The sequence below is a fragment of the Mariniphaga anaerophila genome (genome assembly GCF_900129025.1).
Taxonomy (GTDB): Bacteria; Bacteroidota; Bacteroidia; order Bacteroidales; family Prolixibacteraceae; genus Mariniphaga; species Mariniphaga anaerophila.
Genome location: NZ_FQUM01000004.1, coordinates 230,687 through 461,372, shown reverse-complemented (window position 1 = coordinate 461,372; position 230,686 = coordinate 230,687). Strand labels below are relative to the sequence as shown.

Annotated in this window: 185 protein-coding genes, 1 tRNA gene and 1 pseudogene (1 of these 187 only partly in view); 126 read left to right on the top strand and 61 right to left on the bottom strand. The window is 42.2% G+C overall.

Translation table 11 applies throughout. The features are described 5' to 3' along the window. The first annotated feature begins 18 nt into the window (after positions 1–18). The gene (locus BUB08_RS10480) at positions 19–810 is read left to right on the top strand and encodes a beta-L-arabinofuranosidase domain-containing protein (protein WP_073001467.1); all 792 of its coding nucleotides are present in this window, start codon (positions 19–21) and stop codon (positions 808–810) included. 5 nt (positions 811–815) lie between these two features. Here the strand turns inward: BUB08_RS10480 and BUB08_RS10475 are convergent, their stop codons facing one another. Together BUB08_RS10475 and BUB08_RS10470 are read right to left on the bottom strand one after the other, a co-directional pair. Further along, on the bottom strand, positions 816–1,940 hold the full coding sequence (locus BUB08_RS10475; protein ID WP_073001466.1) for a nucleotidyltransferase family protein: 1,125 nt from the start codon (positions 1,938–1,940) through the stop codon (positions 816–818). A gap of 10 nt (positions 1,941–1,950) precedes the next feature. After that, positions 1,951–3,090: a hypothetical protein gene (locus BUB08_RS10470; RefSeq protein WP_073001464.1), complete on the bottom strand. Its 1,140-nt coding sequence runs from the start codon at positions 3,088–3,090 to the stop codon at positions 1,951–1,953. Positions 3,091–3,482: 392 nt separating this feature from the next. On the opposite strand from BUB08_RS10470, the gene BUB08_RS10465 reads away from it, so the two are divergent. Further along, positions 3,483–3,695: a hypothetical protein gene (locus tag BUB08_RS10465; RefSeq protein ID WP_073001462.1), complete on the top strand. Its 213-nt coding sequence runs from the start codon at positions 3,483–3,485 to the stop codon at positions 3,693–3,695. 129 nt (positions 3,696–3,824) lie between these two features. Here the strand turns inward: BUB08_RS10465 and katG are convergent, their stop codons facing one another. After that, on the bottom strand, positions 3,825–6,044 hold the full coding sequence (katG, locus tag BUB08_RS10460) for a catalase/peroxidase HPI (RefSeq protein ID WP_073001461.1): 2,220 nt from the start codon (positions 6,042–6,044) through the stop codon (positions 3,825–3,827). Positions 6,045–6,412: 368 nt separating this feature from the next. Here katG and fabD point away from each other — a divergent pair, with 368 nt between their 5' ends. Beyond that, positions 6,413–7,300 carry an ACP S-malonyltransferase gene (gene fabD, locus BUB08_RS10455; RefSeq protein WP_073001459.1) on the top strand — a complete coding sequence of 296 codons (888 nt, stop codon included), beginning with the start codon at positions 6,413–6,415 and terminating at the stop codon, positions 7,298–7,300. Between the two features lie 38 nt (positions 7,301–7,338). Here the strand turns inward: fabD and BUB08_RS10450 are convergent, their stop codons facing one another. Genes BUB08_RS10450 through BUB08_RS10440 form a run of 3 tightly spaced genes read right to left on the bottom strand, consistent with a single transcriptional unit; the run spans position 7,339 to position 9,542 of the window. Further along, entirely contained in the window at positions 7,339–7,941 is a 603-nt protein-coding gene (locus tag BUB08_RS10450; protein ID WP_073001457.1) for a response regulator transcription factor, read from the bottom strand. Next, positions 7,938–8,633, bottom strand: coding sequence for a hemerythrin domain-containing protein (locus BUB08_RS10445; protein ID WP_073001455.1), 696 nt, complete (start codon positions 8,631–8,633; stop codon positions 7,938–7,940). The genes BUB08_RS10450 and BUB08_RS10445 overlap by 4 nt, the downstream gene beginning before the upstream one ends. An 18-nt stretch (positions 8,634–8,651) precedes the next feature. Then, positions 8,652–9,542 carry a cation diffusion facilitator family transporter gene (locus BUB08_RS10440; RefSeq protein ID WP_073001453.1) on the bottom strand — a complete coding sequence of 297 codons (891 nt, stop codon included), beginning with the start codon at positions 9,540–9,542 and terminating at the stop codon, positions 8,652–8,654. A 269-nt stretch (positions 9,543–9,811) separates the two neighbouring features. On the opposite strand from BUB08_RS10440, the gene BUB08_RS10435 reads away from it, so the two are divergent. After that, a complete protein-coding gene (locus tag BUB08_RS10435; RefSeq protein ID WP_073001451.1) occupies positions 9,812–10,930 on the top strand; it encodes a glycosyltransferase in 1,119 nt (372 codons plus the stop codon). A gap of 4 nt (positions 10,931–10,934) precedes the next feature. Here BUB08_RS10435 and BUB08_RS10430 read toward each other — a convergent pair whose 3' ends face one another. Further along, positions 10,935–11,651, bottom strand: coding sequence for a cell division ATP-binding protein FtsE (locus BUB08_RS10430; protein WP_073001449.1), 717 nt, complete (start codon positions 11,649–11,651; stop codon positions 10,935–10,937). 216 nt (positions 11,652–11,867) lie between these two features. On the opposite strand from BUB08_RS10430, the gene BUB08_RS10425 reads away from it, so the two are divergent. The 17 genes from BUB08_RS10425 (at position 11,868) to BUB08_RS10345 (ending at position 34,398) form a co-directional block, all read left to right on the top strand. After that, a complete protein-coding gene (locus BUB08_RS10425; RefSeq protein ID WP_083570697.1) occupies positions 11,868–14,939 on the top strand; it encodes a tetratricopeptide repeat protein in 3,072 nt (1,023 codons plus the stop codon). A 6-nt stretch (positions 14,940–14,945) separates the two neighbouring features. Further along, positions 14,946–16,772 carry a TonB-dependent receptor gene (locus BUB08_RS10420; protein WP_073001445.1) on the top strand — a complete coding sequence of 609 codons (1,827 nt, stop codon included), beginning with the start codon at positions 14,946–14,948 and terminating at the stop codon, positions 16,770–16,772. A gap of 288 nt (positions 16,773–17,060) precedes the next feature. Further along, entirely contained in the window at positions 17,061–19,031 is a 1,971-nt protein-coding gene (gene gyrB / locus BUB08_RS10415; protein ID WP_073001443.1) for a DNA topoisomerase (ATP-hydrolyzing) subunit B, read from the top strand. 70 nt (positions 19,032–19,101) lie between these two features. Beyond that, a complete protein-coding gene (locus BUB08_RS10410) occupies positions 19,102–19,683 on the top strand; it encodes an LOG family protein (protein WP_073001441.1) in 582 nt (193 codons plus the stop codon). A gap of 178 nt (positions 19,684–19,861) precedes the next feature. After that, positions 19,862–21,298, top strand: coding sequence for a Do family serine endopeptidase (locus BUB08_RS10405; RefSeq protein ID WP_073001438.1), 1,437 nt, complete (start codon positions 19,862–19,864; stop codon positions 21,296–21,298). Positions 21,299–21,412: 114 nt separating this feature from the next. After that, a complete protein-coding gene (locus tag BUB08_RS10400; RefSeq protein WP_073001436.1) occupies positions 21,413–22,273 on the top strand; it encodes a sigma-70 family RNA polymerase sigma factor in 861 nt (286 codons plus the stop codon). A 213-nt stretch (positions 22,274–22,486) separates the two neighbouring features. Next, positions 22,487–23,410: a DMT family transporter gene (locus tag BUB08_RS10395; RefSeq protein WP_073001434.1), complete on the top strand. Its 924-nt coding sequence runs from the start codon at positions 22,487–22,489 to the stop codon at positions 23,408–23,410. Then, the gene (locus tag BUB08_RS10390) at positions 23,410–23,922 is read left to right on the top strand and encodes a YkgJ family cysteine cluster protein (RefSeq protein WP_073001432.1); all 513 of its coding nucleotides are present in this window, start codon (positions 23,410–23,412) and stop codon (positions 23,920–23,922) included. The genes BUB08_RS10395 and BUB08_RS10390 overlap by 1 nt, the downstream gene beginning before the upstream one ends. Positions 23,923–23,968: 46 nt before the next feature. Continuing rightward, positions 23,969–24,997, top strand: a complete 1,029-nt coding sequence (porQ, locus tag BUB08_RS10385; protein WP_073001430.1) for a type IX secretion system protein PorQ — start codon at positions 23,969–23,971, stop codon at positions 24,995–24,997. A 59-nt stretch (positions 24,998–25,056) separates the two neighbouring features. Then, on the top strand, positions 25,057–25,761 hold the full coding sequence (gene cmk, locus BUB08_RS10380) for a (d)CMP kinase (protein WP_073001428.1): 705 nt from the start codon (positions 25,057–25,059) through the stop codon (positions 25,759–25,761). Next, positions 25,751–26,617, top strand: a complete 867-nt coding sequence (locus BUB08_RS10375; protein WP_073001427.1) for a 4-hydroxy-3-methylbut-2-enyl diphosphate reductase — start codon at positions 25,751–25,753, stop codon at positions 26,615–26,617. The genes cmk and BUB08_RS10375 overlap by 11 nt, the downstream gene beginning before the upstream one ends. Positions 26,618–26,679: 62 nt before the next feature. Next, positions 26,680–29,151 carry a replication restart helicase PriA gene (gene priA / locus BUB08_RS10370; protein WP_073001425.1) on the top strand — a complete coding sequence of 824 codons (2,472 nt, stop codon included), beginning with the start codon at positions 26,680–26,682 and terminating at the stop codon, positions 29,149–29,151. A gap of 129 nt (positions 29,152–29,280) precedes the next feature. Further along, on the top strand, positions 29,281–30,231 hold the full coding sequence (locus BUB08_RS10365; RefSeq protein WP_073001712.1) for a bifunctional heptose 7-phosphate kinase/heptose 1-phosphate adenyltransferase: 951 nt from the start codon (positions 29,281–29,283) through the stop codon (positions 30,229–30,231). A 121-nt stretch (positions 30,232–30,352) separates the two neighbouring features. After that, positions 30,353–31,156, top strand: coding sequence for a ParA family protein (locus BUB08_RS10360; RefSeq protein ID WP_073001424.1), 804 nt, complete (start codon positions 30,353–30,355; stop codon positions 31,154–31,156). Between the two features lie 10 nt (positions 31,157–31,166). After that, positions 31,167–32,027, top strand: a complete 861-nt coding sequence (locus tag BUB08_RS10355; protein WP_073001422.1) for a ParB/RepB/Spo0J family partition protein — start codon at positions 31,167–31,169, stop codon at positions 32,025–32,027. A gap of 61 nt (positions 32,028–32,088) precedes the next feature. Then, a complete protein-coding gene (locus BUB08_RS10350) occupies positions 32,089–32,718 on the top strand; it encodes a DUF5683 domain-containing protein (protein ID WP_083570695.1) in 630 nt (209 codons plus the stop codon). Between the two features lie 3 nt (positions 32,719–32,721). Beyond that, positions 32,722–34,398 (top strand): lytic transglycosylase domain-containing protein, encoded by a 1,677-nt coding sequence (locus BUB08_RS10345; RefSeq protein ID WP_217651591.1) that lies wholly within the window; start codon positions 32,722–32,724, stop codon positions 34,396–34,398. 18 nt (positions 34,399–34,416) lie between these two features. On the opposite strand, the gene BUB08_RS10340 is transcribed toward BUB08_RS10345, so the two are convergent. Both BUB08_RS10340 and leuS read right to left on the bottom strand, forming a co-directional pair. Continuing rightward, positions 34,417–35,199: a DUF5995 family protein gene (locus tag BUB08_RS10340; RefSeq protein ID WP_073001420.1), complete on the bottom strand. Its 783-nt coding sequence runs from the start codon at positions 35,197–35,199 to the stop codon at positions 34,417–34,419. A 167-nt stretch (positions 35,200–35,366) separates the two neighbouring features. Further along, complete coding sequence (gene leuS, locus BUB08_RS10335; protein ID WP_073001418.1) at positions 35,367–38,018, bottom strand: leucine--tRNA ligase; 2,652 nt, start codon at positions 38,016–38,018, stop codon at positions 35,367–35,369. 628 nt (positions 38,019–38,646) lie between these two features. Here leuS and gdhA point away from each other — a divergent pair. Continuing rightward, positions 38,647–40,002 carry an NADP-specific glutamate dehydrogenase gene (gene gdhA, locus BUB08_RS10325; protein ID WP_073001414.1) on the top strand — a complete coding sequence of 452 codons (1,356 nt, stop codon included), beginning with the start codon at positions 38,647–38,649 and terminating at the stop codon, positions 40,000–40,002. Positions 40,003–40,076: 74 nt separating this feature from the next. Here gdhA and BUB08_RS10320 read toward each other — a convergent pair whose 3' ends face one another. Together BUB08_RS10320 and BUB08_RS10315 are read right to left on the bottom strand one after the other, a co-directional pair. Then, the gene (locus tag BUB08_RS10320) at positions 40,077–41,123 is read right to left on the bottom strand and encodes a 2-oxoacid:ferredoxin oxidoreductase subunit beta (RefSeq protein ID WP_073001412.1); all 1,047 of its coding nucleotides are present in this window, start codon (positions 41,121–41,123) and stop codon (positions 40,077–40,079) included. A 2-nt stretch (positions 41,124–41,125) separates the two neighbouring features. Continuing rightward, positions 41,126–42,964, bottom strand: coding sequence for a 2-oxoacid:acceptor oxidoreductase subunit alpha (locus BUB08_RS10315; protein WP_073001411.1), 1,839 nt, complete (start codon positions 42,962–42,964; stop codon positions 41,126–41,128). 203 nt (positions 42,965–43,167) lie between these two features. On the opposite strand from BUB08_RS10315, the gene BUB08_RS10310 reads away from it, so the two are divergent. The 4 genes from BUB08_RS10310 (at position 43,168) to BUB08_RS10295 (ending at position 47,085) form a co-directional block, all read left to right on the top strand. Next, positions 43,168–43,680 (top strand): gamma carbonic anhydrase family protein, encoded by a 513-nt coding sequence (locus BUB08_RS10310; RefSeq protein ID WP_073001707.1) that lies wholly within the window; start codon positions 43,168–43,170, stop codon positions 43,678–43,680. A gap of 166 nt (positions 43,681–43,846) precedes the next feature. Further along, positions 43,847–45,079, top strand: coding sequence for a glucose/galactose MFS transporter (gene gluP, locus BUB08_RS10305; RefSeq protein ID WP_217651590.1), 1,233 nt, complete (start codon positions 43,847–43,849; stop codon positions 45,077–45,079). A 10-nt stretch (positions 45,080–45,089) separates the two neighbouring features. Then, positions 45,090–45,989: a nucleotidyltransferase family protein gene (locus tag BUB08_RS10300; RefSeq protein WP_073001409.1), complete on the top strand. Its 900-nt coding sequence runs from the start codon at positions 45,090–45,092 to the stop codon at positions 45,987–45,989. A gap of 7 nt (positions 45,990–45,996) precedes the next feature. Beyond that, the gene (locus BUB08_RS10295) at positions 45,997–47,085 is read left to right on the top strand and encodes a phosphotransferase enzyme family protein (RefSeq protein WP_073001407.1); all 1,089 of its coding nucleotides are present in this window, start codon (positions 45,997–45,999) and stop codon (positions 47,083–47,085) included. Between the two features lie 14 nt (positions 47,086–47,099). Here the strand turns inward: BUB08_RS10295 and murI are convergent, their stop codons facing one another. The 9 genes from murI to BUB08_RS10250 all read right to left on the bottom strand — a co-directional run bounded on the left by murI (position 47,100) and on the right by BUB08_RS10250 (position 57,138). After that, positions 47,100–47,927 (bottom strand): glutamate racemase, encoded by an 828-nt coding sequence (murI, locus tag BUB08_RS10290; RefSeq protein ID WP_073001405.1) that lies wholly within the window; start codon positions 47,925–47,927, stop codon positions 47,100–47,102. A gap of 18 nt (positions 47,928–47,945) precedes the next feature. Further along, the gene (locus BUB08_RS10285; RefSeq protein ID WP_073001403.1) at positions 47,946–49,784 is read right to left on the bottom strand and encodes a glycosyltransferase; all 1,839 of its coding nucleotides are present in this window, start codon (positions 49,782–49,784) and stop codon (positions 47,946–47,948) included. A 141-nt stretch (positions 49,785–49,925) separates the two neighbouring features. Beyond that, entirely contained in the window at positions 49,926–50,441 is a 516-nt protein-coding gene (locus tag BUB08_RS10280) for an OmpH/Skp family outer membrane protein (RefSeq protein WP_073001401.1), read from the bottom strand. Positions 50,442–50,485: 44 nt separating this feature from the next. Next, positions 50,486–50,998, bottom strand: coding sequence for an OmpH/Skp family outer membrane protein (locus BUB08_RS10275; RefSeq protein ID WP_073001703.1), 513 nt, complete (start codon positions 50,996–50,998; stop codon positions 50,486–50,488). Between the two features lie 64 nt (positions 50,999–51,062). Continuing rightward, positions 51,063–53,774, bottom strand: a complete 2,712-nt coding sequence (bamA, locus tag BUB08_RS10270) for an outer membrane protein assembly factor BamA (protein WP_083570715.1) — start codon at positions 53,772–53,774, stop codon at positions 51,063–51,065. A 15-nt stretch (positions 53,775–53,789) separates the two neighbouring features. Further along, positions 53,790–54,536 carry an isoprenyl transferase gene (locus tag BUB08_RS10265; RefSeq protein WP_073001397.1) on the bottom strand — a complete coding sequence of 249 codons (747 nt, stop codon included), beginning with the start codon at positions 54,534–54,536 and terminating at the stop codon, positions 53,790–53,792. After that, positions 54,536–55,279 (bottom strand): type IX secretion system protein PorG, encoded by a 744-nt coding sequence (porG, locus tag BUB08_RS10260; protein WP_073001395.1) that lies wholly within the window; start codon positions 55,277–55,279, stop codon positions 54,536–54,538. The genes BUB08_RS10265 and porG overlap by 1 nt, the downstream gene beginning before the upstream one ends. A 301-nt stretch (positions 55,280–55,580) precedes the next feature. After that, on the bottom strand, positions 55,581–56,462 hold the full coding sequence (locus BUB08_RS10255) for an NAD kinase (protein ID WP_073001393.1): 882 nt from the start codon (positions 56,460–56,462) through the stop codon (positions 55,581–55,583). Positions 56,463–56,472: 10 nt separating this feature from the next. Further along, positions 56,473–57,138 carry a CBS domain-containing protein gene (locus tag BUB08_RS10250; RefSeq protein WP_073001391.1) on the bottom strand — a complete coding sequence of 222 codons (666 nt, stop codon included), beginning with the start codon at positions 57,136–57,138 and terminating at the stop codon, positions 56,473–56,475. 65 nt (positions 57,139–57,203) lie between these two features. Here BUB08_RS10250 and BUB08_RS10245 point away from each other — a divergent pair, with 65 nt between their 5' ends. Further along, positions 57,204–57,917 (top strand): pyridoxine 5'-phosphate synthase, encoded by a 714-nt coding sequence (locus BUB08_RS10245; RefSeq protein ID WP_073001389.1) that lies wholly within the window; start codon positions 57,204–57,206, stop codon positions 57,915–57,917. A 96-nt stretch (positions 57,918–58,013) separates the two neighbouring features. Then, positions 58,014–58,817: an alpha/beta fold hydrolase gene (locus tag BUB08_RS10240; RefSeq protein ID WP_073001388.1), complete on the top strand. Its 804-nt coding sequence runs from the start codon at positions 58,014–58,016 to the stop codon at positions 58,815–58,817. Here the strand turns inward: BUB08_RS10240 and malQ are convergent. The 4 genes from malQ to BUB08_RS10220 are packed head-to-tail and all read right to left on the bottom strand — an operon-like array spanning position 58,814 to position 64,029. Continuing rightward, entirely contained in the window at positions 58,814–60,304 is a 1,491-nt protein-coding gene (malQ, locus tag BUB08_RS10235; protein ID WP_073001386.1) for a 4-alpha-glucanotransferase, read from the bottom strand. The two genes, BUB08_RS10240 and malQ, sit on opposite strands and share 4 nt — an antisense overlap. Then, positions 60,297–61,394 carry a Gfo/Idh/MocA family protein gene (locus BUB08_RS10230; RefSeq protein WP_073001384.1) on the bottom strand — a complete coding sequence of 366 codons (1,098 nt, stop codon included), beginning with the start codon at positions 61,392–61,394 and terminating at the stop codon, positions 60,297–60,299. Before BUB08_RS10230 ends, malQ begins: the two co-directional genes overlap by 8 nt. 60 nt (positions 61,395–61,454) lie before the next feature. Next, positions 61,455–61,931: a hypothetical protein gene (locus tag BUB08_RS20345; RefSeq protein WP_175549988.1), complete on the bottom strand. Its 477-nt coding sequence runs from the start codon at positions 61,929–61,931 to the stop codon at positions 61,455–61,457. Between the two features lie 13 nt (positions 61,932–61,944). Next, positions 61,945–64,029, bottom strand: coding sequence for a dipeptidyl-peptidase Dpp5 (locus BUB08_RS10220; protein WP_073001380.1), 2,085 nt, complete (start codon positions 64,027–64,029; stop codon positions 61,945–61,947). A 153-nt stretch (positions 64,030–64,182) separates the two neighbouring features. Between BUB08_RS10220 and tpx the strand changes: the two genes are divergently transcribed. Beyond that, positions 64,183–64,683 carry a thiol peroxidase gene (gene tpx / locus BUB08_RS10215; protein ID WP_073001379.1) on the top strand — a complete coding sequence of 167 codons (501 nt, stop codon included), beginning with the start codon at positions 64,183–64,185 and terminating at the stop codon, positions 64,681–64,683. A 335-nt stretch (positions 64,684–65,018) separates the two neighbouring features. Here the strand turns inward: tpx and BUB08_RS10205 are convergent, their stop codons facing one another. Next, positions 65,019–65,573, bottom strand: a complete 555-nt coding sequence (locus BUB08_RS10205; RefSeq protein WP_073001375.1) for a hypothetical protein — start codon at positions 65,571–65,573, stop codon at positions 65,019–65,021. 452 nt (positions 65,574–66,025) lie between these two features. Here BUB08_RS10205 and BUB08_RS10200 point away from each other — a divergent pair, with 452 nt between their 5' ends. The 5 genes from BUB08_RS10200 to BUB08_RS20070 all read left to right on the top strand — a co-directional run bounded on the left by BUB08_RS10200 (position 66,026) and on the right by BUB08_RS20070 (position 71,157). Beyond that, on the top strand, positions 66,026–67,210 hold the full coding sequence (locus tag BUB08_RS10200) for an N-acetyltransferase (RefSeq protein ID WP_073001374.1): 1,185 nt from the start codon (positions 66,026–66,028) through the stop codon (positions 67,208–67,210). A 133-nt stretch (positions 67,211–67,343) separates the two neighbouring features. Next, positions 67,344–67,607: a type B 50S ribosomal protein L31 gene (locus BUB08_RS10195; RefSeq protein WP_073001701.1), complete on the top strand. Its 264-nt coding sequence runs from the start codon at positions 67,344–67,346 to the stop codon at positions 67,605–67,607. A 203-nt stretch (positions 67,608–67,810) separates the two neighbouring features. After that, positions 67,811–70,264 (top strand): endopeptidase La, encoded by a 2,454-nt coding sequence (gene lon, locus BUB08_RS10190; protein WP_073001372.1) that lies wholly within the window; start codon positions 67,811–67,813, stop codon positions 70,262–70,264. Positions 70,265–70,373: 109 nt separating this feature from the next. Further along, a complete protein-coding gene (locus tag BUB08_RS10185) occupies positions 70,374–70,844 on the top strand; it encodes a DUF302 domain-containing protein (RefSeq protein WP_073001370.1) in 471 nt (156 codons plus the stop codon). A gap of 4 nt (positions 70,845–70,848) precedes the next feature. Continuing rightward, positions 70,849–71,157 (top strand): heavy-metal-associated domain-containing protein, encoded by a 309-nt coding sequence (locus BUB08_RS20070; protein ID WP_083570693.1) that lies wholly within the window; start codon positions 70,849–70,851, stop codon positions 71,155–71,157. Positions 71,158–71,480: 323 nt separating this feature from the next. On the opposite strand, the gene BUB08_RS10175 is transcribed toward BUB08_RS20070, so the two are convergent. Together BUB08_RS10175 and BUB08_RS10170 are read right to left on the bottom strand one after the other, a co-directional pair. Continuing rightward, positions 71,481–72,209, bottom strand: coding sequence for a porin family protein (locus BUB08_RS10175; RefSeq protein WP_073001369.1), 729 nt, complete (start codon positions 72,207–72,209; stop codon positions 71,481–71,483). A gap of 79 nt (positions 72,210–72,288) precedes the next feature. After that, positions 72,289–72,864 (bottom strand): TetR/AcrR family transcriptional regulator, encoded by a 576-nt coding sequence (locus BUB08_RS10170; RefSeq protein ID WP_073001367.1) that lies wholly within the window; start codon positions 72,862–72,864, stop codon positions 72,289–72,291. Positions 72,865–73,085: 221 nt separating this feature from the next. Here BUB08_RS10170 and BUB08_RS10165 point away from each other — a divergent pair, with 221 nt between their 5' ends. The 5 genes from BUB08_RS10165 to BUB08_RS10145 all read left to right on the top strand — a co-directional run bounded on the left by BUB08_RS10165 (position 73,086) and on the right by BUB08_RS10145 (position 78,698). Continuing rightward, positions 73,086–73,697, top strand: coding sequence for a TetR/AcrR family transcriptional regulator (locus BUB08_RS10165; protein WP_083570691.1), 612 nt, complete (start codon positions 73,086–73,088; stop codon positions 73,695–73,697). A gap of 8 nt (positions 73,698–73,705) precedes the next feature. Beyond that, complete coding sequence (locus BUB08_RS10160; RefSeq protein ID WP_073001364.1) at positions 73,706–75,238, top strand: TolC family protein; 1,533 nt, start codon at positions 73,706–73,708, stop codon at positions 75,236–75,238. A gap of 33 nt (positions 75,239–75,271) precedes the next feature. After that, positions 75,272–76,255, top strand: a complete 984-nt coding sequence (locus BUB08_RS10155; protein WP_073001362.1) for an HlyD family secretion protein — start codon at positions 75,272–75,274, stop codon at positions 76,253–76,255. A gap of 2 nt (positions 76,256–76,257) precedes the next feature. After that, on the top strand, positions 76,258–77,439 hold the full coding sequence (locus tag BUB08_RS10150) for an ABC transporter permease (protein ID WP_073001360.1): 1,182 nt from the start codon (positions 76,258–76,260) through the stop codon (positions 77,437–77,439). A 62-nt stretch (positions 77,440–77,501) separates the two neighbouring features. Continuing rightward, entirely contained in the window at positions 77,502–78,698 is a 1,197-nt protein-coding gene (locus BUB08_RS10145; protein WP_073001358.1) for an ABC transporter permease, read from the top strand. Between the two features lie 89 nt (positions 78,699–78,787). Here the strand turns inward: BUB08_RS10145 and carB are convergent, their stop codons facing one another. Both carB and carA read right to left on the bottom strand, forming a co-directional pair. Continuing rightward, on the bottom strand, positions 78,788–82,015 hold the full coding sequence (gene carB, locus BUB08_RS10140) for a carbamoyl-phosphate synthase (glutamine-hydrolyzing) large subunit (protein WP_073001356.1): 3,228 nt from the start codon (positions 82,013–82,015) through the stop codon (positions 78,788–78,790). Positions 82,016–82,026: 11 nt separating this feature from the next. Further along, the gene (gene carA, locus BUB08_RS10135; protein WP_073001354.1) at positions 82,027–83,121 is read right to left on the bottom strand and encodes a glutamine-hydrolyzing carbamoyl-phosphate synthase small subunit; all 1,095 of its coding nucleotides are present in this window, start codon (positions 83,119–83,121) and stop codon (positions 82,027–82,029) included. Between the two features lie 218 nt (positions 83,122–83,339). Between carA and BUB08_RS10130 the strand changes: the two genes are divergently transcribed. The 13 genes from BUB08_RS10130 (at position 83,340) to BUB08_RS10070 (ending at position 95,391) form a co-directional block, all read left to right on the top strand. Next, positions 83,340–83,819, top strand: coding sequence for an arginine repressor (locus BUB08_RS10130; RefSeq protein ID WP_073001352.1), 480 nt, complete (start codon positions 83,340–83,342; stop codon positions 83,817–83,819). Positions 83,820–83,821: 2 nt separating this feature from the next. Beyond that, on the top strand, positions 83,822–84,514 hold the full coding sequence (locus BUB08_RS10125; protein ID WP_073001350.1) for a GNAT family N-acetyltransferase: 693 nt from the start codon (positions 83,822–83,824) through the stop codon (positions 84,512–84,514). Between the two features lie 91 nt (positions 84,515–84,605). Next, complete coding sequence (locus BUB08_RS20255) at positions 84,606–85,799, top strand: argininosuccinate synthase (protein WP_073001348.1); 1,194 nt, start codon at positions 84,606–84,608, stop codon at positions 85,797–85,799. Positions 85,800–85,802: 3 nt separating this feature from the next. Next, positions 85,803–86,771: an N-acetyl-gamma-glutamyl-phosphate reductase gene (gene argC / locus BUB08_RS20250; RefSeq protein ID WP_073001346.1), complete on the top strand. Its 969-nt coding sequence runs from the start codon at positions 85,803–85,805 to the stop codon at positions 86,769–86,771. A gap of 178 nt (positions 86,772–86,949) precedes the next feature. Continuing rightward, positions 86,950–88,101, top strand: coding sequence for an aspartate aminotransferase family protein (locus BUB08_RS10110; protein ID WP_073001344.1), 1,152 nt, complete (start codon positions 86,950–86,952; stop codon positions 88,099–88,101). 10 nt (positions 88,102–88,111) lie between these two features. Then, positions 88,112–88,918, top strand: a complete 807-nt coding sequence (proC, locus tag BUB08_RS10105) for a pyrroline-5-carboxylate reductase (protein ID WP_073001342.1) — start codon at positions 88,112–88,114, stop codon at positions 88,916–88,918. A 6-nt stretch (positions 88,919–88,924) separates the two neighbouring features. Further along, a complete protein-coding gene (proB, locus tag BUB08_RS10100) occupies positions 88,925–90,034 on the top strand; it encodes a glutamate 5-kinase (protein ID WP_073001340.1) in 1,110 nt (369 codons plus the stop codon). Continuing rightward, on the top strand, positions 90,024–91,274 hold the full coding sequence (locus BUB08_RS10095; protein WP_073001338.1) for a glutamate-5-semialdehyde dehydrogenase: 1,251 nt from the start codon (positions 90,024–90,026) through the stop codon (positions 91,272–91,274). Before proB ends, BUB08_RS10095 begins: the two co-directional genes overlap by 11 nt. A 35-nt stretch (positions 91,275–91,309) precedes the next feature. Beyond that, positions 91,310–92,260: an N-acetylornithine carbamoyltransferase gene (locus BUB08_RS10090; RefSeq protein WP_073001336.1), complete on the top strand. Its 951-nt coding sequence runs from the start codon at positions 91,310–91,312 to the stop codon at positions 92,258–92,260. 30 nt (positions 92,261–92,290) lie between these two features. Continuing rightward, positions 92,291–93,028, top strand: a complete 738-nt coding sequence (gene hisA, locus BUB08_RS10085; protein WP_073001334.1) for a 1-(5-phosphoribosyl)-5-[(5-phosphoribosylamino)methylideneamino]imidazole-4-carboxamide isomerase — start codon at positions 92,291–92,293, stop codon at positions 93,026–93,028. Positions 93,029–93,094: 66 nt separating this feature from the next. Beyond that, entirely contained in the window at positions 93,095–93,850 is a 756-nt protein-coding gene (hisF, locus tag BUB08_RS10080) for an imidazole glycerol phosphate synthase subunit HisF (RefSeq protein WP_073001332.1), read from the top strand. 37 nt (positions 93,851–93,887) lie between these two features. After that, a complete protein-coding gene (gene hisIE / locus BUB08_RS10075) occupies positions 93,888–94,505 on the top strand; it encodes a bifunctional phosphoribosyl-AMP cyclohydrolase/phosphoribosyl-ATP diphosphatase HisIE (RefSeq protein ID WP_073001330.1) in 618 nt (205 codons plus the stop codon). A gap of 205 nt (positions 94,506–94,710) precedes the next feature. After that, a complete protein-coding gene (locus BUB08_RS10070) occupies positions 94,711–95,391 on the top strand; it encodes a hypothetical protein (RefSeq protein WP_073001328.1) in 681 nt (226 codons plus the stop codon). Between the two features lie 62 nt (positions 95,392–95,453). Here the strand turns inward: BUB08_RS10070 and BUB08_RS10065 are convergent, their stop codons facing one another. From BUB08_RS10065 to BUB08_RS10045, 5 genes are all read right to left on the bottom strand, one after another. Then, positions 95,454–98,930 (bottom strand): PPi-type phosphoenolpyruvate carboxykinase family protein, encoded by a 3,477-nt coding sequence (locus tag BUB08_RS10065; protein WP_073001327.1) that lies wholly within the window; start codon positions 98,928–98,930, stop codon positions 95,454–95,456. A gap of 146 nt (positions 98,931–99,076) precedes the next feature. Then, positions 99,077–99,547: a DUF4494 domain-containing protein gene (locus BUB08_RS10060; RefSeq protein WP_073001326.1), complete on the bottom strand. Its 471-nt coding sequence runs from the start codon at positions 99,545–99,547 to the stop codon at positions 99,077–99,079. 227 nt (positions 99,548–99,774) lie between these two features. Further along, complete coding sequence (locus BUB08_RS10055) at positions 99,775–100,989, bottom strand: ammonium transporter (RefSeq protein WP_073001325.1); 1,215 nt, start codon at positions 100,987–100,989, stop codon at positions 99,775–99,777. A gap of 21 nt (positions 100,990–101,010) precedes the next feature. After that, entirely contained in the window at positions 101,011–101,367 is a 357-nt protein-coding gene (locus tag BUB08_RS10050; protein ID WP_073001323.1) for a P-II family nitrogen regulator, read from the bottom strand. An 18-nt stretch (positions 101,368–101,385) separates the two neighbouring features. Further along, on the bottom strand, positions 101,386–102,030 hold the full coding sequence (locus BUB08_RS10045; protein ID WP_139249668.1) for a TorF family putative porin: 645 nt from the start codon (positions 102,028–102,030) through the stop codon (positions 101,386–101,388). A gap of 448 nt (positions 102,031–102,478) precedes the next feature. On the opposite strand from BUB08_RS10045, the gene BUB08_RS10040 reads away from it, so the two are divergent. From BUB08_RS10040 to BUB08_RS10025, 4 genes are all read left to right on the top strand, one after another. Beyond that, positions 102,479–103,096, top strand: a complete 618-nt coding sequence (locus BUB08_RS10040) for a TetR/AcrR family transcriptional regulator (protein ID WP_073001319.1) — start codon at positions 102,479–102,481, stop codon at positions 103,094–103,096. Positions 103,097–103,154: 58 nt separating this feature from the next. Continuing rightward, complete coding sequence (locus tag BUB08_RS10035) at positions 103,155–104,093, top strand: cation diffusion facilitator family transporter (RefSeq protein ID WP_073001317.1); 939 nt, start codon at positions 103,155–103,157, stop codon at positions 104,091–104,093. Positions 104,094–104,104: 11 nt separating this feature from the next. Beyond that, positions 104,105–105,172 (top strand): class I fructose-bisphosphate aldolase, encoded by a 1,068-nt coding sequence (locus tag BUB08_RS10030; RefSeq protein ID WP_073001315.1) that lies wholly within the window; start codon positions 104,105–104,107, stop codon positions 105,170–105,172. Positions 105,173–105,236: 64 nt separating this feature from the next. Continuing rightward, positions 105,237–105,914, top strand: a complete 678-nt coding sequence (locus tag BUB08_RS10025) for a 2,3-bisphosphoglycerate-dependent phosphoglycerate mutase (RefSeq protein ID WP_073001313.1) — start codon at positions 105,237–105,239, stop codon at positions 105,912–105,914. A gap of 66 nt (positions 105,915–105,980) precedes the next feature. Here the strand turns inward: BUB08_RS10025 and BUB08_RS10020 are convergent, their stop codons facing one another. Genes BUB08_RS10020 through BUB08_RS10010 form a run of 3 tightly spaced genes read right to left on the bottom strand, consistent with a single transcriptional unit; the run spans position 105,981 to position 110,899 of the window. Then, the gene (locus BUB08_RS10020) at positions 105,981–107,633 is read right to left on the bottom strand and encodes an ArnT family glycosyltransferase (protein WP_073001311.1); all 1,653 of its coding nucleotides are present in this window, start codon (positions 107,631–107,633) and stop codon (positions 105,981–105,983) included. A 6-nt stretch (positions 107,634–107,639) separates the two neighbouring features. After that, a complete protein-coding gene (locus BUB08_RS10015; RefSeq protein ID WP_073001309.1) occupies positions 107,640–109,277 on the bottom strand; it encodes an ArnT family glycosyltransferase in 1,638 nt (545 codons plus the stop codon). 2 nt (positions 109,278–109,279) lie between these two features. Continuing rightward, a complete protein-coding gene (locus BUB08_RS10010; RefSeq protein ID WP_073001307.1) occupies positions 109,280–110,899 on the bottom strand; it encodes an ArnT family glycosyltransferase in 1,620 nt (539 codons plus the stop codon). Between the two features lie 138 nt (positions 110,900–111,037). Between BUB08_RS10010 and argH the strand changes: the two genes are divergently transcribed. From argH to BUB08_RS09990, 4 genes are all read left to right on the top strand, one after another. Continuing rightward, a complete protein-coding gene (argH, locus tag BUB08_RS10005) occupies positions 111,038–112,369 on the top strand; it encodes an argininosuccinate lyase (protein WP_073001305.1) in 1,332 nt (443 codons plus the stop codon). 259 nt (positions 112,370–112,628) lie between these two features. Continuing rightward, complete coding sequence (gene gltB / locus BUB08_RS10000; protein ID WP_245820191.1) at positions 112,629–117,143, top strand: glutamate synthase large subunit; 4,515 nt, start codon at positions 112,629–112,631, stop codon at positions 117,141–117,143. A gap of 37 nt (positions 117,144–117,180) precedes the next feature. After that, positions 117,181–118,605 (top strand): glutamate synthase subunit beta, encoded by a 1,425-nt coding sequence (locus BUB08_RS09995; protein ID WP_073001302.1) that lies wholly within the window; start codon positions 117,181–117,183, stop codon positions 118,603–118,605. A 76-nt stretch (positions 118,606–118,681) separates the two neighbouring features. Then, positions 118,682–121,237: a TonB-dependent receptor gene (locus tag BUB08_RS09990; protein ID WP_139249667.1), complete on the top strand. Its 2,556-nt coding sequence runs from the start codon at positions 118,682–118,684 to the stop codon at positions 121,235–121,237. Here BUB08_RS09990 and BUB08_RS09985 read toward each other — a convergent pair. After that, complete coding sequence (locus BUB08_RS09985) at positions 121,234–122,169, bottom strand: CPBP family intramembrane glutamic endopeptidase (protein ID WP_073001299.1); 936 nt, start codon at positions 122,167–122,169, stop codon at positions 121,234–121,236. The genes BUB08_RS09990 and BUB08_RS09985 overlap by 4 nt on opposite strands. A gap of 436 nt (positions 122,170–122,605) precedes the next feature. Here BUB08_RS09985 and BUB08_RS09980 point away from each other — a divergent pair, with 436 nt between their 5' ends. The 5 genes from BUB08_RS09980 to BUB08_RS09960 all read left to right on the top strand — a co-directional run bounded on the left by BUB08_RS09980 (position 122,606) and on the right by BUB08_RS09960 (position 127,912). Beyond that, positions 122,606–124,213, top strand: coding sequence for a tetrathionate reductase family octaheme c-type cytochrome (locus BUB08_RS09980; RefSeq protein ID WP_073001297.1), 1,608 nt, complete (start codon positions 122,606–122,608; stop codon positions 124,211–124,213). A gap of 11 nt (positions 124,214–124,224) precedes the next feature. Then, positions 124,225–124,863, top strand: a complete 639-nt coding sequence (locus BUB08_RS09975) for a cytochrome b/b6 domain-containing protein (protein WP_073001295.1) — start codon at positions 124,225–124,227, stop codon at positions 124,861–124,863. Between the two features lie 39 nt (positions 124,864–124,902). Beyond that, positions 124,903–125,439 carry a YeeE/YedE thiosulfate transporter family protein gene (locus BUB08_RS09970; RefSeq protein ID WP_073001293.1) on the top strand — a complete coding sequence of 179 codons (537 nt, stop codon included), beginning with the start codon at positions 124,903–124,905 and terminating at the stop codon, positions 125,437–125,439. Positions 125,440–125,446: 7 nt separating this feature from the next. Beyond that, positions 125,447–126,643, top strand: coding sequence for a YeeE/YedE thiosulfate transporter family protein (locus BUB08_RS09965; protein ID WP_073001292.1), 1,197 nt, complete (start codon positions 125,447–125,449; stop codon positions 126,641–126,643). 105 nt (positions 126,644–126,748) lie between these two features. Next, positions 126,749–127,912 (top strand): sigma-54-dependent transcriptional regulator, encoded by a 1,164-nt coding sequence (locus tag BUB08_RS09960; RefSeq protein ID WP_073001290.1) that lies wholly within the window; start codon positions 126,749–126,751, stop codon positions 127,910–127,912. Positions 127,913–127,925: 13 nt separating this feature from the next. Here BUB08_RS09960 and BUB08_RS09955 read toward each other — a convergent pair whose 3' ends face one another. Together BUB08_RS09955 and BUB08_RS09950 are read right to left on the bottom strand one after the other, a co-directional pair. Next, positions 127,926–128,876, bottom strand: a complete 951-nt coding sequence (locus BUB08_RS09955; RefSeq protein ID WP_073001289.1) for a glycine N(alpha)-acyltransferase GlsB — start codon at positions 128,874–128,876, stop codon at positions 127,926–127,928. A 67-nt stretch (positions 128,877–128,943) separates the two neighbouring features. Then, positions 128,944–129,816, bottom strand: a complete 873-nt coding sequence (locus tag BUB08_RS09950) for a lyso-glycine lipid O-acyltransferase GlsA (protein WP_245820190.1) — start codon at positions 129,814–129,816, stop codon at positions 128,944–128,946. Between the two features lie 345 nt (positions 129,817–130,161). On the opposite strand from BUB08_RS09950, the gene BUB08_RS09945 reads away from it, so the two are divergent. From BUB08_RS09945 to BUB08_RS09875, 15 genes are read left to right on the top strand one after another with little or no spacing between them, the layout of a single operon-like run. Beyond that, positions 130,162–130,620: a division/cell wall cluster transcriptional repressor MraZ gene (locus BUB08_RS09945; RefSeq protein WP_073001287.1), complete on the top strand. Its 459-nt coding sequence runs from the start codon at positions 130,162–130,164 to the stop codon at positions 130,618–130,620. Beyond that, positions 130,620–131,522 carry a 16S rRNA (cytosine(1402)-N(4))-methyltransferase RsmH gene (gene rsmH, locus BUB08_RS09940; protein WP_073001285.1) on the top strand — a complete coding sequence of 301 codons (903 nt, stop codon included), beginning with the start codon at positions 130,620–130,622 and terminating at the stop codon, positions 131,520–131,522. Before BUB08_RS09945 ends, rsmH begins: the two co-directional genes overlap by 1 nt. A gap of 1 nt (position 131,523) precedes the next feature. Further along, the gene (locus BUB08_RS09935) at positions 131,524–131,871 is read left to right on the top strand and encodes an FtsL-like putative cell division protein (protein ID WP_073001284.1); all 348 of its coding nucleotides are present in this window, start codon (positions 131,524–131,526) and stop codon (positions 131,869–131,871) included. A 6-nt stretch (positions 131,872–131,877) separates the two neighbouring features. Beyond that, on the top strand, positions 131,878–134,004 hold the full coding sequence (locus BUB08_RS09930; protein ID WP_073001282.1) for a penicillin-binding protein: 2,127 nt from the start codon (positions 131,878–131,880) through the stop codon (positions 134,002–134,004). 2 nt (positions 134,005–134,006) lie between these two features. Next, positions 134,007–135,464, top strand: a complete 1,458-nt coding sequence (locus BUB08_RS09925; protein ID WP_073001281.1) for a UDP-N-acetylmuramoyl-L-alanyl-D-glutamate--2,6-diaminopimelate ligase — start codon at positions 134,007–134,009, stop codon at positions 135,462–135,464. 14 nt (positions 135,465–135,478) lie between these two features. Continuing rightward, positions 135,479–136,729 (top strand): phospho-N-acetylmuramoyl-pentapeptide-transferase, encoded by a 1,251-nt coding sequence (gene mraY, locus BUB08_RS09920; RefSeq protein WP_073001279.1) that lies wholly within the window; start codon positions 135,479–135,481, stop codon positions 136,727–136,729. A 16-nt stretch (positions 136,730–136,745) separates the two neighbouring features. Further along, positions 136,746–138,083, top strand: a complete 1,338-nt coding sequence (gene murD, locus BUB08_RS09915; protein ID WP_073001278.1) for a UDP-N-acetylmuramoyl-L-alanine--D-glutamate ligase — start codon at positions 136,746–136,748, stop codon at positions 138,081–138,083. After that, entirely contained in the window at positions 138,084–139,289 is a 1,206-nt protein-coding gene (locus tag BUB08_RS09910) for an FtsW/RodA/SpoVE family cell cycle protein (RefSeq protein WP_073001276.1), read from the top strand. A gap of 7 nt (positions 139,290–139,296) precedes the next feature. Continuing rightward, the gene (murG, locus tag BUB08_RS09905; protein WP_245820189.1) at positions 139,297–140,394 is read left to right on the top strand and encodes an undecaprenyldiphospho-muramoylpentapeptide beta-N-acetylglucosaminyltransferase; all 1,098 of its coding nucleotides are present in this window, start codon (positions 139,297–139,299) and stop codon (positions 140,392–140,394) included. Further along, positions 140,391–141,776 (top strand): UDP-N-acetylmuramate--L-alanine ligase, encoded by a 1,386-nt coding sequence (murC, locus tag BUB08_RS09900; protein WP_073001274.1) that lies wholly within the window; start codon positions 140,391–140,393, stop codon positions 141,774–141,776. Before murG ends, murC begins: the two co-directional genes overlap by 4 nt. Further along, positions 141,776–142,525: a cell division protein FtsQ/DivIB gene (locus tag BUB08_RS09895; protein WP_073001273.1), complete on the top strand. Its 750-nt coding sequence runs from the start codon at positions 141,776–141,778 to the stop codon at positions 142,523–142,525. The genes murC and BUB08_RS09895 overlap by 1 nt, the downstream gene beginning before the upstream one ends. Positions 142,526–142,527: 2 nt before the next feature. Continuing rightward, complete coding sequence (gene ftsA, locus BUB08_RS09890) at positions 142,528–143,808, top strand: cell division protein FtsA (protein WP_083570689.1); 1,281 nt, start codon at positions 142,528–142,530, stop codon at positions 143,806–143,808. 12 nt (positions 143,809–143,820) lie between these two features. Next, complete coding sequence (ftsZ, locus tag BUB08_RS09885; RefSeq protein ID WP_073001270.1) at positions 143,821–145,155, top strand: cell division protein FtsZ; 1,335 nt, start codon at positions 143,821–143,823, stop codon at positions 145,153–145,155. A 29-nt stretch (positions 145,156–145,184) separates the two neighbouring features. Further along, a complete protein-coding gene (gene ftsZ, locus BUB08_RS09880) occupies positions 145,185–146,576 on the top strand; it encodes a cell division protein FtsZ (protein WP_073001269.1) in 1,392 nt (463 codons plus the stop codon). Between the two features lie 19 nt (positions 146,577–146,595). Beyond that, on the top strand, positions 146,596–147,045 hold the full coding sequence (locus BUB08_RS09875; RefSeq protein ID WP_073001268.1) for a GatB/YqeY domain-containing protein: 450 nt from the start codon (positions 146,596–146,598) through the stop codon (positions 147,043–147,045). 45 nt (positions 147,046–147,090) lie between these two features. Here BUB08_RS09875 and BUB08_RS09870 read toward each other — a convergent pair whose 3' ends face one another. The 3 genes from BUB08_RS09870 to BUB08_RS09860 all read right to left on the bottom strand — a co-directional run bounded on the left by BUB08_RS09870 (position 147,091) and on the right by BUB08_RS09860 (position 148,786). Beyond that, positions 147,091–147,432 carry a hypothetical protein gene (locus BUB08_RS09870; RefSeq protein WP_073001267.1) on the bottom strand — a complete coding sequence of 114 codons (342 nt, stop codon included), beginning with the start codon at positions 147,430–147,432 and terminating at the stop codon, positions 147,091–147,093. A gap of 145 nt (positions 147,433–147,577) precedes the next feature. Further along, entirely contained in the window at positions 147,578–148,291 is a 714-nt protein-coding gene (locus BUB08_RS09865) for a vitamin B12 dependent-methionine synthase activation domain-containing protein (RefSeq protein ID WP_073001266.1), read from the bottom strand. A gap of 48 nt (positions 148,292–148,339) precedes the next feature. Continuing rightward, positions 148,340–148,786 (bottom strand): peptidylprolyl isomerase, encoded by a 447-nt coding sequence (locus tag BUB08_RS09860; RefSeq protein ID WP_073001265.1) that lies wholly within the window; start codon positions 148,784–148,786, stop codon positions 148,340–148,342. A 116-nt stretch (positions 148,787–148,902) separates the two neighbouring features. Between BUB08_RS09860 and BUB08_RS09855 the strand changes: the two genes are divergently transcribed. Together BUB08_RS09855 and BUB08_RS09850 are read left to right on the top strand one after the other, a co-directional pair. Continuing rightward, on the top strand, positions 148,903–149,805 hold the full coding sequence (locus tag BUB08_RS09855; protein ID WP_073001695.1) for a sugar phosphate isomerase/epimerase family protein: 903 nt from the start codon (positions 148,903–148,905) through the stop codon (positions 149,803–149,805). A gap of 6 nt (positions 149,806–149,811) precedes the next feature. Then, a tRNA-Thr gene (locus tag BUB08_RS09850) sits at positions 149,812–149,884 on the top strand. A 158-nt stretch (positions 149,885–150,042) separates the two neighbouring features. Here BUB08_RS09850 and BUB08_RS09845 read toward each other — a convergent pair. Next, complete coding sequence (locus tag BUB08_RS09845; protein WP_245820188.1) at positions 150,043–150,909, bottom strand: sugar phosphate isomerase/epimerase family protein; 867 nt, start codon at positions 150,907–150,909, stop codon at positions 150,043–150,045. Between the two features lie 141 nt (positions 150,910–151,050). On the opposite strand from BUB08_RS09845, the gene BUB08_RS09840 reads away from it, so the two are divergent. The 24 genes and pseudogenes from BUB08_RS09840 to BUB08_RS09720 all read left to right on the top strand — a co-directional run bounded on the left by BUB08_RS09840 (position 151,051) and on the right by BUB08_RS09720 (position 186,435). Further along, positions 151,051–151,515 carry a MarR family winged helix-turn-helix transcriptional regulator gene (locus BUB08_RS09840; protein WP_073001263.1) on the top strand — a complete coding sequence of 155 codons (465 nt, stop codon included), beginning with the start codon at positions 151,051–151,053 and terminating at the stop codon, positions 151,513–151,515. Positions 151,516–151,717: 202 nt separating this feature from the next. Next, the gene (kamA, locus tag BUB08_RS09835; RefSeq protein WP_073001262.1) at positions 151,718–153,043 is read left to right on the top strand and encodes a lysine 2,3-aminomutase; all 1,326 of its coding nucleotides are present in this window, start codon (positions 151,718–151,720) and stop codon (positions 153,041–153,043) included. Beyond that, complete coding sequence (gene ablB / locus BUB08_RS09830; RefSeq protein WP_073001261.1) at positions 153,027–153,857, top strand: putative beta-lysine N-acetyltransferase; 831 nt, start codon at positions 153,027–153,029, stop codon at positions 153,855–153,857. The genes kamA and ablB overlap by 17 nt, the downstream gene beginning before the upstream one ends. Positions 153,858–154,236: 379 nt before the next feature. Beyond that, positions 154,237–154,818, top strand: coding sequence for an RNA polymerase sigma-70 factor (locus BUB08_RS09820; protein WP_073001259.1), 582 nt, complete (start codon positions 154,237–154,239; stop codon positions 154,816–154,818). 63 nt (positions 154,819–154,881) lie between these two features. Next, complete coding sequence (locus BUB08_RS09815; protein WP_073001258.1) at positions 154,882–155,871, top strand: FecR family protein; 990 nt, start codon at positions 154,882–154,884, stop codon at positions 155,869–155,871. A gap of 218 nt (positions 155,872–156,089) precedes the next feature. Further along, entirely contained in the window at positions 156,090–159,629 is a 3,540-nt protein-coding gene (locus tag BUB08_RS09810) for a SusC/RagA family TonB-linked outer membrane protein (protein ID WP_175549987.1), read from the top strand. Positions 159,630–159,640: 11 nt separating this feature from the next. Continuing rightward, positions 159,641–161,323, top strand: coding sequence for a SusD/RagB family nutrient-binding outer membrane lipoprotein (locus tag BUB08_RS09805; RefSeq protein WP_083570686.1), 1,683 nt, complete (start codon positions 159,641–159,643; stop codon positions 161,321–161,323). A 391-nt stretch (positions 161,324–161,714) separates the two neighbouring features. Further along, complete coding sequence (locus BUB08_RS09800; RefSeq protein ID WP_073001256.1) at positions 161,715–163,253, top strand: sulfatase family protein; 1,539 nt, start codon at positions 161,715–161,717, stop codon at positions 163,251–163,253. Between the two features lie 83 nt (positions 163,254–163,336). After that, positions 163,337–164,776 carry a sulfatase gene (locus BUB08_RS09795; protein ID WP_083570685.1) on the top strand — a complete coding sequence of 480 codons (1,440 nt, stop codon included), beginning with the start codon at positions 163,337–163,339 and terminating at the stop codon, positions 164,774–164,776. A 19-nt stretch (positions 164,777–164,795) separates the two neighbouring features. After that, on the top strand, positions 164,796–166,199 hold the full coding sequence (locus tag BUB08_RS09790; RefSeq protein WP_083570684.1) for a sulfatase: 1,404 nt from the start codon (positions 164,796–164,798) through the stop codon (positions 166,197–166,199). A gap of 21 nt (positions 166,200–166,220) precedes the next feature. Continuing rightward, positions 166,221–168,152, top strand: a complete 1,932-nt coding sequence (locus BUB08_RS09785; RefSeq protein WP_073001254.1) for an FG-GAP repeat domain-containing protein — start codon at positions 166,221–166,223, stop codon at positions 168,150–168,152. A gap of 90 nt (positions 168,153–168,242) precedes the next feature. Continuing rightward, positions 168,243–169,586, top strand: a complete 1,344-nt coding sequence (locus BUB08_RS09780; RefSeq protein WP_073001252.1) for a Gfo/Idh/MocA family protein — start codon at positions 168,243–168,245, stop codon at positions 169,584–169,586. Between the two features lie 12 nt (positions 169,587–169,598). Beyond that, positions 169,599–170,522, top strand: a complete 924-nt coding sequence (locus tag BUB08_RS09775; RefSeq protein ID WP_073001250.1) for a sugar phosphate isomerase/epimerase family protein — start codon at positions 169,599–169,601, stop codon at positions 170,520–170,522. 27 nt (positions 170,523–170,549) lie between these two features. Continuing rightward, positions 170,550–172,880 (top strand): beta-N-acetylhexosaminidase family protein, encoded by a 2,331-nt coding sequence (locus tag BUB08_RS09770; protein ID WP_073001248.1) that lies wholly within the window; start codon positions 170,550–170,552, stop codon positions 172,878–172,880. A gap of 67 nt (positions 172,881–172,947) precedes the next feature. Next, positions 172,948–174,846 carry an FAD-dependent oxidoreductase gene (locus tag BUB08_RS09765; protein ID WP_073001246.1) on the top strand — a complete coding sequence of 633 codons (1,899 nt, stop codon included), beginning with the start codon at positions 172,948–172,950 and terminating at the stop codon, positions 174,844–174,846. Positions 174,847–174,917: 71 nt separating this feature from the next. Continuing rightward, on the top strand, positions 174,918–175,217 hold the full coding sequence (locus BUB08_RS09760) for a hypothetical protein (protein WP_073001244.1): 300 nt from the start codon (positions 174,918–174,920) through the stop codon (positions 175,215–175,217). Positions 175,218–175,323: 106 nt separating this feature from the next. Continuing rightward, positions 175,324–176,121, top strand: coding sequence for a sulfatase-like hydrolase/transferase (locus BUB08_RS20515; RefSeq protein WP_217651588.1), 798 nt, complete (start codon positions 175,324–175,326; stop codon positions 176,119–176,121). Further along, on the top strand, positions 176,076–176,729 hold the full coding sequence (locus BUB08_RS20510; RefSeq protein ID WP_217651587.1) for a sulfatase/phosphatase domain-containing protein: 654 nt from the start codon (positions 176,076–176,078) through the stop codon (positions 176,727–176,729). The genes BUB08_RS20515 and BUB08_RS20510 overlap by 46 nt, the downstream gene beginning before the upstream one ends. A gap of 70 nt (positions 176,730–176,799) precedes the next feature. Beyond that, positions 176,800–178,206 (top strand): arylsulfatase, encoded by a 1,407-nt coding sequence (locus BUB08_RS09750; RefSeq protein WP_083570683.1) that lies wholly within the window; start codon positions 176,800–176,802, stop codon positions 178,204–178,206. Positions 178,207–178,338: 132 nt separating this feature from the next. Next, positions 178,339–180,432, top strand: coding sequence for a glycoside hydrolase family protein (locus tag BUB08_RS09745; protein WP_073001242.1), 2,094 nt, complete (start codon positions 178,339–178,341; stop codon positions 180,430–180,432). Beyond that, positions 180,425–180,862: pseudogene (locus BUB08_RS20800) on the top strand (IS256 family transposase); the annotation flags it as partial. The gene BUB08_RS09745 and the pseudogene BUB08_RS20800, both read left to right, overlap by 8 nt. A gap of 21 nt (positions 180,863–180,883) precedes the next feature. Continuing rightward, on the top strand, positions 180,884–182,698 hold the full coding sequence (locus BUB08_RS09730) for a glycoside hydrolase family 2 protein (RefSeq protein WP_262493944.1): 1,815 nt from the start codon (positions 180,884–180,886) through the stop codon (positions 182,696–182,698). Positions 182,699–182,717: 19 nt separating this feature from the next. Further along, a complete protein-coding gene (locus tag BUB08_RS09725) occupies positions 182,718–183,938 on the top strand; it encodes an AGE family epimerase/isomerase (RefSeq protein WP_217651586.1) in 1,221 nt (406 codons plus the stop codon). A 220-nt stretch (positions 183,939–184,158) separates the two neighbouring features. Beyond that, positions 184,159–186,435 carry a GH92 family glycosyl hydrolase gene (locus tag BUB08_RS09720; protein ID WP_317041213.1) on the top strand — a complete coding sequence of 759 codons (2,277 nt, stop codon included), beginning with the start codon at positions 184,159–184,161 and terminating at the stop codon, positions 186,433–186,435. Between the two features lie 330 nt (positions 186,436–186,765). Here the strand turns inward: BUB08_RS09720 and nifJ are convergent, their stop codons facing one another. From nifJ to BUB08_RS09695, 5 genes are all read right to left on the bottom strand, one after another. Further along, the gene (gene nifJ, locus BUB08_RS09715) at positions 186,766–190,317 is read right to left on the bottom strand and encodes a pyruvate:ferredoxin (flavodoxin) oxidoreductase (RefSeq protein WP_073001233.1); all 3,552 of its coding nucleotides are present in this window, start codon (positions 190,315–190,317) and stop codon (positions 186,766–186,768) included. Positions 190,318–190,368: 51 nt separating this feature from the next. After that, the gene (locus BUB08_RS09710; protein WP_073001232.1) at positions 190,369–191,544 is read right to left on the bottom strand and encodes an ATP-binding protein; all 1,176 of its coding nucleotides are present in this window, start codon (positions 191,542–191,544) and stop codon (positions 190,369–190,371) included. Positions 191,545–191,706: 162 nt separating this feature from the next. Next, the gene (rho, locus tag BUB08_RS09705) at positions 191,707–193,548 is read right to left on the bottom strand and encodes a transcription termination factor Rho (protein ID WP_073001231.1); all 1,842 of its coding nucleotides are present in this window, start codon (positions 193,546–193,548) and stop codon (positions 191,707–191,709) included. A 340-nt stretch (positions 193,549–193,888) separates the two neighbouring features. Beyond that, complete coding sequence (locus BUB08_RS09700) at positions 193,889–196,036, bottom strand: carbohydrate binding family 9 domain-containing protein (RefSeq protein ID WP_073001230.1); 2,148 nt, start codon at positions 196,034–196,036, stop codon at positions 193,889–193,891. Between the two features lie 95 nt (positions 196,037–196,131). Further along, on the bottom strand, positions 196,132–196,677 hold the full coding sequence (locus BUB08_RS09695; protein WP_217651585.1) for a class I SAM-dependent methyltransferase: 546 nt from the start codon (positions 196,675–196,677) through the stop codon (positions 196,132–196,134). Between the two features lie 159 nt (positions 196,678–196,836). On the opposite strand from BUB08_RS09695, the gene BUB08_RS09690 reads away from it, so the two are divergent. The 3 genes from BUB08_RS09690 to odhB all read left to right on the top strand — a co-directional run bounded on the left by BUB08_RS09690 (position 196,837) and on the right by odhB (position 201,570). Beyond that, the gene (locus tag BUB08_RS09690; protein WP_073001680.1) at positions 196,837–197,103 is read left to right on the top strand and encodes a cupin domain-containing protein; all 267 of its coding nucleotides are present in this window, start codon (positions 196,837–196,839) and stop codon (positions 197,101–197,103) included. A gap of 445 nt (positions 197,104–197,548) precedes the next feature. After that, positions 197,549–200,281 (top strand): 2-oxoglutarate dehydrogenase E1 component, encoded by a 2,733-nt coding sequence (locus BUB08_RS09685; RefSeq protein WP_073001229.1) that lies wholly within the window; start codon positions 197,549–197,551, stop codon positions 200,279–200,281. Between the two features lie 11 nt (positions 200,282–200,292). Then, on the top strand, positions 200,293–201,570 hold the full coding sequence (odhB, locus tag BUB08_RS09680; RefSeq protein ID WP_073001227.1) for a 2-oxoglutarate dehydrogenase complex dihydrolipoyllysine-residue succinyltransferase: 1,278 nt from the start codon (positions 200,293–200,295) through the stop codon (positions 201,568–201,570). Between the two features lie 37 nt (positions 201,571–201,607). On the opposite strand, the gene BUB08_RS09675 is transcribed toward odhB, so the two are convergent. After that, positions 201,608–202,036 carry a hypothetical protein gene (locus BUB08_RS09675; protein ID WP_073001224.1) on the bottom strand — a complete coding sequence of 143 codons (429 nt, stop codon included), beginning with the start codon at positions 202,034–202,036 and terminating at the stop codon, positions 201,608–201,610. Between the two features lie 116 nt (positions 202,037–202,152). Here BUB08_RS09675 and glyA point away from each other — a divergent pair, with 116 nt between their 5' ends. The 3 genes from glyA (at position 202,153) to BUB08_RS09660 (ending at position 205,256) form a co-directional block, all read left to right on the top strand. Further along, the gene (gene glyA, locus BUB08_RS09670) at positions 202,153–203,433 is read left to right on the top strand and encodes a serine hydroxymethyltransferase (RefSeq protein ID WP_073001677.1); all 1,281 of its coding nucleotides are present in this window, start codon (positions 202,153–202,155) and stop codon (positions 203,431–203,433) included. A 107-nt stretch (positions 203,434–203,540) separates the two neighbouring features. Beyond that, positions 203,541–204,296: a sulfite exporter TauE/SafE family protein gene (locus BUB08_RS09665; protein WP_073001222.1), complete on the top strand. Its 756-nt coding sequence runs from the start codon at positions 203,541–203,543 to the stop codon at positions 204,294–204,296. Between the two features lie 39 nt (positions 204,297–204,335). Beyond that, a complete protein-coding gene (locus BUB08_RS09660) occupies positions 204,336–205,256 on the top strand; it encodes a CobW family GTP-binding protein (protein WP_073001220.1) in 921 nt (306 codons plus the stop codon). Here BUB08_RS09660 and BUB08_RS09655 read toward each other — a convergent pair. From BUB08_RS09655 to BUB08_RS09645, 3 genes are all read right to left on the bottom strand, one after another. Next, the gene (locus tag BUB08_RS09655; protein ID WP_073001218.1) at positions 205,253–206,182 is read right to left on the bottom strand and encodes an AEC family transporter; all 930 of its coding nucleotides are present in this window, start codon (positions 206,180–206,182) and stop codon (positions 205,253–205,255) included. The genes BUB08_RS09660 and BUB08_RS09655 overlap by 4 nt on opposite strands. Next, the gene (locus BUB08_RS09650; protein WP_073001216.1) at positions 206,167–206,772 is read right to left on the bottom strand and encodes an HAD-IA family hydrolase; all 606 of its coding nucleotides are present in this window, start codon (positions 206,770–206,772) and stop codon (positions 206,167–206,169) included. Before BUB08_RS09650 ends, BUB08_RS09655 begins: the two co-directional genes overlap by 16 nt. A gap of 292 nt (positions 206,773–207,064) precedes the next feature. Next, positions 207,065–208,078 (bottom strand): glutamine synthetase beta-grasp domain-containing protein, encoded by a 1,014-nt coding sequence (locus BUB08_RS09645; RefSeq protein ID WP_073001214.1) that lies wholly within the window; start codon positions 208,076–208,078, stop codon positions 207,065–207,067. A 497-nt stretch (positions 208,079–208,575) separates the two neighbouring features. On the opposite strand from BUB08_RS09645, the gene BUB08_RS09640 reads away from it, so the two are divergent. The 4 genes from BUB08_RS09640 to BUB08_RS09625 all read left to right on the top strand — a co-directional run bounded on the left by BUB08_RS09640 (position 208,576) and on the right by BUB08_RS09625 (position 212,748). Then, positions 208,576–209,988: a TldD/PmbA family protein gene (locus BUB08_RS09640; RefSeq protein ID WP_217651584.1), complete on the top strand. Its 1,413-nt coding sequence runs from the start codon at positions 208,576–208,578 to the stop codon at positions 209,986–209,988. Positions 209,989–210,021: 33 nt separating this feature from the next. Continuing rightward, positions 210,022–211,338: a TldD/PmbA family protein gene (locus BUB08_RS09635; RefSeq protein WP_073001210.1), complete on the top strand. Its 1,317-nt coding sequence runs from the start codon at positions 210,022–210,024 to the stop codon at positions 211,336–211,338. 165 nt (positions 211,339–211,503) lie between these two features. Continuing rightward, on the top strand, positions 211,504–212,223 hold the full coding sequence (locus tag BUB08_RS09630) for a head GIN domain-containing protein (RefSeq protein WP_083570682.1): 720 nt from the start codon (positions 211,504–211,506) through the stop codon (positions 212,221–212,223). A 27-nt stretch (positions 212,224–212,250) separates the two neighbouring features. Next, the gene (locus tag BUB08_RS09625; protein WP_073001208.1) at positions 212,251–212,748 is read left to right on the top strand and encodes a hypothetical protein; all 498 of its coding nucleotides are present in this window, start codon (positions 212,251–212,253) and stop codon (positions 212,746–212,748) included. Positions 212,749–212,904: 156 nt separating this feature from the next. On the opposite strand, the gene rlmD is transcribed toward BUB08_RS09625, so the two are convergent. Beyond that, positions 212,905–214,314 (bottom strand): 23S rRNA (uracil(1939)-C(5))-methyltransferase RlmD, encoded by a 1,410-nt coding sequence (gene rlmD, locus BUB08_RS09620; protein WP_073001206.1) that lies wholly within the window; start codon positions 214,312–214,314, stop codon positions 212,905–212,907. A 407-nt stretch (positions 214,315–214,721) separates the two neighbouring features. Here rlmD and BUB08_RS09615 point away from each other — a divergent pair, with 407 nt between their 5' ends. Both BUB08_RS09615 and rlmB read left to right on the top strand, forming a co-directional pair. Further along, on the top strand, positions 214,722–216,674 hold the full coding sequence (locus tag BUB08_RS09615) for an ABC-F family ATP-binding cassette domain-containing protein (RefSeq protein ID WP_073001204.1): 1,953 nt from the start codon (positions 214,722–214,724) through the stop codon (positions 216,672–216,674). Continuing rightward, complete coding sequence (gene rlmB, locus BUB08_RS09610; RefSeq protein WP_073001202.1) at positions 216,674–217,408, top strand: 23S rRNA (guanosine(2251)-2'-O)-methyltransferase RlmB; 735 nt, start codon at positions 216,674–216,676, stop codon at positions 217,406–217,408. Before BUB08_RS09615 ends, rlmB begins: the two co-directional genes overlap by 1 nt. On the opposite strand, the gene BUB08_RS09605 is transcribed toward rlmB, so the two are convergent. Further along, the gene (locus BUB08_RS09605) at positions 217,405–217,872 is read right to left on the bottom strand and encodes an Lrp/AsnC family transcriptional regulator (protein ID WP_073001199.1); all 468 of its coding nucleotides are present in this window, start codon (positions 217,870–217,872) and stop codon (positions 217,405–217,407) included. The genes rlmB and BUB08_RS09605 overlap by 4 nt on opposite strands. Before the next feature lie 252 nt (positions 217,873–218,124). Here BUB08_RS09605 and BUB08_RS09600 point away from each other — a divergent pair, with 252 nt between their 5' ends. After that, on the top strand, positions 218,125–219,453 hold the full coding sequence (locus BUB08_RS09600; RefSeq protein WP_073001197.1) for an ammonium transporter: 1,329 nt from the start codon (positions 218,125–218,127) through the stop codon (positions 219,451–219,453). Between the two features lie 34 nt (positions 219,454–219,487). On the opposite strand, the gene BUB08_RS09595 is transcribed toward BUB08_RS09600, so the two are convergent. Further along, positions 219,488–219,985: an Lrp/AsnC family transcriptional regulator gene (locus tag BUB08_RS09595; RefSeq protein WP_083570681.1), complete on the bottom strand. Its 498-nt coding sequence runs from the start codon at positions 219,983–219,985 to the stop codon at positions 219,488–219,490. Between the two features lie 80 nt (positions 219,986–220,065). Then, entirely contained in the window at positions 220,066–221,418 is a 1,353-nt protein-coding gene (locus tag BUB08_RS09590; RefSeq protein ID WP_245820187.1) for a mechanosensitive ion channel family protein, read from the bottom strand. A 53-nt stretch (positions 221,419–221,471) separates the two neighbouring features. Between BUB08_RS09590 and BUB08_RS09585 the strand changes: the two genes are divergently transcribed. Further along, the gene (locus BUB08_RS09585) at positions 221,472–222,746 is read left to right on the top strand and encodes a M64 family metallopeptidase (protein WP_073001669.1); all 1,275 of its coding nucleotides are present in this window, start codon (positions 221,472–221,474) and stop codon (positions 222,744–222,746) included. Positions 222,747–222,799: 53 nt separating this feature from the next. Here BUB08_RS09585 and BUB08_RS09580 read toward each other — a convergent pair whose 3' ends face one another. After that, complete coding sequence (locus tag BUB08_RS09580) at positions 222,800–223,123, bottom strand: DUF6249 domain-containing protein (protein ID WP_073001195.1); 324 nt, start codon at positions 223,121–223,123, stop codon at positions 222,800–222,802. A gap of 136 nt (positions 223,124–223,259) precedes the next feature. Between BUB08_RS09580 and BUB08_RS09575 the strand changes: the two genes are divergently transcribed. Beyond that, entirely contained in the window at positions 223,260–223,826 is a 567-nt protein-coding gene (locus tag BUB08_RS09575; protein WP_073001193.1) for an RNA polymerase sigma factor, read from the top strand. Positions 223,827–223,881: 55 nt separating this feature from the next. Then, positions 223,882–224,292 carry a hypothetical protein gene (locus BUB08_RS09570; protein ID WP_139249665.1) on the top strand — a complete coding sequence of 137 codons (411 nt, stop codon included), beginning with the start codon at positions 223,882–223,884 and terminating at the stop codon, positions 224,290–224,292. A 53-nt stretch (positions 224,293–224,345) separates the two neighbouring features. Here BUB08_RS09570 and rfaD read toward each other — a convergent pair whose 3' ends face one another. Beyond that, the gene (gene rfaD, locus BUB08_RS09565) at positions 224,346–225,311 is read right to left on the bottom strand and encodes an ADP-glyceromanno-heptose 6-epimerase (protein ID WP_073001189.1); all 966 of its coding nucleotides are present in this window, start codon (positions 225,309–225,311) and stop codon (positions 224,346–224,348) included. A gap of 273 nt (positions 225,312–225,584) precedes the next feature. Between rfaD and folE the strand changes: the two genes are divergently transcribed. Beyond that, positions 225,585–226,208 (top strand): GTP cyclohydrolase I FolE, encoded by a 624-nt coding sequence (gene folE / locus BUB08_RS09560; RefSeq protein ID WP_073001668.1) that lies wholly within the window; start codon positions 225,585–225,587, stop codon positions 226,206–226,208. 3 nt (positions 226,209–226,211) lie between these two features. On the opposite strand, the gene BUB08_RS09555 is transcribed toward folE, so the two are convergent. After that, positions 226,212–227,327, bottom strand: coding sequence for a lactonase family protein (locus tag BUB08_RS09555; RefSeq protein ID WP_073001666.1), 1,116 nt, complete (start codon positions 227,325–227,327; stop codon positions 226,212–226,214). Positions 227,328–227,433: 106 nt separating this feature from the next. Between BUB08_RS09555 and BUB08_RS09550 the strand changes: the two genes are divergently transcribed. After that, positions 227,434–228,264 carry an NHL repeat-containing protein gene (locus BUB08_RS09550; RefSeq protein WP_073001664.1) on the top strand — a complete coding sequence of 277 codons (831 nt, stop codon included), beginning with the start codon at positions 227,434–227,436 and terminating at the stop codon, positions 228,262–228,264. Positions 228,265–228,304: 40 nt separating this feature from the next. Next, a complete protein-coding gene (locus tag BUB08_RS09545; protein ID WP_073001187.1) occupies positions 228,305–228,541 on the top strand; it encodes a CDGSH iron-sulfur domain-containing protein in 237 nt (78 codons plus the stop codon). A 34-nt stretch (positions 228,542–228,575) separates the two neighbouring features. On the opposite strand, the gene BUB08_RS09540 is transcribed toward BUB08_RS09545, so the two are convergent. Continuing rightward, positions 228,576–229,319, bottom strand: a complete 744-nt coding sequence (locus tag BUB08_RS09540) for a flavin reductase (protein ID WP_073001185.1) — start codon at positions 229,317–229,319, stop codon at positions 228,576–228,578. 326 nt (positions 229,320–229,645) lie between these two features. On the opposite strand from BUB08_RS09540, the gene BUB08_RS09535 reads away from it, so the two are divergent. Beyond that, positions 229,646–230,686: the 5' portion of a sigma-54-dependent transcriptional regulator gene (locus tag BUB08_RS09535; RefSeq protein ID WP_073001663.1), read on the top strand. The gene runs 327 nt beyond the window's last position; the window shows 1,041 of its 1,368 coding nt (coding positions 1–1,041); its start codon is at positions 229,646–229,648; its stop codon lies off the right edge, out of view.

Sequence of the window (230,686 nt, the reverse complement as noted above, 5' to 3'; positions counted from 1 at the left end):
TTTTGAATTTGAACTTAGATGAAACGTTTTTCCCTTGCAATAGTAATACTGGTAATTATTGCTTCCTGTAGCAACAAAGAGAAGTTTCCGGAATACGTGACTTTGCCCGTTAGTCAGAACGGAGTAAAGTTCTCTGCAGAAACAAAAGGTTTGATAAAAACAGGAGTTGCTGAGTTCGGAAATCCCGGTGCTCGTTTTGATGAGCTGGACTCTTTGCTGGCTTTTCAGCAGATGTATCTGAAGAAGGACAAGCGTTTCGATTTTTTAAAATTGCAGTCGTTTTGGCAAAAAGCAAAAGAAGATCCGCAGCTTGAGAACATTCAGGGAGAGACTGCAAAACAATGGTTCCGGTCTACCGGTTTCCTGTTTCAATTGACCGGCGAAATGCAATACCCGCGTGAAATGGAACGCCTGGCCCGGTCAGGGATTTTTTCTGATTCGGAAGAGCTGGATTCGCTTATAACCCCTTATGTTTTTACGAAAGACGTGGATCATGTTTCAGTGAATTTCTTTTTGCCTTCAGAAATCAGCTACGAGCATTCGCTGGGTGGAGCCGTTTCCATAAAGCAGGTTACAAATTTTCCGGAGAGTGGAAGCGTACGACTGAATTTCAGCATGGAAATAAAACGGTACATCGAGGTTTTTGTGCGGATTCCGGTTTGGGCAGAAGGCGCATCGGTGATGGTGAAAGGAGTGAAGTATTTTTCGCATCCGGGAAGCTATTGCATTATCGCAAAAAAATGGAAAGAAGGTGATGTGGTAGAGATTGAATTCCCAACGGAAAAAATTCCCGAGTATCTGAAGAATTAAGGGTTTTATTCATCAGATAGTTCAGACTGCACTTTTTTGAAATGCTTCCGGTAAAAACTGCGGCTGGTTAATTTGTGAAAAATGAACTGCCGCATTTCTTTCGAGTGAAATGCTTCGATAAACATTCCGAAATATCCTTTTTGGTATCGAATGTTGGTGTAGCCAACAACCAGTGCCTTGTTTGTTTTGTAGAAAATATTTGAGTTCAGGTTTAAATCCCTTTTTGTTTTTAATGTCTGGAAAGCAAAATTCTGTTTATGGAAGATTTGTCGTTCAGCCCCAAAAACAAGATCTGTAAATGCAAAATAGGCAATCGCCTTTTTCTTTGTTTTTATTTCTGGTAATAAGTCGTTTAGAGAGATTCTTCTCGAAGTGAGATAGACATCGTAAATATCCCTCAGCAAAACTTTGCCCAGCGAAAAGCCCTGGTGATCAAGTTGGCTGTGAATAAAGTTGTGTATTATTTTATGCTTGTCCGATTCAACAAAACATCCACCATCTTTCCCTGCTCTTTTTTTTTCGTCAAGAACCATTTTGGCGTTAAACCAATTGTCGCATTTGTATTCATTGGGAATCCGGTGCAGTTCAACGTCAGCAACAAAGTCCGGATGATAAATTCTGGGATAATGCTGGTGGTCTCTAATTGTGATTTTAGTGGTGTCAGACCAACTCAAATATCCGGCATCGAGCATTGCTACTGCTGCGGTAAGAAAATCCTGTTCAGGAACCAGAAAATCAATATCTCCCATAACCCGTTCGCCTACGTCAGAATAAATATCGTCAAGCAGGTTGCCGGCTCCTTTCATGTAAAGCGGAACAATGTTTTCTGCTTTCAAAAGGGCAGTAATCGATTTTATCTGATGAAGTATTTCAATGTTTCTTTTTTTGTTTAGTTCATAAATTTCCGAAAGGTGCTCAACCACTTCTTCCGGCATATAATCGAAAATTTTCTGTGCCCGAAGTTTTAAATAAATAGCCGGCAGAACCAGGTTTTCGCTGCATATTTTAATAAATGTTATCCAGTCGATTAAATCGTTTTTACAGAGCTGAATTAGTTGGTGTTTAAACTCAGGCCGCTCTTCCAGTACCAAACATTTTCCTGCTAAATAGTATAATTCACTTTCGGTCATTCTCGCAAAATTAGTCGTTATTGAAAAGGCCGGTTATGGCATTTAACGCTTTTTGGTTATCAGAATAGGTAAGACTGTAATACGAAATGTTCAGGATTTTTTCCAGAAACACCTCAATATTTTTTGGAGATGCCGGTATCCAGGCCTCATCAAGAAGCGTTTTTAGTGCTTCCACCGGTTCAATTTTCTCCAGTCGGAAGTCAACCGTTTTGTCGTATTTGATAAAAATGAATTCGTTAACCGGAAATGTCATCTCAATAATTTCGTTTCCAACAGGCAGATACCTGACTTTCTTTTTAGGTCCCATGTCTACCGAAGGGGCTGTTTTCAGTTCAGGAAAGTAGTTCTTCAATAGATCAACTGAACCTTCTTTTACCGACATGGCCAGCGGCAGCGGGTAGGCGTTGAATGAGTTTTGTTCGATGGGAACGAAATCGTCAGAAATAATTTGATATCCGTTAGCTTTTAATAAGGCAGCGAAGGTTGTTTTTCCGCTTCCCGGCGATGCCGAAAAAAGAATGGTTTTCTTTCCGTTTGATATGGCAGATGCATGCACTGTCATTAGCCAGTCTGCTTCTGTTTTGTTATGCAGAATGTTGATGAGTTCGACGAAAACTCGGCCTTTAACAAACTCGCTTTCGTTTTTTGTCCAACTTCCTTTTAGTACATTATTTACACGAAGAATAATCGTTCCGTTGTGGGTAAATAATTCGAAAAGAAATTTAGCTTCGGGCGGGTGTTCTGCTTTCAGGTGTTCTGCCATTGGATGAATAAATCTTTCCAGTTCCAAAGTTTCAAAAGAGAATTTCACCACTTTGTTAAACATGCTGTAACAGTGTTCGGAATATGGTTTAAAGGAATGTTGGATAATCTCTTTTTTGTGTGTTTCAAAATATCTTTTGCCGGAAAACGGCAGGTTCATCTCTTCAGCTTTTTTTCTTATGTCTGTTACAAAAGTCAGGCTTTCGTCGTAACTAACCGAATAGCGGGCTGCAAATTTTTCTGCAATCGTTTCTACTTTGTGCCGGTTAACAATTCTATTGAAAACATACCATGCCGGTTCCTGTAAATAGAAGAATAGGTTGCTGTTCTGAAACCATATTAAATAGGATTCTCCAACCTTCTTTTTAACGAATAATATATTTTGCATGAATCGATAGTTAAGTATGAATGACTAAATAAGATTACTAAAATAGTACTATCCCCGATTAAAATAAAATTTATGATTAGGGTTTATTTGGTTTTTTACGGAATTTGATAATCAACGACATAGCGAAAATTGTATTCTGCTTTTTGTCTTTAAAAACTCATTGGTGGGATGTCCCATAATTGAATTTTATTTATGCTGTTTTGTTTGCTAATGTATTGATTCGTATGTAGTTGGTTGAATGGCATGGTAATTGAAGACCCCGCCGTCCTTTTTTTTGATTTTCATTTTTTTTGAATAATGCATAAATTGTTCTTCCAAAGAGATTTGGGCGATAAATATTAATTATTACAATAAAAGTTTAACACGTGTTAATTAGCCAAAAAGTAAAGCGTATGGAGAGAAAATTTGACGAATTGGAAAAAAAACAGGAGAATGCTTCTTCCGAGAAAAAGATTACGAGAAAGCAAGCATTGAAAAAAACCGGATTAATGGCTGTTTCTGCCGCAACAATGATGGTTATGATCAGCAATAATGCTGAGGCAAGACGCAGACGCGGCGAGCCAAGGCCAGATCCGGGAGTGAGCGGAGCTTATTGTGCAAGATAAGGATTTGAATAATTTTTATCAGTACTATAAAAATGCCAGAGGTTAAATAGTCTCTGGCATTTTTGATTAAAAGAGGCGGCAGGAATTCCTGCCGCCTCTTTGCTATATAAATTGTGTTAGAAAGACTACCTACGCAAGGTCAAACCGGTCGAGTTCCATTACCTTGTTCCATGCGTTGACAAAATCTCTTACGAATTTCTCCTGACCATCGGTGCTGGCATAAACCTCTGCAATGGCTCGCAATTCAGAGTTTGACCCGAAAAGCAAATCAACACGGGTCCCTGTCCATTTCAGATCCCCGGTTTTGCGGTCGCGGCCTTCAAATAACTCGTCGTTTTTTGAACTTGCTTTCCATGCTGTCCCCATGTCTAGCAGATTAACAAAGAAATCGTTGCTGAGTGTTTCCGGATTCCCGGTGAAAACGCCAAGCAGAGATTGATCAAAATTCGTATTTAACACGCGCATTCCTCCAATCAGAGCTGTCATTTCAGGAGGAGTTAGCGTGAGCAGCTGGGCGCGGTCTACCAGCATTTCTTCTGCAGTTGCCATGTATTTTGTCTTCAGATAATTGCGAAATCCGTCGGCCAACGGTTTGAGCGCGTCAAATGCTTCTGCATCTGTTTGCTCCATTGTTGCGTCAGTGCGTCCCGGAGTAAAAGGAACTGTAACTGAGAATCCTGCTTTTTTTGCAGCTTCTTCAACGCCTGCACATCCTCCCAAAATAATGAGGTCGGCCAGCGAAATTTGTTTGGATCCCGACTGCGCTTTATTAAACTCTTGCTGAATTTCCTCAAGTTTATCAAGTACTATTTTTAGTTGAACCGGATTGTTTACTTCCCAATTTTTCTGCGGAGCAAACCGGATGCGGGCACCATTGGCTCCACCTCGCTTATCTGAATCGCGGTAAGTGGATGCAGATGCCCATGCCGTAGATACCAGTTGCGAAACAGAGAGGTCGGAATTCAAAACTTTGCTTTTTAACTCTGCAATATCATTTTCATCAACTAGTTCGTAGTCAGCTTTTGGAATCGGATCCTGCCAGATAAGATCTTCGGCGGGTACTTCCGGGCCAAGATAACGCGTTTTCGGTCCCATGTCGCGGTGGGTTAATTTGAACCACGCGCGGGCAAAGGCATCTGCAAATTCTTCCTGGTTTTCGTAAAATCTTCTTGCAATTTTTTCGTAGATGGGATCAAACCGTAAAGAGAGGTCAGTGGTAAGCATAAACGGTGCATTCCTTTTTCCCGGAATATGCGCATCGGGTACGCTGCCGGCACCTGCTTGTCCCCTGGGTTTCCATTGGTAAGCGCCTGCCGGGCTTTTGGTTAGCTCCCATTCGTAATCGAAAAGATTTTCCAAAAAATTGCTCGTCCATTTTGTAGGCGTTTTTGTCCAGGTACCTTCGAGGCCGCTGGTGATAGTGTCTTCTGCATTGCCTTTCCCAAATTTGTTTATCCAGCCAAGTCCCTGATTTTCCATGGGAGCAGCTTCCGGATCTGGTCCAAGGTTAGAGTCGGGGGCAGCACCATGAACTTTCCCAAATGTGTGGCCGCCGGCAATCAGAGCTACTGTTTCTTCGTCATTCATGGCCATTCGGGCAAATGATTGCCTGATGTAGTGTGCCGCTTTTACCGGATCCGGGTCTCCGTTCGGGCCTTCCGGATTTACATAAATAAGTCCCATGTGGTCGGCAGCGAGAGGACCTTCCAAATCGCCTTCTTTACTGTGGCGTTGGTCTGCCAGCCACTCGCCTTCTGAGCCCCAGTAAATATCCTCTTCCGGCTCCCAGATGTCAACACGTCCACCGGCAAATCCGAAAGTTTTAAATCCCATCGACTCCAGCGCAACATTTCCTGCAAGAATCATCAAATCGGCCCACGAGAGTTTTTTGCCGTATTTTTGTTTTATGGGCCATAATAAACGGCGTGCTTTGTCGAGGTTTACATTGTCGGGCCAGCTATTTAGTGGCGCAAAACGCTGGTTGCCGGTGGCTCCTCCGCCCCGTCCGTCGGTAATGCGATAAGTTCCGGCACTGTGCCAGGCCATTCGGATAAATAAGGGGCCGTAATGTCCGAAATCAGCAGGCCACCAGTCCTGAGAATCTGTCATTAGTTTAGTTAGATCTTCTTTTACTGCTTTCAGGTCGAGGCTGTTAAATTCTTTTGCGTAATCGAAGTCCTTTTCCATCGGATTCGATTTTGAAGAGTGTTGGCGCAGAATGTTAAGATTTAACTTGTTTGGCCACCAGTGGCTGTTTGATGTGCCGCCGCTGGCACTGGCTTTTGTGTGTCCTGTTACAGGGCACTTGCTTTCATTTTGAGCTGATTGGTGCAGATCCTTGTTTTCCATCTTTTTGATTTGTAATTTATTTATAATGATAAATTTGGGAATATATTCATTAATGATTTTTATCTGCCCATAAGTTCTGCTTATGCTTTTATAGCTGGAGCCTAATAGCTTTCAATTTAAGGAAATATAACCGGTTAAAAAAATGGCCTGATTTCCGATGCTTTTTAGTTCTGGTTTCGCTTTGGTTTCATAACTGGAACTTTTTATTGGAGCATTTTAAATGCGATGCGGTAGAATACTCTATGTCATATTTTAGAATTTTGCGGAGAAGGACAACGTCTTTTCCGCATTTGTGTGGACTTTGTGTGCCTTCATGAACTTTTTCAAAAATCGATTACCTTTACCCCGGAATTAAAAAGAATAAAATTATGAAAGCTTATGTTTTCCCCGGACAGGGAGCACAATACCCCGGGATGGGAAAAGATTTATACGAGAAGTCAGAAGAAGTGAAGGCGCTGTTTCAAAAAGCCAACGAAATTTTAGGGTTTCAAATTACTGATGTGATGTTTGAAGGTACAGCAGATGATTTGAAGCAGACTAAAGTAACGCAGCCTGCTATTTTTCTGCATTCGGTATTGCTGACTAAAATTCAGAAGGACTTTGCGCCGGAAATGGTGGCAGGTCATTCTTTGGGAGAGTTTTCTGCACTGGTGGCCAGTGGAGCGCTTACTTTCGAAGACGGCCTGAGTCTGGTGTCGAAACGTGCACAGGCCATGCAAAAAGCCTGCGAAATTGAACCGTCGACCATGGCTGCTATTATCGGGCTTGACGATCAGGTGGTGGAAGATGTTTGTGAAAGCATTGATGACGTAGTGGTTGCCGCCAATTTTAACTGCCCGGGACAGCTTGTAATTTCGGGCTCGCTGGCAGGCATTGATAAAGCATGTGAAGTGCTTACTGAAAAAGGCGCAAAACGTGCGTTGAAACTTCCGGTAGGTGGAGCCTTTCATTCGCCGTTTATGGAACCTGCGCGCGAACAGCTTGCGGCGGCAATTGAAGCAACCCGGTTTAGTACTCCCGTTTGCCCGGTTTACCAGAACGTGAATGCCCGTCCGGTAACCAATCCGGAGGAAATTAAACAAAATCTGATTGCCCAGTTAACTGCACCGGTAAGATGGACTCAAACCGTTAAAAATATGATTGCTGACGGAGCTTCTTCGTTTACCGAAATCGGTCCGGGGAAAGTTTTGCAGGGGTTGATTAAAAAGGTTGATCGCGGAATGGAGACCTTTGGAATAGACAGGTTGGAGGAATAAAGTCAATCCGTTTTTCATCTTTAAAAATCCAATCGTTTTTAAATGAGATCTTCAGGATTAATGGTTTCCGTGTCGATGAGGTTGTTGAGAATGGCGTAAACCGTTAATCCTGAAATGGATTTAATGCCGGTTTTTTCGGTGATATTTTTTCGGTGGGAAATCACCGTGTGAATGCTGATGAATAATTTCTCGGCAATTACTTTGTTGGAATGGCCGAGAGCAACCAGTTTAAGCACATCTTTTTCGCGAGTGGTAAGTTCTTCGCTGTCGCTTGTTTTCGGATGTCTTCTGGTTTTGTCCCAGCAGCGAGAAACCATTTTCTGTAGCTGCGATGCCTGAGTTTTTGTGGTAATATAAAATTTGCAAAACGGTAAAGCCTGAGCCGGTTCTTCGTGGTCGTTAAGAAAGGCGATCCATTTTACCTGGTTGTTTCCCTGCAATTGAAAGAAATTGGTGTTTGTGGAATCAGCGGTGTTTTCGTAAATAATAATAATTTCCTGCCCGGTTAATTCGCAAAAACCTTTCAATTCTTCCTTTTTTTCGAGCATAACAATTTCTGTATTGAAATAAATTCGCAGAATTGCATTTATTCCTTTACGAACGATTTCAGAAGAGTGGATGATAAAAATTTTTCTGTTCATCTTCCTTCTTTGTTTTCTATTTCGATGGTAATTGGCATCAGAATTTTGTCTTCAATTCTGGCGTGGTCTTCCAAATCTTTTTCAAACAGCGAAAGGGTAATCAAAAAGTCGTTGCAAATATTTTCGTCATAATCCGGAGTGAGGTATTTAATGATGAGATTTTTCAGGTCATTCAGTTTTTCATCAACATTGGAGTGCTCAGTTTCAAACGAGCGGATGGTGTATCGGGGATCAATTTTTTTGTTTTTTATCAGATTTATGACATACGGAAAAACTCTTTCTTCTTCGTAATTAATGTGCTGGGTGAGTTCCTCTTTGTACTTTTTGTAAAAAACATCAACCATTTTTAGCCCTTTAAAATCGCTGGTATTGCTTGCTATCAGTTTTTCCAGTAAGTCATCGAGCCGGGGAATAACCACCAGAAAATAGTATTGATGAGTTTTTTTTAGATAGTGCGTAATTTCAAGTGGCGAAAACGTCAGCAATTCTTCGCGTGGAAAATATTCTTCGTTGTTGTAAGTGTTTATAATCGCCAGAAAAAAACCGGTGCTGATTTTCATCTCGCGACAAATGTCGTCAACGGTTTTATCTTTAATTCCCAGTTTAATTCCAAAGCGGTTTAAAACCGGAAGCAGGTGGTAGTTCCTGTGTATAACGAATGAAAGCTTGTCGTTTTTTTTGAAAATTTCCATGGCGTTTTGTTTCTTTTTTCAGCAGTCGGTGTAACACGACTGTTGCAGGTTTTTGTTTTCGATTTGAAAAGTGGTATGCTCAATATTGAATTTGGTTTTTAATTCTTTTTGAAGCGCGGAAATAAAGTTGTCATCGTTTCCGCCGGGCATAACAAGGTGGGCAGTAAGGGCAATCTGGGTTGTGCTCATGGCCCAAATGTGCAGGTCGTGCAGACTTTCAACTCCGTTTTGCGATGCAATAAAACTGCGAACTTTTTCGATGTCTATGTTTTTTGGAACGGCGTCAAGAGCCAGTTTTACCGAGTCGGAAAACAGTTGCCAAGTTCCCCAGAGAATCACTGCAATAATAATGAAACTCATTACAGGGTCAATCCAGTTTTTGCCGGTGGTAAGAATGAGCGACCCTGAAATTACCACACCAAGCGAAACTGCAGCATCGGCGGCCATGTGGAGAAAAGCGCCCCGAATATTCAGATCGTGTTTTTTCCCTTTTACAAAAAGCAGAGCCGTAAAAGTGTTAATTACAACTCCAATTGCAGCGACTATTATTATTTGTTTTCCGCTTACCGGTTGCGGGTTTTGTAACTTCCCGATGGCATCCCAGCCAATGGCTGCTACTGCTCCAAACAGCAGGAGTGCATTCAGTATGGAAATTAGAATGGTGGTTTTTCGTAATCCGTAAGTGTATTTCCCGCGTGGTTTTATTGTTGCCATCCAGGCTGCGGCCCAGGCAAAAGCGAGCCCCAGAACATCGCCGGCATTGTGTCCTGCGTCGGCTAAAAGTGCAGATGAGTTGGCAGCCAGCCCGTAAAAAATTTCAACAGCAACAAAGCAAATATTCAACCCAATACCCAGGGCAAATGCTTTCCCGTGCGAGACGGCGTTTGTATGTCGGTGCGTGTGCGACAATCTTTTTGCTTTTAGATTATTGTAAAAAACAAAATAAATACTTTTTTACCTGTTTTGTATGAACCGGATAAATATATTCAATTTCGATTTGATTTTAGGGCCACTTTCCAACCCCTTTTTTGAACAACAAGTCTCCGGCCTTTTTAGTTCTGCATATTTCTCTGATTTGTTTTTGCCAGAGACGACAAATTCTGCGGAGCACGTGCTTTTTAGTTTTCGGGAGATGAAATTTTTTCCGATTTTTACAGTTCATTAAAAAAAACAGCGGATTGAATTCTGAAGTCAAAAAGCGCATTATTGCTTCGGTTACCAGCGATTTGGTTTCCGATAACCGGGTGCATAAAACCTGCTTAACATTAACTAATATGGGTTTTGAAGTGTTGCTTGTTGGACGGAAACTGCCCACAAGTCTTCCGCTTTCGGAACGGTTGTATTCTGTTAAACGATTAAACCTTCTTTTTACGAAAGGGCCGTTATTTTACGCCTGCTTTAACATTCGGCTTTTTTGTTTGCTGCTGTTCTCAAAGTTTGATTTACTGTTGGCGAACGACCTGGATACGTTGCCTGCAAATTTTTTTATTTCGAAATTGAAAAGGAAACCTATGGTTTACGACAGCCACGAGTTTTTTACCGAGGTGCCTGAATTACAGGAACGGCCGCGCGTGAGAAAAATATGGGAGCGGATGGAGCAGAAAATGGTCCCGTCGCTGAAAAATGCTTATACGGTTTGTAATTCCATTGCCAGCATTTATACCGAAAAATACGGGGTTCGCTTTCGGGTAGTTCGAAATGTTCCTTTTTCTCAGCCTGTTCCCACGGGAAAAAAGGCAGATTCTGAAACAGGCGAAAAGACAATCTTGTATCAGGGCGCGGTAAATGTAGGGCGCGGGCTGAAACAGGCGATTTTGGCAATGCATTTTGTTGATAGCGCAAAACTGGTGATTGCCGGGGATGGCGATATTCGAAACGAATTGGAAGAGTTAACCCGGGAAGAAGGACTTCAAAGTAAAGTGCAGTTTTTGGGACGGTTACCCATTGCCGATTTGGCCAAGTTAACATCAACTGCCGATTTGGGCATTTCGATTGAAGAAGACATCGGCTTGAATTACCGCTTTGCATTGCCCAATAAATTGTTTGATTACATTCAGGCCAAAGTGCCGGTTCTGGTTACCAATTTGCCCGAGATGGCTGCAATTGTCAATCAATACAAAATTGGAGAAGTAGCTCCAACGCTCGAATCCCCAAAGCTTGCAAAGCTGTTTTCGGAAATGTTAACCGACCAGTCAAAACGTGCCGTTTGGAAGAAGAATCTGGAGACGGCGTCATCCGAACTTACCTGGGAAAATGAAGCAGAAGTTTTAAAAGGGATTTTTCAACCTTTTGCATAGTTGGTCAGAAACCGAGCAGGCTTTCAAAATCGAGAATAACATTTTGTTTCAGCGAGTCGGAAATTAGTCCGTGAGCACAAACCAGCGTTCGTGCCGGTTTATTTGCAATGGCCGCAAAATCGTGGGTCGCCATCATAATAGTTTTCCCGTCGTTGTTCAAATCCCGAAACAGGTTCATTATTTCAGAAGAGGTTTCCGGGTCGAGGTTTCCGGTGGGTTCGTCAGCAAGAATAATTGGCGGGTTGTTTAAAATCGCCCGGGCAATTACCACGCGTTGCTGCTCGCCGCCACTGAGCTGGTGTGGCATTTTTTGCTTTTTTTCGGTCATGCCTACCTGCCTTAACACCTGGTCAATGCGTTCCTGAATTTCTGTTTTGTTTTTCCATCCGGTGGCCTTTAGCACAAACTCAAGGTTCTGGAAAACATTCCGGTCGGGCAGCAGTCTGAAATCCTGGAAAACAACGCCCAGCTTACGACGTAGTAACGAAACTTCTTTGTGTTTGATGTTTTTCAGGTTGAACCCTGCAATTTCGCCGGTGCCTTTTTGTAGCGGAAGTTCGGCGTTTAGCACTTTTATCAGGCTCGACTTTCCGGTGCCCACTTTCCCGGTAATGTAAACAAATTCGCCCTCGTTTACTTCCAGATTAACGTCCGAAAGTATTAGTGCGTCTCGCTGATAGATGTCAGCGTCAATAAGTTCGATTACCTTTTTCCCTTCCATTTTATCTGAATTCGCCCCGAATATATGCTTATTTTTTTACCTGTTTGTATAATAAAGAAAAGAAATAAACAGTTTCATGTTAAGAAATGGAACAAATTTAAGTTATGTTGAAAGGGCAGAATACCTATTTTAGAATCTTTGATCAATTAATCCGGCTTATCTTTGCATAGAAAATGAAAAGGAGAATACAGCCTTAAAAAACGAAACAACTGAAACATGAAAGAAATACGAAATTTATTCATTTTTGCCATTTGTTTATTTTTGTCTTACTCGGCCTCGTCTCAGCAAACGGAGTTTTACGGGAATGTAAGCGAGGATGTGCAGATGGCTCGCGAGCTTTATCAACAGGGAAAGTACAATGCAGCTTACCGGCAGTTTGAAAAAGTGCAGAAACAGGTCGATAACGATTCAGAGCTTTATTCAGAAGCGCTTTATTTTAAGGCCGTGTCTGCAACCAAAGCTGGGCATAATGCCGGGTATAAAATGCTCGAAAAGTATATCGAAGATTATCCGGAAAGTCCGTACATAAATAATGCTTATGTAAATTTAGGCGATTATCAGTTCGAACGGAAACGTTATGGTGCGGTGCTGCGAACCTATTCCAGCGTCGATCGCTCGTTACTCAGTAACGATGAACTGGTGAAACTGAAATATCAGAGCGGGTATTCAAATTTAATGGAAGGAAATACCGACAACGCTTTGCTGGAGTTTACAGAGATTAAAGACGGAACTAGTTTTTATAGCCGGCCTGGCACTTACTATTGGGCACATATAATGTATTTGCAGGAAAACTACCAGTCGGCGCTCGACGGATTCCGGCAGCTCGAAAGCGATCCTGCTTATTCTCGCGTTATCCCGTTGTATGTTAGTCATATTTATTACAAACAGCAGCGATACAACGAAGTGGTAAATTACACGGTGCCTATTATCGATGACGTGGAGGAAGAGCACAAAAGCGAATTGTCAAAAATTGTGGGCGATTCCTATTTCCATCTTCGGGAGTACGATAAAGCAATTCCTTTTCTCGAAACGTATTATCAGTCGTCGGGGCCGAAAACAAGGGAAGACAATTACCTGCTTGGTTATTGCTACTACACTACAGGACAATTTGAAAAAGCAGTTCCGCTATTGGAAAATGCGTCGAAAGGAAGCGACGAAATGGCTCAGAATGCCTACTACCATTTGGCCGACAGTTACATAAAAACAGGCGAAAAAGAGAAAGCCCGCGTGGCTTTTCAGGCCGCGTCGGAATTCGATTTTAATGAGAAAATAAAAGAGGATGCCCTGTTTAGTTTTGCCAAGCTTACTTACGAGCTTTCTTATTCTCCGTTTAATGAAACCATCAAAGCATTCGATCGTTATATTTCGCTATACCCGAATTCCGAACGAAATTCAGAAGCTTACCGTTATTTAACCGAGGTGTTTATGGTAACCCGCAATTATCGCGATGCCATTAGTTCTATCGACAAAATTCAGGTTAAAACGCCGGAAATTTTAAGGGCTTACCAGCGGGTAACGTTTTACCGGGGACTGGAGTTGTTTAACAACTTGTCGTACAATCAGGCAATAGATCATTTTAATTTGTCAATTCAGAATGGAAGTTACGACCGTGAACTGAATGCCCGCGCACTTTATTGGAAAGCTGAAGCGTTGTACAGGGTGGGTGAGTATCAGAGTTCTGCAGAAAACTATTCGCAGTTTTTGCGTACAGCAGGCGCTTTTTCTTTGCCTGAATATAAAGATGCAGAATATAACCTCGCCTACGCTTATTTTAAGCAGGATGATTACAGCCGGGCATCGTCTCATTTTCGGAATTACATAAGCGCTTCGCAGGGGCAGAGCTCAGAAAAGCTGGCTGATGCGTACAACCGTTTGGGCGATTATTATTTCTCCAATGCCGAATATTCGCTTGCCCGTCAGAATTATCAAAAGGCGTTTGATATGAAAACTTTTGATGCTGATTATGCGCTTTACCAAATGGCATTTTGCCAGGGCCTGCAACACGATCAGCAGGGTAAAATTAATTCGATGCAGCGGTTGCAGAGAGACTTTCCCGAATCGGATTATCTGGATGATGCGCTATATGAATTGGGGCGTGCTTACGAAAGGCTCGGGCAGTATTCGGAAGCTACCCGCAATTACCGCCAAATTGTGGATAACCACACAGAAAGTACTTATTTCTCGCGGGCACTGCTTCAGTTGGGATTGATAAATTACAACAGTGGAGATTTCTCTCAGGCACTCACATACTACAAGCGGGTTGCTGAAAATTTCTCGGGAACTCCCGAAGCTCAGGGCGCACTGTTGGGCATAAAGAACAGCTATGTGGAAATGAACAACGTGGATGGTTATTTTGCATACACCCGTTCTTTGGGTGGTGGCGTAAATGTTACCGCTTCGGAGCAGGACTCGTTGACGTACATGGCAGCCGAAAGACTTTATATGTCGGGAGAAGCGCAAGCATCGGGGCAGTTGCAGCACTATTTGCAGCAGTTTCCTAATGGGAGTTTTGCTACCAACGCTAATTTTTATCTGGCCGAATTGCTTTATAAAGAAGGCAGTTTTTCTCAGGCAAATGAGCATTACACATTTGTTGCCCGCCAGCCCAATAATATTTTTAGCGAACAGGCTTTGTCAAGGGCTTCGGAATTGACTTTTAATGCAGGTAATTACGAAGAAGCACTTGAATTTTTTAACCGCTTGGAACGTGTGGCAGGCAGTAAGTGGAATCAATTGAAAGCGCACACCGGGCAGATGAGGTGCAACTTTCAGTTGAACAGATATAACGATGCCATTGTGGCCGCCGATAAAGTGAAAAAATCTGATGTGGCGAACGACGCCTGGGTTCGGGAAGCAAACTTTGTTTTGGGAAAATCAAACTACCTTTCCGGAAATCAGAATGGCGCGCTCGAGTCGTTAAAATTAGTGGCTGCCGACACAAAACTGGAGCAGGGTGCTGAAGCTAAATTTCTTGTTTCAGAAATTCTGTACAAGCAAAATCAGAAAAAGCAGGCCGAAGATGAAATAATGGATTTCATTTCAAAAGGAACGCCGTTTCAGTTCTGGTTGGGGAAAGCATTTTTGCTGCTGTCTGATATTTACCTCGACAGAGGTGACGATTTTCAGGCAAAACATACATTGCGAAGCGTGGTGGAAAATTACGGCGCTGACAACGATGGCGTAAAAGATGCAGCCGCGAAAAAACTGGCTGAAATTGAAGCCCGGGAGCAAATGGAGCAACAGAATGCCAAAGACAGTTCTTTTCAGTTAAAAATCAACGAAAATTAGAAAGACATGAACAGGATATTGAAAACATCAAAATATATTTTACTGATAGTTTTGGCAGCTTCGTCTGGTGTAGCCGTGGCGCAGCGCGACACAACGCTTACCCAGGAGGTGGAAGTTGTGAAGGCTTATAAACCGACCATCTCCGATGCCAATAAAATTAGCGGTATGCCTCGCATTGAGGATGCCGAGCACGAAAAACCAAGTTTTAATTACAGTATTTTCAGTCAGCCTATTTACAATACGTTTTCAGTAAACACATTAAAGGCGGCCACGTTTGAGTCGTCAGAAGAAGAGGACAGCGGGCTGGGGCTGGTTCGTGCCGGGGTTGGAAATTACAACAAACCGTATGCTGAGCTTTTCTTTAATAACCAGAGAACAAAAAATACGTTGTTCGGTTTGCACGGAAAGCATTTGTCGTCGCACGGAAAGCTGAACCTCGAAGGAGGAGACAGGGTTGATGCTCCGTTTTCGGATAACCAGGCAGAAATGTTTTTGAAGCACATGTACCGCAGTTCGGTGCTGTCGGTTAATCTGGGATTTAAACATAACGGATTTAATTACTATGGATATCCGGTTGTGCCGATTCCCGAGCAACTGAAGCAAGACGACCAGGAGTTGAATTACCTGGGCAGCAGGCAAACTTTTACCAAAGGGAGTTTTAATATCGGGCTTGAAAATGCGACAGTAGGGAATAACGATTTCAAATTTGATTTCGACTTTTTGTATCACTATTTCGGAACAAAAACCGGGCAGCGTGAACACTTTGGCGAATTTATGACCAAAATGAGAAAACCGCTTGATAAAGGAACCGGGTTTCTTGAGGCCGGTATTTCATATACCCAGGCAACCGAAATTTCAGATCAATATATGACAACATTTGGGCGAAATCAGATTACGCCCGGCAAAAATTCGCAAACCTGGATTACTTTGAAGCCTTCGTATTTTATAGGGGGTGATATTGCTAACGTACAGTTGGGAGCAAATGCCTGGATTGTTTCAAACAGTAGTTCAGATATGATGTTGAGGGTAGCGCCAAATATCAGGGCGAACCTGGTTCCGGCAGAGGAGATAATCCGGATTTTTGCAGGAATTGACGGGAACCTTACACAAAATAACTATTCAAAAATAGCTTACGAAAATCCGTTTGTCGATCCGGAACATCTGGTGAAAAATACGTTCGAAAGGATTCGGTTTTTCGGCGGCTTCGACGGTAAATTTTCTCGAAGAACAAATTTTAAACTGTCGGTCGATTATTCGATAATAAAAGATCAGCCGTTGTATTATCTTTTTAGGCACGGAAATTTTTCTGAAACGGATTTGGCTACCTCGGTCGTCGATAACGATTTTGATATTTTGTATGATAATCTCGATCGTCTGAAGTTCAACCTCGAAATTTTTCATGCAGCGTTCAATAAAATGAATTTATTGCTTTCTGCTAATTATTATGTCTATAAAATGGAAACAATGGATGAGGCGTGGAATATGCCGGATTGGGATGCCAAATTTTCGCTGGCTTACCAGGTTTCCGATCAGTTGAGCCTTTCGTCCGACCTGTTTTTTACCGGGCAGCGGAAGGCGCTTATAATGGGAATTCCGGGAGACGATAAGCGACCCCTGGCCAATAACGAGTTGCCCCCCGATGAAACGCTGCAAATGGAATCGTATAATCTTTCCACTGTTTTCGATTTAAATTTTAACGCCAATTACAAAATAAGCAACCAATTTTCGGTGTTTGCCCAATTGAATAATTTTGGCTTCCAGAAGTACCAGCGGTGGTTGGGATATCCGGTTCAAAGTTTTAATGTTTTGGGTGGAATAAGTTATGCATTTTAGCTCTGTTTAAACAGCGCTGAAAGAATCGGGCAAGAGAGCTTCAGAAGAAGGTTTTTGCCCGGTTTTTTCGTTTTATAACTTGTTGAAAAAAAGGTCTTAAAAACCCTTAAAAACTCCCGTGCCTTCGGTTAATTTTGCTATATTTGCGCGACACTTCAGAGAAGAACAGAATAATTGAATAAGTGTCTGTTTATTAGGTTGTTTAGGGTTTATTTGAAAGTGTCGTTTTCTTCCCGAAACAAGCAAAAACTAATTTAAATTCAGGCAGAAAGAAAATTTAGGAGAAATATGAGTGAGATGGAAAATAAAGTGAATCATTCTGAAGGGAATGGAAACTATTCTGCACAAAGTATTCAGGTGCTGGAGGGGCTTGAAGCAGTACGGAAAAGGCCTTCGATGTATATTGGTGATACCAATGAAAGAGGGTTGCATCACCTGGTTTACGAGGTCGTGGACAATTCTATTGACGAAGCTCTGGCCGGATATTGTGACCAAATAGATGTTGTTATTCATGAAGACAACTCGATTACAGTAAAAGATAACGGCCGTGGTATCCCTACGGAAAAGCATGAAAAGGAAAATAAATCGGCGCTGGAAGTAGTAATGACTGTGCTTCATGCCGGTGGAAAATTTAATAAAGATTCGTACAAGGTTTCAGGTGGTTTGCACGGGGTTGGTGTATCGTGTGTTAACGCACTTTCTACTTATTTGAAGGCCGAAGTGCTTCGTGACGGGAAAGTGTGGGAGCAGGAATATTCCATCGGGAAACCGCAGGGAAATGTAAAAGTAGTAGGCGAAACTGATGTTACCGGAACGATTATTACTTTTAAACCCGACGATACGATTTTTCATACAACTGTTTATAAGTACGAAACACTTGCGGCACGGCTTCGCGAACTCGCGTTTTTGAATGCCGGAATTAGTCTTAGCATCACAGACGAACGCCAGCAGGAAGAAGACGGGCAGTTTAAGTCAGAAACTTTTTTCTCTAAAGAAGGGTTGAAAGAGTTTGTTGAATACCTGGATAATACCCGGGTAAAACTTACTCCCGACGTTATTCATATTGTTACCGAAAAGAATAATGTTCCCGTGGAAATTGCAATGCAATACAATACCACGTTTTCCGAAAATATCCATTCTTACGTTAACAATATCAATACCATCGAAGGTGGAACTCACCTTACCGGTTTTCGTCGCGGATTAACCCGTACACTGAAAAATTACGCTGAAAATTCGGGAATGCTTTCTAAGCTGAAATTTGATATAAGCGGAGACGATTTCCGCGAAGGGCTGACTGTTGTTATTTCAGTGAAGGTTGCTGAACCTCAGTTTGAGGGACAGACAAAAACAAAACTGGGGAACTCGGACGTGAGCTTGTCTGTGGATCAGGCAACCAGCGAAGCGCTTTCTATTTACCTGGAAGAAAATCCGAAATCTGCCAAAACCATTGTCAACAAAGTTATTCTGGCAGCGCAGGCGCGTCATGCAGCCCGTAAAGCCCGTGAAATGGTTCAGCGTAAAAGTGCGTTGTCGGGTGGCGGTTTGCCAGGTAAGTTGAGCGACTGTTCAGAAAAAGACCCTGTACTTACCGAGGTTTTCCTGGTTGAGGGCGATTCTGCCGGTGGTACTGCAAAACAGGGGCGAGACAGACGTCATCAGGCAATTCTTCCGTTGAGGGGTAAAATCCTGAATGTGGAAAAAGCCATGCAGCATAAAACCTTCGAAAGCGAAGAAATCAAAAATATTTTCACCGCTTTAGGAGTTACAATTGGAACAGAAGAGGATGCGAAAGCTATTAACCTCGAGAAACTGCGTTATCATAAAATCATTATCATGACCGATGCCGATGTGGATGGAAGCCACATTGCAACGCTGATTATGACATTCTTCTTTAGGTACATGCAGGATCTTATTAAAGCCGGATATTTGTACATTGCAACTCCGCCGCTTTATTTGCTTAAAAAAGGTAAAAAAGAAACCTATGCGTGGACAGAACAACAGCGTCGGCAGGTGATTGATGAGTGGGCCGATGGTGTGGAAAGTAATATGCACACGCAGCGGTACAAAGGTTTGGGTGAAATGAATGCAGAACAGTTGTGGGAAACAACCATGAATCCGGAAAAGCGTACGCTCCGCCAGGTTACCATTGAAAATGCTGCAGAAGCCGATCATGTATTCTCAATGCTGATGGGCGACGATGTACCGCCAAGGCGTAAGTTTATTGAGGACAATGCAACTTATGCAAATATTGATGCTTAACTGTATTTATTAGTTACATACGTACAATAAAAATCCGGGTAACAGCCCGGATTTTCAATTTTTAAAAAGAATGAATATCTGTGTTTTTTCTTCTTCAAGCAATGCAATTTCGCCGGTTTATTTTGATGAAGCCAAAAAGTTGGGGAAACTGATTGGCGAAAAAGGCCATACTCTGGTGAATGGTGGAGCAAATGTCGGGTTGATGGAGGCAGTTACTGTTGCAGCATCAGAAGCCGGTGCGAAAACAATTGGCGTAATTCCCGAACGGTTTGTGCAGCGTTCGCTTGCATCAGATAATCTGCACGAGGTTGTTGAAACCCGGGATATGAAGGAGCGAAAAGCAAAGATGCGCGAAATTTCTGATGCGTTTATTGCATTGCCCGGAGGTTTCGGAACACTGGAAGAAATTTTGGAAGTGTTGACGCTTCGTCAGCTCTCGTATCATAGCAAACCTATTGTTTTTGTCAATACAAATGGGTTTTTCAGATACCTGTTTAAACAGTTTGAATTGTCGTTTTCCGAGAAATTTGCAAAAGAAGTTTATAGGGAACTTTACTTCTCGGCAAAAGATGCAGAAGAGGCGATGAAATTTATTGCAGAATATCGGCCGGTTGAGTTGGATTCAAAATGGTTTGAGGTGCCAAATAAGTAATCTGCACTGCAATACTGACAATGTTTCAGTTTTTCTACTGAAGGTTTTTTAACTTTTTAACAAAATGGACTTTTGGTTGTTAATTTATGCAAAATGAAAAGAGTTGGATGTGTCAATAAAACACACTGGCAAATTATTTGCGTTATATTCAGCACTTTAATTTTTTAATTTTTGAACCATGAAAAATACAAAGAAATACACGCTTACGTTTCTGCTGGTTTTGGCCGGTGCCTTTTTGGCTGTATGGATTTACAGTTCGTTTTTTAACAAAACACAGGTAATTACTGTTTCGGAGCAACGCCCGATGAGTTTCGTTAATTTGCCTGCAAACAGCCAACAGCAACTTCCCGATTTAACGTTTGCTGCCGAAAATTCGGTGCATGCAGTTGTGCATATTGCAACGCGTTCGATGCGTGGAGGAGGATGGTCAAGCGGAAATCCTTTTTTCGATGAATTTTTTGGTATTCGCCCGCAACAGCCTCAAATTGCAACAGGTTTTGGGTCTGGTGTTATTCTTTCCGAAGATGGATATATTGTAACCAATAACCACGTTATTGAACGTGCGCAGGAGATAAAAGTGATATTAAATAATAAGCAGGAATACGATGCAAGGTTGGTTGGCACCGATCCTTCCACTGACCTGGCGCTGCTTAAAATTGATGCCGACGAACTGCCTTTTCTGACGTATGGAAATTCAGATGCACTGAAACTTGGAGAGTGGGTTCTCGCTGTGGGAAATCCGTTTAATCTGACTTCAACAGTAACCGCAGGTATTGTTAGTGCCAGGGCCAGAAACCTCGGAATTAACTCCGACCAGTATTCAATCGAATCATTTATTCAGACTGATGCTGCCGTTAATCCTGGAAACAGCGGCGGAGCTTTGGTTAATCAGCAGGGTAATTTAGTGGGGATAAACACTGCTATTGCTTCCAGAACCGGATCGTATGCAGGTTACTCTTTTGCAGTTCCTGTTTCTATTGTAAAAAAAGTAGTGGAAGACTTGAAGGAATTTGGCGAAGTTCAGCGCGCATTACTGGGAGTTAGTATTGTTGATGTAAACGGCGCCCTTGCTCAGGAAAAAGGGCTGGATAAAGTGGAAGGTGTTTACGTGGCTGCTGTTTCTGATAATGGTGCCGCAAAGGAAGCCGGGATGAAGGAAGGCGACGTAATTATGAGCATCGCCGGCGATCCTGTCAACTCTTCGGCAGAACTCCAGGAGAAAGTCAGCCGCTTCCGTCCGGGCGACGACATAAAAATTGTTGTGAAAAGAAAGGGCGACAGGAAACAATTTTCGGTAACCTTACGTAATAAACACGGTGATACACAAATTGTGCGTGATAATACGACCATTTTGGGTGCCAGCTTTGAAGCGATAGGTAACAATGAAAGAAGAGATTTGGACATTGAGTACGGAATAAAAATAACTGATTTAAAGAAGGGTAAGCTTAAAGATGCAGGATTAAGCAAAGGATTCATCATAACACATGTGAACAAAAAACCCATTTATGAGGTAAGTGATTTTAAAAGAGAAATTGGAAATGCGAGGGGAGGAATTTTGGTTGAAGGAATTTATCCAAACGGGGAACTGGCTTATTTTGTTTTTGGTGTTGATTAACTACAGAAGAAACAACACCTTTAACAAACTATTAAGAGTCTTTTCCTGAGTAGTCTGCTTCTTTTTCGCTAATAATTAATGTTCTATATTTGCACGTTTTTTTAAGGAGAGTTTATGAGACAACTAAAGATCACAAAGTCAATCACGAATCGTGAAAGCGCTTCGCTGGATAAGTATTTGCAAGAGATTGGAAAAGAGGAGCTTATTACAGTGGAGGAAGAAGTTGAATTGGCTCAGCGTATAAAAAAGGGAGACCAGGCTGCTTTGGAGAAACTGACAAGAGCAAATTTGAGGTTTGTTGTGTCGGTTGCAAAACAATATCAGAACCAGGGTCTTAGCCTTCCTGACTTAATTAACGAAGGAAACCTTGGTCTTATTAAGGCCGCTGAAAAATTTGACGAAACACGAGGATTTAAGTTTATTTCTTATGCTGTATGGTGGATTCGGCAATCCATTTTGCAGGCTTTGGCAGAACAATCCAGAATTGTTCGTTTGCCACTTAACCAGGTTGGTTCGTTGAATAAAATAAATAAAGCTTATTCAAAATTTGAACAGGAACACGAAAGAAAACCTTCTCCCGAAGAGTTGGCCGATTCTTTGGAGTTGCCGGCCGATAAGGTTGCCGACACGCTGAGGGTTTCCGGAAGGCACGTTTCTGTTGATGCACCTTTTGTTGACGGCGAAGACAACAGTTTGCTGGACGTTTTGGTAAACAACGATTCACCGAATGCTGACCGTTCACTTATTCAGGAGTCACTTGCCCGCGAAATTCACCGGGCGTTGGCAACATTAACCGAACGAGAAGCCGACATTATTCGTTTGTTTTTCGGGATTGGCTGCCAGGAAATGACGCTCGAAGAAATTGGCGAACGTTTCGGTCTGACACGTGAACGCGTGCGTCAGATTAAAGAAAAGGCTATTCGCAGATTAAGGCATACTTCAAGAAGCAAGCTCCTTAAAACATATTTAGGATAATTCCCTAGAAATATATATTGAAAAGGCTGTTCCAATGTGGGGCAGCCTTTTCTTGTTTTGCTAATCGGGAGGATTTTCTAAAAGATTCCTTTTTGTAGAAAGCAAATGGGGCAGCCTACTTGGAAATTTTAACCAAAAGAGCTTTTTGCTGTTAACTCAAAACATAATGTAAAAACAAGTAAAAAAACTATTTTTGCATGCTGCAAATCAAAAATGAAAAATAAAGAATTATTAGCCTACTTCACAGCACTTGGAGCGGCCTTTTTTTGGGGCTTTTCCTTCGTGTGGTTTAAAATCGCCTTTTTGGCTTATAAACCCGTTACCATTGTTTTGTTCCGGCTGATAATTTCTGCCGGATTGATTTGGTTAATTGCATGGTTGCTGAAACGTTTGCAAAAGCCTACCAAAAAAGATCTTCGGTTGTTTGTGCTGATGGCTTTTTTCGAACCGTTTTTGTATTTTTTGGGAGAAAGCTACGGCCTTACCTATATCTCGTCAACAGAAGCTTCTGTAATAGTTGGCACCATTCCGCTTTTATCGCCAATTGCCGCATGGTACTTTTTTCGCGAAAAAGTAACCTGGAAAAATGCTGTGGGCTTCTTGTTTTCGTTTTTAGGAGTCGCGCTGGTGGTGTTGGATGAATCTTTCGGTTTCAATGCATCGCCGTTGGGTATTGGGCTGGAATTCGTTGCGGTGTTTGCTGCAATATCATATTCAATTGTATTGCGACACGTTGTAATGCGTTACAATTCGCTTACCATTATTGCCTACCAAAATCTGATTGGAGTTGTTTTGTTTTTGCCCGTTTGGCTGGTTGTCGATTTAAAAGATTTCGTTTTAACTCCTTTTCATCCCCAGGCGTTTCGGGCAATTATTTTACTTGCCGTTTTTGCGTCAACGCTGGCATTTGTCTTTTTCACCCAGAGTATCCGGAAAATTGGGGTAAATCGTTCTAATACTTTTGTTAACCTAATTCCCGTTTTTGTGGCTGTTCTCTCTTTTTTCGTATTGAAAGAAGAACTTGGGTTTCAGAAAATACTTGGTATTTTGGTGGTAATTGCCGGTTTGTTTCTGGCTCAGGCTCGAAAAAGGAAATCATCCAGGCAAAAAGTTGTCGAGGTTCATACCATTTCGTAATGAGGAAAATTAAATACAAATCGCCGGACGAATTAAAGCTGCACACTGACAAAAACAGGCAGGAAACAGCGGCATTCCTAAAAAAACTGAAAAAGAAAAAGCCTAAGACTCTGGACGATGTAGTTCATACATTGCACTACGAAGCTTTCGATTCGTTTAGTTGTCTCGATTGCGCAAACTGTTGCAAAACAATTGGACCGAGGTTAACAGATAAAGACATTGAACGGCTTGCCAGACATTTAAAAATGAAACCTTCAGCGTTTCATGAGCAATATGTTCAGGTTGACGAAGACAACGATTTTGTTTTTAAAGAGCACCCGTGCCCGTTTCTGATGCCGGATAATTACTGTATGGTATACGAAAGCCGTCCCAGGGCTTGTCGCGAATACCCGCACACCGACAGAAAGCGTTTTGTTCAGATTTTGAATTTATCGCATAAGAATTGTGAAACCTGTCCGGTGGTTTACGAGGTTTTTGACGAGTTGAAAAATGGAAATCAAAACCTTCTCTAAAAATATTTCAATACATTTGGCGTTTAAAAGGATATACTAAAAGCGAATGAATCGTAAACTATACTTGATCTTACTATATATCCTGGTCCAATTTTCGGCGAAAGCACAGATTGGCGGGGAAACTACGTATCAGTTTTTGGAGCTCACAAATTCTGCCCGCGTTGCAGCTCTGGGTGGAAAACAGGTCGCCCTCACAGACAGTTCCGATTTGAACCTTCCTTTTCATAATCCCGCATTGTTGCATAAAAGCATGAGTAACATTGTTTTGGCAAATTATGTGAATTACTTTCTGGATATTAATTATGGCTATGTTTCTTATGCCCGGAGTTTTAACGGTGTGGGGAATTTTGCTTTGGGCATGCACTACATCAATTACGGAGAGTTTAAAGAAGCGACCCATTTGGGAGAACTAACCGGAAATTTTTTCAATGCAGCAGAGTATGCTTTTAATATGATTTATTCCAACCACTACAAGCGGCTGAGCTACGGAGCTAATTTGAAACCGGTTTTTTCGGTGTTTGAAAGCTACCGCTCGTTTGGGCTTGCTGCTGACCTGGGAGTGAATTTTGCCAGTAAAGACAGTCTGACACACGTTGCGCTTGTTGCCAGGAACATTGGAGGCCAGATAACAACATATTACGATGACGGAAAACGGGAACCCATTCCTTTTAATCTGCAGGCCGGAATCAGTACCCGGCTGAGGCACGCTCCGGTAGTTTTTTCGCTTACCATGCAGCATCTTACCAATTGGGATTTAAGCTGGTCGGAAGAAGAGCAGGAAGAAACTCTCGAGAGTTGGTACCAGCGCAAAGAAAGTTTTGCCAAACAAATAATGCGGCACGCTGTGTTGGGTGTGGAAATTATGCCCTCACAAAACTTTACGCTCAGAGCCGGGTATAATTACCAGAGAAGACAGGAACTGAAATACGACGAGCGTCTTTCTACTGTTGGTTTTTCAATGGGGTTTGGAGTAAAAATAAAACGATTCCGGCTCGACTTTGGCACCTCCCGTTTTCATCTGGCTGGTTCTTCAAACCTGCTTTCTGTTGCAATAAATTTAAACGAACCGTTTTAATTAAAGACAATTGGGTCTGATTTGAAAATTCCTTTATCTTTGCCCTAAATCCTTAAAAAATGACCAAAAAAAAGATAGTAATCGCCATTGACGGCCACTCTTCATGCGGCAAAAGTACGCTGGCCAAATCGTTAGCACGTGAGTTGGGTTACATTTATATCGACAGTGGAGCCATGTACCGGGTAGTAACATTATACGCGCTGCGTAACGGTTGGATACAAAACGGGCAGCCGCTCAGGGAAAAGGTTATTGAAGGACTGAAGAACATTAAAATCACTTTTCACTGGGACGAACAAACCGAGAAAAACACAACGTTTTTGAACGGTGAAAATGTGGAAGATGAAATAAGACAACTGGAAGTTTCACAAAATGTGAGCCCGATTAGTACCATCGGCGAGGTGCGTCACGAAATGGTGAAACAGCAACGCGAAAACGGAAAAAACAAAGGCATAGTAATGGATGGCCGTGATATTGGCACAGTGGTCTTTCCTGATGCAGAACTGAAAATTTTCATGACAGCATCACCTCAAATCAGGGCACAACGACGGTATCTGGAGTTGAAGCAAAAAGGGCTTGACGTAGATTTTGACGAGATTCTGAAAAATGTGGAAGACCGGGATACAATTGATTCCGGACGCGAAATTAGTCCGTTAAGAAAAGCCGACGATGCCATTGTTTTAGACAACAGTAATCTTACGCGGCAAGAACAGTTGCAGTGGAGTTTGGAAAAAGCAACCGAAAAAATGGAAGGAAATGAGAGTTGAGATTGACAGACGTTCCGGCTTTTGTTTTGGTGTAATAAAAGCCATTAAATCAGCCGAAAACGAATTAAAAACAACGGATAAATTATACTGCCTGGGTGATATTGTGCACAACGGAATGGAAGTGGAACGCCTCGAAAAAATGGGGCTGCAATCCGTTTCAAGGGACGAGTATATGCAAATGAAAGACTGTAAAGTACTCATCCGTGCGCATGGCGAACCGCCCGAAACATACGAACATGCCAAAAAGAATAACATCGAATTGATTGATGCAACCTGTCCGGTTGTATTAACACTTCAGGAAAAAGTAAAGGGTTCGTACGAAAGTAATAAAGACAAAGACGGGCAGGTCGTAATTTATGGGAAAAAAGGGCATGCCGAAATTATTGGGCTTGACGGTCAGATCGAAAATAAGGCAATTGTGCTGGAAAGTATCAACGATGTCAGCCAAATCGATTTTTCCCGCCCGGTGTCACTTTACTCTCAGACCACAAAGCGAGTGGAGGATTTTTATGCCATTGCCGATAAAGTGAAAAGCAGCATGCAACCTGGCGTGGGGCTGGAGATAAAAGATTCCATCTGCCGGCAGGTTTCAAACAGGGTCCCTCATTTAAAACAATTTGCAAAGGAGTTTGATGTTGTGTTGTTTGTGGCCGGTCACAAAAGTTCCAATGGCTGGTATCTGTATACTATTTGCAAAGAAGAAAATCCCCGCACCCATCATGTTGCAAGAACTTCGGAAATCGATCCGGCCTGGCTCGATGGTGCAGAATCTGTTGGTATTTGCGGTGCTACTTCAACTCCCAACTGGTTAATGGAAGAAATAGCAGAATGGATTAATCAGCGAAATCCTTCCTGAATCCCGGGGATTATTGTTTTTTATTTTTCGTTTCTTTGGGGAACGATTCAAAAACAACACCAATGCCCGAAATATTTGCCCAGGTTATTTTGCCCCTGCCTTTGCACGATGCGTTTACGTATCGCGTGCCTGAAAAGTGGCAGTTGCAGATAAAACCGGGACAAAGGGTAGTTGTGCAATTTGGGGCAAAAAAATTTTATGCCGCCTTGGTTTTGTCCCTTTCAGAAGACGCTCCCGCAAACATCGATTTAAAAGAAATTGTTCAGCTTTTGGACGAAGAACCTGTGATTTTGCCTCAAAACCTGGAGCTTTGGAAATGGATGGCAGGTTACTATTGCTGCACTTTGGGCGATGTTTTTCGTGCGGCGTTGCCAACCGGTTTAAAGTTGGAAAGCAAATCGAAAATCAGTTTAACGGGCAACGACGACGAACAGGAAATTGGCGAAAAAGAGTTTCGTATTCTGGAGTTGATTAAGCAGGATGTTTCAACGCCGGATTCTTTGCAGAAAAAGCTTGGCCTCGATTTTTCTTACGCGGCATTAAAATCACTTCTCGATAAGCACATCATTCAGGTTGAAGAGAAAATAGACGCAAAATACAAAGCGAAATCAGAAACCTGGGTCAGGTTGCATCCCGATATTAAATCAGAAAAAGACCTTCTGGAAAAAGAAGAGTCGTTGCAACGCGCAAAAAAACAGCAGGAATTGCTGGTTCATTTTGTTGAAAAAACCGGCGCATTTCAGGCTGCGGAACAACCTGTGGTGAGCAAAAAAGAACTCTTAAAAGGAACGAATTTCAGCTCTGCCATTTTGGAAGGGCTGGTACAGAAGAAAATTCTGAAGTCGTTTCAACAGCAGGTGTCGCGAATTGAGACGAACACTTCCAAACAGGCCGATTTGAACCTGCTGAACAAATACCAGCAACAGGCATTGGCAGAGGTAAAAACCTGTTTCGATAATAATCTGGTTACGCTAATTCACGGAATTACTGCCAGTGGCAAAACAGAAATTTATATTCATTTGATAGACGAAACGCTGAAGCAAGGGAAGCAGGCGCTTTATCTGTTGCCTGAAATTGCACTTACAACCCAGATTGTTGAACGGCTTAAAAATGTTTTCGGCTCGAAAGTGGGAATTTATCACTCGAGGCTGAACAGCCAGGAACGGGTCGAAATCTGGAAGAAAGTACTGCTGTTTCAATCCGATCCGGGCGAAGGTTACCAAGTAGTTCTGGGCGCGCGCTCGTCGGTGTTTTTGCCGTTTTCTAATTTGGGACTGGTAATTGTCGACGAAGAACACGAAAATTCGTTCAAGCAATTCGATCCGGCTCCCAGGTACCATGCCCGCGATATGGCAATTGTTCTGGGAAAACAAAACAATGCAAATGTTTTGTTGGGTTCAGCCACGCCGTCGTATGAGAGTTTTTACAACGCTTTAATGGGAAAATACGGGCTGGTAAGCCTAACCAAAAGGCATTCGAATGTGGAGCTGCCCGAGATTATTGTAGCCGATTTAACACGCGCCTGGAAAAGAAAACAAATGCACTCGGTGCTTACTCCCGAACTTTTTGGTTTGATGGAAGATGCATTGAACAACCGGGAACAGGTCATTCTTTTTCAGAACAGGCGGGGGTATTCTCCGTTTATTCAGTGTTTTACATGCGGCTGGATACCAAAATGCGAAAACTGCGACGTGAGTCTTACGTACCACAAATTTAAAAAACGGTTGAGCTGCCATTATTGTGGGTTTAGCATTGCTATGCCGCCCGAATGTCCGGAATGCGGTTCTCCTGAAATTAAAACACGCGGATTTGGAACTGAGAAAATTGAGGATGAATTGAAGCCGCTGTTCCCGGGAAAACGGATTGACCGGATGGATTTAGATACCACCCGTTCGAAAAATGCTTTTGGAAGGATTATTCACAACCTCGAGTCCCGGAAAACCGACATTCTGATTGGAACTCAGATGGTAACCAAAGGGCTCGACTTTGAACACGTTAGCGTTGTGGGAATTTTAAATGCGGATAATTTGATCAATTTTCCTGATTTTCGGGCACACGAAAGGGCTTATCAGCTTATTTCGCAGGTTAGCGGGCGTGCCGGCAGAAAATACAACCGCGGAAAGGTGGTTGTGCAAACTTCGCATCCCGAGCATCCTTTAATAGAGCTTATCCGGCAACAGGACTACCGGGCGGCTTTCAATACGCAAATGACAGAACGCAGGTTGTTTAAATATCCACCTTACTTCAGATTGATAAAACTGGTGGTGAAGCATAAAAAACCAGAAACGGTTGACCGGGCAGCCGGGCAGTTGGCTAATTTATTGAAAAGGAGCCGGGACCTGACTGTTTTAGGCCCTGAGTTTCCATTGGTAAGCCGCATCCAACTTTGGTATCACAAAGAAATCTGGGTGAAAATACACCCGGGGCTGCCGCTGGCCGATGTAAAGCGGTTTATTCTGGAAAATATCAGTTGGGTTCGCAGTCAGCCCGAAAACAGCAGTTGCATGGTAAATGTGGACGTGGATCCCGCGTAGGCCTTAATTTTACAGGACGGTAATCAACCGGAAGTACTTTTAATGGTTCGCGTTTTTTGTTAGATTTGCGTTTTTAATTAACAGGTGGACGAAAAAGAAATAAATCAGATTTTTGAAACATTCAGCCGAATGCGTGCCATAGTAATTGGCGACGCCATGGTTGATACTTATCTTTGGGGGAATGTGGAACGGATTTCTCCCGAGGCGCCAATCCCGGTTGTTTCGGTTAACCGACGGGAAAGAAGGCTTGGCGGAGCCGCAAATGTTGCTATAAATTTGCAGTCGCTGGGTGCTACTCCCGTGTTGTTTTCTATAGTTGGAAACGATGAAAACGGGCAGTGTTTCAAAAAAATGATTGCTGAAAAGGAGTTGCCTGTAGATGGAATTTTTGAAGACTCCGGACGTCCCACAACCGTAAAAAGCAGAATCATAGGAAAGGGGCAGCACATTGCCCGGGTTGATGAAGAGTCAACCGGATTGATTCATGCCGAATTGGAACAACAAATTGCACGAGCCGTTCTGCAGGAAATTGAGCGCAACGGTGCTGATGTGGTGTTGTTTGTGGATTACGACAAGGGGCTGATTACGCCCGGATTGTTTGAAACGATTAGTAATTTTGCCCGTGAAAAAAAGATTCCGGTAGCAGTGGATCCCAAAAAACGAAATTTTAATTTGTTCCGGGATGTGGATCTTTTTAAACCCAATTTTTACGAATTTCTCGAAGGAACCGGTGTTCAGTTAAAAAAAGGAGATTTGAAAGGTTTGGAGAATGCGGCACGGGATTTTAAGTGGCAGCAAAATATTAAATATATTTTTGTTACGTTATCAGAATTAGGTGTTTTTGTGAGTAATGGCGAGGAGCAGCAATATTCGCCCGCTGTAATCCGCGAGATTGCAGATGTTTCGGGAGCCGGCGATTCGGTGTTGAGTGTGGTGAGCCTGGCGCTGGCCGCAAAACTCACTTCATCGCAAATGGCGTTAATGGCAAATCTCGCCGGTGGCCTGGTTTGCGAGAGCCCGGGAGTTGTGCCCGTTGATAAGCTCCGGTTGATGAAGATGATGAAATCAGAGAAAATATAAACTTTTTTCCTGCTCAATTCCAGCTTTTTAACCAGTTACTAACGAGAGATGTCGAAAAATACCTTGATGCAGTTAAGGCTAAATTATTAAATTTGAACCAGTTCAAAAAAACGAAAATCTGATGGGAAAAATCATATCACTGGCAAACCAGAAGGGTGGGGTTGGAAAAACCACAACCACCATTAACCTGGCGGCGAGCCTTGCCGTGTTAGAACAGAAAGTGCTCATAATTGATGCTGACCCGCAGGCAAATGCTACTTCGGGATTCGGTTTCGATGTAAACAATGTACAGTCAAGTATATATGAGTGTATTGTGGACGAAATTGAGCCGGAAAAGGTCATTCTGAAAACAGATGTGGCCAATCTCGATATTATCCCGTCGCACATCGATTTGGTGGGAGCAGAAATTGAAATGCTTAACCTGCCCAACCGCGAAAAGGTGCTGCGCAATACCATCGGAAAGTTGAAAGACATTTACGATTTTATTTTTATAGATTGTTCGCCGTCGCTGGGATTAATTACAGTAAACGCATTAACTGCTGCCGACTCGGTAATTATTCCCGTGCAGTGTGAGTATTTCGCCCTCGAAGGTTTGGGAAAACTGCTGAATACCATTAAGATAATTCAGAGCCGTTTAAACCCGGCACTGGAGATTGAAGGATTTTTGTTGACCATGTTCGATTCCCGTTTGAATTTGTCGAACCAGGTGTACGAAGAAGTGAAACATCATTTTCAGGACATGGTTTTTGAAACGGTAATTCAGCGAAACGTGAAGCTGAGTGAAGCGCCTAGTTACGGGAAACCCGTTGTACTTTACGATGCCAGCTCCCGGGGCGCCATAAACCACATGAACCTTGCGCGCGAAATTTTACAACGAAACGGAATGACTCGAATGGCGCAGGAAAGTAAAATCATTAACAGTTAATTTTTTGGCAATGGCTAAAAGGAATGTACTTGGACGAGGATTGGGAGCGCTTATTGATGACGCTGAAAAAATGAAACAGGCGGGGATAAGCGAAGTGGAACTGAGCAAAATAGAAGCCAATCCTTTTCAACCCCGCTCAAAGTTCGATGAAGAAGCGCTGGAAGAGCTTGCTGCGTCTATTCGCGAAATAGGACTGATTCAGCCCATTACCTTGCGAAAAACCGGAGCAGACAGTTACCAGATTATTGCCGGAGAACGGCGGTTCAGAGCTGCGCAAAAAGCAGGGCTGGAATCCATTCCGTCGTATGTCCGCCATGCCAAAGACGACGGCATGCTGGAAATGGCGCTTGTGGAAAATATTCAGCGCGAAGATTTGGACGCCATCGAAATTGCGCTTAGCTACCAGCGTTTAATGGAAGAGCTAAGTTTTACGCAGGAGGAGATGAGCAGCCGTGTTGGAAAAAAGCGCTCGACAATTGCCAACTACCTGCGTTTGCTGAAACTTCCGGCTGTTATTCAAAAAGCATTGCGCGAAAAAGAAATCAGCATGGGGCACGCCCGAGCGTTAATAAATATTGAAGATGCCGATATTCAGGAGATGATTTACGGGCAGATTCTGAAATATGGTTTTTCCGTTCGCAAAGTGGAAGAGATTGTTCGCAGCCTCAACGAAGAAGGTACGCAGGCGCTTCAAACTAAAAGGCGGGAACTCCCCAAAGAATACAAAGATTATAAAGGGCATCTGGGAAAATTGCTGGGTTCTCGCATCGGAATTTCTGTTGGCGATAAAGGGAAAGGAAAAATTGTAATTCCTTTTAAATCAGAGCAAGACTTTGAAAGAATTGTTAAAATAATTGAAAACGGCAAATAAAAACAGCTTGCCTGTTTCCCGGTGAAATGAAACTTCTATTTTTGGGCAAAATTAGTGAAGAGTGATTAGCAGAAAATTAGTTCTGAAATATGTTTTGGTTCTCATTCAATTGTTTGTTGTTTTTAACCTCAAAGCACAATTGATTGAAGCCGATACCATTCCGGTTGTGGAGCAACAACCAGCGGAAGAAGAGGAAGTACATTCACCCAGAAAGGCAACTTTGTACTCGGCTGTGCTTCCCGGCCTGGGGCAGATTTACAATAAAAAATACTGGAAAGTTCCGTTTATATATATCGGCTTTGGTACCATCGGTTATTTTATTAACTGGAATAACGACAACTACGCATTGTTTAAAGTAGGTTACCAGCATCTTACCGATACCAATCCTGAAACTCAGGATTACCTTAAAATTGAAGCCGTGAGGCGAAACAACTACGATTTGGATAACCCCACACAGTTTAATAACCTGAAAACAGCACTTGCAAAACAACGCGACTACTACCGCCGAAACCGCGATTTGTTGATAATAAGTATTGTTGGGTTTTACGGGCTAAACATCATTGATGCAAGCGTTGATGCCCATCTTTTTGATTTTGACATCAGCGATGATCTGACCATGAAATGGGAGCCTTCGATGTCGAACTTTGATAATAATTTTGTTTATTGCTTAAATTTTCGTTTTAATTTTTGAGGTATGGGGAAGCGTTTGGCAGTAGTAATTTTAGTTCTGAATTTAGTCCAAACAATAACAGCACAAAATACACATCGGGAGCAGATTGAAATGCAGCCTTTGCAAACGCTGGATGCAGGTATTATTGCCACCGATTCATTATATAAGGCTTCGGAGGATTCAGTATATTCTGAGGAGATTGTTGATTCGTTGTTGATGGAAAGTAGTCCTGCACCCGATGAAGATTTAGGAGACATTTTCTCTGAGAAGATGGATAGCCTGGGAAATTCATGGTACATCAGACATCTGTTTCATCTTGATAACTCAGGCGATAATTTGTCCGAATTTTTCCCGAAAGATTTGCCCGATTCGGTTTACATCAAACGGCTCGAAGATATTGAACAGGTAGTTGACCTTTCGTACAACAACGTAGTAAAGAATTTTATTAAACTGTACACCGAAAAACGGCGCGATTTGGTAGAAGTAATGCTTGGCCTTTCGGCGTACTATTTTCCCATGTTCGAAGAGATGCTCGACCGGCAGGACATGCCGTTGGAACTGAAATACCTGCCGGTAATTGAATCGGCATTGAATCCCAAAGCCATGTCGCGGGTAGGTGCCAATGGGTTATGGCAGTTTATGTATGGTACCGGACGACAAATGGGACTCGAAATTACCAGTTTTGTGGATGAACGACGCGACCCGGTTAAGTCGACCGAGGCGGCCATTAAATATTTTAAATACCTGTACGATACATACGAAGACTGGTATCTAGCCATTGCTGCATACAATTGCGGGCCTGGAAACGTAAATCGGGCTATCCGTAGGTCGGGCGGTAAACGCAACTACTGGGAAATTTATTATCGTTTGCCCCGGGAGACTCGCGGATACGTTCCTGCATTTATTGCTGCTGCCTATGTAATGAACTTTTATAAAGAGCACAACCTGCAGCCCCGAATGCCCGAAATACCGCTGAGATCTGATACTATTCTGGTTCGTGATTATCTTCATTTTAACCAGTTGGAGGCAAAGCTGGAAATCGATAAAGAACAATTGCGGAGCCTGAATCCAATGTTTCGGCGGGATGTAATTCCTGCAAAAAAAGACAAACCTTATCCGCTGGTACTGCCCAACGAAAAGATTATGGCTTTTATCGATTTGGACACAATGGTTTTTTCGCATGAACGGGATAAATACTTTCCGGATAACACTCTGCAAAATCCAACCAGTTCTAACTCCAACTATTTTACTCCGGTAGATGTGGAAGGAAAAGCAAAAGTACTTTATACGGTGAAGTCGGGCGATAATGTGGGGTTTATTTCATCGTGGTTTAAAGTGCGGTCTTCCGACTTAAAGTACTGGAATAACATTAATCGAAACATGATTCGGGCAGGGCAGAAGCTGGCAATCTACGTGGATGAAAATCAAAAGGCCAAATACGAGAAAATTAACACCATGACTTTTGCCCAGAAACAGGCATCAGTTGGGAAATCTGTTGGTACTTCGGTGAAAGCCGAACCGAAACCTCTGGACCCGGATTTTGAATACTACACTGTTAGAAGCGGCGATACCATTTGGGAAATAGCCGGGAAATATGCCGGTATTTCGCCCGATGAAATCTTAAAGCTCAATAATCTTTCCGACAGGTCAAAACTGTCCATCGGGCAAAAACTGAAAATCAAAGCGAAAGGAAGTATTTAGCTTTTTCGGGGGAATAAATTAACGACTGCCGTTGTTTGTACTTCCGGAATTTAGTTTTCTCATTTTTTCTGAAACGGAGCCTTTTTCGCCGAGTCTGACAATCCAAAGCAGAAACTGAATCCACTTGGTTGGCTGCGTAACAATTTTCGCTTTTCGGGCTACAGTAACATCTCGTTCCAGAATGGCCGTTTGTTTGTCGGAGCCTTTTAACAGAACCACTTCGTTGGCAAATTTCCAAGCGCCGTCACGTGCAAGTTCCATGCTGAAATCGACTAAAAAGTTGTCGGCCTTTCCTGTTTTAGCAAGCACCTTTTTAAGTGGCCTCCAGATGGACGAAAGGCCAGACTGAATATCTTCCACCAGAGACGAAAGGATTTTATTTATTTTGAAGAAGTCGTTTTTGAGGTGCGAAATTTGGCCGGTGCCTGATATTTCTGCAGCTGCAATTCCGAGGTCCAAATTGATGTGTGCATTCATCCCCATTAGAAGATGTTGAATTACCAGCATCTTGCTGTTTGTTGCTAACTTAAAAGCTTTTTCCCACGATTTGCTCACGGTTTCGGCCCGGTTCCACGCAATGTAGGCGTCAATGTACCGTTTTGCAAAAATGATATCCAGCTGTTCCATGCGTTTGCCATCGTCAAAATAATGAGTTTCGATTCCATCTTTTACTTTAACGGTTACTGTCAGGTAGAGCACGGCAAAATAGCCAAGCGGATTATTGCTTTTTTCTGTTTCGTCAACAATTGTTTTCAGTGCAGAAATCACATCATCAATAGTTTTTATCCGGTCTGCATTCATTTTTACTCGTTTTGTAATGAAACAGACAGCAGTTAACTAGGTTCTTCTTGCCCGCAAAAAATAACTTATCCATTGGTGTTTTGTGATCGGAATCTACGCTCAGGCAAAAGAAAAGGGAGGATGTACAAGCGTTCATTCTCCCTTTTTTATTTTGTGAATATTTTGGTTTATCCTACAACCACATTGATAATTTTCTTCGGAACTAAAATGAACTTCCTTACCGTTTTTCCTTCGAGCCATTTTTGCGCTTTGGGATCTGCCAGAACCGTTTTTTCTATTTCGGGTCGAGGCATGTCAACAGGCAATTCAATTTTGAATCGCATTTTCCCGTTGAACGAAACCGGGTACTGGAAGCTGTCTTCCTGAAGCAGGCTTTCGTCTACTTCGGGCCACGGTTCGTAAGCAATTGTTTCTTCGTTTCCGTAAACCGACCAGAGTTCTTCTCCCAGGTGCGGCGCAAACGGTGCAAGAATTTTTGCAAATGTTTCTGCCGTGGTTTTGGTTACCTTTCCTTTTTTGATGGCCAGGTTATTGAAAACCATAAGCGCCGAAATTGCCGTATTGAATTTCATGTTTTCCACATCAATCGCAACCTTTTGGATGGTTTGGTGCAACAGCTTGGCAATTTCTTTGTCTTCTTCTCCTTCGGAAATATTGTTGGTATCAGCAAAAAAGCGGTGGGCGCGGTTCAGAAAATTGAAAACCCCTTTTACTCCGTTTTCTGTCCAGGGTTTGCGTTCGTCCAGCGGTCCCATAAACATTTCGTACAAACGCAGCGAATCAGCTCCGTAATGTTTAATTACATCGTCTGGGTTTACAACGTTTTTCAACGATTTCGACATTTTCGCCACAATCTGCCTCAGTTCTTCTCCTGTTTCTTTGTGGAAATATTTGCCGTCGCGTTCTTCCACCAGGTCGGATGTAACTTTTGCGCCGGTAGTGGTTTCATACGCAAATGCCAGAATCATCCCCTGATTGAACAACTTTTGAAATGGTTCCTGGGTGGAAACTATTCCTAAATCGAACAATACTTTGTGCCAGAACCGCGAGTACAGCAAATGCAGCACTGCGTGTTCAGCTCCACCTACATAAAGGTCAACCGGCATCCAGTATTTTTCCTTTTCGGGGTCGAAAATTCGTTCGTTGTTGTTAGGGTCAATATACCTGAGGTAATACCAGCACGAGCCTGCCCATTGGGGCATTGTGTTGGTTTCGCGGCGGCCTTTGCGTCCGTTTTTATCCGTAACATAAAGCCAGTCTTCGGCATTTGCCAGCGGAGATTCACCAGCTTCTCCCGGCGAATATTTTTCCATCTGGGGTAATAACAGTGGCAGGTCTTCATCATCCAAAAGCGATACTTCTCCATCCTCCCAATGGATAACAGGGAATGGCTCGCCCCAGTAGCGCTGGCGGCTAAACAGCCAGTCGCGCATTTTAAAGTTAACCGTGGCTTTTCCCAATCCACGTTCTTCGAGCCATTTTATGGTTTTTTTAATGCCTGTTTCTTTGTTAAGACCGTTAATGTCAAGCCCGGTTTCTGCACTGGCCGAATTAATGTATTCTCCGTCTTCTGTCCAGCATTTGTTCCCGGCCAGAATTTCATCACGCCCTTCCACATCTTTCGGGTCGAGAATGCAGATGACAGGAATGCTAAACTCCTGGGCAAATTCAAAGTCGCGGGTGTCGTGCGCCGGAACAGCCATAATGGCTCCTGTTCCGTAGCCCATTAAAACATAGTCGGCAATCCATATTGGAATGGGTTGGTTGTTTACCGGATTAATGGCATATCGTCCGGTGAAAACGCCTGTTTTTTCTTTGGCCAGATCGGTGCGGTCTAAATCCGATTTCAGCGCTGCCGCTTTTATATATTTTTCAACTGCGTCTTTTTTCTCAGGAATGGTAATCTCCCCGGCCAGCTCATGTTCAGGGGCAATTACCATGTAAGTTGCACCAAAAAGCGTGTCGGGGCGTGTGGTATATACACGTAGGTTTTTGTCCAGTCCGTCAATCTGGAAATCGATTTCGGCACCGGTAGATTTTCCAATCCAGTTCTTTTGCATGTCGATTACACCGGCAGGCCAGTCAAGGCTTTCCAACCCTTTTAGCAATCGCTCTGCATAATGAGGAATACGCAGCAACCATTGTTTTAGGTTTTTGCGAATTACCTGGTTCCCACATTTTTCGTGCGAGCCGTCTGTTAAAACTTCCTCGTTGGCACAAACTGTTTTACAGGAGTCGCACCACCAAACCTGGGCATTGGCGTAATAAGCCAAACGTTTTTCGGAAATGTATTCGTTGACTGCTTTTTTGCCCTGGTTTTTTATCTCTTCAGGTATCGGCAGTTCAGCAATCGGCCTTCCTTTCTGCTGCTCTTCGTCAAACCAGGTATTGTATAATTGTTTAAAAATCCACTGTGTCCATTTAAAATAATGCGGGTCAGTAGTGTTGATTTCGCGATCCCAGTCGTAGCTTAACCCAATGGCTTTTATCTGCCTGCGGAAATTGTCGCAATTTTTGTTGGTTGTAATAGCGGGATGTGTGCCGGTTTGCATGGCGTACTGTTCGGCCGGCAATCCAAATGCATCATAGCCCATGGGATGAAGTACGTTAAACCCTTTCATCCGTTTATAACGGCTCAAAATATCGGTGGCCGTATATCCTTCCGGATGTCCTACGTGTAATCCTGCCCCAGATGGGTAGGGAAACATGTCGAGAATGTAATATTTTGGTTTAGAAAAATCGTCAGAGGTTCTGAATGTCTTCTTTTCTTCCCAGTATCTTTGCCACTTGGGTTCTATTTCTGCGAAATTGTAATCCATTTTATTGATAAATCTGATTTTTAAGCCGCAAAGATAAAGAATTTGTTTAAAGCTATCGAAAATCGTGTTTTTCTAATCCCGTTAAAAATGGAGTAAAATTTACATATCTCTCTTTTTATTGGATAAGGAAAATGCCTCGACGATTTTTGTCAGAAAGTACGGAGACAAGAGAAAAGTGATTTTTCCGGAATTCAGGTGTCGGGAAGAAACGCTGTGGTGTGTTGTTAAAACAATAATTTTTGCATAATATAAATTTATGTTAACGAAGGGCTTTGTTCGTTTTTGGTGTTTGAGGCGAATGGAAAAATGTAATTTAAAAGTTAAAGTGACCTTCTTTTTGTAATTTGTTTCTGCTGGATATGATTTTATGATTTTGTTTGTTTTGTTCTGAAATATTTTCAATTTCATATTAAAATGTGAATTTTTTCTGAATTAATGCATGTTCTGGCGCCAGAATACACGAGATCGTTAAAATATTTTAATTTTGTTTCAGATTTCATTTTGCCGGAAAAGAGGGCGATTTTGTTAATTTTGGATTACTCTTAAATGAACCAATGTCGGTTTTCTTTTTCGCCTGACAAAATGAGATTTGTTATTTTTGACAGCAACAGACTAATACAAATATTTTATGAGTTTTAAAGACCCAAAACAGTTTACAGAGGATTTTATGTCTTATGTAAAAGACAGGAATCCCGGAGAACCCGAATTTCATCAGGCAGTGCTTGGAGTGATTGAAACACTAGCTGATTTTTTAGTTAAAAACCCAAGGTACATCCAGTCGAAAGTGCTGGAACGTATGGTGGAGCCCGAACGGGTTATTCAGTTCAGGGTGCCATGGACTGACGACGGAGGAAATATTCATATTAACCGCGGTTACAGGGTGGAAATGAATAGTGCTATTGGCCCGTACAAAGGTGGTTTGCGCTTTCATCCTACCGTTAACCTGAATATTTTTAAGTTTTTGGCGTTTGAACAGGTTTTGAAAAACAGTCTTACTTCACTTCCCATGGGCGGTGGAAAGGGCGGTTCGGACTTTGACCCAAAAGGAAAATCAGATAACGAAGTAATGCGCTTCTGCCAGAGTTTTATGACTGAGCTTTCGCGTCATATCGGCCCTGATACAGACATTCCTGCCGGCGATATTGGTGTAGGCGGCCGGGAAATTGGTTTTATGTATGGACAATATAAAAGGTTGCGTAACGAATTTACTGGCGTGCTTACAGGAAAAGGCATTGGCTGGGGTGGCTCGTTGATGCGCCCGGAAGCCACAGGTTACGGTACCGTTTATTTTGCAGAAGAAATGTTGAAAACACGTGGCGACAGCATTAAAGGAAAAACCGTGACAATTTCAGGTTCAGGAAATGTTGCCCAGTTTGCTGTTGAAAAGGTACTCGATTTGGGCGGAAAACCGGTAAGTATGTCCGATTCAAACGGTACTATTTATGATCCCGACGGAATTGATCGTGAAAAGCTCGAATTCATCAAATTACTGAAAAACGTGTACCGGGGCAGAATTTATGAATATGCCGAAAAATATAATGTGCAGTATTTCGAAAACCGGCGTCCGTGGAGCATCAAGTGTGATGTTGCGCTGCCTTGTGCAACCCAGAACGAAATTAGCGGCGACGATGCAGAAGCATTGTTGAAAAACGGATGTATTGCTGTAGTGGAAGGGGCGAACATGCCTTCTACTTACGAAGCTGAACATAAGTTTTTGAACGCAAAAATTTTGTACGCACCGGGTAAAGCTGCTAATGCAGGCGGCGTGGCTGTTTCCGGCCTGGAAATGAGCCAGAACAGTATGCGTTTGAGCTGGACCAGCGAAGAGGTTGATGAAAAACTGAAATCAATAATGACCAATATCCATGCAATGTGTGTAAAACACGGCAAGGAAAACGGTGGTTTTGTAAATTACGTAAAAGGAGCAAATGTTGCCGGCTTTGTAAAAGTTGCCAATGCAATGATGGCACAGGGGCTGGTGTAACTAGATAACAAGCAAAAAAAGAGGTTGTCGGGAAATTACCCAACAACCTCTTTTTCTTTTTAGAACAAAAATCTTTACGGGCAGTCTGCTGACTTCCCGTTTTTATTTCCGGTAACTTCCCAGGTATTGCCCGATCTCAACAGCTCATTAACACACGAAATTTTTCGCGTTTGTTTTACCTGCTGAATCTGTCTGGTCATTTCATCGTCGTAAATCGGGGCAGAAACGCTTCGTATTACACCAAATGCCACCGGAAAATCAGGGAGCGACATATGAATCAACGCCAGGTGAAGTGTGGGATCTTCTTCGTGGGCATCGTGTACCAAAATATCGTCGAGTGTAACTCCGTTCTCTCCAATTTTTGCAACTTTCAATCGTCCTTTTTCCATAATGATACCTTTTTCGTTTTCGGCACCAAACAACATCGGCTTGCCGTGTTCCAGTATCAACTGGCGATCGGCACGATGTTCGGGGTCAGTAATTGCGGCATGAACACCATTGTTATATATTACGCAATTCTGCAATACTTCAACCACCGAAGCTCCTTTGTGCTCTGCTGCTGCCTGATACACTGACTCACCCAGCTTGAGGTTACTGTCGATTGACCGGGCAAAAAAAGTTCCCCGCGCACCAATAACCAACTGCCCCGGGATAAACGGGTCTTCAATAGTTCCAAACGGAGAGGTTTTGCTCACAAATCCGCGAGCCGAGGTTGGCGAATATTGTCCCTTTGTCAGCCCGTAAATACGGTTGTTAAAAAGAATAATATTCAAATCGATATTTCTGCGAATTGTATGAATAAAATGATTTCCGCCAATGGCCATTGAATCTCCGTCGCCGGTAATAACCCATACATTAAGATCGGGATTTGCCATTTTTACCCCAGAAGCCACGGCCGAAGCTCTTCCGTGAATAGTATGAAATCCGAAAGTATCCATATAATAAGGAAACCTGGAGGAACACCCGATACCTGAAATGACAGCAAACTTTTCTTTGGGAACTCCCATTCCGGCCATTGTCCGCTGAACACCGTTCATTATGGCATAATCGCCACAACCCGGGCACCAACGTACTTCACTATCGCTTTTAAAATCTTTTATTGTATATTTTTGTTCTGTCATTTTTAGTCCTCCAGTAATTTGTTGATACCTTCTTTCAGTTCGTTCACCGTAAACGGCAACCCTTTCACTTTGTTGATCTGATAATAATGAGAACCCGGCACTTTATCGCGAAGATACCCGGCAAACTGCCCCATATTCAGTTCACAAACCACTATCTTTTTGAAGTTCTGAAAAACTTCGGCAGTGTTTTTTGGCAACGGTTTGATGTAATTAAAATGAGCCAGGCTCACATTCTTTCCTTCTTTTCTCAATTCGCGAACGGTGCTAATGAGGTGACCAAATGTTCCTCCCCATCCAACAACCAAAACATCGCCATCCGAATCGCCGCAAACTTCAATATCTGGCACTAAATCAACAACTTTTTGGACTTTGCCTTCCCTAATCTCGGTATTCTTCTGGTGGTTTTCCGGATCGTGACTAACTGTTCCGATGACGCTTTTTTCCAACCCTCCAATTCGATGTTCAAATCCTGCCATTCCGGGAAATGCCCAATCGCGGGCCAGTGTATTTTCATCGCGCTTGTATGCGTTAAAGGTTTCTGCACTTTTCGCAACCCGCGGAGTAATTGGCGGCAATTCCGACACGTCAGGAATTTTCCACGGCTCACTTCCGTTTCCGAGGAAACCGTCGGTTAGCAAAATTACAGGCACCATTCGTTCCAAAGCAATTTTTGCAGCTTTGTAGGCGTAGAAAAAACAATCGGACGGAGTGCTGGCAGAAAGGACTACCACCGGGCTTTCGCCATTACGTCCGTAAAGCGCCTGCAACAAATCAGATTGTTCTGTTTTTGTTGGCAAGCCGGTTGACGGGCCTCCCCGCTGAACATTTACAATAACCAACGGCAGCTCGGCCATAACTGCCAAACCAATGGCTTCAGATTTTAGTGCCAGCCCCGGTCCGGAGGTTGTGGTTACGGCCAAATCTCCGGCAAACGCTGCGCCAATAGCTGATGCAATACCAGCGATTTCGTCTTCCGCCTGGAATGTTTTTACGCCTAAATCTTTTCTTTGAGATAAATTGGAAAGAATTTCGGTAGCCGGCGTAATCGGATAAGAACCCAAGAACAATTCGAGCCCGGCTCTTTCTGCAGCTGCAATAAGCCCCCAGGCAGTAGCCTGATTTCCGTTTATATTCCGGTACGTTCCATTTTCAATATCTGCAGAATGAACAATATACGTGGGAGTTTCGTGTTGCAGGTTCATCCCGTAATTGTAACCATCGTGCAACACCTTAATATTAGACTCGACCACCACCGGTTTTTTGGCAAATTTATTCCGGATAAACTCTTCGATATAATCAAGCGGACGGTTAAACATCCAGCACACCAAACCGAGAGCCAGCATATTTTTGCTTCGAAGCACACTTTTGTTATCGAGGCCAAAATCTTTCAGTCCTTCGCGTGTAAGGCTTGTAACAGGAACTCCAATTTTTCGAAAATCTAAAAGGTTGCTTTCAGTAAAAGGATCATCGGTTTGATAACCTGCTTTTTTCAGGTTTTTTTCCGTAAATGAGTCGGAATCGTAAATAATTATTCCACCCGGATTCATAAACCGGGCATTTGCTTTAATGGCTGCCGGATTCATTGCCACCAGCACGTGCGCAAAATCGCCGGGGGTAGTTACTTCCTTTTTTCCAAATTGCACCTGAAATCCTGACACACCGCCAACAGTTCCCTGCGGAGCCCTGATTTCAGACGGGTAATCGGGGAAGGTTGAAATGTCGTTACCAACCAGTGCCGTGGCATCCGAAAACAATGTCCCGGTAAGCTGCATCCCATCTCCGGAGTCTCCGGAAAACCGAATGGCCACTTCTTCCAACTCTATTACTTTAGCATCCTTCATTTATATACAGTTTTTGGTTTCAAAATTGTCACATCAAAATAAAAACGACCCTAAAATTAATAATCTGCAACTTTAGAATCGGTTTACCTTTTTACTGTAATTTGTCAACAAGCAAAAATAACCATTATTTAACAAGTTTATTGTGATATATGCAACCATTTAAAGGTTTTGATATATTTGGAATCAATTTAAATACATACACAATGGCACTCGTAAAAACGTTAAATAACAAGACTCCGATTGTTGGCAAAAACTGTTTTTTGGCTGAAACAGCAACACTGATTGGTGACGTTGAAATGGGCGACAATTGCAGTGTTTGGTTTAATGCTGTTTTGCGGGGCGATGTTCATTATATAAAAATTGGCAACAACACAAATGTTCAGGATAACGCAGTTATTCATGCAACATACAAAAAATCGCCTACGAATATCGGAAGCAACGTAACCATTGCCCACGGAGCAATTGTTCACGGATGCACATTGCACGACAATGTGATGATAGGAATGAATGCTGTGATTTTAGACGATGCCGTGGTTGAAAGCAATTCTATTGTAGCTGCCGGTTCGGTAGTAACAAAAGGGACCGTGGTTGAAAGTGGAAGTGTTTACGCCGGAATTCCTGCGAAAAAAATAAAAGCAATCAGCCCGGAGCTCCTGGAAGGTGAGATTCACCGCATTGCAAGTTCTTACGGAACTTACGCCAGTTGGTACAAATAGAATAAAACACTTCAAACACCTCTTTTAAAATAATTCACCCCTTCCGGATACCCCTTTCTAAAAAATTTAAAAACTTTTCAGAAAAGGATTTCCTTTTTTCAAAAAGATTTCCTTCTTTCGTAACCAAAATCACATTCCATTAATAATCTATAAAAATTCAAAAACAATGAATGCCAAAGCTTCAGCGAGTGCCACAACCAGGCAGTCGTACACTTTCCCCCTTATTATTGTAGGTATCATGTTTTTTGCCATTGGGTTTGCCCTTGGTATTAACAGTTATCTGGTTCCTCTACTAAACAAAGCGCTTCAAATTTCATCGGGACAGTCGTACCTGGTTATTGCTGCCACATTCTCAGCATTCCTGATTTTTAGTTACCCGGCATCGATGGTTATTAAACGAATTGGGTACAAAAACACCATGGCGCTTTCGTTTCTGATGTTTGCCTTAGGATTTTACCTTTTCATCCCGTCGGCTCAACTGGAAAGCCTACCGCTGTTTCTGTTGGCCTCATTTATAAGTGGGATGGGAAATGCCTTTCTACAGGCTTCTGTAAATCCTTACATTACCATTCTCGGCCCCATCGAAAGTGCTGCCAAACGAATGAGTATTATGGGAATTGCCAACAAACTGGCCTGGCCCATTTCTCCGGTATTTCTGGCATTGGTAATTAATAAAAGTGTTGATGATGTAAAACTCACCGATATCAACCTTCCTTTTTATATAATTATAGGAATATTTATTTTGCTTGGCGTGCTGGCCTACTTTTCGGGGTTACCAGAAGTAAAAGCTGCCGGAGAAGATTCCGACAACGTGGAAGATGCTCCTTACGCCGCCAACAAAACATCAATCTTTCAGTTTCCGCACCTTATTCTGGGCAGCATTACTTTGTTTCTTTATGTAGGCGTTGAAACAATTTCGCTCGGAACACTCGTGGATTATGCAGTCAGCCTCGACCTGCCCAATGCCGACCGTTACGCATGGATTGCACCAATTGGAATGACGTTAGGCTATATTTGTGGTGTGATTTTCATTCCCAAATACCTGAGCCAGTCAAAAGCTCTTCTTATTAGCTCCATTGTTGCTATTGCCGGTTCAATTTTAGTTGTATCCACTCCGGCGGCTGTTTCCATTTGGTTTATATTCCTTATGGCGCTGGGTTGTTCGTTAATGTGGCCGGCACTTTGGCCCCTTGCCATGGCCGACCTGGGCAAATTCACCAAAGCAGGTTCATCATTACTTGTAACGGCAATTGTAGGAGGAGCAGTAATTCCTACGCTCTATGGATTTCTGAAAGACGCCATTGGCGCACAAAATGCATATTGGATTGCAGTACCTTGTTTTCTGTTTATCCTTTACTACGCAATAAGCGGACACAAAATTAGAACTTCAAACGTTTAAAATTAATAATATGAAACCGACATTACTCATACTTGCAGCAGGAATGGGCAGCCGCTTTGGAGGCCTGAAACAGGTAGAACCGGTAGGTCCGAATGGAGAAGCAATTATCGACTATTCTATATACGATGCCATCAGGGCAGGATTTGGAAAGGTTGTTTTTGTAATTAGAGAAAGTTTTGCCGATGCATTCAAGGCAAAATTTGATCCGATTCTGAAAGGAAAAATAGAAGTTGAATACGTTTACCAGGAACTTGACAATTTACCTGAAGGATTCACACTTCCGGAAGGCAGAGAAAAACCGTGGGGGACAGCACACGCCGTTCTGGTTACAAAAGACGCAATAAAAGAACCGTTTTGCGCGCTGAATGCCGACGATTTTTACGGATACAATGCCTACAAAGTAATGGCCGACTTTTTAACCCGGTCTGAAAATCAGACCGAATATTCCATGGTTGGGTACAAACTTGCAAATACACTTTCTGAGTTTGGCTCAGTGTCTCGTGGAATTTGCGATGTAGACGAAAACGATTCGCTCCGCAAAATTGTAGAAACCGTTAAAATTCTGAAAAAAGACGGAAAAGTTATTTCAGTTGAATCAGACGGAAGCGAAACAGAGCTTACCGGAAACGAAAGTGCATCAATGAATATCTGGGGTTTTCAACCTTCCATCTTTCCGGTTCTCGAAGCAGAATTCGTTACTTTCCTGAAAAATCACATCAACGAACCCAAATCGGAAGTGTACATTCCATCGGTAGTGTTCGACATGATTCAGGCAAAAAAAGCATCTGTAAAAGTACTGAAAGCCGATTCTCCATGGTTTGGCGTTACCTATAAAGAAGACAAACCATACGTTGTAGAAAAAATTAATAAACTGATTGAAGAGGGCGTTTACCCGGAAAAACTTTATTAAAATATCCATGGATACCAATCTAAAAAATATTGCCAACCAGTTTAAAATTGAAGGTAAAGTAGAAGAGGTGGTTCCTCTTGGCGAAGGTTTTATTAACGACACGTTCATAATTAAAACTGACGGAAATCCTTCAAAATATATACTCCAGAGAAAAAACAAAAAGGTATTCTCCCCTATTCCGGCAATGATGGACAACATACAAAAAGTATGCAGCCACATTAAAGCCAAAGTTGAAAAAGCAGGTGGAGACCCGATGCGGGAAGCAATGACTGTTATTCCTGCAACCGACGGAAAACTTTACTTTCTGGATAAAGACGAAGAATACTGGGCAGTGTGCCTTTTTATTGAAGACACCATTGCTTACGAAGCAGCAGAAACTCCGGAACTTGCTTATGCCGGAGGAAAAGGAATCGGCAAATTTCAATCGCTGGTTTCAGACTTGAAAGAACCGCTGACTGATATTCTTCCGGGATTCCACAACATTCGCATCCGCTACGAACAGTGGGATGCCGTGCTGAAAAATGACCCGGTTGGAAGAAAAGAGAAAGTTCAGGAAGAAATTAGCTGGATTGAAGCCCGCAGAGAAGAGATGATGGCATTTTGGAAGTTGGTTGAAGAAGGTACCATTCCGACTCGGGTAAGCCACAACGACACAAAGATCAACAACATTCTTTTCGACAAAAAAGGAGATGTGCTTTGTGTTATTGATCTTGACACTGTTTTAAACAGCACTGTACTGAACGATTTCGGCGATGCTATCCGATATTACACCAATACCGGCAAAGAAGATGACACCAATCTGGACAACGTTTCAATGGATATGGAAATCTTTACTGCATTTGCCAAAGGTTACCTGGAAGAAGCGGCTTCGTTCTTAACAGAAAAAGAATTGGAATACCTGGCTTTTTCGGCAAAATACATTACCTACGAACAGGTACTCCGCTTTTTAATGGATTACATTGACGGCGATAATTACTACAAAATTAAGTCAGAAGATCATAATCTGGTGCGCACAAGGGCACAGTACAAGCTTTTAACAAGCATCGAAGGCCAATACGATGCCATGAAAAAAGCAATCAAAGAAATAATTTCATAGTGTAAAGTAAATAACTAAAGGTGGACGGTTTCGGCCTCCACCTTTTGTTCCATAAACACCTCGGCCTTTTCATTAAAATTATCTGCAGATTCGGTCGTCTGAAATCTCACACTTCCTCCTGTTGATAGCCGACTTTTCATTTCAGGATGACGCTCCAGATAATCGATTAATTTTTCAGCAACAATTTGTCCCTGCTCCAAAATCTGAATATGTCTGGGAACAAATTTCCTGATTTGATTTATTAAAAGCGGATAATGGGTACATCCCAGAATCAAGGTATCCAGCTCATCATCTTTCTGCAGAATATTCTGAATGTGTTTGTGCACAAAAAATGCGGCGCCTTCCGAGTCGATTTCGTTATTTTCCACCAGCGGCACCCACATCGGGCAGGCTTCCTGAACGGTAGATTTCATTTTCCCTTCGGACCACTTTTCCAACTCAATGGGATAAGAACCGGAAATTACTGTTCCAGGAGTTCCCAAAACCCCAATGTGTCCATTCTTTGTAATTTCAGAAACCTTTTCCACACTCGGTCGAATTACACCAAGCACCCGTCGGTCCGGGGCTATTTTGGGTAAGTCCAACTGTTGAATATTTCGCAACGCTTTTGCGGATGCTGTGTTGCAGGCAATTATTACAAGTCGGCAATGCTGGTTAAACAAATATTTTACTGCTTCGAGAGTGTATTCGTAGACCACCCTAAAAGACCTTGTTCCATAAGGAGTTCGCGCGTTGTCGCCGAGGTACAGAAAATCGTATTGAGGGAGTTTTTTTATAAGCTGCTTCAAAACGGTCAGTCCGCCGTACCCCGAGTCAAAAACGCCAATTGGAGAATCACACATAAATAACAAATTTCAACATTATCGTTCCACTACCATGTTGTAGGCCATGTCGTAGAACTTTCCAAGGTTCGACCAGTCGAAATGCAGGGATGCCTCTTCGCTACGGTACCTGAGTGCAATTCTTTCGCGCCGCGTCATCCGAACAAACCGATGCATAACATTTGCAAGCTCATCTGCAGTCTGGTTAAAATCCCTGTTTTTCCGGTCGATAATATACATCCCTTTCTTTTCATTATCCAGAATATTTCGCGAAACATAATCGCCAAAACCGGCAAGATTACTGGTAATTGAAGGCAACCCGCTTGCCAGGCATTCCAACGGAGTATAGCCCCAGGGTTCGTATAGGCTGGGGAAAATTCCTAGATGGCAACCACGCACAAACTGGGTGTAGTCCATTCTGAACAATGGATTAGACGTAGAAATAAAATCAGGATGGTAAACCACTTTCACTTTATCGTGCCTGTTGTTTATCAGGTTTGCCGTGCGCAGGAAGTTCAAAATTTCATCTTTTGCATCGTCAACCAGGGTATGAGTTACTATTTTTGGCAGTTGATTGGTTCTCCAGCTCTGTACATTTCTTCGGAGTTTCAGCCGAAGGTAATCATCAACCATATCGCTGAGGTTCGGGAAAACATATTGCCCGTTATCTGAAGTAATTTTTGTGTACATTCTGCGGCCAACCTGCTCTTTTATCTCTTCGCAAACCCGATGAACATCTTCAATCATTGCTTTAGAATGCAAAACATCCGGGTTAAAAGTATAGTAGGGCCTTTTCGTAATAAAAAATGCAACCACAGTCATTTCCGATTGTTCCTGCTGCATGCGATAATTCAACCGTGCCAACGCTTCCAAAGTCAGGTCGTAACCTTTATTGTGATACTCGTAACGCCCCGAAGTAAAAAAGTAAACGGTATTATCCAAATCAAAAGAGTAGCTTTGAAAAAAATGCCCCATCACAAAATCATGAATCTTCTCTTTGTATTCCAAATGTTGATTTTGCACCTGGTGCAACACCTCAAAACGTTGAATATTTAGGCCATTGGGGAGAATCAAATCAGGTGTTCGCCCCAAAAGGTGCGTACATTCTCGCCCTGTTAATTCGCTAACCGTGGTAAATACATGCGCACCGTGAGCCGATGCCCGTTCTATCTCCACAATTGGCTTCACATTAAAATTAGTGGCTTCCTGTTCCCAATTGTAGAAAGGCAAATGATCATAAAAATTATTATCGTTCATGGCCAAATACCGCCCAAGCAAAGTTGCGTGTGTTGTAAAAACAATTTTTATATCCAGATTTTCTTTTCGCAACCCGGGAATCGGCAATCCTGCCATCCACTCATGAAAATGGGCAATTACTCTGTTGGTGCAAAAACCCGACGAACACAAATAACGAAAAAACTCTTTTACCTGAAAACCAAACGCCGCCACTTTATCCAGCAGCTCGTCTTGTCCGGGAAGAGAAATATGGTAATCCTGCCAGATAAAATGCTTTATCTCGCCCAGCTTGTCGTAAACCGAATACGGATTAAAAAGAACGACATTGGGGCGGCCGGAAACAATCCATTGCCCGTAATACACATCGAAACCACGTTCCTGCATTTTTAAAACTGCTTTTCCAACCGGGGTTGAATAGTCTGTTGCAGGATCGAAATGCGCCGCAGCCTGGTCTGCAAAATAAGGGCCAATCAGAAAATAATTATCTGCCCCCCACTTTTTAATTACAGACGGGACTTTGGAACGAATAACCGTATAAATTCCACCAACCTGGTTACAAACTTCCCAGGCGATTTCAAACAACATAGAGTTGGAAGGAATCTGAACTTCTTCTTCAACTTCTTCAGGAATTAGTGTATTCATAAGCTTAATTTGGATAATAATTCATTCCACTAAATATAGCTTGATTTGCGCATCAATCCAATAAAAGAGGTTTAAAAGCATAAAAAAAGCCACCTGCCAAATGACGGGTGACTTTCTGAATATCTTCATTGAGATTACTTGTTATTGAATACCAAGTTTCTTCTTCACCATAGGAAGAATGTCAATACTCTGGTTCGATTTGTATAAAACCACTTTTGAACCCATATCAAAAACATAAAGCAATCCCTGCTCTTTTGCTACTTCTTCAATTGCCTGCTCTGCTTTATCAAATACAGGAGTTAGCAATTCTGCCTGTTTCTGCTGCAACTGTTGCTGAGCAGTCATTTGATAGTTCTGAATACGCTGTTGAAGTTCCTGCAATTCTGTAATTTTTGCATTCCTTTTTACTTCTGATGCTTCGGTCCCTAACTGTTCCAGTTCGGTAAGTTTCTGCTGATAATTTTGCTGCATTTCCCCAAGCACTTCTTCCAAATCGGACTGAAACTTATTAAATTCGGTTTCGGCAGTGGCTCTTTCTGGCATTACCTGTACCAAAGCCTGCAAATCTATATGTCCGAACTTCTGATTTTGCGCACCGGCCGAAATAGTTGCAGCGGTGAACAAAAACAACATAAACAGTGTCATTAAATTTCTCATAATCAACGTAGTATTAAATTTTTGGTCACAAATATAATTATATTTTATTTATATCCGAGTTTTTGCAAAACCTGATCACTCAAATCATACCTCGGATTGGTAAAAAACAGTGTTGTACCGTCTGCTTTGTCAAAAATAACGGCGTAACTGCCTTCGTTTGCAATTTCCTGAACAGCCGTAAAAATATCGTCCTGAATGGGTTTTACCAGTCCTTGTCGCTTCTGGAATAAATCGCCGTCGGGGCCAAAATATTTACGTTGCAACTGCTTGTAATCTTTCTCTTTTGAAATAATTACGTCTTCGCGTTTGCGTTTCATGTCTTCCGAAAGCAATACACTTTCGGCCTGAAAATCCTGATACATCTGTTCTATTTCAGCATGCATTGATTCCAGTTCTTTCTGGTATTGGGAAGAGAGCTGATTTAACTGCTCTTGTGCCGCTCTGAATGAAGGAATATTTTCCAGAATGTATCCGGAATCGATAAAACCAAATTTCTGGGCAAAAGTGATTCCGCTAAAAAGCGTCAGGATTGTCAGCGTTAATATTAACTTTTTCATGGCTAAATATTTTTCGTTAAAACTAATCATTGCAATATCATATTTTGTGCCAAATATGATCCTATCAGAATTGCTGTCCGATAACAAAATGGAACTGGCTTCCGTTGGCATCTGAAGACCAGGGAACATCGTCGAATCCATATCCCCAATCAATTCCCATCAACCCAAACATTGGCAGGAAGATGCGAACGCCAACCCCTGCAGAACGATACAGTTTAAACGGGTTGTATTCCTGGAAACTCATGTCGGCATTACCGGCCTCAAGGAAAGTAAGCGCGTAAATGGTTGCACTGGGTTTCAACGTTACCGGGTAACGCAATTCCATGGTAAATTTATTGTACATTTTTGAACCGCTTCGTTCGCGACTCAAGCTGTAATCTTTATACCCGCGCAGCGCAACATAATCTGTTCCGTAAAAATTGTACCCAGACATGCCGGACCCCCCCACCATAAAACCTTCGAAAGGAGAAAGCACATGAGAATTGTAATATCCCAAAAATCCCATTTCAACGGCAGTACGCAACACCAAATTGGTATTTTTTGTTAGCGGACTAAACACCTGTCCTTTAAACAACCATTTATGATATTCGATCCATTTATATCTTTCTTTGTTGGTCATGTCCGAAGTAGGACTGTAATCTTTTCCGGAAAGCAGCGAGAACGGCGGAGTAGCTTTCAACGACAGAGAAAACTGCGAGCCTCTTCTGGAATACAGCGGATTATCTATTGAGTTCCGGCCAAAAACTGTTTTAAAACTCAGGTTATTGAATTTCCCGTTTACCTGTCCGGTTTCATCATCGGCAAGGAAGTAGAAAGTGCTTCCCATATTTTGCAACCGATAGTGTTCCAAAGACAGCTCGTGGTAAACAGTAAAATAGTCATCAGGAAACGATAGCCTGTACCCATATCCCATTGCCAGAGCAGTAGTTTCCCAAATCTGATCGTTCTCTGAATTTTCATCTTCCGAACCATAATTATATGAGTACTGCGGATAGGCTCCGTAATAACTTCCGTACGGATTGTAGCCACCACCATAATAGCCACCACCATAATAGCTACTGCCATAACCGCTACCGTAATATGGATAACCACCGTAGCCACTACCATAACCGCCGTAATACGGGTTATAACTCTGGTAGTATTTGTTTGCACTGTAATTTACCCGCGAGTGGGAAAGTGACAACGAGAATGAGTTCGGTTTTTTACCACCCAGCCAGGGTTCGATAAACGACAAACTCATTGTACGATAGTATGATCCACTTCGTTGGTAACGCAAACTCAGCGTTTGTCCGTCGCCAGTCGGCAATGGCTTCCATGCTTCTTTGTTTAAAATATTTCGTACTGAAAAGTTGGCAAACTTCAGCCCAACAGAACCGACAAACATGCCGGCCCCCCAACCGCCTGAAAGCTCAACCTGGTCGTTGGCTTTTTCCTGCAGCTGGTATTCAACGTCAACAGTACCATCTTCGGGCTTGGGTCGCACATCAGGATTAATGGCTTCAGGATCGAAGTGTCCCAACTGCGCCAATTCCCTGACCGAACGGATAATTGCTTCTTTACTGAACAAATCTCCGGGATAAGTTCTGATTTCCCTCCGTGCCACATGTTCGTGTGTTTTGGTGTTCCCTGAAATAAGTACTTTATCGATAGTAGCCTGCTTGCCTTCCCTGATTCGCATTTCGTAATTGATGGTGTCGTTATTTACATTCACCTCAATGGGTTGCAAATCGAAAAACAGGTACCCTTTATTCAGGTATAGGTTATTTAAACCTTCATCGTTGTCGAATAAACGTTTTTCCAAAATTGACTGGTTGAAAATATCTCCTCGTTCAATTCCAAGATATCCGCTCAGATAATCCGACGGATAAACGGTGTTTCCAACCCACCGAATATCGCCGAAATAGTATTTGTCGCCTTCGTCGACCCAAAGTTCAACATTAACCCTTGGTTTGTTCTTTTTACCAACTTCCACCTGATAAACAGTATCATTTTCGATAATGGCATCGCGATACCCTTTTTCGTTGTATTTACTTACCAGGTTTACTTTGTCTTTATCGTATTCTTCTTCGAGATATTTTTTTGTACGGAAAAAGTTTCTGAGCTTTCTCGCGTTTGTTTTTTTCATTGAGCGTTCGAGCACCACATCAGGAATTGCTTCATTTCCGTGAATGAGCACATCATTCACTTTTACTTTTTCCTTCTTGTCAACATAAATATCGAGAATAATGCTGTTATTTTGAGCGGTATCATCGCGCTGAACAATATTTACTTCGGTATTTAAAAATCCTTTGGCAAGAAAAATATTTTTAATGGTTCGTTCAGCATTGTTTACCTGGTTATCTGTCACCTGGCTTCCTTTCAGCAACAGTACCTTTTCGGTAATGTCATCTTTTTCTGATTTTGAAACGCCAAAAAAGTTAACATCAGCAAGGCGCGGGCGTTCCTGCAGGTAAATATCGAGCCAGATATCGTCATCGACAACTTTTGATGCAGTTATTTTTACGTCGGAAAAAAGCCCTTGCTGCCACAGTTTTTTTATGGCGTTGGTAACGGCTTCGCCCGGAACTTCAATGGTTTGCCCTACGGTTAACCCCGACAATTGAATAAGCACTGTTTTGTCCAGGTATTTAATTCCGGAAATCTGAATATCGGCAATGGTATATTTACCCGGACTGGCATAATATACTGAGAAACTGGAGTCGTCTGTAATTTGTCCAACCGCTGCCGGAGCAGCAACAACAATAAAAAACAACAGGGATATAATTAGCTTTCGCATTCTGATCATAATAAATTAACTAAATAACTGTTCACTGATTTTACCAAATCTTCTCTCTCTGTTTTGAAAATCATAAACCGCTTCAAATAAATCTTCCTTTCTAAAATCGGGCCACAATTTATTTGTGAAATACAATTCTGAATAAGCAATTTGCCAAAGCAAAAAGTTGCTGATTCTGTACTCTCCACTTGTTCTTATCAACAATTCGGGATCCGGAAGATGCGCCGTTGACAGGTAACTTTCGAACAGTTTATCATCAATATCTTTTGTATGGATTTTTTCATTTATGGCATCATTTGCAATATTTTTAACTGCGTTAATTATTTCCCATTTCGAACTATAACTAAGAGCCAGCACTAAAGTCAACCCGGTATTGTTCTCCAACAGTTTTATACAATCGTTCAGCGTATCGGCAACATTTTCGGGCAGTTTTCCCAAATCGCCGATAGCTGCAAGCTTCACATTGTTTTTCATCAACTCTCCGGTTTCGTTTTCGATGGCTTGCACCAGAAGGCCCATTAAAGCATCGACCTCGTTTTGCGGACGATCCCAGTTCTCCGTTGAAAATGCATATAATGTAAGGTATTCAACACCGATTTCTCCAGCACCTTCAACGGTAGAACGCACGGCATCAACTCCATGCTCGTGTCCGAAAATTCGTTCATTCCCGTGTTTGGCAGCCCATCTGCCATTTCCATCCATAATTATGGCAATATGCCGGGGAATTTTGTTGATATTTAGTTTTTCTTTAAACGATTTCATTACCAGTGTTTTCTGTCGTAAGCAGGACAAGCCTTTGGATCCAGGTTGATTTTAAAGGTTAAAAACATCCCCAAATAGCCGGGCCAGTCATTATTATGCGAAAAATCTGTATATTTAATTGTTTCAGCAACTCCTGCACTATTTATAGTTTCAAACGATAAGGGATCATCCAAATTATCAAACTTATCGTTGAGCAATTTCCTCATTTGGTACTCCACTCCAATTCCCAATCTTTCTCCAATCGATGCCTTTATTCCAAACCCGAATGGGATTGATGCAGCAATAACCGATTCTTCCACACCTTCTTTTAACGGGTAATCCGGATTAATTGTCGCAGCGATTGCCGGTTCAAATTTGTACGGAAAATACATCACTCCGAGCCCAGCCAAAATATAAGGTGTAAAAGGCGTTTTCCTCTCACTCAGAATATATTTCAGGTAATTGATCTCCACCATAACAGAAACGTCCTGGGCGTTCTTTTTAAACTCAAAAGGAATATCCTCTACAAATCCGTCAGCCGCAAAACTCCCGGCTAAAAACTGTGCTCTGGCTGCAACCCGTGCATTAAAGTTGTACCTAAAAAAAGCTCCAATATTTAAATTGAACGTTTGTATAGGGGGCACTTGCTTAATATCTCCCAAATAAGAAGATGAGCCTCCCCAAATACCTATATCTGCTGATTTTTGGGCAAAACCTGAAACAGTAAAAATAACTGCTATAAACACCAATACAAATTTTCTCATTTGGTATCTAACTCGTTTATTCGACAATAGCTTCAGGCAAGTTACCAATTCGTTAATCCTAAAAACAATGATTGACAGAAATTTATACAACATTCAGAATTTATCTTTTTTTACTTCTGAACTTATTAAACATTATTATTCCTTTTTACAACCACATGGTTTTCAACGAACTACCCTTGTTTGCCTCTGTATTGTTCAGCTTTCAAGAGGTACAAAAGTAATATAATTCTAAATATAACATACCTGAACGCTATTATAAAACCCAAAGAAAGATTAAAAATTGTTAAGCTCTGTCGATTATTTAATTTCGTTTATCGACACCCCACATTAACTTGTTTCTCAGAGTGTTAAAAAAGTCTAAATCAGGCAACTTTAGTGTTTTTAAAGTAACATTTGCCTTGCGAATTTTGAGCGAAGTGGAGAACTCTACGGCCACCGAACGGTAGTCGAGCGAAGTCAAAAAGTAAGAGCCTCTGCCCTCAACCCTCAGTTCAATTTCATAGTTATCCGGCACAACTACCGGCCTGATGGTAAGGTTATGGGGCGCCAGCGGGGTAATTACAAAGTTTTCTGAATCAGGCGTAAGAATAGGGCCACCAACGCTTAGCGAATAAGCAGTTGATCCTGTTGGCGTTGCAATAATCAGCCCGTCGGCCCAGTAGTTATTCAGCAGTTGGTTGTCGCACCACGCCGAAATATGAATCATAGAGGAAGAATCGGTTTTGAGTACCGCCAGCTCATTCAACGCAAAATTGAAGTCGGTTGTTTCGCCTCCGCAAAACTCCACTTCCAGCATCGATCGTTCTATTACAGAATAGCGGTTATTAAAAATGCCATTCAACGCATCTTTTACCTGCTCTTGCGAAATGTCGGCCAAAAAGCCAAGTCGTCCGCTGTTTACTCCAACTACAGGAATTTCAAAATTTCGAATATTTACAACCGAATGCAGGAATGTACCATCTCCGCCAACGCTAAAAATAAAGCTGTTTCCCTTATCAAAGTCTTCGGGCGTATTAAAAAATGATGTACAGTATGCATTTATACTCAGGTTTTCAGCCAGAAAATCGTAAAACGGTTTAAAAAGCTGAACTTCGATTTTATTGGTTTCCAGGTACGAAAAAAAATCTTCCAGAACAGGAATAAAATTTTCTGAAACAGAGGTTCCAAAAACAGCAACTTTCACAGTAAAAAATTTAAATGTTCATAAATTTCATGAATTGATCGTACCTGTCCTGGTACAAATCATTCAGCATGGAATGGTCAAGGTAAACGCCTTTTACATTGTAGTCGTAGCGCATAAACGACTGAATAACGGGAGAAAGATCCTCCTTATCCAGCTTCAAAACCAGCTCCAGGGTATTTGTACCGGGCAGCCGATTCATAAAAAAGCTGAGAATTTTTGTGTCATTACTTTCAACAATCTGACTGATTTGAGATAAAGAATAGTCTATTTCATTGACCACCAACACCACAACGCCACCCAGCTCCTGTAACGAAAAGTACCTTGCAAAACGCCGGGCTAAATCATAAAGCGTAATCGATCCCAAATACTCGTGCATAGAATCCAGCACAGCAACTACGCTCAACTTCAGCTTATACATAAGTATGGCCACTTCAAAAATATGCTGATTCTCATGAACATGCGTTGTATCGAATTTTTCCATCTCTTTTCCAATTGGCTCGTTCACCAGGTTCAAATCGTAAATAAACTTATCCGATACGATTCCGTGGTAACGTCCTTCGTCAACCACAGGCAGATGCGACACCCTGAAAACATCCATCAGGCTCAGCACCTTTTGTCCTTTATCTGCACTGTTTACTGCAGGAACTACATCTGATATCAAACTATTTGCCAGCAATTCTTTAATTTTGTTTTATCAGTTTCGAACTGAAAATTGTAACTTGCGCCATCAAAAATACAACAATGACTAGATTAAGTGTAAATATAAATAAAATAGCAACATTGCGGAATTCCCGTGGTGGAAATGTCCCAAGTGTGAAGGACGCCGCCATAAATTGCCAGAAATTTGGTGCACAGGGAATTACAGTACACCCACGCCCAGACGAACGACACATCACGCGCAGAGATGTTTATGAAATTAAGCCCGTTATTACAACTGAATTTAACATTGAAGGATACCCCAGCGAAGATTTCTTAAAAATGGTAATTGAAGTGCAGGCCGACCAGGTTACTCTGGTTCCCGACAAGCACAACCAATTGACCAGCGACCACGGCTGGGATACCTGGGGAAACATTGACTTTCTGAAAGAAGTTATTTCGCGCTTGCAGGAACATGGCATTCGAACATCCATTTTTGTTGACCCAGACAGCGAAGCCATTGAAGGCGCCGCAGAAACAGGCACGCAACGTATAGAATTATACACAGAACCGTATGCTCGGCTTTACCCGCTGGGACGCGATAAAGCCATCGAACCTTTTGCAGAGGCGGCAGTATTTGCAAACAAAGTTGGGCTGGAAATAAATGCCGGACACGATTTGAATTTGGAAAACCTCAACTATTTTTATAAGAACATTCCCAATCTGAAAGAAGTTTCCATTGGCCATGCGCTTATTGCCGACTCCCTTTACCTGGGACTCGAAAAAACAATTCAGGAATACCTCAACTGCCTGAGATAAGCTAAAACCATTTCTGAAAAATCTGTTGTGCTCAAAACTCCCGCGAGTTTTTGAATACACTACTGAAAACGACTTATTGTAACGAGAAGAATTTTTATGGAACTTTTTTACAGAAAAGAAGGGCAAGGCCCCGTTATTGTTATTGTACATGGATTATATGGTTCATCGGACAACTGGATGAACATGGGTAAAAGGCTGGCAGAAAACTACACCGTTTATATGGTAGACCAACGTAACCACGGTCATTCTCCTTTTTCCGACGACCACTCTTTTGACGGAATGAAAGCCGATTTAGCCGAATTTTTTGAGCAACACCACATCGAAAAAGCAACACTTATTGGGCACAGTATGGGCGGAAAAACAGCCATGTGGTTTGCCGCTGATTATCCGGAAAAAATTGAAAAACTGGTAATTGCAGACATCGCCCCCAAAGATTACCTGCAAACAAAAGACAGCAGTCAGTACGCCCTGCACCGAAATATTTTACTGGCCATGCAGGAATTGGATTTCAGCAGAATAAAAAAGCGCCAGGATGTGGACGATTTGCTTGCTGAGCGCATTGATGACTCCCGGACGCGACAGTTTTTATTGAAGAGCATTGAAAAAGATAAAAAAACCAAACTATACAAATGGCGTTTAAACGTGGAGGTTTTATACGAATACCTCGATGAAATTGTAGGCGGGGTAAACCGCCTCTGGTTTGACGACCGCATCCCAATCACAAACTATCCGGTGATTTTTATCCGCGGGCTGAAATCCAATTACATCACAGACGAAGAAATTCCTTTAATAAAGGAAATTTATCCGGACGCCAGAATTGTTGATATTCCCGGAGCAGGGCACTGGCTCCATGCCGAAAAACCCGATGAATTTATGGAAGCGGTAATGCAGTGCTGCTAATTTTTTCGGTTGTATTTTTCAGTTAGCTCCAAAAGAAATTTCTTTTGTGTTGATTTTAACTGACGCCAATTGAAACGCCACTCCCAATTTCCGGTAGCGACTCCGGGGGTATTGAGCCGGGATTCAGTACCCAGTTGCAATAAGTCCTGCATGGGCAAAACAGCACTTCGGGCAGCAGACGACCAAATCCATTCTATTCCTTTTTCCAGGGCAGCATCAGGGTCGCTGCCCAAATAACGTTTCACCATTTTATGTTCGTCTCCTTTCAGCGCTTGCAACCAGCCCAATGTTGTGTCGTTGTCGTGAGTGCCTGTGTAAGCAACAAAATTCTGCAGATAGTTGTGCGGCAAATGCTCATTTGTGGGATCTGAACTAAATGCAAACTGTAACACTTTCATCCCCGGCAGGTTAAAAGCGTTGCGCAGGTTCTCCACCTCGGGAGTAATCAGCCCCAAATCTTCGGCAATCAAAGGGAGAGAACCTACCTGCTCTTTAAATTTTTCAAGCACCTGAAAACCATTGGCCGGAACCCACTGTCCGTTTATGGCCGTCTTTTCCGCTGCCGGAACAGACCAAAACGACTCCAGCCCGCGAAAATGGTCGATGCGAACTTTGTCGAACAAGTGCACATTAAAATGCAGCCGTGCGAGCCACCAGTCGAAATCTCTTTCCTGAAGCCGTTCCCAGTTAAAAACCGGATTGCCCCAAAGCTGGCCGGTTCCGCTGAAATAGTCAGGAGGGACACCCCCAACGCAGGTTGGCTTCAACTGTTCATCCAAAACAAAAATGTCGGTGTTTGCCCAGATATCGACACTGTCGCCGGAAACATACAGAGGCATATCGCCCAAAATCTGTATCTCCTTTTCACGAGCATAACTCTTCAGCCGAAACCACTGTTTAAAAAACAAAAACTGCACAAACTTCCGAAATTCAATTTCGGATGACAGCAGCTCCGAATAATCCTGAAGTGCTTTCGACTCTCTGAATTTCAAGCCGTGTTCCCAGTTGCTCCAGTGCGCATTTTTAAAATGCACTTTTGCCGCCATAAACAAGGCATAATCGTGCAGCCACCAGCCATGTTCTTCCAGAAAATGGTGATAGCTATTTTGCAGTTCGATATTTTTACCCTTTTGAAAATTCTCAAATGCTTTTCTCAAAAGCGGATATTTCCATTTCTCCACCTTCAAAAAATCAACCCGGGTTGTTAAAAAACGTGGTCGTTTTTCCAAATCATTCCGAGAAAGAATATCCTCTTCCACAAGTAAGTTCAGATCGATAAGCAACGGATTTCCGGCAAAAGCAGAATAGCATTGATACGGAGAATTACCGTAGCCAACCGGTCCCAAAGGCAGAATCTGCCAAAACGTTTGGCCTGTTTCAGCCAAAAAATCAATAAACCGAAAAGCATCTTTTCCCAAAGTGCCAATCCCTTCCTGCCCGGGAAGCGAAGTAACATGAGCTAAAACGCCACTGTTCCGCTTAACCATTCACATACTTTTTTCTGAAAACACTCAGGTGATCCGCTGTTTCTCTCACAATACGCTGCACTGCCAGGCCATGCTTCAAGTCGGGGACAAACGCCTTTGCATCATTTCCGGTAAAGAACAGGTAGTGTGCATGCACCATTGAACGCAACCAGCCCGGAGGCACGTGCCCCGACGGGAAACTGGTGATTGGCTGGTAATTGCTGCCCACCATTTGTTTTACCCACTGACCGGACCCTTCCAGATAGTATTCAAAATACTCTGATTTTTTTGAAGAATAACGTAAAGCGCCGTTTTCTGCATACAATTCCAAATGCACAAGGTCGCCTGTTCCTGAGCTGATTCGACTGGCAGAAAGATTTCCAACAGCTCCGGTTTCAGGGTCGACTAAAGAAAGGGAACTAAACAGGTCTGAACCGGCCGGCACATCAGCAAAAGAACCTCCCTGCAACGCACCGGTTATCCGGAGTTCTTCGCCCAAAAATGCCATGAGCAAGCTAATCCCGTGTGAACCCAAATCGGCCATTGCGCCACCGTCGGGCGCCGGAGTGAGCCTCGTTACCCGCTTTTCGCGGTATGATGATTGCAAATAGTCGCCGTGGTAATATTTCAAATCAAAATGAACAGGCCTCCCCAGTTTCCCGGATTTCCAGAATTGCAGCGCCTCGCGCACCGACGAAGTTTGCAGATACTGAAACCCGACCTGAACTTTTATGCTGTGACTAATCTTTTCGGACATCGCTTTCATTTCCTCCTCTTCAGCAAGCGAAGCACAAACCGGTTTTTCAAGGTAAATGTATTTTACGCTGGGCATTTCCAGCGCCAGCTTTAAATGCTGAAAGTGCACATTATTGGGTCCCAAAATGAAAACAGCTTCAATATTCTCATTCTTCGAAAACTCCTCTACTGTCTGCGCCGCGCCAAAACCAAAGTTTTCGGCAAAGCTCTCGCGGCTCTCTTTTCGAACCGAAGCCACCGATTCAAAAATCAGTTCGGGCATCCCGCTGTAGTAGAACTTTAGCGACTGAAGCGCATAAGCATGAGCACGAGCAATTCCTCCGGCTCCCAGAAATCCGACATGTATTTTTTGCATAAAAAGTTCGTTTTCAAAATTTGTTCAAAAATAATGATTTGGCGAGAACAGCCAACCGCGTTATTTCTTTACGGAAAAGACCGGTTTTTTCAGCCAGATAGAAAACTCATCGAGACTATTTTGAGCCTCTTCCCTCGTTTTACAGGTTTTAATTGCAAAAGCCGGTTTCCTGACTTTATTCACCAGGTAAACCCGATATTCAATTCTACTCGAAGAAGTTATTCGATTCGACCAGCTTGCCATCGACTCCACCTTTTTTAACGGCACCAAAGTAACACCAATGTATTCGTGTAACGATTTCCAAGTTCCGGTTTTAAAAATTCCCCACCATTTGTAGTATTGCCTAACCCGGTTCTGCCCCGTATCCATTTCTATTCCGGAAAAGGAAAAAACCACCAGAGTGGCCAGCAACTCAACAAAAATTCCCCAAATAAAAGAACCATTCAGCAAAATACCGATGCCTGCAAAAATGAAAATTACTCCTGCAAAAACAGCAGGTTGCACAAATGGTTTTTCTATTTTGTTGTCAATTTTCAAAATATATTTCGAGCTAGTTTTTCAGCCACTTATCCAGCCAGTTGAAAAATACGCGCTGCCACAAAATACCGTTCTGAGCCTGCAGCACCCAGTGGTTTTCTTCCGGGAAATAAAGAAATTGTGCCGGAATATCGCGCAAAACAGCGGCATTGAACGCAGCCATTCCCTGGTCCGGCGGAACACGAAAATCTTTTTCGCCGTGGATAACAAGAATTGGCGTATCCCAGTTCTGCACAAAGTTATGCGGAGAAAATTTGTACGAGCGCTGAGCCGCAGCATTGTCTTTATCCCAAAAAGCGCCGCCGATATCCCAATTTGCAAACCACATTTCTTCGGTGGTTAAATACTGATGTTCGAAATTAAACATCCCGTCGTGAGAAATAAACGCCTTAAAACGGCCATCATGATTTCCTGCAAGAAAGTACACGGAAAATCCTCCGTAACTGGCGCCAACTGCGCCCAACCGATTGTTGTCCACATACGGCTCTTTGGCCACTTCATCAATTGCAGTCAGCAAATCTTTAATGTTCTGTCCGCCGTAATCTTTGGAAATTTGTTCGTTCCACTCCTGTCCGAATCCCGGCAACCCTCGCCGATTCGGCGCTACAATAATGTATTCGTTCGCAGCCATCATTTGAAAGTTCCAGCGGTACGACCAAAACTGGCTTACCGTTCCCTGCGGCCCGCCCTGGCAGTAAAGCAAAGTGGGGTACTTTTTATTGGGATCGAAATTGGGCGGATAAATAACCCAGGTGTGCATCTGTTTTCCATCGGTTGTTTCCAGCCAGCGTTCTTCCACTTTTCCCATCTGCAATTGGTCCAACAACCCTTTGTTCACGGTTGTGAGTGCCACATCGGTTCCGGTTTTCGGATCGACCAGGTAAAGTTCTGCCGGCTGAGACATGGAAACTTTCTGCGCCACCAGTTTTTCGCCGGCCGGTTCCACGGTCTGGTAATTATGAACACCGTCGGTTATTCTTGAAATATTTCCTCCGGCCAATTCAAGCTTGAAAATCTCATCTGTAGCGTGAATATCGCTGGTAAAATAAATGGCACTGCTTTCTGCATTCCAGCTTAAACCATGTGCGTTCTGATCAAAATCGGCAGTAAAATCTGTCTTCTTTCCTGTCTTCAAATCAGCCACAAACAAGCGGTTTTTATCCGATTCGTAGCCATCGCGCTCCATGCTTTCCCATGCAAGATATTTCCCGTCGGGAGAAAACACCGGATTCTGATCATATCCCATCATTCCTTCGGTAAAATTTAAGGTTTCTCCGGTTTCGAGGTTGTAGAAATAAATATCTGAGTTTGTGGAAATAGAATATTCCTTACCGGTTTTCTTTTTACAAGTGTACGCCAGAGTTTTGCCATCGGGACTCCAGGCAATCTGCTCAACTCCGCCAAACGGCTTCATGGGTGAATCGTAGCGTTTGCCTTTCAGAATATCGGTTCCGCCTTCCACTTTTCCATCAGAATATTCAGCAATAAAAATGTGCTGATACGTGTAATCGTGCCACTGATCCCAGTGACGGTACATGATGTCATTTTCCAAACGGGCATTCGCTTTTGGCAAGTCAGGGAAAAGATCGTGAATATCTTCATCCAGCTTAACGTTTTGAATGTAAAAAACCTTAGTTCCGTCGGGCGAATATTTAAACCCTGAAATACTGCCGTCAATATTCGAAACCTGCTTTGCTTCGCTGCCATCGGGATTCATTTCCCAGATTTGCACCGAGCCGGAAGCCGATGACAGATATCCGATTTTCTTTCCGTCGGGTCGCCAAATAGGGTCGGATTCATTACCTGCGGAATTGGTCAGATTTTTCGCTGCTCCTCCTGATACAGGCACGGTATAAACATCGCGGTAAGACTTATTTTCTTCGATGTTAAAATAAGTAACTGTGTACAAAACAGATTTCCCATCGGGGGAAACCTGCGGGCCGCCCAGCCGTCCGAATGACCACAGCACTTCCGCGGTCATTATATCTGACGCAAGCCGGGGCGTTTCTGGAATATAATTTTTTGTTTGCATTGATTCTGGTTGAGTTGTGCATGCAAAAGCAACAAATAGTGAAATAGCAAGCAGGTAATTCTTCATGTTTTTCGACTTTAATGAACTTTAGGGAAACAAAAATAGCAGCTTTTTACCGAACGATGAAATAATGCTGCAAACAACTTTTTTTTATGGTTTTTTGCAACATTCATTGTTGCTTTGTGTTGTAAAAACAGTAGTTAATTTAAAACAAAAACTATGGCAAAGATTACATTACAAGGAAATCAGATTAATACAGTAGGGGAACTTCCCGAAGTTGGAACAAAAGCAAAAAATTTCTCACTGGTAAAAAGCGATTTATCGCGGGTTGGACTGAACGATTTTAAAGGCTCTAAACTTGTTCTAAACATATTTCCCAGCCTCGACACCGGCACTTGCGCAGCGTCTGTAAGATATTTCAACAAAGCGGCAGCCGAGTTAAAAGGCACAAAAGTGCTGTGCATTTCGCGTGACCTTCCTTTTGCTCAGGCTCGTTTTTGTGGCGCAGAAGGATTAGAAAATGTGATAACTCTCTCCGATTTCGTAACCGGCGAATTCGGAAAAAACTACGGGTTGGAAATTGCTGACGGTCCGCTGGCAGGATTACATTCCAGAGTAGTAATTATTCTGGATGAAAATGGCGTGGTTACGTATACACAGCAAGTACCCGAAATTGTGGACGAGCCCAATTACGAAGAAGCTTTAAATGCTTTAAAATAGACTATTCCCTATATGATGATTCTTTTAAAAACCGTGGGGGCGGATTTTTCTCCTACGGTTTTTTTATTGGAAAAATTAATGTCTGGCGACTCGCGTTCGCAATCGTATTTGATGTTATCAGTAGCATAGTACCCGTAAAAAACAAGAGGGACGCAGAGCGCCCCTCTTTTGAAGGCAATACCGAATTGATGGTAAAAATAATAAGGACAAATGCACGCCTTCATGCTAAGAAAACGGCAAGGTCTTTCATTTATTTTTGTTCCTGAAAAAAAAATTCACAACCGGGCGAAAAAAAAACATCCCGGCAAAACTGCCGGGATGTTTTTTTTTTCGGGTTATAGTTTTAAGGCAATTCCCAGGTTCAGATAGGCTACGCCATATCCTAATTCCAGTAATCCTGCAAGGTTGTCGTTGAAGTAGTACCTGCCGCCCAGTATCCAGGAAAAAGCAAAACCACTTCCTACAGAGTTTGCGTATGTTCCGGCTGTTCCATGGGCTTTTGAGCTTACCACGTTGTATCCCAGCATCAGTCCGGTGTACGTGTCAAGTTTGTCAACAAACTGATAATGAAGAGCACCTCTTGCGCCAACAATAACACTGGAGTAGTCCCAGCCGTAATTCATGTATTCCCACTTGGCGCCGGTGTATCCCAGATAACCACCAACTCCAAGAGAACTGTTCTCGTCAAACAACTCATCTTTTACCCCAACTTCAAACGATGCTGAAATAGGAGGAATTTTACTGGTGTAGTGGCTTCCCGAGTACAACGTGCTTCCGAATCCAATACCAAGATTCAGCACTTTGTCGCCTTTGTTAAAAGTGGTGTTTTGGGCGCTTAACGAAAACGCCAGAAAGAGAACAAAAAGAGAAAGTACAATACGTTTGCTCATGATTTAAAATTTATTGTAAATAATAGCGCAATTTAGGACATTAATATACTTAAGTCAATATGGAAGCTGAGTTTAGCTGAAAATTTATTGTTATCCTAAAATACGAGACAAAATAGTCTGAAATAAAAATAGTTTCTAGGTGCCGCGTAATTGTTCTATGTGTTGTGCCGCAGTTTCAAAATCTCGGGGTTGAATTTGGATTTTTCTATCAGTTTAAAAAACCAATGCTTGAAAAATGGTGGTGCAACTGTATGTAGGTGAGTTGGATGGTGAATTTTAATCCGAGGATGAACGCTTTATTTAAGTCGTTTGGAGCCAAACATACACTTACACATTTAACAATACGTTGTATTTTTGACCCCGAAAAAGAATTTAAACGGGCAGCAATTATTAACGGATGATAGCGTACATTTGTAAATAAAGGAGAAATCAGGTTTAATTAAAAGAAGAAAATGCAACTGATCGAAATAACAGAAAAAAGGACAAAAAAGCTTTTTCATAAAGTGCCACACCTAATTTATAAAGATGATCCTAACTGGGCTTGTCCTTTGGAAGGAATGGTCGAAAGTATTTTTGAGCCTCAAAAAAATCCTTCGTTTAAAAGAGGGGAGGCAATACGTTGGGTGTTGCTTGGTGCGGATGGTAATCCGGTTGGGCGGATTGCAGCATTTTATAACCTCGATAAAGCAAAAATATTTGAGCAGCCCACAGGCGGATGTGGTTTTTTTGAATGTGTTGACAACCAGGAGGCGGCCAATATGCTTTTTGATGCGGCTCGCGATTGGTTAAAAAGTAAAGGAATGGAAGCCATGGACGGCCCGGTGAACTTTGGCGAAAACTATATGAACTGGGGATTGCTGGCTGACGGATACATTCCTCAGGGATTTGGAATGCCATACAATCCGCCGTATTACGTTCAGCTTTTTGAGAATTACGGCTTCCAGGTTTATTTTAAACAGTTCAGTTATCACCTTGATACCACGTTGCCCGAACTGCCGGATCGGTTTTGGAAGGTGGCAGAGTGGGTAGCTAAGAAACCTCAGTTCAGTTTTAAACATTTTTCCTGGAAAGAAAAAGAAAAATTCATCGACGATTTTGCATACATTTACGATAGTGCCTGGCGTTTTCATGAGCACTTCAAACCCATCGATAAAGATGATCTGAAAGATTTTATTTACACCGCTAAATCGTTGATAGAAGAGGAATTCATTTGGTTTGCTTACCACGAGGGAGAACCCATTGCTGTATTTGTGATGATGCCTGATTTTAATCAGATCCTGGCAAAACTGAATGGACGGATTACCATGTGGAACCTGCCGAAGGTGATGTGGTTGAAATGGCGGAAAACAATGACTCGAACCAGAAGCCTGATAATCGGAATTGTTCCCAGATATCAGCGGTCGGGAATAGAAGCGGCAATGTTTTGGCATTTGCGGCCTGTAATGTACCGGAAACCATGGTTTACCGAAATGGAACTTTCCTGGGCCGGCGATTTTAATCCCAAAATTGTTGCGCTTTACGAATCGGTGGGCGGAAAGAGAATGAAAACTCACTATACCATGAGGTATTTGTTTGATCGGAACAAACCATTTACCCGGGCACCCATAATATCTCCTGAGCAGGCAAAGAAAAGTTAAAATCAGACAATTAATTATTTTTTGCTTTTGGTTTCTAAAAAACAATATTTATCTTTGCAGGCCTTTAAAAATTAAAATAAATGTGAATGGATTGTAGTAGAAAATGCAACCATTCAAAATAAAAATAAGAAAAATGAAAAAAGGAATTCATCCGAAAGAATACAGAATGGTTGCGTTCAAAGATATGTCTAACGGACATACTTTTTTGACCAAATCTACAGTTGACACAAGGGAAACTGTTGAAGTTGATGGCGTAGAATATCCGCTGTTCAAACTCGAAATTTCCAATACCTCTCACCCTTTTTATACCGGTAAGGTTAAATTGGTGGATACCGCAGGTCGCGTTGATAAGTTTATGAGCCGCTACGGTAAACATATGGAAAAAAGGAAAAAATAAAATATTAGGCTATTAGATAGAGAGCTCCGGTTTCGGGGCTTTTTTTTTGCTTGAAGGTGTAATTTTGTCGGAATTTATCCTCTCTTGGGATAAACATTGGGCGCGAGGCAACCGTTTGTGATAGTGGCATGACTATTGCCTTTTGGCTACCTTGCTAATGCGAAGGATGAATTCCGACAGATTGTCACAATAGAAATTTTGAAATGGGAAAATTAAAGAACTCAGGTTTTGAAAATATGTTTTTGAGTGGAATGGTTCAGGATGACTCAGATTTTATACCGATTATTGCGGATGGAGATGATGATGATTTGAAAAATACAGAAGTGCCGGATGTACTTCCTATATTACCTTTACGGAATACAGTGCTTTTTCCGGGAGTGGTTTTGCCGATTAATGTTGGCCGAAAAAAGTCGCTCAAATTAATTCAGGACGTGTACAAAGGAAGCCGCCTGCTCGGAACAATTGCACAAAAAGATTACACCATTGATGAACCTGAAATAAAAGATTTGTATTCGGTTGGTACTGTGGCAGAAGTGCTGAAAATTTTGGAGATGCCCGATGGATCTACCTCCGTAATTATTCAGGGAAAAAGGCGGTATGCCATTCGCGAGTTTGTGGCAGAAGAACCTTACCACAAAGCCTCGGTTGAACCGCTGAATGATGTTTCCCCAACCGACGATTCAGAGTTTAATGCAATTGTTGGTTCGTTAAAAGACCTCTCTATTAAAATAGCTCAGTTTTCTGCCAATGTGCCCCCGGAAGCTACATTTGCAGTGAAAAATATCGAAAACTCTACTTTTCTCATCAACTTTATTTGTTCCAATACTGATATTAGTGTGGGCGACAAACAAAACCTGTTAGAGATTGAAAGCCTTAAAGAACGCGGTGTACAAGCGATAAGTTACCTCGTTAAAGAGGTGCAGATGCTGGAACTGAAGCAGGATATCCAGAAAAAGGTGAAAACCGACATGGATAAACAGCAACGCGAATTTATGCTGAACCAGCAGATGAAAACTATTCAGGATGAATTGGGTGGAAATCCTGTGGAGCAGGAAATAAGCGATCTGAAGGAAAAAGGGAAAGCGAAAAAGTGGAATAAAGACGTTGCAAAGTTTTTTGAGAAAGAAGTGGAGAAATTGCATCGCCTGAATCCGGCAGCTGGAGAATATTCCGTGCAATTTGCGTTTTGTCAGACGCTGGCAGAACTTCCGTGGGACGAGTGCAGCGATGATAATTTCGACCTGAAAAATGCCCGAAGCGTTTTGGACGAAGATCATTACGGTTTGGAAAATGTGAAAGAACGTATTCTTGAACACTTGGCTGTGTTGAAATTGAAAAAGGACATGAAAGCGCCAATCCTTTGTTTGTACGGACCTCCGGGAGTTGGTAAAACGTCGTTGGGGAAATCTGTTGCCCGTGCCCTTAATCGCAAGTTTGTGCGCATGAGTCTGGGCGGGCTTCATGATGAGTCGGAAATTCGCGGCCACCGAAAAACCTACATTGGCGCCATGCCGGGGCGTATTATTCAGAATATAAAAAAGGTAAAAACTTCAAACCCGGTTTTTATCCTGGATGAAATTGACAAAGTTTCCAATGATTTTCATGGCGATCCTGCTTCTGCTTTGTTGGAAGTGCTGGATCCGGAACAGAATTCCGAGTTTCATGATAATTATGTGGAGTTGGATTACGATCTTTCTAAAGTAATGTTTATTGCTACTGCAAACACTCTCAGTACTATCGCTCCGCCTTTGCGCGACCGTTTAGAGCTGATTGAGGTTAGCGGCTATCTGGTGGAAGAAAAGATTGAAATTGCCAAACGCCATCTTATTCCCAAACAACTCGAAAATCACGGGTTGAAGAAACGGGATGTGGTGTTTTCGAAAAAAGTAATCGAAAAAATTGTTGACGAATATACTCGCGAATCAGGCGTTCGGGAGCTGGATAAAAAAATAGCAAAAGTAATCCGGCGAATCGCAAAGAAAATCGCATTTGAGGAACCTTACAATAAAAAAATTACATCGGATGATGTTCGCGAATACCTTGGCGTGGCCGAGTATTCCAAAGAAAAGTACCAGGGAAACGATTTTGCCGGAGTAGTTACTGGATTGGCCTGGACTGCAGTGGGTGGCGAAATACTTTTTGTGGAAACCAGTTTAAGTAAAGGAAAGGGCATGTTAACGCTTACCGGAAACCTTGGCGATGTAATGAAGGAATCGGCGATGTTGGCTCACGAGTATTTAAAATCACATGCTGAAAAACTGGGCTTAAATCCTGATATTTTTTCCAACTGGAATGTTCATGTTCACGTTCCCGAAGGCGCCATTCCAAAAGACGGGCCTTCTGCCGGAGTAACAATGGTTACTTCGCTGGCGTCTGCATTTACTCAACGCAAAGTGAAAAAGAATCTGGCCATGACCGGTGAAATTACATTGCGCGGGAAAGTACTTCCGGTTGGGGGAATCAAAGAAAAAATACTTGCAGCAAAGCGTGCCGGCATAACTGAAATAATTCTTTCGGAGGAAAATAAAAAGAATCTGGAGGAAATAAAAGAAGAATATCTGAAGGGGCTGAGTTTCCATTTTGTGAATACAATTATGGATGTTTTAGATATTGCTTTGCTAAAAACAAAAGTTGATAGTCCGGTTAAACTGGACTAGAATTTGCCGCCGTAGTTTTTGTTATAACAACAACTAAAAGAGAAGTTTCTTCTACAAAACATTTTAATGCTTTTCTTGTTTATGCCTTTGAATTTTAAGGAATAAAAACATGAAAAGCATAATTAAATTTTTGGCCGGAGTTATAGTTGGCGTTGCACTAACATTGTTGTTGATAGTATGGGTGCTTCCCCAAAAAATATTTACCGAGTCCGAAAGTAAGCTGAATTTCGAGGAAACAGTTGAAGCAGTTGTAGAATCTGCAGAAGCCAAAGGTTGGACCATTTCTCATATATATGATTTGCAGGCGTCGTTACTGAAGAAAGGATTTGAAGTAAATCCGGTCTATGTGTTGTCGCTTTGTAGCCCCGAGTACGCAAAAAATGTTTTGGGTACAGACGACGATCGCCATGTTTCTGCCATGATGCCCTGTCGTGTTTCGGTATACCAAAAGGGTGGTAAAACATATATTTCGATGCTTAATGCTGAACTCTTTTCTCCGTTCCTTAGTAAAAATGCGAAACGTACCATTGTTGGTGCAGCCAATGAAACCACAGCTATTTTGAAACCAGTAATTGACTAATAATATGCGGACACTTATTTCGATTTTGATGATTTTGTTTGTTGTTTCCTGCGGACAGGGAACCAAGAAAAAGGCTGAACAGGGCGACTCGCCACAGATAATTCTGGCTGAAGTAAAAATGCATGTTGGAGGAATGCATTGTGAAATGTGCGTGGCTTCCATCGAAAAAGGAGTTGGCTCAGTTGAAGGAGTCGACTCGGTTAAAGTTGCATTAAACGATTCATCTCTGGTCGTTCTTTTTAACACAGACGAAACCTCTCTCGACGAAATTAAACAAGCAGTTGAGAAACGCGGCTATACGGTGAAAGAGTAAATAACCTTTGAATCAGGACAATCACCCTTTTTTTTCTGCTGTTGGCGGATTATGGCATTTTTTTTGTTTTATCCTGTACTATTTTTATTTAGGAAACAGATGAAGTTTTTGCCATGGAATACAGAGAAAATAGAAGCCCAAAGATTGCTTTAGAAAAGGAATTTGTCTGGAAGATAAAAGTTGGTTTGTACGCTCCGGCTTTAATTTCTGACCGGGAAATACCAACTAAGAGTAAGTATTGGTTATTTAAGGTAGTGCTTAATTGAAGAAAAAAGGCTGCCGGAAATGCTCCGGCAGCCTTTTGTTTATTCAAAGGAGAGGATCTAAAACAAATATCCGCAATTTAATGAAAGTGTTTTGTTTTGAATAGCATTTTCATCTGAAACATCTGTTATTCCCATATCGTAGTTTAACGAAAATCTAAGCGCATTGCTTCTTCCCGCAGAAATTTTATAGCCCAATTCAAACGACCACCCAAAGTCAACGTCGTTCATCGATTCCATTTTTTTTGTGCTGTCCCCAATTTTCTGTTCAGCATTTAATAAGTATCCCGCATAAGGTCCGGTTGCGAAAAACAGGCGCTGCCCTTTTTTGAGCCCGGCTTTTTTTCCTGCTGAGAACTCTGGTTTCAGGGGCAAAACCAAGTAGTTGAAGTTTTCTGTTATTTGTCCGGATGCATCTGGCGAATCATATTTTCTTCCTTTCAACTCGTAATTGAGCCCGGATTTAAACGCAAACCAGTCATTCATCTGATACAGCGCTATTACACCTGCGTTAAATCCTGCTTTTAGTCCATCGTTATCATAAATGTTTCCGGCCTTTGACTGGGTCGATGCATTTGCTCCCAGTTTTACCCCCCAATGGAATTGTGCTGATGATACATTTACGCTTCCCGAAAGAATGATTATTGTAGCTAGTGCTTTAAAAAGGAAACTCTTTGCTGTTAACGTTTTTTTTGTGCCATTCTTTGTTGCACGTAACAGTGCAGATGGCTGGGAATAGTGCCTGTTTTCTGAGCTATTCCCTGTGTTTTTTTGTTTTCTTGTTTTCATTTTCTCTGAACATTTATTGTTTCTAAAATAATACTATTCGACTATTTTTGTTTTTTAGTCTGCTTTTGGATAAAAAAAATCAGGAGCAAATTCCGTAAAAAAGAATGTTGAGCAAATCCGTAATTTCCTTTTTGAAAACGTTTTTGCTTTTTTCCTGCAAAACCGGAAACTCCAGCCCTTTCATCGCAATCACAATTGTTTTTGCCGTCAGGGCTGCATTCATGTTTTTAAATTCTTTATTTAGAACTCCCTCTTTAATAATGCTTGTTATCGTTTCAATTTCGTTTTTATCGTACTGTTGCCTCATCTTTTCAATAAATACCAAGTCGGCAAGGTAGTCGTCCTTTAAAGCATCGTAAAAATTTCCAAAGTCTTGAAATCCGTCCATGCGGGTAAAAATGTAGACCTGCAGTTTTTCACGGGCGGAATCTGTTTTGCTTATCGCTTTCTGTATTTTATCGCGCAGGTGCATCACTTCCTTTTCAACCACTGCCTGAAATACTTCTTCCTTACTTTCAAAATAATAATAGAGTGTACTTTTCCCTTTTCGGGCGGCATATGCAATTTCATCCATTGTGGTTTTTTTGAAACCATGTTTCTGGAAGGTTGTTTGTGCCGACTGAATAATGCTTTCTTTAATATTCTGCTTAACCATAGACTTTTCGACTATTTTTATACAAAAGTACAAGTTTTTTCTATGTGTTGTATCAGCTATTCCAGAAAAATGTTTGTTTGTAAATTCCATTATAGCTTTATCTTATCTCAATGTTAACTGTAGTTTTTGTTGTTTACATTGTAAGTTAATTTAGTTTTAAATTGAAAAGTTCCGGTAATTCATGTAATAAAAATGTTTTTACATTTGCAGCATTAAAATGAATGAACGTTCATTTATTAATGTCGAAATATATGGCACGAATTACAGATCAGAAAAAAATAGAGCGATTGAAGCAATCGACCATGAAGCTGGTTGTGGAACGTGGTTTCGGCGGAGCTTCAGCAACTCTTATTGCGAAAGATGCACGCGTAGCATCCGGCTATTTCTATATGCATTACAAAGGCAAATATGAAATGGTGGATTCTCTCTTGCAGGAAGTCTTTCAGGAATTGGTAACCCGTTTTACCGAGTTGCTGGCAGAGGGGCATTCTTTTAGTGAAATTATCGAAACGATGATCCGATTCTTTTTTGGAATGGCAAATTCGGAACCAATAAAAGTTAAGTTCTTATATGTTTTGACTAATGACTACAGTTTTGTAATTGATAAAGACATCAAAGAAAACACATATAGTATTATCAGAAAACTGAAAGAAATGGGGTATGCTTCGGCAGAGTTGGATCGCGAAATAACTGAAGATGATCTTTTTCTGATTCTGTTTATGAATACGATACAATTTATTAATCAACGGTATAAAAATGCACCAAAGATTTCAAGATTTATAAAAAAAGATGAAGATCACTTATTATATTTGATAAACAAAATGTTAAAATAGCCGCTTAAATGAAAACAAAAAAACAATTATTAGGAACTTTAGCGTTGGTGCTGGCAGCTTTTGTTACAGTATTCGGACAACAGCCATCAGAGCTGATGACTTTTGAGGAAGCCATGCAAATCATGGCAAAACAGAATCCGGCATTGCAGAGGGCAAAGCAGCAAATCAAACAAAAGGAGTTTGAAGTTAAATCAAAAAAAGGATTGTACCTGCCGCAGGTTGCCGTAAGCGCAAAAGCAGTTGCAATGTCAGATATGCTGCATCTCGATTTGTCTCCGGTTGCCGATGCGGTAACGCCTTTATACAACACGCTTGGAACCTACGGAGTATTTTCCGGTGTTCCCAATCCTGACCCTGCAACAAATGGAGTAATGCCTGTTTTACCCGATGAGATGAGTACCGCTATTGTTCGGCAAAAGATGTTGGACGCGGGGGAGCAGGTAGCTGCTGCCGAGTGGGATCAGGTAATTCAGGAAAAAAACTTTGCGACAGTAACGGCTGATTTTATGTGGCCTTTGCTCGCCGGTGGAAAAATAAATGGTGCCAACCAGGCAGCTGAGGTTGAACTGGGGTTGAGCAAGGAAGAGATGAGGGCAACCGAAGGTGCTATGCTAACAGAACTTGCGTCACGCTATTATGGGTTGGCTCTGGCGATTCAGGTAGCCGAAGTGAGAAAACAAATGGCAAGTACAATGGAAAAACATTATGCCGATGCTCAGAAACTTTACGATAACGGGATGATTGCCCGGGTGGAACTGCTTCATGCATCCGTTTCTTTAAACGAAGCCAAACGTGAGTTGAACCAGGCTCAGCGTAATATTGAAATTGTGCGCTCAGGTTTAACCGCTACTCTGTTGTTGGACTCATCTCAGTTTGTTTTACCTGCATCAAAATTGTTTATCAATAAAAGTTTGCCGGAAGTTTCCTGGTGGGTTGCCAGTGCCAAGGCAGAAAACCCGCTTCTCAAACAAATTGAGGGAAAGAAAGAACTGGTGAACATTAAAAGCAAAGTGGACAAAGGAAGTTATTTGCCAACCATTGCCATGATGGGAACTTATAATCTGGCTGAAAAAAATCTTTCGCCGTATGCGCCCGACTGGGTAGTGGGAGCCGGACTGAAATGGACGCTGTTTAACGGTATGACGCGCAGAAATACCATAAAAGCCGGAGAAACCATGAAAAGCCAGGTTGCCTTTGCCGAACAAAAAGCACATGCCGACATTGAAGCTTATTTAACAAAGCTGTATAATGAATTGCAGATGCAAATGGAACAAAAAAAGGAGCTGGAAAGTACCATGGAACTGGCGCAGGAATATTATTCCAGCACAGAAAAAGCTTTTAAAGAGGGGCTGGCAACTTCTTCGTCAGTAGTTGAGGCGTACACTAAAATAAGCCAGGTAAAAGCATTGCAACTAAAAGTGTTGTACGATTACGATGTCGCTTTGGCCCGGTTTGTTCAAACCGCTGGCGTTCCGGAACAGTACATACAGTTGTGCGCCGGAGAAAATACAATAGTAGAAACATTACCCGAGGAAAATTAAACATTTATACAGAAAACTTTAAAACATAAAACGATGAGTAAAAAAACATTAACCACAATACTTGTAATTGTTGCCATTCTTGCTTTTATTGGCTACACATTTGTTACAGTATTAAAGAAAGAGCCGCTCGTAATACAGGGAGAGGTAGAAGCGAAACAGTACAGCGTAGCTTCTAAAGTACCGGGAAGAATACAGGAAATTGCCGTTAAAAAAGGACAGCAGGTAACAAAAGGTGATTTTGTTTTTTCTATCAGCAGCCCAGAAATTGATGCGAAACTGGCAGAAGCACATGCTGCTCGCTCTGCAGCTCAGGCGCAGAGCCGCAAAGCACAAAACGGAGCTCAGCCCGAAGATATTGCTGCCGCATACAGTGTGTATGTAAAAGCCGAAGCTGCCGCAATTTTTGCAGAAAAAACTTTTGCGCGGATTGAAAACCTGTACAAAGAAGGTGTTGTTCCTGAACAGCAGCGCGACGAAGTAGAAACAAAAATGAAAGCAGCGCGCGAGTCTGCAAATGCCGCAAAAGCAATCTGGCAAAAAGCAGAAAAAGGTGCAAGAGATGAAGACAAAGCTGCTGCCGCTGCTCTGGTTAAACGTGCCGATGCTGCCATTGAACAGGTGCAGGCTTATTTGGAAGAAACGACCATCAACGCCATAGCAAATGGAGAAGTATCGGGTGTAAACGTGGAAGCAGGAGAATTGGTGCCTACCGGTTTCCCTGTGGTTACTGTTACCGATTTGAATGACATTTGGGTTACTCTGTTTATTCGCGAAGATTTAATGGATCGGTTTGCAATGGGCAGTACATTTCAGGCTAAAATACCCGGTCTTCAGAATAAAGAATTCAGTTTTAAAGTAAGCTACATTAGTGCTACCGGAGATTTTGCAAGGTGGAATGCAACTAAAACCTCGGGAGAGTTTGATTTAAAATCTTTTGAAGTTGAAGCACGCCCTGTTGAAAAAATAGAAGGATTACGTCCGGGAATGACAGCTGTGGTAATTTTAAATGAAGAATAGCGATGAAGGAAGAGAGGAAACATCCTTTGCTTTCCGTTATCGACCGGGAAGCAGAACGGATAAAACATAATCCTGCTTATCGGTTCCTTCTGTTCGGAGGCCCGTTAATCGGCATCCTTTTGTTGTTTTTCATTTTTCGTCAGGGAGCAGTAAAAGAACTTCCTCTCGCTGTGGTTGATCAGGATCACTCTTCCCTGAGTGTGAAAATTATAAATGCCCTGAACTCATCTCCCGATGTAGAAGTCGTTTTTAAAGTTCCTGATCTGTTTCTGGCAAAAGAGATGCTCGAAAAAGGGCAGGTTGATGCCGTGGTTTTTATTCCTGAAAATCTGGAAAAATCGGTTTTCAAAGGAACTAAAGCCGAACTGCCTGTGTATGTAAATGGAACTAATGTGCTTGTGTCAGGACTGATTCAGCGGTCAGTGCTTACAACTCTGAGAACTGTTTCCGGCGGAATTCAGCTAAAAAAGCTAATGCTCACCGGAAAGAACAAACAGGAAGCCATGACCCGCGTATTGCCAATCAATATTCAAAAGCATGTATTGTTTAATCCCTACACCAATTACAGTTACTTTTTAAACTCGGCCATGCTTTATGTAATGCTGTACCTGTTTGTGCTGTTGAGTTCAATTTATACGTTGGGAAATGAATTGAAAAGAGGAACCGGGCATAGTTTGCTCGAAACAAGTAACAACAGTGTGCGGCTGGCAGTAGCAGGAAAAATGTTTTCCTACACCATTATTTTTTCCGGCTTTGCCATGTTAATAAACTTTCTGTTATACAAAATGGAAGGAATGCCTCTGAACGGTAGTTACTGGGTTATTTTTGTGGGGCAGTTTATTACCATTATTACATACCAGCTTATGGGGCTTATATTTGTTGGAGTAACAATCAACCTGAGACTGGCTCTTTCTCTTGCCAGTGCTTATTCCATGATGGGAATCACCTTCTCGGGGCTGACTCTGCCGCTGGAAGCAATGCCGAAAATTGCACAATGGTTTGCTGCCTTGTTTCCGTTTACCTGGTGGGAAAAAATTATGATTTCTCAGTCGCTGCGCGGAGCCCCGGTGAAAGATGCATTGCCGTACATCTGTTATATTCTGATATTTCAGTTGGTCGCTTTGGCTTTTCTGAAAGTATACAAACGGTATTTGGAAAATCCGAAGTACTGGGGCAAGAAATAGCCTAAAAGGCTGTGTGAATAATACAGGATACAGAAGTTTTGAGCAGAAAAAAATGAAACAGAATGAATGAAAAATATAACAAAATGAATGGTTGGGAACTGATGGCTGCTCATATTAAGAAGGAGCTGAAGGCCATTTTTTCTGACGGTGGAGCCATGCTTATTCTCATTGGAGCCATGCTTATTTACCCAATTATTTATTCTATTGGTTATTTCAACGAAACAATGACCGAACTGTCTGTCGGGGTTGTTGATTTGGATCATACTGAAGCCAGCCGAAAATACACCGGAATGATTGATGCCTCTGCCGAGTTGCAGGTGACTTACCAGCCTGCTGATTTAAGTCAGGCTGAAAATCTTTTTATGTCTGATGAAATTTCAGGGGTGGTGCTTATTCCAAAAGGATTTCAGAAAGACGTACTTTCCGGGAAGCAAACCAATGTAGCACTTTATGCTGATGCCAGTTATTTTTTGAAATACAAAAATCAGTTTACGGTATTGGCAACAGTCAACGCATATTTTAGCGGAGGTGTTTCGGTTTTGCGGTATATGGCCGAAGGAAAATCGTTTGAGCAGGCAAAAATTTACAGCAATCCGATCGATGTGCAAACCCATGTGTTGTACAATCCGGCCGGGGCATATGGCAGTTTTATTATGCCCGGACTTATTTTGGTTATTATTCAACAAACGTTACTTATTGGTATTGGGCTGCTGGGCGGCTCTTTTTCTGAGTCAAAAGCATCTCCTTTTTTACTGCCGAAGCAAAATCGGCGAAGGGAAATAATTCCTTATTTGTTCGGGAAGACCGGAGCCTATGTTATTATTTCTCTGCTTAACATCGGGTATGGGGTTGTGTTGGTACATCATTGGTTCAGCTACCCCGACAAAGCAAATATGATGGATGTTTTGATGCTGCTGTTCCCGTTTTTACTGGCAGTTATTTTTCTGGGAATTGGCCTGTCAACGTTGTTTAAACACCGCGAATCAGCCATCGTTTTTATGGTGTTTCTGTCGCCTATAGCATTGTTTTTAACCGGGATGTCGTGGCCGGTTTCAGCTATTCCCGACTGGTTGGTTACCTTGTCGAAAATAATGCCGAGCACCACAGTTGTTCCTGCTTATTTGCGGTTGCGAACAATGGGAGTAGGGCTGGCTGAGGTTAAAACAGAGCTTTTTACGCTCTACCTGCAGGCCGGTATTTACGCGGTACTTACCACAGCCTACTTCTTTTTAAGAGTTCGGAAAGCACGATTGAAATAAATAAAAAAGGATTGCAAGAAAGCAACCCGGATTGTTGAAGAATAAAAAAACGGGCAGAGACTGAAAAGCCTTTCTGCCCGTTTTCTTTTTTAATATTGATCCCAGCTTTTAATGCTGATGTCGTCTAAGTTGTATTTGCAAATGCCGTAAATAAAGGCACTGGCTACTCGCGAATTGGTAATCAACGGAACGTTAAAGTCGATGGCGTTTCTTCGAATCTGATAGCCGTTTTTCAATTCCCGTTTTGTGTAATTTTTAGGAATATTAACCACCAAATCAATTTTCTTTTCTCTGATAAATTCGATGGTGTTCGGATGCCTGTCTTCTTCATCCGGCCAGTGGAGCAGAGTGTTGGTTATTCCATTTTCTGAGAAAAAGCGTGATGTTCCTTCTGTTGCAAAAAGATTGTACCCTTTGTCCACAAGCATTTTTGCGCTTTTCAGTAATTCTACTTTTGAGCGCGACGGACCTGACGAAATAAGCACATTTTTTACAGGGATGCGGTATCCTACCGAAAGCATCGCCTTTAAAATAGCTTCGTAATAGTTTTCGCCTATGCAGCCCACTTCTCCTGTAGAAGCCATGTCAACACCAAGCACCGGGTCGGCTTTTAGCAGGCGGGCAAACGAAAACTGCGGAGCTTTTACTCCCACGTAATCCAGTTCGAATAACGATTTGTCCGGTTTTTCCACCGGTATGCCTAACATTACTTTTGTTGCGATTTCGATGAGGTTCAGCTTCATTACTTTCGAAACAAACGGGAAACTTCGCGATGCCCTCAGGTTGCATTCAATAACTTTAATGTCATTGTCTTTTGCCAGAAACTGCATATTAAACGGGCCGGTTATTTCAAGGCCTTTGGCCATTTGTCGGGCAATTTTTTTCACCCGCCTGATGGTTTCGATGTAGAGCTTTTGAGGTGGGAAAACAATGGTTGCATCCCCCGAGTGTACTCCGGCAAATTCAACGTGTTCCGAAATGGCATAAGCAACCAGTTCGCCGTTGCGTGCCACTGCATCCAGCTCAATTTCTTTGGCTTCTTCAATAAATTCGGTAACCACCACCGGATGTTCCTTTGAAACATTGGCAGCCATTTCCAGAAAGTATTCCAGCTGGTTGGAGTTGGAAACCACATTCATGGCGGCTCCGGAAAGTACGTACGACGGGCGGATTAACACCGGGTATCCCACTTCGTCAATAAATTTGTAAATCTCGTCGAAAGTAGAAAGTCGTGCCCACCTTGGTTGGTCGATTTTTAGTTCGTCAAGCAGCGACGAAAATTTTTCGCGGTCTTCTGCATTGTCAATATTTACCGGCGAAGTTCCCAAAACCGGAACTTTCTGGCCGTATAATTTCATGGCCAGATTGTTTGGAATTTGGCCGCCCATCGAAATAATTACACCGTGTGGATTTTCTATATCGATGATGTCCATTACACGTTCAAACGACAATTCGTCGAAGTAAAGCCGGTCGCAGGTATCGTAGTCGGTACTTACGGTTTCCGGGTTGTAGTTGATCATTACCGACCGGTAATTCTCTTTTTTTATCGCCTCAATGGCATTTACGCTACACCAGTCGAATTCCACTGAGCTGCCTATTCGGTAGGCTCCCGAGCCGAGTACAATTACCGACTTGTGGTCATTTAAATACTCAATGTCGTGCTCGCTGCCGTTGTACGTTAAATAAAGGTAGTTGGTAAGCGCCGGATATTCTCCTGCCAGTGTGTCTATCTGTTTTACCGCAGGCACAATTCCGTGTTCTTTTCTGAACGCCCGCACTTTCAGTAAATCTTCCTGAATGTTCTGGTTGGAGCTGTTGAAAAGCATTCTGGCAACCTGAAAATCTGAAAATCCTGCCTGTTTTGTCATTTTAAGTAAGCCTGCCGGAAGATTTTCCAGGTTGTTAACTTTCAGTAATTCAAGTTTAATATTATGAATGTTCTTCAATCGGTACAGAAACCACCGGTCAATTTTTGTTTTGTCGTGGATGTCGTCAATGGAGTAGCCTTTGTTAAATGCTTCGGCAATGGCAAAGATCCTCCGGTCAGTAGGATTGGTAAGTTCCGATTCAATTTCTTCGATGTTGATTTCTTCCTTGTTCCCCACAAAACCGTGCATTCCCAGGCCAACCATCCGGATTCCCTTCTGAATGGCTTCTTCAAAAGTGCGCCCGATGGCCATAATTTCACCAACACTTTTCATGGAGCTGCCGATGTTTTTCGAAACCCCGATGAATTTGTTGAGGTCCCAGCGTGGAATTTTAACCACGCAATAGTCGAGCGCCGGCTCAAATGCCGCTGTGGTTACTTTGGTAACCGAGTTTTTAAGTTGGTGAAGCCCGTAGCCAAGCCCAAGTTTTGCAGCTACAAAAGCCAGCGGGTAACCCGTAGCTTTCGATGCCAGTGCCGACGAGCGCGACAGCCTTGCATTTACCTCAATAACCCGGTAGTCTTCTGAGTTAGGGTCGAGGGCAAACTGCACGTTGCATTCTCCCACAACGCCAACCCGGCGTATAATCTTTATGGATATCTCGCGCAGTTTATGGTACTCTGCGTTTGTAAGCGTTTGCGACGGTGCTACCACAATACTTTCGCCCGTGTGAATTCCCAGCGGGTCAAAGTTCTCCATGTTACAAACCGTGATGCAATTGTCGAAACGGTCGCGCACTACTTCGTATTCAACTTCTTTCCATCCTTTTATTGATTCTTCCACAAGAATTTGTGGCGAATAGGAAAAAGCTTTTGCGGCCAGTGCTTCCAGTTCCTGCTCATTTTCGCAAAAACCACTTCCCAGTCCGCCCAGGGTATATGCAGCCCTGACAATAATTGGGAAACCTACTTCTTTTGCAGCTGCCCTTGCTTCGTCCATGTTAGACGCAGCAATACTTTGAGGCGTTTTTACATCAATCTCATCCAGCATTTTGCGGAAGATGTCGCGGTCTTCGGTGTCGATTATCGATTGTACCGGAGTTCCAACAACTTCTACGTTGTATTTTTCGAGTACGCCGGATTTGTAGAGCGCCACGCCGCAGTTTAGTGCGGTTTGCCCGCCAAACGCCAGCAAAATTCCCTGTGGATTTTCCTTCTTTATAACTTCTTCAACAAAATAAGGGGTAACCGGAAGGAAATAAATTTTATCTGCAATTTCCTCCGAAGTCTGAATGGTTGCGATGTTCGGATTTATAAGGACCGTTTCCACTCCTTCTTCTTTCAGCGCTTTTAAGGCCTGCGAACCGGAATAGTCGAACTCCCCGGCTTCGCCTATTTTTAATGCCCCCGAACCGAGGATAATTGCTTTTTTTATTTTTGGATTTATCATGATGAAATGCGTTATGCGTTAACCGATTTTTTGTAATTTTTTATGTTCTGAATAAAATCGTCAAACAGGAACTCGGTGTCAGTCGGGCCGCTTGAGGCTTCCGGATGAAACTGTGTGGAGAAAAACGGCTTGGTTTTGTGCCTGATTCCTTCGTTGGTATTGTCGTTTACGTTGGTAAACATTGGTTCCCATCCGTCAGGAAGAGTTTCTGTAGCTACGGCATAACCATGGTTTTGCGAGGTTATGTAGCATTTGTCGGTTCCCTGAAGCAAAACCGGCTGGTTGTGGCTGCGGTGGCCGTATTTTAGTTTGTATGTGTTGGCCCCGGCTGCCCTGGCAAGCAATTGGTTCCCGAGGCAAATTCCCATTACAGGTTTGTCGGCATCCATTATTTTTTTGATGTTCCGGACCGTTTCGTTACACATTGCCGGGTCTCCGGGGCCGTTCGAGATAAAAACGCCGTCGTAATCTTCGGTGCTGAAATCGTAATCCCATGGTACCCTGATTACCGTGGTGCCACGTTTTAGCAGGCAACGGATGATGTTATTTTTTACGCCGCAGTCGATCAGTACAACGCGGTGTTCTCCGTTCCCGTAAACTTCGCGCTGGGAACAACTGGCGCGGGCAACCAGGTTCTCTTTGTTTGGGTCGTAAAAATCGATGGTTTCATTGCCGAATTCAATTTTTCCCAACATGGAACCTTTCTCACGTAAAATTTTTGTTAAGGCGCGGGTGTCGATGTCAAAAATCCCGGGAATGTCAAACTCCTTTAACCACGCAGCGAGGCTTTTTTCGGCATTCCAGTGGCTAAATTTAAATGAATAATCGGAGATGACAAGGCCGCTGATGTGGAGCTTGTTTGACTCAAAAAACTTGTGGATACCTTCGTCTGTTTCGCTAAAAGGAACTCCATAGTTGCCAATCATCGGGTAGGTGGAAACCAGAATTTGTCCTGTGTACGATGGGTCTGTAAGGCTTTCCGGATAGCCTGTCATTGCAGTGTAAAAAACCACCTCTCCTGCAACCGGCTTTTCACTTCCGAACGACTTCCCTTCGAAAACGGTCCCGTCTTCGAGTGTGAGTTTTGCTTGTTTTACTTGTAACATGTTCAATTATCGGTTAAAAAAAATGCGCCTGCCCCGCAATTGGTCCAAACGCATTATTTTGAATTATCTTTTTTAATGTACCTGTTTTATTCCCCATGAATCTTTTCTTGATGAAGTTTTTGTAAAAACTGGGACAAAATTAATAATATTTCTTTTAAAAAAACTTGCGTTGATAAAAAAATGTATATTTTTGCATCAAAAATGTATAATTATTCACAATGAAGAACCGGGTACAGCGCCAGCTTGAAATAAGACGGATAATTGCAAAAGAGAATGTGAGCAGTCAGGAAGAATTATTGGCAGCACTAAAAATTAAAGGCTATGAATTAACTCAGGCTACTCTTTCCCGCGATTTGAAGTTTTTGCAAGTGGCTAAAGTTCCTCATCCGTTGAAAGGGTACATTTACGTTATTCCGGATGACGGCTCGGATGATATCAGGCCCATTCGTTCAAAAGACAATTTTTTGGCCGAAGGTTTTAAAGGGCTGGAGTTTTCCGGCAGTCTGGCGGTAATGAAAACGTTGCCCGGTTATGCCAGTACCATTGCTGCAGTTGTAGACAGCGCGAGGCAATGGGAAATACTGGGAACGGTTGCCGGAGACGATACAATATTAATAATAAGAAGAGAGGGAACGACAAATAGTGATTTGATTAATGCCTTGGTTTCAATTATTCCAAAGCTCAAAAATAAGTTGTAGAAATGAAGGAGTTGAAAAATTTGAAAGTTTTAGTTGCCGGAGAAGAGCACATAAAATACGTTGATGTAATAAACGATGCCATTGATATCGCTTCAAAACAACGCGGAACTGGTATTGCAAGAAGAACTCATGAATACCTTGCTTCAAAAATTGAAGAAGGCAAGGCAATTATTGCGCTCGACGGAAAAACATTTGCAGGTTTTTGTTACATCGAAACCTGGGGAAATAAAGGGTTTGTGGCCAATTCGGGGTTGATTGTAGTGCCCGAGTACCGCGGTCACGGACTTGCAAAAGAGATCAAGCAGAAAGCATTTCAGCTTTCGCGTGAGAAATATCCCGAAGCCAAAATATTCGGTTTAACAACCGGTTTGGCCGTAATGAAAATTAACCATGAGCTGGGTTACAAGCCGGTTACTTTTTCTGAACTTACAGACGACAGCCAGTTTTGGAACGGATGTAAAAGTTGTGTAAACTATGACATACTCGAACGTATGGATCGTACCAAGTGCCTTTGTACAGGTATGCTGTTTGACCCTGCGTGGGAAGATGTGCAGAAAGCAGGGAATGGAATACGGAAAAGGAGTTTGATGGACGTGGTAAAAAATCTGAAACCGAAAAACGGATTCGGTAGTCATAAGCACGAATTCATAAAAAAAAATAAGAATCTAAAGAGTGACGGGGCGTCGCTTCAGTAAATTAAACAGATAGCAATGTTATAACCCAAAAAATGAATAGTTTTTAAATTGTTTTTGGGCGTTACCGTTACTCTTTTTAAAAAAAATCGCTATGGGAAAAAAATTAGTCTTGGCTTTTAGCGGGGGGCTGGATACCTCGTTTTGTGTAAAGTATTTAAAGGAAGAAAAAGGATTTGAAGTTTATACTGCCATTGCAAATACAGGCGGGTTTTCTGAAGCCGAGTTGAAAAAAATTGAAGAGAAAGCATACCAGCTGGGGGCAAAAGAACACGTAACTCTGGATGTAACAGGAGAATACTACGAAAAATGTATTCGTTACATGATTTTTGGAAATGTTTTAAGAAACAATACTTATCCGATTTCGGTGAGTTCCGAAAGGGCGTTCCAGGCGATTGCCACCATCGACTATGCAAAAAAAATAGGGGCGCAGTACATTGCCCACGGAAGCACCGGTGCCGGAAACGACCAGGTGCGGTTCGACCTTACTTTTCAGGTGCTGGCACCCGAAATTGAAATTATTACACCTATTCGCGATTTGATGCTTAGCCGTCAGGAAGAGATCGATTTTCTGAAGAAACACGGTATCGACGAAGATTTCAAAAAAATGGAGTATTCCATTAACCAGGGAATTTGGGGAACAAGCGTAGGCGGAAAAGAAACGCTTACTTCAGATAAAGGTTTGCCCAACGAAGCATACCCAAGCCAGCTCGAAGAACATTCAGAAAAAGACATTGTTTTGGGTTTCGAAAAAGGAGAGCTGAAAACAATCGACGGGAAAGAATATGCCAACGGTCCGGCAATTATTCAGGCTTTGGAAGAAATTACCTCCAAGTTCGCCATTGGTCGCGACATTCATGTGGGCGACACTATCATTGGTATTAAAGGCCGGGTAGGATTTGAAGCGGCGGCTCCGCTGGTAATAATTAAAGCACATCACCTGCTCGAAAAACATACGCTTACCAAATGGCAGGCCTACTGGAAAGAACAACTGGGCAACTGGTACGGAATGTTTTTACACGAAGCCATGTACCAGGAACCGGTAATGCGCAACATCGAAACATTCCTCGAAGCAACGCAGGAAAATGTTACGGGTAAAGTGTTTCTAAAATTGAAACCGTACCGTTTCGAGCTTCAGGGAATAGAGTCGGAACACGATTTAATGAATTCCGGATTTGGTGATTACGGCGAAACAGTGAAAGCATGGACTGCAGACGATATTAAAGGGTTTACAAAAATCTTGTCTAATTCGCTGAAAATTTACCACAAGGTGAATAACAAAATCTGAAAAATGGTTAAAGTAGGAATTGTTGGAGGAGCAGGATATACCGCAGGAGAATTGCTGCGGATTTTGCTCTGGCATCCCAACGTCGAAATAGCATTTATTCAAAGTTCAAGCAATGCCGGAAACCTGGTTTCCGATGTGCATCTCGATTTGCTGGGCAGCACCGGGTTGCGTTTTACCGGCGATCTTCCATTTGAAGAAGCGGATGTTATTTTTCTTTGCATGGGGCACGGGAAATCAATAGAATTTGTTGAAAACAATAACCTGCCGGATGGTTTGAAAGTGGTGGATTTGAGCCACGATTTCAGACTGAAACGCGAAGGAAATAATTTCGTTTACGGGTTGCCGGAGTTAAACCGCGAGGCCATTCAGAAAGCATCGTTAATTGCTAATCCGGGGTGCTTTGCTACCGGAATTCAACTTGCTTTGTTGCCTTTGGCAGCAGGTAATTTGCTGAAAGGAGAAGTACACATCCAGGCGATTACCGGTTCTACCGGTGCAGGGCAAAAGCCAACCGCAACTTCGCATTTTAGCTGGCGAAACAATAACCTCTCTGCGTACAAAATTTTTGAGCACCAGCACGAAGGGGAGATTTTGCAGAGCCTGAATCAGCTTCAGCCGGGGTTTTCCGAAGGATTCAACTTTGTTCCAATCCGGGGAAATCACACCCGCGGAATTTTTGTTTCTGCCTACACGCGCTTCGACGGCACAGTAGAAGAAGCGAACGAGTTGTACCGTAATTTTTACAGCGGCCACCCGTTTGTGTTTTTGTCAGAAAAAAATCCGTCGTTGAAACAGGTTGTTAATACAAACAAAGCCATTCTTTATCTCGAAAAACATAAAGATAAGCTGGTGATAATAAGTATTACTGACAATTTGATTAAAGGAGCCTCGGGGCAGGCCGTGCAGAATATGAACCTGATGTTCGGTCTTGGTGAAACAACCGGACTGAATTTGAAACCGGTGGCGTTCTAAAAAAGATTGAAAACATAAATCGTCGAAAGGCCGGAATGCTCTTTTTATGTGTTTCGTTCCTTCTTTTGTTTTCGGCTTCCCGGTTTTTGTTTTGAATAGAATATAAGAATGAAATTCAACAGGAAATGATCGAATTTTCCGGGTTTCTTCTTTTCATAAAACAGACAATTTTAAGCAAATGAAACTTTTTGATGTATATCCGCTTTTTGATATAGCTCCCGTAAAAGCTAAGGGCTGTTATGTTTGGGATTCCGAAGGAACCAAATACCTCGATTTGTACGGAGGTCACGCTGTTATTTCAATTGGGCACAGCCATCCGCATTATGTTTCGGCAATTTCTGGGCAGGTAAGTAAGGTGGGTTTTTACAGTAATTCTGTACAAAATCCGCTGCAAAATGAACTGGCTGAAAAGCTTGGAAAAATTTCCGGTTACGACGATTATCAGCTTTTTTTATGCAACTCGGGGGCAGAAGCCAACGAAAATGCAATTAAGCTGGCCTCGTTTGTTACGGGAAGGAAAAAACTGATTGCCTACAAGAAAGCATTTCATGGCCGTACTTCTGCGGCTGTGGCAGTAACCGACAACCCGAAGATTGTTTCTCCTGCAAACGAAACAGAGAATGTGATTTTCCTCCCGTTTAATGATTTGGAAGCAACCGAAACTGCGCTACAGTCGGAACAGGCTGCAGCGGTTATTATTGAGGGAATTCAGGGCGTTGGCGGAATAAATATTCCCGATCCGCAATTTTTGGAAGGACTAAAAGCGCTGACCGAAAAATACGGAAGCATGCTTATTCTCGACGAGGTTCAGTCGGGCTACGGGCGTAGCGGACGTTTCTTTGCCCACCAGCACACTGCTGTAAAACCCGATATTATTACGGTAGCCAAAGGAATGGGAAATGGTTTTCCTATTGGCGGGGTGCTTATTCAACCCGAAATTAAACCCTGGCCGGGCATGTTGGGAACCACTTTTGGTGGCAATCATCTGGCTTGCGCTGCTGCAATTGCGGTGCTGGATGTGATTCAAAGCGAAAACCTTGTTCAAAATGCAGAAGAAATAGGAAATTATCTGATGGAAAAACTGGCCGGGATTAGTGATGTTTTTCAAATTAGGGGAGAAGGATTGATGATTGGCCTCGAATTTCCGTTCCCAGTTTCCGAGCTAAGAAAAAATTTACTTTTCAAACATAAAATTTTTACGGGTGTGTCGGGGCAGAACATGATTCGCTTATTACCACCGCTATGTTTAAGTAAAGGAGAAGCAGATGCTTTTTTGAGCGCTTTTAAAAAAGCTTTTGCAGAAGTTTCTGCATCTTTGATGGAAAAATAGGATAAAAATCATGGAAAAAAAGAAAATAGGAATTATAGGAGTTGGCAACATGGGTGGTGCCATTCTGTTAGGATTGCTAAAATCGGGCTTTGTTGCTGCCGATGATATCTATATTTCAGACAGTAAAAAAAGTGTGTTGGAAGAAATGGGTAAAAGAGGGGTTCATGGCTCGGAACAGAACCTGGTAACTGCGCAGCATGCAGATGTTATAATTACCTCGGTAAAACCATATCACATTAAGCAAGTTTTAGAAAATATAAAACCTGCACTGGGGCCGGATAAAGTATTGATTTCGATTGTTGCCGGAACCACAATTGCCGAATTGGAACAGATGGCCGGAAACAACATTCCTATTTTCAGGGTAATGCCCAACACTGCAATTGCTTTGCAGGAATCACTGACATGCATCTCTTCCAACGCGAAAGCTGAAGCACAACGTGAATACGTTATTGCGCTTTTCGACGAGCTGGGTAAAACCATTGAAATTTCGGAAGAGTTGATGGCGGCTGCCACTGCGTTGTCGTCGTGCGGAATTGCTTACGCTTTGCGGTACATCCGGGCAGCCATGCAGGGCGGCATCGAAATCGGGTTTGGCGCCGAAATGGCACAGTTCATTACTGCCCAAACAGTAAAAGGGGCTACCGAACTTATTTTGCAAACCGGGCATCATCCCGAACGGGAAATCGATAAAGTAACCACTCCGCGTGGTGTTACCATTACCGGTCTGAACGAGATGGAGCACAAAGGGTTCAGTTCGTCTTTGATTCAGGGGATTCTGGCTTCTTATAAAAAAATGGAAAATGATTTAAAGAAGTAGAAGGTTGTGCAGTTTAAGTACCATAAAATAACGGTAAAAGTAGGCAGTAATGTTTTAGCAAAAGCCGACGGAACGCTTAATGTGGCGCGCATTGCACACCTGGTTGACCAAATTTCTCTTCTTCATAAAAATGGGGTAGAGGTGGTTTTGGTATCGTCGGGAGCAGTGGCTGCAGGCAGGGCTGTGCTTGAGCCAGAACACAAACTCGATGCTGTTTCGCAACGGCAGTTGTGGGCTGCACTGGGACAGGTAAAACTGATTTCGCGTTATTCCGATTTTTTTCAGGAAGACGGGATGGTGTGTGCCCAGGTGCTTACTACCAAGGAAAATTTTTCGAGCAGAAGGCATTATCTCAATATGAAGAATTGCTTTACCACATTGCTCGAAAATAAAGTTATTCCGATTGTTAATGAAAACGATACGATTTCGGTAACCGAACTGATGTTTACCGATAACGATGAGCTTTCGGGGCTGATTGCTTCGATGGTTGATTCTGAAGCTCTTATTATTTTGAGTAATGTAGATGGCGTTTACACGGCGCCTCCCGGCAACGAAAATGCCAAACTGATTCAGAAAGTGGGCATTGACGACGACGAGCCCGAAAATGCAATTTCGGGGCACCATTCAGAGTTTGGGCGCGGCGGAATGCTTACCAAATTCAGAATTGCAAAAAAATTGGCCAACGACGGTGTTGGCGTCCATCTGGCTAACGGTTTTAAGGATAATGTTCTGGTAAATATTCTGGCCGGCAAAGATGTTCCGCACACCTGGTTCGAACCTGCCGAAAAATCGGCAAGCGGCGTAAAAAAGTGGATTGCTTATTCTGACGGTTTTGCCAAAGCAAAAGTGGTGGTTAACGCCGGTGCTGCTTCTGCGTTGAAATCGGAAAAAGCAGTGAGCCTTTTGCCGGTTGGAATTGTAACCATCGAAAATGAGTTTAAAAAAGGCGATCTGATACGAATTGTGGACGAGTCCGGAGAAACCATCGGATTGGGAAAAGCACAATACAGCTCCGATAAGGTAGAATCAGAAAAGCGGTCTGAAAAGCAGAAAGCGCTGGTTCATTACGATTACTTGTACATGGAAAAAACAACAAACGGTAAGCATGAAGATTGAAAAACAACTGCAGCAGGTTTTAGCTGCTTCCCGCAAGCTGAATTTGGTAACTGAAAAAACTGTAAACACGGTTTTGCTCGATTTGGCAGATGAAGCAGAAAAGAATGTCGATTCAATTTTGGCAGAGAATAAAAAGGATTTGGATCGGATGGATCAGAACGATCCGAAGTTTGACCGTCTGAAACTTACCAAAGAACGCATTGAAGGAATTGCTGCCGACATCAGGAATGTGGCAGGGCTGGAAAGTCCGGTTGGCAAAGTGCTGAAAGAAACCGTAAGGCCCAACGGATTAGATATCAAAAAGGTTACTGTTCCGTTTGGGGTAATCGGTATTATTTACGAAGCGCGCCCGAATGTTACTTTCGATGTTTTTTCTCTTTGTTTGAAGTCTGGAAATGCCTGCGTGCTCAAGGGCGGAAGCGATGCCATTCATTCCAATACGGCCATTGTTTTTATCATTCAAAATGTGCTGGGAAAACACGGCCTCGATAAAAACACGGTAGATTTGCTTCCGGCCGGTCGCGAAGAAACCAACGAAATGCTCAGGGCACGCGGCTACATCGATTTGATTATTCCGCGCGGTAGCCAGGGGCTTATAAATTTTGTGCGCGAAAATGCTACAATTCCGGTAATTGAAACCGGAGCAGGCATTTGCCATACTTATTTCGATGAGTTTGGCGATGCAGAAAAAGGGCGCGAAATTATTTTTAACGCCAAAACCCGCAGGCCATCTGTTTGCAACGCGCTGGATTGCCTGGTGATTCACCGGAGCCGCCTGGGCGATTTGCCCGCATTTGCCGGCCGGCTTTCCGACGAGAAAGTGATTATTTATGCCGATGAAAAAGCTTACGAAAAGTTGCAGGGAAATTACTCCGAAGAGCTTTTGCTTAAAGCTACAAAAGAGTCGTTTGGAACAGAATTTCTCTCGTTGAAAATGTCGGTAAAAACAGTAGATACTTTTGAAGAGGCAATCGATCATATTAATAAAAACAGTTCGAAACACAGCGAAGCGATCATCTCAGAGAATCCGGAACGCATTGAAATGTTTCGCAAACTCGTTGATGCATCGTCTGTTTACTCGAATGCTTCCACCGCATTTACCGACGGGGCACAGTTTGGACTTGGCGCAGAAATTGGCATCAGTACCCAAAAACTGCATGCACGCGGCCCCATGGCTTTGGAAGAACTTACCAGTTACAAATGGATTATTGAAGGCGACGGACAGGTTCGCCCTAAATAATCAGATTCATTAAACACTTTAGAATAGTTACGTTCATGAAAAATTTCACATCAGTAAAAGATATTCCTGATTTAAAAAAAGCGGTTGAAACAGCTTTTGAAATCAAAAAAAACAGGTTCGCGTACCAACACCTCGGTAAAAATAAAACCATGGTGCTCATATTTTTTAATTCGAGTTTACGAACCCGGCTGAGTACTCAGAAAGCCGCCATGAATTTAGGCATGAATACCATGGTGATGAATGTGAACGAAGACGGCTGGCAGCTTGAATCGGAATTGGGTGTAATTATGGACGGCGATAAGCCGGAACACCTGAAAGAAGCGATTCCGGTTATCGGAAAATATTGCGATGTGATTGGCGTTCGTGCGTTTGCCAAATATCAGAATAAGGAAGACGATTATGCTGAGAATATCCTGAATCAGTTTGTGGAATACGCCGGCGTGCCTATTGTGAGCATGGAAGGAGCTACCCGCCATCCGTTGCAAAGTTACGCCGACCTGGTAACTATTGAAGAATTTAAAACAAAAGAACGCCCCAAAGTTGTAATGACTTGGGCTCCGCATCCTCGCGCATTACCGCAGGCTGTTCCTAACTCGTTTGTGGAATGGATGCGCGAAACGGATTACGAGCTGGTGGTTACTCATCCCGAAGGATACGAACTGGCGCCTCAGTTTATGGGCGACGTAAAAGTGGAGTACGACCAGAATAAAGCTTTTGAAGGTGCTGATTTTATTTATGCGAAAAACTGGGCATCGTATAGCAGCTACGGAAAAATTCTTTCCAAAGACTTTGGCTGGACGGTGAACGAAGAAAAGATGAAACTGACCAACAATGCCAAATTTATGCACTGCTTGCCGGTGCGTCGTAACGTGGTGGTTACCGACGGTGTGCTCGACGGCCCATGGTCGGTGGTTGTTGAACAGGCAGCAAACCGCGAAATTACAGCGCAGGCTGTGCTGAAAATGATTTTGGAACAGGCGCAGTAAAGTGCTGTCATAAAAGTCTCGCAACAAAAAATGAACAAGATTGAAATAATTCCGGCCATTGATATTATCGAAGGCAAATGTGTAAGGCTTTCGCAGGGTGATTACGCCCGGAAAACGGTTTACAACGAAAATCCGCTGGAAGTAGCGCGCATGTTTGAGGGCGCAGGAATACACAGGCTGCACCTGGTTGATTTGGACGGTGCAAAAGCCAAGCACATTGTAAACTACAAAGTACTTGAGCAAATTGCTTCCAAAACAAGTTTGGTTATCGATTTTGGCGGTGGCTTAAAATCGGATAAAGACCTGGAAATTGCGTTTAACTCCGGCGCCGCAATGGTTACCGGCGGGAGCATTGCCGTAAAAGAGCCGGAAGTGTTTTTACAATGGCTGAAACAATACGGAAGTGAAAAAATTATTCTGGGCGCTGATGCCAAAGACGGAAAAATTGCTGTGAGCGGCTGGCAGGAAAGCACTGAATTGTCTGTAATTGATTTTATTTCGACGTTTCATGAAAAGGGAATTCGCAAAGTAATTTCAACGGATATTAGCCGCGACGGGATGCTCTCCGGGCCTGCTTTTGATTTGTATGCCGAAATTATGGAGAATTTCCCCGACGTGGAAATTGTAGCTTCGGGAGGCATTGCTTCAATGGATGACATTTTTAAACTTGCCGAAGCAAATGTGCCGGGCGTAATTACCGGTAAAGCAATTTACGAAGGAAAACTAAGCCTGCAAGAGATTGAGAAATATAATCTGGAAGGTAAATAAAGAAGAACTTTCCGGTACGATGAGGAGTCGGAAACTTGATGTTTAAATTGAAATTTTTGATTTAGAATGCTTGCAAAACGAATAATACCATGCCTCGATATCCGCAACGGAAAAACCGTAAAAGGGATAAATTTTGTGGATATTAAAGAGGTGGGCGACCCGGTGGAGCTGGGTGCCAAGTACGCTGCCGATGGTGCAGACGAGTTGGTTTTTCTGGATATTACAGCAACACACGAAGGCCGCAAAACTTTTGTGGATTTGGTAAAACGGATTGCCCGGCATTTGAACATCCCGTTTACTGTTGGCGGAGGAATCAGCGAGCTGGGCGACGCCGAGAAGTTGCTCAGCGCCGGAGCCGATAAAATTTCCATCAATTCGTCTGCTGTTCGTAACCCGCAGCTTATCGACGATATGGCAAAAAGCTTTGGAAGCCAGTTTGTTGTTACGGCTATTGATGCTCGTGCAGATGAGAACGACCACTGGACAGTTACGGTAAACGGCGGGCGTATTCCTACCGAAAAAGAACTTTTTTCGTGGGCAAAAGAAGCCGAAGACCGCGGTGCCGGCGAAATTCTGTTTACTTCAATGAATCACGATGGGACAAAAAGCGGTTTTGCCAACGAACAACTTGCCCGACTGGCCGACTCATTAAAAATTCCGATTATTGCTTCAGGTGGCGCCGGGGCCAAAGAGCATTTTTATGACGTGTTTACAAAAGGAAAAGCCGATGCCGGATTAGCAGCAAGCATTTTCCATTACAACGAAATACCGATACCCGAGCTTAAGTTTTATTTAAGAGAAAAAGGAATTGTGGTGCGCTAACCCGTAAATCGTTAAATTCGCGATAAATTTTATTGTTATGAATCTGTATTCAGAAATTGAAAAAATCGACTTTAATAAACTGAACGGACTGGTTCCGGCAGTTATCCAGGATAATTCGACACAAAAAGTTTTAATGGTTGGCTTCATGAATAGGGAGGCTCTTGAAAAAACAGAAGAATTAGGGAAGGTTACTTTTTTTAGCCGGACAAAAAACCGGTTGTGGACCAAAGGCGAAGAATCAGGTAATTTCCTGAATGTTGTGTCTATTCTTGTGGATTGCGATAACGATACGCTGCTGATAAAAGCAAATCCGGTTGGGCCGGTTTGCCACACTGGCGCCGATACCTGCTTTTTTGAAACCAACAAAGAGTCGGGAATCGAATTCCTCAGCTACCTGCAGGATTTTATCGACAAGCGCAAAAAGGAGATGCCGGAAGGTTCTTACACCACATCGTTGTTTAAAGAAGGTGTTCGGAGAATTTCTCAGAAAGTTGGAGAAGAAGCTGTGGAAACCATTATCGGAGCCATGGCAAACGACGATGAGAATTTTATTTACGAATCCAGCGACCTCATTTATCACCTGATTGTTCTGTTGTCACACAAAGGATATCGTCTCGACGATATTGCACGGGAGTTAAAAAGAAGGCACTCGTAATTGCTTGCTGCGTAACTTTCTAACGATAAATATATTACGGAAAAATTTCTTTATTCAGCCAAAAGAAATGCTTTTCAGAACATTGTTTTGTAACATAGTTTCATAACATAACTGTAAAACATCTCATATTTTTGGCTGTTTATCAGGCGTTTTTGCGAGATAGTTGGTAGATTTGTATATACTGCTAACTCAAAAAATCGTTGTCATGGAAACCGCAACTACATGTCGTACCAGTATTGCCACCATCCTGGCCTGTCAACAAATAGCAAAATCATTTAAAGAAAACGTTTACGAGCTTTCCCGAATCAGAAAAGAGTGGGATAGTGAATATGCTGCTTCGTTAAATGATTGGATTGACAGTGTTATTGATAAACATTTTGCTGACAACCTCGACAGTATCGAAGACAAACGATACCGTGCCTGGCACGAAGTTATGGTTGCCGGCTTGCAAAGTTTTAAAGTGCTTCGTGCCTCGCTGAAGGTCGATTTTAAAAAGGATAAGAATTTCCTGAAAGATGTCTTTAAACGATTGGGCTACAGCGATTATTTCAGCGATGCAAAAAACGGAGATCACCTCAGTTTGTACATGTTTCTTACCACTTTTGTGAAAAATCTGGATGAGGAAACCCGGCTGAAAATCACAGACAAAAGTGTTCCTGAGTCGTTGGTTGATAAGATAATTGAAACCGCTCAGCAAATTGAAGAATACAAATGCTGTTTCGAAACTCTTGAAAATGAAAATGAGTTAAATACCCACGGGCAAAAAGAAGTTGCTGAAATTTATGAAACCATACGGGATATTTGCCGCATTGCAATCGCGTACTATCAGTTTAATCCAATTAAGCGCGATGAATTCAATTTCTATAAAGTAATGGTAAATCTTTAAACTGCCTGATAATTAACTTTAGAAAGCGGCCTGCCGGGTTCTCGGCAGGTCGCTTTTTCTTGTTATTTTTTGAAGAGAGGGTCGGCTCCGATTGTTCCTTTTAAACTGTCAATATATTGTTCCGACTTTGCAAACAGCAACTGGCTTTCTGCCTTTATTAGCCTGGCGTCGATATCCATTTTTGTTACCAGCAACTGGTTGTTTGGGTCTGCCATAAAGTTTTTCAAATATTGAATCTGGCGGGCAAGAAACGCTGATTCTTTTTCTTGTTTCAGCTTTAATCTTTCAAGGTACCATTCGCTCTGAAGAACGTGTTCTCTTTCGAATTCTTTGCGCAACTCCGTGTCGCTGAGTTCTTTTCCCTGGTAATGGCCGTATGCCATAATATGCAGCAGTATTTTCAGCGGAGGAATTGCCGCTTCGATGCTTCCTTCTTTGAAGTATTGTAATGCGACTTTTTGCTGTGCTTCCACAATGTTTTTTATCCCGTCTGCATAATCTTCCATACTCTGGAGCTCTGGGTGTAACATCTTTTCGTTGAATACTTCAAGCGGTTCGTCAAAAAGTTTGTTCATGCAACGAAATGCAAAATTTTTGTTGATGCGGTACCCAAGCCTGCTGGCAAGAATTTTTTCGCCTTCGTATTCAAAATCTTCCAGTTTGTCGAGGCAATTGTTTTTTATAAGGTTTTTCGCGTCTCTGTCTTCCGGTTCCAGGCGTGCCCATATTTCAGGAATCAGAATACTGATGTCGTGGTCGAACCGTTTGTTTTTGCCGATGTAACCGGCAGCTGAAGTAAATCCCTGGTATTCCGATAAAATATAAGAAAGCAGTGCATTGTTTAAATCGGTGGTGGGAACAAGCATGTTAAACGGCCCTTTGGTGAGCGCTCCTTCTGAGCCTGCTCCTGTTGTAGAAGGAGATTTTCCGGTAAGGCTGCAAATGAAATCCATGAAGAGTTCCGGGATTTCCTGGTAGTGAATCGGGTTGTACACGCTCAGCGAACGAATTCCTTTCTCTTTTTCTGCGGGGTTGTTTCTGCGTCCCGGAAGAACTGCGTTTACCGGGAAATGTACCGGGTTTTCCGAGTTGATTTTTCTGAATAGCCTGATTCCTGTTTCTGCCAGATGCGTTGCCTCGTTTTCATTTTTGAAAAGATTACGCTGCAAATAACGCGGGTTGTTGGTCGGTATTCCGTTTACAAGTCGGGTGTGCGCCGGCGATACAAAATAACAATCCCTGTGCCCGTCAACTACCTTTTTTACCAGTTCTTTAACCGGCTCGGTGTATTGGTCGAAATGAATGGCATCGTCGCATAACTCAATGGCATCCTGGCGGGTGAGTGGTTCGTAATTGGTAAGGAATGTATCGTTGTGTACAATATCCGCTTCGGCGTCCTTGTCGTATCCTCTGATAATTGCTTCGTCGGGGCGCTGGAAAAGGTAGCTTTCACAGTTGGCAACCAGTTTTACACTTTTGTTTTTATACTGCGGATTTAAATCGTTTAATCGATTGGCCGGAAACGTAATGGATGCCGTAATGTCGTCTTCCATTTGTATTTTCTGGCTGGGAATAAAGTCAGACCGGAGTTTGTGAATGTACCACTTGCCTTCGGGGCTGAAGCCAATCCGCACGTAGCTCGCCATTATTTTGTTGTGCTTGTAGCGCAAGGCATTCCCGTTGCGTCCGTTTACAATTTCCACATTCAGGTACTCTCTCCACGGCCCTTTGTCAAGCTGTGTGCGATACATCCGTTTGATGTACAGAGCCAGGGTTTTTACGTGAGTTGGTATGTTTTCCAAAAACTGGTTGTATTCATCGTTATATTGATCGGATTGTGTGAGCAGTTTTACTGCCGATCCCAGCGTTCTGTGCGGGCTTAAAAACGGGCGGGAAGGACGTGCGTCGGGATAGATATTTTTCCACCGGTGCGAGTAGTCGTAATTGATGAGCATGTCAACCATCTCAGAATCTTTCTCCAGATCCTGAATATAGAATGCGCCGTATTGAATGGCATTCTGCATCGATTTGGAGATTTCCGACTTTCCGCCCCCTGAAACCGTGCAGGGTTTGTGGCAGAAGATTCCTTCGGGAGCAGTGTCGATAATTCGCCACAACTGTTGCTCGGGATGTTTTACCAGTCGGAATTTATGTCCTGTGGGATGCACGTACGTTTTCTGTGGCGAGAGCCTTATTTTTTGCGTCTGCCCGTTGTGTTGCCAGCTAATAAAACCGGTTCCTGTGTCAATGTCGGCATGTTCATGAATGTATATAATGTCCGGGTATTTTTTGTCGATGGCGTAATTCTCTGGCATAACTTTTATTCTGCCTGCCAAAAGTTTTTTTACCTCCTCAAAAGAGTATTTGTTTTGAAATTTTCCGGAAAAGGGCTCCCCGAAAATATTGTCGCCCATGTTTCCGCACGGAAAAGCAATTGCCCCGCCTGCGTGTTCTTCTTCAACCAGCCCGTAAAGGTTTGCCGAATAACTTATCTGGGTTTTTATCTCTTTTTTGGAGTATCCGTAATAGTTGTCGGCAATAAGCGTAACAACAACGCCTCGCTCGTCGCGGCATGTAATTTTGAATGCACCGCCGTCGTTGTACAGCTCGTTTTCATCTTTCCAGCACATTCCGTCATTTCGCTGCCTTTCGCTTGCTTCGTTATAGTGCGGAAGGCCAATATCTTTCTTTTTTAGTTTGGTGAGCTGAGGCGCCAGTATAATACATCCGGTGTGACCGGTCCAGTGTTCCACGTCGAGGGCGGCATCGTTTTCAGCCAGGTTGTGGTCGCCGGCATTTCCAAAAATGGTTTCAACAAAATCGAGATTACTAACCAGGCTCCCCGGTGCAAAAAAACGAATTTCCATGCTTTTTTCACTGATTATCCCTTTTACTTCGGGGCAAACCACCGGACGAAGCAGAAGCGAAACCATGGTTTTTGCGTTGTCTTTCTGGCTGGCCGTGAAAGGCAGTATGTTCATCTCGTCTGACGGATGAAGCGCGTGGTGAAGCATGTGTGCAAAAGCAATTTTTGGAACCTCTTTTTTGTCGAGGGCAACCGGAAGCCCGCCTTCTACAATGTGAAACGTTCCTTTGGTCGTTCTTTTGTCGGAGGCAGGATTATTTAAAATTCCCTGTTTTAGCCGGTAAGAACTCACCAGCTCGTTTTGAAATGAATTGCCGTCAGGTGGGAGGCTCACCTCCCTGGCCATTCCAGGCTGGTTTAAAACAAATGTTGAGCCCGGAAGCCTGTATGGTTGGTTGAAATTTGTGTCTTTTAAGTAGTCGTCGATAAAGTTTTGAATGCGGGTGTCAGCCGGAGAAAGGTGGCCAGAAAGCAGCCTCGCTTTTTCTCTGAAACTGGTGATAAGCCCTTCTGTCAGCATAATGAACCTGGCGTTTGCGAGCTTTATGCCTTCTTCTTTTTCGTCAGTAAACAGGGGTTGTCCCAGAGCTGCCAGCTGGAGATTGATGTATTGGATCATCTCCTTACGGTCCTTCTTCCGGGATTTTTGTGTATTCTTTTCCGAGTTTTTCATAGCTGATGTATTTATTAGTACATCAACGAATTTACGAATTATTAGGAACTATTATCAATACCTTAATACCTTTAATATTTTTTTGATTTTTCAGTAATGATGATTTTACACAACCCTGTTTAATGCGAAAACATTTTAAATGAAGGTTAAGATTCTACGGGTGTAAAACCTTCTGGGATTTCGGCTTCTGCCGGTTCGTATGGGAATACGTCAACAATATTGCTTGTTGCCAACGACGAAATTACATACGGAATTACCAGGTACGACAAACTTTCTTCCAGCCTTTGCAGGGCTTCTTTAATATCATCGGCCATTATCAGATAGTAAGTGCGGAGTTTTTTCTCTTTTCCGGCTTCTTCGTCGATAGTTACCAGGTTGATGGTAGCTTTGAACCACCATTCGCCACTCTCGAACGGAAATACTTCGGCAATTCTCGACTTTTTAATGTCTGTTACATTGAACTCGCCTTTTACTATTTGTCGCATTTGCCCGATCATTCGTGTTTCAGCATCGGTAAATGAAACGGCATCAAGTAAAAAGTTTTCTGTTGTGGTCTGTTCTTTCCCGCTGTCCAGAACTTTTGTGTATTTAACTTTACATTCGAACCAAGTTTGCATATTCAATTATATATTTTGTGAGGGCACAAAAATAGAGAAATAAAAAGAACCGATCACATAAAAATGGAATCGGTTCGTCTGGTAATTGAGCAAACACTTTTCTCTGCTTCCCTTTATCTGTATTGTATTGTTGTTGATGTATTTTTTGCTGCTTGAAAAAATTAGGAGCCGCCCCTACGTAGCGGCTCCAAACAGACAGCTACAGACTAAAAAGCTGAAGAAGGTGTTTAGTTGTAGGCACTTTCTCCATGTTCGTATACATCGAGACCTTCTTCTTCAATGCGCTTGGATACACGCAAGCCGATTGTTACTTTTATTATTTTGAAAAGAATAAGTCCTAATCCGAATGCCCATGCAAAAACGGCAACTATGCCAATTATCTGCGATATTAGCAAGCTGGCGCCACCGCCGTAAAACAGGCCGCCTTCTGTGGCAAATAGCCCAACGGCCAGCGTTCCGAAAGCACCGTTTACGCCATGCACGGAAACTGCTCCTACCGGGTCGTCAATTTTAAATTTTTGGTCAATTATTTCTACGCTGAAAACAAGAATGATTCCGGCAGCCAGACCAATAATGAGTGCTCCGCCGGGGCTCACAATGTCGCAGCCTGCAGTAATGGCAACCAGTCCGGCCAGCGCGCCGTTAAGTGCTAGCGACAAAGCCGGGCGTTTGTAGCGCCACCACGAAATGAGAAGAGCCGAAACCGCTCCGCCAGCTGCTGCAAGGTTGGTGGTGAGTGCAATATGAGCAATGGCTACTGTGTTTTCGTTTCCGGCGGCACCGAGCTGCGAGCCCGGGTTGAAGCCGAACCAGCCAAACCATAAAATGAATACTCCGAGTGCAGCAAAAGTAAGGTTGTGTCCGGGGATGGCTTTTGCCTTTCCTTTTACGTATTTCCCGGTTCTGGGGCCTAACATAATTGCTCCTGCCAGTCCTACCCAGGCGCCAACGGAGTGAACTATTGTTGAACCGGCGAAATCCAGAAATCCCAGTTGATCGAGCCAGCCGCCTCCCCATTTCCAGTGCCCCGAAATCGGGTAAATGAAAACGGTGATTACTATTGTGAATATTAGATATGCATTAAATTTTGTGCGTTCGGCCACGGCTCCCGAAACAATTGTTGCTGCGGTAGCTGCAAAAACGGTTTGGAACATTAAATCGGTTGTGTTGGCGTAATCGCCAATGCCGTTGTCGTTAAAAAACAAACTTGGTTTGCCAATAAAACCAGCTATTGAATCGCCGTACATTAAAGTGTAACCAATAATCCAAAACAAAATGGAGCCAATGGCAAAGTCCATCAAGTTTTTTGTCAGAATGTTTGCAGTGTTTTTAGACCGGGTGAAACCTGCCTCAACCATCGCAAAACCGGGCTGCATAAACATTACAAGGAATGTGGCAACCAAAACCCATATGTTGTTAATCGAAATCGAAAGTTCTTCCATGATAAATGTTTTTTGCTTTTTTTACTCTTCTTTTCCTTTGATGTAAAGTGATTCGTCTCCTTTTTCTCCTGTGCGGATTCGGTAGGACTCTTCGATGGGAACAACGAAAATTTTGCCATCGCCTATTTCTCCTGTGCGTGAAGAAGAAAGGATTGCGTTTACGGTTTTTGCCACGTTTTTGTCGCGTACGATAATCGACAGAATAGTGCGTTCAATTGTGCTAGTGTCGTAAATAACCCCGCGATATACACGGCCTTCCCTGTCTTGGCCGACACCGCGCACATCCCAGTACGAGAAAAATTCGATGCCTGCTTCCCTTAGGGCTTCCCACACCTCTTCGAATTTTGTTTTTCGAATAATTGCTTCAATCTTTTTCATAATTGTCTGTTTTATGTTTTATAATGAAATTCCCACTACAATGTGAAATTGTTCGGATGAGGGGTTGAGAATGGCTGCCCCGGAAACGGGGAGCGAGAATGTATCTGTGATTTTCAGCTCTTTTGACGTTCCGATGCCGATGTTGCAAACATTAAATTTTCCGTCTACAGTGTAAGCGCCGTCCCCGCCGCCCAGAAACAAGTCAACTGCTCCGGCCGAAAGTCCGGCTTCCAGGTAAATGTCTCCTTCTCCGCTGTTCATCATGTATGCTCCGGTGAGGGAAAAGCTGCCCAGTCCCAAAGTCAGCATCGGTTCGAAATAGTGAGAATCACCTTCAGTCCAGCTTGTCCCCGGGAAATAGTAGTCGGTAACTGTAAAAGCCAGAGATGCGCTTTCGCCCAATACAAATTCGTAGCTGGCATAAAGGTCGGCTTCTGCTGCTTCGTCGTCTGATACGCAGTACGAACCCCATGCACCAATTGCGAAACCTCCGGCGCTGAATTCAACAGATGGCTGAAAAGCCGGGCCGGTTCCAAATTTAGTTCCTCTCCAGACGTAGCTGCTGTAAATGTCGAGTCCGGTACTCCACTCCTGCGCTTTTACGTCGATAGAAAAAGCGACTGCCAGTAGTAAGCTCATTGCAAGTAAAAATGTTTTTTTCATCGTTTGAATTTTTAAGTTAAACCTGTTTTGATTTTTATTGAATTTGTTTGTATTTCTGGTTTGACCCCTTATTTTTTGTATTAAGTGTTCAATTTTTTTTGAAATTTATTGTGATATCCCCTTGTTTTAATTCATTTTTGGTTTCAAAAATGATATGTTTTTTGTTTACGCCTCTATTTTTTCTATTTTAAAAATAGTGATTTAACAAATAGTTAAAATACGTATTAATATAAAGTAAAATGATAGAAAATAATAAATAAAATAGAAAAATGATAAAAGTACGTGAGTTTTTGTGTCTTTAGTGTTTTGTGTTTTGGCGTGGTTTGCTTTGGTTTTTTGTAGGTGTTCTGAATAATCCGATGGGTGAAGTTTATGTAAATTCAGTAGTGGCAGGAGAATAGTCCCCGTGGCATTTGTGTAGTTTTGCATAAAAGAACAGTGTTCATTAATGCAGGTACAGAAAGAAAATATCAGAGAAGTTATTTTGGTTAAAGCCCGGGAAGAGTTTCAGGAAAAAGGTTTTAAGGATGCTTCCATGCGCAGTATCGCAAAAAATGCAGAAGTTAGCCTGAGTAATATTTACAATTACTTCAGAAATAAAGACGAAATATTTCGTGAACTGTTGTCGGGGCTTTTGAGCGCGCTCGATGTGTTGGCGGAAGAACACAACAGCTCCAGGTATATTAATATTGATACGTTTTCTTCTGACGAATACATGCACGAACAGATTCGGATTTTTGTTGAGCTGGTTGACAATTTTAAAGCCGATTTTCAATTGTTGCTGTTTAAAGCATCCGGCTCTTCGTTGCAAAACTTTCGCGAAGAAAGCATTGAACACCACACTCGAATTGGCAAAGAGTACATCTCTCTGATGAAGAAAAAGTATCCCGAGATTAATGCTGAGATTTCAGTCTTTTTTATTCATACGCTGAGTTCGTGGTGGATGAGCACAATTTCCGAATTGGTTATGCACGATTTGTCGCATGCCGAGTTGGAAGATTTTATCAGCGAGTACCTTGAATTTTCAACCGCCGGATGGAAGAAAATCATGAAAATAGAAAGTTGAGTTAGAATTAGTAAACACGCCCTTTTTAGTGACATTTATAAACGATAAAAGTAGAATAATGAAGGAAGCAAACAAACCGGAGACAGTTCATAAACACGAACACCATCATCATCACAACAATTTGCGCGGTGAAAAATTGCTGTGGGCAACTCTGTTGAATTTGTCCATTACAATTGTGCAGATAGTCGGTGGTGTCGTTTCTAATAGTTTGTCGCTGCTTTCTGACGCCCTGCATAATCTGGGCGATTCTTCTGCCATTTTTATTGCTTTTGTTGCCGGAAAAATAAGCCGGAAAAAACCGGATGCTCAAAAAACGTTTGGTTATAAGCGGGTGGAAATTTTGGCGGCACTTTTTAACGGAATTGTGCTCATTGCAATATGTATTTTCCTCTTTTACGAGGCGTTCCAGCGTTTTGCGAATCCTCAGCCCATAAAAGGGAAACTAATGCTGATTGTGGCAACATTTGGGTTGCTGGCCAATTTAATTTCAGTTATTCTTTTGCACAACGATAAGGCGCAAAATTTAAATGTGAGAGCAGCATACATGCATTTGCTGGGCGATACGCTTTCGTCGGTTGCGGTAATTGCCGGCGGTGCAGCCATCTGGTTTTGGAATGTGTGTTGGCTCGACCCGCTGATTACTGTACTGGTGGGTGTTTACATTATCTGGCACACCTGGGGTATTGTAAAAGAAACCGTTGATATTCTGATGCAGGCAGTTCCCAATAATATCGATCTGGACGAAATAAAGAAACAGGTTGAGCAGATTGACGGGGTGGCAGATATTCACCATTTGCACGTGTGGAAACTCGACGATTCGCAGGTTCATCTGGAGGCGCATCTTAACCTGAAAAAAGATGTAAACATGACCGAGATGATGGCGGTCAGAAAAAATGCAGAGCGTTTATTATCCGAAAAATTCGGAATAAAACATATAACGCTGCAAACGGGATATAACTGTTGCGGCGGAAATAACAATTTGATTAACAGTTTTTAAAAGTAAAAATCATGTTACAAACAAAACAAATTCAGGAACTGTTAGGCAACGACAAATCATTGCTTGATTTTTCATCTCCAAAAATTAAAAAGGAACAGATAATTGCTCCGGAAAAAGAAATGGTAGATAAGGTTTTTATGGGCTCCGACCGTAACAACCGGGTATTAGGAAACTTAAACCGCTTGTATCATTCCGGGCACCTTGCCGGAACCGGTTATGTTTCAATTCTTCCTGTGGATCAGGGAGTAGAGCACTCAGCAGCAGCATCGTTTGCGAAGAATCCGATGTATTTCGATTCTGAAAATATAGTAAAACTCGCCATGGCAGCCGGCTGCAACGGAGTGGCATCTACATTGGGAGTTCTGGGAAGTGTTTCCCGGAAATATGCCCATAAAATTCCGTTCATTGTAAAATTGAATCACAACGAACTGTTGACTTCGCCAAATACTTTCGACCAGATTTTGTTTGGTTCGGTTGATCAGGCGTACAATATGGGAGCTGCCGGAGTGGGAGCTACCATCTATTTTGGTTCGGCCGAATCCGACAGGCAAATTGTGGAAATCAGTAAAATGTTTGCTTACGCACATGAAAAAGGGTTGTTCACCATTTTGTGGTGTTACCTGCGTAACAGCGATTTCAAAAAAGATAAAGATTACCATGCTTCAGCCGACCTTACCGGGCAGGCCAATCACCTTGGTGTTACTATCGAAGCCGACATTATTAAACAGAAATTGCCGGAAACCAACGGCGGTTACAAAGCGCTGAACAGCGACGGTAAAAAATTTGGCCGTTACGACGAACGGATTTACACCGAACTGGCTTCGGATAATCCTATCGATTTGGCCCGTTATCAGTTAATGAATAACTATGCCGGACGTATTCCGTTGATTAACTCAGGCGGTGCATCCGGTAAAAACGATATGGCTGCCGCAGTACGTACTGCTGTTGTTAATAAACGTGCAGGCGGAAGCGGGTTGATTCTTGGTCGGAAAGCGTTCCAAAAACCTTTTGAAGACGGTGTTTCTATTATTGAAGCCGTTCAGTCGGTTTACCTGGATCAATCAATTACAGTAGCATAATACATTAAACCTGCCGGCGGGGTGATGTGAAAATGCTTTGCCGGCGGTTTTTAAATTCAGAATTATGGCAAAATTAGTATTGATAAGGCACGGCGAATCTGTCTGGAACCAAAAGAATGTGTTTACCGGATGGGTGGATGTTCCGCTTTCTTCTAACGGAATAAAAGAGGCGCTAAATGCAGGCGAAGAAATTTCAGCTACTGAATTTGACGTGGTGTTTACTTCGCTTCAGATACGTGCAATTGAAACAGCAATGATTGCTCTGGCGCAAAACAAAAGCAGTAAAACGCCAACCGTTATTCACGATGAAGGGAAAATGAAAGACTGGACGACAATTTATAATCCTGAAATGGAGAAAAGCGTTATTCCGGTTTATCGCGATTGGCACCTGAATGAACGCTACTACGGCGAGTTGCAGGGAAAAAATAAAGCTGAAACAGCTAAAGAATATGGCGACGAACAGGTTCATCAGTGGCGCAGAAGTTATGATTGTCCGCCTCCAAAAGGGGAGTGTCTGAAAGATACTGCCGGGCGCACAATTCCTTTTTTCGAGGAAAGCATTTTTCCGCATTTAAAAGCCGGCGAAAATGTTTTGGTCTCGGCGCATGGCAACAGTCTGCGTTCAATAGTGATGTTTATTGAAAATCTCACAAAAGAACAGGTGCTCGGCCTGGAAATACCCACCGGAAAACCGATTTATTACGAGTATAAAAACGGCAAACTGGAAAAAGAAAACAAATAGTGTTCAGCATACAAGCAGAATCATATTCGGGAAGCGGGGACTGACCCGCTTCGGAATATGAGATGCCTATTTTATCTTGTATGAAATGATTTCTCCCCGGATGTTTTCTTTGGAACGGGTATAAAACGTAACGGGGTGTTGAATGTCCAGTTTTTCTTTCGGAACCAAAATACTAACGGTTGCTTTCTCTCCTGGTTCTAATTTTTGTTGGTTCAATGCAGAATAAAGCGGCAACGAAACGAGTTCTGCGCGGTCTTGCATTGCTGCCAAAACCGGTTCAGAAACGTGCTCTGCAAAAATGGGGCGCGCGTTGGTGTTGCTCAGTTTTATTTCGAACTGAAAGTTATTTCCCGCATCTTCCGCTTTTTGTACTTCGATTTGAAGCCCTTTTAACGACTGAAATTTTTCTATTATTATGTAGCCCCGCATTTGTCCGGTTGCCATCCGTTGCAGGTGGGGCGGGTTCAGGTGTTTCGATTGTATGGCCAATACTGTTTCTCCTTCTGCATACTTTTCTTCGTCCCACAAATCGTACTGGTTAAACCGGTAATTTGGTGTTGACAGGTGCACTGCCGAATCTCCGGTGTAAAAAATGTAATTGCTTGCGGCTGCGTAGTTGTCGAAAAAGCCAACCTTCTTTCCCTGTGCCAGTTCCTTTATTTCCAGGGCGTGGGCTTCGCGGTTGTAAAAAGTAATTTTTGTATGGCCAACATTCGGAATCACATCCAGCGCAAGGTAAATTCTGAAAAGAAGTAACAGTGCGATTATCGGAACCGCCAGTCTTGTGAACCACTTTTTTACCTTGGCATCGTTTTTTATCAGCGGATATGTGGCAAACATCAGCATGGGCATTATTGCCGCAGTCCAGTGTGCTTCAATTCTGTTTTTGAAGCTTAATAGAAAAAACACTGCATAAAACCCGACAATGTTAAAAATGAGCGCCCTGTCGAAATCGTTTTTTATTTTGAATTTAGTCAGTTTCCAGAAAATCAGTATCCCGGTAAGTGGCCCGGCCATTACCAACTGGTTCAGTAAATAGTCGGTAACGTGTTTTAATCGAAACGGTTTGGCTCGTTCAACCAGGTGGTATTTGAACGTTGGAAATTCATTTTCGATTTGCCACCAGGCGTGGGGTATCAATAGCACAATTGTTAATGCAACTGTAACCCAGAAATATTTATTTCGAAGCAGTTTGAGGTTGGAAAGCACCGTGAGCCCAATTACCAGAAAAGCGTGGTATTTGCTGTAAATCATAGCGGCTCCTACTACGCTCAGTAAAACGGAGGTTGGAAGAGAAGGCCTTTTCAGAAATTTTTTGTAGAGGATGATAAACCACAGTGTGAAAAATAGCAAAGGAATATCAGGAATGGCCAGAAACCCTGCAATGTGCGTGTGGAGTAGCGGAAAAGAAAGCACAAATACCCCCAGAAAAAACAGATCTTTCTTCTCGTTCAATTCGTTTAAAATGAGCGCAAATGTTGCGGTGGAAAGAAGAATAATTACAAGCCTCACGCCCAGCTCTCCGGGCAAAAGCAAATGCCCCAGGTGAATAATTAGTGCCACCATGGGCGGATGGTCAAAATATCCCCACGCCATGTTTTCCGAATACATCCAGTAATACGACTCGTCGGAATGCAGCCCCGTAAAAATGGCCTGCAGCAGGTTGATAACAAACCAGGCTCCGATTAGGTAATAATGTTTTTTTGTGAGGTTGTTCATGTTTTTTTACTTGGGTTTTGCTACAAAATATTTTGTTCCGCTTTTTTTGATATTCTTAATTGTCGGTTGCAAAAAAGAGGGAAATTTTTCAACGGGAACCCGCTTCCATTCTTCTGACCCGGGTAGAATACTGTAGTTTTTTAAATCCAGAAAAGGTTCTTCTTTCGGACTGAAAACCAGCAGGTGATTTGGATTTTCCGGAAGCGTGTAAACAGTGTCCATGCTCACCACATTCATTTTGTGATGACTGTGGATTCTGATGTTAGATGCTGTTCTGATATTTCCGTAAACATAAACAGTTTCGTTGCCCGAAACCTGTTCTTTTTGGATGGCTTCTGTCAGTTGTTCGCCCGGGTTTGGCATTAGCAGCGGATACAATAATATATGTATGCTGAAAAAGAGTAGCAAAACGAGGTTTGCTAAAATAATTTCAGAACTGATTGCTTTGAAGGTTCCGGTCAGCCATAAAACCACAAGGAGTGTTCCGGCAATTGTTCCTAAAACCAAAATTTTGTCTGGTAAAATAAAAACGGCGTATAATATATTGATGGCTAAAACCAGCATGGCTAACCCGGCAAATATTTTTATTGATGGCTTTTTAAAACGGGTTTCCGAGTTCATAAAAACCAATGCAAAAAACAGCGAAATTAGAGGAATTACCGGGAGCAGGTAGCGGTCGTAAAATTTGAAAACAGCGCCTGACATGGCAATAACCAACAGCGTCCAAATGGCAATAAACCCTAATATTGCTTTGGTCGGTTTATCTGTGCCGGTAATAAATGCTTTTAGTTTTGCGGGTTTCGAAAATGCAATAACAATCCATGGCAGGGTAAAAGCAATCAGGTTGGCCACACCCAGAAAAGTGTTGTTTACCACCTGCATTATTTTTGAAGAAACGCGGTATCCTACCTGGTCGGCAAAAAAGGAATTGAGGTATTCGGAGCCATGTTCGATGTACATAACCACAAACCAACTGAGTGCAATAAAAACGGCCAGTAAAATTGCTCCGGGGTGCAGAACCTGTTTCAGCTTTTTGCGTTGCCATGGATTAAACAGCAGGTATAACAAGCTGATTCCGGCGAATGCTGCAGCCGGAAGTCCTTTGGTTTCAAAAGCAAAAGCTGCACCGAGGTAGGCCATCCAGTAAAATTTTTTTGACGGGGTTTCATGCACCATTATTTCCAGAAAACCCCACGCGCTGATGGTCAGAAAAAGAACCAGCAGAATATCGGGGATGGATCGGCTGGAGCTCATTAATACCAGCGGGTTGGCTGCGGTAATAAATGCGGCAGTTATTGCTGTTTCGCGTTTTTTTGTAAGCGACTTGGTCATAAAAAAAACAACAGCAACCAGCAATGCGCCAGCCAGCCAAAACAGAACCCGGGAAGAAAATTTGCTGACTCCCAGTATTTTGTAACTGCCAATTAGCGTCCAGTAAGTTGCAATGGGTTTTAAAAAGCGGTAGGAGCCGTCAGCTTTATATGGTGTAAAATAGTCGTCCTTATCCATCATTTGCAGCACCGCATCCGTGTAATATTTTTCATCCGGAAAATGAAAAACGTAATCCAGTGCGCTGGGTGCAGAATAGAGCAGAAACAGCAGCGGAATAAACACCCATACATATTTTTTTTGCACGCCTTTCATAATTAATATTTTATCAGGTACATGGGTTGAAGTACGTCGTGGCGGGTTTTGGGATTAATAAACCGTCCTCCGCGGTTTAAATACAAATGTTGGTATTCAATTACTGTGTCCGGCTCTAGTTTTAGCGCAGAGATGAGTTGAAATCCTTCGTCGTCGGTGAAAATCCAGTTTCCCTTTTTGCCGGCAACTGCTTTCATCTCTTCGTTCGACGAAAGCTGCTCAGCTTGTGGCTCGCTATAAAAAAACAGTTCGAATTGCGAATAGTGGAAATTGTAAAGCTTTTCGCCGGGCGCTGCATTTTCGTTATAAAATCTGGCTGCTTTGGGCGGAGCCTGGTAACTGAAAATGTAAGGAAACACATCGGTATTTAAAAGCCAGGCCAAACATGCAAACGCAATGGCCGACGGCAAAATTAGTCGTGCAATAGCTGTTTTGCTTTTCCTGAAAATGTAGATGGTTGCAGTTAATCCGAGCAAGGCAATTATTGTTGCCTGCCATTCCGGAATGGGAAAAAGATACAGTGCAATTATTCCAACGGCAACCCAAAGCATAGCCACTACCACTGCCTGAATCGATCTGAAAACTTTCAGCAGTTGCGATTTGCGAAGGAGCGCAATGTCAACCCACTTGGCAGTAAGAACGGCAATCAGCGGAACGATTCCAAAAATATAATTGGGCAACTGACTTCTTGAAGCATTCAAAATGATAAAAAATATCCAGATACCTGTAAATGTAAAATACTCCGAAGTTTTAAATTTGTTGCTAATTAGCGTTTTTAGTTCCATAAATGCCGAAGCGAAAAAAAGCAGACTCCACGGCAGGAACAGGTAAAGCAGGTTGTGTACATAAAATATAGGGTCGTGGTTGGGTTTTACGTATGTTCCGGTTAGCCGTCCCACATTATTATCCCAGAAAAAGAAAACGATTCCGTCCCAACCAAATTGGTTAATCAGGCCAATCAATGCCGGACTGACAATAACAAAAGCGAGTAAAATGCCCGCGTACCAGCGGTAATCTTTTAAAAAGCGAAAATCTTTTTTCAGCAAAATGTGGCCTACAACGGCAAAAGCCGGAATAGCCGCGCCAATCGGGCCTTTGCTCAGCATGGCAAAACCAATTCCGATGAATCCTAAAATCCAGTTTTTGTTTCGCTTGGTTTGAATAAATTCAGAAAGTTGCCAAAGGGCAAATGTGATGAAAACCTGGAGCGGCGTATCCGTGTGGATGTCCATGCTGTATAGCGTGTAAATGAGGGAAAAGGCCAGCATAAATGCGGTGAGCAGCCCTACACGCCGGTTGTACAGGCTTCTGCCCAGGCCGTAAGCCGAGTAAAAACCTAAAAATACAAGCAGCAACACCGGAAATTTGAACCAGAAATTTGAAATCCCTCCAATGGAAAAGCCAAGCGCCCCAACCCAAAACAGCAGCGGCGGTTTTTGGTCGTATGGTTCTCCGTGTATGGTCAGGTTTATGAAATTGCCGTTTTGAAAAACTTCTTTTGAAACCGTAGCATATTTTCCTGCATCGCGCGTTACATCTATCGAAAGGCCAGAAAAGTAGATGGCCAGCGCTAATCCTGTTAATGCAAAAAATATTATTTTGATTGTTCTGTTTTCGAGCATGAATTTGAATGTATTATGCCTGCCTTACTAATTGGTGCAGCGCAAAAGTCGTAATTTTTTCAGGAATTATAAAACCCCCGGCGGCAAATTGTTTCGGCTCAAAATCTATATCTTTGCTCAAAATTCAATTTTTATAGCATGAAACTCTGGGAAAAAGGAATCACTGTTGATGAAGCCATCGAAAAATTCACTGTAGGAAAAGATCGCGAACTGGATGTTTATCTGGCGCCTTTTGATATTTTGGGCTCGATGGCCCACGTAACCATGCTCGAATCGGTCGGTTTAATCGAAAAGGCCGAACTTCCGGTTCTGTTGGATGCACTGAAAAAACTGTATAAAAAGGCAGTTGACGGAGAGTTTAAAATTGAGCAGGACGTGGAAGATGTTCATTCTCAGGTAGAGTTTCTTTTAACCCGCGATTTGGGTGATTTGGGTAAAAAAATTCATAGTGGCCGTTCGCGCAACGATCAGGTTTTACTTGATTTGAAACTGTTTATTCGCGAAAGTATACGCGAAGTAGTCGCGGAAACCGGACAGTTGATCGATACGTTGCTTAGCAAAAGTGAACAGCACAAAGATGTGCTTATGCCGGGCTATACTCATTTGCAGGTGGCCATGCCATCGTCATTCGGGTTGTGGTTTGGTGCTTATGCCGAAAGTTTGACCGACGATTTGGAGCTGCTTTCTTCCGCCTTTAAAATTGCCAATCAAAATCCTCTGGGCTCGGCTGCAGGGTACGGTTCTTCGTTCCCTTTAAATCGCCAGATGACCACCGATTTGCTGGGTTTTAATAACATGAACTACAATGTTGTTTACGCGCAAATGGGCCGGGGAAAAGTTGAAAAAATTGTCTCTTTTGCATTGGCAAACATTGCTGCTACACTGTCGAAACTTGCCTACGATGTGTGCCTGTTTAACAGCCAGAATTTTAGTTTCGTGTCTCTTCCTCCTGAATTTACAACGGGGTCGAGCATTATGCCACACAAAAAGAACCCGGATGTTTTTGAGCTGATTCGTGGAAAATGCAATAAAATTCAGGGGATTCCGCAACAAATTGCATTAACCATCAATAATCTGCCCAGTGGATATTTTCGCGATTTGCAGGTGGTAAAAGAGATTTTTCTGCCCATGTTTGGCGAACTGGACGATTGCCTGTCCATTGCAAACCTCGCTTTGGGTAAACTGAAGGTAAACGAAAATATTCTGGATGATGCCAGGTATGATTACCTGTTTAGTGTGGAAGAGGTGAATAAACTGGTTTTGCAGGGAATTCCGTTTCGCGAGGCCTATAAACAGGTTGCTGCAGATATTGAAGCCGGGAGTTTCCGGCCGGATAAATCAGTAAATCATACGCACGAAGGAAGCATCGGAAATTTGTGTATCGGTAAGATTGCAGAAAAAAAAGAAGGAATAGTAAGAAATTATCATTTTGAAAAAATGGATGACGCTATTCGAAATTTATTGGCGTAAATTCAGCTTCTGAAACTACTGTTATAGTTAACATAATTTTGTTTTGTGGCCTTTGTTTTGTTGAAAATCAAGGTTAATTCTATGTTATTTAACACATCTTTTGAATAAGGACGATTGTGCTTTTTTTTGTTCATTGTGTACTTTTGGTTGCATTTCGTTAGTAAAAGCTGATAAAGTCTTTCAGTTTTACAATATATTAATGAAATTTATTGCTTTTGTTATTTTTTGAAAATTTTAAAAGGACTTAAAAATGCTACAGATGAGATTACCTGGTGCGCAAGGGTACTATAATCCGGAGAATGAACATGACAATTGTGGAATTGGGTTTGTTGCCCATATAAAAGGTAACCCATCACACGATATCGTCAAACGGGGATTAGAGGTTTTGCTGAACATGGATCACCGTGGCGCTGTTAATGCCGATAATTCTACCGGCGACGGGGCAGGTATTTTAATGCAGATTCCGCATGAGTTTATTACAGAGGAGTTAAAACTGCCTGTTGGCGATTTGGGGAAGTATGGAACCGGATTGGTTTTTCTTCCGAAAGATGAAGCAGAGGCGGCTTTGTGCGTCGAAGTGCTTTCCAGGCACATTAAAGAAGAGGGGCTTACTTTGGTTGGTTACCGCGATGTTCCGGTTGACCATTCGGTGCCCGGAGAAATTGCCAAAACCACAGAGCCTTCAATTAAACAGGTTTTTGTAAAGGCAAACCTGGAAAAAGACGACCTCGAACGTAAATTGTACGTTGTAAGAAAACTGGCAGAAAAGGAAATTCGGGAATCGAAACTGAAGTATAAAGAGAGTTTTTATCAGCCCAGCCTTTCTGCAAAAGTCATCGTTTACAAAGGAATGTTAACGCCCGAACAGTTGCGTAACTATTTCCTCGATTTTAAAAATGAAAAATTCAAAAGTGCGATTGCTTTAGTGCATTCTCGCTTTAGTACAAATACGTTCCCTACGTGGGATTTGGCGCAGCCATTTCGTATTGTGGCGCACAATGGCGAAATAAATACCATTAAAGGTAACCGATTGTGGATGCAGGCGCGCGAAGCTTTAATGAAATCGGAAGTTTTTGGGGACGACCTGAAAAAGCTGCTTCCTGTAATTGAACCCGGAAAATCGGATTCTGCTTCGTTTGACAACGTGCTTGAGTTTTTACACTTGACCGGACGGACACTGCCGCATTCGCTTTGTATGATGATTCCGGAATCATTCAACGAAAAAAATCCGATTCCTGAAAGTCTGAAAGCTTTTTACGAATACCATTCAACTATTATGGAGCCGTGGGACGGACCGGCATCCATGGTTTTTTCCGACGGCCGCTACATTGGTGGTACCCTCGATAGAAACGGACTGCGCCCGTCGCGCTACGTAATTACAAAAAACGACCTCATTGTTATGGGATCCGAAGTGGGTGTGCAAACCTTCAAACCCGAAGAAATTAAGGAAAAAGGACGTTTGCGCCCGGGTAAGATTCTGCTGGTGGATACACAACTGGGCATTATTATTCCAGACGAAGAGGTGAAAGATCAGTTGAGCCACCGGAACCCATACCAGATGTGGCTGAAGGAAAATCGATTGATGATGGACGACATTAAGGTAAAGCACCGTGTGCCTTCCACCATCGATAATTTTGATACATATTCCAAAGAATTCGGCTACTCCAAAGAAGATATGTATGCGCTGATTCAGCCCATGTGCATGTCGGGCGTGGAACCAACCAGCTCAATGGGTAACGATGTTCCGCTGGCTGTTTTTTCTGAAAAGCCACGGCGCTTTTTCGAATACTTTAAGCAGATGTTTGCCCAGGTTACCAACCCGGCAATCGACCCTATTCGCGAGGGACTGGTTATGGCGCTTACCAATTATATCGGCTCGCTTCATTCCAATATTTTGGTAGAAACACCCGACCATTGTAATCTGATAAAATTTCAGGAGCCGATTCTTACCAATACCGACCTGGGAAAGATTAAAGACCTGAAGGACGAAATGTTTTCTCATGAAGTGATTCCGATGGTTTTCCCGGTAAATAAAGGAGTAAAGGGTTTCGAAGCAGCGCTGGAAAAAATGCTGAATACAGCAGAAAAAGCGGTCGATAACGAAAAAAACTACATTATTCTTAGCGACCGTAACATCAATAAAGACGAGGCTCCCATTCCTTCTCTGCTTTCTGTTGCCGCAGTGCACCACCATCTCATTAAAAAGCAGAAAAGGATGCAGGTGGGTATTATTGTGGAAACCGGCGAGGCGCGCGAAGTGCATCATTTCGCACTTCTTTTGGGATACGGAGCCAGCGTAATTAACCCGTATCTGGCTTTTGCCGCAATAGATCATCTGGTGAAAGAAGGAAAGGTAGAACTGGAATACAAAGAAGCCCGGAAAAACTACATAAAAGCCATCGATAAAGGATTGCTGAAAGTGATGTCTAAAATGGGGATTTCTACATTAAGAAGCTACCATGGTGCACAAATTTTCGAATCGGTTGGCGTAAACAAAGAGCTGGTCGATAAATATTTTACCGGTACTGCTGCAAAAATAGGAGGTGTGGGCTTCGAAGAAATTTATCGTGAAGCCATGCTTTTCCATGAAAAAGCGTTTGAAAAGGAAACTACTCCTGAACCGTTTCGGTTCGAAACGGAAGGAGTTTACTCCTGGCGTAAAAACGGCCTTCACCATGCATGGAATCCGGAGTCAATCGGGTTGCTTCAATGGGCAACACGTACCAACGATTACGCAAAGTTTAAAGAGTTTACTACGCTGGTAGACAGACAGAATAAACAACCGGCTTTTATCCGTGGGTGTTTTAATCTGAAAAAGAATCCGATTCCGCTGGATCAGGTGGAGCCGGAAGAAGAAATCATGAAACGTTTTGTTACCGGCGCCATGTCGTACGGGTCAATCAGCATCGAAACCCACGAAGCGCTGGCCATTACCATGAATACAATTGGTGGCAGAAGCAACACGGGAGAAGGAGGAGAGGATCCGTCACGTTTCAATACATTGCGAAACAGCAAAATTAAACAAGTTGCTTCCGGGCGTTTTGGGGTAACCAACAATTACCTGGTAAATGCCGAAGAGCTGCAGATAAAAGTTGCCCAGGGTGCAAAACCCGGAGAAGGCGGACAGTTGCCCGGATACAAGGTGAATAAAATAATTGCGAAAACACGTAATTCCACACCCGGAATTACACTGATTTCGCCTCCGCCACATCACGATATTTATTCCATCGAAGATTTGGCGCAACTCATTTACGACCTGAAAATTACCAATCCTAAAGCCAGAGTTTCTGTAAAACTGGTTTCCGAAGATGGTGTGGGGACTATTGCTGCCGGCGTTTCAAAAGCGTTTTCAGATGTTATTGTAATTGCCGGAACAGAAGGCGGTACTGGTGCCAGCCCGGCAAGTTCAATCAAACATGCCGGGCTGCCGGTTGAGCTGGGAATTGCAGAAACACAGCAAACCCTGGTGCTGAATAATCTTCGCGGAAGGGTGAAGCTTCAGGTGGATGGCCAGCTTAAAACCGGCCGCGACGTGGTAACTCTGGCTTGTCTCGGAGGGGAAGAGTTCGGCTTTTCAACTTCTGCATTAATTGTGCTTGGTTGCGTAATGATGCGTAAATGCCACATGAATACCTGCCCTGCCGGAATTGCTACCCAGGATGAAGAACTGCGTAAACGATTTATCGGGAAGGCCGAATATACCATCAATTTTTTCCGGTTTATGGCTCGCGAAATTCGCGAATACCTGGCTGAAATGGGATTCACGAAATTCGACGACATTGTAGGGCGCACGGACTTGCTGGAAGTAAATCCTGAAGTTACCAACTGGAAAATGAAGAATGTTGATTTTTCGAGGTTGCTTTATATGCCGAAACAGGCTAAAAATGTACCAATCAGGAATACACATCCCAATACCAGGCCAACAAAAGGGCACATCGATTTTGACCTGATTAAAGAAGCGCGGAAAGCAATTCGTGGTGCCGAGAAAGTCTGGATTTCACATCCGATTGTGAATGTGGATCGCACTACCGGAGCCATGCTTTCCGGAGAAATATCAAAAAAATATGGTGAGGCCGGGTTGCCTGAAGATACCATAAACTGCACTTTTAATGGTACTGCCGGACAGAGCTTCGGTGCTTTCCTTGTGAGTGGTGTCACGTTCAGGCTCCAGGGAGACTCGAATGACTACATCGGGAAAGGGCTTTCAGGAGGTAAAATAATTGTGGTGCCCCCGGTGGGAAGCACCTTTAAACCCGAGGAAAATATTATTATCGGGAACACTTCTTTTTACGGAGCAACCCGCGGCGAAGCATACATTAGGGGAGTTGCCGGAGAGCGGTTTTGTGTAAGGAACTCAGGCGCGAAGGCCGTAGTAGAAGGTGCCGGAGACCACTGTTGTGAGTACATGACCGGCGGCCGGGTGGTTGTTCTTGGCAAGACCGGGAAGAATTTTGCTGCCGGGATGAGCGGCGGGATTGCCTACGTGCTGGACGAAACCGGAAACTTTGATTACTTCTGCAACAAAGGTTTGGTAGAATTGCTTCCGGTTGAAGATAAATCGGATGTGATAGAATTGCAGTCTCTTATTAATAATCATCTGATTTATACGCAGAGTACGCTGGCTGCTAAGGTTTTGACCAACTGGGAAGAATATCTTCCGAGGTTTGTGAAAGTAATTCCTTTCGAATACAAAAAAGTGTTGGAAGAACAGAAGCTTCAGGAGTTGAAAAAGAAACTTCAACTTACCGAAGACGATCCGTCAAGGCACGAGTAAAAATTCATTTATTAACCAGAAAAGAGGAAAACAAGATATGGCAGATCCAAGAGGTTTTATGAAAGTTCCACGCGTTGAGGCCGGTTATCGCCCGGCAAAAGAGCGGGTTTATGATTATGGCGAAGTGGAACAGACACTCAATAAAAATGATAGAAAGCTTCAGGCTTCGCGTTGTATGGATTGCGGCATTCCGTTTTGTAACTGGGGATGCCCGGTAGGCAGCAAAATTCCAGAATGGCAGGACGCTCTTTACCGCGAGAACCTGGAAGAGGCGTATTATATTCTGCACTCAACCAACAGCTTTCCGGAAATTACAGGGCGAGTTTGCCCGGCACCATGCGAGAAGTCGTGTGTGCTGAACATTCACGAAGAACCGGTTACTATTCGTGAAAACGAATGTTCTACCGTTGAACAGGCCTTTGAAGCAGGAATTATTAAGCCCAATCCGCCGAAATTTCGTACCGGCAAAAAAGTGGCAGTTATCGGTTCGGGGCCTGCAGGTTTGTCGGCCGCCGATTTGCTCAACCGGGCAGGTCATTCTGTTACGGTTTACGAGAAAAATGATGCCATTGGCGGATTGCTTCGTTACGGTATTCCCGATTTTAAGTTGAATAAAAGGGTGATTGATCGCCGGTTGGAAATTTTTGTAGACGAAGGGATCGATTTTAAAACCAACACTCATGTTGGCGTCGATATTTCCAAAGATGAGTTACTGGAGAATTTTGATGTGATTTTGCTCGCTCTTGGAGCAGAACAACCCCGCGATCTTCCGGTGGAAGGGCGCGATTTGGACGGGGTGCATTTTGCCATGGATTTTCTGACTCTGCAAAACAGAGTGGTTGCCGGGAAAAGCATTTCCGGAAAGAAACAGATTTCGGCAAAAGATAAAAATGTGCTGGTAATCGGAGGTGGCGACACTGGCTCCGACTGTGTGGGAACATCCAACCGCCAGCAGGCAAAATCGGTTACACAAATAGAAATTCTGCCTAAACCTCCTGAAAAACGCGAGGCGAATAATCCGTGGCCATATTGGCCCAATACATTGCGCACTTCCAGCTCACATAAAGAAGGGTGCGAGCGTCGCTGGAGCCTTTCCACAAGACGGTTTATTGGCGAAAACGGCAAGCTGAAACAAACCGAAGTAGTGCAGGTGGAATGGTCAAAAGATGAGAACGGCCGCTGGCTAATGAACGAAGTGGAAGGCACCACCCAACTGCTGGATACTGATTTGGTTCTGTTGTCGATGGGATTTACCCAGCCTGTTCATAACGGGTTGCTCGATTCGCTGGGGGTGGAATATGACCCGCGGGGCAATGTGAAAGTAAATCAAACCAAGCAAACTTCTGTAAATAAGATATTCGCAGCCGGAGATACCGAAAGCGGAGCCAGCCTTGTTGTTCGTGCAATTGAAGCCGGGAAAGTTGCCGCCCGAAATGTGGATGCTTTTCTTAGAAAAGAATAATTTGGCGACTTAATTGGTTAGTTGGAAAATTTTAATTAATTCGTTTCGTTTTATAAAACCTGAAGAGGATAGTAAGATGAAACGAATTATTATATTTTCCCTGTTATTTGCCATTTATTTTGGTGCAGTTGCGCAACCTAAAAAGCGCGGGCGTGTAAAACGAAAATACCGCAATGTGGAGCAGGTGAGCCAAGGTTTGCCTCAGGTGGTTTTTCGTGGGTTGGTGCGCGATGCCGCACGAAATCCTATTCCCGGTGCCAGTGTTGAAATCGACGGTTTAACCAACCTGGTTCATTCCAATGAGTTCGGACAGTTTATGGTCTCCGACCTTCCGACCGGGAGGTTGCGGCTGAGAGTTTCGTGTTTGGGCTACCAGACAAAAACTGTTGATTATGTGCTGCAGACGGGGTACAACGATCATTACATAGCGCTTAATCGTGGCCCGGTTTCTCTCGAAACCGAAATAGCAACAGCTCAAAAACGGGAACAGCAAATCTCTGATATTCCGACAGCCGTTTCGGTATTTACCAACTCGTTTTCCGATAAGCTTGGTATTTCTGATTTGTCAGAATTGGCCGTGTCGGAACCTGCCCTGAGCGTTGAATCCTTTGGCGCAGGCAACTCGGTTTTTTCGCTTTGGGGCGGCAACGCAAATTCCGGTTTTCCGGAAGTGTCGCCGGCGGTGGCGGTGTTTGCTGACAATGTGCCGTTGTCGCAGCGCAGTTTTCTCCCTTCCGAATTGTTCGATATAGAAAGGGTGGAGGTTGTAAAAGGCCCGCAGAACGTACTTTTTGGAAGAGAGGCGTTAAACGGCGCGGTTCATTTTATTAGCAAAAAACCAAACAATAAAGCCGGTGGGTATATCCGGCTTGGTGCAGGTAATTTTCAAAATAAAGAGGTTCAGGCAGCTTATAATTATCCGGTAATAAAAGATGTTCTCTTTGTGAGGGCAGCGGGGATTTATCGCGACAGGAAAGGGTATGTTGACAATACATTTGGCGGAACGCTCAGCGGGAAAAATGTTCTGGGCGGCAGGTTTTCTGTTCGGTTTTTGCCGGCATGGAACCACAAGATTGATTTGCAAATGAATTACCGGAAAAGCAGCGAGCCGGGAATCGGTTTTTTAAACCGATGGATTCCGAATGAAGATGGAGATACCGGCTTGTTTAATGGCCGCGCATCGCTGAACCGTGGAAAAGAGCTGGGGTCCGAAGCCGAAATGTTGGATGCTGCGCTCACTTACCGGCTGTTCAGAGACGAGCACAATTACTGGACTTCCGTAACTTCTTTCCGGAAAAGCAATTCTTCATCCAGCCAGGATTTTGACGGTACTTCTATGCCGGCTCTTGATATGGATCGCGAAGCAGAAAACAGCTCTTTTTTTCAGGAAATCAGGTACAATTTTGTGCGTGCGAGCCGAACAAACGGATCGATAGGTGTAAACTATTTTCAGGAAAATGGGAACGCATCGCAAATGCTTTTTTCGAACGACAGTTTGATCTCCCGTATTTTGTCGGCTTCCGGAAATTTTCAGGTTCCCGAACAGAGCCGTTTTCCGGTGTTTCCACAGTCGCTGGATTCCAATCCGATGGGAAGTGTTCCACTTACCGGAGAACACATTGAGGCGACTGCTGGCGAAAGGAAAACTCAAACGGCTCGTGCTTTTTTGCACTACACTTACCAGTGGCGAAAACGTGTGTTTTTTACATTGGGCGCAAGTGCTGTTTACGACCGGCTTCAGCTTTTGCATGAATCGGAATTTACTGGTGGTGAACCGTCAGCTCTCGGAGCGTTTTTGGGTGCATCGCCCAATTTATTGTACGCTCCGACTGAACAGCAGAAGTTAACAAAAAACAGTCTGTCGTTTACCGGCCAGGCAGGGGCTACTTTTCGGTGGACTGAGAATTTTAATTTCTACATGAATATCGCCAGAGGAAGAAAACCTGAGTTTTTGCAGTATTCGTGGGATGGAAAGCCGCTGGTAGTTGGTGCCGAAAAAGTTTACAGCGGAGAAACCGGTTTGAAAGCAATTATAATGAAGCGGATTTTTTTGAATGCAAACGGTTTTTACCGGCGGCATTTTAACGTTCAAACACTTCAATGGCTGGGAGCCGAGGGAACCGGGCTATTGGCCGCTAACGGGAAAGCTACTTCTTATGGTGCAGAAACATCGTTGCGGGTGGCTGTTATTCCGGGCTTGGATTTGTTTGGAAATTACGCCTGGATGCAGTCGGCTTTCGATTCTACAGGCGTGGATGGAAAGGACTACCTTTATGCAGGGAAGAATTTTTCTCTGGCTCCCGAACATAGCTTTTCTGCGGGGTTTTCGGCAAGAGTAAATATTGCCCGCACGGTGCAGCTTTTTGCAACGCCCTGGTACGCATGGAAATCGCACTATTGGTTTACCGAAGCCAATATTCCGGGGCTGGATCAACCTGCTTTCGGAATTCTGAATGCAAACCTGGGGTTTGAAATGAGCGAACCGAACCTTGTACTTAGTGTTTACGGAACCAACCTGCTGGAGCAAAAATATATTTCAAGTGCCGGGCACTGGGGTGCACAATTCGGATTGCCTACTTTTATTCCGGGTTCTCCGCGGATAGTTGGGATGAGGGTGACCTGGAATTTTTAATTTATGCCCAGTCTAATGTTCACTCCGAGGAAATTGTCTTCAGGATTGATCAGAAACGACCCCAGCATCAACACCGCATCGTACCACATGTGCGCAGCCACTGCCGGACCAATATTGTATCCTCGTTTCTGAACGTCTCTGCCCAGTATAAATCCCAGAGCCGTGGCCTGGGTTACCTGCAGCAGTGTCCCTTTTAAGTCCGGTTTTTCGGCGAATGCCAGGTTGGAGAAGTGAAGCGCTCCAAACGCCACGCTTGACATGATTAGCCCTTTGGTTTGCCCGTGTTTATAATCGAGGATTGGCAGCACGTAATTTCGCATGATGTATTCTTCTCCCACGCCTGCCGACCAGCTCATAGCCAGCGACGTGGCTCCAAAAGCAGTGAGTGCCTGGTTTCTGGGAATATAACGGTTTAAAAAGTACATCTGGTCTACCTGCGATATTGTGTGTTTTTCCTGATGTTTTTCGATGGCTAAAAATACTCCGGCCAGCAAAACCATTCCACCTGTAATGGGTGTTACAATATTCTCAATTTTAAACGGCGCCAGGTACAGATCTTTTTCTGAAATGTTGTGGTACCTGAATCCGGGGTTGTGGTGTTTTATCACTTCAAGCTGGCTTTTAAAGTTGGTCAGCTTTTCGGTTTGAAATGCTTGCAAACCCAAAAACAGCGGATAGTTGTAGTACGGGCTGGTGCTGTTGTTTTTAAGTGTTTGAGCGTGTTTTATTCCCATGAAAACACCTCCGATTTCAAGCGCCGCAAAAGCAGTACCTTTTACATAGTTTTTTTGGTAGTAGTACGATGCTCCCGGCACAAAAAGCGTCCATTGAGGCAGCAGCCCGGGCGACTCGCTGGAAATGGAGTCAGAAGCTTGTGCGAAAAGGTTGGTCGCCATTGGGAAGAAAAGCAGAAACAGAAAAAATCTTGTCATCGCAATTTCAGGTTTTTAGAAGAGTTTAAATGTAGAAAAAGGATATGATTCTGTTTGGGTGTTTTCAAAAAATCTGGCTGGCTTTTCCTTAAGCTTTATTTTTTTAGCATCTCTCGGCTCATTAATATTTTCATTCTGATTGAAATTTTTTTTTTGATATTCGCATATAACTGTCTTTTGTTCTTTGTTGTTTTTGCTGGATTCCCTATCTTATTTCACAAAGTATCTTTTCTTTAGAATGATTATATATTAGTTTAAAATGTCGTATAACATGTCGGTGTAAAATATTGTTTGTCAGGTAATTTTGCGGTGTGTTTTGGGATTTTGAAAGGAACTGCCATTACTTGTTATTTGTATATATACATATTTAGATAATTTTGCCTTCGGATATCAGATAAATAAAATTGTTTCTAACCAAACGTTTAAAATATTCAGGATGAAGAAAACCATTACCGTAATTATTCTTCTTTCCATTGCAGTTTTGGTATTAATAAATATTCTTAATACAGAAGAAGAGTATTACAATCTAAAATTGGAAGAACTGAAGCAGGAATATGCGATAAAACCTGTGTCTTCCATTAATCATAGTTTGTTGCCCGAGTTGCAACGCGAGTTTTCCACACCGCAGGAAGTAACAGAAACTTGCATAAGTTGTCACACCGAACGCCACAAAGAGGTAATGAACTCGGCTCACTGGAACTGGGAGCGTGTTTCGTATGTGGAAGGACGGGGAGTGGCAGCAGCCGGCAAAAAAAATGTGCTGAACAATTTTTGTTTGGGGGCACAGTCCAATGAGCTGTCCTGTGCAAAATGTCACATTGGGTATGGAATGACCAACGACCATTATGACTTTAACAACGCACGTAACGTGGATTGCATGGTTTGTCACGATAACAGTGATTTGTACCTGAAAGGGTCTGCATCTGCCGGTTATCCGGATCGTACTGTGAATCTGACGTTGGTTGCACAGAGTGTTGGCACTCCGGAAAAGATTAACTGCGGCAGTTGCCATTTTTACAGTGGCGGCGGCAACAATGTAAAGCACGGCGATTTGGAAGTTGCTTTGCTTGCCTGCGACCGCGATGTTGACGTGCACATGGCAGCTAACGGAATGGACATGTCGTGTGTTGCTTGTCATACCGGCGAAAACCATCAGTTAAAAGGAAGGCTTTATTCGGTTTCTTCCACAAATACAAACCGTGCCACATGCGAGCAGTGCCACACTGCAACTCCGCACTTCGATGATATTCTGAACCGGCACAATGCAAAAGTTTCCTGCCAGGCTTGTCATATTCCGGAGTATGCAAAAGTAAACCCGACCAAAATGTCGTGGTACTGGTCCGATGCCGGAAAACTCAGGGACGGCGAGCCTTATGAAGAATTTTCCAGCGATAGTACGCAAGAGTACATGTCTATAAAAGGAACGTTTACCTGGGCTAAAAACGTAAAGCCCGACTACATGTGGTTTAACGGAACGGCTGACCACTATTTGTTGGGAGACACCATAAAGTCAGTGCCGGTGCAGATGAATACGCTGTTTGGTTCTCATAACGATCGCGACTCGAAAATCATTCCTGTTAAAATTCACCGGGGCGACCAGATTTACGACAAGAAATATAATACACTCATTCAGCCAAAACTGTTTGCCGAAAGCAAAGGAGACAGCGCTTACTGGAAAGATTTCGACTGGGAAACTGCTGTTGCTGCCGGAATGGAAAGGGTTGGGTTACCGTACAGTGGCGAGTACGGGTTTGTGAAAACGGAAATGTACTGGCCGGTGAATCATATGGTGGCTCCAAAAGAAAAAGCAGTGAGTTGCGCCGAGTGCCACACCCGAAGCGACGAAGGAAGGTTGGCATCACTTGCCGGATTTTATCTGCCCGGCCGCGATTACAATAAACCGCTCGATTTTTTTGGCTCTTTCTTGTTCTTCGGAGCGCTGATTGCTGTTTTTATTCATGCTGCTTTCCGCGTGATTATATCTTTGCGAAGGAAAGAGTACGATGCGAATGTGATTGATTACGAGAATAATAAACCTGAATAAAATAGGTGAATATGAAACGTGTATATGTTTATAAAGGGTTTGAACGATTCTGGCACTGGACGCAGGCATCGTTGATAATATTTCTGGCTTTCACCGGATTTGAAGTCCACGGAACTTTTCATGTTTTGGGGTTTGAGCACGCTGCCCGCTTTCATCGGGTTGCCTCCTGGATGTTGATTAGCCTCATTATTTTCGCTATTTTCTGGCATGTGGTAACAGGAGAGTGGCGGCAATATATTCCCACAACAAAAAAGCTGCTTGCACAAATTCGGTTCTACAGTATTGGAATGTTTAAAGGAGAAAAACATCCCACAAAAAAAACGGAGGTAAAAAAATTGAACCCGCTGCAGCGGTTAGTATATCTTGGTTTCAAGCTGGTGTTGGTTCCGGTTACTGTAATTTCAGGAATAATTTATATGTTCCATAAAACCATCGACAGAAACGATATTGTTATGGTTAGTGATTTTTCGCTCGAGACTGTTGCGTTTTGGCACACGTTGGGCGCGTTTTTGCTGATGGTGTTTTTAGTGGTGCACGTGTACATGACAACTACCGGGCACACGCCGACATCGAATATTCAGGCGATGATTACCGGATACGAGGATTTGGAAGACGATGCTGAAGAATCGGAACAGCAGGAGGTGAGCTGAGTTTGTAGAATTTAATTGCAGAAATTAAAATAAATCGAAATGAAAACGAGTGAATCAACAAAGCCCAAAGCTTATATGAATCCTTATCTGGCAGGTTTTCTGCTTGGCCTGGTTCTGTTGGCAACAATATATATTACCGGGCGGGGGCTCGGTGCCAGTGGCGCTTTCAAAAGTGTAGTTATTGCTTCTGTTGAAACAGTGGCGCCTGCTCATGCTGAAAACTCAGCGTATTACACCAATTTTAACGAAACAAACCCACAGGGGCCGTGGAAGAATTTTCTGGTTTTTGAAGTGCTGGGAGTGCTGGTTGGCGCTTTCTTTTCAGGAGTGCTGGCTAACCGTACAGGCCTGAAACTGGAAAAGGGGCCGCGGGTTTCCAATGGCGTTCGCATTGCCGGGGCAATTGTGGGTGGAGCGCTTTTCGGATACGGCTCGCAGTTGGGGCGGGGCTGTACCAGTGGATCGGCGCTTAGCGGAATGGCAGTTCTTTCGTTGGGAGGAATTCTGACCATGCTTGCCATTTTTGGTGGCGCTTACATGTTGGCTTATTTTTTTAGAAAACTCTGGTTAAAATAGAAGAACTATGGGACCTTTAGTACCTTTTATCATAAGCGAAGAATTTAGTTTGGTCATTGCATTCTTTTTGGGAATTGGCTTTGGTTTTGTTCTCGAACAGGCCGGGTTTTCTTCAACCAAAAAGTTGGTAGGGCTTTTTTACGGATACGATTTTACCGTATTGCGCGTATTTTTTACGGCAGGAGTTACAGCAATGGCCGGGACTCTTCTGTTGGGGCATTACGGATTGCTCGATTTGAGCGTTATCTACGTGAATCCTACCTTTTTGAAATCAGCGCTTCTGGGCGGAGTTATCATGGGAGCAGGGTTTATTATTGGCGGATTTTGTCCGGGAACAGGGGTGTGCGCACTGGCTATTGGCAAGCTCGATGCACTGGCTTTTGTGTTTGGCGCCATCCTTGGTGTTTGGGCGTTTATTGAGTCTTTCCCTTTGTTGGAAAGCATTTATTATGCCGATGCGATGGGGCCTGTTCGTATTTCAGACTTTTTAGGGATGTCTAATGTAGCATTCGGATTTTTGCTTTCCCTTATGGCAATCGGGGCATTTGTTGCCACCCGGCTTATCGAAAATAAAGTGAATAAACGTAAGCCAACAATAGAGCGGCGAAAAAGGAACCGGTATGCACTGGCTGCAGCTTCGCTGTTTGTGGTGTTGGCGGTAACGGCTTTTTTGCCGGGCAAGCAGGATATCATAAATATGAAAATTGCCGAGGCAAAACGCCAGCAAACCTGTGTGTTTAAGGAAATTCCTGCGGATAAACTGGCCGACGAAATTGTAAATAAATATTATGCGCTGAATGTTATCGATGTGCGGACTCCCGAGGAGTTTGAGGCATTTCATTTGCCCATGGCCATTAATATTCCTTTTGAAAAAATGATGGAGCGGCAATATGAGCCGTTGTTTAAACAGCGTTTAAAAACCAATATTTTTTATGCCGATGGCGATACGCTGGTTCGTATGGCCTGTCTGAAGGCGAAGTACATCGGGAAATCAGAGAATATGATTATGAAAGAAAGTGCCCTCGAGTTTCGCGAAATGTTTTACGAGGCCCAGGCGCCTTCGGCTGAAGCGCCAAAAGGCGAATTGCAGGTTTACCATTTCAGAACAAACACGGCACGCCAGATGAATGACCTGGTTGATGCGTTGAAAAATATTGGTGCACCGGTAAAACGCGAAGCAGTGAAAATAAAAGGCGGTTGTTGATATTCGCCAGCTTGTTAATAAAAACGAAGAAAGCTGTCTGATCCGATATTCGGTTGGACAGCTTTTTTCTTTTCGGTATTTTTGTTTCTTATTTAAACGAAAAGTATGTCAAAAATTCTTGTTATCGACGACGAACGCAGTATTCGCAATACGTTAAAAGATATTCTGGAGTACGAAAAATACGAAGTTGATTTGGCCGAAGATGGGAAAAAAGGCCTTGAAATGGTGAAACAAACAGAGTACGATATTATTTTGTGTGACATAAAAATGCCGGGAATGGATGGCATTGAAGTGTTGGAACAGTTGCATGTGGTTGCCCCTGATTCTCCGGTTGTAATGATCTCCGGGCACGGTAATATCGATACGGCTGTAGAATCAATAAAAAAAGGTGCTTACGATTTTATTGAAAAGCCGCTGGATTTGAACCGGCTGCTGATTACAATTCGTAACGCAATGGATAAATCAACATTGGTAAATGAAACCAAGATTCTGAAGAAGAAAGTCAGCAAAAAATTTGAAATCATCGGTGAATCACCGGCCATCAAAAGAGTGATTGAAATGGCAGATCGTGTGGCGCCAACCGATGCACGTGTACTGATTACCGGTTCAAACGGAACGGGCAAGGAGCTGGTTGCCCGCCGCATTCACGATCAGAGTAACCGTTCGGCTGGGCCGTTTGTGGAAGTTAATTGCGCTGCTATTCCGTCGGAGTTGATTGAGAGCGAGTTGTTCGGCCACGAAAAAGGCTCGTTTACCTCTGCCGTAAAACAGCGCAAAGGTAAATTTGAGCAGGCCAATGGCGGAACACTGTTCTTGGATGAAATTGGGGATATGAGCCTTCCGGCGCAGGCCAAAGTTTTGCGCGCACTGCAAGAGAGCGTTATTTCCCGCGTGGGCGGCGACAAGCACATAAAAGTGGACGTGCGGGTAGTTGCTGCCACCAACAAAAATATTGCAGTAGAAATCGAAAACAATCGGTTTCGCGAAGATTTATACCACCGCCTGAGTGTAATTCTGATTCATGTTCCGCCGTTGAACGATCGCCTGGACGACATCCCTTTGTTGGCCAACTATTTTATCAGCCATATTTGTAACGATTACGGAATGCCTGAAAAAGCAATTACCGACGACGCCATTGCCGAACTGCAAAAAATTAACTGGACCGGCAACATTCGTGAATTCCGAAATGTAATCGAACGACTGATAATTTTATGCGATAAGCAAATAACCGGCGAAGACGTTCAGAAATTTGCAGCGCCCCTGAAATAAATCCCGAAAACTATTATTCGGGATCTTCCCACTCTTTGTTCTGAATGTAGGTTTCGATGTGGCGGTCGTATTTTACCTGGTAAATATCTTTTATTGTAACGATGATTCCGGTTTCCAATACACCGCCAAATTTTTCGTTCTTGGCCGTGCCAAATGTCTTCATCGACGGAGACAGGTTCATATAGGCATTAATTAACGGAGGAACATTTTCTCCGAATTGCCGTACTGCCTGAACCAGAATTTTGTAATCGTCTTTGTAATTACTACCGGTAAAAATTTCTTTCATCTTTGCTTCATCGTACCCAAATTCCACCTGTTTTTTAGGGTAAACCAGGTCTTCCTTGTCGCGGAAGTATTTCTTGAAAAAGTACTGAATCAGATTTCGTGCTTTGCTGTGAAAATGCTGATACATGGTTACTTTTCCGAAAAAGTACTGAATTTCCGGATGATCTACTGTCAAAGCGCCCAGCCCGTCCCAGAGGTTATCCAGCGCAAAAAGCGCTTTTGCACCTGCTTTGCTCGACTGGTAAGCCGGCTGTACAAACGAACGTCCCAGCTCCAATGTGTGCGGCAGGTATTCTTTTATGAATTTATCGGAAAGATTAAATAGCCTCGATGTGGCCATTTGTACTTCGCCGTTTTCATCAACGGGTGCTTCCGGACAAAGCATGTATCTGTATCCTCCCAAAATTTCCTGGGAGTCGGGATCCCAAACAATCAGTTGTCTGTATGGATACTCGGCAACATCATAATTGTCAATGTCTGTATCCTTCCCGGTACCTCCACCAGCATCTCTGAAAGTAATTTCACGCAAGCGCCCTATTTCGTGCATAACAGCAGGAGAATCGAGGTGTGTAATCACGTAAATTTCGTTTCCTCCTTTGTTGGTTTTGCGCAACATCTTATTGGGCGTCAGCTCTGCAATGATCTGTTCCTTCGGAAGTGGTGCAACAATTTCTTTCATCAGTTATTATTTATAATGAAACGGAGTGCAAAAGTAACAAAATTGATGTAGGTTGATTCTGAACACTCTATAAATTTGTATCTGCTACACAATCAGGTAATTTATAAACTTTCTCTTTAACCCATTCTGCCCACTGCTGTAATGTCTTGGATTTGTTAAATGTAGACCAGGGGATGGGTTTACCGAAATAGATGTGGACATCGGTGTCGTGATGCCGCATGGTTTCGTCGGGCAGGAAAAACATTTCAAGATTCCATTTAATATGCAGAAACTTACGGATGTTGGCCAGTCTGTAAAAACGATTGGTGTTTCGTCCGCTAATAAAAACGGGAACTACGTCGCGTTTGTGTTGTATCGACTTGGAAATAAAATGTTTTTTCCACTCCAAATCCACAATTTTTCCTTTTATTTTACGAGAGGCCAGCCCCGACGGAAAAATTAATATTTGTGCATCAGAGTCGTAAGCATCCTCCAGAATTTTTGCCGCTTTTCTGCTGTGGCTGCCATGCTTGTTTATTGGTATAAAAAAGTCGTTAAGCTGCTTGATATTTAAGAGGATGTCATTTGTTAGAAATTTGGCATCTCCAAGTTTTGCATTAACCGTTTTTAGCAGCAATAACCCATCAAACCCGCCAAGTGGATGGTTGCTGGCAAAAATAAATTTTCCCGATTCAGGGATGTGTTCTGCGCCATGCAGAAAAAGCTTTACGCGGAACTCTTTTACTACTTCGTCAACAAATGCAATTCCCCTCAGATGCCCGTTCCTTTTTAGTAAATCGTTAACAAAATCGATATGTACAATTTTGTTAATATACCGGTATATGAAACCTGGCGTAAAGCGGGCCAGAGTAGGACTCTTCGATGCAAAAACCTCTCTGATGTTGATAGGCTTAAACGGAACTATTTTTCCTTCTTCCTCTATCATCTCTTTTTTAATCATTAATTCGAATACAAAATAAACCGATTAAAAAGTATTTGAAGTATTTCGTTTAAAAATATTTTTTATTTCAATCAAAACATAACTTTAAGTATTTCTTTTTAACTGTTTTTTGCCTTGTTTTTATAGTTATTAACTATTGTTAAAATGCGTGGTTGTTGAAAACAAAACACTGAAAACGTGATTGTTGTTTTGTCTTTCTTGTGAGTTACGATTGTTTTTTCAACAGTTTAATAACAATTTTTTCAACAGTGTAGCAGTGTGTGGCGGTGGCACAAAGTGGAATAGTGTGGCATGATATGGAATAAATTCTTACTTTTACACTATAATTAAAACAAAAGAGGTGAAATGACTGAATTCACAGGGACATATAGTGCAACCATCGACGACAAAGGGCGCATAGTGCTCCCTGCCGCCTTCAAAAAGGAGATGGGTGAGCTGGCTCTGGAACCTCTTGTTATTGAGCGGAATTTGTTTAAGGATTGTCTGGATATTTATCCCGAAAAATATTGGAACGACCGGGTGACAGAATTCAAAAGTACTCTCGACCCGTTTGATGAGGAAGACGATGATTTTCTCCAGTTTTTTTATGAGAATTTCATAAAAGTAGGAATGGCCGCCAATGGTCGTATTAACATTCCTGCCGACTACCTCGGGTACGGGAAACTGACAAAAAATGCCCGCCTAATCGGGATGGGGCTTTCTATTCGTGTTTGGGATGTGGACGTTTACGAAGGCCAGCGAATGGCGAAATCGACTTTCGTTCAGCGATTCAAAGAGAAAAGAAGACAAAAATCAGCGGAATAATGACAGATGCGTATCACATACCGGTGATGCCTACGGAATGCATTCAGGGGTTAAGCCTGTTTCCGGGGGCGCAGGTGGTAGATGCCACCTTTGGGGGAGGTGGCCATTCCCGGCTTATCCTGGACGAACTGACCAAGGGAAGGCTTTTTGCCTTCGACCAGGATGAAGATGCTGCCGGCAATGTGATACACGATGACCGGCTTTTTTTTATCCGGCATAATTTTAGGTATCTCAAGAATTTTTTGTTCTACTACGGAGTAGAGCAGGTAGATGCAGTGTTCGCTGATTTGGGTGTGTCATCGCATGATTTTGACGTGCCTGACCGCGGGTTCTCGTTTCGTTTCGACGAAAAACTGGATATGCGGATGAATCGCAAAGCCCCGGTGGATGCTGCTCAGGTGCTGAATAGTTACAGCGAAGAGCAGTTGATTTTTATTTTTAGAATGTACGGGGAAATAAAGAATGCACGTCGTTTGGTTGGCGAAATTATTGCTGCCAGAAACCGGCAGCCATTGAAAACAACCGGGCAGCTAAAAGAGGTTGCTTCAAAGTGCGCACCCCGGGCCCTTGAAAACAAATACCTGGCGCAGGTTTTTCAGGCTCTTCGTATTGAGGTGAATGACGAAATGGACGCTTTAAAGGAGTTTATGGAAGCTTCTTTGGATGTGTTGAAGCCGGGTGGCAGGCTGGTGATTATTACCTACCACAGTTTGGAAGATCGGATTTGTAAAAATTTTATGAAAGCCGGCAACTTTGAAGGAAAAGTGCAGAAAGATTTTTACGGGAACGTAGAAAGTCCGTTTAAGTTGGTGAACCGGAAAGTAATTGTTCCTCAGCCCGAAGAGTTGGAGAAAAACACACGCTCGCGAAGCGCTAAATTACGGATTGCAGAAAAGATTTAAAATGACAGAGAAAACAAAAAATAGCAAACGGAAACCTGGTATGAAGTCATTTTTGGGGGGCACCATCCTAACCGACGAGCGGTTTACAAAACAACTGCCGTTTTTGGGATTGCTGTCGCTTTTCGCATTGGCACTCATTACAAACCGCAACTGGTCGGAACGTACCATTCGGCAGATTGAGGTTGTGCAGGATACGCTTGATGAATTACGCTCAGAATCGATTACGCTTTCTGCCCGCCTGATGGATGCCAGCAGGCCGTCGGAAGTGGTTGAAAAAGTTGAGGCAGCCGGACTTGGTCTCGAAGAACCTGTTCGTCCGCCAATGAAAATTATAGTGCAAAAAAAGTAAATAGAGGTGGAAATCCGGAAATCCATAGTATCACGAATTGCTGTCATCTATTTTTTTCTGTTGATATTCGGAGTGGTGGTCATTTTTAAAATGATTTCCGTTCAGCAGATAAAAAATGACAGGTGGGAGCAGATTGCCAAAAATCTGAAAGATAATACTGTGCATATCGAACCCAACCGGGGAAATATTTGTGCAGACGACGGCAGTGTGCTTGCTACTTCGGTTCCGGGTTATTATGTGCGTATCGATTTGGCTGCAGAAGGGGTAAAGCGGGTTTATGCAAAAGAGAGCGACTCGCTGGCTTATTACCTCTCCAATTTTTTTAAAGATGCTTCCCGTGCTGAATACAACAGAAGACTGAATTCCGCTTATAAAAATGGTAACCGTGGATTTATGCTAACTCAGCGTAAAGTGGATTACCAGGAACTTCAGCAGATTAAGAAGTTTCCGATTCTTCGTCGGGGGCGCTTTGGCGGCGGAATGATTATCGAACAGGAGAATCAGCGCGTCACACCACTTGGCTCTTTGGGATTACGTACCATTGGCGACCTCAATAAAGGAGCTTACGGTGGTGTTCATGGAAATATTGGTTATACCGGATTGGAAGGGGCTTACGAACAATATCTGAAAGGAAAAGAGGGGATAAGTTATCGGGAAAATCTTTCGGGAAGATGGGTGACCCGCATCGAAATTGAGCCGCAGGATGGTATGGATATCATCACCACATTAAATGTAAAACTACAGGATATTACAGAAAGCGCGTTGCTGCGCAGTCTCGAAAAACACAGCGCCGATTGGGGAACTGCCATTTTGATGGAGGTTGAAACCGGCGAAATTAAAGCCATTGCAAATCTCGGGAAAGAAAATGGCACTTATCAGGAAAACTACAATTATGCGCTGGGGCACGCCGGTTGTTACGAGCCGGGCTCAACGTTTAAATTGATTTCTCTGATGGCTGCAATGGAGGACGGTTTAGTCGACACCAGTGATGTGTACGATACAGGGAGCGGTGTTTGGAAATACAAAGACCGCACAATTTATGACAGCGATTACCGGCATGGCGGCCACGGAAAAATGACGGTTAAGCAGATTTTTGAGAAATCGTCGAACGTGGGCGTGGCCAAAATAATTACCGAGGTTTACGAAAACAACCCGCGAAATTTTGTTGATCGTATTTATGGTTTTGGGCTGAATAAACCGTTGGGCGTAGAAATAAAAGGCGAGGGGAAACCATTTTTTAAATACCCCGGAGATTCCGATTGGTGGGGAACAACACTTGCCTGGATGTCGTACGGCTACGAGTCGAAAATGACCCCGCTTCAGATATTGACTTTTTACAATGCTGTTGCCAACGATGGCCGGATGGTAAAACCCCGCCTGGTAAGGGAAATACGAGATAATGGTGTTTTGGTGAAACAGTTTAATACCGAGGTGTTGAACCCAATGATTACAACCCGCGAAACCGTTGGTAAAGGACAGAAATTGTTGGAGGGCGTTTGTGAATACGGCACCGGAAGATCGTTGCGTAACCCGTGGTTTAAAATTGCCGGAAAAACCGGCACGGCACAGGTTTCAACGGGCCAGTCGGGCTATCAGAAAGGAATGTACCTCGCATCGTTTGCCGGTTATTTCCCTTCCGATAATCCGGAGTATTCACTCATTGTTACGGTAAACAATCCCCGGGTTGGTTCTTATTATGGTGGTTCGGTAGCCGGACCGGTTTTTAAAGAGATTGCCGAACGGGTTTTTGCCGTGAGAAACATGTTTGAAGAAACAGAAGAAGAGATGCCCGAGTCTGATGAAATGCCGGTGTTTCCGGCCATAGAAAAGGGAAAATCGGAAAATATTGTTCGCATTGCCGAAGAGTTGAACATCTCGGATATTTCGGGGCAGCCGGGTACTATGCTTGCAACCGCCCGGACGGTGGATAACGGACTGGTTCTCGATGAAGTGGAGTTTCGCGAAGGAAGGGTTCCTGATGTGCGGGGAATGGGCGCCAGCGATGCGGTTTTTGTACTAGAAAACGCAGGGCTAAAAGTAAAAATAAAAGGAGCCGGAAAAGTTACAAAACAATCGATTTCTCCCGGTTCCGGCTTTCAGAGGGGAGCTTATGTTTATTTAACATTGGATTGAAAATGAATTTGGAATTATTGCTAAAAAATATTGATTGCCTGGAAGTGAAGGGAGAGCCTTCACAGAAAATTACTTCGGTGGAATTTGATTCGCGGAAAGTAGCGCCGGGTGCTGTTTTTATTGCACAGAGAGGGCTTCATGCCGATGGGCATCGCTTCATTCCGGCCGCAATAAAAAGCGGTGCGGTTGCCGTTGTTTGCGAAGAATACCCGGTTCCCGAACCGTCTGGTGTTGCATTGGTAAAGGTTGAAAATGGGATGAAAGCAGTTGGACAGATTGCCTCTGCTTTTTACGGTTTCCCGTCCCGCAAAATGAAAGTGGTGGGTGTAACCGGTACAAACGGAAAGACCAGCATTGCAACGCTGTTGTTTCGGTTGTTTCGCGAGCTGGGGTACAATGTGGGGTTAATTTCTACTATTTCATATCGAATAAACGAAATAGAAGAAACAGCGTCCCAAACAACGCCCGATGCTCTTAAAATTCAGCAACTGATGGCAAAAATGGCAGACGCAGGTTGCGAGTTCTGTTTTATGGAAGTGAGCTCGCATGCTGCACATCAGCACCGAATTGCCGGGATTGAGTTTGCCGGCGGAATTTTCACCAATATTACGCACGACCACCTCGATTATCATAAAACGTTTGCAGAATATATTAAAGCCAAACAACTGTTTTTTAATGCGCTTTCGGAAAGTGCTTTTGCACTGACCAACATCGATGATAAAAACGGGTTGATAATGGTTCAGAATTCAAAAGCACGGAAAATCACCTATTCGAACCGGGCAATGGCCGACTTCCGCTGCAAAGTACTCGAAACGCATTTTAACGGAATGCTTTTAAGTATTGAAGGGAAAGAAGTGTGGACACGTTTTGTGGGGAATTTTAATGCATCTAACCTGCTGGCAGTTTATGCTGCTGCGGTTAATTTGGGGCAGGATTCAGGCGAGGTGTTAACCCGCATAAGTAACCTCGAACCGGTAAAAGGAAGATTTCAGACCATTCGCAGCGAAGACGGGAAAATGGCTATTGTGGATTATGCCCACACGCCCGACGCGCTGAAGAATGTTTTGAAAGCCATTGACGGGATTCGCACAGGGAATGAGCAGGTAATTACTGTGGTTGGTGCCGGCGGCGACCGCGATAAAACCAAACGGCCGGAAATGGCGCAGGAAGCAATTCTCGGAAGCGATAAAGTTGTTCTTACCTCAGATAACCCCAGAACTGAAGACCCTGCGCAAATAGTAAAAGATATGGAAGCCGGCGTTGAACCGCAATGGAAAAATAAAGTGGTTTCCATTGTAAACAGGCACGAGGCTATTAAAACTGCTGTTTTGTTGTCTCGTCCGGGCGATATTATTCTGATTGCCGGAAAAGGCCACGAAAACTACCAGGACGTGAACGGGGTTAAGCATCATTTTGATGATGTGGAAGAGGTGAAAAAATGTTTTGGCATTGAAGATTAAAGAAAGGAAAAGATATGCTTTATTTTTTGTATGAATGGCTGGCAGAAACCAATATTCCCGGAATCGGAATGTTTCAATACATTTCGTTCAGGTCGGGTGCGGCCATCATTTTGTCGCTTTTTATAACCACTGCTTTCGGGAAGAAGATGATTCGCATTCTTCAGCGCAAACAGATTGGGGAGGAAGTTCGCGACCTTGGGCTGGAAGGACAAATTCAGAAGAAAGGAACTCCAACAATGGGAGGTCTGATTATTCTTTTTGCCATAATTGTGCCCACATTGCTTTTTGCCCGCCTCGACAATATTTATATTTTGCTGATGTTGATAACCACCGCCTTTCTGGGGCTGATTGGTTTTGTTGACGATTACATCAAAGTTTTCCTGAAAAACAAAAAAGGGCTGGCCGGAAAATTCAAAATTTTGGGTCAGGTGTGTCTCGGTATTTTTGTGGCAGCAACCCTTTTTATGAGCGATGATGTAATGGTTAAGGAACACGTGAAAGGTGCATCAGGAAGCGATTTGCGCGAAATAGTAGTGGATCCGCAAACAGGCCAGCAGAAACTGGAGTATGTAACTCACGATGTGAAATCGACCAAAACAACCATCCCGTTTGTCAAGCAAAACGAATTTGATTATGCCTGGCTGGTGGCTTTTGCCGGAGATGCAGCATCTTGGTTGAGATGGGTGGTATATGCGTTGGCTATTATTTTAATTATAACCGCGGTTTCCAATGCTTCAAACCTCACCGACGGGCTGGACGGCCTGGCCACGGGAACGTCCGCAATAAGCGGCGCAACGCTGGGCGTGTTGGCGTATGTGAGCGGTAACGTTATTTATGCCGATTACCTTAACATCATGTACATTCCGCACGTGGGCGAGCTGACTGTTTTCGTTGCTGCCTTTATTGGTGCAACCGTTGGCTTTTTGTGGTACAATTCGTACCCGGCACAGGTTTTTATGGGCGACACCGGAAGCCTGGCTCTGGGAGGAATACTGGCGGTTTTTTCTGTGATAATCCGCAAAGAAATTTTGATTCCTCTATTGTGCGGTATTTTCCTTATCGAAAATTTGTCGGTAATCATTCAGGTGACCTGGTTTAAATATACCAAACGCAAATATGGCGAAGGACGCAGGGTTTTCTTAATGAGCCCCATTCATCACCATTTTCAAAAGAAAGGAATTCACGAAGCTAAAATTGTTGCCCGCTTTTGGATTGTGGGAATCATTCTGGCTGTGTTGACCATTGTAACATTGAAAATGAGATAGTAAAAAGTAAGAAATTATGAGAGATAGATTAGTCATACTTGGAGCAGGAGAAAGCGGGGTGGGATCAGCCATCCTGGCGAAGCAGAAGGGGTATGCCGTATTTGTTTCTGATTCGGGAAATATAAAAGACAAATACAAAGACATTCTTTCGGAATATCAGATTGAGTTTGAGGAGGGGCAGCACTCTGACGCTAAAATACTGGATGCCCAAACCGTGGTGAAAAGTCCCGGCATTCCGGATACTGCGCCGTTGATTCAAAAACTGAATGAAAAAGGAATTCCGGTGATTTCGGAAATTGAATTTGCCGGCAGGTATAACACGGCAAAAACCATTTGTATTACCGGTAGTAACGGGAAAACAACAACTACGCTGCTTACATATCATATTCTGAAAAAAGCAGGACTGAATGTCGGCCTTGCCGGAAATGTCGGCAAAAGCTTTGCCTGGCAGGTAGCCGAAACAAATCACGATGTCTATGTAATTGAGCTGAGCAGCTTTCAGTTAGACGGGATGTACGATTTTAGGGCTGATGTATCCGTTCTGATGAATATTACTCCCGATCATCTCAATCGTTACGGTTACGTTATGCAGAATTACGTCGATTCCAAATTCCGCATTCTTCAGAATCAGACGGAAAACGACGTTTTTATTTATTGTGCCGACGACGACATTATTCAAAACGAAATAGCAAAAAAAGAGATAAAACCAGCTTGTATTCCCTTCTCGTTGAAGGAGCCGGAAAACCCGGGAGCAGGTGTCTCCGAAAAGAAATTGATAATAAATTTTAACCAAAAACAATTCAGCATGTCAATTCTGGATTTATCCTTACAGGGAAAACACAACACGTACAATTCCATGGCTGCAGGTATCGCAAGCATGGTTTTTCAGATCCGCAACGATCAATTGCGCGAAAGCCTTGCCGGGTTTCATGGCGTTGAACACCGGTTAGAAAGGTTTTTAAAAGTTCATGGCATTGAGTTTATAAACGACTCCAAAGCCACCAACGTAAATTCTACCTGGTATGCACTGGAAAGCATTCCGAAGTCAATCGTTTGGATTGCCGGAGGAATAGACAAAGGGAACGACTATTCCATGCTTAATCCGCTGGTAAAAGAAAAGGTAAAAGCAATTGTTTGTCTGGGAAAAGACAATGCGAAAATTCATTCGGCCTTTGACGGGCTGGTGAAAAACGTGATAGACGTATCGAGTATGGAAGAAGCCGTAAAAGCGGCGTATTATCTGGCTCGGAATGGCGATACTGTTTTGCTGTCGCCGGCTTGTGCAAGTTTCGACCTGTTCGAAAACTACGAAGATCGTGGAAAACAATTTAAAGAACAAGTAAGGAATTTGTAAATGAATTTGACTCAGTCGAAAATATTCAGAGGCGACCGGGTTATTTGGATTGTGCTTCTTTTGTTGTCGCTGTTGTCGCTGTTAATTGTTTACAGCTCAACTGGCGCTTTGGCTTACCGGCAGGCGTCCGGTAATACTATGCACTTTCTTGTCCGGCAAATCTTTTTTCTGGGAGCAGGGTTAGGGCTAATGCTGGTTATGGTTAATTTTCTTTCGGTTAAAATTTATTCTATCCTTGCCAACCTGCTGGTTTATTTGAGTATTGGTTTGCTTTTAATTTCTGCTGCTATGCAATTTGCGGGCATGGCAAGTGGTAGCGGACGTACTTTGGATATCGGGTTTATATCTTTTCAGCCGGCTGAGCTGGCAAAGATTTCCCTGATTATGTTTTCGGCTAAAGTTCTGGGGAAAAAACAACAATCTAAAGAAGAGCTTAAAAAAGCATTTTTAATAGTAATCTCTCACACTGTGGTTATTTGCGGGCTGATTTTTCTTTCGAATTTCTCCACCGCAGCATTGCTGTTTGCTACTATTTTAACCATGTTGTTTGTGGGGCGAGTTCCGCTAAAATATTTGGCAATTGTAATAGGGGTGGGCGTTGGTATTGTGGTGGCTACCTATTTTCTGGCCGACCAGTTTCCGTCTGCTCCTACGAGGATGCACACTGTAAAAGGGAGAATCGACCGGTTTATTAACGGCGACCCCAACGCAGAAAAAGGAATCACCCAGGCCGATTATGCCAAACTGGCCATTTACGAAGGAGGAATTCTGGGAAAAGGCCCGGGAAATTCGGATGTAAGTAATTACATGGCCGCTGCCTACAACGACTTTATTTTTGCCATAATTGTGGAAGAATACGGATTGATTGCAGGAGTGGGCGTGATGTTTCTTTACCTCATTTTCTTTTTCAGGGCGGTGGTTATTGTGCGAAGAGCCACGCGAACCTTTCCGGCTTTTCTGGTTACCGGGCTTACCATGTTGCTGGTATTTCAGGCGATGATAAATATTGGTGTTTCAACCGGAGTGTTGCCCGTAACAGGACAGCCGTTGCCGTGGGTGAGCCTTGGTGGAACGTCGTTGTTGTTCACGTCAGTGGCTTTTGGTTGTATTTTGAGTGTAAGTTATCAGAATCAGGTGAATCGTGAGATTCAAAAGCCTCCGGTACAGGTGGCATTGCCCGATGAGGATTACGAGATAAATAAATAGAATGAATATGGAACGTGTCATAATAAGTGGTGGAGGCACAGGCGGGCATATATTTCCGGCACTGGCCATTGCAAACGAAATTGGCAAAAGGTATCCCGATGCCGAAATTTTGTTTGTAGGTGCTTTGGGGCGAATGGAAATGGAAAAGGTTCCGGCGGCAGGCTATAAAATTGTTGGCCTTCCGGTAACCGGGTTTCCGCGTAAACCCGGAATTAAAATGCTCACTTTTGTTGCCCGTTTGTTGAAAAGCAACAGGCTGGCCAAAAGAATAATCAATCAATTTAATCCACAGATTGCTATCGGCGTAGGGGGATTTGCCAGTGGCCCCCTGCTCCGGGCAGCTGCAAATAAAGGCATTCCCACACTTATTCAGGAGCAAAATTCCTATGCCGGTATTACTAACAAGTTGCTGGCAAAAAAGGCGCGCAAAATTTGTGTGGCCTACGAAAATATGGAGCGGTATTTTCCAAAAGATAAAATTGTTCTTACCGGAAATCCTGTTCGTGAAACGTTGTTGAATCAAAGTGGAAACAAGCAGGAGGCAATTGAATATTTCGGGTTGACGAAACCGGATAAAGTGATTCTGATTGTAGGAGGAAGTTTGGGAGCCCGTTCTATTAATAACGCCATTCTTAAAAATGTTTCGCTTATTGCCGGGTCAGATGTGGAAATAATTTGGCAAACCGGCGCTATTTATTACAAAGAAATTCAGGAGAAACTGAAAGATTCCGCGCCCGGTAACCTTCATATTCATGAGTTTCTTTCGAGAATGGATTTGGCTTATGCCGCTGCCGGTATTGTGATATCACGCTCGGGCGCCGGCACAATTTCGGAGCTGTGTCTGGTGGGGAAACCCGCGGTTCTGGTTCCTTCGCCCAATGTGGCAGAAGATCATCAGACAAAAAATGCCAGGGCGTTGGCAGATAAAGGCGCTGCTATTTTGGTCCCGGATGCAGTAATTGACGAAAAACTGCTGCCCGAAACCATTGCGCTGATTGATAATAAACAGAAGTGTGAAGAACTTTCAACGAATATAAAAAAGCTGGCCCGGCCAAACGCAACAGGGCATATTGCAGACGAAGTAGAAAAACTATTGAAACAATGAGCGACCTTCAGAAAATAAAGAATGTTTATTTCCTCGGAATTGGGGGAATTGGGATGAGCGCGCTGGCCCGGTATTTTAAGTACACGGGTCGGAATGTGGCCGGATACGACCGCACGCAGACCGCTCTTACCGATGCATTGCAGGCGGAAGGAATTGATGTGCATTTTGAAGACAACATACGTCATATTCCGTCAAACTGGAATCCGGTTGAAACGTTGGCTATTTACACCCCGGCACTGCCCGACGACAATAAAGAGCTTTCCTGGTTTATGGAAAAACCTACCTGGTTAATTAAACGTGCCAAGGCGCTGGGAATGGTTTGTAACGAAAGAAACTGTGTGGCCGTCTCCGGAACGCACGGGAAAACCACCGTAAGTACAATGACTGCTACTATTTTGCGAAAATCGAAAGCAGGCTGCGGGGCATTCCTTGGGGGTGTATCTAAAAACTTTAGAAATAACCTGCTTTTGCCCCCCGAAAATTCGCCATGGATTGTTGCCGAAGCAGACGAGTTCGACCGTTCGTTTTTGAACCTGTTTCCACAACTGGCGCTGGTAACGTCGGTTGATGCCGACCACTTGGATATTTACGGCGACAAAGCAAAAATTGAAGAGTCGTTCGAAAAATTTATTTCCCAGATAAAACCCGGCGGAAAACTGGTAGTTAAAAAAGGAGTGGAACTGGATACGTCAAAAACTCAGGCCGAAGTGTTCAGCTATTCCCTTTCCGAAAATGCCGACTTTAATGCTGTGAACCTTCATTTGAGCAGCGAAGGAGGGCATTATTGTTTCGATTTAAAAACTCCTGACGGAATAATTACCCACTGTAAATTGAATTACCCGGGGCTGGTAAATGTGGAAAATGCCGTAGGAGCATCTGCATTGGCTTTTCTGGCGGGAGCATCTGCCGATGATATTAAGTCGGGTCTGGAAGAGTACCAGGGCGTTTTACGCCGGTTTGACGTAAAGTTTAAAAGTGAAACACAAATTTATATCGATGATTATGCCCATCATCCCGCAGAGCTGAAAGCGGTTATCGGCTCAGTAAAAGCGTTGTACCCGAACCGGAAAGTTACCGGCATTTTTCAGCCGCATCTTTATTCGCGGACGAGGGATTTTGCCGACGATTTTGCTGCCAGCCTCGATTTGCTTGACGAGGCTGTGCTGGTTCCGATTTATCCGGCCAGAGAAGAACCCATTGCCGGTGTTTCTTCGGAATTGATTTTAGGGAAGATGAAAAATGAACATAAATTTCTGGTGGAAAAAAGCGATGTGCCGGGGTTGTTAAAAGAACGGGAAACCGATGTTGTGCTTACCATGGGCGCAGGCAACATCGACGGGATTTCTGAACAGATTATTGAAGTATTGAAAAACAAAAACTGATGTTGCGAAAGATTTTGAAATTAGCAGGTTACTTTTTGCTGGCCGCATTTTTGGTGGTCACGCTGGCATTTTCTGCCCGCCAGAGCCGGCATGTGGCCTGTCGTAATATCGAAATCGAATTCAACGAAAACGAATTGATAAAAACAAGCCGCGAAGAAGTGGCCAGATTAATTAGTGCTGCCGATAATAAGCTGGTAGGGAAAGAACTTCGGGATATAAATGCTGAGGCGATTGAAAAAGAAATTGAAAAACACCAGGCCATTTTAAAAGCAGAAGTTTTTAAAGTAGTAGCAAAAGACAGCACTTCTTATAAAGGAATTTTGGGCGTTCGCGTAAAACATCGTGAACCGGCCCTGCGGGTCATGTCTTCGTCGGGTACTTATTACCTGGATAAAACCGGGGAGAAAATTCCCATTTCGAGCAATTACACCGCCAATGTTCTGGTTGCTTCCGGATATTTTACAGAAGACTATGCAAAGAATGAGTTGCTCTCTTTTGTGCAGTTTCTGGAAGATAATCCGTTTTGGAAAGCGCAAATTGAACAGATTTATGTGGAGAACGACGGAAACGTGATTGTTACTCCGTTGGTTGGCGACCATCTGATCGAAATGGGAACACTGGATAACTTTCAGGAGAAATTAAGAAATATGAAAGCATTTTACGAGCAGTTTCTGGTGCATAATAACTGGGACAAATACAAAATGGTTAGCGTAAAATACAAGAATCAGATAATAGCGAAAAAGAAATAAATATGGCTTCTAAATCAAATTTTTCAGTAGTTATTGATGTTGGCACAGCAAAGATGGCAGCATTTGCCGGTTTTAAAAACGAACATGGCAAAATGGAAATTCTGGCTTCGGCTAAGGTTCCGGCCAAAGGAATAAAGCGTGGTGTGGTGCTGAATATAGAAGAAGCCGCAAGTTCAGTAGAACAGCTTCTGGAAAAAATTCAGCATCAGGTAGACGGGAAAATTACCCGGGTGGATTTGTCGTATGCCGGCCAACCCCTGAAAATAGCCAGCTACAAAGCTTCTCGTTACACTTCAGGAGAGGGAGTGGTAACCCAGGCCGATGTGGACGGGCTGTTTGGCGAGGTGCAGACACTTGAACACGACGAAGATTTCAAAATTCTTCACATCATTCCGCAAACTTTTTTGGTTGATGGTGAACCGGCTGACATGAGTCCGGTTGGGGCAATCGGTCAGAAAATTGAGGCGGCCTTTAAGCTGTTGGTGGTTCCTGAAATCTACATCGCTAATTTCAGACGGGTGTTCGATAGAGTTGGGGTAGAGTTGGGCGAAGTAATTCTGGCTCCGCTTGCAGCAGCAGAGGCTGCGTTAACCGACGATGAGAAAGAGCTGGGAGCTATTCTGTTGGATATTGGCGCAGGCACTACCAAACTTGCTGTTTACCACGAAGGTGTAATGATACATACCGCTGTAATTCCGTTTGGAGGAGAAGTGGTTACTAAAGATATAAAAGAAGGATGTTCTATTCTTCCCAAATGGGCAGAGCAGTTAAAAGTGCAGTACGGGCAGGCGCTGGGCGATTTTGCCGACGAACGGAAAGTGGTTACTATTCCAGGGCACAATGGTTGGGAGCCCAAAGAAATTTCGTTTAAAAGTCTGGCTTTTATTATTCAGGCTCGTTTGGAAGAAATTATCGACAGTGTATATTATCAGATTGAAAAATCGGGAATTACCGATCAGTTGGGTTCCGGAATCGTTATTTCCGGAGGTACATCAGAACTGAATAATCTGGTTTCGCTGGTGAAATTTCGCACGGGAATGGACGCGCGAATAGCTTTTCCGGTAATTACACCGGTAAATAAACCGAAAAATTTTGGCGACTCGGGCTATCTCACAGCGCTTGGGCTGCTGAAACTGGCATTGGAAAAAACAGATCCTGCACCCAAAAAGAAGGTGAAAAAGGAGAAGAAGAAAAAAGAAAGTCGTTTTTCTCCCTGGCTGAAAGGAGTGGTTCAGGGTGTGTTGGATTATGTTGATGATGACGAGGATGTAGCACTAAAATAAAAAAATGACGATATGACCGAATTAGTGAATTTTCAATTTCCAAAAGCTTCCTCTTCAATTATAAAAGTAGTTGGAGTGGGTGGAGGTGGCTGCAACGCGGTCAGTCATATGTACGAAGAAGGTATTGCCGGAGTTGATTTTATTATTTGTAATACCGATTCGCAGGCGATGGAAAACAGCCCGGTGCCGGTAAAAATACAACTTGGGGTTACACTCACCGAAGGGCGTGGCGCCGGCAATATGCCGCAAATGGGAGAAGATGCTGCCCGCGAAAATTACGAAGACATAAAAAATGCGTTGAAGGACGACACAAAAATGCTCTTCATAACAGCCGGAATGGGCGGCGGCACCGGAACGGGCGCAGCACCGGTTATTGCCAGTTTGGCCCGCGAACTGGACATTCTAACCATTGCAGTTGTAACGGTTCCTTCTCCGGCAGAGGGGAAGAAACGGTTCGGGCAGGCCATGGAAGGCATTAAAAAATTAAGTGAATTTGTTGACAGCATGCTGGTGGTAAGTAATCAGCGGCTTCATAGTATTTTTGGCGATTTGCCGGCACGTCAGGCGTTTAAAATGGCCGATAACATTGTGGCCACGGCAGTGAAAGGCGTTGCAGAAATAATCACTTTGCACGGAAATGTAAACATCGACTTTGCCGATGTGTACACAGTAATGAGCAACAGCAAAGTATTTATTATGGGAACCGGTCTCGCTGTTGGCGAAGCCCGCGCCATGGACGCCGTAAACGAAGCATTGGAATCGCCATTGCTCGACAGCAACGATATTTGTGGAACAAAAAATATCCTGCTCAATATTATTTCCGGAAAAGATGAGATTACTATTGGCGAAATCGGTGAAATTATTGAAACTTTGCAGGAAAGAGCAGGGCAGGAAGCTGATATAATCTGGGGAAACGGATACGACGAATCTTTGGGAGATCAGGTGAGTGTGACCATTCTTGCAACGGGTTTCAAGACCAATCCGAACCAGTTGCTGCAGCCCCGGCAAGAACCCGAGAAGTACAATCTTGGTGAGCAGGAAAAAGCTGAGCAGCCCCAGGCAAATCCGGAGAACGAAGTTGAAGCAGAACCAGAGCCGGAACTGGAGGAAGTACTTTTCAAAAAACATGTTGTAGAAGAAGAAGAGCAGAAAGATGTGAGCTTTTGGGGCCTGCACAGAGAGAAAGAAAATAGCGACAGGCCATCCTTTTCGCAAAAGAAGAAAGAAAAAAGAAAAAAGAATAAGAAGAAGGAGACGGTCAATCAAGGAAGTATTGACAACTGGTTTTACAAAAATTTTGGTTTAAGCCGGTTGTTTGATGATGAAGATCAATCGCTGGAAGGATAAATAGTTTAACCTGAAAAGACAACGAGAAGATGGAGAAAATGGCAAATTTTAGTTTCCCTGAAAAAAATGCAAGTGCTGCAATCAAGGTTATAGGAGTTGGCGGTGGCGGCGGAAATGCCTTAAATCATATGTTTAAGCAAGGAATCCGCGATGTGGATTTTGTGATATGTAATACCGACTCGCAGGCGTTGGAAGCCAGTCCTGTGCCAACGAAAGTACAATTGGGTTCGTCGCTTACCGAAGGGCGCGGAGCAGGGAACAGGCCTGAAGTGGGAAAAGATGCGGCTCTCGAGAACATTGAAGATGTAAAAGAAGCGCTATCGTGCAATACAAAAATGGTGTTTGTTACTGCCGGAATGGGGGGCGGAACAGGAACCGGAGGGGCTCCTGTCATTGCAGAAGCCTGTCATACCCTGGGGTTTTTAACCGTGGGGATTGTTACCATTCCGTTCAGAAATGAAGGCAAGCGAAGGATAAAGCAAGCGCTTGAAGGTATAATGGAGTTGGAAAATCATGTGGACGCTTTGCTGGTGATTAACAACGAGCGTATTCGTGAAATGTACGGCGATTTTGGAATTTCCGAAGCATTCTCCAAAGCCGATAATGTATTGGCAACTGCAGCAAAAGGCATTGCCGAAATAATAACGGTTCCCGGGTATATTAACGTTGACTTTGCCGATGTGGAAACAGTAATGCGTAAAAGCGGACTGGCACTGATGGGTACCGGAATTTCAAGTGGAGAAGACCGGGCAACCAAAGCCGTGGAGCAGGCGCTAAATTCACCATTATTGAATAATAACGACATTCGCGGAGCCAAAAATATTCTACTGAATATTACTTCCGGAACCAAAGAAGTAACCATGGACGAGGTGGGGAAAATTACTGATTTCCTTCAGAACAGAGCCGGTTTTGAAGCCGACCTGATTTGGGGAAACGGCCGCGATGAAGAATTGGACGAAGAAATTTCTGTGACGCTGATTGCCACCGGCTTTGGGAAAAGCTCAATTGCCGAAATTACCGGCGAAAGCAAAATGGAGAAGGAAACCCACCGACTGGATGTTGATGCACCGTTAAAAGAGAAGAGCAAATCTCCGGAGATTGTAACTGAAAAAGAGGAGACAAAAACCGACCAGAAGGCATTTAGTTTTTCTGGCTCAGACGAAAATTCAGAAGATGATTTGGAGTTTGAAGTGTTGTACCCAAAAACTATAAAAGAACGGAAGAGCGGCGACAATACAAAAATGGATTTCTCTTCGGCTTCAGACGAAGATTTAGATGAACTGGAAAATATTCCTGCATACAAGAGAAGGCAATTGCGAATGAATGATCCGAAGTATAAAAAGAAACTTTCTAACTTTTCTGTAGACAGTGAAAATAAACTGACGGATAAAAATTCGTACCTTCACGGGCAGGTAGATTAATTTTAAAAAACGTAAGATTATGTCACTTTTTGAACAGATAAATGACGATTTAAAAGCGGCTATGAAAGCCCGCGAAAAACAAAAACTGGAAGCGCTCCGTAACATCAAAAAAGTGATGCTTGAAGCAAAAACGGCTGCAGGTGGCCACTCTGAATTAACAGATGCCGATGCAATAAAAATCATTGCGAAACTTGCAAAGCAGGGAACTGATTCTGCTGCAATTTATAAAGAGCAGGGGAGACCGGAATTGTACGATGAAGAAATGGCTCAGGTAGAGGTTTACGAAAAATATCTTCCTGTAAAAATGAGTGACGAGGAGATGACTGCGATTGTAAAATCGATTGTGGAAAAAACCGGAGCTTCTTCTATGAAAGACATGGGAAAAGTGATGGGAATTGCCTCGAAAGAACTAGCCGGTAAGGCAGAAGGAGCTGATATTGCTGCCAAAGTAAAAGAATTGTTATCATAAGCAGAAGTGGTTCCCGGGCTTTTCAGCCTGGGGACACAACTGTTTCTAATCATCATCATCCTCGTCGTCGGCTATCTGGTCGGCAACATGATCTAAATCCGCGTATTTGTCCTCGTAGTCCTGTTTGACTTCGTCTTTCAGGAAACCGTCGTCATCAAAATCATCGTCGTCATCGACTATCTGAATGGCTTCATTTTCGCTCATTCGGAGCATGTAATATTTGTCTTCAGTCTCAAAAGGCAACGCTGTTACCTTAATGCCATTTTTGTCGAAAAAGTGGATGAGATTGTCTGCAAATCCGTCGGAATAAACAAGCTTGATTTGTTGTTGTATTTCTTTATCAAGTTTGTTGTAATCTTTAATAATTTTTGGTTTAACAGGCGCCATAGTTCAAAAAAATTTAATCTTCTTCTGTTTAAAATTTTAATGTCAAATCTATCAAAACACCATCGTATTTATGGCTGAATGGTTGGTCTTCCAGTCCAATAATACCACAGCAAATAAATATTATCCTTTTGATATTTGCAACAGTTCAAACACTTTTTTTTGAACTATTACGACGCCTGATTTTTCCGACAATACAGTTCTTGTCTGAACACCATTCGCACTGGTAGCCTGTTCGTTTACAGAGTTCTCCTATTCCTGAAATTCCACTAATCGATTTTATGGGAAACATTAGCGAAGTATCTGATACGGAAATTCCACAAATGTTGTTGGGGAGCAGTGCGAATAATTTGTGTTGTTCTGCTACGCTCCAGTTGCAATAACCCGGCGAAAAGGGATCGGTAATGTTGAGTCCGGAAGGTTCTATTTCGGCCTGAATTTTTTTCTGAATTTTTTCTGCGGTTTTGTCAACCGTTACCGAACCGATAACATCAAGTATGTAGGCCATCATATCGTCGCCTTCTGCTGCTTTTTGTTTCGAGAGTTCGGATATTCCTGCGCCTGCCGTACAAACAAAAACTGCAACCTTTGTAGCCTTTTTTAGTCTGGCTGAAATAACTTTTCCGGGAGAAAAAACCTGGGTGGCAATTTGTATCGTTTTGTGGTGAGGGTGGACGGAAATGGTGTCAAAAATTTTGTATGCACCTAGTATTTTGCAATGTTTGGGGGCTAAAGTTAAACCGTCTTCAATTAGCTTGTCGAACGGTTCTGGTGATTGACCAGCTTCAAAACCCATGAATTCTTCAACTTCAGAAGAAAGAACACTAAGGTCTTCAAAAAGAAATTGAAAGGTATTATTCATCGGTTTTTATGCTGCTCTGTTTGGTTTAAAAAAGGTGTTCGCTATGCTTTATTCTTCTGTAATTTCAATTTTCTCGATTACATCGCCTGCCCGAATAGCATCAATTACTTCCAGTCCTTCTACCACTTTGCCAAAGCAGGTGTGATGTCTGTCGAGGTGTTTTGTGTTTTCGCGGTTGTGGCAAATGAAAAACTGAGAGCCTCCGGTGTCTTTTCCGGCGTGAGCCATTGACAGAACTCCGCGGTCGTGGTACTGATTGTTCCCGTCTGTTTCGCAGGGGATAGTATATCCCGGGCCTCCGGCGCCTGTTCCGTCGGGGCATCCACCCTGAATTACAAAGTTCGGAATTACCCTGTGGAAAGTTAACCCATCGTAAAAACCTTCTTTTGAAAGCTTAACAAAGTTGGCAACCGTTCCCGGAGCATCGGCATCATAAAACTCTACTTTCATCACTCCTTTTTCAGTTGTAATGTTTGCTTTTGTCGTCTTTGTCATGTTATATTTTTTTACGGAACAAATGTAAAAAAAACCGGGATATTTCTATTGGATGGTTGTTGCATCTGTTACTTATTGATATCTTTGTGCTCATTTTATTCTCAACCGATAAAACTATGAGTAAATTATCTAAACAAACTAGACGAGATTTTGTGAGGGATTTTTCTGTTCTTACCGGTACTGCCTTTTTATCGGGTAGTTTAATGGGATGTGGAACAGCAATTCCGGGTTCTCAAATGAAATTGGGGTTGGTCACTTATCTTTGGGCAAAAGACTGGGATATTCCAACCATAATTAAAAATTGCACAGAAGCCGGAATTGGAGGAGTTGAACTGAGGGTTGAACATGCCCACGGCGTTACGCTCGATTTAACAAAAGCACAACGCGAAGAAGTAAAAAAACAGTTCAGCGCAAGTTCTGTTGAAATAGTTGGAATGGGAACCAATGAACAATACGATTGGCCTGAGCCGGAGAGGCTTAAAGAGGCTGTCGAAACAACCAAAGCATGGCTGCAGTTAAGTAAAGATATTGGAGGTTCGGGTGTAAAAGTTAAGCCAAACAGGTTTCACGAAGGAATTCCACAGGAAAAAACATTGGAACAAATTGGCAGAGCTTTAGATGAACTGGGCAAGTATGCTTTGGATATGGGGCAACAAATAAGGTTGGAAGTGCACGGTCGAGGTACTCAGCAACTGCCCAATATTAAATCGATAATGGATTATGTTCAGAATGATGGTTCTACAGTTTGCTGGAATTGCAACGAACAGGATTTAGACGGTCAGGGGCTGGAGTACAACTTTAACCTGGTGAAAGATCGGTTTGGCGATATTTGCCACGTGAGGGAACTTAATATTGGTGATTATCCATACCAGCAACTGATGGATATGTTTGTAAAAATGGATTACAAAGGCTGGGTATTGTTGGAATGCCGTACCGACCCACAGGACAAAGTTGCTGCATTAAAAGAGCAACGCCAGGTTTGGGAAGATATGATAACCAAAGCCCAGGCGAAAATATAAACAAAAGCCACTTTAGCTCAGTTGGTAGAGCAGCTCATTCGTAATGAGCAGGTCGCGGGTTCAAGTCCCGTGAGTGGCTCTTTTAATTTGTTTAAAAGAGTGGTTGTTTTCCCTGTGTTTTTATAGATTAAAATAAAATTGACAAAAAAAGAAGGCCGTTTCAACATCGAATTGAAACGGCCTTCTTTTTTATATGTTCAGTAGATTTTTATATCTACTCTCAACACCGACTGGCGCTTATTCGTAGAAATCTACATAATCGGCCTGGTTAAGAAAATCAATACTTTTTTTGCAGCTTACCAGAGGTTCGAAGTTGTATCTTTCAACTTCAACAACACCATATTTTGCTCCTGATTTTTCCCGTTCTGCAAACATAGATGCAAAGTCCATCATGCCGCTTGCACCCAGCTCTTCTTTGTCTTTAATGTGCCATACTTCAAATCTGCCGGGATAATTTTCAAAATAATCCAGTGGATTTTTACCTCCTTCAACAATCCAGTAGAGGTCGAGCTGGAACATAACGTTTTTCGGATCGGTTAATTCCAGCATCCAGTCGTAAACAGGTTTGCCATCGAGTACTGTTTTAAATTCGTTCGCATGGTTGTGGTATCCGAAGCGAATTCCTTTGGCATTACATTTTTCGCCAACGGCATTAAAATACGCGCAGTATTTTTTCAGGCCATCAAGACTTTCGTAACCTGTTTTCCCCATCCATGGCTGAACAATCCATTTTACACCAGCTGCTGCGTGTGCTTCAATTGCCTGATCCCACCATGCCATGGTTTTGTCCCAACTGGCAGAGTCTGGTACATCTTGTCCGGTGTGTGAACCAAGGAACTGTAGCCCGTTAGTTTCGCACAATGCTTTAAAATCGGCTGGTGACATGCCGTAGAACTGACCGTCGCCATAACCGGCGGCTTCCACAAATTTGTACCCCATTTCTCCGACTTTTGCTACGGTTGCCGGCACGTCTTTTTTCATGTCGTCGCGAACCGAGTATAGTTGTAAACCAATAAATTTCTCTTTTGGTGCCGGGTTACAACCTACAAATGCTTGGGCAAAAAATGCTGCAATTCCCAAGAAAAATAAATACTTAACTGTCATTTTTTTAATCATCATTTTTGGTATTAAGATTTATGAATTTAAGAACTCAAATTTATAGATTTCTTTCTGTTAACAGTACGTTTAGTTTAAAAATCAAAGGATTTTTATTTTACTTTGGAATAAATTTTTCCGGCATATGTTATGGACACAACTGAAATTCTAATAAAAATCAGAAAGATTGTTCGTTCGATTAACCTCGAATCGAAGAAAATTGAAAAGGAGTATGGAGTAAGCATTCCTCAGGTTTTGTGTCTGCATTATTTGCGCGATTCTGTTAATTTTCAGGCCGGACAAGGAGAGATAAGAAAGTTTCTTAATTTGAATGCCAGTACCACCAGCGGAATAATTAACCGGTTGGAAACAAAAGGGTTGGTTGCCCGTTTGCCCAAGTCTGGAGACCGAAGAGTTGTGACAATTGCACTGACCTCCAAAGGCGATACGCTAATGACGAACATGCCTTCACTTCTTCACGAAAAGCTGGAAGAGAAATTGGGGAAACAGGAAGATCAGGCAATTCTGGAAGTTCAGAACAGCCTTGAGTTACTGGTAAATATTCTTGGAATTGATGAGCTTGAAGCATTCCCTGTTATTCCCGAAGGAGAGTAAATTATTATCGTTATTTAAATAGTTCCTGTAGAAACTATATAGATTAACTTTTCGTTAATATCCAGTCGCAGATATTTGGAGAATATCCTTTTATGTGACTGTTTGCTAGTAGAATCTTGGTAGATTTTTTGGTTTTCTTCTGATATCCATCATTGGGATAGCAATTTGTATTTATTACTTTTGTTTGTATAGAAACTATCTTATGGACATATTTAACGATGCTCAACAGGAAATCGCAAGGAAAATCAGGCCGGAAAGCAATCTTTCAAACTGGAGAGACTGGAAATGGCAACTTAAAAACTCGGTAAAAACAGTCGATAAATTTGAGTTGCTTACAGGAATTCAGTTTCCGGAAAGCGAAAAAGAGTTAATAACCGAAACGTTGGACAGGTTCCCTTTGTCAGTAACGCCTTATTATCTTTCGTTAATAGATACTGACAATTATAGGAACGACCCGGTTTTTAAACAGGCATTTGCCAATATAAGTGAATTGACAGTGCTGAAAACCGACATGGAAGATCCGCTTTCTGAAGATAAGGACAGTCCGGTTGAAGGAATTACCCATCGTTATCCCGACAGGGTTTTGTTTCACGTAAGTAACATTTGCTCGATGTATTGCCGCCATTGTACGCGGAAACGCAAAGTGGGCGACGTGGACTCAATCCCTTCCAAAAAACAGCTGTTAAAAGGCATCGAATACATAAAAAATACACCGCAAGTGCGGGATGTCCTTCTTTCGGGCGGCGACCCGTTTATGCTCTCAGATAGTTATCTCGACTGGCTGCTGTCGGAAATCACATCTATCCCTCATGTGGAAGTCGTTAGAATTGGAACACGGATGCCGGTTGTGCTTCCGTACCGAATTACCAGCGAACTTGTTGAAATGCTGAAAAAGTACCAGCCTGTTTGGATTAATACGCATTTTAATCATCCGCGTGAAATTACCGCCTCGTCGCGGGAAGCGTTGGCAAAACTTGCTGATGCCGGATTTCCCTTGGGAAACCAGTCTGTTCTGCTGGCAGATGTGAATGACTGCCCCCGTATTATGAAAACACTGGTGCACAAACTGGTGCAAAACAGGGTGCGTCCGTACTACCTGTACCAGTGTGATTTGTCTGAGGGGCTGGCTCACTTCAGAACGCCTGTCGGAAAAGGAATTGAAATAATGGAAAGCCTGATTGGGCATACTTCGGGTTTTGCCGTGCCAACATATGTAATTGATGCTCCGGGAGGTGGAGGAAAAATTCCGGTAATGCCAAATTATATTATCTCCTGGTCTACCAATAAAGTGGTGTTGCGTAATTACGAAGGGATTATTACAACGTACACAGAACCGGAAATATACGAGTCGAAATTTTGCGACCGCAACTGCAAAGAGTGTAGTCTTGATTTGCAGTTGGGAGAGGTTGACGAGCAAAAAGGAATTGGAATTGAGAAGTTGTTGTCGGATTACGACGATGCTATTTCGCTGGTGCCCGATAATAACGAACGATATAACAGAAGGGATAGTAATGGCAGACAGAATTAGGAAAATTGGAAATTCTACAATACAATACGGCGAATTTAACAACCGGGTTTTTTTGTTGAAATACGACTCTTCTGATAGCGAGGCAGTGCTTCCTGAACTTGAACAACTCGCAAAAGAAGGAGGCTATTCTAAAATTGTTACAAAAATTCATGCTGAAGATTTGCCCGTTTTTATTCTGAAGGGGTATAAAGTGGAGGCTTATGTGCCGAAATTTTACAACGGCAAAGGCGATTGTGTCTTGGCTTCCAGGTTTTTCGACAAAAACAGGGAAGATGCGCCCGCAGAATTAATGAACGTATTTTCGGGGATATTAAATTCAGCGAATTCGTCTGATGATAAGAAGGTGTTAAACGGATATGAGTTGAGGCAATTGCAAGAGGAAGACGCAGGTGTAATTTCAAAGGTGCTGGAAAGTGTTTTTGATACCTATCCGTTTCCGGTTGAAAATCCTGAATATATTCTAAAAACCATGCGTGAAGAAAGCGCATTGTATTTTGGGGTTTGGGACGATAAAAAGTTAATTGGTATTTCAAATGCGGAAGTCGATTTTAACAGAGGTAACGCTGAAATGACTGATTTTGCAGTTATTCCCGAATACCGCGGAAAGAACCTGGCTTTGCACCTGTTGAATTTCATGGAAAAAGAAATAAAATTGAAAGGTATAAAAACTGCATATACAATAGCCCGGCTGGCTGAGCCAGGAATGAATAAAACATTCCTTAACGCGGGATACCGATATAGCGGTACGTTGGTGAATAACACAAATATTGCCGGGAAAATTGAAAGCATGAATATCTTTTATAAACATTTATAGTATGTATTTGGGAAAGCTTTGTAAGCATTCAGGGAAATGCTCTGTATATCAGAATAAAAATAGTAAGGTGAGTAACAATATTTTCATTGTTAAAAATGTATTTTGTAACCGGGGCCCCAAAGGCTGGAATAATTGTAAACGATTTCGGATGTACGAAGATTACTTGCCGGTGCCCGATGATTTGACACCTAACGAATAATTCCAGAAAAAATAGAAGAGGGAAAGCAGAAGTTACAAAAGAGTTGTTTCTTCACATAAAACAGGCCGCTTTTTGGAAGACTTAGATAATAGCGAAAAGACTATTGGCTTGGCTGTTTAATAGCATTTAGTAGATTGAGTAAATCAAATTTTTTAAATTTGCGCTCAATAACTAATTGATATGACTGAAGAGATAAATATAAGTAGGATAATTTCTAATTTGGCAGAGGATGATGAAGGAGCGCTTGAGGAATTATTCAATTTCTATTATCCACGGTTGTTCAGTTTTTCAAAGTCTTTTTTTAAAATCGAAGACGGCATTGATGATATCATACAGGAAGTTTTTATCAAAATCTGGCGCAATCGCAAAAAAATAAATTCTGCGTCAACTTTTAATTCTTTTATTTTTACCATCACCAAAAATCTTTTATTGAACGAATTGCGAAGTAGACTGAATAACGAAAATGCAAGAGAAAAAATTCGTAATCTGTCTATTGCACAGGAGTATTCATCAATAGCGGATATTGAGTATGACGAACTAAAAACGAAGGTTGACGAGATTATTGATAAACTCCCCGAACGTCAAAAGGAAGTATTTGTATTAAGTCGCGCAGAGGGTTTATCGCATAAAGAAATAGCGGAGAAGCTGGGGATAAAAACCAAAACAGTTGAATACCATATAACACAGGCTGCTGGTCTTATAAAATCCAAATTAAAAGAGCTGGGAATGATTTCATTATTGTATTTCTATCTTTTTTTCTAATTTTTTTTCTCTATTTCACTGGGGGTAGACCTTTTTGCTGTGTATTAATAAAGACAGCTTAACATGAGGAGTTTATTCAGAAAATATTATTATTCGGTTTTAAGACCAGATGAGTTCGATAAATTCACTGACTCTTTAAGTGATAAAAAGAACGAGCTCATTATTTCCGGCCTGATGAAATCACTTTGGGAAGCCCGGATGAAGGATGATGAAATTACCCATTCTGCAAATCCTGAACTTTGGAGCCGAATAAAAGAGGCCGTGTTGCTGGATAAACAGGAAGCAATTCATCGAAAAATGAAATTTTACGTCTGGGGGTTGCGTATTGCTGCAGTTTTAGTAATCATCTTGTTGTTTGGAAATATTTTTTTCATGCAAAAATCAGAGCAAAACAAGTTGACAACCGAACTGCAGACCATAACAACGCCTTATGGCGCAAAAACAAGTTTTACCTTACCAGATAGTTCTGTTGTTTGGCTAAACTCCGGGTCAACATTTTCATATCCGTTGAATTTCGATAAGACCAGGGCGGTAACTTTAGTTGGCGAAGCATATTTTAAGGTGGAAAAATCCAACATGCCTTTTGTTGTATCAACCGGCTATGGAGATGTAGAAGTAAAAGGAACTTCGTTTAACGTAAAAGCTTACACCGATGACAATGCCTTTGAAACTACCCTGGAAGAAGGCGCTGTCGTTTTTAAAGCAAGCGGCACAACAAGTGGAGTAACACTGAACCCTGGGGAACAGATGGTAAAAGCGGGCAACGGTTTTGTCACAAAGAATGTGGAAACTAAATATTTTACATCGTGGAAAGACGGCCTGCTATTCTTTAACCGGGAGCCTTTCCCCAGTTTCATTACAAAGCTGGAACGCTGGTACAATATAAAAATTGAATATACAGATCCTGCTCTTGATGAATTGTGGTACACCGGAACACTTGAGATGGAAAGCGTTAGCGAGGTGATGGAGATGATAAGTAAAGCGGCTCCGGTGACATACAGTTTTAATGCTAAAACCAGAGTATTCTCAATAAAACCAGAAGAAAATAACTAAGCAAATAAAAACACTTGAACTAAATTTTTAATGCATATGAGTTGAATCAATTTTACCTGTAACTACCAGGAAGAGAAAAGGAACAGAAACTTGCCCTTTCTGCCCCTTTTAAGTAGTTCATAAACAATCAGAATTATTTATTTAAACCATTCAAAATTATGGAAAAAAATCGAAGTATCCATGGACTAAGTCCGTGTGTATTTAAAATGTTAAAGGTTATGAAGTTAACGTTTCTTTTGATGTTGATATCTTTTGTGGGAGTATTTGCTTCCGAAACATATGCTCAAAAAACTAAACTGTCATTGAAGGCTGAGAACGTGAGTCTGGAGAAGTTTTTGATTGAAATAGAAGCTCTAAGTGAGTTCCGTTTCTTTTATGCCGGAAGCATTAGTGTTGAACAAGAAATTTCGGTAGATGTCAAAAACAAAAGAGTTACGGAAATTCTGGACGCAATTAAAAGAGAGGCCGGTTTCGAATATGAAGTGATGGGACGACAGATTATACTTTCACCTGCTGGTAATGAAAGCTTTATGGAAAGTGCTGAGCAGCAAGGAATGCAACAGCAAAGAACTATCTCAGGAGTAGTTACCGATTCGAAGGGACAGCTACTGCCGGGTGTTACAGTATATGTTAAAGGCACTTCTCAAGGAATCGTAACTGATAATGACGGATATTATTCATTTATAAATATTTCCGATAGAGTGATTCTTGTATTTTCTTTTATTGGAATGAAAACTCAGGAATTAGTGGTTGGAAGCAATACAACTATTAATGTTAGAATGGAAGACGAAATTGTTGGAATTGATGAAGTAGTTGTTACCGCACTTGGGTTAAAACGTGAAAAAAAAGCCTTGGGGTATTCTGTGGGAGAAGTTAACGGAAACGAGTTAACAGAAACAAGTCAAGGGAACGTGTTGAATGCCATGGCAGGAAAAGTGTCGGGAGTTAAAATAAACCAAATGGATGGGACTTCTGGTTCTTCTGTAAATATTATTATCCGTGGAGCTACATCTTTGAATAATGATAACCAGCCGTTGTTTGTGGTAGATGGGATTCCTGTACAAAATCAGCTCAATAATCTTTTTCAAGGAGCCGATTTAGGAAACGCAATTAGTGATTTGAACCCTGATGACATAGAACGTGTATCTGTTTTGAAAGGAGCAAGTGCTGCGGCTTTATACGGGTCGAGGGCAGGTAACGGGGTTGTGCTTATAACTACGCGGTCAGGAAGCGGTGTCAAGCAAGGTCTGGGAGTTTCTTTCAGTACTACGAATACTTTTGATGTTCCCTATAACTTTGTTTCTGTTCAAAATAAATTTGGTTCCGGTAACGACGGTGCGCATCGGTTGCAACAAGAAGAAAACCCCAGTTGGGGACCACGACTGGATGTAGGCGAAAACTGGGTACAATGGAATAGTGATGGCGAGGAGGTACCACTGGTATCTTATCCTGACAGGTTTAAGGATTTTTTCAATACTGGTTTTTCCACAACAAACAATCTGGCCGTTGACGGGAATTACAAGAAAGGGTATTTTCGTTTATCGGTTGGCGATTTAAGAAATACAGGGATAATACCAAATACCGATCTGAGCCGGTCTTCCATTAACCTGAATTTGGGCTATAAATTAACAAACAATTTTACCATTACAACAAACTTCAACTGGTCAGAGTCAGGTTCAGGTAACAGACCCAATATTGACGGGGATGACAGAAATGCAGTAGTTCGTAGTTTATATGAGTGGGGATCAGAGGTTAATGTAATGGATTTAAAAGACTACTGGGTTAAAGGTCAGGAAGGTATTCAGCAATTAAAGTACAAGGAAAAACAGAATAATCCCTGGTTTCTGGCACACGAAAATACCCAATCTTTTAAACGTGACCGTTTAACAACAAAGATTCAATTTGATTGGGAATTAACAAAGGAATTAAACCTGATGGGACGGTTCACCCGCGATGGTTATACGGAAGGACGGGAGTCGAAGAAAGCTTTTAGCACCATGGGGCAAGAAATGGGAGGCTATAGCATATCTGACATATATAGGAAAGAGACCAACTTTGAAATGAGTTTAAACTATAAAAAAGATTTGGGAGATTCCTGGAATATTAATGCGTTTATAGCTGGAAACAGAATGTATTCGTATTACAAAGCAATAGAAAACGAGGCGGCGCAATTAGTGATTCCTGAGCTATATACAATTTCAAATGCTGTTCCGGGAAGTATTACTTATAATAGTTTCTGGTCGGAAAAGGCAATTTTCAGTGTATATGGAATGGCTTCCTTATCTTTTAAAGATATGATCTATTTAGATCTAACGGCCAGAAACGATTGGTCAAGCACGTTGCCTTTCGATAGTCGTTCTTATTTTTATCCCTCGGCATCATTAAGTATGTTGGTTTCTGAAATGATAACTATGCCCACCTGGCTGACATTTACAAAATTACGTGCGGGAGTAGCTCAAGTGGGAAATGATACAAATCCTTACAGCCTTTATCAATATTTCTCGACAGATGAAGACTGGGGATCGGCCAAGCAAATGTACATGGGAGGAACGCTTCGAAATAGTAATCTGGTACCGGAAAAGGCAACCTCAATGGAAGTAGGGGCTGATTTTTACTTCTTAAAAAACAGATTGGGACTGGAAGCTACTTACTACATTGTGCAAAACCGTAACCAGGTATTAAGCATTTCTCTTCCAGTTGAATCGGGCGCCAATAGTAAAATGATAAATACAGGGCTTATTGAAAGTAAAGGTTGGGAAATTGGACTAAAAACCACACCGGTTGTCGCAGGTAAATTCAGGTGGGATCTGAACTTAAATTTTACAAGAAACAGAACCAAAATAAAAGAACTTGCCGATGGGTTAACACATTTCGAGTTTGCATCTGTTGATGGCGCAATGCTTAGAACCTACGAGGGTGGATATATTGGAGATATTTTTGAGCAGCCTATGTTGCGGGTGAAGGACGAAAATTCCCCCTATTACGGTTATCCTATTCTTACTTCCAACGGTAGATATCAGAATGACAATGACCCAAATAATATGGTAAAAATTGGAAATGCTAATCCCGATTTTGCTTTGGGCATACAACCTACATTCAGCTATAAATCTTTTTCGTTATATGCAAATATTGACTGGAGTCAGGGAGGTGAATTCTATTCGCGGACGATGATGTTTTTCAACCATAATGGGGTGTTAGATAACACTTATTCTGGAGTTGCATACGATCCGAACAGAAGTATAGAAGAGCAAATTAAAGAAAATCCGGAGGCATTTTTTGGCGAATGGGTAGGGGGAAGAACAGCCGAATATGGTGGGTTTCCCTGGCCTTCGAATAATAACCGTTTACAAGATGCAAGTTTTAATGTTGGAGTACGCGAAGTTGTGCGAAATGGTGAAAAAGTATATGTGGAAAACTTAGGAGGAGAGGGAACTCAATGGCAAACTCCAATGCAGGCAAACCGGTACGCCAACCGTCCGTTTCCAAGTCGGAATTTGTATAGTGCAACCTATGTAAAACTGAGAGAAATAGCGTTAACATATCGACTTCCGAAATCATTAAACGAGAAAATGCATATTCAAAATTCTTCTGTTTCATTTATTGCAAATAATATATTTCAATGGAATGCAGCAGGGATTGATATTGACCCGGAAAGAGCATACAGGGCCAGACGAGGAGCCTGGAGTCAGGGTGTTGAATATTACAATGTTATGCCATGGATAGGAACTTTGGGAGTTAAGATTAATGTTGAATTTTAAAAACTACGAATATGAAAATCATAAAAACAGGTTTGTTAATACTGGCAATAATAATTTTTATACCACTTTTTTCATGTATTGATCTTACTGAACTTAACGAAGATCCTAATAATCCTGAGAAAGTATCGTCAAATTATATATTAACCTACATTTTAACAAATACGGCCAAAGCATATAGCAATCTGGGTGGATGGAACTCAAATGTTGCCGGAGCTATGCAGTATATTCAACAAGGTACTGAATACCAGTCATATCGAATTAATTATTACGATTGGGATAGAGGTTCCTGGTCAACTTTCTATAATTTGTTGAGAAATGTAGAAATAGTAAATGAAAATGCAGTTGAGGACGAAAACATTATGTTTGAAGCTATTTCGCTTACATTAAGGGCATTTCTTTTCGGCACTGTTACCGATCTTTTTGGCGATTGTCCTTACTCTGAAAGTTTAGAGGCCAATAACGAACTGTACTTTCCAGAATATGACGATCAAAAAGATATTTATAAAGGAGTTCTGGAAGATTTGAAAAGGGCAAACGAACTATTTGCAGATCCCAAGATATCTGATTTTACTATTGCTTCTAATTCTGATGTTTTATATGGCGGCGATCCTGTAAAATGGAGAAAATTCACCAACGCGCTTCGGTTGAGGTATTGTATGAGGCTTTATCATAAAAAAACTGAAATGAATGAAGCTGGAATAAATATTTTAGCTGAGTTTAAGGACGCAGCATCTTTTACATTCACCAGTAATAATGACAACGCTGAGTTTGATTACATTGGCTCAACAGCGGCTAATTCCTTTTCTGGCGGACCATTAAATGAATCTAATTCGCCGTACAGAACAAAACCATGTGCTACCATCGTAAATAAGTTGAAATCGTTGAACGATCCCCGTCTTTCCCGGTGGGTTACTCCTGTTCAACACAAATGGGATTACGGAGTTACAGAAATTAGTGAAAAGAATGTCCGCAATATTTTTGGAGAAGGATATGAGGTAGAATATAGACCGGTTACTGCTCAAGGTGTTGATACTTCTTTATATGTTGGGCTGCCGGTAGGAATATTAGCTCAGGACGCATTAAACTTTAACATTGGAGATGATAAAGGTTCTTACCATTCAGAAAAGAATCCTTACATTTCTTTCTTACACGAGCGTTTCCGGCAAAATACAGAAGAATACGTAAAAATGAACTTAGCCTCCTACAGCGAAGTAGCATTTTTGCTTGCTGAAGCATCAGTTCTGGGAGATTTTTCGATAGAAGGAAGTACGGGCGAATATTACAAAAATGGTGTTCTCGCTTCACTGAACTATTGGGGAGTTTCTGATGGGGCAAACGGGTTTAACTTTGAAAATTATTTTTCGAATGATGATGTGAATCTTGAAACAGCTTCTGATAAATTGGAACGAATAATGGAGCAGAAATGGATTTCGGCATGGTTTAATGTTGAAGCCTGGTTGGATTGGAGAAGGACAGGTTATCCGCCTATAGAAACTGGTCCGGTAGCCGAATTTGGCCCCGCATTACCACTTCGGTTTATGTATCCGGAACCCAATCAGGACGAAAAATACCTGGTGAATTATAATGCAGCCGTGGAAAAACTAGTGCCTACTGTTTATGTGCCTGGAGGCCAGAGTAAGGATCATTCATACTCAAAAATGTGGTTGATTCAAAATACGGGAAAACCATATTAAAAATCATTAGAGGATGATAAAAGCTATCTTCTGATTGTGCGTAAAGAGGAGCCGGGACCTGAATTTTTGAAATTGAAAGTTTCGGCTTTGCTTTAATAATTTATGTATAAGTATCCTGTTTTGCAGACCATATACATTTATTGGGGAAAATGGATTGTTTATTCGTTTTTTAGAGTGTTTTAATAAAAGAAGTTTGCAGCGTTTTTTAGGTTTTCATAAAATTACAGACAAGTATATTCTAGGGTATGAATTTCCATGCAAGAGCTCAGTTCGAATAAAGAATATATAGCTGCAAAAACTTCTAATGAAAGCATTGTTTAAATTTAGATATTAATAAAGAACAAATTACAGCCAGCTTTCTGTGGTTTGGGTAGTAGAAAATAATTGTAGGATGAAGGAGGAAATTTATATTACCAATAGTCTGACTTACAGTTTTTTATTCTTTTTATTGTTGCTGTTGTGTAATGTTTTTGGAATCAAGTCTTTAGCGCAAGACAATAAAAAGCCAGACATACTTTTTGTTTTAACAGACGATCAGGCTCCATGGGCATTCAGCGCTTCAGGAGATCCAAATGCCATTACTCCTAACATGGATAAATTGGCGAAAAATGGGGCCGTTTTCAGAAATGCTTTTACCACAACACCGGTTTGTAGTCCCTCCAGGGTAAGTATAATGACTGGCTGTTATGCAAGCGAATATGGTATTTATGATTTTATTGTAAGCCCAACGCATAGTTCGCTAACCTATGATTCCACTTACAATGCCGGTCTGGATCCTGAAAGTGTTACTTTTGCAGAGGTCTTGCAAAAAGCAGGATACAAAACAGGGTTAGTTGGAAAATGGCATCTGGGCGACTGGACTACAGAGGGTGACAAAAAATACCATCCCACAAACCATGGATTCGATTATTTTATGGGGCTTGTTGGTGGGGGTGTTTCTACTGTTGATCCGGAATTGGAAGTAGAAGGAGAATTAAGAAAAATAGAAGGACTTACTACTGATATATTAGCAGATTATGCTATAAAATTTATAAAAGATAATTCGGCTGACAACTTCTTATTATGCCTGAATACCCGTGCTCCACATGCTCGTTGGTTACCCGTTTCAGAATCCGATTGGGCTCCGTTTGAAAATATGGATCCAATTCTCCCAAATCCTGGATACCCGGATTTAGACATTGAAAAGACAAAGAGGCTTACGAGAGAATACTTAGCAAGCACCCGGGGGATGGATCGTAATCTTGGTCGTGTTATCGATGTTCTGGAGGAACTTGGGTTGCTCAAAAACACCATAATTATTTTTTTCTCTGATAATGGTTATAGCATGGGACACAATGGAATAGAACATAAAGGAAATGGAAAATGGATTACAAAAACGAAACCCGATCATACCGAAAACATAAAAAAAGGATATCGACCGAATTTATATGATAACTCACTTAAAGTTCCTGCATTTGTTTATTGGGAAGGCGTGGTGAAACCCGGAACTGTTATTGATAATACAGTTTCGGTGCTCGATTTGTATCCTACAATAGTTGAAATTGCCGGGGCAGAATTACCGGATCCAAAACAACATATAATAAGAGGCAGAAGCTTTCTTCCACTGATAAAGGGCACTAAAATGGATAATTGGAATAACGACTTTTATTCAGAATACAGTATGATTAATTACGCTACTGCTTTTTTACGAAGTTATCGTACACCCGAATGGAAACTTGTACGGGATTTTATGGATCCGTCGAGGGATGAGTTATATCATATCGCACTGGATCCCGAAGAAAATATCAACTTAATAAACTATTCCAGCGATGAAATTAAAGGAGTTGTCGATTCCCTGCATCAAAAAATACTAGAACAAATGGAGAAGATTAATGACCCTCTGTTAAATGAAATTAATGTTGACAGGGAGTATTACAAGAAATCTAGGTAATTTGTTTTTGTAACATTAAAGAATGTGAATTTTTAATGTAGTTTGTTTAGAATTAATCTCCAAGGTAATCTGGATTTTTAAAAATGAAAAAAAGTAAAACATTTCACAACTTAATTTTACTGTCTTTTTTTATCAGTGTCATACTTGTTAACCCTGTTGCGGGATATGCTGAACAGAAACCTAATATTGTGCTTGTGATTGCAGACGATTTGGGGTGGGCTGATGTTGGATACAGTGGCAATACATATTTTGAAACCCCAAATATTGACAAGTTGGCCAGGGAAGGGATGGTTTTCAGTCGATTTTATCCGTCGGCAGCCAATTGTGCCCCATCGCGTGCCTGCTTATTAACAGGGATGTACACACCACGTCACCAGATATATGTTCCTCAGGGAGTGGCAAGAGGTGGAGATGTTTCCAAAATGCGGTTCAAAGTTCCAACTCAGGGACAGAGTTCCTTATTCAATACGTTCCCTGTTAGTATGAATAGTGTCTCCCCTGAATTTGAATCATTGGCTGAATTATTGAAAAAATCGGGATATGTTTCTGCGCGATTGGGTAAATGGCACATTGGTGACGATAACCAGGGATTCGATGTAAACTCAGCTAATGGCGAACCAGGGAACGTTACCAACATTTGCGGCACCGAAGAACGTTTTTACGATGATATTAATGTGGCCGAAAAGTTGACAGATGCAGCCATCAATTTTATAGACGAGAACAAAGACCATCCATTTTTCCTGTATCTTTCTCATTGGGAAGTACATGCCCCTTTAGCTGCTGATGAAGAGAGGATAGAATACTTTAGGAACAAATCTGTAAAGTGGCCTGAAAAAAGTTACAATCCGGTTTATGCTGCAGAAGTGGAACAGGTGGATATAAGTGTGGGGAGAATTTTGTCGAAATTAAAAGAGCTGGAACTGGAAGAGAATACAGTTGTAATTTTTACATCAGATAATGGAGGATTACTGTCAGTTACCTCCAATGCTCCTTTGCGTGCAGGGAAGGGAACTTTTTATGAAGGTGGAATAAGAGTTCCGCTTTGCATAAGATGGCCAGGTGTAACAAAGCCGGGTTCACAAACCAATATTCCGGTTATTGGAGTAGATCTTATGCCCACTTTGGCTGAAATTTCTTCTTCTGAGCTACCCAAAAACCAGCCTGTTGATGGGATGTCAATTGTGCCCCTTCTTAAACATGAATCTTTTGATAAGGAAAGGCCACTGTTTTTTCATTTTCCTCTTTATTTAGGAGGAAGCGGAAGTGTTTTGCCAGCGTTCAATGGAGAGAAAAATTACTGGCGTGCAGTGCCTTCTTCTGTTATAATGAGTGGCGACTGGAAGTTGATTTATTACTATGAATATGAAAGCTACGAGTTGTTCAATCTGAAAGAAGATATCTCGGAACAAAACGATCTGTCTTCTACTAAAACCAGGGTTGCTTTGGAGATGTTAGGAAAACTTCAAAAGTGGGTTGCGGAGGTAAATGCGCCCGTCCCCGTTGTGCTAAACCATAATAATTAACTGACATACATTTACTAAAATGAAAAATATAAAATTTCCTTTAATAGTTGCTGGTTTGATAATTGTTCTTAACAGCGCCTGTAAAAAAAATGAGACGATAAAAAATCCCCCAAACATAATTTTCATTCTGGCCGATGATATGGGGAGTGCTCAACTTGGTTGTTATGGCAGTAACTTTTACCAGACTCCCAACATCGATAAGCTGGCTTCGGATGGCATGCTTTTTACCAATGCTTATGCAGCAGCAGCCATTTGTTCACCTACGCGGGCAAGTATTATGACAGGGAAATATCCTGCACGGCTTCACCTGACCGATTTTATTCCGGGAAACGACCACGATAATTATCAGTTAAGTCAGCCGGAGTGGCAGAAGTTCCTTCCACTGGCAGAAGTCACTTTTGCTGAAGTTTTGAGAGAACATGGTTACAAAACAGCAATATTTGGGAAATGGCATTTGAGCCGTGAAAAAACACCACCCGGGAGTTTACCCTTTAATCCGGATAAACAGGGTTTCGATGAACATTTTGTGACTTACAAGCCTTCAGCAGATTTGGTTCAACCCTGGCAGAGTGCAGAGGTTGATGCCCATAATGTGGATACAATCACAGAACTCTCGCTTCAATTTATTAAACAGAACAGGAATAATCCATTTTTTCTGTTTATTTCTCACAATACAACTCACGACCCGTTGAAAGAACGTGCTGAAACCATCCTGAAATATGAAAATATGCCTGCATCTTCCAACCCTGAAAATCATCCGGTTTTAGCAGCTATGGTTGAGCGGCTCGACAACAGCTGTGGAAAAATATTTGAAGGGATAGAGAACCTTGGATTAGAAGATAATACGATTATTGTGTTTTTTGCCGATAACGGAGGCCGACAAAAATATGCAGTACAATCTCCTTTCAGGGCAGGCAAGGGCTGGCTGTACGAAGGTGGGATCAGGGAGCCGATGATTGTAAAGTGGAAAGATGTTGTAAAACCGGGCTCCAAGTCAAAATCAATGGTAATCTCAAATGATTTTTTCCCGACATTTATTGAGATGGCCGGAATTAAAGACACGATAACCGAAAATATCGATGGGAAAAGTATCCTTCCTCTTCTGAAAAATCCTGAAACAGAAATTCATAAATCTCTTTACTGGCACTATCCGCATTATCATGGCGGTTCAGGGATGGAGCCGGCAGGAGCTGTCAGAGTTGATAATTGGAAGCTCATTGAATGGTACGAAAAAAGTTTGTTGGGAGAAAAAGAAAAAGCTTTCGAATTGTATAATTTGGAAACCGATGAAGGAGAAACCAATAATCTTAAGGCAGACTTTCCTGAAAAAGTAGAGGAAATGGCTGACCGGTTGCATAACTGGAGAGAGGAAACTGGAGCCCAAATGCCGGTTGTAAATAACCATCCGAATGGAAAAAAATAGTTAGTGCAAATGAAGTTATTTATGGCAAGAAAAATAGAAATACTGATTATTATAGTAGTACTGACTTCATTAAAGTCTATTGCTCAGCAGAATACTTTGCATGAGCTGGGAGAGATAGTTCGGCTTGAATATAATAACCCGGGACTTTTAGTCGATTTGGGAGTCGGGCTTTGGGCATTACCAATGCCGATGGATTTTAACGATGACGGAAATACAGATATGGTTGTTTCTAATGGTGGCCGCGGAGCATATAATGGTCTCTATTTTTTCAAAAATTCAAATGAAAATAATGAATCAATTTTTGAGCCGCCCGTCAGAATTGGAGACGGGCCGCCACATATTCAGGTTTCCTATCCCAACAACGAACCAAGAATATTAGGCCCGGGTATCGAATACATCAATTTTAAAGACCGCGTTTTAAAAAGGGCTGAAGGAATTTTCAATGCAAAAGAAATCTATTCTTTTTCGAAAAGAAGGCGCAGTACACAGTGGAAATATGTCGATTATGATAATGATGGTGATTTGGATATTTTAGTCGGAGTAGATGACTGGTCAGATTATGGATGGGATAATGCATTTAATTCAAAGGGTGAATGGACCAGGGGCGAACTTCATGGTTATGTTGTTCTTATTGAAAATATAAACGGTGAATATAAATTGTCGGGGCAGCTTCAAGCAGGAGGTAGGGCTATTGATGTATATGGAATGTCAACACCAAACATGGAAGATTTTGATGGAGATGGTGATTTGGATCTGATTTGTGGCGAGTTTACCGATAGATTAACATGGTTCGAAAATATTGGGACACGGGAAAAGCCCGAATTTGCAGAAGGCCGGTTTCTTGAAAATAATGAAGGCATAATTCATATGGATTTACAGATGATATCTCCGGTTGCTTTTGATTGGGATAAGGACGGGAAAACGGACCTGGTGGTTGGAGAAGAAGACGGACGTGTGGCATTGTTAAGAAATACAGGAGAAATAACGTATGACATGCCTCAATTTGAATCTCCTGTGTTTTTAAAACAAGAGGCCGGATATGTGAAATTTGGTGCTCTGGTAACCCCTTTTAGCATCGATTGGGATGATGACGGTGATGAAGATTTGATTTGTGGAAATTCAGCAGGATACATCGGATATATAGAAAACCTTGACGGTGGAAATTTGCCTAAATGGGATGCCCCGGTTTACCTGAAAGCCGATGGCGAGGTAATTCGAATAATGGCAGATGAAAACGGTTCAATTCAAGGACCGGCAGAAAAAAAGTGGGGCTACACTTCATTGTCTGTAGCGGACTGGGACGGAGATGGATTGAAAGACATCGTAATTAATTCTATCTGGGGAAAAATTGAGTGGTATAAAAATAATGGAAAGAAAGGGGCACCCAAACTCACAAAAATGGGAAGTGTAAAAATTGACTGGGAAGGGCAGGAGCCTAAAAAACCAACGTGGAACTGGTGGAATCCCGGGGAGGAAGAATTGGTAACCCAATGGCGGACCACCCCTTTTATGATAGATTGGAACAAAGACGGACTAATGGATTTGATTATGCTGGATGATGAAGGATACCTGGCATTTTTCGAACGATTCCTCAAAAATGAAGAATTGTATTTGAAACCGGGCAAACGCATATTTATGGATGCTGACAATGGTGGGTTATTAAGGCTGAATGACAGAGAAGCAGGCAGTAGCGGAAGGCGAAAAATCTGCCTGGTCGACTGGGACGGGGATGGTAAATTAGACTTATTGGCCAACAGTAAAAATGTTGAATTTTATAAGAATACGGGAAGTAAAAACGGCTTGGTCTTTTTCAAACAACAAGGCGACATTTCCGACATTTCACTTGCCGGGCATTCCACTAGTCCAACTGTTGTCGACTGGAATAACAACGGAAAGCCTGACTTGCTTTTCGGCGCAGAAGATGGACATTTGTATTTCTTTAAAAATGAATAAATTATTTACGATGAGGTTTGAAGACCATTACAACCGGTTGAATATCATGGATATTTATTATACTGAAAAATAAAAAAATATAAGTTAATTATGGAAAAAAACAAGAGTACAAACCTAAACAGGCGCAAGTTTTTAAGTTATTCAGCGCTTGGGTTGACCGGGCTTACCATTTTGCCCAGTTGGGTAATGGTAAATGGAAAACGAATAGCGCCAAGCGACAGGGTAGTATTAGGGTTTATTGGTTTGGGACGACAGGGTTTATCCGATTTTAATAGTTTTACCGGGTGCCCGGGTGTGCAGGTAGCAGCCTGCTGCGATGCTGATAGCTTGAAACGTATTCGTTTCAAAAACAAGGTGGAAGCATGGCAATTGACTCAAAACGTACCTCAAAGGTGCGATATGTACGAGTTTTACGAAGATTTACTGGCACGAAAAGATATTGACGCTGTATCCATTGCATCTCCCGATCACTGGCATGCTTTGATGACCATTCACGCCTGTGAGGCAAATAAGGATGTTTATGTTCAAAAACCCCTGGCTTTTACAATTCGCGAGGGGCAGGAAATGGTGAAAGCAGTACGTGCCAATAACCGGGTTTTACAGATTGGAAGCCAGCAGCGTTCGAGTGAAGAATTTCAGCAGGCAATAGAACTGGTAAGAAGCGGGGCAATCGGACATATTGAAACCATTTATGTTAAGGTTGGAGATCCGCCAAAGCCACTCGATTTACCTGAACAACAGGTTCCTGCAGGTTTAAACTGGAACCTTTGGATGGGGCCGTTAAACGATCCTGCAATTCACTACCATCCTGACTTATGTCCTCCAATTTCCATCAATCCTGAAAAAGATGAGGAACTCTGGGGAGCTTGGCGTTGGTACAGGGAAACCGGAAATGGTTATACCGCCGACTGGGGAGCTCATATGTTCGACATTGCCCAGGCTGCCATTGGAATGGATGGATTGGGCCCGTGTGAGTTTATTCCTAAAGGTTATAACAACACAGAATACCTGACTATGAAATATCAAAATGGCATAATAATGACCGAACAAAACTGGAGAGACGGTGGAAAAAGAGGGAGCCGCGGAATCGGTTTTAACGGAACCAAAGGATGGGTTAATGTGATGAGAGGTTACATTGAAAGCTCCGACCCGTCGTTGCTGGAAAAAAAAGAAAGAAAGGTTGCTGAAGGAGAATATGAGGTGAGTTCCCCCCACATGCAGAACTTTATCGATGCGGTCAGATCGCGAAAAGACCCGATTGCACCCGTAGAGGTAGGATGCAGTACCAACACCCTCTGTTGTTTGGCAAATATTGCTACCGAACTTCAACGCCCGGTAAAATGGAATCCGGCAACGTTAAGTTTTGGCGATGATAAGGAGGCAGAAGCACATCGGCTTTACAACTATCAGTACAGAAATCCTTATTCTCTTTAATAAATAGTATTGATGATGAAAAAGAAGCTATTCAAAACAAAAAAATACAATTCATTTATTTTATATCGAGTTATTCTGATTTTCGGTCTATGGGTAGGTTTTCTGGCAAATAGCTGTGTTTCAGAAAAAAACAGATCAAATTTTCAGGGAGTACAAATTGGAACAATAACATACAGCTACCGAAGTATGCCCGACCAGTCATTGCCTGCAATTTTAGATTACGCCGTAGAGTCCGGAATAGGTTCGGTTGAATTAATGGGAACGCCATTGGAAGCGTATGCCGGAATACCGGAAGGCCGTGAAGAAATAGTAGAATGGAGAAAAACCGTTTCGATGGATAAATTCAAAGAAATTCGAAAAATGTTTAACGATAAAGGAGTCAATATTCATATTGTAAAAATGAGGTGCAGGCGTTGGGCTGATGAGGAGATTGATTATGCTTTTAATGTATGCAAGGCACTCGGAGCAATGGGAATGACCATGGAAATATCGGAAGAAGCAGCAGAGCGGCTGGCTCCTTTTGCCGAGAAACATAATCTGTATGTCATTTTTCATAATCACGGACAACCCGGCGAACCCGGTTTCAATTTCGAAAAGTTTCTTGCTTACAGCCCCAAAATGATGTTAAACTTTGATGTGGGGCATTTTTACGGTGCAACAGGAATACATCCCAACGTCATTCTTGAAAAGTTGTACAACCGGATTGCAAGTATTCACATTAAAGACAAAACTGGTATGAATGCTTCCGAACCGGACACAAACCGGCCCTTTGGCCAGGGCGATACGCCGGTTGCCGAAATTCTGAATCTCATAAAAGAAAAACAGTGGCCAATAGTTTGCGATATTGAGCTGGAATATCCTGTTCCCGATGGCTCCGATGCAGTGACAGAAGTGGCAAAATGTGTGGAGTATTGCAAAGAAATTCTTGTAAATTGAAAGGAAACGATAAAGAGTTAATTTAAAATGGGAAAAATAATAAAAAGTAAACCTGCAAGATTCTTACCGGTAATATTCTTTCTGATGGTTTTTTCTATCCCTCTTCAGGCCCGGTATGTAAATTTTACCAATAGTGCAATTTATTATCCGTACGCGAGCAGTGAAAAGACCATACTGGCTGCTCAAATGCTTCACGATGAGATTGCACGGAGAACAGGAATTCATTTGCCAATGGGAACAAATCCTGAGTCTTTTAATACCCCTGCCATAATAGTTGGGTTGGAAACCGAAATTTCATTGTTACAGAAGGAATTTGGTTCTGCTTTAAGAGAACTACAGGCTGCCGCACCGGAAGGATATAAAATAGTTATGCTTCCCGGGGAAAAGACAATGTTAATTGCGGGCCATGATGAACGCGGCGTAATGTATGGTATTGGTTATTTGCTTAGGAAAATGGAGTTAAGAAATGAAGATATTAAAGTACCGCTGTTGTCGGTTTCTTCTTCTCCAATGTCACAGATTCGGGGGCACCATATTTCATACCATTTCACCAGCGATAGCATGTCTCAGGAAAAATCTCTTTATGAGCAATATCTGAGGGAATTAATTTATTTCGGATTGAATCATGTTTCTGTAAGCAGCCCGGCTGAAGCGCAATTGGCTCTAAAATACGGTATGGATATTTCGATGTACATGGCAAATTTGGGAGATGATTTTCAGTCAACTGAAGGAATCCGGAAAGAGTTGGAAAAAAGAGAAGCAATTTTCAGGAATATGCCAAAACTGAATGAGATTTTTGTTCCCGGCGGCGATCCTGGTGACTTGGAGCCCGATGTTTTATTTAGCTGGCTCGAAAAACTAGCGCCGGTTTTGTTGAAATATCATCCGGATGCAAGGATTTGGGTTTCACCTCAAAATAACAATAAAGGAAAAGCTACGGCGGAATGGTATCAGTCATTCTTTGAACATGTTAATCGCGATTACTCTTGGTTTGGAGGAGTAGTATTTGGCCCATGGACCAGAGTCCCGCTTGAAGAAATAAGGGAAATTGTAAATGAGCGTATTCCAATTCGTCGATTTCCCGATATCACTCATTTGTTTGGGTGCCAGTATCCGGCTCCTGAGTTGGATTGGGTATTTGCCCATACTCTGAGCAGAATGTCAATTCAACCACGCCCCGAAGGTTTTAAGCATATTCATAATTTATATGCAAACATCGTAGTTGGTGCTCGTCCTTATTCCGAAGGAAACAGCGATGATGTGAATAAATTTGTATGGAGCGATCAGGATTGGAATTCGAATACACCTGCTATTGAAACCCTTCGCGATTATGCCCGGTTATTTATTGGACCTGATTATACAGAAAGCATTGCACAAGGAATTCTGGCATTAGAAAAAAATCTTAAAGGACAGCTGATTGACAATGACAATATTGAAAAGACACTTTTGCAATGGCAGGAAATGGAACGCACGGCAGAACCTGAAGTTTTGCAAAATCCTCGCTTTCAGTTGGGGCTTATCAGGGCTTATTACGATGCGTACCAGAAACAACGCCTGATGTATGAAAATGTGTTGGAATACAGGGCTATGGAAGCATTGCGAAATGCCGGGAAACTGGGAACATTACAAGTCATTGAACAGGCAACAAAAGTGCTGAATGAAGCTTCTGTGCATCCGGTTGGGGGCGATTATAAGCTTAAAATAAACGAGTTATATAATTCTCTTTTCAGAGGGGCCAGTCCACGTTGGATGTCAGAATTTCAAAAATGTGAGTTTGTGGAACGCATCGATGTTCCCCTTAATAATTCGGAGTGGCTTTTGAGTCAGTTTGATAGGATAAAAAACACATCGGGCGAGCCGGAACAGTTGCAAATGGTTTACGAAATCCTGAACCGTACTAACCCTGGTCCTGGCGGATTTTATGACAATCTGGGCACAGAAGCTTCCTTTAGTCGGGTAAAAGCAAAAAAGAAAGCAGAAGAGGATCCCGGAACACATTTTTATCCGCGCAGGAATTACATCAGGGGAGTGGTTCCCATGCCTGTTTCCTGGAAGGTACAGATGGCTACACTTTATGAAGAGCCTTTAGTATTGGTATACGAAAATCTTGATCCGAATTCAGAATATAAGATTCGTATAAATTATACAGGAGGAATAGGCAGGGGCCAATCGAAAATGAAACTTATTGCTAACGGAGAGTACATTGTACACGATTTTATAGACACGGAAGGAAAGCCTATTCAGGAGTTTAACCTTCCCAAAGAAGCTTATTCTGAGGGTAAAATGGAATTGTCGTGGACATGCGGAAAAGGAGAAAGAGGAGCGCCTGTTGCCGAAGTTTGGATAATTAAAAAATGAATACTACAATTCACCAACGTAAATAGATGTGTGTAAAAGAGTTGATGAAGAAACTAATATGTGAATTATGAAACATAAAACTTTAGCAGCAATCTTTCTGCTATTTATAGGGACATTCTCAACAAGTGCCCAACTAATTTTTATTGAAGCCGAAAGCTTTGAGAACAGGGGGGGCTGGGTAATCGATCAGCAAAGTATGGATCAAATGGGATCGCCTTATATGATGGCCCACGGTTTGGGAGTTCCGGTTGAGAATGCAAGAACACAGATCGAAGTTGCAGAAAAAGGGAAATACCGGGTTTGGGTACGTACCCGAAACTGGGTTGCTCCCTGGGGTGTTTCGGAAGCTCCCGGAAAATTTCAACTGCTTTTTGATAGTGTTCCTTTAAAAACATTATTTGGAACCGAAGGAGCGGAATGGCATTGGCAGGATGGTGGTACCATTAAGTTAGACAAAGGCAACATTGAAATTGAACTGCATGATTTGACCGGTTTCAATGGCCGTTGCGATGCCATTATCCTGACCAAAAAAATGGGGTTCATTCCACCTGAAGAAACCGATGCTTTAGCAGATTTCCGTGACACATATTTAAATCTTCCTGAGCAACCAGAACTGGCTGGCGAGTTTGATTTGGTGGTCGTTGGCGGCGGAATAGCAGGGATTACTTCAGCAATTAGTGCTGCCAGACTGGGATGCAAAGTGGCGCTGATTCAAAACAGGCCGGTGCTTGGCGGTAACAACAGTTCCGAAGTTCGTGTAGGTTTGTCAGGACTCATTTTTCAGGAACCTTATCCCAACCTTGGAAAGCTGGTTGACGAAATTGGCTCTGTTGGGCACTGGACCTTTTGGGAAGTCAAACTTGATCCGGAATCGGAACGAAGTAAAAAAAATCTGGAGATAATTGAGAACAACCCGGAAAAGAAAATTCATAATGCCGGCCCCCAGAGCAACTATGGCGACGATAAAAAACAGAAAATAGTGGAAGCAGAAGAAAACATTGAGTTGTTTCTGAATACACATGTTTTTGACGCCGAAAAATCAGGAGACAAAATTATTTCTGTAACCGGAAGAGATATCATTACCGGGAAAGAATTAATTTTCAAAGGACAACTTTTTGCTGATTGCACAGGCGACGGGAATCTTGGGTTTCTGGCCGGTGCCGATTTCAGAATGGGAATGGAAGACCATGCAGAAACTGAAGAACCCAGCGCACCCGAAAAAGATGATGATTTGGTTATGGGAACCTCAGTACAGTGGTATGCCGAAAAACCGGATAAACCTTCTTCTTTCCCCGAATGTACCTGGGCCGTGCATTTTACTGAAGAAACCGCCCAGCATTTAACGCGCGGAGATTGGGACTGGGAAACCGGATTTTATTGGGATCAGATTGAAGATATAGAATACATAAGAGACTATGCTCTTCGAGCGGTTTTCGGAAACTGGTCTTACCTCAAAAACAAAAGCAAAGAGAAGGAAAAATACAACGAATATCAACTAAAATGGGTGGCCTACATCGGCGGAAAACGCGAATCGCGCAGGCTTCTTGGCGATGTAATTTTAAAAGAACAAGATCTTTTAACCAGGGTAGAATATCCCGATGCCAGTTTTACGACAACCTGGACCATCGACCTCCATTATCCGGTTGCCCTGAAAGGTTTTAATGAAGAACCTTTTCTTTCAAAAGCAAAGCATATCAAAATTGAACCTTATGCAGTTCCATACCGGTGTTTATACTCCAGAAATATTAATAATTTATTTATGGCCGGAAGGAATATTAGTGTTACTCACGTTGCACTGGGTACGGTACGTGTTATGCGTACAACAGGTATGATGGGCGAGGTGGTTGGAATGGCGGCATCACTGGCAAAAAAATACGGTACAAATCCCAGAGGAGTTTATCAAAACCATTTGGATGATCTAAAATTATTGATGGAAAAAGGAGTTGGTAGGAATTGGTATGAATAACGCTTTAAAGAACGAGCCATTCATAGATTGTAAAAAGACATTTTAATTCTTCGTCCGTTTAACAGATGTATATGAGAAAGCTAATTTTTTACATTATTAATTCATCTTTTACAAAGGGCATTTTAATTCCCTATGCATGTAGTAACAAAAAGGTGTTAAATGAAATTAAACCTCAGATTATGGTTTCGGAGTTTAGCTACAAAAATGCTTCTTTTCACCAATGCCATGCCTTAACAATTATTGAAACAGGTAATGAACTGCTTGTTTCAGGGTTTGGAGGCGCAAAAGAAAATAATTTTGGCAATTGTATTTACGTATCCGAAAAAAAAGAAGGAAAATGGAGTACCCAGTACTTGCTGCCAATGGGATAATTAATGAAACACTGCAATATCCCGTACTTTTAAAATAGAAGAACAGTAAAATATATTCAATTCGGTCTTTACTGATCTGAATGCAGTTATTAAAAAGAAAGTTAAAATGAAAACACTAAAATCGTCCTTTTTTCTATTTATTATTTTATTAATCGCTATTCATGCACCTTTTCAGCTCATGGCAGAAAAGCAGAGGCCTAATATCCTTTTAATTCTGATAGATGATTTAGGATGGCAGGATTTACAGTGTTATGGAAGTAAGTTTTATGAAACTCCCAATATCGATAAACTCAGAACGGAAGGAATAATGTTTACGAATGCATATTCGGCTTGCCCGGTTTGTTCTCCAACCCGTGCAAGTATATTAACGGGTAAAAATCCTGCACATCTTCAGTTTACCGGCCACATTACTTCTGTTGGAGAGCATCGTTATCCGGAACATGGACGAATTATTCCTCCCGACGACAAGATGTATGTTGATTTGGATGAGATCATGATTCCGGAAGCATTAAAGTCGTTAGGTTATAATTCGATCAGTATCGGCAAATGGCATGTGGGTAACAAAGAAAAATATTTTCCAACTCACCAGGGATTCGACATGAATATTGCAGGTTATGAACACGGAAGTCCCCCTACGTATTGGGGGCCATACGAAAAACTAAGCTCTGACTGGAACCCTAAAATAAAAAATATGAAGGAAGGTAAGTCAGGAGAATACCTGACCGATCGGCTAACCGATGAAGCAATTAGCTTTATAAAAGCAAACAAAAAAAATCCGTTTTTTTTATACTTGTCTCATTATGCGGTACATACGCCCTTGGAAGCTTCGGATTCGCTGGTGAGGAAATACGAAAAAAAATGGAAAAAAATACATCCCAAAAAAACGCGGTATATGCTGCAATGATTGAGAATGTAGATACCAATATCGGCCGTCTTCTGGCTGAGCTTGAAATGATGAATTTATCTGATAATACAATTATAATATTTTACAGCGATAATGGAGGAGAACAAAAAGCAACAAACAATAAGCCATTGAGAGAAGGAAAGGGATTTCTTTATGAAGGTGGCATTCGTGTGCCTTTAATTATTAAATGGCCAGGGAAAATTGCAGAAAATACCACTTGTGATACTCCTGTTATCAGCGACGATATTTATCCTACCATCATGGAAATGGTTGGAAAAGGGGCTAAACCCGCTAAAGATATCGACGGATTAAGCCTCGTTCCACTACTCCTGGGTGAAAAATCTCTTAAAAGAGAACAATTATGCTGGTATTACCCGCATTACAGTCCTCAGGCAAAAATGCCTGGACACGCAATTCGAAAAGGTGACTTTAAACTTATTGAATATTATGATCCTGAAAAGATTGAATTATACAATTTAAAATACGATATAAATGAAAGCCAAAATCTTGCCGATAGTCATCCCGAGAAAGTACATGAATTAGAATATGAATTCGACAGGTGGCTTAAAAAAATGAATCCGGTTATGCACTCCTTAAATCCAAATTAAATCAAAGGTTATAGAGATGAATAACTAATAATATTCTTAGATTCTTAATAAAAACAAAAATATTTAAAATATGATTTTCAGATATATAATAAAATCAGTTCTTTTTCTGTACTGTAGCACATTTAGTTTTTATTCCCTTAAAGCAATTAATAATGAAAGAGATAAGCCAAATATCATTTTCATAATGGCCGACGATTTAGGCTATGGTGATTTAGGATGTTACGGACAACAAAAAATTAAGACCCCCAATATAGATAAACTGGCTTCCCAAGGCATTCGTTTTACGAAGGCTTATGCAGGAGGAGCTGTTTGTACTCCGTCCAGAAGTGTACTTATGACAGGGCTTCATAACGGACACACACCAGCCAGGGATAATATTCCGCATTATTCAACTTACCTTCAGGAAAAGGATGTTACAGTTGCCGAAATTTTGAAGAAAGCCGGTTACCGGTGCGGAGGCGTTGGTAAGTGGTCACTGGGTGATGCCGGTACTGCAGGGGCTGCTACCAATCAAGGTTTCGATATGTGGTTTGGGTATCTTAACCAGGACCATGCACATTATTATTACACAGAATATCTGGATGATAGTTACAGAGCTGAAAATAACTACCGTTATGAGCTTCCTAAAAATACACAGTCGAAACAATATTATAGCCACAATTTAATTACCGATCGGGCTTTGCAATTTATAAAAGACGCCCACCGGGAACCGTTCTTCTTATATGCTGCCTTTACCTTGCCCCACTTCTCCGCAAAATCTGAAGACAAGGATCGGCTTACAGTGCCTTCAACAGAACCATATACTGATATGAAGTGGGATGAACATTCTAAAAAATATGCCTCAATGGTCAATATCTTAGATCAAGGTGTGGGGCGAATTGTTAGCTTGGTTGATGAATTGGGAATAAAGGAAAATACATTGATTGTCTTTACCAGCGATAACGGGGGGCATGATGCAGTATGGGAAGAATTTGACACTAATGGTCCTTTTCGCGGATATAAAGGAGATTTGACAGAGGGAGGCATACATGTACCTTTTATTGCGCGGTGGACAGGGAGAATACCGGAAGGAAAAGTTAGTGAAGAAGTTATTGCTTTTCAGGATATGGTGCCAACTTTTGCCGAATTAGCAGGAGTTGATCCTCCTGAAGTAACTGATGGTATCTCGGTTGTGAAGGCCCTCACCGGGAAAAAGCAGAAGAATAAACATAAGTATCTGTATTGGGATTATGGACATTGCAGGGATAGGTACGACCAGGCGGTTCTTCTTGATCATTGGAAAGGAATTCGTTTGGGAAAGGGGGAAGAAATTCAGCTTTATGATTTGAATAAGGATATTGGAGAAAGTAAAGACGTTTCTGCAAGTTATCCAGAAATCGTTCTTAAAATTGAAAAGATTATGCAGGAAGCGTATGTTCCTGATGAAAATTATCCGATCGGTGTAAAATATCAAGGCGGTCCGATTTGGAAAAAGTAAAATCAATTAATAATTTCGAAAAATGGCAACGCATAAAAAGCAATTTGAAAGCGCCTTTAACGGGCTTATTTGTGCGGGTGTTAGTAAACAGTGGAAGTATTTAAAATGTAATTTTAAAGAAATAATTGCGTGATGTATAAACTGGGTAGACTATTAATTCCTGTTTTAATTTTCAGTCTGAGTTGTTCCGGTGACAGCCAGAAAATCCCTTCATGGATAAATGAATATATTGCATTAATCGATTACGGGCAGATAGAAAGTGTAACGCCTGATGTGCACTACTCCGTGTTGTCGGATGATATCCTAAAAGTTTCGGTCGTGTTTAATTTAAAAAATTCTGTCCGTCAGGATGATTGGCAGGTAAATATCACCCCTGCTTTTTTGCCGGATTTTCACTGGGCGTCGCATCTCACACCAACCGACAAACACATCATCGGTCAGCATGTTTTTCGCGCCCCTGCAATTACTGTTGCTTCCAGTGAAAAAAAACTAACCCTTATTCCGGACCTCGGGTTACTGAAGGAAATTCCTTTGGTGGACTGGTATATGGACCTTGATGCTCGCAGTAATAAAATTACTTTGGGAATGAGCAAATCAAAAGTTCAGGAACACGTTCTCTTTGTAAGAGAACCGGGTGCTGTTTTCCCACCGGGAAGAACCGAATTTGGCTTTTATATACTGGTTTCGGATAAAAAGGAGAGTATTTCGAACCCATTCAGGGATGCTGCAGCATTTTTGTGGAAGAATTGGGGAAATGATGCTTTCCAGTCTATGGCTTCCGGATTTGTTGATCTTGAGCGTTATGTGGAACATACTTATAATTGGGCGTTTGATACATGGAAAGAAAGTGTGTGGCAGGAGTTTACTCTGAATGGGAGAAAAGTTGGCGCCCCGGTTTTTATAGTCAATACCACACAGAGTCCTAATTACCCGGGTGAGGTTAACGAAAGAGAATTCCGTTCCATTTGGAACCAGGCCTGGTTCAGTTCTTTACGTTCGGCATCAGGATTATACCGGTATGCCAGGAGAACCGGAAATGAAAAACTGCTGGAATACGCAAATAAAACCAAGGAACTGGCTTTATCATTTCCTCAGGAGAATGGATTTTTCTCTGGCCTGATTGCTACAGAAATGGAAAAGGTTGAAATCAGTGGGAAAAAATATAATCGCTCAAAAGGATGGGATACGTATTACTTTGGAAATTCTAACCGAAACCCTTATTCGCGTAACGCACGTGTTTCCCCGTATCATATTCTTGATATGAGTTTTACCGCGAATCAGATGCTCTTGTGGTATTTAGAACTGGAACAGGATGAGCGCCTTCTCGATTATGCCATACGTTACGCCGATGCCCTGACTGAAACACAGTTTGAAAATGGTTTTTTCCCCGGATGGCTCGATTTGAAAACACGTAAACCGTTGCATCATTTAAACGAGTCACCTGAGTCAGCTATGTCGGTTACTTTTCTTCTGAACCTTTACAAAATCACAAAAAATGAGAAATACAGGCACTCGGCGTTAAAAGCGATGAATGCCATTGTTGAGAATATTGTACATAAAGGGCAGTGGGAAGACTTTGAGACATATTGGTCCTGTTCACGATATGGATCGGAGGATTTGGTTGGGAAAAAAATTGAACGAAATAATCAGTTTAAACAAAATACACTTTCAATGTTCTGGACGGCGGAAGCATTGCTCGAATGTTTTTATCTCACAGACAATCGGGAGTATTTGAATCTGGGAGAACGAACTTTAGATGAAATGCTGATGTACCAGGCCTCCTGGCAGCCACCCTATATTTACGTGAGGACTGTTGGAGGATTTGCCGTGATGAATGCCGATGGCGAATGGAACGATTCGCGGCAGAGCCTTTTTTCCGAATTAATTATCCGCTATGGAGAGGAACTCAAACGGGAAGAGTACTTACAACGCGGGATTGCTGCTTTGTATGCTTCATTTGAAATGATGTACTGCCCCGAGAATGTGGCAACCAAAGAACAATGGGAAAAAGTATGGACTTTTTTCAATGAAAAGGATTATGGTTTTATGATGGAAAATTACGGCCATATGGGAGTAACAAGTCCTGGTGGACTGGGAATTGGCGAATTTACGATTTATGACTGGGGAAACGGAGCTGCGTCAGAAGCTTATAATCGAATTGTCGATCATCTTGGGAAAAAATTCTTGCCGTCGGGGATTAATAAAACAGATAAATCTTCCCCTTAATTTTGGTTTATATGGCCTGGGGATGAGCTTTCGGGACATCTCTAATCATGTTAAAGAGATGTATGATTTAAAAATATCCCATTCCACATTAAATGAGATAACCGACCGAGTTATTCCACAGGTCAAAGCCTGGCAAAGTCGTCCGCTTGAATCGTTCTATCCGATTGTTTGGCTCGATGCGATGCATTATAAAAGTCAGGGGTGAAGGCCGAGTGGTAAGCCGTGCAGAGTAAAACGTACTGGCGGTAAACAAAGAAGGTAGAAAAGAACTAATTGGGATGTATATCTCCCAAAGCGAAGGTGCTAACTTCTGGCTTAGTGTGCTGACCGACTTAAAATCCCGTGGGTAGAAGGTATTTTGATTGCCAGTATTGATAATCTTACAGATTTTGCCCAGACAATTGCAACTATTTTCCCGAAGGTCGAAATCTAGTCTTGTATTGTTCTGTAGGTGAGTAATTTGCAATGGGACAGTGAAATGAGCGGGAAGCGGCTTTTTCTCTATTTTGAGGGAGTGAACTCGGTTGCAAAAGTACTTGTTAACGGAAAACTTGCCGGAAGGCATATTGGCGGGTATACGGCTTTTTGTTTTGAAATTACAGATTTAATAAAGGAAGGTGAGGATGCGTCGTTAACTGTTTTTGTGAGCAATGCATATCGTTTGGACGTTGTTCCTCTCAGCGGAGATTTTAATATTTACGGAGGTATTCATCGGCCTGTCCATTTGTTGGTAACCGGCAATAACTGTATTTCTCCTTTAGATTATGCTTCATCCGGAATTTATGTAAAACCCCTGAAGGTTTCAAAAGAAGAAGCCGCATTTAATGTAGAAACCGTGCTGTCGTTAAACGGAGAAAAGCAAGGATTAGCATTAAAAACAACACTACTGGACGACAAACAAAACGTTGTGGAAAGTCATACAGTCGGAATCTCGAATAATAATTCAGAGCGTGTCAGGCAGTCATTTTCTATAAATAATCCGATTTTGTGGAATGGCAAGAAAAATCCGTATTGCTACCAGGTAAAAGTGGAATTGTTAGATGGTAAAGAGGTTATAGACAAAGTTGTTGAAACTACCGGGTTCCGTTATTTTTCGGTAGATGCAGACAACGGTTTCTTTTTGAACGGACAATATCTGGATTTGTATGGGTTTGGTATGCACGAGGATATAGCGGAAAAAGGAAGTGCATATACTATTTCCGATTACCTGAATGATATTGAACTGGTAAAAGAATCGGGCGCTACAGTGCTTCGTCTAACACATTATCCGCATGGAAAACCTATATATAATTTGTCCGATAAAAAAGGCATTGTGCTCTGGACTGAAATACCTTTTGTTGGTCCTGGTGGTTACACCGGCCCCGGGTATGTAAAAGATGCAGCTTTGGAGGAAAATGCACGGCAGATGTTGGTTGAAATGATTCGTCAGAACTACAACCACCCTTCGATATTTTTCTGGGGCTTGTTTAACGAATTAAAACTTGATTTCGACAATCCGGTTCCTTTTTTGAAAGAGTTAAATGCTTTGGCAAAATCAGAAGATTCTTCGCGCATGACTACCTCGGCTACATTTGGTTCGGGCGATGGCTTTATCGGTATTAGTGATTTGATCGGCTGGAATCAATATTCGGGTTGGTATGGCGGAGCTCCCGAGCAGGTGGGCGATTTCATGGATAAAATGAAAACAAAAGCACAGGGTATTCCGGTTTGTGTTTCGGAATATGGAGCAGGAGCGAGTATTTATTCGCATCAATCGCCGGTTGAACAGCCGGTTCCGGTAAGTAATTTTCACCCCGAGGAATGGCAGGTGAGTTGCCACGAAGGGAATTGGAAAGCACTGTCGGAACGCCCATATATCTGGGGAAAATTTGTATGGAATTTTGCCGATTTTGGTTCTTCAATCCGAAACGAAGGTGACCGGCAGGGAATTAACGATAAGGGGTTGATTACCTACGATCACAAAACAAAAAAAGATGCTTTTTATTTTTACAAGGCAAACTGGAATCCGGAACCAATGGTTTACATCGCCTCACGCAGATTTATTAACAGAACACAAAAAATAACAGATGTTAAAGTTTTTGCTAATGTAAAAAAAGTTGAACTTTGGGTAAATGGCGAAAAAATAGGAATGCAAAACCCCGATAGCTTTAATACAGTTATATGGAAAAATATTGAGCTTGTTTCCGGAGAAAACACGGTAGAGGTAAAAGCAAAAAATGGGAAACAGGTGTTACAGGATTCTTGTGTGTGGATACTTTTAAAATAGATTTTTTATATAGCTAAAAATGGAGAATTTAAGAAAACTAAAACCGATTTTTTGGGGAACTATGCTGTTGCTCGTGGTTGCCTGTACTCCCAAACAGAGTATGAATTCCGATTTTGTTAGTGGAACAATTCGTTTAGCCGATGCTCAGGAAAAACTTCAGGTTAAAAAGATTGAAGAATCTGGTAAGATTTTAAATCCGAGGACTGTTAGTGGAGGTGAAGTAAAGTATGTTGGGCGCGAAGACTGGACCAGCGGCTTTTTCCCGGGAACTATGTGGTATATGTACGAATTAACCGGAGACACACTTTGGCGCGGATATGCCCGTAAATATACCGAGGCATTGGATTCTGTAAAGTATCTTACCTGGCATCACGATGTTGGATTTATGGTGGAATGTAGTTTTGGAAACGGCCTGCGATTAGGCGAAAATGAATATAGAGATGTAATTGTTCAGGCAGCAAAATCCTTGTCTTCCCGATTCCGCCCGGTCCCTGGTATTATTCAGTCCTGGAATGTCAACAGGGGCTGGCAGTCGCAAAGAGGTTGGGAATGCCCTGTTATTATTGACAACATGATGAATTTAGAGTTGCTTTTCAATGCAACACGCCTTTCGGGAGACTCAACGTTCTACAACATAGCGGTAAGCCATGCCAATCAAACACTGAAAAACCAGTACCGCGCAGATAACAGTTGTTACCATGTTGTTGATTACAGTTTAAGCAGCGGGGAAGTTCGCAGCCGGGAAACCGCACAGGGATATGCTCACGAGTCGTCATGGGCGCGCGGACAAGCATGGGGAATTTACGGTTTTGCTGTTTGTTACAGGGAAACCCGCGATTTGAGATATCTCGCTCAGGCAAAAAAGGCATTTGAGTTTATTATTAGCCACAAAAATTTTCCGGCTGATTTTGTGCCTTACTGGGACTTTGATGCTCCAGGTATTCCGGACGAGCCGAGAGATGCGTCGGCAGCCGCAATTATGGCTTCAGCATTGTACGAAATAGCAGGCTTTGATAACTATAGCTATTATAAAGAATGGGCTGACAAAATAATGCAAAGCCTTGCCAGTCCTGCTTATTTTGCTGAAACCGGCGAGAATGGAGGTTTTCTGTTAATGCATTCAGTGGGTAGTATTCCGCACGGTCAGGAAATTGATGTGCCGTTAAATTATGCGGATTATTATTTTCTGGAGGCTTTAAAGCGGAAAAGGGATTTGGAGAATAAAACCGACTTCCGTTGAAAGTGCCCGGGGCAGTGAAGTTTGAAATTCCAGAACAACTATAGTGGCGACAGGTATATTGTCTTTTGGGGCATTTCTAAAGTAATTTGCATTTCATGTGCTTTTTTCGTGCGATGAGAAGTATTTTTAATTTTGACTCGTTTGTGCTTCATTATCAGGGATAAATGAAAAGAGCAATGTTAAATAGAATACTTGAAAGAGGATACATCTGAAATAATCTATTAATTTAGAACAAAAAAGAATAGAACACATGAAACAGTTTTTATTTATGTTATTGCTGGGCACGTTGTTGATTTTTGGCGCTTGTAAGCAACACGCAACAATAAATGCCACTATTGATTATACTAATTTTGTTGATCCGATGATTGGTAGCGATTACCACGGACACGTTTTTGTTGGAGCGAGTGTCCCATTCGGGGCAGTACAACTTGGCCCCAATAACCCAACACAAGGCTGGGATTGGTGTTCAGGCTACCATTTTTCCGATTCGCTTTTAATCGGGTTTGCGCACACACATCTTAGTGGCACCGGAATTGGCGATCTGGGCGACATCCTTTTTATGCCGGTTTCGGGTGATGGTACTGCGGTAATTTCAGAAGAGAATCCGTACCAATGGCAAGCTAAATATACCCATGCCGATGAACAGGTTGAACCAGGCTATTATTCCATAGATATTGAACGGTATAAGGTTAAGGCCGAACTGACGGCTACTAATCGTGTAGGATTTCATAAATACGAATACAATGCCGATGGTAACTCCAAAGTATTGGTTGATTTGAAATACGGTACCGGTTGGGATCAGCTTGCAAAAAGTCAGCTAAAGCAGGTAGACAAGAATAGCATAGAAGGTTTTCGCTTTTCAAAAGGATGGGCAGCCGATCAGCGCATTTTCTTTTACACGAAGTTCTCAAAAGATATTGTTGGGTTTGAAATAATTAGAAGCGACGAAGAAATTGGAGAAATTACTGCCCTGATAGAATTCAAAGGCAATGGCGAACTAATGGCAAAAACAGCTGTTTCGCCGGTAAGTACCGAAGGCGCTCTTAATAATATGGTAGCAGAGATTGATGAAGAAATCGGCGCTTGGAACTTTGATGGCGTTCGGGAAATGGCTAAAAAGAAATGGAACGCAGAATTGTGCAAGGTGCATATTGAAACCGCTGATGAAGCAAAGAGGACAGTTTTTTATACCTCTTTGTATCACACCATGATTGCTCCGAGTTTATTTAATGATGCGAATGGAGATTATCGCGGAACCGATAAGGAAGTATATTCCACCCCGGGATTTGATAATTATACCGTTTTTTCGTTGTGGGATACTTATCGTGCTGCGCATCCTTTATTCACGTTGATTCAGCCAAATCGAGTAAATGATTTTGTGAATTCGCTATTAGCAGCCTACGATCAGCAGGGGAAACTGCCTGTTTGGCATCTTCATGGAAATGAAACCAACACCATGGTTGGGTACCATTCGATTCCGGTTATTGTCGATGCTTACCTGAAAGGCATCCGCGGCTTTGATGCCGAACATGCCTTTGATGCCATGAAAACTTCAGCATTATTAGATGAACGCGGGTTAGACGATGTTAAAAAACAAGGTTATATTTCTGCCGACAAAACGGTTGAATCGGTTGCCATGGGGCTGGAGTATGCTATTGACGACTGGTGCATCGCTGCAATGGCAAAGGCCATGGGAAAAACCGAAGATTACGAATTATTCTCGAAAAGAGCCAAATACTACGAAAACTATTTCGATAAAGAAATAAAATTTATGCGTGGGAAACTTTCGGATGGAAGTTGGCGGACTCCCTTTAGTCCGATTCATTCGGCTCACCGCGAAGATGATTTTTGCGAAGGAAACAGTTGGCAATATACTTGGCTGGTTCCTCAAGATCCGGAAGGTCTGATTGAATTGCACGGTGGCGAAGAAGCTTTTAATAATAAACTCGACAGTCTGTTTAATATTTCTTCGGAGCAGGTAGAAACAGCTTCGAGCGATATTTCCGGGCTGATTGGACAGTATGCGCATGGGAATGAGCCTAGCCACCATATCTCGTACATGTACGCTTATGCTGGAACACAATGGAAAACGGCAGAAAAAGTGCGAGAGATCTGCACCTCCATGTATACAGATCAACCTGATGGACTTTGCGGGAACGAAGACTGTGGTCAGATGTCGGCATGGTACGTGCTCTCATCTATGGGGATTTACCCTGTTAATCCGGCCAACGGTGGTTATGTTTTTGGCAGCCCTTTGTTCGATGTGGCTGAAATTAGACTACCCGATGAAAAAGTGTTTACCATTGTTGCAGAAGATAACAGCGAAGAGAATCTTTATATTCAATCGGTCACCTTGGATGGCGCTCCTTATGAAAAATCTTTCATCACTCAAAAACAGATTATGGCGGGAGGAAAGTTGGTGTTTAAGATGGGAGATGCACCCAACAAAGAATTTGGGAAGAATCCAACAGACCGTCCGAAATCGGTAGTTTATTAGAGCTATATAACTTGGAGAATAAAAAACATTGATGTTGCTTCGATGATTCAATTTCAGAAAAACAGAACGGTAACAAATTCTGCATTTCATTGAATTGTTTTGTGCAAAGCTGCTTCTCTGTTTCAAAACAATTTCCTCATTTTTAGGTGAGAATTTTAGATCGCTCGTTCTTCGTGTCCGATGATTTTTTTTGTTGGACACTGAGGGTTTTGAAATTAAGCTCCTGTAATATTTTTGAAGAAGGATAGAAGTTCTGAAAATAAAACAGCCGGTACATTGCTGCACCGGCTGTTTTTGTATTCCTATATCGCTATGGATATTTTTGGTTTTTTATTCTTCAGTTTTTGAAAAATCCATGGCAGCCCTGCGTGTGTATGAATTGTAACGCCATTTGGCATTTTCTTCAGCTGCTTTAAACAGCTCGTCAGCTTCTGCCGGGAATGATTTTCTCAATGAAGTATAACGTACTTCTCCGTTCAGGAACTCTTGGAATTTGCTCCATTCGGGCTCTTTTGAATCGAGCTGGAATGGGTTCTTTCCTTCGTTTTCCAGTAGCGGATTGTAGCGGAACAGTGACCAGTAACCTGATTGTACTGCTCTCTTTTCTTCATTTTGGGTGTTGCCCATTCCTGCTCTCAACCCGTGGCTGATACAAGGAGAATAAGCAATAATAAGTGACGGACCCGGGTAAGCTTCTGCTTCGCGCAACGCTTTCAGGTACTGAGCCTGGTTAGCGCCCATTGCAACCTGTGCAACGTAAACGTAACCGTAAGACATCATCATTGCACCCAAATCTTTTTTACGGATTTTTTTACCAGATGCAGCAAATTTAGCAACTGCGCCTACCGGTGTAGATTTTGATGACTGACCTCCGGTGTTGGAGTAAACTTCGGTATCGAGTACCAGTACGTTTACATCTTCGCCGCTTGCCATTACGTGGTCGAGGCCGCCGTAACCGATATCGTATGCCCATCCGTCACCACCAAATACCCAAATTGACTTTTTAACCAGGTATTGTTTCAGGGTAGCAATTTCTTTGGCATAGCTGCTGTCGCTGTTGGCAATGGCTTCCAGAACTTTTGCTGATGCTTCGGTAGAGGCATCGCCGTTATCTTTATTGTCGAGCCACAGTTGGTAAGCTTCTTTTTCTGCATCGGAAGCGCCGTTGGTTAATGCATTTTGCATTATGTTTTCCAAACGGTTGCGCTGAGCAATAACTCCTTCTGCAAATCCAAAACCGTATTCGGCGTTGTCTTCAAACAGTGAGTTGGCCCATGCTGGTCCGTGTCCGGAATTTCTGTTTTTGCAATAAGGAGTTGACGGGGCAGAACCTCCGTAAATTGAAGAACATCCTGTTGCGTTGGCAACCATCATTCTTTCGCCGTAAAGCTGAGTAATAAGTTTGATGTATGGAGTTTCACCACAACCTGCGCAAGCTCCTGAGAACTCAAACAAAGGTTGAGCAAACTGTGAGTTTTTAACCGATTTGGTTTTGTCAACTACTTTTTCTTTCAGCGAAACTTCGTTTGTCATATATTCCCAACGTTTGACTTCGTCTTGTTGAGATTCCAGCGATTTCATTATTAATGATTTCTCTTTCGACGGACAAACTTCAGCGCAGTTGCCGCAACCGGTACAGTCGAGTACGCTAACCTGGATCCGGAAACTCATTCCGTTAAACATTTTTGAAGGAGTTGCAACACGGGTTTCTGTTCCTTCCGGTGCATTGTTTACTTCTTCTTCTGTTAACAGGAACGGACGGATGGCAGCGTGCGGACAAACGTATGAACACTGGTTACACTGAATACAGTTTTCAGCCTGCCATTCTGGTACGTGAACTGCAACGCCACGTTTTTCGAAAGCGGCAGTTCCCAGCGGGAATGTTCCGTCTTCTGCTCCAACAAATGTAGAAACCGGAAGATCGTCACCTTTCTGACCGTTGATTTTGTCAACCACTTTTACGATATATTCCGGACGATCGGAAGTTTCGTGTGCTTCTTTTACTTCAATATCTTTCCATTCAGCAGGAACAGTGATTTTATGAACGTTTTGTCCACCGGCTTCAACGGCGGCAAAGTTCATGTTTACAATTTTTTCACCTTTCTTACCGTAAGATTTGACAATAGCTTTTTTCATTTCGTCTACCGCCATTTCGTAAGGAATTACGCCGGTAATTTTGAAAAATGCCGATTGCATAATGGTGTTTGTACGTGTTCCCAAACCAATTTCTTCACCCAGTTTGGTACCGTTTATAATGTAGAACTGAATATCGTTTTCAGCCATGTACTTTTTCATGCTGTCGGGCAAACGATGTTTTGTTTCTTCTTCGTCCCAGATGGAGTTCAGCAAAAATGAACCACCTTTCTTCAATCCTTTTAAAACATCGTAAAGGTGAAGGTATGCCGGTACGTGGCAGGCCACAAAGTCAGGAGTAGTTACCAGGTAAGTAGACCTGATGGGTTTGTCGCCGAAACGCAGGTGCGAGCAAGTAAAACCACCTGATTTTTTTGAGTCGTACTGGAAATATCCCTGGCAGAATTTATCGGTTGCACTACCAATAATTTTGATGGAGTTTTTGTTGGCACCAACTGTACCGTCGGAACCCAATCCGTAAAATTTAGCATGGTAAGTTCCCTTCGGTGTAATGTCTACTTCTTCTTTTGGAGGAAGTGATTTAAATGTTACATCGTCAACAATACCAATGGTAAAATCATTTTTAGGTTCGTTCATTTCCAGGTTTTCGTAAACCGAAAGGATTTGAGAAGGAGTGGTATCTTTTGAACCTAAACCGTAACGGCCACCAACTACGATGGGCTCATTTTCCTGTCCGTAGAAGCTGGTTTTAATGTCGAGGTAAAGTGGTTCGCCGGCAGCTCCGGGTTCTTTTGCACGGTCGAGTACAGCAATGCGTTTTACTGTTTTCGGCAATGCCTGCATAAAGTATTTTGCAGAGAACGGGCGGAACAGGTGTACTGCAACCATCCCTACTTTTTTGCCAAGGCTTGTTAAATGATCAATGGTTTCTTTAATGGTTTCAGTAACCGAACCCATTGCAATAATAATGTTTTCAGCTTCCGGGTCTCCGTAGTAATCAAACGGGTGATATTCACGTCCGGTAAGTTTCGAAATTTCTTTCATGTAATCGGCTACAATGTCAGGAACGGCATCGTAAAATCTGTTTGAAGATTCTTTTGCCTGGAAGAAAATATCGGGGTTCTGAGCAGTACCGCGGGTAACCGGGTTTTCAGGATTCAAAGCGCGGTTGCGGAATTCCTGTAAAGCTTCCTGGTCAATCAGCGGAATAATATCTTCCATTTGAATGGCTTCAATTTTTTGAATTTCGTGAGAAGTACGGAATCCATCAAAAAACGAAACGAACGGAACTCTTGATTTAAGAGTAGCTAAATGAGAAACACCAGCCAGGTCCATTTCTTCCTGAACAGAGCCTGAAGCAAGCATTGCAAATCCTGTCTGACGTGCAGCGTAGATGTCGCTGTGGTCACCAAAAATAGAAAGTGCGTGTCCGGCAAGTGCACGAGCGCTTACATGAAAAACTGTCGGAAGCAATTCTCCAGCAATTTTGTACATGTTAGGAACCATTAACAATAATCCCTGTGATGCAGTGTAGGTAGTAGCCAGTGCACCAGATTGAAGTGCTCCGTGAACTGCTCCTGCTGCACCTCCTTCGCTTTGCATTTCTGCCAGGCGAATAGGACGTCCAAACATGTTCTTTTTTCCATTAGCAGCCCATTCATCAACATATTCGGCCATTGTTGAAGATGGAGTAATCGGGTAAATACATGCAACCTCACTAAACATGTAACTCATGTAAGCTGCTGCATAGTTCCCGTCACACGTAATAAACTTCTTTTCTTTTGCCATTATTTTTCTCCTTTGTTTCAAAAAATTAGTATTTCGTATCTAATTGTTTAATTAATATAAAAAACCGAAAAGCCACAGGGGGATTTTGTTTTTGCTGCCGGTTTCTATCATATCTGCCGCAACATACTGTCCTTTTCCCGGTTCTGTTTTTCGTCCGCCAACCATAAAGTGCCATTTGTAATTTACCAAAAAGTCAGCTTCTTCAGAACTGTTAACCGGCTGGTCGTAAACCACCTGGTTGTAAAAGAACGTTTGTCTGAGGTTGGATTTTTCAACATTGCCGGGTGCAATTGCATACAGTAAGTTGGTATCATGCATATACACCTTGTTGGGTTTTTTGAGATCGTTTTCATCGCCGTTTGCATTGAGCAGATGAATGAGCTTTGCATTTTTCAGGTAACGGAGATAATTCATTACCGTTGCCCGCGATGTTTTAACATCAGCAGCCAATTTACTCACATTTGGCGAGAAAGGGGTTTCTGACGCTATGATATGCAACAGCTTTCTGAGTTTTGAAAGATATTTCAGCTCAATTTGATTAATGTACGGCACATCTATTTCCAATGCCAGGTTGATGTGTTTCAAAAGGCGGTTGGAATAAAAATTTGGGTCGTCTATAAAATAGGGGTAAATGCCACTTTTGAGGTATTCTCCAAAATAGGCAAGTGGCCTTACTTTGGATACAATGTCGGTTGCAATCTCAATGTGGTTATTTAATATATCGTCGAAAGAATAAACCGGGAAATTGTTTTGTGTGGTGTGATTTAAATATTCCCGAAAAGATAGCCCTTCCAGATGATTTACTTTTACAATTCCTTTCAGCAGGTGGTTGTCTTCGGTGATTCGTAACACCGGCGACGATGTAAAAATAACTTTTAGTCCTGGAAGACGATCGTGGCACTGCCTTAGTTCTTTCGACCAATTTGGATATTTTTGTATCTGGTCCAGTAAAAGGATTTTTCCACCTCGCTTTACAAATTCATCGGCAAACGAAATTATGGTTCGCCGTGTAAAGTAGAAGTTGTTTAAATTAACATACAAGGCTGAATTGTCATTCGGAAATTTCTGCTTTACGTAATCGAGCAGAAAAGTAGTTTTTCCCACGCCTCTGAATCCTTTAATGCAAATCAGCCGATCCGACCAATCAAGGGTTTTTAGTAACTCCCTACGGATTGTAGGGTGGGTGCTTTCCAGTAATGTTCTATGTACGTTATTAAAAAAATCCAAAATTTAATTTTTTATGCAAAAGTAACAGTTTTTGTCTGAAATTGTAATGTGAAGATGACAAAAAATAAGATTTTGTGTAATTTATAATTGGTAAAAATAAAAAAGCAGGCTGGGTGGCCTGCTCTCGATTTATGATTAATGTTATAAAATTGATGAAGCTTTTTACCCATCGTTCATCGATGCCAGAAACTCTGCAACCGAGTTGGAGCGCATCAGTCTTGTTTTCATAAATTCCATTGCTTCCAACGAATTCATATCGCCAAGGTAATTGCGCAAAATCCAGAGTTTGTCCAGCATTTCTTTTTTGATGAGCAGGTCTTCGCGACGGGTGCTTGATGAAGGTATATCCACTGAAGGGAAAATCCTTTTGTTTGAAAGCTTCCTGTCGAGCTGCAGTTCCATGTTGCCGGTACCTTTAAATTCTTCGAAAATTACTTCGTCCATTTTCGAGCCAGTTTCGGTAAGGGCTGTGGCTAAAATGGTAAGTGAGCCACCTTCTTCGATATTACGGGCTGCACCAAAAAAGCGTTTTGGTTTGTGTAGCGCGTTTGCATCAACACCACCCGATAAAACTTTTCCTGAAGCGGGTTGAACGGTGTTATATGCCCTGGCCAAACGGGTAATTGAATCGAGAAGAATAACAACATCGTGGCCGCATTCAACCAAACGTTTTGCTTTTTCCAAAACAATGTTTGCAACTTTTACGTGCTTATCGGCCGGTTCGTCAAAAGTCGAAGCAATAACTTCGGCGTTTACGCTGCGAGCCATGTCGGTAACTTCTTCAGGGCGTTCGTCAACCAGCAGAACAATCATGTAAACTTCAGGATTATTTGCTGCAATGGCATTTGCAATTTCTTTCAGTAAAACTGTTTTCCCGGTTTTTGGCTGGGCAACAATTAAACCACGCTGGCCTTTTCCAATGGGAGCAAACATGTCAACTACCCGGGTGGAAATATTGTCGTGTCCTTTTCCTGTTAATTCAAATTTTTCGTTCGGGAAAAGCGGAGTGAGATGATCGAACGGAACGCGGTCGCGGATGTATTGCGGGCTTCTGCCGTTGATTTCCAGAACTTTAATAAGCGGGAAATATTTTTCGCCTTCTTTGGGCGGGCGAATGGTTCCGGTAACAGTGTCTCCTGTTTTTAACCCGAAAAGTTTTATTTGCGACTGTGAAACATAAACATCATCGGGCGAGTTGAGGTAGTTAAAATCAGCCGACCGAAGGAATCCGTATCCATCCTGCAAAATTTCAAGTACTCCGGTGTTGGTTACAATTCCGTCAAATTCATAAAACTTGCCGTTGTTTCCTTTGTTGTTATTTTGTTTTTGCTGATGTGGCTTTTGTTCTTTTTTAAAGGGTTTCTGTTTTCCCTGCTCTTTATTGCCTTGTTGTTGCCTTTTGTCTTCTCCGGCAGAACCTTTGTCAGACGTTTGTATTATTTTAACCTCAGGTTTTTCCTTTTTGGGCTCCTGAAGTTTGAGTTCCGGTTTTTCTGTTTTTTCAGCTTTTTTTATTTCCGGTTGTGTGGGTTCCTGCTTTATTTCTTTTGCTTCTTCCTTCGGGCTTTTTGTTTCGCTAAAACCCTGAATGATTGCTTTTATCTGATCCTGACGGGATTGAACAGAGTTTTCTTTGTCTTCGGTTTTATCCCCTTTTACTTCAATTTTGTTTGATTTTGATACAGGTTCAACTTTTTCACGGCGCGGCCTTTTGCCACGAGGTGCTTTTTCTTCTTTTTTATTTTCGCTTTCTTTTGACGAATCCTGCTTCTTCCGCAAAAAGTTCTTAAAAGTTGAACGTTCCTCCTTTTTTTGATCGTTTTGATCTTTGGGGGTATTATTCTTTTTTACATTTTTTTCTGCTTCTTGAATGGCTTGGGTGTCAAGAATTTTGTAGATAAGATCCTGTTTCTTGTAGGACTCTACGCGCTTAATTTTCAGCCCTTTTGCAATGTCACGCAACTCAGGGACGAGTTTTTTGTTCAATTCTAAAATGTCGTACATTGTATAAATGTTATTATTCTCTTTTCCGATTAAAACTAATACTGGTAATCTATTTGGAACAAATAAAGTGGAGACGAGAAATTTTTGAAATTCGGCTGCAATTATAGTAAATACTTATTACATTCCAAAAATTAAAAAAAAGATTTTTTAATTTTTTTATTTTAATCCAACTAATTTAATATTAGAACGTTTGTGCATTGTTCGTTTATTCCGGAAAATGAAATTTTACTTGTTTAGGTATTCCTATATTGGTTTTTTTTACGCTCATTTTTTATAAAAGTTCGCTTTTTTAGGGTAAGATTTTTCGCTGCCTATACAAAATCAGTGTTTATTTTGTTTCTCAGAACCTGATATTGTATTTAAGTTTCAGTCTAAGTGCACTTTCATTCATGAAAAATGCGTCGGTTTGTTTTAAAAACTGCGTGTTCCATGCTATAATAATTTCGTTGCCCGGTTTTATAATCCATTGAAAACGCGATTGCCAGCCGGCATTTTTGCTTGCATTGTCGTATTGTACAAAATTATATAAAGTAATGTCGGGGCTAAACAGGATGTTTGCGTTTGCCTGATAGATGTTTGCAGTGAAATTTCCCTGAGGAAGCGTTACCTGGTTTTGGATGAAAGTTCCACCCAGAAAAAATGGTACGGCTACTTTCCAGTTGGCCTTTATTATTACATCTTTGCGCGTGCCGCTGTAAAAATCTCCAAAACTGTATGTTGCTTCTCCCCAAATGTTTCTTGCACCTTTTGTTTTTATTGCAATTTCCTGACGCCACCATAAGTAACTATTTTTTGGGATGATAATTTCCCTGAAAATGTTAAAACTGCCATAAAGGTTTTCGTGTTGGTTTAGCAGAGTGTAATTGATTTCTTCGCCTGAAAATAGGCGGATTCCCAGTGGTTTAAACTTGAATTCTCTCGACTCGGATGTCGCGGTTTCAAGGTTTTGTATGTAATCGAATTGTGCTCCAAATTTCACTTGCATAATTCCCCATTTATTGGGACGGGGGCCAAATTCAAACTCGCCGTAGCTTTCTTTGATATTCACGCGGGGTACAAACCCCATTCCGGCCACAAAATTTTTACCGATTTGATGGTAGCCAAGTCTGGCGTTAATCAGGTCGTTGGGGTAGGAGAACTGAGCGCCCCACGCTTCGTTGTCTTCGTGTGTGTTCGGGGTATTTGATTTTAGTCCGAAAAGCATAAACGATGCATTTTTGTTGCCCTGAAACCGGGACGAGGATAGTTTTAAATCTATTCCGGCGAGCATGTTAGACGAGTCGGCCAGTGTATTTCCATAGGTACCGATAATTCCTATTGACGATTGTTTCCAAAGGTTGTGCGATATGCGCAATGCCGAAAAGTTGTTGTCGCCAGCCTGTCGGTCATCGTTCATGTACAGCATGCCAATATTCCAGTTTTTGTGCTGCCCGGTAAGTTTTGCTCCGTAATTAATGGGTATTGGTTTTCCGTTTTCATCAAGCCCCATTCTGCGCGAGAAAAAAGGAATAATGCGCTGTGAAACAGGACTGCTGTCGTCTCCTTCAATGCCAAACTGAAAGTAATTTGCGCCGTTGAGAAAGAAATCGCGTTTTTCGGGAAAATGAAGACTGAAACGGGTGAGGTTAATTTGCCGGTCATCAACTTCTGTTTCGGCAAAATCTGTATTAATAGTGAGTGATGAGCGAAGACTTGGCGTAATCTGATAAAAAAGATCGACCCCTCCGGTAAGTTTGGAGGTGTTGTTTTCGCCTCTTTTTCCATCGAGCCCGGTAATCAGATAAGGCGAAATGTCGAGCCCTATTCCCTGAGTAATATTTTCTATTCCGTCCAGAATTGCGGCATCTGAAACTTGAAATTTGTGGGTGTTCAGGTTGGCTTCGGGCCAGTACGATGATTCGATGTTGCTTACAATATGCCGGATGTATTTTATGCCCCATCTGGTGTTTGAGCCGTTGAACCCAAGCGACTTAAACGGGATGGCCACTTCGGCTTCCCAGCCGTAATCTTTAATGGAAGCTTTGCCTGTCCACAGTCCGTCCCATTCTTTGTTAAACGCAGCTCCGTTTTCGCTGATTAGTGCATCGCCGATGGAGCCGCGCGGACCGATTTGAAACCAGTAGCCATTTCTGCCGTCGAAGTATGTGTCCAGAATTATTTGTATCCTGTCGTCGTTTCCCAAACTCACATCGCGGGCCATTTCTTTTGCCGTAATTTTTTGAGGATCGTCCCAGCATTTTACAGCGAAGTAAATGTGATTTTCGTCGTAGCAAACCAGAAATTCGGTTTTCTTTGAAACGGGCGCTCCCAAATTAGGCTCCCGCTGGTAAAAGTCAGTGGTAACAAATGCTTCGTCCCAAACCGCTTCGTTTACGTTTCCGTCGATGCGTGGCGGCGTGTCTATTCTTACTGCGCGGATTGCCGGCTGTGCAAATACTATGTTAGATAGAATTATAAATGTGGCCAGAAATAGTGCTGAATGTTTCAATGGTTTAAAGTTCAGTTTGAAGTGTCTAATATAACAAAAAAAGCATTTATTTTGTGCCGGTTAGCCTGATAACAGAGGCTTTGCCCTGATGAAATTTACCTTCGTCGAGAATAGTTTCTGTTTTTTTTGATATAAATTTCTGCCAGTTCCCCGAAGTCGGATTTTAACTCCTCTTCAGAATAGAGCATTTCAACGTTGCGCGGCCCGCCCGATTTGTAGTTGATTTGGTTTTTCGAAAAGCTTTCGAGGATAACTGTTCCGCCGGGCTTTAAAAAGCTGATCAATTTTTTGTGGTAGCTTTCTCTTTTTCGGGGATGAAAATGCGCAAAAATTAAAACAATGGCATCAAATTTTTCCTGTTGGTATGTAATGTGTTCAAGGTCATTTGCCCGGTAGTCAATTGAAACGTGGTTCTGCCCGGCCAGTTTGTTTGCTTTGTTTTGCGCTTCAGTACTGGCGTCGAAAGCCGAAACGTTCCATCCATTTTTTGCCGCGTAAACAGCATTTCTGCCTTCTCCTTCGGCAGCAAAAAGTATTTTTCCGGGTTTTAATTTGTCCAGTTGCTCTTTAAAAAATAGGTTGGGGTTTGTGCCGTACGCATATTCGTTAAAGGCATATCTTTCGTTCCAGAAATTGTTCATGTTTTTGTTGTTTGAGAACCCAAACAAAATTGCCGGATGTAAGTTTAATTGGGGCGATGACGGATTGTCTAATGTTTGCTAAATTTGAGGTGTGTTTTTTATTTGAGCCGGGTGTTATCTGCAATGTTTTCTTTTTTATTTTTGCAAAAATACAAAACAATGAGAATAGAGATAGAACAGCCTGAACAGGACGAACTGGAAGAAGCCGGCGTATTTGACTGGCCGGTGCAAGAATACGATGAAGAGAAGTTTGACTGGTATTACGATAAAACCGAGCATTGTTATATTCTCGAAGGCGATGCGAACATTGTTTCCGAATTTGATTCCGTTACAATAAAACCGGGAGATTATATTGTTTTTCCTGCCGGTCTTGAATGTGTATGGGATGTGCAGTCGAAAATAAGGAAGCATTATTCGTTCGAATAAATAATTGATTACTTCCCCCATTTATTAACCCGGGCCATGTTTTGGTGCTGACTAATCGTTATTTTCTGTCTCTCGATTTTGTGTTTCTGTTTTGAAAATTTCTCTGCTTTTCTGTGCGATGTACAGAAAAAATAACAAATTATTTGAATAGTTCTATTCTCGCTAAGATTAAAAAAGCGCTATTTTTTCACTGCTTTTCGAGCAAACTAAAAGAAACATTTGATTGTTTTATTCGTCCGTTTTACTTTCGCCGATATTTTTGAGTCAAAAAGCAAAGTATCTTGTTTTTCTTGCTTTCTCCCTGTGTATCTGATGAAAAAGATGCGATAATTTTTTAGCCGTTTGAATAAAGACTAACTTTGTTGGAGAAATGTGTAAGTCTTGATAAACTTTAAAAAATCTGCTTTGTTTTCATTTTTAATTATTGGTTAATATAAAGTTACAAATGGATAAATTTTCATCGGTTGGAAACCAGGAACAGGAAGCGATTGACGACCTGTATCAGGCGTATTTGGAAAATCCGGATTCGCTTGATAAAAGCTGGCAGCATTTTTTTGCGGGTTTTGAACTGGCCCGCACTAATTATCCGGCTAAACAGGCCTTGAACCTGGCTGGCGACATCAATAAAGAGTTTGCCATTTTAAGTTTGATCCACGCCTATCGTCAGCGTGGACATTTGTTTACAAAAACAAATCCGGTGAGAGCACGCCGGCAGTATGTTCCCACGCTCGATATCGAAAATTTTGGTTTGGAGAAAAAAGATCTGGAAACTTCTTTTCAGGCCGGGAACGACATTGGAATTGGCACCGCGAAATTAAAAGATATAATAGAGCATCTGGAAGCTACTTATTGCCATTCTATCGGGGTTGAATATGTTTACATGCGCCATCCCGAAGTAATTCAGTGGTTGAAACAGAAGATGGAAAGCAGCTGCAATTCCCAAGCTCTTACCGATGAAGAACGGAAAGACATTTTTTTCCACCTGGAGCTGGCGGTTGGTTTCGAAAGTTTTATTCATAAAAAGTTTGTGGGGCAAAAACGGTTCTCGCTCGAAGGAGCCGAAAGTCTCATTCCTGCGCTCGATGCGGTAATTGAGCGCGGAGCAGAGTTGGGTATCGAAGAGTTTGTTTTGGGAATGGCCCACCGCGGGCGGTTAAATGTACTGGCCAATGTGCTGAAAAAACCGTACGAAAATATTTTTAAAGAGTTTTACGGAAAAGAGTACGAGGAAGACATCTGGAACGGCGATGTGAAATATCATCTTGGGTACGAAAATGAAGTGATGACTGACCTCGGCAAAAAAGTGAAGTTGAAACTGATGCCCAACCCGTCGCATCTGGAAACAGTGGGGCCAATTGTGCAGGGAATGGTGCGTGCAAGAATTAACTCGGTTTACCAGAGCGATTATGGTAAAGCTGCCGGAATTGTTATTCACGGCGATGCTGCCGTTGCAGGGCAGGGCGTGGTTTACGAAACCATACAAATGTCGCAGCTCGACGGCTACAAAACCGGAGGAACCATTCATCTGGTTATTAATAATCAGGTAGGTTTTACAACTTCTTATCTCGATGCCCGGTCGAGCACCTATTGTACCGATGTGGCAAAGGTTACCCGCTCTCCCGTGTTTCATGTTAATGGTGACGATGTGGAGGCGTTGGTTTATACCATAAAACTGGCTGTGGAGTTCAGGCAGAAGTTTCACACCGATGTATTTATCGATATTCTTTGCTACCGTAAATACGGGCATAACGAAGGCGACGAACCGCGCTTCACGCAGCCGATGTTGTACAAAGCTATTTCTACACATCCGAATTCGCGTGATATTTATGCGCAAAAACTGGAAGGCCTCGGTATTATGGGGCCGGAAGATGCCCGGGAGAGGGTAAAGAGTTTTGACCGGTTTCTGGAAGAAAAATACAAAGAGTCTGAGAAAATCGATAAGCTGAAAATTCGTAAGTTTTTGATAAACGAATACAGTTCTTACGAAATGCCCTGTAAAATGATGTTCGACCAGTCGGTAAAAACAGGGGTAAAGGCAGAAAAGCTAATTGAAATAGCTAAAAAAATTTACACGCTTCCCGAGGGTCTGACGTTCTTTAAAAAAGTTAACCGGATTATTTCCGATCGAAGAATGATGATTCACGACGACCGGTTGGATTGGGCCATGGCAGAACTTTTGGCCTACGGTACTCTGGTTGATGAAGGTCACCCGGTTCGTTTGAGCGGACAGGATTCTGAGCGCGGTACTTTTGCTCACCGCCACGCGTCTTTTGTGGTTGAAGGAACCGACGAAAAGTATTTCCCGTTGAAAAACGTAGGTGAAAATCAGGCAACTTTTCATGCATATAATTCACCCCTTTCGGAATATGCAGTAATGGGGTTTGAATACGGATACGCCCTTGCAAAACCCGATGGACTGAATATTTGGGAAGCCCAGTTCGGCGATTTTCATAATGTGGCGCAGGTAATAGTCGATCAATATATTACTTCTGCTTTTGAAAAATGGGGGTTGATGAATAACCTTGTTTTGTTGCTGCCGCACGGGTATGAAGGACAGGGGCCGGAGCATTCCAGCGGGAGGATTGAGCGTTTTCTTGAACTGGCCGCCAATAATAACATTCAAATTGTTGTGCCGTCTACACCTGCCAATATGTTTCATTTGTTGCGGCGACAGGTAAAAATGAAAATGCGTTTGCCGTTAATCGTTTTTACACCCAAAAGTCTGCTGCGGCATCCGAAAGTGGTGTCGAAAATAGACGAGCTTGCGCGTGGCGTATTTCAGGAGGTGATAGACGATCCTGTTGCTGAACCTGAATTTGTTGAAAAGGTGATTTTTACTTCCGGCAGGTTGTATTACGATTTGCTGAAACGTAAACAGGAAAGAGGCATTTCCAATGTAGCTGTTGTGCGGATGGAACAACTTTATCCGTTGCCGAACAAACAGATAAACCAAATTCTTAAAAAGTACAATACTTCGAGTTTGATTTGGGCGCAGGATGAGCCTGAAAATATGGGCGCCTGGCCGTTTATTAACAGAAAACTCAACTGTCTGGGATTTAAAGTGGTTGCACGAAACGAGAGTGCAAGTCCGGCAGTTGGTCTGATGGAAAAACATACTCAGGCATTGGAAGAAATATTGAATTCCGTTTTTGAAGAAAAAGAAGTTGTTGCTTCATAAAAAACCAAAAAATGATTGTAGAAATTAAGGTTCCCAGTCCCGGAGAATCAATAACCGAAGTAGAAATTGGCGCCTGGCTGGTTGAGGATGGCGCCGTGGTTGAAAAAGACCAGGAGATAGCCGAAGTTGAATCTGATAAGGCAACCCTGACAATTGTGGCAGCGGAAGCAGGAAAAATAACTGTTAAAGCCAATGAAGGAGAAACCGTAGAAGTTGGCTCGGTGGTTTGTTCTATTGATACTTCGGTACAGCCGAAAGAGAAGCCCGAAAGTGCAGAAAATCAGGAGAAACAGCCGGAGCCGAAAAATGAAGCAGGGGCTACTGCCAAAACGGAGAAAGAACAGGCAGGTTCTCAGGTGAAAGAAGAAAAGCAGGCAACAGTTTCAAAAGAGTTTGACCAGGTGAAAATAACTCCTGTTGCCAAGGAGTTGATGAAAGAAAATGGCTTGTCTGTTGATGATGTTATTAATGGATTGAAGCGCATCGGGAAAAAAGAAGTAGAAGCGGCAATGAATGCTCCGCAGACAGTTGCAGGGGCAATTCCTCAAAAAGAAATTTCGCGTGAAGTTGACCGGCAAAAGATGACGCCGCTGCGTAGAAAGCTCAGTCAGCGGTTGGTAGCCGTAAAAAACGAGACCGCCATGTTAACCACGTTTAACGAAGTTGATATGGGGTATGTTATGGATTTGCGGAAAAAGTACCAGCCGAAATTTGTCGAAAAGCACGGGTTTAAACTGGGATTCATGTCGTTTTTTACAAAGGCAGTAGCTTTGGCAATGGATTTCCATCCCATGGTAAATGCCCAGCTCGACGGGGAAGAAATTGTTTCTCCGCGGTTTGTTGATGTTGGTATTGCAGTATCGACGCCCAAAGGATTGATGGTGCCGATTGTCCGAAATGCCGAAAGTAAAACAATTCCACAAATCGAATTGGAAATAAAAGAACTTGCAGCAAAAGCCCGCAACAAAAAAATATCGGTAGACGAATTGACTGGCGGAACTTTTACCATCACCAACGGAGGCGTTTTTGGTTCGTTGTTTTCAACGCCAATTATTAATCCGCCCCAATCGGCAATTCTGGGAATGCACAATATTGTGGAAAGGCCGGCAGCCGTTAACGGGCAAGTAGTTGTCCGCCCCATGATGTACATTGCTTTGTCGTACGATCATCGTGTCATCGACGGGAAAGATTCGGTTGGCTTCCTGGTAAAAGTAAAGGAGTTTATCGAAAACCCGGAACGGATGTTAACCGGCGGAATCGAACCGGAACAATTGCTGCTTGGAATTTAAACAGAGCGTATCGTTTTAGTTCAGATAAAGGAATCTTTTAAATTGAAAAAGGTTCCTTTGTTTTTTTGAAATGTTTCAGGTTTAATGCGTAGCCCGTAATAAACACCAACGTAAAAATTGCATTGGCTGCTGAAAACGCCTGCCAGTCGGTCCACACAACAGGAATGAAAAGAATAGCCAGTTGTGCAAAAAGGTAAAGCCAGAACCCGTTGCGATGAAATTTCCACATTCTGATGGCACCGGTTAGTGACAATGCATACAACACCATCAAAAGTGTAAAATAGAGTGGCGAAATAGCTTCTGTGTTATGCCACGATGAGTATTTGATTATTACATCAACGGTTTGGTCGAAAAAGAGGGAGACCAAAAAGTAGCCCATAAAACCGATGCTGCTCCCGATAAATGTGAGCAGGCATAATGCACTTAAAAGTGCCGGGCGTTGTGTTATTTTGTTCAGTTGTTTCAATTTCTTTGAGCTTCAAAATTAATTGTTCAAAAATAGTGAGTTTTTCCCGGAGATAACTTTCAATGGCTTTTTTAAATTGTGTTACCTTTGGGCTTAATTTCAAAGTTTATGCACAAATGAAGAGAGACACACTGGTTTTTGATATTATCCAGAAAGAACATGAACGCCAGTTAGGCGGAATAGAGTTGATTGCTTCAGAGAACTTTGTGAGCAATCAGGTTTTGGAAGCTATGGGCTCAGTAATGACAAATAAGTATGCCGAAGGATACCCTGGACGGCGGTATTACGGAGGTTGCCAATTTGTGGACATGACCGAGCAACTGGCAATTGACCGCATTAAAGAATTGTATGGAGCAGAATGGGCCAATGTGCAACCTCACTCAGGAGCGCAGGCCAATGCCGCAGTTCTTAGTGTAATTCTAAAACCGGGTGACACATTCCTGGGGTTGGATCTTTCGCACGGAGGACACCTTTCTCACGGCTCGCTGGTAAACAGCTCAGGTATTTTGTATAAACCGGTTGCTTACCGGGTAAAAGAAGATACCGGATTAGTGGATTACGACGAAATGGAAGCCCTGGCGCTGGAGCACAAGCCTAAACTTATTATTGGCGGTGCGTCGGCATACAGCCGCGAATGGGATTACAAACGGATGCGCGAGATAGCTGATAAAGTTGGAGCATTGATGATGATTGACATGGCACACCCTGCCGGTTTAATTGCTGCTGAACTTTTGAATAACCCCGTAAAATACGCACATGTGGTAACTTCTACAACGCATAAAACTTTGCGTGGACCACGTGGTGGGATCATTTTAATGGGCAAAGACTTTGAAAATCCTTGGGGAATCAAAACTCCGAAAGGCGTGGTACGCACCATGTCATCGTTGTTCGATTCAGCCGTTTTCCCAGGACAGCAGGGAGGACCGCTGGAACACGTGATTGCAGCAAAAGCTGTAGCTTTTGGCGAAGCACTTGCTCCCGAATTCAAAGACTACCAAAAACAGGTAAAAAAGAATGCACAGACCATGGCCAAAGCATTTATTGACTTGGGCTATAACGTGGTTTCCGGAGGAACCGATAATCACTCAATGTTGATTGACCTTCGCTCTAAATTCCCGGAAATTACAGGGAAACAGGTTGAAAATACTTTGGTGCAGGCACACATAACAGCGAATAAAAACATGGTTCCGTTCGACAGTCGTTCTCCTTTCCAGACTTCAGGGTTGCGAGTAGGAACTCCTGCCATTACAACGCGTGGTTTGAAAGAAGACCTGATGCCGGTTATTGTTCAGCTGATAGACGATGTAATTTCTAACATCGAAGATGAAAAAGTATTGAAAGCAGTTGGCGAAAAAGTACATCAGATGATGAAAGATTTTCCGCTGTTTGCCTACTAACAAGAAGATTAATTTATAGTCGTTCATAAAAATAAAGAAAGTGCTGTTCGTTTTTTAATGAGCAGCACTTTTAGTTTTGGGGGTATTAACGAAATTTTGAGTTTGCGATGGAATGGTATGTTATTTTAGCTTTGGTTGTCACCGGATTAATTGCCGGGTTTATTAACGTAAATGCGGGCGGAGGCTCAATGCTTATTCTTCCTGTGTTGATGTTTATTGGCCTTCCGGCAAATGTTGCCAACGGAACCTTGCGAATTGCCATCCTTTTTCAGAACATCATTGGCGTAAATGCTTTCCGTCAGAAAAAAGTATTGAATTTCAAAACCGATTTTCGTCTGGTAATTCCCGCTGTTTTCGGGTCGGTGGCAGGAGCGCTTATCGCGGTTGAGATGAATGTGCTTTTGCTGGAGAAGATTATTGCGGCGCTAATGGTAGTTATGTTTTTGATGGTGGTTTTAAAACCCGGAGTCTGGCTGGCCGAACACGCGCGTGTTGAAAATCCGAAGCCAACTGTTTTGCAATACATCCTTTTCTTTTTTATTGGTTTTTATGGCGGTTTTATTCAATTGGGTGTTGGTTTTTTTATTTTGGCCGGACTGGTTTTGGGATGTGGGCACGATTTGGTGCGGGCCAATGCAATAAAAATATTTATCGTACTTATCTACACGATAGTGACGATTGGTATTTTTATGTACAATAGTCAGGTGAATTGGTATGCGGGATTGGCTTTGTCTGCCGGAAATATGGCAGGCGCCTGGCTCGGTGTTCGTTTTGCTGTAACCAAAGGAACTAAATATATTCGGTACGTTTTAATTGGTTCACTTGTAATTGTTATTTTAAATTTGTTTGGCGTTTTCGGATAGCATTGGCAAACGTTTTTATTTATTGCGATAGAAAAGAAAATGGTTGGTTTGAGAAACGATAAAATATCTGTTACGGTTGTTACCGGTTTTCTGGGGTCAGGAAAGACAACTTTTATTAATTCTGTGCTTAGAAAATATCCGGATGTGCAATTTGCCCTTGTGGAAAATGAGTTCGGGAGTGTGTCTGTCGATACCAAACTGATAAAAGGAGTAGACGCAAGCCAGTTGTTCGAATTGAAGCAGGGCTGCATTTGCTGCACTATTACCAATGAATATGAGCTGGTGTTGCAGGAGTTGGCCGAGCGCTTTCCGCATGTAGAGCATTTGTTGATTGAAACCACGGGAATTGCTGATCCGGCAGGAGTGGTCAGGCCGTTTTTCAGGGAAGAACGATTGAAAGAATTGTATGCATTTAACAAGACGATTTGCCTTGCAGATGCCCTGAACTTTGGGAGCGGCCGGGGGAAAGATATTTCGTACAAACAACTGGCTATTGCCGATGAGGTTGTTGTAACTAAATCAGAAAATAGTTCGTCTTCTGAACGGGAAAAATTTAGGGGGATGATTGCGGAATTAAACCCGCTTGCCCCCGTCCGGTTTGCAGAAAATGGAGTAGTTGAGACATTTAGTCTGCAGTCTTTACCAAAGAAAATACGCTATTTTACAGAACCCCGGACCGGAGATCTTCATTCGAAAGTTAAAACGCACACCTGGACATGCGACCGGGCGCTGAATAAAGCTGATTTTACCCGGCGAATATCTTATTATCTTGATGTTTACAAAAAGGAAATCTATAGGGTGAAGGGATTTTTGTGTTTTGAAAATGAGCCTTTTGAGTTTGTTTTTCAGGGCGTTGGAGGAAATTTTGAAATTTCAGAAGGTGAAAGTCTGGTTGAAGCAGATCGGAGCACTTTGGTGTTTATTGGAGAACTTGACGGGTTATCCATCGAATTGACTTAACCCAGAAATGTAATCCATAACGGGGAAGAAACCATCGAAAAAACGGTTCCCAAAACTACGATCCGGGCAAGCAGTGTAGTTTCCAGTTTATATTGAACCGAAAGCGCGTAAGGAGTGAGCCCGAGCGGCATTGTGGCGTCCAGAACAGTTGATTTTATCTGGTCGGGAGGAAGTGGCGAAAACCGAATTGCTGCAAAAAATATGGCTGGGAGGGCAATCATCGTTATCGTCACAAAAACAGCAACTCGCAGCCATTCGCGAGGGTTTCCTAATTTCTGTAGCCCGAGAAAAATTCCAAGTGAAAATAATACTACCGCTGTTACCGAATCTGAAAAGAGCCGAAGGGTTTTGTCCAGAAAGGCGGGTAAAGTTATTTGAAATGAAACAATAATAAGTCCTGTAAATACTGAAATGAGTAAAGGATTTTTGGCCAGGCTGAGCGCCAGTCGCTTTAGATTGAATTCCTGTTTCCCATGAATTTCTATTAAAAAGAGTCCGAGCGTGAGCATCCAAAATACATAAACTGCTGAAATGATAGCCGCAACCGGAAGTATTTCTTCTCCAAATGTGCTGTGGAGTACCGGAATTCCCAGGTAGGCAATATTTCCAAAAGGAAGAATCAGAAACAAAGACCTTTTCATGGTGCCGGATAATCTGAACAGCATAGAAATGGGGTAGGCCAGAATCAGACAGACAATAATATATCCGGAGTTAATCAGTATTAGCGGCAGGTAGGTTTTTATTTCTCCTTCGAGGTGTAAAAGAGAAACAATAACGAGCGCCGGAAAACCAATCCACAGTGCATATTTGTTGAGAATTTCAATCCAGTTTTGCGAAGCTGCTTTTGTGCGCGAGAATAGTATCCCTGCAAATATTACAAGGAAAAGAGGTAGAATTGTTTCTAAAGCTATTATGAATGAATCCATTCGCCGTAGTTGATAAATGGTCTCACGTCGGTTATCATCATGCCGGCTGTTTTTGCTGCTTCAATTCCTAACACACCATCTTCAAAAACCTGGCATTCTGCCGGAGAAACTCCCATTAGTTCAGCACACTTTAGAAATGTGTCCGGGTTTGGTTTGTGCAGAGTTACGTCATTGGCGGTAACAATTGCATCAAAAAAATGCCCAATGCCCAACTGTTTCAGTTGCACTTCAGTGCTTTTTCTGCTGGCTCCCGTGCCAACTGCCATGGGTAGTTTTCTATAATTTGCTTTAACAATATCGATTACTTCGTTTATGGGCTCCAGTAGGTTTGCCGAATCCCAGAATGCCTGCTGTTTTAGTTTAACAAGATCGGCAGGGTCAGCCTGAAGGTTGTTCTCTTCCACAATGCGACGGGCAAAGTCGATGGTTGCCCGGCCTGTCATCTCCAGCATTATTTGGGGATTAAAATGAAAGTGGTAAACATCACCTACCTGTTGCCAGGTGGCAAGATGCACCGGTAATGAATTGGAAAGTGTTCCGTCCAAGTCGAAAATTAACGCTTTTGCTTCAGAGTATGCCTGTAATCCCATTTTTCAAATTTTAGGTAAACATAGTATTTCCTTCGGGATTCCTGTTAATTACAATTTGAATCTGAGTTTATTTAAAAATCAGTTAATTGGATTTGCTGTTGCAACGGTATTGTTTTTTTTAATGAATTAATGTGCAGGCTTTTTTTTGAAAATTAATATGTGGCCGCATAAAAAGAGTTCACAATAGTTTGTTGGAAAGCTGAATTGTAAATGCATAAAAAAAGCTGAAAATAATTCAGCTTTTCCGGCAGAGTATGAAAAAAAGCTGCCTCGTTTGAGACAGCTTTCCGTATTATCCTTCTACTTTTTTTACTGTTTTTATTATGCGGCCTCCAATTTTGTAGGGGTCTCCGTTTGAAGCAGGACGACGGTCTTCCAAGCGGCCTTTCCATCCGTTTTCAACAGTTCCCACAGGAATTCGTATTGAAGCGCCACGGTCAGATACGCCATAGCTAAACTCATCGATAGATTGCGTTTCGTGAAGTCCGGTAAGTCGCTGATCGTTATATGCACCGTATACTGCAATGTGTTCCGGAATTCTTTTTGCAAATTCTTCGCAAATGTCTGTGAATACTTTTTTATCCCCACAGGTTCTCATTAATCCGTTAGAGAAGTTGGCGTGCATTCCCGAACCGTTCCAATCGAGGTCTTTCCCAAGCGGTTTCGGATGCCATTCTACATCTACACCATATTTTTCGGCAGTACGCTCCAGCAGAAAACGAGCCATCCAAACCTGGTCTCCGGCACTGAGTGCGCCTTTTGCAAAAATCTGGAATTCCCACTGTCCGGCTGCTACTTCTGCATTAATTCCTTCTACATTAATTCCAGCTTCAAGGCAAAGATCCAAGTGCTCTTCCACTATCTGACGGCCAAAAGCTTTTGAACCGCCTACTCCGCAATAGTAAGGCCCCTGTGGCTCAGGGAAACCACCAGCCGGGAATCCTAACGGAAGGCGGGTCTGCGGATCGTAAAGAAAATACTCCTGCTCGAAACCAAACCAGAAATCTTCGTCTTCTTCTTCAATGAAAGCACGTCCGTTGGTCGGGTGCGGGGTTTCGTCCGGATTTAAGACTTCAGTCATCACCAAGTATGCATTTTTACGGTCAGGATCCGGGCAAATGTACACTGGTTTTAAAAGAAGGTCGGAAGAACCGCCGACGGCCTGATTGGTAGAAGAACCATCGAACGACCACATGGGGCAATCTTCAAGTTTGCCACTGAAGTTTTCTTCAATACGGGTTTTTGCTCTCAGTTGCTGTGTTGGCACGGAACCATCCAGCCAAATGTATTCCAATTTTGATTTCATAGTGTAAATAATTATTTAGAATTACGAATAATCTATAACTGACTTGTGCAAAAATATAGTTAAATGTAATTAATTCTCGTCTAATAATAGCATTTTGTATAAAGTTAATGCAAAATTTACATATAAAATCTTCTTTTCTCTTGACACCTGCTAAATAATGGCATCATTTGTAGAAATATGGTATTTATTTACAAATATACCATATATAACTATAGGTAGTTTTAGAATTAGTATATAATTTTTGATTTATACCTGTATTTTTGATGCCCCCTGTTGTTTTTTGGGGTGTTGATGAAAAAAAGTTGTTTTTTGTAATTTTGGTAGAATTGTGATACCAATCAGTTTGATTAATTTGACATCAAACAAAATAATACAAGGAAAGAGTTATGAATGTAGATCGGCGAAGTTTTATTAAAACAAGTGGTATGTTTGCAGCGGGAAGCATCGTGTTTCCACCGGTAATACAATCGGACTTTGACAAACAAATATCAGGAAGCGTGAAAAGTTATTTAGATCATTTTGAGGTTTCGGCAGAAATGCTGCAAAAGGTAATTGCAGCGGCCATGAGTAAGGGAGGCGATTATGCCGACTTGTTTTTTGAGCACAAAAAATCAAACAGTCTTGGGTTGGAAGACGGTAAAGTAAACCGTGCATATTCAAATATTGACTTTGGCGTTGGAATCAGGGTATTGAAAGGGGATCAGACAGGATTTGCCTATTCCGAAACCATTACACTGGATGCCATGTTGAATGCTGCGAAAATGGCGGCCAATATTGCCAATAGTAAAAATAGTTTTAACCCGGTGGGGCTGAAAGAAAAAGTTCCCTCCAATTATTACAGCATTGCCCGCAAATGGGAAGACGTTTCGGTGGAAGATAAAGTGCCGTTTGTGCAGAAGATAAACGACAAAGTATTTTCGCTCGATGAAAAGGTAATTAAAGTAAATGCCTTTTTGAGTGACGAAACTTCTTATGTGATGTTTTACAATTCAGAAGGCAGGCTTACATACGATTACCGCCCGATGATTAGTTTTGGTGCAGTTTGCATCATGCAAAAAGACGGAAAAATTGAAAATTCATATGCCGCCCGTTCTTTCAGAAAAGGTTTTGAGTGGCTTACTGATGATTTGGTGGACGAGCTTGCAAACGAAGCGGTAGACCGTACAAATATTCTGTTTGAAGCAACCAAGCCAAAAGCCGGCGAGATGCCTGTTGTTATGGGAGCCGGAGGTTCCGGAATTTTGCTTCACGAAGCCATTGGTCATACATTTGAGGCTGACTTTAACCGAAAAGGCACTTCAATTTTTAGCGATAAGATGGGCAAAAAAGTGGCAGAAAGTTTTGTGAATATTATTGATGACGGAACGCTTGAAAGCAACCGCGGTTCAATTAATGTGGACGACGAAGGAAATGATGTTCAGAAAACGTATTTGGTGAAAGACGGGGTTTTGAATAGCTATATTCATGATCGTATTAGTGCAGAATACTACGGCGTGGCACCTACAGGAAACGGAAGACGCGAGTCGTTCAGAAATATTCCGTTGCCACGTATGCGTGCTACATATATGGAAATGGGGCCTCATTCAAAAGACGATATTATTTCCAATGTCGATTACGGGGTTTTTGTAGATAATTTCAGTAATGGCGAAGTGAAAATCGGAGCCGGTGATTTTACCTTTTTTGTAAAATCGGGTTACCTTATTGAAAAAGGAAAACTGACGCAACCGATTAAAGACATCAATATTATAGGTAACGGGCCTCAGGCTTTGGCTGATATTACCATGGCGGCAAGCGATTACATGATTGACAATGGCACCTGGACCTGCGGAAAAGACGGTCAGTCTGTTCCGGTAACTTGTGGTTTGCCTACTGTTTTAGTGAAGAAATTAACGGTGGGAGGCGCTATTTAATCAACGTGTATTGTAACCTTAAAGATTTAGAAAATGACAAAAAAGGAAAAATATAGCCTGGCCAAGTGGGCCATGAATCACGCCCTCGAGAACGGGGCTCAGCAGGTAAGCGTGTCTATTTCCAATAGTCGCAGCAGCAGCGTGGAAGTGCGCGAACAGAAAATTGATAAACTGGAACAGGCAATTCAGAGCAGCCTGTTTATCCGGCTTTTTGTAGATAACAAGTATTCGGCTCATTCTACAAACCGGTTGAAAAAAGAAGAACTGGCGCGTTTTATTGAAGAAGCAATTGCCGGAACCCGGTATCTTTCTGAAGATGAATTCAGAACATTGCCCGACCCGGAGCTTTATTACAAAGGCGGTGCTCAGAGTTTAAATACTCTGGATACGAATTTTGATGCTCACAATCCTCAGGAAAAAATCGACCTGGCTTTTGATGCAGAAAAAGAGGTGTTGGGAAAAGACGAACGTATTATTTCGGTTACAGCCAGTTATTACGATGGTTTGAGCGAAAGAGTGATGGTTGCCAGCAATGGTTTTGAAGGTGATACCGCTAATTCGTATTACGGCCTGAATGCACAGGTTTCGGTGAAGGGCGGCGACGCAAGACCCGAATCCTACTGGAGTGAAAATGCCATCTTTTTTAATGAATTAGAGAAAAAAGGAATAGGGGAGAAGGCGCTGGAACGTGCAATTAATAAAATCGGTCAGAAGAAAACCGATTCGGGGAAAATGTCTATGATTGTTGAAAACAGGACTGTTGCCCGGCTTTTTAGTCCGCTTATTTCTGCGCTCAGCGGTTCTGCAATTCAACAGAAAAATTCTTTTTTAATTGACAAGCAAAATGAAAAAGTTTTCTCTGATAAACTCACGGTGATTGACGATCCTTTTGTTGTGTCCGGGCGTGGAAGCAGGTTGTTTGATTCCGAAGGACTGGCAACAAAAAAACGCCCTGTTTTTGAAAACGGAGTGCTGAAAAATTATTTTATCGACACTTATTACGCCAAGAAACTTGATATGCAACCCACGAGCGGAAGCAATACTAACCTTGTTTTTAAACCGGGAGATAAAAATCTGAAACAATTGGTTGCTTCAGTAGACCGGGGCATTTTGGTTACCGGTTTTAATGGCGGAAATTGCAACGGGGCAACCGGAGATTTTTCCTACGGAATTGAGGGCTTCCTTATTGAAAAAGGACAAATTTCCCAACCTGTTTCAGAAATGAACATCACCGGCAACATGAAAGAGCTTTGGGCTGGTATTGGTGAAGTTGGAAATGATGTCAACAAAAATTCAAGCTGGCTCATTCCTTCAATTGTGTTCGAAGGAGTCGATTTTAGCGGAGCGTAGCTCGTTTGAAAAAAAATAAAATTAAAGCCGAAAGTCCTTCATTTTCGGCTTTTTTTGTGTTCCCCCTTTAGGTAAAAATATTTTTTTTGATGAGGACTGTAACTATTTAGGGAGATGATAGTCTTGTAATAAAGCTATTTAAACAGAAAACAAAACACTTAGTTTATGAAAACAATTCAACTGATTATTGCAGGTCTGGTATTTTTATCGCTTGCAACCACCAGCTGTGTCGATGATTTTTTTATCGATGGGAATGGAATCCCTGCCAGCGAAGTCAGAGTAACCACTGCGTTCTCCTCTGTTTCGTCAGATGGAGATTTTGATGTACATATTACTCCAGGCAATGAGTATGATGTGGTTGTTAATGCCGAGGAGAGTTTAATGCCGTATATCGAAACCGATGTGCGCGGTGGTAATTTAAAAATTCATACGAGAGGACTGAAAAGCCTGAGAAATCAGTTGCCCATGGAGGTTTTTGTCACAGTTCCTTATATCGACAAGATTGTGCAGAGTGGCTCAGGAAGTATTACTACCGGCTACTTCGAAGGTGACGATTTTAAAATTGTGGTGTCCGGCTCAGGCTCTGTCGAGACGTCTGTTGATGCTCTTACTGTGGAAGCTTTGGTGTCCGGTTCGGGCATGGTGGTTGTGTCTGGTGTTGCGCGTAATGCAGAGCTGGCTTTGAGCGGCTCAGGAACAATTGATGCGTGGGAACTTGATCTCGTCAATTGCGAAGCAACTATTTCCGGTTCAGGCGATGTGTGGGTTTATGTTGAGCGCTATTTAAAAGCTGTTATTTCTGGAAGCGGGAATGTGTATTACGGAGGTTTTCCAGCAGTAGAGAAACATGTGTCGGGTTCGGGAAGCGTTGTTCGCAAAAAATAGTAATTTTGCCCTGTAAACAGATGCTTCATGAAACGAATTATATTTTTTTCAATTTTCTTTTTATTGATTATCGGGGCCAGGGCGCAAGGATTTAAACAAGCAGTTGGAATTCGTGCCGGATGGATTAATCCCGGAATTGAATACCGTTATTATACCAGCGAAGATCATTCGTTAAGAGCTTTGTTGGCAGCCCGTGACGGAGGAGTGCAGTTGCATGCATTAACCGAATTTCATCAATATGATTTATTTTCTTTTTCAGAACAACTTGTGTTTTTCTATGGAGCCGGAGTGCATTTCGGGTTTCAAAGTTGGGATGAGACTGTTTTTACCGAAACCATTCGCTTTCATGAGACAAGGCACTCTTTGGTGGCCGGCATCGATGGCGTTGCCGGGGTGGAGTATGTTTTTTACGAAGCTCCTGTTAAACTCGGGCTTGAAGTAAAACCGTATCTGGATGTTTTTGGCAGGTATGGTTTTGATGTCCGGTTGCTCGATGTTGCACTTACCGTAAAATACCTGTTTTAGTATCGGTTTTTGGTGTCGGTTCAAAAAACGGCTAATATAATATTAGAAGCAACGCATTTTTTTATAGAATGCGCTGCATCTCTTTTAATATTGTTTTGCCCTTCTTTTGAAGATTTTTTGTTGTTGGCAGAAACTAAGTTCAGGTGCCTCTTTTTGCTAATCCCGTTTCTCTAAAAGCACAACATTTTCAACATGGTGTGTGTGTGGAAACATATCAACCGGTTGAACTTTTGTTGTTTTGTAATGGCTGTCAAGTAGTGAAATGTCGCGGGCTTGAGTTGCCGGATTGCAACTTACGTAAACAATTTTTTCAGGAAGTACCAAGAGAATACTCTTTATAACGTCTGCGTGCATTCCTGCCCTGGGCGGGTCAGTAATAATAACTTCAGGCCTGCCGTGCTGCGCGAAAAATTCATCATTCAGAATGTCTTTCATGTCGCCGGCAAAAAAGTCTGTGTTGGTAATCTGGTTAACCGCTGCGTTTTCTTTGGCATCTTCAATGGCTTCTGGTACGTATTCGATACCAATTACTTTTTTTGCATTTTTTGCCACAAAATTGGCGATGGTTCCTGTTCCCGTATATAAATCGTATACAATTTCATCTCCGGTTAATCCGGCAAACGACCTTGCAACTTTATATAGTTCGTAGGCCTGGGCAGAGTTGGTTTGGTAAAAACTTTTTGGCCCGATTTTAAATCGAAGTCCTTCCATTTCATCAAAGATGTAGTCACGACCGTGGTACAATAATATTTCCTGGTCGGTTATCGTGTCATTTCCTTTGCTGTTTATTACATATAAAATTGACGTTGTTTCGGGAAATTTGTTTTTGATGGCAGCCAGTATTTTTTCGATTTTCTCTTTGTCGTTTCGAAAAAACGAGAGGATAATCATGTTTTCTCCAATGGAGCTTGTGCGTATGATGAGGGTCCGAAGTAATCCCTTTTTTTCGCGAATGTCAAAAAAACTGTACCCATTTTCAATGGCAAAATTGAAAATGAAATTGCGAATTTCGTTAGAAGGAGAAGGTTGTAGCCAACATTTTTTTATGTTAATTACCTTGTCGAACATTCCCGGTACATGAAATCCTAACGCATTGTAGTCGTTTATTTCTGCGCCCGATTCAATTTCTTCTGGAGATAGCCACCTTTTGTCGGAAAAAGTAAACTCCAGCTTGTTCCTGTAAAATGTGTTTTTTCCAGAGCCTAATATTGGTGATGTTTCGGGAAGGTCAATTTTTCCAATTCTTTTGAGCTGGCTTTCTACTTGTTTCTGTTTGTAGGACAGTTGTTTTTCGTAGGGTAGAAATTGCCATTTGCAACCGCCGCATACTCCAAAATGGCTGCAAAAAGCTTCGACGCGATCTTTTGAATATTCATGAATTTTTGTGACAAACGCTTCTTGGTAGTTCTTCCTTTTTTTTGAAACCTGAAGATCAACAACATCACCCGGAACAACCAGTTTTGTGAATACAACCATTTCGCCAACACGGGCAATTGCTTTGCCCTCTGCGCCTATGTCTTCGATTTGAACCTCTTCGTAAAATGGCTTTTTTCTATTTCTTCCCATTCTTTTTTTTGCAAATATAATGTTTATAGGCTATTGCCGGTTGTTGATGTGAAAAATCCGATTCCCGATAAAAAACTTAATTTCCCATTTTGGGAAAAACAATGGATCTCATTCAATATTTGGACTTTTTGTGAATCGTTTACTTCCGAAGTAGAAAGTTTTTTGTTTATATTTGTTATGATTTAATGGTTGGTTTTATTTTCAGAAATAGAACTTAAAAAGGGGAAAGCATCTTCTGTATTTATGATTGGTTTTGTGTTTAGGGGTTTGTAAATCATCAATCATCTTCAAAAAGCGTCCATAGCTTTCCCCTTCCTTTTATACCCGAAAGGGTATTTTTTTTGCCTGATTTTTTTGATTTTCAATTGCGCTTTAATAGTTATCTTTGGCCGCATTGTTATAAGAAAATGATATCATTAGATAAAGTACAGATAAGTTTCGGCGGTTTTGATTTGTTGAAGGATGCCAGTTTTTTGGTTCGGCAGGACGACAGAATTGGGCTGGTCGGGAAAAACGGAGCAGGAAAAACAACCCTGTTGAAATTAATTTCGGGAGTGCTGGAACCTTCTTCCGGCAGTATAAATATTCCCAAAGGAACAACCGTTGGCTATCTTCCGCAGGAGATGAAGTTGACTGATAGAAATTCACTTTTGGGTGAAACCATGCTCGCATTTGAAGAGTTGCTTTCCATTGAAAAGCAAATTTCAGGGCTCAATTCAGATATTTCAAATGCAATTGATTTCGAATCAGACGAGTATTTGAATAAGCTGAATTTGCTTTCAGAGCTGAACGAGAGGTTCACTATCCTTGGTGGAGATTCGTTTCAGGCTGATATGGAACAAACGCTTTTGGGGTTGGGTTTCGAACGGAGCGATTTTAACCGGTCAACCGCAGAGTTTAGCGGCGGCTGGAGAATGCGGGTTGAGCTTGCAAAATTGCTGTTAAAGAAACCAGATGTTATATTACTTGATGAGCCGACGAATCACCTCGATATTGAATCGATTCAGTGGCTTGAAGATTTTTTGAAAAGCTATAAAGGCTCGGTAGTTCTGGTTTCGCACGATAAGGCATTTCTGAATGCAGTTTGTAATCGCACACTGGAAATTTCTCTCGGAAAAATTACCGATCAGAATATGAATTATTCTGCTTTTATGGAGTGGAAACAGGAACAGCGCGAGATTCAACTGTCCGCATATCGCAATCAGCAGAAAATGATTGAGGATACCGAAAAATTTATTGAACGGTTCAGGTACAAAGCCACAAAAGCTGTTCAGGTTCAGTCTCGAATAAGACAACTGGAAAGATTAGATCGGATTGAAATTGAAGAAGAAGATAATGCTGCGTTAAAAATTAAATTTCCACCTCCTCCGCGCTCGGGAAAAGTAGTGCTGGAAGCAAAAAATGTTACTAAAAAGTATGGCGACCATCTGGTTTTGAGTGGTATTGATTTGCAGGTTGAAAGTGGAGATAAAATTGCTTTTGTTGGAAGAAATGGTGAAGGAAAAACAACGTTGGTGAAAATTATTCTTCAGCAATTGGATTTTTCGGGAAGTTTAAAAGTAGGGCATAATGTCAAAGTGGGGTATTTTGCTCAAAACCAGGCGCGATTGCTCGATGGAGAATTGACGGTTTTTGATACAATTGATGAAATTGCAACGGGTGATGTCCGCACAAAAATACGCGATATTCTCGGGGCGTTTTTGTTCTCGGGAGAAGATGCCGATAAAAAAGTAAAAGTATTAAGCGGTGGCGAAAAGTCGAGGCTGGCAATGATTCGTTTAATGCTTGAACCCGTAAATCTTTTGGTTTTGGATGAGCCGACCAACCATCTGGATATGCGGTCGAAAGAAATTTTGAAGGATGCTCTTATTCAATTTCCGGGCACGGTAATCGTGGTTTCGCACGACCGTGAGTTCCTTGATGGAATGGTAGATTGCGTTTATGAATTTCGAAATAAAAAAATAAAACAGCATCTCGGCGGCATCTATGCATTTCTTCAGAAAAAGAAGATGGATTCTTTAAAAGAATTGGAAATGCCTTCTGGCGCTTCCGGTGTTTCTGCAAACGAAAAATCAAAGCAGGGGAGCCAGGCGCAGGGCCTGAGTTTTGAAGAAAGGAAAGAAGTTAATCGTAGTATTTCGAAGGCGGAAAAAACAATTGCGGAAATCGAAAAGTCAATAGAATTGCTCGAATCCGAAATTGCAGGAATGGATGAACAATTGTCGAAACCCGAAAAAGTTGATGACGTAGATATTTACGAGCGCTACGAGATAAAGAAAAAAGAATTGGCAAAAACAATGGAGCAGTGGGAAAATGCCCACGAGGAACTTGAAAATTGGAAAAATAAAAAAGATTGGTAATGAGCAAAGACGATTTTATATTTGGAACACGAGCAGTTATTGAAGCGATTAAGAACGGGAAGAACATTGAAAAAGTTCTTCTGAAAAAAGGAATTGATAATTCTTTGTTTTCAGAGCTTTTTCAGTTAGTAAAAGAAAACAACATCCCGTATCAGTTTGTGCCAATCGAGAAAATAAACCGCGTTACCCGTAAAAATCATCAGGGGGTACTTGCCTATATTGCAGCAGTAGAATTTGCCAGTCTGGAGAATCTCTTGCCCGGGTTGTACGAAGCAGGAGTTGAACCTTTGCTGCTCATTCTCGACCAGGTGACTGATGTCCGGAATTTTGGAGCCATTGTGCGAACAGCAGAGTGTGCAGGTGTTCATGCGGTAATTATTCCGGAAAAAGGCATGGCGCGCATTGGTGCCGATGCGGTAAAAACATCGGCAGGAGCGCTCCATTCTGTCCCCGTTTGCAAGGTGAAAAGTTTGTCGTCGGCAATTCGTTTTTTGAAAGATTCGGGCATAAAAATAGTGGCTGCTACCGAAAAAGCAACAGAAAACTATACCCGGGCAGAAATGAACATGCCGCTTGCAATCATTATGGGAGCCGAAGATGTAGGAATATCAGCATCGGTTCTGGATTTAACCGACGAGCAGGTGAAAATCCCCCTGTTCGGAAAAATAGAGTCGCTGAATGTTTCTGTGGCTGCGGCGTTAATGATTTACGAAGCGGTGCGCCAGCGAAATTAGCTGTTTACGGGAATTGTGCGCTTAAATGTTTGTTCCAGCGAAATGAAGGTTTCTGTACTTGCAATTCCCTGAATTTTCTGTACATGGTTGCTTAATATCCGTTTTAGGTGTTCGTTATCTTTTGCGTAAACTTTCACAAAAATAGCATATTGGCCTGTCGTATAGTGGCACTCTACTATTTCCGGAATTTCTTTTAGCCGTTCCACAACTTCGGTGAACAGTCCCCCCTTCTCCAGAAATACGCCTATATAACTACAGGTTTTAAATTCCACTTTGTTGGGGTTGATGTGATATCCTGAGCCAATTATAACTTTCAGGTCAATCATTCTGTTAACTCGTTGGTGTACAGCTGCTCTGGATATTCCAACTTCTTTGGCAACGTCTTTAAAAGGAATGCGTGCATTTTGAGTAATAATATCCAGAATTTTTAAGTCAATATCGTCTAAGCTGTTCTTTAAGGTCATCTCTCATTAATTTTCGATCAAAAATAGAAAAAAACCAATTAAAAAGCGCTTTAGCCCGCGTCGGGAGTGAGATATTTTTCAATTGAAGCTTCGAAACAGTTGTTTACTGTGGAATGTGTGTTTGTTATCTAAATGTTAATTCGTATTGCCTTGTTGTGATAAAAAGATTAAATTTGATTTTAAATTTATCAAAATGATATTTTTATTGCGAAGTAATTATCAATAAGACAGAATTAGACTAAAAAGATGACTATGAAAAGTACAAAGAAGTGGTGGCTGATTTTAGGGCTGATTATATTGTCAGCCTTCTTAGGAGTTGTTTTACCCTCAGGAGCTTTTGATCAGGATTATTCTGATTTGGTGGCAGGCGACACTGCGTGGATGCTTACCGCAACTGCACTTGTTTTGCTAATGACACCGGGTCTGGCGTTTTTTTATGGCGGGATGATGCAGCCTCGCCATATTATTTCAACCATGCTTCAAAGTTTTGTGGCAATGGGTATTGTAAGCGTGCTCTGGGTGATAGTTGGTTTTAGTATTGCTTTTGGCGATAGCGTGGGAGGGGAAGGATATGGTTTCTTCGGCAATCCGCTTACATTTTTTATGTTTCGGGGAGTTGGAGGAGGAACACATCCCGATTTTTCTCCAACCTTTCCGTTGGCGGTGTTTGCCATGTTTCAACTGAAGTTTGCCATCATTACTCCGGCGCTTATTACCGGGTCGTTTGCCGGACGAGTACGATTTCGAGCCTATATGCTTTTTATTTGCCTTTTTTTGATATTTATCTATTCTCCGCTGGCTCACTGGACCTGGCATCCGAATGGTTTTCTGAGAAACTGGGGCGTTCTTGATTTTGCCGGAGGCACGGTTGTGCATATGTCGGCCGGGTTTGCAGCGCTGGCCGGGGCTATTTTTCTGGGGCGAAGAAAAGATGCTGGTACGAAGTTTAAGCCGGCAAACATTCCGTATATTTTGTTGGGCGCAGGAATGCTTTGGTTTGGCTGGTTTGGGTTTAATGCAGGGTCTGCACTTGCTGCCGACTCGGTTGCAGCACATGCTTTGGTAAATACCAACACGGCATCTGCAGCAGCTATGCTGACCTGGATTTTTTACGACGCAGCCAAAGGAATTAAGCCGTCTGCCGTTGGGGCATCAATTGGGTTGGTAGTAGGGCTTGTGGCCATTACGCCGGCAGCTGGTTTTGTTGATGTGGGCTCCAGTATTTTTATTGGTGTAATGGCTGCAATAATTAGTAATTATGCCATTACTCTACGTACAAAATCAACACTTGACGACACGCTGGACGTGTTTCCCGCACATGGAATGGGTGGAATTACCGGAATGCTCGGAACGGCCATTTTTGCCGCTGATGTCGGACTTATACACGGAGAGGTAACTACGTTCCTTTATCATCTGCTTGCGTTGGTAATTGTTAGTATTTTTACTTTTGGCGGTTCGTTGCTCATGTATAAAATAACTGATTTGATAGTTCCAATGCGCATTTCTCCGCAAGGCGAAAAAATTGGGTTGGACATCAGTCAGCACGACGAATCGTATGATTTTGTCTATAAAAGCGAATAGCAATAAAAAAGCCGGGTTAATATTCCCGGCTTTTTTATTGTATCGGCACTTGCCGTTTAAAGTCCATTTCCAGCGACATGAAAGTCTCGGTGCGGGCGATTCCTTCAATTTCCTGAAGCTGACTGTCGATAATCTTTTTCAGGTGTTTATTGGTTTTTGTCTGGATTTTAATGAAAATCGCATATTGCCCTGTTGTGTAATGACATTCAACTATCTCCGGAATATCGCGCATGGCAGCAACTACCTGCCGGTGGTATTTGGCTTTTTCAAGATAAATACCCATGTAAGCACAAGTGTTGTATCCCAACTTTTGCGGATTTACGGTGAATTCGCTGCCTGTAATTACTCCTATATTTAGAAGTCGCTGCACGCGTTGGTGAATAGCAGCACCTGATACACCGCATTCTCTGGCAACTTCCAAAAATGGTATACGCGCATTTTTGGTGATTAATTTTAGTATTTTTTCATCTAGTTGGTCAATGTCAGCGGCTTGTTCCAGATAGTCTGATTTATCCATGTTTTTATTTTCCATTTGAGTTTCAAATTATAAAGCAAAAGTAGGAAAAATTTACAATTGCAAATCAGGAAAGCCTTATATTCTTGTATCTCTAACTAAGACTTATTGTTGAAACTGTTTGTGCTATAATATTTTGATAAAGCCCCGGAGATGTCTGCCCCTGACGGCTCCTGGAAAACCCGCAGATCAAATTCGGGAATTACCGCAAGGATGTGGTCGAAAATATCGGCCTGGATAGATTCGTACCTGGCCCATGCTTTGTCTTTGCAAAACACATAAATTTCCACGGGCAGTCCTTTTTCTGAAGGCTGAAGATGTCGCACGATAAAAGTCATGTCGGTGTTAACCATTGGGTGCTGTTGCAGGTACACCTCCAGATATTTTCTGAAAACGCCAATGTTGGTTTGTCTTCTGCCGCTAATGATATCGTCGTCTGAAATATTTTTTTGCTTGTTGTATTGTTTTATCTCCTCTTCCTTATTTCTGACATAATCGCGAATTAGAAGAAATTTTTCCAGCCGGTTCATGAGCGCACTGTCGCAAAGTTTGATGCTGGTCATGTCAATATTAATGGCCCGTTTTATACGCCTTCCCCCAGATTCTTCCATTCCTTTCCAGTTAATAAACGACTCACTTACCATGGAGTAGGTGGGGATAGTTGAAATGGTGCGATCCCAGTTCTGGATTTTTACCGTATTCAGAGTAATATCGATAACTGTTCCGTCGGCTCCTCTGCTGCGCATTTCAACCCAATCGCCAAGTTTAACCATGTTGTTTCCGGAGAGCTGGATGGATGCCACAAACCCCAGTATCGAATCCTTAAAAATGAGTAGGATGACAGCCCCCATTGCTCCAAGTCCGGCAAGTAAAACAGTCGGGTCGCGGTCGAGCAGAATGGCGATAATTAATATTGCCGACAACGAAAAAACGAGAATTTTGGCCAGTTGAATGTACCCTTTTATGGGCCGATCCTTGCCGTACGGAGTGGTGTTGTATATGTCGAGCCCCGAATTTAGCAGCGCATCCAAAACAAAAATGAATATAAAAACAAAATACACCTGCGCTACCCTTGTCAGAATTCCGGCCAGTGCAAAATAGTAATCGGCAGACAGAGCGTTCAACGTTGCTGCGTCAAGTTCGCTTAAATCCTGGTGAATTGACGGGGACGAAAAATCAGCGGCATAATAAAGAATCAGAGCCGGAACCAGGTGGGCAAGATTTCTAAATACTTTTCTTCTGACTATAATATCGTCCCATGTGGTTTTTGTACGCTTTGCAATTTTTGTGAAGATACGAGACGTTACCTTTTTTGTAATGTAATGCCCGGCCCAGGCCACAATCAATATAATAATAAGTGTTATGAAAGCAGCTCCCGGTTTTGCAAACATTGCAATGCCATCTATTTCCCTGATGCTTTCGAGCAGAAATTTATAAAGAGTTCTGACCATTTGTTAAACTGATATTTTTATAATTTAGCCAAAAATAGTAAATGCAGATGATTATGGCGCAGAAGTTCCTTTTTATTCTTTTGGCTCTACCTATGTTTTTGTCTGGGCAAGAAGATTTTGCAACATATTTTCAAAAGAAATCGTTGAGGTTTGATTTTTTGCTTGGCGGTAATTCCGATAAAGTAACGGTTTATCCGCAGCAAATAAAACAGGAGCCATACTGGGCCGGCTCTCTGGTTAACCTGATTGATACTTTTGGTTACGGAACCTACCGGTTTTGTGTTTCTGATGCAGAATCAGAAAAGTTATTGTTTTCAAAAGGGTTTAGCACGTTGTTTCAGGAATGGCAAACCACTTCCGAAGCAAAGGAAATGAATCGAGCTTTTTACCATGCCGCCATTTTTCCTTTCCCAAAAAATAAAGTGAATTTTAAGATAGAAGCCCGGCAGTGGGACGGAAATTTTAAAACAATTTTTGAAGAGGAAATTGACCCTGCCGATTATTTTATTTTGGATGAAAATCCGCAGCCTTTCGAGGCGGTTGCCATTGAAAACAACGGGGCTCCGTCAGAAAAAGTTGATTTGGTTATTCTTGCAGAAGGATACACATTGAACGAAATGGAAAAGTTTAAAAGCGACGCCCGGCGCGTAACCGGTTACTTGTTCGAAGAAGAACCGTTTAAATCGAACCGGGATAAGTTTAATGTTACTGCGTTGTTGACTCCTTCTGTTGATTCAGGAACCGATGTGCCCGGCGAAAGTATTTATGTGAATACGATTTTCAATTCTACTTTTTACACTTTTGATATCGACCGTTACCTGACAACCAGCGATATGAAATCGATTTACGATGCTGCAGCAGCCGTTCCTTACGATCATATTTATGTGCTTGTGAACACGGAACGATACGGCGGTGGCGGCTTTTATAACTTTTTGAGTGTTTGCACTTCAGATAATTTATTGTCGAAAGAAGTGTTTGTGCATGAGTTTGGGCATGGATTTGCGGGGTTGGGCGACGAATATTACACATCGTCGGTAGCATACGAAGAGTTTTACAATTTGGAAGTTGAACCTTGGGAACCCAACCTTACAACTTTGGTCGATTTTGACAAAAAGTGGAAATCGATGGTTGCATCGTCTGTTCCGATTCCAACGCCTCGCAAACCAAAATTTTCTGCCACAGTTGGGGTTTTTGAAGGTGGCGGTTACACCGCAAAAGGAATCTACAGTCCGGTAATGGATTGTCGGATGAAAAGCAATCGGGCTGAAGGTTTTTGCCCGGTATGTATTGATGCCATTCAGCGGGTGATCGATTTTCATTGCAAATAAAAAACGGACCTGGTTTCCCAAATCCGTTTTCTTTATGGTTACTGCGTTGTTGTTTATTCTTTTTTCTCCAGCGAATAGGTTACAACGTGAGCAACAATCAATCCTATTCCACCGAAGAAGAAAATCATGGTAAAGAATGCAACTACTTCGTTTACCAGGTTAGACAGTGCAAACCCAGTTATTACACCAATGGCTAACCCGATTAAAAAGATACCCCATTTAAGCAAAACGAATTTAGACGGTTCTGTTTTAAAAATACTGGCATCAGCACCTTTTTCGATGAGGGCAAGCCTCTCTTTTGTGCGTGTAGTCCAGAAAACATACAGTATGGCGAATGCTGCCAGAAAAAATCCTATCGGTACAAAAATCCCTTCCATAATATAAAATTTAAATTGTTGTTTTTTCGATTTTCTGTTCTTTTGACGCAGACTTAATCAGCCGGTTACACTTTTTTTGAAAATTTCTTTTGAATAAATTTGTAACCAGTGTCCGGATTTTTCGTCAAAATTACAAATGGAAGAAAAAGACGATAATTACTACATCGAAAAAGTTATTGCCGGGCAGACCAGTTACTTTTCATACGTTGTTGAGAAGTATCAGGACGTTGTTTTTTCCATTGCACTGAAAGTTCTGAAAAATAGAGAGGATGCTGAAGAAATGGCACAGGAAAGTTTTGTGAAAGCTTTTAAATCGCTCCATACTTTTCAGAGGAAGGCCAAGTTTTCTACCTGGTTGTACCGGATTACATACAATACCTGTATTTCGGAAACCCGGAAAAAGAAACAGTATTTTGCATCAACTGACGAGGTGCAGATTAGCGACGAAGTGGAGGAGATGAACTTCGATGGAATTCCGGCAGAGAACCGTGAAAAGTATATAAAGGCCGCTTTGGCAAAACTTCAGGAGGATGAATACACGTTGGTTTTGTTGTATTATTTTGAAGACCAATCAGTGGAAGACATCAGCAAAGTTACCGGGCTGAGCGGAAGCAATGTTAAAGTGAAACTGTACAGAGCCCGAAAAAAATTGTATGTAATATTGAATGAAATGTTAAAAGAAGACGTCTATTCCATTTTGTGATTAACGGAGAAGATGTTTGCGATTGACAATAATTTTGAACAGTAAAAACACCGAGATGAAAACGTTTGAACAAGATAAAGAATTGAAACAGTTGCTGAAAAGTGTAAAACTCGAATCTCCGGGAGTAGATTTTTCCGCAGGAGTGATGAATCGTGTGTTTGCCGAACAATCTGCTTTGGAAAAAGCAAAACAGCAGCCGCTTTTTGGAAAAGGGTTTTGGGTGATTTTTTCTCTTTTTGTTGCACTAATTATTGTTGTGGTTTTGCTGTCGGGTGAAGGTTCTGCTGTTGCAAAGGTGCCTGATTTTTTCCCCGGAGCAGATGTTGATGCTGCGTTGAGCGGTTATCGTTTGTTGCTACACAGGCTGTCTAATTTGCCTGCCGGAATTGCAGGAATACTATTTGGTGCTTCCCTTCTTATATTACTGGAAAATTTTTTGGAGACACGCCACCATGCAGTCCGCTAATTTTGAGTTTGTTCGACTGAAAATATTCTCCCGGCAACTAGTCGGGATTTTTTTTAGTAGCAAGATTCTTTTACCAGGTATTTTCCTACATAAGTATCAATTCCTTCTTCGAGTTCTACAAACGGACGCGTGTATCCAACTGCTCTCAGTTTGTCGGTTTCAGCTTCGGTAAAATATTGATAGCGTCCGCGCAATTCAACCGGAGTGTCAATAAAAGAAATTTGAGGATCGATATTCAAACTGCTGAAAACAGCCTGTGTTAAGTCGAAGAACGAACGCGCCTTTCCGGTTCCCACATTGTAAATTCCCGGATTATCCTGGTTGTGCATAAAATACAGCATCACATCGGTAATGTCATCTACAAAAACAAAATCGCGACTTTGTTCTCCGTCTTTGTAGTCTTTGTGGTGCGATTTAAACAGCTTCATCTGTCCTGTTTTTTTTATGGTATTGTATGCGTGTAGCACCACCGAAGCCATTCTTCCTTTGTGGTATTCGTTTGGTCCGTAAACGTTGAAGAATTTTAGTCCGGCCCAGAACGGAGGTTTGTGGGGTTGCTTCAATGCCCATACATCAAAATTGTGTTTCGACCAACCGTACAGGTTTAACGGGCGAAGGTGCGATAAATTCAGATGCGAATCGGAAAAACCGGATTCTCCGTTGCCGTATGTTGCTGCCGACGAAGCGTAAAGAAGCGGCACCTGAATTTCGGTGCAAATGTTCCATAGTCGTTGCGTGTAAATAAGGTTAAGCTGCTGGTAAAGTTCAGGCTCAATACCAACGGTGTCAGTACGCGCTCCCATGTGAAAAATAAAATCCACATCATCGGAGTTTTTTATCAGCCATTTGAAAAACTTGTCTCTGTCAATAAACTTTTTGTATTCTTTATTGAACAGATTAATGTCTTTTGAGGGATCGTCAAAACGGTCAATCAGAACGAGATCTTTGTAACCGGCCTGGTTGAGTTTTCCCACTAAATAACTTCCGATAAAGCCGGCGGCTCCTGTAATTACTATCATTCTTTCAAAGCGGTTTAATTTGGCAAAGTAAAGCTGTGCTGTTACTTGTCAACGTGGTCAGTTTTATAACTCTGCTGTAAATAAAATATTGTGTTGTTCAGAAAAAAAAAGTCAATTTATGCATTGCTGTAGCTGAGATGCAATTAGTGAACAAAAGGTTGCTTCCTGTTTTGTTTTATTTCGAAAAGTGATGTTTTTCAAAACAATGGAATGAATCTGTTTTCTTTTCTCAAAAAAAACCAATCTTTGTATGAAATTAATGAAATAACCAAAATGTGTAATTCAGGGATAAATCACTCAAATGTTTACGAACGCATTGAAGTTTTCGATGAAGAGGTTACCGAAGAGCTTTCTCAAAATTATAAAAATATTTTGCAGGTGCTGGGCGAAGATGTATCGCGCGAGGGGTTGAATAAAACGCCGGAAAGGGTGGCAAAAGCCATGCAGTTTTTGTTGCAGGGATACAAAACCGATCCGGTTGAAATATTGCGTTCGGCCATGTTTAAAGAAGATTACCGGCAAATGGTAATTGTAAAAGACATTGAAATTTATTCGATGTGCGAGCATCATCTGCTCCCGTTTTTTGGAAAAGCACATGTGGCATACATTCCGAACGGAACCATTACCGGGCTGAGCAAAATAGCACGGGTTGTAGATGTTTTTGCACGCAGGTTGCAGGTTCAGGAGCGCCTTACTTCACAAATAAAAGACTGTATTCAGGATACGCTGAAACCGTTGGGCGTTGCCGTGGTTATTGAAGCTCAGCATTTGTGCATGCAGATGCGCGGAATTCAGAAACAACATTCCATTACAACCACGTCGGATTTTACCGGTGCATTTCAGAAAGATGCAACCCGCGACGAATTTATCAAATTAATCAGCACTAAATTCAGTTAGGTTTTAAAGAAATTCAAGACAAACCGGCGCCGGAAGTTTAATTTCATTCCCGGAAAATTCAGGAATGCCAGTGTTTTTTTCTATCTTGAAAACCACAATATTTCCTGTACGCTGGTTTGCTGCCAGTAAAAACTTGCCGTCTGGGCTTAGTGTGAAATTTCGTGGCCAGTCTCCCCGGGTTGAAACTGTGGTGATGAATTCCAGTTGTTTTGTCAAAGGATCTGTTTTGAAAACAACGATAGAGTTGTGCCCTCTGTTGGAGCCATAAACGAACTTTCCATCGGCTGAAACATGAATGTCAGCGCAGTAATTCTCCCCTGAAAAATTTTCGGGAATAGTTAATACTGATTGAACAACCTCCCAGTTTTTCCCTTGCTTTTCGAGAACATACACAGTAGAATTCAGCTCGTTGATAACATAAATAATATTGGCGTGCGGGTGGAACGCAAAATGTCGGGGGCCGGCACCCGGAGTTAGTTTGACAAAGGGTTGTTTGGCCGGTACTAACTTGCTCTTTTTTAGGTCGAAAATATTAAGCTTGTCCGTTCCCAAATCTGCACTAAAAACCTGTTTTCCGTTTTTTGAGAATTTAATTGAATGTGCGTGAGGTGCTTTTTGTCTCGAAGTCAGCCCCGAACCGGTATTTACTATTGTCGATGCGGCCGAATTAATTCCTCCGTTTTCTGTTACCTGGTATAACGATGTTGTTCCGCTCCCGTATGTGGCAATGGCTACAAATTTCCCGTCAGGCGAAACATCAACATGACACGGATCGGAACCATTCGATACTTGTTTATTGATAAACTTTAAACTTCCGTCTTTTTCGATTTTATATGCTTGAAGATATCCGCCCGATTCTTCAATTTTTTCTTGGGGGCGTGTTACCGCGTATAAAAAATTTTTGTCTGGTGAGATTTTTAAAAACGAAGGATTGTCGATTCCTTTAAATGTCTTTGTCAATGCAATTTCTCCGGTTGCAGAATCAAAGTTGCAAAGGTATATTCCTTCTGCTCCTTCTGACGTAAATGTTCCCACATAGAATTTTTCAATTTTTGTGTTTTGCGCAAAGATGCAGCCAGACAGGAGCATGCAGATGATTCCAATGTAAAACTTGAGCATGGTTAAATCTTTTTTGATGAAAGAATTTTGTGCCAAATTGAACATTTTTTTGCAATAAAACCTTTTTTATGGTAACTTTTTGAAATTAATTTTAAATGAATGGATTATGAAAACATTGCTTTTTGTTTCGGTGTTGGTTCTGTTTTTTGAGGCAGGAGATTTGAATGCCCAGAAGCTTGAAAAAGTTTGGGAAACCTCGGCCGAATTGAAAACTCCCGAGTCTGTTTTGTTTGATGAGGAAAATGAAATAATGTACGTTGCCAACATTAACGGCGACCCGACAGCAAAAGACGGGAATGGGTTTATAAGCATTCTGAATGCAGACGGGAGCGAAAAAGAGCTGGAATGGGTGACAGGCCTCGATGCGCCGAAAGGAATGGCCATGTTCAATGGAAAACTGTATGTTTCTGATATTGACAGGCTGGTGGAAATCGATATTGCTGCAGCAAAAGTAACCAGTAGATATCATGCTCCGAATGCAGTTTTTTTGAATGATGTAGCGGCTTGTAAAAATGGTATGGTCATGGTTTCAGACACACGAACAGCAAAGATATATGCACTTGTAAATGGTTCATTGTCTGTTTGGATGGAGGGTGCTCCTTTTGAAACACCTAACGGGCTGTTTACTGAGAAAGGAAAGCTTTATGTGGGCGATCAGAATATTTTTGAAGTTGATATCGAAACCAAAGAAGTTACTCTTTTAATAGCTGATGCCGGCGGCGTGGACGGGTTGGAAAAAAATAGTCAAGGAGAATTTGTTTTTTCAAACTGGCCCGGAAGGATATTTATTAATAGAAACGGAAAAAATGTAAAGTTGCTGGATACCACTGACAAAGAAATTAATACGGCAGATTTGGATTTTGCCTTGGAATTGGATTTGGTGCTGGTTCCAACATTTTTCGATAATAGGGTTGTTGCATACAAAATAGTTGACTAATTTGGATGCAAATTATCAATTTTAAAAAATAGAAAATCAAATGGAAGAACCCAAAATTGCAGCAAAAGTTCCCAAAATGGTAACTCTGGAGCCGGGAACTCACTATTGGTGTGCGTGTGGAAAAAGTAGTAATCAGCCTTTTTGCGATGGTTCACACAAAGGCACGGAGTTTACGCCAATTGCTTTGCATATCGAAGAAAAAAAAGATGCTTGGTTGTGCCAGTGCAAACATTCAAAGAATAAACCGTATTGCGATGGTACCCATCGTGATTTGTAAAAAAGTAACAGCCGGTTTTTGCCGGCTGTCTTTTTTAGCTCTTTTTGAAATACTCTTTGCCTGCATTACATATTGGGCATTTGTAATCTTCGGGCAGATCTTCAAACGGTGTTCCCGGAGGAATTCCCATCGTTGGGTCTCCTTCTTCCGGATTGTATTGAAATCCGCAAATGGTGCAAATGAAAGGCTCCATAGTGCTTTTGGCCTCTTGTTCTTCCGCTTCGGGTTTTTGCTCTTTTTCAGCGTTGGGTGTTTTCTCCTCCTCTAGTTTTTCTTGTTCAATATAAGTTGGCGCATTTTTCGGCGAAAGCATTTTGTATTTTTCTCTGTACCATGCGTAAGTTAATGGTTCTTCGTCAGAAATAACTTCGCTATCCAGAACTTCTCCAATAATAAGTATATGTGAACCAATATCTTGTGTGGACGTTACTTTGCAGTCGAACCACGCAACGGATGAATCGGTGACTATTGGTGCACCGGTTTTTGCGGTGATGATTTCTACATTCCTGAATTTGTCGATGTCGTCGCTGGACATGAATCCGAATTCGCCTATCAGTGATGTGCTGGCATTTTTCCCTAAAACTGAGACCGAAAAGATTTTGCTTTCTATAATTTGTTGGGTTGACGCATTCTTCTTGTGGCAGCTAATTGCAATTTGAGAGGGTTCAGAAGTAATCTGAAACACTGTATTCCCAATGTATCCTGCGTTTTTACCATTTGTTTTGGTAGCTATTATGTAAAGACCGTAAGACAGTTTGTGAAAAGCTCGATACTTCATTGTTATTCCATTTTTTTGTGTTCGATAAAATTAGGCAATTAGTTGAGATATTCAGGACGATTTGCATTTCTTATAGCATATTGGTAATAGTTGCGAGGCTTGCAAAAAGATCTTGTTTTTCAGTTTCGAGCTTTTCAAGTAGAGGACAGAAAATGATTTTGTCTATTAGGAAATGTTTAGAAGTAAATTGTGCCGTTTGAATTTTGTCTTTTTCCATTCCCAAAATGCATATTTTTGTTTCAAATAGGGAAAATATTAAAAAAAAATTCCTATTTTGGTACTGTTTTTACAGAAGACGGACGCAAAACAACAAAAAACTTAAAAAAATGACCAGCCAAAGTAATAACATTAGTTATAAAATCTTCATTGTTGAAGATAATAAACTTTATGCCCAGGTTTTAAAAAAGCAACTGGTTGATCAGAATTATCAGGTAAAGGTTTTTTATAACGGGAAAGATTGTATCTCGAACCTTGACGATCAGCCGGATGTGATTACGCTCGATTATACTCTACCCGATATGACCGGGCACGAGGTGTTGAAAGAGATTCAGAAAAAAGCCCCTAATTCTCACGTAGTTATAATTTCAGCGCAGGAAAGTATTAATACTGCCATCGAGCTGATGAAAGACGGAGCGTATGATTACATCATGAAAGCTGCCGACACGCGTGAGAAAATTACAAACGTTATTAAAAACATCTATCAGTCAGACCAGTTAAAACTGGAAAATACCAGGCTGAAGGATGCAATAAAAGAGCATTACAGTTTTCGAAAACTGATTAAGGGAAACAGTCGGGAAATTGACCATGTGTTTAGCCTGATGGGAAAAGCCGTTCAAACCAATATTTCTGTGTCGATATATGGAGAAACCGGAACCGGAAAGGAGTTGGTGGCAAAGGGAATTCATTACAATTCAAGCAGAAGTAACAAGCCTTTTGTGGCGGTGAATGTGTCTGCTATTCCGGAAGGGTTGATAGAAAGCGAACTGTTTGGACATGAAAAAGGTGCGTTTACGGGTGCAGATTTTAGAAAACTTGGAAAATTTGAATTAGCCAACACAGGAACACTGTTTTTGGATGAAATTGCTGATTTGGATCTAAGTGTCCAGGCAAAACTTCTTCGGGTTATTCAGGAGAGGGAACTTGTCCGGCTGGGAGGGACAGAGGTAATTCCGCTGGATGTAAGGATTCTAACGGCAACCCACAAAAATTTGTCTACATTGGTTAACGAGGGTAAGTTCAGGCAGGACTTGTTTTACCGTTTGCTCGGGTTGCCAATTGAACTGCCACCTCTAAGGCAGAGAGGAAACGACATAATTTTATTGGCCAAACATTTTGTTAACGAATTCTGCAGGGAAAACAAAATGGCG

Coding starts and splice junctions, on each gene's coding strand:
- BUB08_RS10480 (WP_073001467.1), top strand. CDS start 19: ATGAAACGTTTTTCCCTTGCAATAGTAATACTGGTAATTATTGCTTCC.
- BUB08_RS10475 (WP_073001466.1), bottom strand. CDS start 1,940: ATGACCGAAAGTGAATTATACTATTTAGCAGGAAAATGTTTGGTACTG.
- BUB08_RS10470 (WP_073001464.1), bottom strand. CDS start 3,090: ATGCAAAATATATTATTCGTTAAAAAGAAGGTTGGAGAATCCTATTTA.
- BUB08_RS10465 (WP_073001462.1), top strand. CDS start 3,483: ATGGAGAGAAAATTTGACGAATTGGAAAAAAAACAGGAGAATGCTTCT.
- katG (WP_073001461.1), bottom strand. CDS start 6,044: ATGGAAAACAAGGATCTGCACCAATCAGCTCAAAATGAAAGCAAGTGC.
- fabD (WP_073001459.1), top strand. CDS start 6,413: ATGAAAGCTTATGTTTTCCCCGGACAGGGAGCACAATACCCCGGGATG.
- BUB08_RS10450 (WP_073001457.1), bottom strand. CDS start 7,941: ATGAACAGAAAAATTTTTATCATCCACTCTTCTGAAATCGTTCGTAAA.
- BUB08_RS10445 (WP_073001455.1), bottom strand. CDS start 8,633: ATGGAAATTTTCAAAAAAAACGACAAGCTTTCATTCGTTATACACAGG.
- BUB08_RS10430 (WP_073001449.1), bottom strand. CDS start 11,651: ATGGAAGGGAAAAAGGTAATCGAACTTATTGACGCTGACATCTATCAG.
- BUB08_RS10425 (WP_083570697.1), top strand. CDS start 11,868: ATGAAAGAAATACGAAATTTATTCATTTTTGCCATTTGTTTATTTTTG.
- BUB08_RS10420 (WP_073001445.1), top strand. CDS start 14,946: ATGAACAGGATATTGAAAACATCAAAATATATTTTACTGATAGTTTTG.
- gyrB (WP_073001443.1), top strand. CDS start 17,061: ATGAGTGAGATGGAAAATAAAGTGAATCATTCTGAAGGGAATGGAAAC.
- BUB08_RS10410 (WP_073001441.1), top strand. CDS start 19,102: ATGAATATCTGTGTTTTTTCTTCTTCAAGCAATGCAATTTCGCCGGTT.
- BUB08_RS10405 (WP_073001438.1), top strand. CDS start 19,862: ATGAAAAATACAAAGAAATACACGCTTACGTTTCTGCTGGTTTTGGCC.
- BUB08_RS10400 (WP_073001436.1), top strand. CDS start 21,413: ATGAGACAACTAAAGATCACAAAGTCAATCACGAATCGTGAAAGCGCT.
- BUB08_RS10395 (WP_073001434.1), top strand. CDS start 22,487: ATGAAAAATAAAGAATTATTAGCCTACTTCACAGCACTTGGAGCGGCC.
- BUB08_RS10390 (WP_073001432.1), top strand. CDS start 23,410: ATGAGGAAAATTAAATACAAATCGCCGGACGAATTAAAGCTGCACACT.
- porQ (WP_073001430.1), top strand. CDS start 23,969: ATGAATCGTAAACTATACTTGATCTTACTATATATCCTGGTCCAATTT.
- cmk (WP_073001428.1), top strand. CDS start 25,057: ATGACCAAAAAAAAGATAGTAATCGCCATTGACGGCCACTCTTCATGC.
- BUB08_RS10375 (WP_073001427.1), top strand. CDS start 25,751: ATGAGAGTTGAGATTGACAGACGTTCCGGCTTTTGTTTTGGTGTAATA.
- priA (WP_073001425.1), top strand. CDS start 26,680: ATGCCCGAAATATTTGCCCAGGTTATTTTGCCCCTGCCTTTGCACGAT.
- BUB08_RS10365 (WP_073001712.1), top strand. CDS start 29,281: ATGCGTGCCATAGTAATTGGCGACGCCATGGTTGATACTTATCTTTGG.
- BUB08_RS10360 (WP_073001424.1), top strand. CDS start 30,353: ATGGGAAAAATCATATCACTGGCAAACCAGAAGGGTGGGGTTGGAAAA.
- BUB08_RS10355 (WP_073001422.1), top strand. CDS start 31,167: ATGGCTAAAAGGAATGTACTTGGACGAGGATTGGGAGCGCTTATTGAT.
- BUB08_RS10345 (WP_217651591.1), top strand. CDS start 32,722: ATGGGGAAGCGTTTGGCAGTAGTAATTTTAGTTCTGAATTTAGTCCAA.
- BUB08_RS10340 (WP_073001420.1), bottom strand. CDS start 35,199: ATGAATGCAGACCGGATAAAAACTATTGATGATGTGATTTCTGCACTG.
- leuS (WP_073001418.1), bottom strand. CDS start 38,018: ATGGATTACAATTTCGCAGAAATAGAACCCAAGTGGCAAAGATACTGG.
- gdhA (WP_073001414.1), top strand. CDS start 38,647: ATGAGTTTTAAAGACCCAAAACAGTTTACAGAGGATTTTATGTCTTAT.
- BUB08_RS10320 (WP_073001412.1), bottom strand. CDS start 41,123: ATGACAGAACAAAAATATACAATAAAAGATTTTAAAAGCGATAGTGAA.
- BUB08_RS10315 (WP_073001411.1), bottom strand. CDS start 42,964: ATGAAGGATGCTAAAGTAATAGAGTTGGAAGAAGTGGCCATTCGGTTT.
- BUB08_RS10310 (WP_073001707.1), top strand. CDS start 43,168: ATGGCACTCGTAAAAACGTTAAATAACAAGACTCCGATTGTTGGCAAA.
- gluP (WP_217651590.1), top strand. CDS start 43,847: ATGAATGCCAAAGCTTCAGCGAGTGCCACAACCAGGCAGTCGTACACT.
- BUB08_RS10300 (WP_073001409.1), top strand. CDS start 45,090: ATGAAACCGACATTACTCATACTTGCAGCAGGAATGGGCAGCCGCTTT.
- BUB08_RS10295 (WP_073001407.1), top strand. CDS start 45,997: ATGGATACCAATCTAAAAAATATTGCCAACCAGTTTAAAATTGAAGGT.
- murI (WP_073001405.1), bottom strand. CDS start 47,927: ATGTGTGATTCTCCAATTGGCGTTTTTGACTCGGGGTACGGCGGACTG.
- BUB08_RS10285 (WP_073001403.1), bottom strand. CDS start 49,784: ATGAATACACTAATTCCTGAAGAAGTTGAAGAAGAAGTTCAGATTCCT.
- BUB08_RS10280 (WP_073001401.1), bottom strand. CDS start 50,441: ATGAGAAATTTAATGACACTGTTTATGTTGTTTTTGTTCACCGCTGCA.
- BUB08_RS10275 (WP_073001703.1), bottom strand. CDS start 50,998: ATGAAAAAGTTAATATTAACGCTGACAATCCTGACGCTTTTTAGCGGA.
- bamA (WP_083570715.1), bottom strand. CDS start 53,774: ATGCGAAAGCTAATTATATCCCTGTTGTTTTTTATTGTTGTTGCTGCT.
- BUB08_RS10265 (WP_073001397.1), bottom strand. CDS start 54,536: ATGAAATCGTTTAAAGAAAAACTAAATATCAACAAAATTCCCCGGCAT.
- porG (WP_073001395.1), bottom strand. CDS start 55,279: ATGAGAAAATTTGTATTGGTGTTTATAGCAGTTATTTTTACTGTTTCA.
- BUB08_RS10245 (WP_073001389.1), top strand. CDS start 57,204: ATGACTAGATTAAGTGTAAATATAAATAAAATAGCAACATTGCGGAAT.
- BUB08_RS10240 (WP_073001388.1), top strand. CDS start 58,014: ATGGAACTTTTTTACAGAAAAGAAGGGCAAGGCCCCGTTATTGTTATT.
- malQ (WP_073001386.1), bottom strand. CDS start 60,304: ATGGTTAAGCGGAACAGTGGCGTTTTAGCTCATGTTACTTCGCTTCCC.
- BUB08_RS10230 (WP_073001384.1), bottom strand. CDS start 61,394: ATGCAAAAAATACATGTCGGATTTCTGGGAGCCGGAGGAATTGCTCGT.
- BUB08_RS10220 (WP_073001380.1), bottom strand. CDS start 64,029: ATGAAGAATTACCTGCTTGCTATTTCACTATTTGTTGCTTTTGCATGC.
- tpx (WP_073001379.1), top strand. CDS start 64,183: ATGGCAAAGATTACATTACAAGGAAATCAGATTAATACAGTAGGGGAA.
- BUB08_RS10205 (WP_073001375.1), bottom strand. CDS start 65,573: ATGAGCAAACGTATTGTACTTTCTCTTTTTGTTCTCTTTCTGGCGTTT.
- BUB08_RS10200 (WP_073001374.1), top strand. CDS start 66,026: ATGCAACTGATCGAAATAACAGAAAAAAGGACAAAAAAGCTTTTTCAT.
- BUB08_RS10195 (WP_073001701.1), top strand. CDS start 67,344: ATGAAAAAAGGAATTCATCCGAAAGAATACAGAATGGTTGCGTTCAAA.
- lon (WP_073001372.1), top strand. CDS start 67,811: ATGGGAAAATTAAAGAACTCAGGTTTTGAAAATATGTTTTTGAGTGGA.
- BUB08_RS10185 (WP_073001370.1), top strand. CDS start 70,374: ATGAAAAGCATAATTAAATTTTTGGCCGGAGTTATAGTTGGCGTTGCA.
- BUB08_RS20070 (WP_083570693.1), top strand. CDS start 70,849: ATGCGGACACTTATTTCGATTTTGATGATTTTGTTTGTTGTTTCCTGC.
- BUB08_RS10175 (WP_073001369.1), bottom strand. CDS start 72,209: ATGAAAACAAGAAAACAAAAAAACACAGGGAATAGCTCAGAAAACAGG.
- BUB08_RS10170 (WP_073001367.1), bottom strand. CDS start 72,864: ATGGTTAAGCAGAATATTAAAGAAAGCATTATTCAGTCGGCACAAACA.
- BUB08_RS10165 (WP_083570691.1), top strand. CDS start 73,086: ATGAACGTTCATTTATTAATGTCGAAATATATGGCACGAATTACAGAT.
- BUB08_RS10160 (WP_073001364.1), top strand. CDS start 73,706: ATGAAAACAAAAAAACAATTATTAGGAACTTTAGCGTTGGTGCTGGCA.
- BUB08_RS10155 (WP_073001362.1), top strand. CDS start 75,272: ATGAGTAAAAAAACATTAACCACAATACTTGTAATTGTTGCCATTCTT.
- BUB08_RS10150 (WP_073001360.1), top strand. CDS start 76,258: ATGAAGGAAGAGAGGAAACATCCTTTGCTTTCCGTTATCGACCGGGAA.
- BUB08_RS10145 (WP_073001358.1), top strand. CDS start 77,502: ATGAATGAAAAATATAACAAAATGAATGGTTGGGAACTGATGGCTGCT.
- carB (WP_073001356.1), bottom strand. CDS start 82,015: ATGATAAATCCAAAAATAAAAAAAGCAATTATCCTCGGTTCGGGGGCA.
- carA (WP_073001354.1), bottom strand. CDS start 83,121: ATGTTACAAGTAAAACAAGCAAAACTCACACTCGAAGACGGGACCGTT.
- BUB08_RS10130 (WP_073001352.1), top strand. CDS start 83,340: ATGAAGAACCGGGTACAGCGCCAGCTTGAAATAAGACGGATAATTGCA.
- BUB08_RS10125 (WP_073001350.1), top strand. CDS start 83,822: ATGAAGGAGTTGAAAAATTTGAAAGTTTTAGTTGCCGGAGAAGAGCAC.
- BUB08_RS20255 (WP_073001348.1), top strand. CDS start 84,606: ATGGGAAAAAAATTAGTCTTGGCTTTTAGCGGGGGGCTGGATACCTCG.
- argC (WP_073001346.1), top strand. CDS start 85,803: ATGGTTAAAGTAGGAATTGTTGGAGGAGCAGGATATACCGCAGGAGAA.
- BUB08_RS10110 (WP_073001344.1), top strand. CDS start 86,950: ATGAAACTTTTTGATGTATATCCGCTTTTTGATATAGCTCCCGTAAAA.
- proC (WP_073001342.1), top strand. CDS start 88,112: ATGGAAAAAAAGAAAATAGGAATTATAGGAGTTGGCAACATGGGTGGT.
- BUB08_RS10095 (WP_073001338.1), top strand. CDS start 90,024: ATGAAGATTGAAAAACAACTGCAGCAGGTTTTAGCTGCTTCCCGCAAG.
- BUB08_RS10090 (WP_073001336.1), top strand. CDS start 91,310: ATGAAAAATTTCACATCAGTAAAAGATATTCCTGATTTAAAAAAAGCG.
- hisA (WP_073001334.1), top strand. CDS start 92,291: ATGAACAAGATTGAAATAATTCCGGCCATTGATATTATCGAAGGCAAA.
- hisF (WP_073001332.1), top strand. CDS start 93,095: ATGCTTGCAAAACGAATAATACCATGCCTCGATATCCGCAACGGAAAA.
- hisIE (WP_073001330.1), top strand. CDS start 93,888: ATGAATCTGTATTCAGAAATTGAAAAAATCGACTTTAATAAACTGAAC.
- BUB08_RS10070 (WP_073001328.1), top strand. CDS start 94,711: ATGGAAACCGCAACTACATGTCGTACCAGTATTGCCACCATCCTGGCC.
- BUB08_RS10065 (WP_073001327.1), bottom strand. CDS start 98,930: ATGAAAAACTCGGAAAAGAATACACAAAAATCCCGGAAGAAGGACCGT.
- BUB08_RS10060 (WP_073001326.1), bottom strand. CDS start 99,547: ATGCAAACTTGGTTCGAATGTAAAGTTAAATACACAAAAGTTCTGGAC.
- BUB08_RS10055 (WP_073001325.1), bottom strand. CDS start 100,989: ATGGAAGAACTTTCGATTTCGATTAACAACATATGGGTTTTGGTTGCC.
- BUB08_RS10050 (WP_073001323.1), bottom strand. CDS start 101,367: ATGAAAAAGATTGAAGCAATTATTCGAAAAACAAAATTCGAAGAGGTG.
- BUB08_RS10045 (WP_139249668.1), bottom strand. CDS start 102,030: ATGAAAAAAACATTTTTACTTGCAATGAGCTTACTACTGGCAGTCGCT.
- BUB08_RS10040 (WP_073001319.1), top strand. CDS start 102,479: ATGCAGGTACAGAAAGAAAATATCAGAGAAGTTATTTTGGTTAAAGCC.
- BUB08_RS10035 (WP_073001317.1), top strand. CDS start 103,155: ATGAAGGAAGCAAACAAACCGGAGACAGTTCATAAACACGAACACCAT.
- BUB08_RS10030 (WP_073001315.1), top strand. CDS start 104,105: ATGTTACAAACAAAACAAATTCAGGAACTGTTAGGCAACGACAAATCA.
- BUB08_RS10025 (WP_073001313.1), top strand. CDS start 105,237: ATGGCAAAATTAGTATTGATAAGGCACGGCGAATCTGTCTGGAACCAA.
- BUB08_RS10020 (WP_073001311.1), bottom strand. CDS start 107,633: ATGAACAACCTCACAAAAAAACATTATTACCTAATCGGAGCCTGGTTT.
- BUB08_RS10015 (WP_073001309.1), bottom strand. CDS start 109,277: ATGAAAGGCGTGCAAAAAAAATATGTATGGGTGTTTATTCCGCTGCTG.
- BUB08_RS10010 (WP_073001307.1), bottom strand. CDS start 110,899: ATGCTCGAAAACAGAACAATCAAAATAATATTTTTTGCATTAACAGGA.
- argH (WP_073001305.1), top strand. CDS start 111,038: ATGAAACTCTGGGAAAAAGGAATCACTGTTGATGAAGCCATCGAAAAA.
- gltB (WP_245820191.1), top strand. CDS start 112,629: ATGAGATTACCTGGTGCGCAAGGGTACTATAATCCGGAGAATGAACAT.
- BUB08_RS09995 (WP_073001302.1), top strand. CDS start 117,181: ATGGCAGATCCAAGAGGTTTTATGAAAGTTCCACGCGTTGAGGCCGGT.
- BUB08_RS09990 (WP_139249667.1), top strand. CDS start 118,682: ATGAAACGAATTATTATATTTTCCCTGTTATTTGCCATTTATTTTGGT.
- BUB08_RS09985 (WP_073001299.1), bottom strand. CDS start 122,169: ATGACAAGATTTTTTCTGTTTCTGCTTTTCTTCCCAATGGCGACCAAC.
- BUB08_RS09980 (WP_073001297.1), top strand. CDS start 122,606: ATGAAGAAAACCATTACCGTAATTATTCTTCTTTCCATTGCAGTTTTG.
- BUB08_RS09975 (WP_073001295.1), top strand. CDS start 124,225: ATGAAACGTGTATATGTTTATAAAGGGTTTGAACGATTCTGGCACTGG.
- BUB08_RS09970 (WP_073001293.1), top strand. CDS start 124,903: ATGAAAACGAGTGAATCAACAAAGCCCAAAGCTTATATGAATCCTTAT.
- BUB08_RS09965 (WP_073001292.1), top strand. CDS start 125,447: ATGGGACCTTTAGTACCTTTTATCATAAGCGAAGAATTTAGTTTGGTC.
- BUB08_RS09960 (WP_073001290.1), top strand. CDS start 126,749: ATGTCAAAAATTCTTGTTATCGACGACGAACGCAGTATTCGCAATACG.
- BUB08_RS09955 (WP_073001289.1), bottom strand. CDS start 128,876: ATGAAAGAAATTGTTGCACCACTTCCGAAGGAACAGATCATTGCAGAG.
- BUB08_RS09950 (WP_245820190.1), bottom strand. CDS start 129,816: ATGATTAAAAAAGAGATGATAGAGGAAGAAGGAAAAATAGTTCCGTTT.
- BUB08_RS09945 (WP_073001287.1), top strand. CDS start 130,162: ATGACTGAATTCACAGGGACATATAGTGCAACCATCGACGACAAAGGG.
- rsmH (WP_073001285.1), top strand. CDS start 130,620: ATGACAGATGCGTATCACATACCGGTGATGCCTACGGAATGCATTCAG.
- BUB08_RS09935 (WP_073001284.1), top strand. CDS start 131,524: ATGACAGAGAAAACAAAAAATAGCAAACGGAAACCTGGTATGAAGTCA.
- BUB08_RS09925 (WP_073001281.1), top strand. CDS start 134,007: ATGAATTTGGAATTATTGCTAAAAAATATTGATTGCCTGGAAGTGAAG.
- mraY (WP_073001279.1), top strand. CDS start 135,479: ATGCTTTATTTTTTGTATGAATGGCTGGCAGAAACCAATATTCCCGGA.
- murD (WP_073001278.1), top strand. CDS start 136,746: ATGAGAGATAGATTAGTCATACTTGGAGCAGGAGAAAGCGGGGTGGGA.
- BUB08_RS09910 (WP_073001276.1), top strand. CDS start 138,084: ATGAATTTGACTCAGTCGAAAATATTCAGAGGCGACCGGGTTATTTGG.
- murG (WP_245820189.1), top strand. CDS start 139,297: ATGGAACGTGTCATAATAAGTGGTGGAGGCACAGGCGGGCATATATTT.
- murC (WP_073001274.1), top strand. CDS start 140,391: ATGAGCGACCTTCAGAAAATAAAGAATGTTTATTTCCTCGGAATTGGG.
- BUB08_RS09895 (WP_073001273.1), top strand. CDS start 141,776: ATGTTGCGAAAGATTTTGAAATTAGCAGGTTACTTTTTGCTGGCCGCA.
- ftsA (WP_083570689.1), top strand. CDS start 142,528: ATGGCTTCTAAATCAAATTTTTCAGTAGTTATTGATGTTGGCACAGCA.
- ftsZ (WP_073001270.1), top strand. CDS start 143,821: ATGACCGAATTAGTGAATTTTCAATTTCCAAAAGCTTCCTCTTCAATT.
- ftsZ (WP_073001269.1), top strand. CDS start 145,185: ATGGAGAAAATGGCAAATTTTAGTTTCCCTGAAAAAAATGCAAGTGCT.
- BUB08_RS09875 (WP_073001268.1), top strand. CDS start 146,596: ATGTCACTTTTTGAACAGATAAATGACGATTTAAAAGCGGCTATGAAA.
- BUB08_RS09870 (WP_073001267.1), bottom strand. CDS start 147,432: ATGGCGCCTGTTAAACCAAAAATTATTAAAGATTACAACAAACTTGAT.
- BUB08_RS09865 (WP_073001266.1), bottom strand. CDS start 148,291: ATGAATAATACCTTTCAATTTCTTTTTGAAGACCTTAGTGTTCTTTCT.
- BUB08_RS09860 (WP_073001265.1), bottom strand. CDS start 148,786: ATGACAAAGACGACAAAAGCAAACATTACAACTGAAAAAGGAGTGATG.
- BUB08_RS09855 (WP_073001695.1), top strand. CDS start 148,903: ATGAGTAAATTATCTAAACAAACTAGACGAGATTTTGTGAGGGATTTT.
- BUB08_RS09845 (WP_245820188.1), bottom strand. CDS start 150,909: ATGACAGTTAAGTATTTATTTTTCTTGGGAATTGCAGCATTTTTTGCC.
- BUB08_RS09840 (WP_073001263.1), top strand. CDS start 151,051: ATGGACACAACTGAAATTCTAATAAAAATCAGAAAGATTGTTCGTTCG.
- kamA (WP_073001262.1), top strand. CDS start 151,718: ATGGACATATTTAACGATGCTCAACAGGAAATCGCAAGGAAAATCAGG.
- ablB (WP_073001261.1), top strand. CDS start 153,027: ATGGCAGACAGAATTAGGAAAATTGGAAATTCTACAATACAATACGGC.
- BUB08_RS09820 (WP_073001259.1), top strand. CDS start 154,237: ATGACTGAAGAGATAAATATAAGTAGGATAATTTCTAATTTGGCAGAG.
- BUB08_RS09815 (WP_073001258.1), top strand. CDS start 154,882: ATGAGGAGTTTATTCAGAAAATATTATTATTCGGTTTTAAGACCAGAT.
- BUB08_RS09810 (WP_175549987.1), top strand. CDS start 156,090: ATGAAGTTAACGTTTCTTTTGATGTTGATATCTTTTGTGGGAGTATTT.
- BUB08_RS09805 (WP_083570686.1), top strand. CDS start 159,641: ATGAAAATCATAAAAACAGGTTTGTTAATACTGGCAATAATAATTTTT.
- BUB08_RS09800 (WP_073001256.1), top strand. CDS start 161,715: ATGAAGGAGGAAATTTATATTACCAATAGTCTGACTTACAGTTTTTTA.
- BUB08_RS09795 (WP_083570685.1), top strand. CDS start 163,337: ATGAAAAAAAGTAAAACATTTCACAACTTAATTTTACTGTCTTTTTTT.
- BUB08_RS09790 (WP_083570684.1), top strand. CDS start 164,796: ATGAAAAATATAAAATTTCCTTTAATAGTTGCTGGTTTGATAATTGTT.
- BUB08_RS09785 (WP_073001254.1), top strand. CDS start 166,221: ATGGCAAGAAAAATAGAAATACTGATTATTATAGTAGTACTGACTTCA.
- BUB08_RS09780 (WP_073001252.1), top strand. CDS start 168,243: ATGGAAAAAAACAAGAGTACAAACCTAAACAGGCGCAAGTTTTTAAGT.
- BUB08_RS09775 (WP_073001250.1), top strand. CDS start 169,599: ATGATGAAAAAGAAGCTATTCAAAACAAAAAAATACAATTCATTTATT.
- BUB08_RS09770 (WP_073001248.1), top strand. CDS start 170,550: ATGGGAAAAATAATAAAAAGTAAACCTGCAAGATTCTTACCGGTAATA.
- BUB08_RS09765 (WP_073001246.1), top strand. CDS start 172,948: ATGAAACATAAAACTTTAGCAGCAATCTTTCTGCTATTTATAGGGACA.
- BUB08_RS09760 (WP_073001244.1), top strand. CDS start 174,918: ATGAGAAAGCTAATTTTTTACATTATTAATTCATCTTTTACAAAGGGC.
- BUB08_RS20515 (WP_217651588.1), top strand. CDS start 175,324: ATGAAAACACTAAAATCGTCCTTTTTTCTATTTATTATTTTATTAATC.
- BUB08_RS20510 (WP_217651587.1), top strand. CDS start 176,076: ATGGAAAAAAATACATCCCAAAAAAACGCGGTATATGCTGCAATGATT.
- BUB08_RS09750 (WP_083570683.1), top strand. CDS start 176,800: ATGATTTTCAGATATATAATAAAATCAGTTCTTTTTCTGTACTGTAGC.
- BUB08_RS09745 (WP_073001242.1), top strand. CDS start 178,339: ATGTATAAACTGGGTAGACTATTAATTCCTGTTTTAATTTTCAGTCTG.
- BUB08_RS09725 (WP_217651586.1), top strand. CDS start 182,718: ATGGAGAATTTAAGAAAACTAAAACCGATTTTTTGGGGAACTATGCTG.
- nifJ (WP_073001233.1), bottom strand. CDS start 190,317: ATGGCAAAAGAAAAGAAGTTTATTACGTGTGACGGGAACTATGCAGCA.
- rho (WP_073001231.1), bottom strand. CDS start 193,548: ATGTACGACATTTTAGAATTGAACAAAAAACTCGTCCCTGAGTTGCGT.
- BUB08_RS09695 (WP_217651585.1), bottom strand. CDS start 196,677: ATGAACAATTTCTGGAACGAAAGATATGCCTTTAACGAATATGCGTAC.
- BUB08_RS09690 (WP_073001680.1), top strand. CDS start 196,837: ATGAGAATAGAGATAGAACAGCCTGAACAGGACGAACTGGAAGAAGCC.
- BUB08_RS09685 (WP_073001229.1), top strand. CDS start 197,549: ATGGATAAATTTTCATCGGTTGGAAACCAGGAACAGGAAGCGATTGAC.
- odhB (WP_073001227.1), top strand. CDS start 200,293: ATGATTGTAGAAATTAAGGTTCCCAGTCCCGGAGAATCAATAACCGAA.
- glyA (WP_073001677.1), top strand. CDS start 202,153: ATGAAGAGAGACACACTGGTTTTTGATATTATCCAGAAAGAACATGAA.
- BUB08_RS09665 (WP_073001222.1), top strand. CDS start 203,541: ATGGAATGGTATGTTATTTTAGCTTTGGTTGTCACCGGATTAATTGCC.
- BUB08_RS09660 (WP_073001220.1), top strand. CDS start 204,336: ATGGTTGGTTTGAGAAACGATAAAATATCTGTTACGGTTGTTACCGGT.
- BUB08_RS09655 (WP_073001218.1), bottom strand. CDS start 206,182: ATGGATTCATTCATAATAGCTTTAGAAACAATTCTACCTCTTTTCCTT.
- BUB08_RS09650 (WP_073001216.1), bottom strand. CDS start 206,772: ATGGGATTACAGGCATACTCTGAAGCAAAAGCGTTAATTTTCGACTTG.
- BUB08_RS09645 (WP_073001214.1), bottom strand. CDS start 208,078: ATGAAATCAAAATTGGAATACATTTGGCTGGATGGTTCCGTGCCAACA.
- BUB08_RS09635 (WP_073001210.1), top strand. CDS start 210,022: ATGACAAAAAAGGAAAAATATAGCCTGGCCAAGTGGGCCATGAATCAC.
- BUB08_RS09630 (WP_083570682.1), top strand. CDS start 211,504: ATGAAAACAATTCAACTGATTATTGCAGGTCTGGTATTTTTATCGCTT.
- BUB08_RS09625 (WP_073001208.1), top strand. CDS start 212,251: ATGAAACGAATTATATTTTTTTCAATTTTCTTTTTATTGATTATCGGG.
- rlmD (WP_073001206.1), bottom strand. CDS start 214,314: ATGGGAAGAAATAGAAAAAAGCCATTTTACGAAGAGGTTCAAATCGAA.
- BUB08_RS09615 (WP_073001204.1), top strand. CDS start 214,722: ATGATATCATTAGATAAAGTACAGATAAGTTTCGGCGGTTTTGATTTG.
- rlmB (WP_073001202.1), top strand. CDS start 216,674: ATGAGCAAAGACGATTTTATATTTGGAACACGAGCAGTTATTGAAGCG.
- BUB08_RS09605 (WP_073001199.1), bottom strand. CDS start 217,872: ATGACCTTAAAGAACAGCTTAGACGATATTGACTTAAAAATTCTGGAT.
- BUB08_RS09600 (WP_073001197.1), top strand. CDS start 218,125: ATGAAAAGTACAAAGAAGTGGTGGCTGATTTTAGGGCTGATTATATTG.
- BUB08_RS09595 (WP_083570681.1), bottom strand. CDS start 219,985: ATGGAAAATAAAAACATGGATAAATCAGACTATCTGGAACAAGCCGCT.
- BUB08_RS09590 (WP_245820187.1), bottom strand. CDS start 221,418: ATGGTCAGAACTCTTTATAAATTTCTGCTCGAAAGCATCAGGGAAATA.
- BUB08_RS09585 (WP_073001669.1), top strand. CDS start 221,472: ATGGCGCAGAAGTTCCTTTTTATTCTTTTGGCTCTACCTATGTTTTTG.
- BUB08_RS09580 (WP_073001195.1), bottom strand. CDS start 223,123: ATGGAAGGGATTTTTGTACCGATAGGATTTTTTCTGGCAGCATTCGCC.
- BUB08_RS09575 (WP_073001193.1), top strand. CDS start 223,260: ATGGAAGAAAAAGACGATAATTACTACATCGAAAAAGTTATTGCCGGG.
- BUB08_RS09570 (WP_139249665.1), top strand. CDS start 223,882: ATGAAAACGTTTGAACAAGATAAAGAATTGAAACAGTTGCTGAAAAGT.
- rfaD (WP_073001189.1), bottom strand. CDS start 225,311: ATGATAGTAATTACAGGAGCCGCCGGCTTTATCGGAAGTTATTTAGTG.
- folE (WP_073001668.1), top strand. CDS start 225,585: ATGTGTAATTCAGGGATAAATCACTCAAATGTTTACGAACGCATTGAA.
- BUB08_RS09555 (WP_073001666.1), bottom strand. CDS start 227,327: ATGCTCAAGTTTTACATTGGAATCATCTGCATGCTCCTGTCTGGCTGC.
- BUB08_RS09550 (WP_073001664.1), top strand. CDS start 227,434: ATGAAAACATTGCTTTTTGTTTCGGTGTTGGTTCTGTTTTTTGAGGCA.
- BUB08_RS09545 (WP_073001187.1), top strand. CDS start 228,305: ATGGAAGAACCCAAAATTGCAGCAAAAGTTCCCAAAATGGTAACTCTG.
- BUB08_RS09540 (WP_073001185.1), bottom strand. CDS start 229,319: ATGAAGTATCGAGCTTTTCACAAACTGTCTTACGGTCTTTACATAATA.